Source organism: Actinoalloteichus hymeniacidonis (assembly GCF_014203365.1).
In the GTDB taxonomy this organism is placed as follows: Bacteria; Actinomycetota; Actinomycetes; order Mycobacteriales; family Pseudonocardiaceae; genus Actinoalloteichus_A; species Actinoalloteichus_A hymeniacidonis.
In genome coordinates, this window is the sequence record NZ_JACHIS010000001.1 from 3,392,511 (window position 1) to 3,623,196 (window position 230,686).

Annotated in this window: 204 protein-coding genes and 2 pseudogenes; 96 read left to right on the forward strand and 110 right to left on the reverse strand. The window is 69.3% G+C overall.

What is annotated here, in order from left to right:
• Nucleotide 1: 1 nt before the first annotated feature.
• From BKA25_RS13785 to BKA25_RS13795, 3 genes are read left to right on the forward strand one after another with little or no spacing between them, the layout of a single operon-like run.
• Complete coding sequence (locus BKA25_RS13785; RefSeq protein WP_157421062.1) at nt 2-574, forward strand: hypothetical protein; 573 nt, start codon at nt 2-4, stop codon at nt 572-574.
• Nucleotides 574-2,169, forward strand: coding sequence for a hypothetical protein (locus BKA25_RS13790; RefSeq protein WP_069849294.1), 1,596 nt, complete (start codon nt 574-576; stop codon nt 2,167-2,169). Before BKA25_RS13785 ends, BKA25_RS13790 begins: the two co-directional genes overlap by 1 nt.
• A gap of 5 nt (nt 2,170-2,174) precedes the next feature.
• A complete protein-coding gene (locus BKA25_RS13795; RefSeq protein ID WP_069849292.1) occupies nt 2,175-3,068 on the forward strand; it encodes a hypothetical protein in 894 nt (297 codons plus the stop codon).
• A 48-nt stretch (nt 3,069-3,116) separates the two neighbouring features.
• On the opposite strand, the gene BKA25_RS13800 is transcribed toward BKA25_RS13795, so the two are convergent.
• On the reverse strand, nt 3,117-4,013 hold the full coding sequence (locus tag BKA25_RS13800) for a UbiA family prenyltransferase (RefSeq protein ID WP_216637826.1): 897 nt from the start codon (nt 4,011-4,013) through the stop codon (nt 3,117-3,119).
• 150 nt (nt 4,014-4,163) lie between these two features.
• Between BKA25_RS13800 and BKA25_RS13805 the strand changes: the two genes are divergently transcribed.
• On the forward strand, nt 4,164-4,685 hold the full coding sequence (locus tag BKA25_RS13805) for an isoprenylcysteine carboxyl methyltransferase family protein (protein ID WP_069849290.1): 522 nt from the start codon (nt 4,164-4,166) through the stop codon (nt 4,683-4,685).
• Nucleotides 4,682-5,713 carry an NAD(P)/FAD-dependent oxidoreductase gene (locus tag BKA25_RS13810; RefSeq protein WP_069849288.1) on the forward strand — a complete coding sequence of 344 codons (1,032 nt, stop codon included), beginning with the start codon at nt 4,682-4,684 and terminating at the stop codon, nt 5,711-5,713. Before BKA25_RS13805 ends, BKA25_RS13810 begins: the two co-directional genes overlap by 4 nt.
• A 27-nt stretch (nt 5,714-5,740) precedes the next feature.
• Here BKA25_RS13810 and BKA25_RS13815 read toward each other — a convergent pair whose 3' ends face one another.
• Both BKA25_RS13815 and BKA25_RS13820 read right to left on the reverse strand, forming a co-directional pair.
• Nucleotides 5,741-6,874 carry a type III polyketide synthase gene (locus BKA25_RS13815; RefSeq protein ID WP_069853654.1) on the reverse strand — a complete coding sequence of 378 codons (1,134 nt, stop codon included), beginning with the start codon at nt 6,872-6,874 and terminating at the stop codon, nt 5,741-5,743.
• Between the two features lie 413 nt (nt 6,875-7,287).
• Nucleotides 7,288-8,418 (reverse strand): methyltransferase domain-containing protein, encoded by a 1,131-nt coding sequence (locus BKA25_RS13820; protein ID WP_069853653.1) that lies wholly within the window; start codon nt 8,416-8,418, stop codon nt 7,288-7,290.
• A 565-nt stretch (nt 8,419-8,983) separates the two neighbouring features.
• On the opposite strand from BKA25_RS13820, the gene BKA25_RS13825 reads away from it, so the two are divergent.
• Nucleotides 8,984-10,180: a helix-turn-helix domain-containing protein gene (locus tag BKA25_RS13825; protein ID WP_069849285.1), complete on the forward strand. Its 1,197-nt coding sequence runs from the start codon at nt 8,984-8,986 to the stop codon at nt 10,178-10,180.
• A 28-nt stretch (nt 10,181-10,208) separates the two neighbouring features.
• On the opposite strand, the gene BKA25_RS13830 is transcribed toward BKA25_RS13825, so the two are convergent.
• The 8 genes from BKA25_RS13830 to BKA25_RS13865 form a co-directional block, all read right to left on the reverse strand.
• Nucleotides 10,209-12,500 carry a glycoside hydrolase family 95 protein gene (locus BKA25_RS13830; protein ID WP_069849283.1) on the reverse strand — a complete coding sequence of 764 codons (2,292 nt, stop codon included), beginning with the start codon at nt 12,498-12,500 and terminating at the stop codon, nt 10,209-10,211.
• Between the two features lie 71 nt (nt 12,501-12,571).
• On the reverse strand, nt 12,572-13,813 hold the full coding sequence (locus BKA25_RS13835; protein ID WP_069853652.1) for an FAD-binding protein: 1,242 nt from the start codon (nt 13,811-13,813) through the stop codon (nt 12,572-12,574).
• Between the two features lie 152 nt (nt 13,814-13,965).
• The gene (locus tag BKA25_RS13840) at nt 13,966-15,156 is read right to left on the reverse strand and encodes a Cmx/CmrA family chloramphenicol efflux MFS transporter (RefSeq protein WP_069849281.1); all 1,191 of its coding nucleotides are present in this window, start codon (nt 15,154-15,156) and stop codon (nt 13,966-13,968) included.
• 454 nt (nt 15,157-15,610) lie between these two features.
• Complete coding sequence (locus tag BKA25_RS13845) at nt 15,611-17,560, reverse strand: glycoside hydrolase family 84 protein (RefSeq protein ID WP_236750806.1); 1,950 nt, start codon at nt 17,558-17,560, stop codon at nt 15,611-15,613.
• Nucleotides 17,561-17,766: 206 nt separating this feature from the next.
• Entirely contained in the window at nt 17,767-18,981 is a 1,215-nt protein-coding gene (locus BKA25_RS13850; RefSeq protein WP_216637824.1) for a hypothetical protein, read from the reverse strand.
• Between the two features lie 692 nt (nt 18,982-19,673).
• A complete protein-coding gene (locus BKA25_RS13855) occupies nt 19,674-20,603 on the reverse strand; it encodes an AEC family transporter (protein ID WP_069849279.1) in 930 nt (309 codons plus the stop codon).
• 145 nt (nt 20,604-20,748) lie between these two features.
• Nucleotides 20,749-22,128: a glutamate decarboxylase gene (gene gad, locus BKA25_RS13860; RefSeq protein WP_069849277.1), complete on the reverse strand. Its 1,380-nt coding sequence runs from the start codon at nt 22,126-22,128 to the stop codon at nt 20,749-20,751.
• A gap of 109 nt (nt 22,129-22,237) precedes the next feature.
• Nucleotides 22,238-22,609 carry a group I truncated hemoglobin gene (locus BKA25_RS13865; protein WP_069853649.1) on the reverse strand — a complete coding sequence of 124 codons (372 nt, stop codon included), beginning with the start codon at nt 22,607-22,609 and terminating at the stop codon, nt 22,238-22,240.
• Nucleotides 22,610-22,901: 292 nt separating this feature from the next.
• Here BKA25_RS13865 and BKA25_RS13870 point away from each other — a divergent pair, with 292 nt between their 5' ends.
• From BKA25_RS13870 to BKA25_RS13885, 4 genes are all read left to right on the forward strand, one after another.
• Nucleotides 22,902-23,924 carry a small ribosomal subunit Rsm22 family protein gene (locus BKA25_RS13870; RefSeq protein WP_069849275.1) on the forward strand — a complete coding sequence of 341 codons (1,023 nt, stop codon included), beginning with the start codon at nt 22,902-22,904 and terminating at the stop codon, nt 23,922-23,924.
• A gap of 174 nt (nt 23,925-24,098) precedes the next feature.
• A complete protein-coding gene (locus BKA25_RS13875; protein ID WP_069849273.1) occupies nt 24,099-25,334 on the forward strand; it encodes an MFS transporter in 1,236 nt (411 codons plus the stop codon).
• A gap of 111 nt (nt 25,335-25,445) precedes the next feature.
• Nucleotides 25,446-25,949, forward strand: a complete 504-nt coding sequence (locus BKA25_RS13880) for a DUF4232 domain-containing protein (protein ID WP_172803785.1) — start codon at nt 25,446-25,448, stop codon at nt 25,947-25,949.
• A 312-nt stretch (nt 25,950-26,261) separates the two neighbouring features.
• A complete protein-coding gene (locus tag BKA25_RS13885) occupies nt 26,262-26,966 on the forward strand; it encodes a lytic polysaccharide monooxygenase auxiliary activity family 9 protein (RefSeq protein ID WP_236750797.1) in 705 nt (234 codons plus the stop codon).
• Between the two features lie 77 nt (nt 26,967-27,043).
• Here the strand turns inward: BKA25_RS13885 and BKA25_RS13890 are convergent, their stop codons facing one another.
• From BKA25_RS13890 to BKA25_RS13905, 4 genes are all read right to left on the reverse strand, one after another.
• Nucleotides 27,044-27,628: a GNAT family N-acetyltransferase gene (locus tag BKA25_RS13890; RefSeq protein WP_236750795.1), complete on the reverse strand. Its 585-nt coding sequence runs from the start codon at nt 27,626-27,628 to the stop codon at nt 27,044-27,046.
• Nucleotides 27,625-27,957 (reverse strand): ArsR/SmtB family transcription factor, encoded by a 333-nt coding sequence (locus BKA25_RS13895; RefSeq protein WP_069849270.1) that lies wholly within the window; start codon nt 27,955-27,957, stop codon nt 27,625-27,627. The genes BKA25_RS13890 and BKA25_RS13895 overlap by 4 nt, the downstream gene beginning before the upstream one ends.
• An 88-nt stretch (nt 27,958-28,045) precedes the next feature.
• On the reverse strand, nt 28,046-29,776 hold the full coding sequence (locus BKA25_RS13900; protein ID WP_236750793.1) for a SulP family inorganic anion transporter: 1,731 nt from the start codon (nt 29,774-29,776) through the stop codon (nt 28,046-28,048).
• Between the two features lie 232 nt (nt 29,777-30,008).
• The gene (locus tag BKA25_RS13905) at nt 30,009-30,887 is read right to left on the reverse strand and encodes a dioxygenase family protein (protein ID WP_069849266.1); all 879 of its coding nucleotides are present in this window, start codon (nt 30,885-30,887) and stop codon (nt 30,009-30,011) included.
• A 172-nt stretch (nt 30,888-31,059) separates the two neighbouring features.
• Here BKA25_RS13905 and BKA25_RS13910 point away from each other — a divergent pair, with 172 nt between their 5' ends.
• Nucleotides 31,060-31,524, forward strand: a complete 465-nt coding sequence (locus BKA25_RS13910) for a MarR family winged helix-turn-helix transcriptional regulator (protein ID WP_069849264.1) — start codon at nt 31,060-31,062, stop codon at nt 31,522-31,524.
• A 51-nt stretch (nt 31,525-31,575) separates the two neighbouring features.
• On the opposite strand, the gene BKA25_RS28655 is transcribed toward BKA25_RS13910, so the two are convergent.
• Complete coding sequence (locus BKA25_RS28655; protein WP_375791854.1) at nt 31,576-31,821, reverse strand: LmrA/YxaF family transcription factor; 246 nt, start codon at nt 31,819-31,821, stop codon at nt 31,576-31,578.
• A gap of 170 nt (nt 31,822-31,991) precedes the next feature.
• Nucleotides 31,992-32,234: pseudogene (locus BKA25_RS28660) on the reverse strand (TetR/AcrR family transcriptional regulator); the annotation flags it as partial.
• Between BKA25_RS28660 and BKA25_RS13920 the strand changes: the two are divergent.
• Nucleotides 32,233-32,952, forward strand: a complete 720-nt coding sequence (locus BKA25_RS13920) for a GNAT family N-acetyltransferase (RefSeq protein WP_069849262.1) — start codon at nt 32,233-32,235, stop codon at nt 32,950-32,952. The pseudogene BKA25_RS28660 and the gene BKA25_RS13920 overlap by 2 nt on opposite strands.
• Nucleotides 32,953-32,957: 5 nt before the next feature.
• On the opposite strand, the gene BKA25_RS13925 is transcribed toward BKA25_RS13920, so the two are convergent.
• From BKA25_RS13925 to BKA25_RS13935, 3 genes are read right to left on the reverse strand one after another with little or no spacing between them, the layout of a single operon-like run.
• Nucleotides 32,958-33,746, reverse strand: coding sequence for a DeoR/GlpR family DNA-binding transcription regulator (locus BKA25_RS13925; RefSeq protein ID WP_069853646.1), 789 nt, complete (start codon nt 33,744-33,746; stop codon nt 32,958-32,960).
• Between the two features lie 40 nt (nt 33,747-33,786).
• Nucleotides 33,787-35,148 carry a GntP family permease gene (locus tag BKA25_RS13930; RefSeq protein ID WP_069849260.1) on the reverse strand — a complete coding sequence of 454 codons (1,362 nt, stop codon included), beginning with the start codon at nt 35,146-35,148 and terminating at the stop codon, nt 33,787-33,789.
• Nucleotides 35,149-35,195: 47 nt separating this feature from the next.
• Nucleotides 35,196-36,578 carry an SAF domain-containing protein gene (locus BKA25_RS13935; protein WP_069849257.1) on the reverse strand — a complete coding sequence of 461 codons (1,383 nt, stop codon included), beginning with the start codon at nt 36,576-36,578 and terminating at the stop codon, nt 35,196-35,198.
• A gap of 294 nt (nt 36,579-36,872) precedes the next feature.
• On the opposite strand from BKA25_RS13935, the gene otnK reads away from it, so the two are divergent.
• Nucleotides 36,873-38,150 carry a 3-oxo-tetronate kinase gene (otnK, locus tag BKA25_RS13940; protein WP_069849254.1) on the forward strand — a complete coding sequence of 426 codons (1,278 nt, stop codon included), beginning with the start codon at nt 36,873-36,875 and terminating at the stop codon, nt 38,148-38,150.
• Nucleotides 38,147-38,809, forward strand: coding sequence for a class II aldolase/adducin family protein (locus BKA25_RS13945; protein ID WP_069849252.1), 663 nt, complete (start codon nt 38,147-38,149; stop codon nt 38,807-38,809). The genes otnK and BKA25_RS13945 overlap by 4 nt, the downstream gene beginning before the upstream one ends.
• Before the next feature lie 76 nt (nt 38,810-38,885).
• Here BKA25_RS13945 and BKA25_RS13950 read toward each other — a convergent pair whose 3' ends face one another.
• Entirely contained in the window at nt 38,886-40,328 is a 1,443-nt protein-coding gene (locus tag BKA25_RS13950; RefSeq protein ID WP_236750791.1) for an MFS transporter, read from the reverse strand.
• A gap of 731 nt (nt 40,329-41,059) precedes the next feature.
• On the opposite strand from BKA25_RS13950, the gene BKA25_RS13955 reads away from it, so the two are divergent.
• Nucleotides 41,060-41,674: a glycoside hydrolase family 25 protein gene (locus BKA25_RS13955; RefSeq protein ID WP_069849251.1), complete on the forward strand. Its 615-nt coding sequence runs from the start codon at nt 41,060-41,062 to the stop codon at nt 41,672-41,674.
• A 16-nt stretch (nt 41,675-41,690) separates the two neighbouring features.
• Here the strand turns inward: BKA25_RS13955 and BKA25_RS13960 are convergent, their stop codons facing one another.
• Together BKA25_RS13960 and BKA25_RS13965 are read right to left on the reverse strand one after the other, a co-directional pair.
• Nucleotides 41,691-42,995: an ABC transporter substrate-binding protein gene (locus BKA25_RS13960; RefSeq protein WP_069849248.1), complete on the reverse strand. Its 1,305-nt coding sequence runs from the start codon at nt 42,993-42,995 to the stop codon at nt 41,691-41,693.
• 63 nt (nt 42,996-43,058) lie between these two features.
• Nucleotides 43,059-45,263: a hypothetical protein gene (locus BKA25_RS13965; RefSeq protein WP_084642975.1), complete on the reverse strand. Its 2,205-nt coding sequence runs from the start codon at nt 45,261-45,263 to the stop codon at nt 43,059-43,061.
• Between the two features lie 130 nt (nt 45,264-45,393).
• On the opposite strand from BKA25_RS13965, the gene BKA25_RS13970 reads away from it, so the two are divergent.
• Nucleotides 45,394-45,549: a hypothetical protein gene (locus BKA25_RS13970; protein WP_157421060.1), complete on the forward strand. Its 156-nt coding sequence runs from the start codon at nt 45,394-45,396 to the stop codon at nt 45,547-45,549.
• A 7-nt stretch (nt 45,550-45,556) separates the two neighbouring features.
• Here BKA25_RS13970 and BKA25_RS13975 read toward each other — a convergent pair whose 3' ends face one another.
• The 4 genes from BKA25_RS13975 to BKA25_RS13990 form a co-directional block, all read right to left on the reverse strand.
• Nucleotides 45,557-46,165, reverse strand: a complete 609-nt coding sequence (locus tag BKA25_RS13975; RefSeq protein ID WP_069849246.1) for an AAA family ATPase — start codon at nt 46,163-46,165, stop codon at nt 45,557-45,559.
• A gap of 212 nt (nt 46,166-46,377) precedes the next feature.
• Nucleotides 46,378-48,288: an ABC transporter ATP-binding protein gene (locus BKA25_RS13980; protein WP_069849244.1), complete on the reverse strand. Its 1,911-nt coding sequence runs from the start codon at nt 48,286-48,288 to the stop codon at nt 46,378-46,380.
• A 184-nt stretch (nt 48,289-48,472) separates the two neighbouring features.
• Nucleotides 48,473-50,026, reverse strand: a complete 1,554-nt coding sequence (locus tag BKA25_RS13985; protein ID WP_069849242.1) for an MFS transporter — start codon at nt 50,024-50,026, stop codon at nt 48,473-48,475.
• Nucleotides 50,027-50,182: 156 nt separating this feature from the next.
• A complete protein-coding gene (locus BKA25_RS13990) occupies nt 50,183-50,857 on the reverse strand; it encodes a helix-turn-helix domain-containing protein (RefSeq protein ID WP_236750789.1) in 675 nt (224 codons plus the stop codon).
• Nucleotides 50,858-50,963: 106 nt separating this feature from the next.
• On the opposite strand from BKA25_RS13990, the gene def reads away from it, so the two are divergent.
• Complete coding sequence (def, locus tag BKA25_RS13995) at nt 50,964-51,623, forward strand: peptide deformylase (RefSeq protein ID WP_069849239.1); 660 nt, start codon at nt 50,964-50,966, stop codon at nt 51,621-51,623.
• 98 nt (nt 51,624-51,721) lie between these two features.
• Nucleotides 51,722-52,381, forward strand: a complete 660-nt coding sequence (locus BKA25_RS14000) for an endonuclease V (RefSeq protein WP_069849238.1) — start codon at nt 51,722-51,724, stop codon at nt 52,379-52,381.
• Nucleotides 52,382-52,425: 44 nt separating this feature from the next.
• Here BKA25_RS14000 and BKA25_RS14005 read toward each other — a convergent pair whose 3' ends face one another.
• On the reverse strand, nt 52,426-53,625 hold the full coding sequence (locus BKA25_RS14005) for a citrate/2-methylcitrate synthase (protein WP_084642974.1): 1,200 nt from the start codon (nt 53,623-53,625) through the stop codon (nt 52,426-52,428).
• An 86-nt stretch (nt 53,626-53,711) separates the two neighbouring features.
• On the opposite strand from BKA25_RS14005, the gene BKA25_RS14010 reads away from it, so the two are divergent.
• Both BKA25_RS14010 and BKA25_RS14015 read left to right on the forward strand, forming a co-directional pair.
• The gene (locus BKA25_RS14010; protein WP_069849233.1) at nt 53,712-54,881 is read left to right on the forward strand and encodes a citrate synthase/methylcitrate synthase; all 1,170 of its coding nucleotides are present in this window, start codon (nt 53,712-53,714) and stop codon (nt 54,879-54,881) included.
• 78 nt (nt 54,882-54,959) lie between these two features.
• Entirely contained in the window at nt 54,960-55,766 is an 807-nt protein-coding gene (locus BKA25_RS14015) for an LLM class flavin-dependent oxidoreductase (protein ID WP_069853643.1), read from the forward strand.
• 11 nt (nt 55,767-55,777) lie between these two features.
• Here the strand turns inward: BKA25_RS14015 and BKA25_RS14020 are convergent, their stop codons facing one another.
• Nucleotides 55,778-56,620 carry an HAD family hydrolase gene (locus BKA25_RS14020; protein ID WP_257786107.1) on the reverse strand — a complete coding sequence of 281 codons (843 nt, stop codon included), beginning with the start codon at nt 56,618-56,620 and terminating at the stop codon, nt 55,778-55,780.
• 90 nt (nt 56,621-56,710) lie between these two features.
• On the reverse strand, nt 56,711-60,274 hold the full coding sequence (gene metH, locus BKA25_RS14025; protein WP_069849232.1) for a methionine synthase: 3,564 nt from the start codon (nt 60,272-60,274) through the stop codon (nt 56,711-56,713).
• Nucleotides 60,275-60,339: 65 nt separating this feature from the next.
• On the opposite strand from metH, the gene BKA25_RS14030 reads away from it, so the two are divergent.
• Nucleotides 60,340-61,230: a PAC2 family protein gene (locus BKA25_RS14030; RefSeq protein WP_069849230.1), complete on the forward strand. Its 891-nt coding sequence runs from the start codon at nt 60,340-60,342 to the stop codon at nt 61,228-61,230.
• An 8-nt stretch (nt 61,231-61,238) separates the two neighbouring features.
• On the opposite strand, the gene BKA25_RS14035 is transcribed toward BKA25_RS14030, so the two are convergent.
• Nucleotides 61,239-62,345, reverse strand: a complete 1,107-nt coding sequence (locus tag BKA25_RS14035) for a carboxylate-amine ligase (protein ID WP_216637822.1) — start codon at nt 62,343-62,345, stop codon at nt 61,239-61,241.
• A 596-nt stretch (nt 62,346-62,941) separates the two neighbouring features.
• On the opposite strand from BKA25_RS14035, the gene BKA25_RS14040 reads away from it, so the two are divergent.
• Nucleotides 62,942-63,670 (forward strand): SanA/YdcF family protein, encoded by a 729-nt coding sequence (locus BKA25_RS14040; RefSeq protein WP_069849227.1) that lies wholly within the window; start codon nt 62,942-62,944, stop codon nt 63,668-63,670.
• A gap of 130 nt (nt 63,671-63,800) precedes the next feature.
• On the opposite strand, the gene mshC is transcribed toward BKA25_RS14040, so the two are convergent.
• The gene (gene mshC / locus BKA25_RS14045) at nt 63,801-65,039 is read right to left on the reverse strand and encodes a cysteine--1-D-myo-inosityl 2-amino-2-deoxy-alpha-D-glucopyranoside ligase (protein ID WP_069849226.1); all 1,239 of its coding nucleotides are present in this window, start codon (nt 65,037-65,039) and stop codon (nt 63,801-63,803) included.
• Nucleotides 65,040-65,218: 179 nt separating this feature from the next.
• Here mshC and BKA25_RS14050 point away from each other — a divergent pair, with 179 nt between their 5' ends.
• Both BKA25_RS14050 and BKA25_RS14055 read left to right on the forward strand, forming a co-directional pair.
• Complete coding sequence (locus BKA25_RS14050; RefSeq protein ID WP_069849224.1) at nt 65,219-66,205, forward strand: bile acid:sodium symporter; 987 nt, start codon at nt 65,219-65,221, stop codon at nt 66,203-66,205.
• 176 nt (nt 66,206-66,381) lie between these two features.
• A complete protein-coding gene (locus BKA25_RS14055) occupies nt 66,382-67,377 on the forward strand; it encodes a DUF6461 domain-containing protein (protein ID WP_157421059.1) in 996 nt (331 codons plus the stop codon).
• 75 nt (nt 67,378-67,452) lie between these two features.
• On the opposite strand, the gene BKA25_RS14060 is transcribed toward BKA25_RS14055, so the two are convergent.
• The 3 genes from BKA25_RS14060 to BKA25_RS14070 all read right to left on the reverse strand — a co-directional run bounded on the left by BKA25_RS14060 (nt 67,453) and on the right by BKA25_RS14070 (nt 71,496).
• A complete protein-coding gene (locus BKA25_RS14060; protein WP_069849221.1) occupies nt 67,453-67,833 on the reverse strand; it encodes a hypothetical protein in 381 nt (126 codons plus the stop codon).
• A 138-nt stretch (nt 67,834-67,971) separates the two neighbouring features.
• Complete coding sequence (locus BKA25_RS14065) at nt 67,972-69,996, reverse strand: vWA domain-containing protein (RefSeq protein ID WP_157421058.1); 2,025 nt, start codon at nt 69,994-69,996, stop codon at nt 67,972-67,974.
• An 81-nt stretch (nt 69,997-70,077) separates the two neighbouring features.
• Nucleotides 70,078-71,496, reverse strand: coding sequence for a sigma 54-interacting transcriptional regulator (locus tag BKA25_RS14070; RefSeq protein WP_236750787.1), 1,419 nt, complete (start codon nt 71,494-71,496; stop codon nt 70,078-70,080).
• A gap of 209 nt (nt 71,497-71,705) precedes the next feature.
• On the opposite strand from BKA25_RS14070, the gene BKA25_RS14075 reads away from it, so the two are divergent.
• The 3 genes from BKA25_RS14075 to BKA25_RS14085 all read left to right on the forward strand — a co-directional run bounded on the left by BKA25_RS14075 (nt 71,706) and on the right by BKA25_RS14085 (nt 73,264).
• On the forward strand, nt 71,706-72,458 hold the full coding sequence (locus BKA25_RS14075; RefSeq protein WP_236750785.1) for a HipA family kinase: 753 nt from the start codon (nt 71,706-71,708) through the stop codon (nt 72,456-72,458).
• The gene (locus BKA25_RS14080) at nt 72,455-72,838 is read left to right on the forward strand and encodes a DUF3037 domain-containing protein (RefSeq protein WP_069849219.1); all 384 of its coding nucleotides are present in this window, start codon (nt 72,455-72,457) and stop codon (nt 72,836-72,838) included. The genes BKA25_RS14075 and BKA25_RS14080 overlap by 4 nt, the downstream gene beginning before the upstream one ends.
• Before the next feature lie 177 nt (nt 72,839-73,015).
• Entirely contained in the window at nt 73,016-73,264 is a 249-nt protein-coding gene (locus BKA25_RS14085; protein WP_069849217.1) for a hypothetical protein, read from the forward strand.
• A gap of 25 nt (nt 73,265-73,289) precedes the next feature.
• Here the strand turns inward: BKA25_RS14085 and BKA25_RS14090 are convergent, their stop codons facing one another.
• The 4 genes from BKA25_RS14090 to BKA25_RS14105 all read right to left on the reverse strand — a co-directional run bounded on the left by BKA25_RS14090 (nt 73,290) and on the right by BKA25_RS14105 (nt 76,185).
• Nucleotides 73,290-74,087 carry an SAM-dependent methyltransferase gene (locus BKA25_RS14090; RefSeq protein WP_236750783.1) on the reverse strand — a complete coding sequence of 266 codons (798 nt, stop codon included), beginning with the start codon at nt 74,085-74,087 and terminating at the stop codon, nt 73,290-73,292.
• A gap of 154 nt (nt 74,088-74,241) precedes the next feature.
• The gene (locus BKA25_RS14095) at nt 74,242-74,700 is read right to left on the reverse strand and encodes a cytidine/deoxycytidylate deaminase family protein (RefSeq protein WP_069849216.1); all 459 of its coding nucleotides are present in this window, start codon (nt 74,698-74,700) and stop codon (nt 74,242-74,244) included.
• 107 nt (nt 74,701-74,807) lie between these two features.
• Nucleotides 74,808-75,602 carry an Rv2133c family protein gene (locus BKA25_RS14100; protein WP_446323468.1) on the reverse strand — a complete coding sequence of 265 codons (795 nt, stop codon included), beginning with the start codon at nt 75,600-75,602 and terminating at the stop codon, nt 74,808-74,810.
• A gap of 16 nt (nt 75,603-75,618) precedes the next feature.
• Nucleotides 75,619-76,185, reverse strand: coding sequence for an Rv2134c family protein (locus BKA25_RS14105; protein ID WP_069849213.1), 567 nt, complete (start codon nt 76,183-76,185; stop codon nt 75,619-75,621).
• A 113-nt stretch (nt 76,186-76,298) separates the two neighbouring features.
• Between BKA25_RS14105 and BKA25_RS14110 the strand changes: the two genes are divergently transcribed.
• Together BKA25_RS14110 and BKA25_RS14115 are read left to right on the forward strand one after the other, a co-directional pair.
• On the forward strand, nt 76,299-78,269 hold the full coding sequence (locus tag BKA25_RS14110) for an alpha/beta hydrolase family protein (protein WP_069849211.1): 1,971 nt from the start codon (nt 76,299-76,301) through the stop codon (nt 78,267-78,269).
• Nucleotides 78,266-79,195 (forward strand): S66 peptidase family protein, encoded by a 930-nt coding sequence (locus BKA25_RS14115; protein ID WP_069849209.1) that lies wholly within the window; start codon nt 78,266-78,268, stop codon nt 79,193-79,195. The genes BKA25_RS14110 and BKA25_RS14115 overlap by 4 nt, the downstream gene beginning before the upstream one ends.
• 77 nt (nt 79,196-79,272) lie before the next feature.
• On the opposite strand, the gene BKA25_RS14120 is transcribed toward BKA25_RS14115, so the two are convergent.
• Nucleotides 79,273-79,836, reverse strand: coding sequence for a TIGR03086 family metal-binding protein (locus BKA25_RS14120; protein ID WP_069849208.1), 564 nt, complete (start codon nt 79,834-79,836; stop codon nt 79,273-79,275).
• A gap of 159 nt (nt 79,837-79,995) precedes the next feature.
• On the opposite strand from BKA25_RS14120, the gene BKA25_RS14125 reads away from it, so the two are divergent.
• A complete protein-coding gene (locus BKA25_RS14125; RefSeq protein ID WP_236750781.1) occupies nt 79,996-80,703 on the forward strand; it encodes a class I SAM-dependent methyltransferase in 708 nt (235 codons plus the stop codon).
• A gap of 87 nt (nt 80,704-80,790) precedes the next feature.
• Here the strand turns inward: BKA25_RS14125 and BKA25_RS14130 are convergent, their stop codons facing one another.
• The 3 genes from BKA25_RS14130 to BKA25_RS14140 all read right to left on the reverse strand — a co-directional run bounded on the left by BKA25_RS14130 (nt 80,791) and on the right by BKA25_RS14140 (nt 82,370).
• Nucleotides 80,791-81,153 (reverse strand): hypothetical protein, encoded by a 363-nt coding sequence (locus tag BKA25_RS14130; RefSeq protein WP_157421056.1) that lies wholly within the window; start codon nt 81,151-81,153, stop codon nt 80,791-80,793.
• A gap of 288 nt (nt 81,154-81,441) precedes the next feature.
• Entirely contained in the window at nt 81,442-81,645 is a 204-nt protein-coding gene (locus BKA25_RS14135; protein ID WP_069853636.1) for a cold-shock protein, read from the reverse strand.
• Nucleotides 81,646-81,935: 290 nt separating this feature from the next.
• Nucleotides 81,936-82,370: a very short patch repair endonuclease gene (locus BKA25_RS14140; protein ID WP_236750779.1), complete on the reverse strand. Its 435-nt coding sequence runs from the start codon at nt 82,368-82,370 to the stop codon at nt 81,936-81,938.
• Between the two features lie 231 nt (nt 82,371-82,601).
• On the opposite strand from BKA25_RS14140, the gene BKA25_RS14145 reads away from it, so the two are divergent.
• A complete protein-coding gene (locus BKA25_RS14145; protein ID WP_069849200.1) occupies nt 82,602-83,693 on the forward strand; it encodes a DNA cytosine methyltransferase in 1,092 nt (363 codons plus the stop codon).
• A 97-nt stretch (nt 83,694-83,790) separates the two neighbouring features.
• Here the strand turns inward: BKA25_RS14145 and BKA25_RS14150 are convergent, their stop codons facing one another.
• The 4 genes from BKA25_RS14150 to BKA25_RS14165 are packed head-to-tail and all read right to left on the reverse strand — an operon-like array spanning nt 83,791 to nt 89,492.
• Complete coding sequence (locus BKA25_RS14150; RefSeq protein WP_084642963.1) at nt 83,791-85,734, reverse strand: ATP-binding cassette domain-containing protein; 1,944 nt, start codon at nt 85,732-85,734, stop codon at nt 83,791-83,793.
• Nucleotides 85,731-86,633 (reverse strand): ABC transporter permease, encoded by a 903-nt coding sequence (locus tag BKA25_RS14155; RefSeq protein WP_069849199.1) that lies wholly within the window; start codon nt 86,631-86,633, stop codon nt 85,731-85,733. Before BKA25_RS14155 ends, BKA25_RS14150 begins: the two co-directional genes overlap by 4 nt.
• Nucleotides 86,630-87,649, reverse strand: a complete 1,020-nt coding sequence (locus BKA25_RS14160; RefSeq protein WP_236750953.1) for an ABC transporter permease — start codon at nt 87,647-87,649, stop codon at nt 86,630-86,632. Before BKA25_RS14160 ends, BKA25_RS14155 begins: the two co-directional genes overlap by 4 nt.
• Nucleotides 87,650-87,683: 34 nt before the next feature.
• Entirely contained in the window at nt 87,684-89,492 is a 1,809-nt protein-coding gene (locus BKA25_RS14165; protein WP_069849197.1) for an ABC transporter substrate-binding protein, read from the reverse strand.
• An 894-nt stretch (nt 89,493-90,386) separates the two neighbouring features.
• Here BKA25_RS14165 and BKA25_RS14170 point away from each other — a divergent pair.
• The 4 genes from BKA25_RS14170 to BKA25_RS14185 all read left to right on the forward strand — a co-directional run bounded on the left by BKA25_RS14170 (nt 90,387) and on the right by BKA25_RS14185 (nt 95,431).
• Entirely contained in the window at nt 90,387-91,364 is a 978-nt protein-coding gene (locus BKA25_RS14170; protein WP_069849193.1) for a hypothetical protein, read from the forward strand.
• Between the two features lie 240 nt (nt 91,365-91,604).
• Complete coding sequence (locus BKA25_RS14175) at nt 91,605-92,432, forward strand: M55 family metallopeptidase (RefSeq protein WP_069849192.1); 828 nt, start codon at nt 91,605-91,607, stop codon at nt 92,430-92,432.
• Between the two features lie 284 nt (nt 92,433-92,716).
• Nucleotides 92,717-94,306, forward strand: a complete 1,590-nt coding sequence (locus tag BKA25_RS14180) for an MDR family MFS transporter (protein WP_069849190.1) — start codon at nt 92,717-92,719, stop codon at nt 94,304-94,306.
• A 219-nt stretch (nt 94,307-94,525) separates the two neighbouring features.
• A complete protein-coding gene (locus BKA25_RS14185; protein ID WP_069849188.1) occupies nt 94,526-95,431 on the forward strand; it encodes a glycoside hydrolase family 16 protein in 906 nt (301 codons plus the stop codon).
• 202 nt (nt 95,432-95,633) lie between these two features.
• Here the strand turns inward: BKA25_RS14185 and BKA25_RS14190 are convergent, their stop codons facing one another.
• A complete protein-coding gene (locus tag BKA25_RS14190; protein WP_069849187.1) occupies nt 95,634-96,245 on the reverse strand; it encodes an SNIPE associated domain-containing protein in 612 nt (203 codons plus the stop codon).
• 920 nt (nt 96,246-97,165) lie between these two features.
• Between BKA25_RS14190 and BKA25_RS14195 the strand changes: the two genes are divergently transcribed.
• The gene (locus tag BKA25_RS14195) at nt 97,166-98,035 is read left to right on the forward strand and encodes a peptidoglycan recognition protein family protein (protein ID WP_069849185.1); all 870 of its coding nucleotides are present in this window, start codon (nt 97,166-97,168) and stop codon (nt 98,033-98,035) included.
• Nucleotides 98,036-98,062: 27 nt separating this feature from the next.
• On the opposite strand, the gene soxR is transcribed toward BKA25_RS14195, so the two are convergent.
• Nucleotides 98,063-98,611 carry a redox-sensitive transcriptional activator SoxR gene (soxR, locus tag BKA25_RS14200; RefSeq protein ID WP_157421055.1) on the reverse strand — a complete coding sequence of 183 codons (549 nt, stop codon included), beginning with the start codon at nt 98,609-98,611 and terminating at the stop codon, nt 98,063-98,065.
• A gap of 178 nt (nt 98,612-98,789) precedes the next feature.
• Here soxR and BKA25_RS14205 point away from each other — a divergent pair, with 178 nt between their 5' ends.
• The 6 genes from BKA25_RS14205 (at nt 98,790) to BKA25_RS14230 (ending at nt 105,457) form a co-directional block, all read left to right on the forward strand.
• A complete protein-coding gene (locus BKA25_RS14205) occupies nt 98,790-99,602 on the forward strand; it encodes an SAM-dependent methyltransferase (RefSeq protein WP_069849183.1) in 813 nt (270 codons plus the stop codon).
• A gap of 393 nt (nt 99,603-99,995) precedes the next feature.
• Nucleotides 99,996-100,871: an ABC transporter permease gene (locus tag BKA25_RS14210; protein ID WP_069849182.1), complete on the forward strand. Its 876-nt coding sequence runs from the start codon at nt 99,996-99,998 to the stop codon at nt 100,869-100,871.
• 40 nt (nt 100,872-100,911) lie between these two features.
• Nucleotides 100,912-101,931: an ABC transporter substrate-binding protein gene (locus BKA25_RS14215; protein ID WP_069849180.1), complete on the forward strand. Its 1,020-nt coding sequence runs from the start codon at nt 100,912-100,914 to the stop codon at nt 101,929-101,931.
• 13 nt (nt 101,932-101,944) lie between these two features.
• A complete protein-coding gene (locus tag BKA25_RS14220) occupies nt 101,945-102,769 on the forward strand; it encodes an ABC transporter ATP-binding protein (protein WP_069849178.1) in 825 nt (274 codons plus the stop codon).
• 293 nt (nt 102,770-103,062) lie between these two features.
• Nucleotides 103,063-104,223, forward strand: coding sequence for a Gfo/Idh/MocA family protein (locus BKA25_RS14225; RefSeq protein ID WP_069849176.1), 1,161 nt, complete (start codon nt 103,063-103,065; stop codon nt 104,221-104,223).
• A 37-nt stretch (nt 104,224-104,260) separates the two neighbouring features.
• Nucleotides 104,261-105,457 carry an SLC5/6 family protein gene (locus BKA25_RS14230; protein ID WP_069849174.1) on the forward strand — a complete coding sequence of 399 codons (1,197 nt, stop codon included), beginning with the start codon at nt 104,261-104,263 and terminating at the stop codon, nt 105,455-105,457.
• 66 nt (nt 105,458-105,523) lie between these two features.
• Here the strand turns inward: BKA25_RS14230 and BKA25_RS14235 are convergent, their stop codons facing one another.
• The gene (locus tag BKA25_RS14235) at nt 105,524-105,925 is read right to left on the reverse strand and encodes a hypothetical protein (protein WP_157421054.1); all 402 of its coding nucleotides are present in this window, start codon (nt 105,923-105,925) and stop codon (nt 105,524-105,526) included.
• A gap of 352 nt (nt 105,926-106,277) precedes the next feature.
• Between BKA25_RS14235 and BKA25_RS14240 the strand changes: the two genes are divergently transcribed.
• From BKA25_RS14240 to BKA25_RS14250, 3 genes are all read left to right on the forward strand, one after another.
• Nucleotides 106,278-109,679: a ThuA domain-containing protein gene (locus tag BKA25_RS14240; RefSeq protein WP_236750777.1), complete on the forward strand. Its 3,402-nt coding sequence runs from the start codon at nt 106,278-106,280 to the stop codon at nt 109,677-109,679.
• Between the two features lie 98 nt (nt 109,680-109,777).
• Nucleotides 109,778-110,650: a sugar phosphate isomerase/epimerase family protein gene (locus tag BKA25_RS14245; RefSeq protein ID WP_069853634.1), complete on the forward strand. Its 873-nt coding sequence runs from the start codon at nt 109,778-109,780 to the stop codon at nt 110,648-110,650.
• Between the two features lie 126 nt (nt 110,651-110,776).
• A complete protein-coding gene (locus BKA25_RS14250; RefSeq protein WP_069849170.1) occupies nt 110,777-111,550 on the forward strand; it encodes an META domain-containing protein in 774 nt (257 codons plus the stop codon).
• Between the two features lie 266 nt (nt 111,551-111,816).
• On the opposite strand, the gene BKA25_RS14255 is transcribed toward BKA25_RS14250, so the two are convergent.
• The 5 genes from BKA25_RS14255 to BKA25_RS14275 form a co-directional block, all read right to left on the reverse strand.
• A complete protein-coding gene (locus tag BKA25_RS14255; RefSeq protein ID WP_084642961.1) occupies nt 111,817-114,018 on the reverse strand; it encodes a CRISPR-associated helicase/endonuclease Cas3 in 2,202 nt (733 codons plus the stop codon).
• A 48-nt stretch (nt 114,019-114,066) separates the two neighbouring features.
• Nucleotides 114,067-114,984: a type I-C CRISPR-associated protein Cas7/Csd2 gene (gene cas7c, locus BKA25_RS14260; protein WP_069849168.1), complete on the reverse strand. Its 918-nt coding sequence runs from the start codon at nt 114,982-114,984 to the stop codon at nt 114,067-114,069.
• Nucleotides 114,984-116,801 carry a type I-C CRISPR-associated protein Cas8c/Csd1 gene (locus BKA25_RS14265; RefSeq protein ID WP_069849166.1) on the reverse strand — a complete coding sequence of 606 codons (1,818 nt, stop codon included), beginning with the start codon at nt 116,799-116,801 and terminating at the stop codon, nt 114,984-114,986. The genes cas7c and BKA25_RS14265 overlap by 1 nt, the downstream gene beginning before the upstream one ends.
• Nucleotides 116,801-117,490, reverse strand: a complete 690-nt coding sequence (gene cas5c / locus BKA25_RS14270; protein ID WP_069849164.1) for a type I-C CRISPR-associated protein Cas5c — start codon at nt 117,488-117,490, stop codon at nt 116,801-116,803. Before cas5c ends, BKA25_RS14265 begins: the two co-directional genes overlap by 1 nt.
• Before the next feature lie 1,086 nt (nt 117,491-118,576).
• A complete protein-coding gene (locus BKA25_RS14275; protein ID WP_069849162.1) occupies nt 118,577-119,794 on the reverse strand; it encodes a helix-turn-helix domain-containing protein in 1,218 nt (405 codons plus the stop codon).
• 649 nt (nt 119,795-120,443) lie between these two features.
• On the opposite strand from BKA25_RS14275, the gene BKA25_RS14280 reads away from it, so the two are divergent.
• From BKA25_RS14280 to BKA25_RS14290, 3 genes are all read left to right on the forward strand, one after another.
• On the forward strand, nt 120,444-120,800 hold the full coding sequence (locus BKA25_RS14280) for a hypothetical protein (protein ID WP_157421053.1): 357 nt from the start codon (nt 120,444-120,446) through the stop codon (nt 120,798-120,800).
• Nucleotides 120,801-120,995: 195 nt separating this feature from the next.
• The gene (locus BKA25_RS14285) at nt 120,996-121,493 is read left to right on the forward strand and encodes a MarR family winged helix-turn-helix transcriptional regulator (RefSeq protein ID WP_069849157.1); all 498 of its coding nucleotides are present in this window, start codon (nt 120,996-120,998) and stop codon (nt 121,491-121,493) included.
• Nucleotides 121,494-121,594: 101 nt separating this feature from the next.
• Complete coding sequence (locus BKA25_RS14290; RefSeq protein ID WP_069853632.1) at nt 121,595-122,368, forward strand: helix-turn-helix domain-containing protein; 774 nt, start codon at nt 121,595-121,597, stop codon at nt 122,366-122,368.
• 39 nt (nt 122,369-122,407) lie between these two features.
• Here BKA25_RS14290 and BKA25_RS14295 read toward each other — a convergent pair whose 3' ends face one another.
• The 16 genes from BKA25_RS14295 to BKA25_RS14370 all read right to left on the reverse strand — a co-directional run bounded on the left by BKA25_RS14295 (nt 122,408) and on the right by BKA25_RS14370 (nt 140,227).
• Nucleotides 122,408-123,847, reverse strand: a complete 1,440-nt coding sequence (locus BKA25_RS14295) for an aldehyde dehydrogenase family protein (protein WP_069849155.1) — start codon at nt 123,845-123,847, stop codon at nt 122,408-122,410.
• 8 nt (nt 123,848-123,855) lie between these two features.
• The gene (locus BKA25_RS14300) at nt 123,856-125,337 is read right to left on the reverse strand and encodes a xylulokinase (RefSeq protein ID WP_069849153.1); all 1,482 of its coding nucleotides are present in this window, start codon (nt 125,335-125,337) and stop codon (nt 123,856-123,858) included.
• Nucleotides 125,338-126,051 carry a GntR family transcriptional regulator gene (locus BKA25_RS14305; RefSeq protein WP_069849151.1) on the reverse strand — a complete coding sequence of 238 codons (714 nt, stop codon included), beginning with the start codon at nt 126,049-126,051 and terminating at the stop codon, nt 125,338-125,340.
• 121 nt (nt 126,052-126,172) lie between these two features.
• Complete coding sequence (locus tag BKA25_RS14310) at nt 126,173-127,456, reverse strand: CaiB/BaiF CoA transferase family protein (protein ID WP_236750771.1); 1,284 nt, start codon at nt 127,454-127,456, stop codon at nt 126,173-126,175.
• Between the two features lie 48 nt (nt 127,457-127,504).
• The gene (locus BKA25_RS14315) at nt 127,505-129,223 is read right to left on the reverse strand and encodes a thiamine pyrophosphate-binding protein (RefSeq protein ID WP_069849150.1); all 1,719 of its coding nucleotides are present in this window, start codon (nt 129,221-129,223) and stop codon (nt 127,505-127,507) included.
• Entirely contained in the window at nt 129,220-130,701 is a 1,482-nt protein-coding gene (locus tag BKA25_RS14320; RefSeq protein ID WP_084642959.1) for an MFS transporter, read from the reverse strand. The genes BKA25_RS14315 and BKA25_RS14320 overlap by 4 nt, the downstream gene beginning before the upstream one ends.
• 167 nt (nt 130,702-130,868) lie before the next feature.
• Complete coding sequence (locus BKA25_RS14325) at nt 130,869-131,837, reverse strand: MaoC family dehydratase (protein ID WP_069849149.1); 969 nt, start codon at nt 131,835-131,837, stop codon at nt 130,869-130,871.
• 62 nt (nt 131,838-131,899) lie between these two features.
• Nucleotides 131,900-132,931, reverse strand: a complete 1,032-nt coding sequence (locus BKA25_RS14330; RefSeq protein WP_069849147.1) for a MaoC family dehydratase — start codon at nt 132,929-132,931, stop codon at nt 131,900-131,902.
• Between the two features lie 64 nt (nt 132,932-132,995).
• Nucleotides 132,996-134,204: a CaiB/BaiF CoA transferase family protein gene (locus BKA25_RS14335; RefSeq protein WP_069849145.1), complete on the reverse strand. Its 1,209-nt coding sequence runs from the start codon at nt 134,202-134,204 to the stop codon at nt 132,996-132,998.
• Nucleotides 134,201-135,082 (reverse strand): ATP-binding cassette domain-containing protein, encoded by an 882-nt coding sequence (locus tag BKA25_RS14340; RefSeq protein WP_069849143.1) that lies wholly within the window; start codon nt 135,080-135,082, stop codon nt 134,201-134,203. Before BKA25_RS14340 ends, BKA25_RS14335 begins: the two co-directional genes overlap by 4 nt.
• A gap of 49 nt (nt 135,083-135,131) precedes the next feature.
• A complete protein-coding gene (locus BKA25_RS14345) occupies nt 135,132-136,163 on the reverse strand; it encodes an ABC transporter permease (protein ID WP_069849141.1) in 1,032 nt (343 codons plus the stop codon).
• Between the two features lie 112 nt (nt 136,164-136,275).
• Nucleotides 136,276-137,286 carry a sugar ABC transporter substrate-binding protein gene (locus BKA25_RS14350; RefSeq protein ID WP_069849139.1) on the reverse strand — a complete coding sequence of 337 codons (1,011 nt, stop codon included), beginning with the start codon at nt 137,284-137,286 and terminating at the stop codon, nt 136,276-136,278.
• A gap of 687 nt (nt 137,287-137,973) precedes the next feature.
• Entirely contained in the window at nt 137,974-138,384 is a 411-nt protein-coding gene (locus BKA25_RS14355) for a hypothetical protein (RefSeq protein WP_069849137.1), read from the reverse strand.
• Entirely contained in the window at nt 138,377-138,958 is a 582-nt protein-coding gene (locus tag BKA25_RS14360; protein WP_069849135.1) for a SigE family RNA polymerase sigma factor, read from the reverse strand. The genes BKA25_RS14355 and BKA25_RS14360 overlap by 8 nt, the downstream gene beginning before the upstream one ends.
• A 95-nt stretch (nt 138,959-139,053) precedes the next feature.
• Complete coding sequence (locus BKA25_RS14365) at nt 139,054-139,806, reverse strand: hypothetical protein (protein ID WP_157421052.1); 753 nt, start codon at nt 139,804-139,806, stop codon at nt 139,054-139,056.
• Nucleotides 139,807-140,011: 205 nt separating this feature from the next.
• Nucleotides 140,012-140,227 carry a hypothetical protein gene (locus BKA25_RS14370; RefSeq protein ID WP_069849131.1) on the reverse strand — a complete coding sequence of 72 codons (216 nt, stop codon included), beginning with the start codon at nt 140,225-140,227 and terminating at the stop codon, nt 140,012-140,014.
• A 25-nt stretch (nt 140,228-140,252) separates the two neighbouring features.
• Between BKA25_RS14370 and BKA25_RS14375 the strand changes: the two genes are divergently transcribed.
• Complete coding sequence (locus BKA25_RS14375; RefSeq protein WP_069849129.1) at nt 140,253-140,801, forward strand: CGNR zinc finger domain-containing protein; 549 nt, start codon at nt 140,253-140,255, stop codon at nt 140,799-140,801.
• 3 nt (nt 140,802-140,804) lie between these two features.
• On the opposite strand, the gene BKA25_RS14380 is transcribed toward BKA25_RS14375, so the two are convergent.
• The 3 genes from BKA25_RS14380 to BKA25_RS14390 all read right to left on the reverse strand — a co-directional run bounded on the left by BKA25_RS14380 (nt 140,805) and on the right by BKA25_RS14390 (nt 142,311).
• Nucleotides 140,805-141,278, reverse strand: coding sequence for a hypothetical protein (locus BKA25_RS14380; protein WP_069849127.1), 474 nt, complete (start codon nt 141,276-141,278; stop codon nt 140,805-140,807).
• Nucleotides 141,271-141,813 carry a SigE family RNA polymerase sigma factor gene (locus BKA25_RS14385; RefSeq protein ID WP_069849125.1) on the reverse strand — a complete coding sequence of 181 codons (543 nt, stop codon included), beginning with the start codon at nt 141,811-141,813 and terminating at the stop codon, nt 141,271-141,273. The genes BKA25_RS14380 and BKA25_RS14385 overlap by 8 nt, the downstream gene beginning before the upstream one ends.
• A gap of 87 nt (nt 141,814-141,900) precedes the next feature.
• Entirely contained in the window at nt 141,901-142,311 is a 411-nt protein-coding gene (locus BKA25_RS14390) for a hypothetical protein (protein WP_069849123.1), read from the reverse strand.
• Nucleotides 142,312-142,671: 360 nt separating this feature from the next.
• Between BKA25_RS14390 and BKA25_RS14395 the strand changes: the two genes are divergently transcribed.
• The 5 genes from BKA25_RS14395 (at nt 142,672) to BKA25_RS14415 (ending at nt 146,751) form a co-directional block, all read left to right on the forward strand.
• Nucleotides 142,672-144,033: a sensor histidine kinase gene (locus BKA25_RS14395; RefSeq protein ID WP_311734477.1), complete on the forward strand. Its 1,362-nt coding sequence runs from the start codon at nt 142,672-142,674 to the stop codon at nt 144,031-144,033.
• Nucleotides 144,030-144,470: a roadblock/LC7 domain-containing protein gene (locus BKA25_RS14400; protein ID WP_069849119.1), complete on the forward strand. Its 441-nt coding sequence runs from the start codon at nt 144,030-144,032 to the stop codon at nt 144,468-144,470. Before BKA25_RS14395 ends, BKA25_RS14400 begins: the two co-directional genes overlap by 4 nt.
• 26 nt (nt 144,471-144,496) lie before the next feature.
• On the forward strand, nt 144,497-144,853 hold the full coding sequence (locus tag BKA25_RS14405; RefSeq protein WP_069849117.1) for a DUF742 domain-containing protein: 357 nt from the start codon (nt 144,497-144,499) through the stop codon (nt 144,851-144,853).
• Nucleotides 144,828-145,424 (forward strand): GTP-binding protein, encoded by a 597-nt coding sequence (locus BKA25_RS14410; protein WP_069849115.1) that lies wholly within the window; start codon nt 144,828-144,830, stop codon nt 145,422-145,424. Before BKA25_RS14405 ends, BKA25_RS14410 begins: the two co-directional genes overlap by 26 nt.
• 85 nt (nt 145,425-145,509) lie before the next feature.
• Entirely contained in the window at nt 145,510-146,751 is a 1,242-nt protein-coding gene (locus tag BKA25_RS14415; protein WP_069849113.1) for a styrene monooxygenase/indole monooxygenase family protein, read from the forward strand.
• Between the two features lie 66 nt (nt 146,752-146,817).
• Here BKA25_RS14415 and BKA25_RS14420 read toward each other — a convergent pair whose 3' ends face one another.
• The gene (locus BKA25_RS14420) at nt 146,818-148,650 is read right to left on the reverse strand and encodes an ABC transporter ATP-binding protein (protein WP_084643652.1); all 1,833 of its coding nucleotides are present in this window, start codon (nt 148,648-148,650) and stop codon (nt 146,818-146,820) included.
• 188 nt (nt 148,651-148,838) lie between these two features.
• Between BKA25_RS14420 and BKA25_RS14425 the strand changes: the two genes are divergently transcribed.
• From BKA25_RS14425 to BKA25_RS14530, 22 genes are all read left to right on the forward strand, one after another.
• Nucleotides 148,839-149,402 carry a TetR/AcrR family transcriptional regulator gene (locus BKA25_RS14425; protein WP_236750951.1) on the forward strand — a complete coding sequence of 188 codons (564 nt, stop codon included), beginning with the start codon at nt 148,839-148,841 and terminating at the stop codon, nt 149,400-149,402.
• Nucleotides 149,403-149,668: 266 nt separating this feature from the next.
• On the forward strand, nt 149,669-150,244 hold the full coding sequence (locus BKA25_RS14430; RefSeq protein WP_069849107.1) for an NADPH-dependent FMN reductase: 576 nt from the start codon (nt 149,669-149,671) through the stop codon (nt 150,242-150,244).
• Nucleotides 150,245-150,325: 81 nt separating this feature from the next.
• Entirely contained in the window at nt 150,326-150,436 is a 111-nt protein-coding gene (locus BKA25_RS28665) for a putative leader peptide (RefSeq protein ID WP_375791885.1), read from the forward strand.
• A gap of 589 nt (nt 150,437-151,025) precedes the next feature.
• Nucleotides 151,026-151,568, forward strand: coding sequence for a flavin reductase family protein (locus BKA25_RS14435; protein WP_069849103.1), 543 nt, complete (start codon nt 151,026-151,028; stop codon nt 151,566-151,568).
• Between the two features lie 100 nt (nt 151,569-151,668).
• The gene (locus BKA25_RS14440; RefSeq protein ID WP_236750768.1) at nt 151,669-153,315 is read left to right on the forward strand and encodes an ABC transporter substrate-binding protein; all 1,647 of its coding nucleotides are present in this window, start codon (nt 151,669-151,671) and stop codon (nt 153,313-153,315) included.
• Entirely contained in the window at nt 153,312-154,259 is a 948-nt protein-coding gene (locus BKA25_RS14445) for an ABC transporter permease (protein WP_069853628.1), read from the forward strand. Before BKA25_RS14440 ends, BKA25_RS14445 begins: the two co-directional genes overlap by 4 nt.
• An 11-nt stretch (nt 154,260-154,270) precedes the next feature.
• Nucleotides 154,271-155,125, forward strand: a complete 855-nt coding sequence (locus BKA25_RS14450; RefSeq protein ID WP_084642953.1) for an ABC transporter permease — start codon at nt 154,271-154,273, stop codon at nt 155,123-155,125.
• Complete coding sequence (locus BKA25_RS14455; protein WP_069849100.1) at nt 155,122-156,846, forward strand: dipeptide ABC transporter ATP-binding protein; 1,725 nt, start codon at nt 155,122-155,124, stop codon at nt 156,844-156,846. The genes BKA25_RS14450 and BKA25_RS14455 overlap by 4 nt, the downstream gene beginning before the upstream one ends.
• Nucleotides 156,847-156,904: 58 nt before the next feature.
• Nucleotides 156,905-159,391, forward strand: coding sequence for an MsnO8 family LLM class oxidoreductase (locus BKA25_RS28405; RefSeq protein WP_069849098.1), 2,487 nt, complete (start codon nt 156,905-156,907; stop codon nt 159,389-159,391).
• The gene (locus BKA25_RS14470; RefSeq protein ID WP_069849097.1) at nt 159,388-160,746 is read left to right on the forward strand and encodes an NtaA/DmoA family FMN-dependent monooxygenase; all 1,359 of its coding nucleotides are present in this window, start codon (nt 159,388-159,390) and stop codon (nt 160,744-160,746) included. Before BKA25_RS28405 ends, BKA25_RS14470 begins: the two co-directional genes overlap by 4 nt.
• 36 nt (nt 160,747-160,782) lie before the next feature.
• Nucleotides 160,783-161,814: an LLM class flavin-dependent oxidoreductase gene (locus BKA25_RS14475; RefSeq protein WP_069849095.1), complete on the forward strand. Its 1,032-nt coding sequence runs from the start codon at nt 160,783-160,785 to the stop codon at nt 161,812-161,814.
• A 212-nt stretch (nt 161,815-162,026) separates the two neighbouring features.
• Nucleotides 162,027-162,716, forward strand: coding sequence for a hypothetical protein (locus BKA25_RS14480; protein ID WP_069849093.1), 690 nt, complete (start codon nt 162,027-162,029; stop codon nt 162,714-162,716).
• A 295-nt stretch (nt 162,717-163,011) separates the two neighbouring features.
• Nucleotides 163,012-164,046, forward strand: coding sequence for a BMP family ABC transporter substrate-binding protein (locus tag BKA25_RS14485; protein ID WP_069849092.1), 1,035 nt, complete (start codon nt 163,012-163,014; stop codon nt 164,044-164,046).
• Nucleotides 164,047-164,054: 8 nt separating this feature from the next.
• Complete coding sequence (locus BKA25_RS14490; RefSeq protein ID WP_157421050.1) at nt 164,055-165,608, forward strand: ABC transporter ATP-binding protein; 1,554 nt, start codon at nt 164,055-164,057, stop codon at nt 165,606-165,608.
• Nucleotides 165,605-166,630 carry an ABC transporter permease gene (locus tag BKA25_RS14495; protein WP_069849090.1) on the forward strand — a complete coding sequence of 342 codons (1,026 nt, stop codon included), beginning with the start codon at nt 165,605-165,607 and terminating at the stop codon, nt 166,628-166,630. The genes BKA25_RS14490 and BKA25_RS14495 overlap by 4 nt, the downstream gene beginning before the upstream one ends.
• Nucleotides 166,627-167,541 (forward strand): ABC transporter permease, encoded by a 915-nt coding sequence (locus BKA25_RS14500; protein WP_069849088.1) that lies wholly within the window; start codon nt 166,627-166,629, stop codon nt 167,539-167,541. The genes BKA25_RS14495 and BKA25_RS14500 overlap by 4 nt, the downstream gene beginning before the upstream one ends.
• Complete coding sequence (locus BKA25_RS14505) at nt 167,538-168,323, forward strand: nucleoside phosphorylase (protein WP_069849086.1); 786 nt, start codon at nt 167,538-167,540, stop codon at nt 168,321-168,323. Before BKA25_RS14500 ends, BKA25_RS14505 begins: the two co-directional genes overlap by 4 nt.
• Nucleotides 168,320-169,507: an acyl-CoA dehydrogenase family protein gene (locus BKA25_RS14510; RefSeq protein WP_172803783.1), complete on the forward strand. Its 1,188-nt coding sequence runs from the start codon at nt 168,320-168,322 to the stop codon at nt 169,505-169,507. The genes BKA25_RS14505 and BKA25_RS14510 overlap by 4 nt, the downstream gene beginning before the upstream one ends.
• A 45-nt stretch (nt 169,508-169,552) precedes the next feature.
• Nucleotides 169,553-170,695 carry a s-methyl-5-thioribose-1-phosphate isomerase gene (locus BKA25_RS14515; RefSeq protein WP_084642952.1) on the forward strand — a complete coding sequence of 381 codons (1,143 nt, stop codon included), beginning with the start codon at nt 169,553-169,555 and terminating at the stop codon, nt 170,693-170,695.
• A complete protein-coding gene (mtnC, locus tag BKA25_RS14520) occupies nt 170,692-171,432 on the forward strand; it encodes an acireductone synthase (protein ID WP_069849085.1) in 741 nt (246 codons plus the stop codon). The genes BKA25_RS14515 and mtnC overlap by 4 nt, the downstream gene beginning before the upstream one ends.
• The gene (gene mtnB / locus BKA25_RS14525; RefSeq protein WP_069849083.1) at nt 171,425-172,090 is read left to right on the forward strand and encodes a methylthioribulose 1-phosphate dehydratase; all 666 of its coding nucleotides are present in this window, start codon (nt 171,425-171,427) and stop codon (nt 172,088-172,090) included. The genes mtnC and mtnB overlap by 8 nt, the downstream gene beginning before the upstream one ends.
• On the forward strand, nt 172,090-172,668 hold the full coding sequence (locus tag BKA25_RS14530) for a 1,2-dihydroxy-3-keto-5-methylthiopentene dioxygenase (protein ID WP_069853624.1): 579 nt from the start codon (nt 172,090-172,092) through the stop codon (nt 172,666-172,668). Before mtnB ends, BKA25_RS14530 begins: the two co-directional genes overlap by 1 nt.
• Before the next feature lie 145 nt (nt 172,669-172,813).
• On the opposite strand, the gene BKA25_RS14535 is transcribed toward BKA25_RS14530, so the two are convergent.
• On the reverse strand, nt 172,814-173,014 hold the full coding sequence (locus tag BKA25_RS14535) for a DUF397 domain-containing protein (RefSeq protein ID WP_069849082.1): 201 nt from the start codon (nt 173,012-173,014) through the stop codon (nt 172,814-172,816).
• A 388-nt stretch (nt 173,015-173,402) separates the two neighbouring features.
• On the reverse strand, nt 173,403-174,482 hold the full coding sequence (locus BKA25_RS14540; RefSeq protein ID WP_069849080.1) for a methyltransferase domain-containing protein: 1,080 nt from the start codon (nt 174,480-174,482) through the stop codon (nt 173,403-173,405).
• Nucleotides 174,483-174,768: 286 nt separating this feature from the next.
• Here BKA25_RS14540 and BKA25_RS14545 point away from each other — a divergent pair.
• Nucleotides 174,769-175,131 (forward strand): annotated as a pseudogene (locus BKA25_RS14545) (DUF5753 domain-containing protein); the annotation flags it as partial.
• A 23-nt stretch (nt 175,132-175,154) separates the two neighbouring features.
• Nucleotides 175,155-175,487, forward strand: coding sequence for a DUF397 domain-containing protein (locus BKA25_RS28410; RefSeq protein WP_084643649.1), 333 nt, complete (start codon nt 175,155-175,157; stop codon nt 175,485-175,487).
• Here the strand turns inward: BKA25_RS28410 and BKA25_RS14555 are convergent.
• Entirely contained in the window at nt 175,442-175,822 is a 381-nt protein-coding gene (locus tag BKA25_RS14555; protein ID WP_069849077.1) for a winged helix-turn-helix transcriptional regulator, read from the reverse strand. The two genes, BKA25_RS28410 and BKA25_RS14555, sit on opposite strands and share 46 nt — an antisense overlap.
• A gap of 136 nt (nt 175,823-175,958) precedes the next feature.
• Here BKA25_RS14555 and BKA25_RS14560 point away from each other — a divergent pair, with 136 nt between their 5' ends.
• The 5 genes from BKA25_RS14560 (at nt 175,959) to BKA25_RS14580 (ending at nt 180,572) form a co-directional block, all read left to right on the forward strand.
• Nucleotides 175,959-176,366, forward strand: a complete 408-nt coding sequence (locus BKA25_RS14560) for a RidA family protein (RefSeq protein WP_069849075.1) — start codon at nt 175,959-175,961, stop codon at nt 176,364-176,366.
• 428 nt (nt 176,367-176,794) lie between these two features.
• Nucleotides 176,795-177,625 (forward strand): ABC transporter permease, encoded by an 831-nt coding sequence (locus BKA25_RS14565; protein WP_375791855.1) that lies wholly within the window; start codon nt 176,795-176,797, stop codon nt 177,623-177,625.
• Entirely contained in the window at nt 177,607-178,386 is a 780-nt protein-coding gene (locus tag BKA25_RS14570; protein WP_069849071.1) for an ABC transporter ATP-binding protein, read from the forward strand. Before BKA25_RS14565 ends, BKA25_RS14570 begins: the two co-directional genes overlap by 19 nt.
• Nucleotides 178,373-179,392 (forward strand): ABC transporter substrate-binding protein, encoded by a 1,020-nt coding sequence (locus tag BKA25_RS14575; RefSeq protein ID WP_069849069.1) that lies wholly within the window; start codon nt 178,373-178,375, stop codon nt 179,390-179,392. Before BKA25_RS14570 ends, BKA25_RS14575 begins: the two co-directional genes overlap by 14 nt.
• A 31-nt stretch (nt 179,393-179,423) precedes the next feature.
• A complete protein-coding gene (locus tag BKA25_RS14580; protein WP_069849067.1) occupies nt 179,424-180,572 on the forward strand; it encodes an LLM class flavin-dependent oxidoreductase in 1,149 nt (382 codons plus the stop codon).
• Between the two features lie 22 nt (nt 180,573-180,594).
• Here the strand turns inward: BKA25_RS14580 and BKA25_RS14585 are convergent, their stop codons facing one another.
• The 3 genes from BKA25_RS14585 to BKA25_RS14595 form a co-directional block, all read right to left on the reverse strand.
• Nucleotides 180,595-181,854: a glycosyltransferase gene (locus BKA25_RS14585; protein ID WP_084642951.1), complete on the reverse strand. Its 1,260-nt coding sequence runs from the start codon at nt 181,852-181,854 to the stop codon at nt 180,595-180,597.
• 183 nt (nt 181,855-182,037) lie between these two features.
• Nucleotides 182,038-183,240: an alcohol dehydrogenase catalytic domain-containing protein gene (locus BKA25_RS14590; RefSeq protein ID WP_172803782.1), complete on the reverse strand. Its 1,203-nt coding sequence runs from the start codon at nt 183,238-183,240 to the stop codon at nt 182,038-182,040.
• Between the two features lie 147 nt (nt 183,241-183,387).
• The gene (locus BKA25_RS14595) at nt 183,388-184,038 is read right to left on the reverse strand and encodes a TetR/AcrR family transcriptional regulator (RefSeq protein WP_069853621.1); all 651 of its coding nucleotides are present in this window, start codon (nt 184,036-184,038) and stop codon (nt 183,388-183,390) included.
• 235 nt (nt 184,039-184,273) lie between these two features.
• On the opposite strand from BKA25_RS14595, the gene BKA25_RS14600 reads away from it, so the two are divergent.
• From BKA25_RS14600 to BKA25_RS14610, 3 genes are read left to right on the forward strand one after another with little or no spacing between them, the layout of a single operon-like run.
• Nucleotides 184,274-185,473, forward strand: a complete 1,200-nt coding sequence (locus BKA25_RS14600) for a thiolase family protein (protein ID WP_069849063.1) — start codon at nt 184,274-184,276, stop codon at nt 185,471-185,473.
• Between the two features lie 32 nt (nt 185,474-185,505).
• On the forward strand, nt 185,506-186,264 hold the full coding sequence (gene fabG / locus BKA25_RS14605) for a 3-oxoacyl-ACP reductase FabG (protein ID WP_069849062.1): 759 nt from the start codon (nt 185,506-185,508) through the stop codon (nt 186,262-186,264).
• Nucleotides 186,261-186,770, forward strand: a complete 510-nt coding sequence (locus tag BKA25_RS14610) for a MaoC family dehydratase (protein ID WP_069849060.1) — start codon at nt 186,261-186,263, stop codon at nt 186,768-186,770. The genes fabG and BKA25_RS14610 overlap by 4 nt, the downstream gene beginning before the upstream one ends.
• Before the next feature lie 56 nt (nt 186,771-186,826).
• Here BKA25_RS14610 and BKA25_RS14615 read toward each other — a convergent pair whose 3' ends face one another.
• The 10 genes from BKA25_RS14615 to BKA25_RS14660 all read right to left on the reverse strand — a co-directional run bounded on the left by BKA25_RS14615 (nt 186,827) and on the right by BKA25_RS14660 (nt 200,469).
• On the reverse strand, nt 186,827-188,176 hold the full coding sequence (locus BKA25_RS14615; protein WP_084642949.1) for a PucR family transcriptional regulator: 1,350 nt from the start codon (nt 188,174-188,176) through the stop codon (nt 186,827-186,829).
• A 100-nt stretch (nt 188,177-188,276) separates the two neighbouring features.
• The gene (locus BKA25_RS14620) at nt 188,277-191,273 is read right to left on the reverse strand and encodes a helix-turn-helix transcriptional regulator (RefSeq protein ID WP_184285091.1); all 2,997 of its coding nucleotides are present in this window, start codon (nt 191,271-191,273) and stop codon (nt 188,277-188,279) included.
• 250 nt (nt 191,274-191,523) lie between these two features.
• Nucleotides 191,524-192,513 (reverse strand): NADPH:quinone oxidoreductase family protein, encoded by a 990-nt coding sequence (locus BKA25_RS14625; RefSeq protein ID WP_069849057.1) that lies wholly within the window; start codon nt 192,511-192,513, stop codon nt 191,524-191,526.
• Nucleotides 192,514-192,632: 119 nt separating this feature from the next.
• On the reverse strand, nt 192,633-194,180 hold the full coding sequence (locus BKA25_RS14630; protein ID WP_069849056.1) for a long-chain-fatty-acid--CoA ligase: 1,548 nt from the start codon (nt 194,178-194,180) through the stop codon (nt 192,633-192,635).
• A gap of 56 nt (nt 194,181-194,236) precedes the next feature.
• The gene (locus BKA25_RS14635) at nt 194,237-195,406 is read right to left on the reverse strand and encodes an acyl-CoA dehydrogenase family protein (protein WP_069849054.1); all 1,170 of its coding nucleotides are present in this window, start codon (nt 195,404-195,406) and stop codon (nt 194,237-194,239) included.
• Nucleotides 195,407-195,479: 73 nt separating this feature from the next.
• Complete coding sequence (locus BKA25_RS14640) at nt 195,480-196,739, reverse strand: ABC transporter substrate-binding protein (protein WP_069849052.1); 1,260 nt, start codon at nt 196,737-196,739, stop codon at nt 195,480-195,482.
• Nucleotides 196,736-197,944: a branched-chain amino acid ABC transporter permease gene (locus BKA25_RS14645; RefSeq protein WP_236750764.1), complete on the reverse strand. Its 1,209-nt coding sequence runs from the start codon at nt 197,942-197,944 to the stop codon at nt 196,736-196,738. The genes BKA25_RS14640 and BKA25_RS14645 overlap by 4 nt, the downstream gene beginning before the upstream one ends.
• Nucleotides 197,937-198,824 (reverse strand): branched-chain amino acid ABC transporter permease, encoded by an 888-nt coding sequence (locus BKA25_RS14650; protein WP_069849051.1) that lies wholly within the window; start codon nt 198,822-198,824, stop codon nt 197,937-197,939. The genes BKA25_RS14645 and BKA25_RS14650 overlap by 8 nt, the downstream gene beginning before the upstream one ends.
• Nucleotides 198,821-199,669 carry an ABC transporter ATP-binding protein gene (locus BKA25_RS14655; RefSeq protein ID WP_069849049.1) on the reverse strand — a complete coding sequence of 283 codons (849 nt, stop codon included), beginning with the start codon at nt 199,667-199,669 and terminating at the stop codon, nt 198,821-198,823. The genes BKA25_RS14650 and BKA25_RS14655 overlap by 4 nt, the downstream gene beginning before the upstream one ends.
• On the reverse strand, nt 199,666-200,469 hold the full coding sequence (locus tag BKA25_RS14660) for an ABC transporter ATP-binding protein (protein WP_216637866.1): 804 nt from the start codon (nt 200,467-200,469) through the stop codon (nt 199,666-199,668). The genes BKA25_RS14655 and BKA25_RS14660 overlap by 4 nt, the downstream gene beginning before the upstream one ends.
• A gap of 516 nt (nt 200,470-200,985) precedes the next feature.
• On the opposite strand from BKA25_RS14660, the gene BKA25_RS14665 reads away from it, so the two are divergent.
• The 5 genes from BKA25_RS14665 (at nt 200,986) to BKA25_RS14685 (ending at nt 206,385) form a co-directional block, all read left to right on the forward strand.
• Nucleotides 200,986-202,083, forward strand: coding sequence for a phosphotransferase family protein (locus tag BKA25_RS14665; RefSeq protein ID WP_084643647.1), 1,098 nt, complete (start codon nt 200,986-200,988; stop codon nt 202,081-202,083).
• 302 nt (nt 202,084-202,385) lie between these two features.
• Nucleotides 202,386-203,231 (forward strand): SDR family oxidoreductase, encoded by an 846-nt coding sequence (locus BKA25_RS14670; protein ID WP_069849046.1) that lies wholly within the window; start codon nt 202,386-202,388, stop codon nt 203,229-203,231.
• 29 nt (nt 203,232-203,260) lie between these two features.
• Entirely contained in the window at nt 203,261-204,007 is a 747-nt protein-coding gene (locus tag BKA25_RS14675; protein WP_069853618.1) for an SDR family oxidoreductase, read from the forward strand.
• Between the two features lie 55 nt (nt 204,008-204,062).
• A complete protein-coding gene (locus BKA25_RS14680; protein WP_069849044.1) occupies nt 204,063-205,259 on the forward strand; it encodes an acyl-CoA dehydrogenase family protein in 1,197 nt (398 codons plus the stop codon).
• 286 nt (nt 205,260-205,545) lie between these two features.
• Nucleotides 205,546-206,385 (forward strand): metallophosphoesterase family protein, encoded by an 840-nt coding sequence (locus BKA25_RS14685; RefSeq protein ID WP_069849042.1) that lies wholly within the window; start codon nt 205,546-205,548, stop codon nt 206,383-206,385.
• Nucleotides 206,386-206,410: 25 nt separating this feature from the next.
• Here the strand turns inward: BKA25_RS14685 and BKA25_RS14690 are convergent, their stop codons facing one another.
• A complete protein-coding gene (locus BKA25_RS14690; RefSeq protein WP_069849040.1) occupies nt 206,411-206,785 on the reverse strand; it encodes a TraR/DksA family transcriptional regulator in 375 nt (124 codons plus the stop codon).
• Between the two features lie 189 nt (nt 206,786-206,974).
• Here BKA25_RS14690 and BKA25_RS14695 point away from each other — a divergent pair, with 189 nt between their 5' ends.
• Nucleotides 206,975-207,892, forward strand: a complete 918-nt coding sequence (locus BKA25_RS14695) for an ADP-ribosylglycohydrolase family protein (RefSeq protein WP_069849038.1) — start codon at nt 206,975-206,977, stop codon at nt 207,890-207,892.
• A 51-nt stretch (nt 207,893-207,943) separates the two neighbouring features.
• Here the strand turns inward: BKA25_RS14695 and BKA25_RS14700 are convergent, their stop codons facing one another.
• The 5 genes from BKA25_RS14700 to BKA25_RS14720 form a co-directional block, all read right to left on the reverse strand.
• Nucleotides 207,944-209,170, reverse strand: coding sequence for an MFS transporter (locus BKA25_RS14700; protein WP_069853617.1), 1,227 nt, complete (start codon nt 209,168-209,170; stop codon nt 207,944-207,946).
• Nucleotides 209,171-209,529: 359 nt separating this feature from the next.
• Entirely contained in the window at nt 209,530-209,943 is a 414-nt protein-coding gene (locus BKA25_RS14705) for a nitroreductase family deazaflavin-dependent oxidoreductase (protein WP_069849036.1), read from the reverse strand.
• A gap of 193 nt (nt 209,944-210,136) precedes the next feature.
• Entirely contained in the window at nt 210,137-211,573 is a 1,437-nt protein-coding gene (locus tag BKA25_RS14710) for an aldehyde dehydrogenase (NADP(+)) (protein ID WP_375791856.1), read from the reverse strand.
• A gap of 243 nt (nt 211,574-211,816) precedes the next feature.
• Nucleotides 211,817-212,767, reverse strand: a complete 951-nt coding sequence (locus BKA25_RS14715) for a hypothetical protein (RefSeq protein WP_069849032.1) — start codon at nt 212,765-212,767, stop codon at nt 211,817-211,819.
• Between the two features lie 172 nt (nt 212,768-212,939).
• Complete coding sequence (locus BKA25_RS14720; RefSeq protein ID WP_069849030.1) at nt 212,940-214,277, reverse strand: aminotransferase-like domain-containing protein; 1,338 nt, start codon at nt 214,275-214,277, stop codon at nt 212,940-212,942.
• A 302-nt stretch (nt 214,278-214,579) separates the two neighbouring features.
• Here BKA25_RS14720 and BKA25_RS14725 point away from each other — a divergent pair, with 302 nt between their 5' ends.
• A complete protein-coding gene (locus BKA25_RS14725) occupies nt 214,580-215,383 on the forward strand; it encodes an alpha/beta fold hydrolase (RefSeq protein ID WP_069853616.1) in 804 nt (267 codons plus the stop codon).
• 104 nt (nt 215,384-215,487) lie between these two features.
• On the opposite strand, the gene BKA25_RS14730 is transcribed toward BKA25_RS14725, so the two are convergent.
• Complete coding sequence (locus BKA25_RS14730) at nt 215,488-216,375, reverse strand: ADP-ribosylglycohydrolase family protein (protein WP_069849029.1); 888 nt, start codon at nt 216,373-216,375, stop codon at nt 215,488-215,490.
• 61 nt (nt 216,376-216,436) lie between these two features.
• Nucleotides 216,437-216,775 carry a hypothetical protein gene (locus BKA25_RS14735; RefSeq protein WP_157421047.1) on the reverse strand — a complete coding sequence of 113 codons (339 nt, stop codon included), beginning with the start codon at nt 216,773-216,775 and terminating at the stop codon, nt 216,437-216,439.
• 123 nt (nt 216,776-216,898) lie between these two features.
• Between BKA25_RS14735 and BKA25_RS14740 the strand changes: the two genes are divergently transcribed.
• A complete protein-coding gene (locus BKA25_RS14740) occupies nt 216,899-217,777 on the forward strand; it encodes a helix-turn-helix domain-containing protein (RefSeq protein WP_069849025.1) in 879 nt (292 codons plus the stop codon).
• 19 nt (nt 217,778-217,796) lie between these two features.
• A complete protein-coding gene (locus BKA25_RS14745) occupies nt 217,797-218,021 on the forward strand; it encodes a DUF397 domain-containing protein (protein ID WP_069849024.1) in 225 nt (74 codons plus the stop codon).
• Nucleotides 218,022-218,054: 33 nt separating this feature from the next.
• Here the strand turns inward: BKA25_RS14745 and BKA25_RS14750 are convergent, their stop codons facing one another.
• From BKA25_RS14750 to BKA25_RS14800, 11 genes are all read right to left on the reverse strand, one after another.
• Nucleotides 218,055-218,999, reverse strand: a complete 945-nt coding sequence (locus BKA25_RS14750; protein WP_069849022.1) for a sugar kinase — start codon at nt 218,997-218,999, stop codon at nt 218,055-218,057.
• On the reverse strand, nt 218,999-219,676 hold the full coding sequence (locus tag BKA25_RS14755) for a bifunctional 4-hydroxy-2-oxoglutarate aldolase/2-dehydro-3-deoxy-phosphogluconate aldolase (RefSeq protein WP_069849020.1): 678 nt from the start codon (nt 219,674-219,676) through the stop codon (nt 218,999-219,001). The genes BKA25_RS14750 and BKA25_RS14755 overlap by 1 nt, the downstream gene beginning before the upstream one ends.
• 88 nt (nt 219,677-219,764) lie before the next feature.
• Nucleotides 219,765-220,910 carry a galactonate dehydratase gene (gene dgoD, locus BKA25_RS14760; protein WP_069849019.1) on the reverse strand — a complete coding sequence of 382 codons (1,146 nt, stop codon included), beginning with the start codon at nt 220,908-220,910 and terminating at the stop codon, nt 219,765-219,767.
• Nucleotides 220,907-221,677 (reverse strand): FadR/GntR family transcriptional regulator, encoded by a 771-nt coding sequence (locus BKA25_RS14765; protein ID WP_069849017.1) that lies wholly within the window; start codon nt 221,675-221,677, stop codon nt 220,907-220,909. The genes dgoD and BKA25_RS14765 overlap by 4 nt, the downstream gene beginning before the upstream one ends.
• A gap of 83 nt (nt 221,678-221,760) precedes the next feature.
• Nucleotides 221,761-222,522, reverse strand: a complete 762-nt coding sequence (locus BKA25_RS14770; RefSeq protein WP_069849015.1) for an SDR family NAD(P)-dependent oxidoreductase — start codon at nt 222,520-222,522, stop codon at nt 221,761-221,763.
• Nucleotides 222,519-223,979 (reverse strand): DUF4380 domain-containing protein, encoded by a 1,461-nt coding sequence (locus BKA25_RS14775; protein WP_069849013.1) that lies wholly within the window; start codon nt 223,977-223,979, stop codon nt 222,519-222,521. Before BKA25_RS14775 ends, BKA25_RS14770 begins: the two co-directional genes overlap by 4 nt.
• Entirely contained in the window at nt 223,976-225,091 is a 1,116-nt protein-coding gene (locus BKA25_RS14780; RefSeq protein WP_236750762.1) for a zinc-dependent alcohol dehydrogenase family protein, read from the reverse strand. Before BKA25_RS14780 ends, BKA25_RS14775 begins: the two co-directional genes overlap by 4 nt.
• Before the next feature lie 51 nt (nt 225,092-225,142).
• Entirely contained in the window at nt 225,143-226,183 is a 1,041-nt protein-coding gene (locus tag BKA25_RS14785) for an ABC transporter permease (RefSeq protein ID WP_069849010.1), read from the reverse strand.
• Between the two features lie 15 nt (nt 226,184-226,198).
• Nucleotides 226,199-227,701 (reverse strand): sugar ABC transporter ATP-binding protein, encoded by a 1,503-nt coding sequence (locus BKA25_RS14790; RefSeq protein WP_069853615.1) that lies wholly within the window; start codon nt 227,699-227,701, stop codon nt 226,199-226,201.
• Between the two features lie 139 nt (nt 227,702-227,840).
• The gene (locus BKA25_RS14795) at nt 227,841-228,839 is read right to left on the reverse strand and encodes a substrate-binding domain-containing protein (RefSeq protein WP_069849008.1); all 999 of its coding nucleotides are present in this window, start codon (nt 228,837-228,839) and stop codon (nt 227,841-227,843) included.
• A gap of 213 nt (nt 228,840-229,052) precedes the next feature.
• Nucleotides 229,053-229,964, reverse strand: a complete 912-nt coding sequence (locus BKA25_RS14800) for an NmrA family NAD(P)-binding protein (RefSeq protein WP_069849006.1) — start codon at nt 229,962-229,964, stop codon at nt 229,053-229,055.
• Between the two features lie 105 nt (nt 229,965-230,069).
• Here BKA25_RS14800 and BKA25_RS14805 point away from each other — a divergent pair, with 105 nt between their 5' ends.
• Nucleotides 230,070-230,636, forward strand: a complete 567-nt coding sequence (locus tag BKA25_RS14805; protein WP_069849004.1) for a TetR/AcrR family transcriptional regulator — start codon at nt 230,070-230,072, stop codon at nt 230,634-230,636.
• Nucleotides 230,637-230,686 lie beyond the last annotated feature (50 nt).

Sequence of the window (230,686 nt, forward strand, 5' to 3'; positions counted from 1 at the left end):
CATGTCCTCGAGTCGTTCGATCCATCGTGTCTTAGCCGGATTCTTCGCGGGCGCCCTGCTGGTGGCGGGCGCACCCGCCGTCGCTGCGGCCGACCCGCTGCCCGACGAGGTCGGTATCGCCGCCTGGACCGACGGGCCGTGCACCGGAAGCAGCGGTGTCACGGTGGTCGTCGACTTCACCGGGCACGCCGGTGGCGAGGTGGTCCGGCGGTGCACCGACCTCGACCCCGCCACGGCCTTCGCCGCGCTGACCGATGTCGACGTCGCACCCGAGCACGGCGTCGGAGAGGGCGAGGCGGGCCCCTACCAGTACCTGTGTCGGATCGACGGCCTGCCCAGTGCGACCGACGACAGCTGCACCGGGTTCCTGCCCGACGCGTCCTACTGGGCGTTCTGGGTGCCCGACGTGACCGGCACGGCCTGGGGCTACGCCGACGAGGGCGTGGACACCTACGACCCGCCGTCGGGTGATGTCCTCGGCTTCTCCTTCGGTGCGGGCACCGCCGCAGACCCGAACGAGATGAGCCTGACGCTGGCCGAGGCCCTCGATCCCGATTGGGTGCCCGCGCCCTGATGGTCCGATTCCGCTCCGGGCTCGCGGCAGGCGCACTCCTGCTGATCGTCGGGCTCGTTCATCCCACCGCCTCGGCGGATCCGACACCGGGTGTCGGATCCGCCGAGGCGGGCACGGCGGCCGGGTTCCTGGAACGGGAACTCGTCCGACTGGACTACGTCTTCCCGTCCACCACCCCGGGGACGCCGGACAGTGGCCTGCTGGCGGACACCCTGATCGGGCTGCACGCGGCCGACCGGCATGGCGAGGCCTTCTCCCAGGGAGTGCGCTCGCTGCGGGAGATGTACTACAACGGCCGGATCACCGTCTCCGGCGGTGTCGCGAAACGCCTGATGGTCGCCGTTCGGGCGGGCGTCGACCCCACCGATTGGGGGGTGGACTCCGAGGGCGTGCCGATCGACCTTCCCGCGCGGTTGTCCGCGACCCTCGACGTCGACGGGCGCTATCGCAATCTCAACGTCGGCGAGTACGACCCTCGTCGCGACCTGTCCAACACCTTCTCGCAGTCTCTGGCGTTGATGGCGATGCAGGAGCACGCCGACCAGGCGCGGCTGACCCTCGATCAACAACCCAGCATCGACTACCTGGTCCGCCAACAGTGCCCGAGCGGCGGATTCCGCAACGCCCCGCCCGTCGCCGACGTCGGATCGACGTGTTCGGAGACCGACGACGCACTGGTCAGTGTGGACAACACGGCGATGGCGGTCTGGGCGCTGGCGGAGGTCGGCGGCGACCAGGCGGCCTTGGACCGGGGTGTGCGGTGGTTGCGCGAGCGGCAACACTCCGGCGGCGGATTCGGCTTCGACTCCTCCTCGCCGCAGCTGATCGAGCAGACCCTCAACGCCAACAGCACCGGACTGGCCGCGCTCGCCCTCACCTCGGCGGGCGCAGCCGAGCCCGCCGGGAGGGCGGGTGGCTGGCTGAGTTCGGTACAGCTTCCCCCCGACGTCGCACCGGGGGACATGGCGGGCGCGGTGTCCTACTCGACACAGGACTATCTGGACGTCTTGGAGGACGGCCCGCTCTATTGGAGTCGCGCGGGCAACCAGGACCGGCTGCGCCGCTCGACCTCGCAGGCGCTGCTCGGGTTGTCCGCGACGCCACCGACGGACCCGCCTCCGCCACCCGCGCCGGAACCTCCCCCGACCGATCCTCCGCGAGAATCCGAACCGCCCGAGCCCGGTGAACCGGGAGTACCGGGAGTACCGGGAGCGCCGGGCCGACCGGGGGCTCCTGGGGAGCCGGGTGCGCCGGGGCAACCCGGCCTGCCGGGTCTACCGGGTCATGCCGGGTCACCCGGGTACGCCGGTACGAACGGCCTCGATGGGGAGTCCGCCGAGGAGACGGCCGAGGAGACCGAACAGGCGACCGGTGAATCCGACCGTTCCGAGCTGTCTTGGTTCGGCGGCCAGACTCCACAGCCGAGCACCGAGGACCACGCGTCCGCAGCGACGAACCCGCCGGGCCCGGCCGCAGCGCTCATCGCCTTCCTTCGGACTCCGGCGGGTTCGGCGACGGCGATCGGTGCGGCATTACTGCTCGCGGCGGCGAGTTATCTGTTGATCGGCCGGTTGGGTCGACGAGCGAAGGTGTGACGCCGATGAGGCTGGTGCAACGGGTCGGTGTCATCGCGGTCGCGACCCTCGCGGCCCTCGCGGGCACGGTGATCGGAACGGCTCCGGTTCCCGCCGAGGCCCAGGCCTGCACGGCGTCCACCGGGGTCGTGGTCGTCGTCGACTTCGGCGCCCTCGGCGGTTCGGCGGTGTCCCGCTGTGTGCCCGGCACGCCCGAGACCGGCTACGCCGCCCTGCAGGAGGCGGGGTTCCGACTGGCGGGCACCGCGCACGACGGGGCGGGGTTCATCTGTCGTATCGACGGTCGGCCCGGGCCCGAGCAGGAGGCGTGCGATGACACGCCCTCCGGCGACGCCTACTGGTCGTACTGGGTCGACGAACCGGGCGGTAACGGCTGGTCGTACAGCAGCAGGGGCGCACTGGCGTCCTATCCCGAAGTCGACCGGATCGAGGGCTGGTCCTTCGGCGCGGGCGATCCGCCCGGGTTGACCGGCGCGGCCGCCAGGTCGCATTTCACCGGCGCCGAGCCGCCCGAGGAGGGCCCCGGCGCGCCGGACGCCGACCGGCCGGGGACGCCGGACCGTCCGTCGCCGGGCGATCCAGCAGCACCGCCCGAGGAACCCCGAACACCGGATCAGGCCCAGCTTCCCGACGCGCCGAATTCCGACCAGAACGGCGATCGAGCCGACGTCGACTCGAGCGACGCACCGGAATCCGCATCGCAGGACCCGTCCGCAGGGCAGGAAGCCGAGTCCCCCGGTTCGGCGTCGCAGGACGGTGGGCAACAGGTCGCAGGCGAGGCCGCCGAGGAGACCGCCGGCGGCGTGCCCTGGGCGACGCTGATCGCCTTCGCGGCGATCTGGGTGCTGGGCATCGCCGCCGGGATCGCAGCGAGGAGGAGACGACGTCGGGCCGAGTAGGCCTGTCGCCCCCTCGACGACGTGGCCGCCGGGTCCGGCGCGCGGGTGCTAGACGATGCTCGATCCCCTGGCGAGGAACAACATGACGACCAGACCCGAGGTCAGGACGGTGGCGTGGAAGGGCCACCGACTCGTCGGAGCGGCCGGTAGAGCGGTGCCCGTGATCGCCACAAGCCCGGCCACCCCGGCGAGGAGCAGGCTGATCAGCGTGATCCGGTCGGGCGCCGCCAGCAGGACGGCGACGGCCGTGAGCAACAGCAACGGCGTCAGGACACGGCAGGCGGTACGGCCGATCCGTTGAGGGAACCCGTGCACTCCGGTCGCCACATCGCCCTCGATGTCGGGCATCGCGTTGACCAGGTGGGCGGCCACCCCCAGCAGGGCCGCCACCAGGACCGCCCACCAGGCGGGCCACGGCCTGTCGGGCAGGCCGAGGGTGATGAACGGCAGCAGCGAGCCGAAGCCCACCGCGTAGGCCAGTGGGGACATCAGGGTGCGCTTGAGCCCCAGGTTGTAGGCCCATCCCGCGACCGTGCCCACCAGGTGGATCGACCCGGCGAGCACCCCGCCTGCCAGTGACAGCGGAATGCAGACCGCCAACGCGATCGCGGCGGCCACCGCCACCGAGTTCCCGTCGATCCCGCCGGTCGCCGCGGGCTTGTCCCGACGGCCGGTGCGCAGATCTCGGCGAGCGTCGATCGCGTCGTTACTCCAGCCGATGGACAGCTGCCCGGCCAGCACCGCCGCCGCGACCAACGTCGCTCCCGCAGATCCCCGGCCGACCGCCACCGCGAGAATCGTCGCGAAGGCGGTGACCGCCACCGTCGGTCCGGGGTGGGCGCTGCCCAGCAGCGCCACGATCCGCCGTCCGGTCGACGGCGGCCGGTCGAGACCGACGGCGGGCTCGGTCGGGGGCGGTGGGCTGGTCCGACGGCGCAGTTCCACTCGGTCAGTCTTACCCGCAGCGCGCGGGATCCGACACCGCCGCCACGCGCGAGGACATACCTTCGGGCCTCGCCGACGACTATGTTCGGCAGCAGGATTCTCGCCAGCAGGCAGGCCCGAGGGAAACCCGTCGACAAGGGATGGTCGCCAATGCCGTGGTATCTCCTGCTCGTAGCGGCCGTGGGGTTGGAGCGGCTGGCCGAGCTCGTCGTGGCCCGCCGCAACCAGCAGCGAAGCCTGGCCAGGGGCGCCCGAGAGTACGGGCAGGGCCACTACCCGGTCATGGTCGTGCTGCACACCAGTCTGTTGGTGGCCTGTGTGGCCGAGGTCGTCCTAGCGGATCGACCGTTCATCCCCGCGCTGGGGGTGCCCATGCTGGTCCTCGTGCTGCTCGCACAAGCCCTGCGTTGGTGGTGCATCCGCACTCTCGGCGATGCCTGGAACACCCGGGTGTTGGTCGTGCCGGGGGCCGAGTTGGTCGCGGGTGGGCCTTATCGCTTCCTCCGGCACCCCAACTACGTCGCGGTCGTCGTGGAGATCGTTGCACTGCCACTGGTGCACTCGGCCTGGCTGACGGCGGTGGTGTTCAGCGTCGCCAACGCGGCGCTGCTCACGGTGCGCATCCGATGTGAGAACGCCGCGTTGGACCAGCCACGGCCCGCGATCGCGTGACCGGGGACGCCGATCTGTTGATCGCCGGGGGCGGCCCGGCAGGGTTGGCGACGGCCCTGTACGCACTTCGCGCAGGGTTGCAACCGATGATCGTCGAACCCCGCTCCGAGGGGACGGACAAGGCCTGCGGCGAGGGCCTGATGCCGAGCGCGGTACGGGCGCTGGACGAGCTGGGCGTGTCGGTGCCGGGACAGCCGATCAGCGGGATCCGCTATGTCCAGGATGGACTTCGCGTGGCAGCGGAATTCCGGGATGGCACGGGATTGGGCGTACGCAGGACGGTCCTGCACACCGCGTTGCACCGAGCGGCGGTGGCGGCGGGGGTGCCGATCCGCCGTGGCAGGGTGACGGAGGTCCGGTCCGAGTCCGCCGGTGTCGTCGTCCCGGAGCTAGGGCTGCGCGGGCGCTGGCTCGTCGCCGCCGACGGATTGCACTCGCCGGTGGCCCGCGGTCTCGGCCTGGTGGTCGACGATCGGCGGGCTCCCCGGTTCGGTCTGCGCAGGCACTTCGCCGTGGCGCCCGGTTCCTCCTCGGTGGAGGTGCACCACGGACCACACGGCGAGGCCTATCTGACGCCGGTGGGCCCCGAGCTGACCGGCGTCGCGTTGTTGACGACACGTCGGGCGCCGTTCGGCACGCAGCTCGCCGCGTTTCCCGCCTTGGCGCAGCGTTTCACGCCCGAGCTGGCGGTGACGGCCGTGCGTGGCGCCGGTCCGCTGCGACGGCGGGTCCGCCGCCGCGTCGCCGATCGAGTCCTGCTGGTCGGCGACGCGGCGGGCTATGTGGATGCCATCACGGGCGAGGGCATCGCCTTGGCGTTGTCGGGGGCGGCGGCGTTGGTCGACTGTCTGCGGCGGGGTCGACCGCAGGACTACGAGGCTGTGTGGCGGCGGGCCACCCGACGGCATCGGTTGTTGACGGAGTTGCTCGTCGCGGCACGGACCACTCCGCTGACGGCGAATCGGATCGTGCCCGCAGCCAGGCGGTTCCCCTCGGTGTTCGCCGCCGTGGTCAACGCCCTGGCGTGACGGCCGAGCATCCCATCGACATCGGGGTCACCAGCGGAGCAGGACGAGCTCCGAGCAGAAGCCGGGGCCCATCGCGAGCAGCACCGCGAAGGAGCCCGGAGCGGGTGCCTCGGCGATCGTGCGACGCAGCACGTCCAGGACGGAGGCGGAGGACAGGTTTCCGTTGGCGGCCAGCGATGCCACGGTGTGCCGCAGCGCGTCGGGAGCCAGGTCGAGGGAGTCCCGGACCGCCTCGATGACCTTGGGGCCGCCGGGATGACAGATCCAGTGCGCGATGTCGCCCGTGGTGAGACCGTGGTCGGAGAGGAAGGCGACCACGTCCTTGCTGAGGAATTCCCGGGCGATGGCCGGGACGTCGGTGGAGAGCACCAGCCGGAAGCCGTCGGCTCCGATGTCCCAGCCCATGACCGCTTCGCTGTCGGGATAGAGCCTGCTACGGGTGGCGATCACGGTCGGCCCTGGGTGTTCGATCTCGCAGGCGCTGCCGGTCAACACGACGGCGGCGGCCCCGTCGCCGAACAGACTGCTGCCGACGATGTTGGCCGCCGAGGCATCGCCGCGTTGCAGGGTCAGCGAGCACAGTTCCACCGAGAGCAGGATCGCCACCTGATCGGGCCAGGCCAGCAGATAGTCGTGCACCCGCGCGATCCCCGCAGCGCCCGCGACGCAACCGAGGCCGAACATCGGAATTCGCTTCACGTCCTCGCGCAGCCCCAACCGCTGCGCCAATCTGGCCTCCAAAGACGGGACGGCCAATCCCGTGACGGTCGTCGAGACCACCAGATCGACCTCCTCCGGTGCGATGCCCGCCACCGCCAATGCGCGGCGCACCGCCTGCTCGCCCAGTTCCAACGCGGAGGCGAGATAGGCCTCGTTGGCCTCGGTGAAGTCCGCCAATCGGCGCAACCGTTCGATGGGAACCGCGAAATGTCTGGTCCGAACGCCGGAGTTACCCGAGATGCGCTGCGCCGCACGCCGACGTGAGTCACCGGGAGAGAGGATCTCCTCGACGAATGCCGCCGAGATCTCCTCCTGCCGATAGACGTGCTCGGGGAAGGCCATCGCGGACGAGGCCACCCGTGCTCCACTGCCGGGCCACCGGGTCGCCTCCCGTGTCGCGGCACCGTGGTGACCGGCGGAGTTCTCCCTGCGCTGAGACATCGACATCCTCCACTCGCGTCCCCGGTTCGCGTCCCACTGCGCGGCAGGCGCGATCGCCGCTCAAGCCGGACGTCGAGTGTCTGCGGTCACGACTGAGAAAGCTCAATGCCACCGCCGGGGATGGAATTGGTTCAACGGTCGATGTTCATCATCCATGGGTTGGGGCGGGCCGGCAGCCGTGCGACGCACGTCGGCGCTGGTCGGCGCAGCGCACCATCCATTCGCGACTCGCCGGTAGGCCGGTCGTCCCATCGCAGCACGCCGAAGGGCGTAGCCAGGACCGGCGCGTCGGGCTCTGCCGCCGGCCGGCGGCCGCAGGCCATCCGACCCGCATCGCAACTGCCGGTCGGCGGCCATCGCGTCGTCGTGCATGGTTCACGCGGTGGCCGCTCGCCTGCCCCTGCTCGGTTCGTTCAGTCCAGAGTCAGGACGGGCTGGTCCGGGCAGTCCAGCCACAGGGTGTGGACGCCGTCCGGAGTGATGGTGAGCCCGTAGCGAGCGGGCTCCGGCCTGCCGTGGCCGTTCCACAATCGAGCGATGCGCATGTAGTCGTCCCACAGATCGCGGGTGCCGCCGTGCACGATGGCGGCGCGTGCCGATCCGATCGACCGGGCCCGCGCCCAGGAACCGGTCGCCGGATCGCCGAGCACGTGGGCCTCCCCGCCACCGTCGTGCCGGATCACCCGGTGCACGTCCGGGTGGACCAGCGCACGCAGGCACTCCAGCGGCCGCGCCCCGAGGAAGTCGGGGAAGCCGTCGGTGCGCACGGCACTGTCGACGCCCTCCTCGGTGGCCATCTCGATGATCTCGCGGCCGGTGGGCGTCCGGAACGAGGGATACGGCCGCAGCCGCATGAAGGCGGCGTAGTCGGTGAACGGGCCGACTGCTTTGCCCTCCGCGTCGACGGTCAGCCGGGCCAGCGCGTACCCGAGGTTGACCAGGATCACCCCGCCGGTGGAGACCTGCCGCAGCCAGGCGGTGGGCACCCTGGCGACGCCGCAGGTGGCGATCAAGCGGTCGAAGGGCGCGTACTCGGCGACGCCGTCGGCTCCGTCGCCGATGATCAGGTGCGGATGCTGGCCGAGTCCGGCCAGCGCGTCCCTGGCCCGCACCACCAATGTCGGATCGATGTCGATGCTGGTGACCGCGTGATCGCCGAGCGCATGGCAGAGCAACCCGGTGTTGTAGCCGGTGCCGGTGCCGATCTCCAGCACCTTGTGGTCGAGTCGGACGTCGAGACGTTCCAGCATCAGGGCCATCAGGCTGGGGGTGGTGGACGAGCTGGTCGCGGTGCCCCCCGCATCGCGCTGGGTCAGGAGATTGGTGTCCCGGTAGACGGCCTCCAGCGCCGGGATCCGATCGACGGTCAGATCGAACAGGGTCTGCTCGCCTGTCGGGCTGCTGACGATGAAGCGCTCGACGAAGGCCTCGCGGGGCACGGTGCGGAATGCCTCGAGCCAACGACGGCTCTGCAGGTAGCCACTCGCACGCAGGGAATCGGCCAGACGGTGACGCAGTCGGTAGCTGTCGACGGTGGTGATCATGTGCACGCTCCGAAGGATTCCTCGGCCGGTGGCGGCATCGAGAGGACACGGTGGAGTCCTACGGCTGCCTTCGGCCTACTAGCTGGCAGATGCTGTCGCGTGACGCCGTCCGGTGCGCGGGTTCAACCACGCAGCCAAGGCGGCGGTGTTCTCGCGCGCAGCGGACGAGGAGAGCCGATGCTCCCGACGACGACCCGGTCCACTCGGCGGGCCGGCCTGCGAGGGCCGGAAGTCGGTCGAGTGGCTGCCTCGGGTGCTCCGCCTGCTGTCGGGTCCGTTCCGGCGGACCTGGGTTCACCGCCGGTCATGGTGTCGAGACACCCGAGTGAGCGTGGGATGCGGCCTGGACGAGCGAATCACGATCGACGAGACGGTTCATGCCTTCCCCCTTGATTGACACGCACTGTGCTCGTGCGGACACTCTGAGTGTCCATCGTGGTGGGACTTCGAACATTCACAGTCCATGCACAACCGCCTACGCTGTGAAGTCGAGTCTTTATGGATCTGCCACGCCATGAGTCCCTCGGGCACGGGGACGACGACCTATAAGAGAAGAGACGTAGTCATGGCCGAGGACGCATCCCATGTCGGCGCCGCCATCCGTCGCGCGCGGCTGGCCGCCAATCTCACCCAGCCCCGACTCGCTCGACAGGCCGCGGTCTCCCTCAGCCTCCTCGGCAAGGTCGAATGCGGCGACCGGGTCGCGACCCACGCATTACTGGCCGCCGTCTCACGGGCGTTGAAGATCCCGGTGGAACGTCTGACCGGGCAGCCCTACGCGGACAATCACCGCGACGAACAGACCCACCGAGCCGTGGCGGCGTTACGCACGGTGTTGCGGCACTACGACCTGCCCGGCGACATCACCCCGCGCCCACTGGCCGAACTGACCTCGGACGTCGAGTCGATCGCTCGGATGCGCCGCAACGCCCAGTACAGCGCTCTGGCCGTGCGGTTGCCCGCCCTGGTCGAGGAACTCACCGCGGCGACCCAGACCACCGATGCCACCAACGCCCCGCACGTCTTCGGGTTGTTGGTCACCGTCTACCACGCGACGCACACCCTGCTCCACCGCTTGGGATACGCCGACCTCGCCGAGTCCGTGGAGCATCATCTGGCTCATGCCGCTCACCGGGCGAGCGACCCGCTGGCCGCGGGCCTGGCGCATTGGGCGCGGGTGCAGAGCTTCCAGTCGGCGGGCGACTACGCCCACGGGTTACGCCTGATGGACGCCGCCCGGGCCGAGCTCGACGACACCCTGCGCGCGCCGGACGAGGCCGCGATCACCGTGTACGGCAGCCTTCATCTGCGTTCGGTCACGCTCGCCTCGCGAGCCGGTGACGCCGACACCGCCCGGTCGCACCTGATCGCCGCCCGCGATCTCGCCAGGGAGCTGACCACCGACCACGTCCACTATGGACTGACCTTCGGTCCGGCGAACATCACGACGCACGAGGTGGCCGCGCAGGTCGAACTCGGCGACGGCGCCGCAGCGCTCACCGCCGCCAGGGCCTGGTCACCGCCGCGCACGATGCCGAGGACCCGCCGGGGCCATCACCATCTCGATCTGGCCAGGGCGCATCTGATCCAAGGCGACCGCAACGGTTGTTTCGATGCCCTGCAACAGGCGAGGCACATCGCGCCGCAACAGACCAGGCTGCACCCCATGGTCCGGGAGACCACCTCCGTGTTGATCAGCCTGTACCGCCGATCCCACCCGGAGCTGTCGCACTATGCCGACTGGCTGGGTCTGACCGCGTGATCGGCCGACGGGCCGTCGCGGCACCCGGCTATCGCGTGGTGGCCGAGGTCTCCGTGATCAGATAGCTCTCCCCCGCCCGCATCGGGATGATCACCACATCGCCGAGGTGCTCCGATGCGATCGGCTTGCCGGTCGCATCGGTGACGGCCGTCTCGGAGGCGAAGCGGCCGACGCCCACTCGCACCGGCCCGGTGCGGCCGGCGTGCAGCACGACCCTGCTCGGCACGCCCCGGGTCCATTCGATGTCCACCGTCAGGTCGCCGCGCGCACGCAGCCCGCTGACCGAACCGGTGGGCCAGGCCGAGGGCAGTGCGGGCAGCACCTCGATCACGTCTCCGTGGCTCTGGACCAGCAGCTCCGCCACCCCCGAGGTCGCACCGAGGTTGCCGTCGATCTGGAAGGGCGGGTGGGTGTCCCACAGATTCGGCAGGGTCGAGTGTCGAAGCTGGTCGATCAGCGCGGCGTGGGCGCGATCGCCGTCGCACAGCCGCGCCCACAGATTGATCCGCCACGCCTTGCTCCAGCCGGTCTCCCCGGCACCGCGTGCGCGCAGCGAGACGCTCGCGGCCGCGGCCTCGGGGCTCTCCGGCGCGAGACCGGGACCGGGATACACGGCGAACAGGTGCGAGACATGCCGGTGATCGTCGGCGGGGTCGTCCCAGTCGGCCTTCCACTCCTGGAGCTGCCCCCAGGATCCGACGCGGATCCCGGAGTCCAGTCCGTCTCGCGCATCGGCCAGTCGAGCGGGCAGGTCCGTGTCATCGGCGAGCAGCGTCGCAGCCGCCGAGGTGGCCGCGAACAGAGCTGCGACGATCTGTTGAGACATCGCCGCCCCGGCGGAGAAGCCGCCGTGCTCCGGCGAGTAGCTCGGCGAGACGACCAGCGTGCCGTCGCGCGGATCGACGTGCAGGGCGTCCAGCCAGAACTCGCTGGCCGCGCGCATGATCGGATACGCCACCGTGCGCAGCCGGTACTCGTCGCGGGTGAACAGGTACCGCTCGTGAAGCTGCAGGCTCAGCCACGCCGCGGCCTCGGGGAACCAGAACGCGGTGGCCCAATCGTGCACACCGGTGAATCCGTACGGGTTGGTCTCGTTGTGCACCACCCAGCCGCGCGCGGCGTGGATCTGCCGTGCGGTGTGACTGCCGGGCGCCTGCAGCGCCGTCACGAACCTGTCGTAGGGGTCGAGGGTCTCCGCGAGGTTGGTGGTCAACGCAGGCCAGTAGTTCATCTGCAGGTTGATGTTGAGGTGATAGTCGCAGGACCAGGCCGGTTGCGTGGACGCGTTCCACATGCCCTGCAGGTTCGCGGGCAGCGGTCCGTGGCGCGACGAGGCGATCAGCAGATAACGGCCGTAGGAGAAGAACAGCACTTCCAATGCCCGGTCCTGGGCGGAGCCGCCGCCGGTGTACTCGGCCAGCAGCACGTCGGTGGGCTTGGTCGAGTCCGACCTCCCGAGATCCAGTCGGACTCGATCGAAGAGCCCGCGATGGTCGTCGAGATGCTCGGCACGGATCGCGTCGTAGCCTGCGGCCATGGCACGGTTCACCGTCTCGGTCACCCGGATGTGCGGGTCCTCGCCTCGGTAGCGCGGGTGGTCGTCGGAGTAGTCGGTCCCTGCCGCGATCAGGAAGACGAGCCTGTCGGCTTCGGTGATCACGAACGAGGCATCCGGGCCGGTTGTGAGGCTGCCGCCTTCGACGAGCACTCGGATCTGCACCTCCCAGCGAAGCCCGTTGTCCGCCAGCGCGCCCCGAAGTGTCAGTCGGTCGCCCGCGATGGTCGCGGTGCCGCCGTGTGGCGATTCGAGGCGCAGTCGGCCGGACACCGCGCCGGGCCGGTCCGCACTCACTCGGCCCGCGATGACCTCGTGGGGATGGCTGGCCAGGTACTCGCGTCGATATCCGACGCCCGCACACCGGTAGCGCACGCCCGCCGTGGCCTCGGCCAGCGCCAGTTCACGGCGGTAGTCGGTGATGGGGGCGGGCGCGGGGAGATCCACCAGGAGTGCGCCGAGCGGTTGATAGGCGCCGAACCCGCGACGCGGTCTGCCGAGTAGGTCGACCACCTCCTCCGGTGATATCCGGTGCACGGCGTCGATCCTCGACCGCACCCGGCGAAGCGCTTCGGGTCTCGGAGTGTCCCCGTCACCGTGGTCGTAGCCCTGGATCGAACCGGGGCCACCGGTCCACAGGGTCTTGTGGTTGAGAGCGAGCCGCTCGGTGGGCACGCCGCCGAAGACCGTCGCTCCCAGCGAGCCGTTGCCGACCGGGAGGGATTCGGTCTCCCAGTCCTCGGCGGGCTCGTCGTACCACAGCATCACGGGCGATCCGCTCCTTCGGTGCAGGGGGTCGTCGTCCGAACGGCGACGATGCGAGAACGCCTGTCCGCTCAGAGATCGGCGAACCAGGTGTCGATCGTCTCGTTGCGGAACCGACCGTGTGGGTCGAACTCCCGCCGCAGGCTGCGGAACCGGTCGAACTCGGGGTAGCGACCGCGCAGTTCCTCGGGCGGCAGGACGAACAGCTTGCCCCAGTGCGGCCGGAACGACCATGGTGCGAGGGACTGTTCCAGTCGCGTCAGCACGTCCAGGACGGCAGGCGTGTCGGGGCGCCAGGTGAAGTGGAAGACCACACTGGACCGACGGTAGGTCGGGCTCAACCACTGTTCGTCGGCGGCGACCGTGCGGATCTCGCCGGTCAGCAGCACCGGGGCCAGGTCGGCTCGCAGGGCCGCCACCGCGCGCAGTGCGGCCCCCGCCTCCTGCCGGGCCACGAAGTACTCGGATTGCAGCTCGGCACCGACGCTGGGCGCGAAATCGGCACGGAAATGGGGCAGCCGTTCGTGCCATGGACCGGTCTCGCCCAGCTGCGGGGTGCAGTGCTGCACGGGTTGCCCCACGATCGGGTGGCGGGGCGCCGTCGCCTCGCGCGCACCGGTCCAACCCAGGTCGACGGGCTGATCGCCGACCCGGTGCTTGACCAGGACGTCGGCGGTGTCGTCGAAGGTGGTGAACGTGCTCACGCTGAAGGACTCGGAGTACACGCCGTCGAAGTCGTCGGCCAGTACGGCCAGCGGCACTCCTTGATAGACCCGTTGTTCGACGTCGAAGGTCGGCGTACAGCGCAGTTCCATGCTCGTCACGATGCCGAGCGCACCGAGCGAGACCACCGCGCCGTCGAAGCCGGGCTCGCCTCGACGCAGCGTTCGCAACGAGCCATCGGCCAAGACGAGGTCCAGCGCGACGACCGCGTCGGCGAGCGAGCCGTGGGCGTCGCCCGAGCCGTGGGTGGCGGTGGCGCAGGCACCGGCGACAGTGATGTGTGGCAAGGACGGCAAGGTCGGCAGCGCCAGTCCGTATTCGTGCAGATAGGCGGCCACTCGACCGAGCCGTAAGCCCGCGCCGACGCGGATCGTGTCGGACCCGATCTCGAGGATCTCGGGAAGTTCGTCCAGAGAGAGCAGGGTCCCCTCGGTGTCGGCGATCCGGCTGAAGGAGTGCCCCGCCCCGACCACCCGGACCCGCCGCGAGGCGGTGACCACCTCGCGTAACCCGTCCAGCGAATCGGGCGAGACGATCCGCTCGGCGCCGAAGGTGACGTTGCCCGCCCAGTTCGTTCGCATGGTGGTCATCAACGGGATTCTGCCGGGTGAGCGTTGCCCGGTCGACCACTGTTCTTCCGAGGCCCCGCAGGCGGTGCCGCCGTCCGGGATCACGTCGGATCGTCCGGACGGCAGCACTACGGCGTGCCTGGGTGAGCAGGGACGAGGTCCACCCGGCCGGGTCAGCGCATCGAGGGCGACATCTCGCCGTCCGGTGGTGGCACCGCGTCTCGTCGCCCGGTGGCCCACGCGGTGCCGCCGACCACGAGCGCCGAGGCCACCAGCGCCGCGCTGATCCACAACGGCGACCGGTAACCGAAACCCGCGCCGATGGCCAGGCCGCCCAGCCACGGTCCCAGCGCCGCGCCCACGTTGAAGGCGGCCGTGGCCAGTGCACCCGCCAGATTCGGCGCCTCGGTCGCCGCATAGAGCATCTGCGAGATCAGCGTGGATCCGACCGCGAAGGACAGGGTCGCCGTGATGAGCACCAGCACGGTCGCCGCCACCGGGTGTCCCGCCGTCACGGCGAATCCGACCCAGCCGACGCACAGCGCGAGTCCGCCCCATCCCAACAGCGGAATCGGCCGGGTATCGGCGATGTGCCCGGCCGAGGCGACCCCGATGAAGGAGCCGAATCCGAAGAGCGCCAGCATGGCGGGCACCCAGGCCGCGCCGAGGCCGGCGATCTCGGTGATCACCGGCGCGAGGTAGGTGAACGTGCAGAAGGTGGCACCGTTGACCAACGCCGCCAACAGCAGCGTCACCGCCAACCGAGGGCGACGCAGTGCGCGCAGCTCCCGGCGAGCACTCGGCCGCCGCGTCTCGACCGCGCCGGTGGGGACGGCATGCAGGATCCCGACGACCGCGGGTACCGAGATGATCGCCACCGCCCAGAACGCGGAACGCCAACCCCACAGCTGACCGAGCAGTGCCCCGGCGGGCACCCCCGCGATGCAGGCGATGGTGACACCACCGAGCAACGTCGCGGTCGCACGCCCCTTCGCATCGGGGGCGACCAGGTCGGTGGCGGTGATCAGCGCCACGGCCAGGAAGCCTGCGTTGGCCAGGGCACCGAGGATCCGCATCGCCAACAGCAACCAGTAGCCGGTGGTCAACGCGCCGACCACGTGGGCGAACAGGAAGCAGAGCAGGAACAGCAATAGCGCGCGGCGCCGAGACCACCGCAGACTCAGGATCGCCGCCAGCGGCGCCCCGACGATCATTCCGAGCGCGAACGCCGAGGTCAGCGCGCCCGCAGCAGGCAGCGACACCGCCAGGTCGGCGGCAATGGCGGGTCCGAGGCCCGACAGCATGAATTCCGAGGTGCCCTGCGCGAAGACCGCGAGGCCGAGCAGGTAGAGGGAGAAGGGCATGACTGACTCCGCAACCACATCGAGGAATCGACGAAGCAGCAGGTCGTGGCGTATCGACCGAGACCAGGAGAGTGCGGACCGCGACAACGCCCGACCGCCGCACGGGGAGGATCTCCGGCGTCACCACGGTGACGCGCGCCCGGCATCGCAAGGGCGATGCGGGCCGAGATCGAACACGAGACGGTGCTACGGCGATCCGGTGGCAGCGGACGGACACAGCCGACACCGCGCGGTCGAGGAACGCGCGGATCAGTGTGTGAAGTGGAGCAGCCACCGGACGACCGGTGGCTTGGTTCTCGATGCCTCTGGGCTGGACACGGGCGCAGCGTAAACGGGACCGGCCCCGACGTCCACCGAATTCTCGAGGTGGTCGTCGGGGCCGGGCGTTCGTTCGATCGGTCCCCGCCGGGAGCGGGGAGGCCGCCGGGGCGGCTATGTCCGAGTCGGTGCCAGGCTAGCCTCGGCCCGCCAACTCGGGTGCGTCGGCGATGAAGGTGTCGAGTACCCCGTCGGCGACCTTGATCGGCCCCTGCGGGCGCGTGGTGCCGGGAATCGTCTGGATCGCCGATGCCTCCTCGGCCAGTTCGGCGGACTCGGCGAACGCCCGGTCGGCGCCCTGCGGGTCCTCCGCAACCCGGTCGAGACCGTCCACGGTGAGCTGTAATGCCCGACCCCACAGGGCGAGGGCGTCCAGCCATGGTTGGGTCTGCTCGAGGAACGCCGGGTCCGCCACGCCCGCCCTGATCTGCTCGGATGCCGTGGCGAGCAGGTCGGCCCGCTCCCTCAGCTCGCGCAACGGCAACCCCGAGGGCTGCGCCCGCACCGCATCGACGGCGGCGGCCAGCGCCGGAGCCTGCGGCTGCCAGGGGGTGTCGCCGAAGGTCGGGGCCAGGTGCTGGGTGTCGAAGAAGGCCACCAACGCCTCGGCCGTACGGGCATCACCGTCCGCCAGGTACTCCGCTGCGGCCCACCAGGTGGTCTCGGCGTCGTAATCCCGACCGTTCCAGGCGAAGGACGCGCCGCCGAAGAGCGCGACCTTGCTCGGGGCGGCCTGGTTCATCGGGTTCAACACGATTCCGCTCAGCGCCGAGTCGAGCCCGGCCTCCCGTTTGCTGTATGGCGCCATCAGCAGCCGGCCGGTGGTCTGCCCGAAGTCGTTGACCGGGTAGTTGTCCCAGAGGAAGACCTTGCGACCCCAGACCCGAGCGGCGGCCTCGGCGTCGGCCACGGTGATCGAGGCGGGCACCACATCGGTCCCGGTCCACTGGATCACGATTCGCTCGTCCAGTGCCGTCCGCAACGCGGTCTTGTACGGGGAGTCCTCGACGTCGGAGTACTCGGTGGGCACGGTCTGCAGCGGCTGGGCACCCTCGACCGTGTCGAGGTAGTCGTGTTGGACCGCATTGAGCAGGTCGGCTTGGGCTCGGCCCGCCGCCTCCTGGTCGGCGGGGCCGTAGTGCTCCTCGTCGGCGGCACAGTTCCATCTGCCGTACTCGATGTCGTCGAGGGCGACGTAGAAGCTGCGGACACCCAGTTGGTAGAGCGAGTCCAGCTTGTCGATCAGGCTCGCCCGGTCGGCCGGGTCGCTGTAGCAGATGGACAGCCCGGGCGAGATCGCGTAGGTGAACTGGACGTGGTGCCATGCGGCGGCCTCGACGAGCTCGGCCAGCTTCGCGAGTTCCTCGGCGGGGTAGGGATCGCGCCACTGCTCGCGCAGGTAGACGTCGTCCTTCGGGGTGTAGATGTAGGTGTTGGCCTTGATGTCGCCGTAGAACGCGAGTTGGTCCAAGCGGTCGGCATGCGACCACGGCGCCCCGTAGAAGCCCTCGATGCTGCCGCGCAGCGCCATCAGCGGATGGTCGAGGATGGACACCGCCGCGATCGTCCGGTCCTCGACCAACTGACGGAAGGTCTGGGCGGCGTAGTAGACGCCGTTGCCGTCGTTGCCAGCGAGCGCGACCAGCCCGCCTCGACGGGAGGCCTTACTCGCCAACGAGTAGCCCTCGGCCGCCGGTTCCGGGGCGACCTCGCCGCCGGCCTCGGTCAGCGCCTCGGTGACGGCGGGGTCCTCGATGGAGCCGACCACCACGGTCAACCCGGCCCCCGCATCCGCACGGATCTCGCGGGCACCGGCCCGTTCCAGCGCGGCGCGCAGCACGTCCTCGGTCGCCTGATCGACTCCCGAGCCCAGGACCAGGGAGACCTCGGGACCGACCCGGAGGTCCCGGCCGTTGGGTTCGATCTGTTGCGGTGTCGGGGTCACCACCGGTAGTCGGCGGGCGTCGTTCGTCGCGTCGGTGGCGGGCTGGTCGGCCGGTTGTTGGGCGAATGCGGGTTGCGGCAACAACACGAGGGCCGCGAGCAGCGCGGTCAGAGCACCTGGTCTGGAAGGGCGTCGAAACACAAGGACCTCCTGAGCACGGTTGGTCCAGACCACCATGGGGATCGGCTCGGGTCAAGGGTTCCGCGCAGGCCACCCGGCTAGCCGGGTGGCGACGAAGCCCGGGATCACCGCCGTATCCCGGGCCGCCGCCCGCCGGGCGATCCGGTGGCACGCGGTGGGTTCCCGCGCTGTGCTCGAAGATCGCCCGGCCGTGCAGAACGAGAGACTCAGCAGACGTTGTAGCTGCTGTTGACCCTGGTGATGTTGCGGAAGGTGATGTTGTTCCCGCAGGGATTCTCGGTGACCGCCGAGTTGGTGACGGTCAGATTCTGGATCGTCACGTCGGAGTTGCCGGGAAACTCCGTTCGGGCGGCCAATCGGATGTCGCCGGGCCCGGAGACACTGCCGCTCTGTGCCGCGAGATTGACGTTGTAGCAGTTCTCGATCAGGATCGCGTTGTTGCCGGTACCGGAGATGTCGATCCGGTCGATGACCACGCCGCCGCTCTCGGAAACGCAGAAGATCCCTCGGCCGCCGCCTCGGGCGATCACCTCGCCGACGCGGATGTTGGTCGGGTAGGAGTTGTTCACCCGACCATTGCGATTCGCCATCCGGAACGCCGCGTAACCGGTGCCTGCGCCGGTGCCCTCACCGTCCACCCGGTCCACCGTCGCGTTGATGGTGTCGTTGAGCAGGAGCCCGGATTCGCCGGTGTTCCTGGCCGTCACGGTGCCGATCGAGAGACCGTCGACGCCGTAGGTCTCGACGCCGTGTGCACTCGCACCGGAGACGAAGACGTTGTCGATCCGGATGTTGCGGCTGCGGACGCTCGTGTCACCCCGGTTGTCGATCCGGATACCCAGGCCTGCGGACAATCGCATGTCGATCTGGCCGAGGTGGACGTTGGTCACGTTGCGCATGAAGATGCCGTAGAGCGGAGCGCCGGTGACGTTGAGGTGCTGCACCTCGATGTCGGTGGTCCCCCGGGAGTACACCGGGGCCTGGTCGCCCGCTCCCGAGCCGGTGACGTTGATGGTGCCGCAGACATCCAGGACCGTGTAGCTGGGCAGTGAGATCCGGGAACCTGCGCTGATGGTGCCGGAACCGCGCACGACGACGCGTTCCTTCGAGGTGCGGCCCGAGCTGAGACTGCCGATGGCCGCCTGCACGGCCTCTCGCATGTCGTTGCCGGTGTAGACGGTGCTGTTCCCGCGTCGGGAGGTCCAGGTACCGCCGCTCTCCACCGCTTCGGCGTGGAAGCTCCCGCTGCCGCACTCCTGGGCGATCGCGGGTCCGGACGAGGAGGTCGTGTCGGTCTGCGCGGGAGCGGCCGTGGCGGCGGGCGACCCCACCACCTGGATGGACCCGGTCAGCATCGCGGCCGCGAGAACGGCACCGCCCAGCAGTGATCCGAGTCTTCGAGAACCTGTCGAACGATTCATTCGATCTCCCTGTTCGTCGTCGTTGACGGAGAAGGCGGCGGCATCGATGCGGCCGAATTTCACCGACTCGCCTCGCCCGGAATAATCCGAAGCGGATTCGATGCCATCGACATCCCTCGGGTCGAATAAGGCGATCACGAACCCCGAATCAACCGCCGAGCGCGGTGCGCACTGATTCGATACCGACCGAGGGAATGTCGAATAGAATTCGATTGAATTCCATTTGTCGGCAGGTTAGTAGGATCTTTCCAGCCCCGTCAACAGACCTGCGGTTCGCGCATCACGGGACAATCACGCAGCCGAATGCGACCACTGAATTCCCCGGCGGGCTCGCGGCACCCGGATCGAACGAGATCACCGGCGATGGGTGGTTCCCCGGGCACCCACGGCCGCCGGACTCCGCCCTGGCGCGCCGGGACGCCGCCGAACCGCACAGCCGGAGCAGGAAACAGCAGGTGACAGCAGGTTCTTCCGATCCGATGCAGCGGCGCAACGCCACCGGATGCGCGAGGACACCGTGCTGCGACCAGTCGAGCGCCATGTTCGTCGCTCCGGCGGGCCTGCGACATCGAGGAGTCTCGGAGCGCGGCCCGCAGGCACAGCAGGGCACCATCGGCCAACGACTTCCGACGGCGCATTCCAGCCATCTTCGTGGCCGGCGCCGGTAGCGCGGTCGGACCACCGCGAGGAGATCAGGACAACAACGCGACCAACAGAATCATCACCGGCATGCTCAGGATCGTGGAGATCAGCGCCGAATCACGGGCCAGCGTGACCCCCTGATCGAATCGCACGGCATAACCGAACACATTCTGCGCGGTGGGTAGCGCGGCGCAGACCACCACGGCCAGCAAGGCGGGACCGTCCAGTCCCAGGATCAGTCCGCACAGCAGGCCGAGCAGCGGGTGTAGCACGTTCTTGATCAGCACCACCGAGGTCAGCAGGATCGCGCCCTCCTTCGAGCCACCCGGTCGCGATGAACCGTGCAGGGAGATGCCGAAGGCGAGCAGCATTCCGGGGACCGCCATGTTCGCGATCAGCTCCACCGGCGCCAGCACCGGCGCAGGCAGGTCGATGCCGAAACCGGAGACGATCAGCCCGGCGACGGTGGCCACCGCGATCGGGTTGCGCAGTGGCGCGGTCAGCGTGCGCAGTAATGCCGGGCGCGTGCCGTTGGCCCGTTCGGTGAGGATGTCCAGGATCGTGGTGAAGACCGGGGTCAGCACGGCCAGCTGGAAGAGCAGTACCGGCGCCACCTCGGCCGCGTCACCCAACGCGTACGCCGCGATCGGCAGTCCGAGGTTGCCCGCGTTGACGTATCCGCTGGCCATCGAACCGATCGCGATCTCGCCTGCGGGCCGCTTACGCAGCAGACCGATCGGAACGAAGAGCAGACAGGCCAGGCTGCTGGTGACGCCGGTGACGATCAGCGCCGAGGAGAACACCGCGGCGACGTCGGCGTGGGCCAGGGTGACGAAGAGCAGCGCGGGGGTGGCGACGAAGAACGCCGTGCGGGAGAGCGTCTGCGTGGCCGAGGGCCCGAGTACCCCCGCTCGCCCGACGACGTAGCCGACGGCGATGACGATTCCGATGACGAAGAAACCCTCGAGGACGCCATTCATTCCACAGTCACGTCTAGCCACCGTAACGCTGTGACGGGGGTCAATGCGCGGCGGGTCGCGGCGGGAAGCGGCCATCGTTGCCGGATACGGGCACGATTACGACGAATCGGACCGGCAGGCCACTAGGGGCACGCCGATGACCCGGTCAGTGGTGGAACGCGGTGTTGTGCTTCGGGTCGGCCCGGACGCCGGGTGACTGCCGAAGATCGGTCAGCACGCGCTTCAGATCTTCGACGAAGAGATCCGCCAGGTCGTGGGTGAATCCGTTCCGGCAGACGACCCGCAGCACCGACAGGTCGGTGCGGTTCGCCGGGAATGTGTAGGCAGGAACCTGCCAGCCATGCTCACGCAGCCGTTTCGAGACGTCGAAGACCGTGAAATCGGTGCCCTCGGCGATGGCGACGGCGAAGACGGGCAACTCCTCGCCGCGCGTGATGAGCCGGAACGGCCCCAACTCGCCGATATGATCGGCCAGGCGGACGGCGACGTCCCTGGCCGACTGCTGCACCAGCCGGTAGCCCTCTCGGCCGAGTCGGACGAAGGTGTAGTACTGGGCCACGACCTCGGCTCCCGGACGGGAGAAGTTCAGCGCGAAGGTCGGCATGCATCCGCCCAGGTAGTCCACCGCGAAGACCAGTTCCGAGGGCAGCAGCTCGCGATGACGCCACAGGATCCATCCGACCCCCGGATAGACCAGTCCGTACTTGTGTCCCGAGGTGTTGATCGACGCGACACGGGGCAGGGCGAAATCCCAGACCAGATCGGGATCGAGGAAGGGTGCGATCATCGCGCCCGAGGCACCGTCCACATGGATCGGGATATCCAGCCCGGTGCGGCGCTGCAGGTCGTCCAACGCCGAGGCGATCTGTGCGACGGGGTCGTAGCTGCCGTCGAAGGTCGAACCCAGGATCGTCACGACGCCGATGGTGTTCTCATCGCAGCGCGCGACGGCCTCGGCGGCATCCAGGTGGAACCGGTCACCGTCCATCGGCACGATCCTCGGTTCCACCTCCCAGTACTCGCAGAACTTCGACCAACAGATCTGGACGTTCGCCCCCATCACCAGGTTGGGCCGTCCCGGCCCCCGCCAACGGCGCTTGAACGCCATGCCCGCGAGCATGCACGCCTCGGAGGAACCGGTGGTGGAACAGCCGAGGACATCGTCGAGGTTCGGCGCGTGCCAGAGATCGGCCAGGATGTTCACACAGCGCCGCTCCAGTTCGGCGGTCTGCGGATACTCGTCCTTGTCGATCATGTTCTTGTCGACGCACTCGTTCATCAACTCGCGAGCCTGGTCCTCCATCCAGGTCGTCACGAAGGTCGCGAGGTTGAGCCGCGAGCTCCCATCGAGACGCAGCTCATCGCGCACGAGCCGGTGCGCGGTGTCGGGCGGGATGGGGTGTCGACCCAGTGCCCGTTGCGGCAGCACCATCTCGGCGCCCGCGGTCGGGTCTGCGACGCCGTAGAAGGGATTGGAGTCACCTCGACGTTCCGGGCCCGTCCGATGGCCCCCATGCAGCGGCATCAACCGAGCGTACGGCCGGTCCAGCGGGCCCGCAGGGCCCCGTCGGACCGGCCGATCGCTCCCGCGCGGACACCGTGGCCGAGCCTCGACCGGTCCGCCCCGGACGGGGCTAGGACGCCGCAGCGGTCGGCGACACGATGTCGGCGGCCAGGGGCGCGATCGTGTCGATGATCGTCGAGACGGTCTCGGCGGGTACCCCCGCGCTCACCAGGGCACCCGACAGGTGGGCCGCGACCCCGTCGAAATGAGCCTGTTCGACGCCCAACCCCCGATGCACATCCTTCATCGACCGCCCCCGGTACTCCATCGGCCCGCCCAGCGCCGAGGCGAAGAACTCCACCTGGTGCCCCTTCAACCTCGGCATCGCCACGCCGATGAAGAACGGCGCCAGCGTCTCGTCACCCAGGACTCGAACGTAGAAGTCGTCCACGACGGCCACCAAAGCCGCGTGTCCGCCGATCTGCTCATAGATCGTCGACATCATGATCCTCCGACCTGCCCGCATCACACAATGTGACCACGTAAGCACCGAGTGGTTACGGGCATGTCACCGGAGAGTCACCGATGCGGCAGCGGCAACGCACAGACCGCACCGACGGCCGTGCGACGTCGGGTTCGGGCCACATCCGGGCCCACCGATTGCGCCGGTGCACCACGCGAGAGTCCACGATTCGACGGATCGAACCGGCGTGGGGCCGGGCCGTGCCTGCCTTACGGCCTCGGATAACAACCCGGAGCCGCCGACGCCGTCCGGCTCGGCAGAATGGTCCCCCATGTCGGCTCTTCCGCAGGATCTGATGTCCGCACTCGACGGTGCGTTGACACGCTTCTCCCGCCAGGCATTGGGGCAGTCGGTGGACCGACTCATCCAGCAGTACCGCTCCGGCAGGCCGCCGTCGACGCCGATCCTGAACTCCGATCTCGATGTCGCGGCCTACGCCGGTTATCGGATGCCCGCCACCTATGCCGCAGCACGTTCGGTGTTCGACCAGGTCGCGGTGGTCGCGCCGGGCTTCCAGCCTCGGACTCAGATCGACATCGGCGGCGGCACCGGAGCCGACGTGTGGGCCGCCGTGGATGTCTGGTCATCGCTCGCCGACATCACCGTCCTGGAGCAGTCGTCCCAGGCCATCTCGCTCGGCAGACGACTCGTGGGCTCCGCAGGATCGGCGGCGCTGCGGCAGGTGTCGTGGACGCGCGGTTCGATCGACGTCGACTCGCCGCCGCCCGCCGCCGATCTGGTCACGCTGTCCTACGTCCTGGGCGAGCTGCCGGAACGCCGCCGGGCGGACATCATCCGGTGGTCGGCCCGCAGCACCGCGATGCTCGTGATCATCGAGCCGGGCACCCCGGCGGGCTACGAGCGGGTCGTCGCCGCCAGGGATCTGCTGCGCGACCTCGGTCTTCGACTGGTCGCGCCCTGCCCGCACGAGGACGACTGCCCGATCCCCCGGGGCAAGGACTGGTGTCACTTCGCGACCCGGTTGCCCAGGACCTCGGTCCATCGGCGGGTCAAGGACGGCGCGCTCGGCTTCGAGGACGAGAAGTTCTCCTACATCGTCGCCTCGCCCGACAACTGGCGGCGGGCGGCAGGCCGGGTGCTGCGGCATCCCCGCAAGCCCAAGGGTCAGGTGGCCCTGCAGATCTGCGCCGACGACGGCTCCCTCGGCGACGTGACGGTCTCCAGACGGGAGGGCAGCCGCTACCGGGCGGCCCGCGATCTGCGTTGGGGTCACGAGTGGCCGCCGGTGGGCGGTGACCTCGAACCGGTCGGCGACGGCACCGAGTTCGGCTGATTCCGCCTGTGGCGGGCCACGCATGCTGGTGCGAGGCTCGGGCGTGATAGCGCGTGAGTCGAGTCTCATGGGAAGCCGGGTACTCCTCGACTAAAGTCCAGGAAGCTGATCGGTGACAGTGCTGCGCGGATCCGGTTCCCCATGCACCGAGGCCGATAGTGGAGGTAGTCCCGCATGCCGCTGCCCCTTGCTCAGACCACCTCGCGGGGCCGCGCAGGCGGGGCGCTGTTCGCGCTGGCGCTGGGCGGCTTCGGCATCGGAGTCACCGAGTTCGCCACGATGGGATTGCTGCCGCAGATGGCCGATTCCTTCGGCATCTCCATCCCGGCGGCGGGCAATGCGATCACCTTCTATGCGCTGGGTGTGGTGGTCGGCGCGCCACTGATCGTCAGTCTGGCGGCTCGGTTGCCCCGCAAGGGCCTGCTGATCGGGCTGATGGTCGCGTTGGCCGTGGGTAACGGCCTGTCGGCGATCGCACCGAATCCGTCGCTGCTCATCGTGGCCCGGTTCATCGCCGGTCTACCGCATGGCGCGTTCTTCGGAGTGGCCGCCGTGGTCGCGGCCGCCTTGGTGCCACCGGGGCGCCGAGGACGCGCGGTGGCACGGATCATGATCGGTCTGACGGTCGCCAATCTCGTCGGTGTTCCGCTGGCCACGGCGGCGGGCCAGCAGATCGGCTGGCGCAGCGTCTACTGGGCGGTCGCCGTCATCGCGCTGGTCACCGCCGGGACACTGCATCGGCTGGTGCCCGGGATGCCCGCGGGTCAGGGCGCGAGCATCGTGGGCGAACTGCGCGCCTTCGGACGGTTGCAGGTCTGGTTCGCACTGATCACCGGCATGGTCGGCTTCGGTGGCATGTTCGCCGTCTACTCCTACATCTCGCCGACCACGACCGAGGTGACCGGCCTGCCCGCCGCCGCGGTGCCGTGGATGTTGGCGGTGTTCGGTCTCGGGCAGACGATCGGCGCGCTGGTGGGCGGCCGGTTCGTGGACCGCTCGGTCACCGGCGCCGTGGTCGGCTCACTCGTCGCGATCTCGGTGGTCCTGACGGTCTTCGGACTGACGGCGACGGTCGCCGTACCCGCGATCATCTCGGTGTTCCTGATCGGGTTCACCGCCCAGATTCTCGCCTCGGCGCTGCAGGTCCGGTTGATGGACGTCTCGCCGGACGCGCCATCGCTGGCCTCGGCCTCGAATCACTCGGCGCTCAACATCGCCAACGCGGCGGGCGCGTGGTTGGGCGGTCTGGCCATCGCCGCCGGGTGGGGCTACGCCTCCACCGCGTGGGTCGGGCTGGCCCTGAGCCTGACGGGGCTGGCAGTCGCCGCCCTGTCGATCGCCGTCGCACGGATGGGCCGCTCGCGCAGGCTCGTTCCGGCCGGCGCCGGATCGGGCCCACGCCGGGACTGAGCCTGCACGAAGCCATGTCGTTCCCGCCTGTGAAAAGCTCTGTCGGTGAATTCCTCCGCCCGGTCGCGTCACCGAGCACGGTCTCCCTGGCTGCTGATCACGACGATGGGGGTGGCACTGACCGGGTGCTCGCAACCGCAGCCGCCGGTCCCCCCACCACCGCCCCCGCCGACGAGCTCCGAGCAGGGCACGGACTGCCCATCGCCCGGCGTCCGGATCACCGCAGGCCCCAGCGACGCCGCGACCGGGGAACGGGCGATGCCGCTGGACCTGATCAACTGCGGCACCGGCCCGTTCGAGGTGGCGGGATACCCGTCGCTGCGGGTGCTCGATGAGGACGGGCAGGTCTTACCGATCACCATCACCAACGGCGCATCACCCATGGAGGACCCCGGTCCGCAGCCGATCGTGATCGAACCGGGTGAGATGGCGCGGGCGGTGACGTACTGGCGTAACACGGTGGGCGACGGCGGCCCGGTGGCCCTGACCGGCACCGCGCTGGAGGTCCGAGCCCGGCCGGGAGACGAGCCGCAGCCGGTGACCTCCGACGGCCCGATCGACCTGGGCAGCACCGGCACCCTGGATGTCACGGCCTGGGAGCCGTATTCCGGCTGACCCGTCTGCGCCGTTCGTCGTCGTGGTGGTGCGCCACCACCCTGAGGGGTGGATTTCAATTTCCACTGAAATAATTGTGCCAAAGGAATTCGAGTGGCCCCGTCGCGACTCGGGGCGAATCGTCGACACGGACGTCGAAATCCGCATCGTCGATCCACTTCGTTTCGACAGCGTTACGAGAAACCTATTCGAAGAATTCAACCGGCAATTCCATTGACAACCGTTGTTTATTTACTCCAGACGGTGCATTACCGCATCCGATGACGGCGCTACCCTGGTGCGGGACAATTCCTCCGACGATGTGGGGATGCTATGTCCACTCATACTCTGCTGCCTCGGGCGGCCGCCATGAAAGTACTGGCCGTAGCCGGTGTCGTGGTGCTGTTCCTGTCCACGTTATGGGCGGGTTCCGCTTTCGGACACGGCTCGACGATCGACCCGCCGTCCCGGAACTACGGTTGTTGGCAACGCTGGGGACACGACTTCCAGAATCCGGCGATGGCGACCGAGGATCCGATGTGTTACCAGGCATGGCAGGCCGACTCCAATGCCATGTGGAATTGGAACGGGCTCTACCGAGAGCAGGTCGGCGGCGATCACCAGGGTGCCATCCCCGACGGGACGCTCTGCAGCGCCGGGAACACCGGCGGGACCCGGTACGCGGCCCTCGACGAGCCGGGCCCGTGGGAGGCGACCGAACTCGACACCCGGTTCACCGCGACCGTCCACGATCAGGCCCTGCATGGCGCCGACTACTACCGGATCTACGTGACCCGGCAGGGGTTCGATCCGCTGACCGACGAACTCGGGTGGGGCGACCTCGAACTCGCCGGCGAGACCGGGCGGATCGCACCGGGCGAGGGCACGCCGAGCAGCGAGCCGTCGCTGGGCGGGGTGTCGGTGGACATCGAGGTCGACGCCTCCGGCCGCTCCGGTCGACACATCGTCTACATGATCTGGCAGGCCAGCCACTTCGATCAGACGTTCTACGGGTGCAGTGACGTGATCTTCCGCTAGTCGCAGCGTCCGCAGCCGAGGCGGGAACGACCGTTCCCGTTCTCTTCCCGCCTCGGCCCGCTTCCCCGGAGCCTGCGTCAGCCTGCGGTGGGCCTGCTCACGGGCCCGTTCCACTCCTGGCGTGTCACCGCATAGTCGGCCTCGCCGTGTTCCGTTCCCTCGATCGGGTCGTCGAACACCTCGTGGCGGATCCCCACCGGGGTCAGGCCCGCCCGTTCCAGCACTCGTCGGGATGCGAGGTTGACCGCCATCGTCGTGGCGAAGACCCGCTCCAGCCCGGCCGTGTCGAAACCGCGTCGCAGCAGTTCGACGGCTCCCTCGGTCGCGTAACCCTGTCCCCAGGCCCGGACATGCAACCGATAGCCGAGCTCCGCCTCGCCCACCGAAGCCGTGGGACACAGCTCGAACCAACCGATGAAATCACCACCCCGGCGGGTGAACGCCGCCCAGAAACCGAGGATCTCGTCGTGCGCCGAGGCGGCGAGCATCGCGGGCAACCGTTCGTCGCGCATCACCTCCCGAGGTGTCGGCTTCCCTCCGGTGAGAAAGCGCATGACCTCGGGTTCGGCATCGAGGGCGGTCAACAGGTCGACATCGGCCTCGGTGAGCCGACGCAGCACCAGACGAGCCGTCGAGATCGACATCGAGTCGTCGGCCGTCACGGCGTCGGTTCCCGCAGTCCTTCCAACAGCTCGACCTGCTCCGACAGCACACCGGTCAGGATCGTTCTGGCCACCGCCATCAGTTCGGCCACCTGCGGGCTGGTCAGGGAGTAGTACACCGCCGAGCCCTCGCGCCGGGTCTCGACCAGGCCCGCCCGTCGGAGCACGGCCAGCTGCTGGGACAGACCCGCAGGCTCGATACCGATCTCGGACAGCATCTCGCCGACGGCATGCTCTCGACGGCTCAGCAGTTCCAGCACCCGGATGCGCACCGGGTGCCCGAGCGTCTTGAAGAACTCGGCTTTGAGCCGGTGCAGTGGGGTGCTCACCGGTCCCGCCCACCCGATCCGAGCGACGGCGTGATCGAGCAGCGCGAACTCGGGACAAGCACTGCCCGAACCGGACGTGGCACAAGCTTCATGTCACACATTCTTTCGCATCGGGGCCCGCGTGGGGTTCCGCAGACCGCGACACCGCCCGGTGGTCCCGCCGCGCCAGGGTTCGCGCGTGGTCGACAGCATCGGCGAGTTCGAGGAAGATCCGGCCGGTGGTCCGGATCCGTTCCAGATTCGGCAGTCCGAGCAGGGGCCGGGCATGGACATCCCGGAGCTCGGAGAGCAGGACGACGACCCCCTCGCGTTCCAGCTCCTCGATCGCCTCGTCGAGCGCCTGCGCTCCCGTCGCGTCGATACCCGAGATCCGCGACATCCGAAGGATCACGATCCTGGCCCGCTCGATCGCGGCGACCTCGCGGCGGAAGCCGTCGGCGGTGGCGAAGAAGAGCGGGCCGTCGAAGCGGTGCGCGACGATGCCGTCGGGCCGTTCCGCCGCCGATGCCCGGTCCGCCCCGTGGTCCACCACGACGTGTTCCCCTCGGGCTCCGCGCGCGAGTGCCACGGTGGCGAGGAGGACCGCGATCGCGACTCCCAGGACCACCGCGCTGATCAGGTCGACCGCCACCGTGACGATCAAGGTGACCACCAGCACGACCGCGTCACGCGGGGTGGCCTTGATCAGGGTGAGCAGCTCGCGCCCCGCCACCATGCGCACGGTGGTGGCCAACAGCACGCCTGCCAGGGCCGCGAGGGGGATCAACCCCACTATCGCCGAGAGGCTGAACACCACCAGCGCGAGCACCACCGCGTGGACGAACGCCGCCAACCTGGACCGAGCGCCGGAGCGGACGTTCACAGCGGTGCGGGCGATGGCCGCAGTGGCGGGCACTCCGCCGAACAGTGGAACGACCAGGTTCGCCACTCCTTGGCCGAACAGCTCGCGGTCCGGGTCGTGCCGCTCGACGCCGTCGCTCATTCCGTCGGCGACCGTCGCCGACAACAGGCTCTCCAAGGCGGCGAGTGCCGCGACGGCCACGGCCGAGGGGAGCAGTTCGGGGATGATCGAGAGGTCGACGAAGTCGAGTGCGGGCCCGGGCAGCCCGGTGGGCAGCTCACCGATCTGGGCGGTGTCGAGATCGAAGACGACGACGGCCAGGGTGGCGATGACGACGGCAGGCAACGAGAAGGGGATCGCGGGGAACCGACGGCCGCCCACCAAGGTCACCAGCGCCACGCCCAAGGCCAGCAGTACCGGGACCGGTTGGGGGTCGGCGAGGAAACGCGCGGCCGCCTCGGCGGCGGTCGCCCAGACCCGCTCGCCGTGCAGTCCGTCGACACCGAGCATCGCGGGCACCTGCTGCAGAGCGATCACGATCGCTATCCCGGCGGTGAAACCCACGATCACCGGCGTCGGTAGCAATCGAACCACCCGCCCCGCTCTGGTCAGGGCCAGGACGATGAGAAGGACCCCGGCCAACAAGCCGACCAGCAGGACCCCCGACACGCCGAACCTGCCGACGATGGGGACCAGCACGACGGTCATCGCGCCGGTCGGGCCCGAGACCTGCAGGTTGCTCCCCCCGAAGATCGAAGCCAACGCACCCGCGACGATCGCGGTGATCAGTCCCGCCTCGGCACCGAGACCGGAGCTGATTCCGAAGGCCAGGGCGAGCGGCAACGCGACCACGGCCACCGTCACGCCCGCGATCAGATCGCGGCGCGGTGCCTGGCGCACGGCGCGCCAATCGGATCGCCCGGGCAACAGCGAACGCAGGCCCGCGCTGCGCTCGGGGACGGGGCTCTCTCGACTCACCACGGCGACTCCGGTCGACTCCGCCCGTCCGCTTCGACGGACAGTGCAGCAGGGATTTCGAATCTATGCAGTTATGAAAACATGCAATTGATGTCACGCGGCGCAGTCGGAGCTGTGACGCCGCACACTCGCCGTGCGCGACTCGTGCGCCGCCCGGGGACGCGGCCGGCGCACGACGGCTCCGGCCGGGCAACGGGCGGCGGCCCGAGGAGACCGCCCTGTGGTCGGCGGTTCAGGCGACCTGGAACGACCGCTTGGACAGGCCCATCATGTAGCCCTCGATGGTGGTGGTCACCGGTCGTTCGGGACCGGCCGCGCCGAGGGTCACGAAGAGCGGGATGTAGTGGTCCACCGTCGGATGGGCGAAGGGCATGCCGGGCGCCTCGGAGCGGTAGGACGCGAGTGCGTCCACGTCTCCCCTGGCCAACGCCTCGCTCGCCCAGGCATCGAAGTCCGACGACCAGCTGGGCACCAGATTCCTGGTGATGATCTCGCGATCGAGATACGGCAGGCCGTGGGTCATGAAGCCGGAGCCGATCACCAGCACGCCCTCCTCCCGCAGCGACCGCAGTCGCGAGCCCAGCGCCAACAACCGGTCGGGCTCATGGGTGGGGAGACTGAGCTGGAGCACCGGCACGTCGCCCAACGGGTACATCGCCTTGAGCGGCACCCACGCCCCGTGGTCCAGCCCTCGGCCGAGGTGCTGATGCACCGGCTCCGTGTCGGGCATCGCGGCGGCGACCCGGGCGGCCAGGGCCGTCGCGTCCGGGGTGGCATAGGTCATCTCGTAGTAGCGGCGGGCAAAGCCCCCGAAGTCGTAGACCAGCGGGGTGTTCGCCGCTGGATCCGACAGGCTCACCGGTGCGGCCTCCCAATGCGCACTGACGATCAGGATGCTGCGGGGCTTGGGCAGCGCTAGCGACCACGCGAGCAGTTGCCGCAGCCATTGCGGGTCGTCGAAGAGCGGCGGCGCGCCATGGCTGAGGTAGAGGGCGGGCAGCGGGCCGTCCTCCGGGGTCCACTCGCGGTGCGCCCTGGAGGCGGTCAGCGCGTCACCGATGAAGGCGTCGAACGCTCCGGCGGGGATCTCGGGGTTGATCGGCGAGAACATGATCTGTCCTTCCTGACAGGCAAGCCCGGCCCCCGGCGACCGCGATGCACGCACCGAGGAGACCGGACGGCCTGGAGCGTCGCGGCCATCCCGCAACGCTCGCTTGAAGCTTCAAGGAACACGGTACTCCTCGTTCACTTGAAGCTTCAATAAGGACTTGTACACTGGGAAGATGACCGACGGTGTTCGCTGGCTGAGTCCCCGAGAGCAACAAGCCTGGCGGGCCTACCTCCATGCCGATCGACTGCTACGGGAGGGCCTGGAACGCCAACTGCGCCGCGACGCGCACATGTCGCACGTCCACTACCAGATCCTGGTGCACCTCTCCGAGTGCCCGGATCGCAGCAGATCGATGACCTCGCTGGCTCGACTGGTCGACATCTCCCCCAGCAGGCTGTCCCACGCGATGAGCACGCTGGAATCCCGGGGCTGGGTCTCCCGGTGCCGGGATGCCGACAACGGCCGGAGCGTGGTGGCGAGGTTGACCGACGTCGGATTCGCCGCGCTCACCGAGGCGGCACCCGGCCACGTGCGCGAGGTCCGTCGTCGGGTGTTCGATCGGCTCACCAGCGAGCAGATCGACGCGATGGCTGCCATCGCAGCCGTGATGGCCGGACCGGAGCCCGGCCCGATCTGATCGAGAACCGCCGATCGTCGCCGTTCGGGGCGAGACCGGCGACGCACCCGTCTACCGGGAGGAACGGATCAGCCGGGACAGGTGCCGGCCCGCGATCCGCAGCGCCCGGTCGTCCCTGGCCACCTGGGCCGTGACCTCGGCACCCTCGATGGTGTTGATCACGGTGCAGGCCAGCTCGTCGGCATCGACCGCCTCGAATCCGTCGGCGAGTAGACGCTCGGCGACGATGCGCTGCCAGTTCTCCAGCGCCGCCGCACATGCGCGCTGGATATCGGGCGTCCGGCCGAGGGTCTCCAACGCCGTGGCGTTGACCGGGCAACCCCCAGCCAGTCCGATGCGCGCAGACCGTCGGCCAGCAGCGTGACGATGGCGAGCATCGCGTCTGCGGAGTCGGCCTCGGCCGCCAGGCCCGCGCGCAGCACCTCGGCGAACTCCTCGTCGCTGTAGCGGATCGCCTCGGCGGCCAGCTCCTGCTTGCCGCCGGGAAAGAAGTGGTAGACGGACCCGAGGGTGGCCTCGGCGGCCGCGGCGATCTGCTTGATCGGAGTGCCCTCGTAGCCCTGCCGCTGCAGCAGCCGGGCGGTCACCCGCACGATGCGGTCCCGAGTGGAGGGAGAACTCCGTGAACAAGGGTCATGGCCGGTCCGCGACGGTAGGCCCGCACGTCCACCGCGTGCCCTGTCGGACCGCCGTGCTTGTCTGTACAACATGTACGCACCGACGACTCCGCTGCCCGAACTGATCCGCCGCTGGCAGGCGGGCTGGGGAACGGCACGCGGATTGGCCGCCGCCGTGGAAGCGCGCGGCGGCCTGCACGTCGTGCACGGCGAGCCGGATCGGCACACCGAGAGCATCGCCCTGCACGCCGAGGAGGACCTCGATTCCGTCCGATCCCTGGCCGAAGCGACCGCAGCAGCGTCGGTGCCGACCTGGTGCACCGTGCCGACCCGGCATCCCGAGGTGGTCGCCACGATCCTCACCGAGGCCGGACTCGTCCTCGGCACGGGCATCGAGACCCTGATGACCGCCGAGTTGGAGTCGACCGCACCGCTGCCCGCACCGGATCCGTACCGCGCGACCTTCGCGGTCCGGCCCACCGATGGCGTGCCGGTGATCGAGGCGACCGTGCGCCACCCGTCCAGGACGATCGCCGCCCGAGGCTTGATGGCGGTGCACGGCAGCGACGCCGTGGCCCATTCCATCGAGACCAGGCCCGCGCACCGGCGGCGGGGCCTGGCCTCGGTGGTGATGAGCACGCTGATCGCCGAGGCGGTACGGCTGGGCGCCACCACCGGCTTACTCGTCGCCAGCTCCGATGGTGAACGGCTCTACTCGGCCCTGGGCTGGTCGGCGGTGGCGACGGTGCTGGTCGCGAGCACACCGCCGAAGCACCGACGCGCGGGGGCGCCGGGCGCGGCGCGGCCCTGAGGCGTTCAGTCGGGCGGGGTCAGCGCGAGTTCGATGCCGAGGTCGCGGATCCCGTCCGCCGCCGCCTCGGCGAGCCCATCATCGGTGACGATCGCGTCGAACTCCCGCAGGCGCGCGATGCGGTACATGCCGTAGGTGCCGTACTTCGGGCTGCCGGCCACCAACAGCGAGCCCGATGCCGCCGCCATCGCCGCCTGCTTGACCTCGACCTTCGCCGAGGACGGCGTGGTGACGCCACGTTGTAGATCCCAGGAACTGGTGGAGATCAACGCCAGGTCCAGTGAGAGCTGTTCGAGGGTCCTGGCCGCCAACCGCCCCACGCTGGAGCGGTTGGCGTGCTCGATCCGGCCGCCCACGTGGATCAGCTCGACCTCGGTGTTGCCGACCAGGGCGTCGACGATCGAGAAGTCGTTGGTCACCACCGTCATGCCCACGTGTTCCAGGATGTACGGCACCATCGCCAGCATCGTGGTGCCCGCATCCAGATACACCGTCGTGTCGTCGCGAAGGAAACGCGCCGCCTCCCGCGCCATCGCCAGCTTCTGCGGCCGCTCGGTGACCGACTTGTCGATGAAGCTGGGTTCCTGCCGGACCTGGCTGGCGATCCGCACCCCGCCGGGGACCGAGAACGCCCGGCCCTCGCGTTCGAGCGCCGCGATATCGCGTCGCACGGTCATGTGGGAGACGCCGAGGATCTCGGTCAACTGGTGGACGCTGAGTACCAGCTGACCTCGCAGGTGCTTCAACAGCAGCTCACGTCGCTGATCCGGGATCAGCGGAGTCTCCTCGACCATGATCGCGACCTCCCTCGCGCGCTTGACGGTACAGGGCGACTCAGACGACACCGACCGCCAACAACACGTTCAGCACGATGAAGCCGGTGATCCCGGACAGCAGCGAGGCGATGCCGATGGATCGGATGCCCTGCCCCACCGTCATGTTCGACAACGTGGTCGTCACCCAGAAGCCCGAGGAGTTCGCGTGCTTCATGATCTGGGCCCCGGTGGCGCAGGCCAGGTAGATCGACAACGGCGACAGGCCCAGCGTCTCGATCAACGGCTGCATGATCGCCGCGGCGGTCATGACGCCCAGGATATTGGAGCCGGTGATCGTGCAGACCGCCGCAGCGACCAGGAACGGCACGAAGATCGGCGAGATCCCGACCGTCTCGATGCCACCGGCGATGCTCTCGGCGACCCCGGTCTCCCGGATGATCTGTGCCAACGCACCGCCGACACCGGTCACCGCGATCGGCATCGCGGCCAGCTTCAAGCCCTGCTCGAACGCATCCGACAGGATCTCCTTGCTGTGCCAACGGCGCCCGAACAGCGGCAGGGCCGAGATACAACCCAGGAAGAGCGCCACCACCGGTTCACCGACGAAGCCGAGGATCTGCCCCGCCGTGGACTCCGCGCCCAGCACCGGCACCAGGAAGGACGCCAGGATGATGATCGAGATGGGGAACAGGACCGGGATCAACGACAGGGTCAGGCTGGTCTTGGGCTTGGTGTCCACGCTCGTCCCGGTGCCCCCGGAACCCGTCGCATCGGTGCCCAGGTCGGCGATGTACTCCGGCTTGGGGTCGACGTGCGTCTTGGTCCGCAGCAGGTAGAGCGTCGCGACGATGATGCCGGGGAAACCGACGACGAAGCCCCAGAGCAGTGCCTCTCCGATCTCGACGCCGAGCAGCGAGGTCGCCGCCAACGGGCCGGGTCCGGGGGGCATCGTGGAGGTGAAGACGTAGGCGCCGATGTAGAGGATTGGGCCGAGCTTCATCATCGAGATGCCGGTCTTGTGCGCCATCACCGAGACGATCGGGATGAGCATCAACACCACGGTATCGGCGATCAAGGGGATTCCGATGACCATCGACGCCAGGGCGATGCCCCACGGCAGCTTCTTGCCCGGAAGCAGGCGTTCGGTCTCCTCGGTGATGCGCAGGGCCGCGCCGCCGAGTTCGAGCATCTTGCCCAGCACGCAGCCGAAGATCACGAGCAGTCCGACACTGGCCAGCGTCGAACCGAAGCCTTCCGTGACCAGCTCGATCGTGCCGAGACCGCCCATGCCCAGGGCCAGGCCCAACGCGGTGACGATGATGAACAGCGTCGGGACCGGATGAACCTTAAATTTGGCGATCAGCAGCACGAGAACCACGATCGCGATGCCGAACGCGGCGAGCGTGTAGAGATCCGACATGGGTCACCTAACTTGAGAGCAAGGAATTCGGAGCAGGCGGGTAGGGGTCACGGACGGCTGACGGCGAGCCCGTCCCGCCAGGCCCCGAGCAGGTCCTCGTCGTGCCCCGTGAGGTCGTCGAGGGTGATGAGTTCGCCCGCGACGACGTCGCGCGCGAGGGTCGCGCCCGCCGCGAGGTAGAGGGGGGCGGTGTCGTCCGGCGCCTGCGCCGCGGGTAGCAGCACCGCCTGGACTCCGTCGACGTCGTGGTGGTGGCCGCCCATGGTCAGCACGGTGCCGGCTGCGAGGTCGCGGTCGGCCCGGCCGGCGAGCACGGCGTATTGCCGGGGCGCGCCGCCGCCGGAGGCACGGCCGTGCAGCACGGCGGAGAGCAGCGTGATCGGCGTCTCGACGCCCATCAGGTGATAGGGCAGGTAGATGCAGGCGTACCGGCCGTCGCGGCTGAGAACGTGGCCCTTCTGCGCCAAGGTGGCCCAGGTGACGGGGTCGTGGGTGCGTACGACGGCGAAGACGCCGCCCGCGAAGCTCGCCTCCTCCGGCAGCCGTAGCGCACTGAAGACATCGACGACTCCGGTGCCGTTCAGGATGCCGCCGTCGGCGCGCAGTGCGTACACGTCGGCCAGTTCGGCCGTGCGGACGACGGGGTAGTGCAGGCTCTCCACGTCCGGCACGCAGCCGGTGCTGTTGGCGACCACCGACATCTCGCAGTGGTCGGCGGTGGCGCTGCGTCGGAGTGCGGCGACCGCCTCCGCGCGGGCGGCCAGGGTGGCGCCGACATCGGTACCCAGGGTCAGCAGCTCGGCCATCCCCGGGGCGTCGATCGTCTCGTCGAGTTGGGTCAGCCGTCCGGTCTCGGGGTCGAACACCAGGTCGTATTCGCCGGATTTGCCGATCGCCACGATCTCCAGCCCCAGTAGCCGGGCCCAGCTGTGCAGGCCGATGAGGTTGGCAGGCTGGTCGCCGTCGGCGGTGGTGTAGACGAGTCCGTTTCGTTCGGCGAGTTGCGCGAGCGCCACGCCCGCCACCGAATCGACCTCCTTGCTGACCATGGCGACGTGCTTGCCGCCGGTCAGCGCATCGCGCGCCGCGGTGTGTCCGACGGCGGGATTGCCGGTGGCCTCGACGAGGATGTCGTAGGGCGCGGCGGTCAGCAGCGCGATGTCGGCGACCAGTGCCACCGCGCCGCGCTCGACGGCTGCTGCGGCCTCGGCAGGCGTGGTCGCGACGACGAGCTCGGACTCGGCGAATCCGAGTTCGCGGCACAGCTCGTGCAGGCCGGGAACATCGAGGTCGCAGAGCACGGCGGGCGCGAGTCCGGGCATCACCCTGGACTGTGCGAGCAGTGTGCGGGCGAAACCGCCCTTGGCCCCGGTGAGGGCGAACGTCACGGTCTTGTCGCCCGCAGCCGCGAACAGCAGCTCATGGTTCATCGGTTCTCCCGTGCTCGCTCGGTCGTCGTGACCCGAGTGCCCAGACTTGCTGCCACGACGCAACAACGCACGCAAACTAGCCCCGGATTCACATTGAAGTCAACATATGTATCATTTCTTCACAGCCGGTGGTCATTCGATGGGCTCTCGACACCGAATGAGCAGGCTGGCGGGTTCTCCGTCGGGACGAGAGATCGTCATTGCCCACGGTCACCGGTATCCGCGCCGCCGGGCGACCGCTGATCCCGCCCGCCGTACCGGCGCCCGATCCGACTCCCCGACCAAGGAGGTCGCATGCCCCTGTTGGGCGCCATTGCCGACGACTTCACCGGTGCGACCGACCTGGCCACCAATCTCGTCGCCCGAGGCATGCGCACGGTGGTGACGCTGGGCGTCCCCTCTCCCGCGGACCTGCCCGAGGCCGCCGATCTCGACGCCGTCGTCATCGCGGTGAAGATCCGCACCACCGAGGTCGAAGAGGCGGTGACCACCGCCCGAGCCGCCCTGCGCACCCTGCGCGACCTGGGGTGCGAGCGGATCTACGACAAGTACTGCTCGACCTTCGACTCCACGCCGCAGGGCAACATCGGTCCCATCATCGACGCCCTGCTGGCCGACCTCGACGCACCGGGCACCGTGGTCGTGCCCGCGTTCCCCGACACCGGGCGAACCGTCTACCAGGGTCGACTGTTCGTCGGAACCGAGCTGCTCGAGGACAGCTCGATGCGCCATCACCCGTTGACGCCGATGACCGACTCCCGCGTCCGGCGACTGCTGGAGCCGCAGACCCGCCATGCCGTCGGAGAACTGGCGCACCCCATCGTGCGACGTGGCGCCGAGGCGGTGCGCGAGGCACTGGAATCGGAGTTCGCCGCCGGTCGGCCGCTGGTGGTCCTCGACGCGGTCGACGAGGACGACCTGCGCACCATCGCCGAGGCGACCCGCGATCTCCCGTTGATCACCGGCGGCTCCGGGCTGGCATTGGGACTCCCCCAGCCGGCCTCCTCCGCGCTGGCCGCGCGTCAAGCCGAGTCGATCCCCGTGGTCGACGGACATCGTGCCGTCCTCGCGGGCAGTGCCTCCGCCGCGAGCCGGGCCCAGGTCGCGGCGGGCAGGGAACTACTGCCCTGGCGCAAACTCGATCTGGCCGCCCTGCGCGCCGACACGACCGCCGAGGTCGACTCCATCGTCGAGTGGGCCCGAGCCCGCTGGGCCGAGGACCCACAACGCCCGGTGCTGGTCTATGCGGTCGACTCCCTCGCCGACATCGAACCGCCCCGGCCCGACGGCGGCGAACCGGCCTCGGCCCTGATCGAACGCGCCCTCGGGCAGTGCGCGGCCGCCTTCTTCGAGCACGGAATGCGCCAGCTGGTCGTCGCGGGCGGCGAGACCTCGGGCACGGTGCTCACCGCGTTGGACGTCACCCGACTGCGGATCGGCGCACCGCTGTCCCCCGGCGTCTCCTGGGCCGCAGGCACCACCGGCGACGGCGACGTCGTCAATCTCGCGCTGAAGTCCGGAAACTTCGGCGATGAGGACATCTTCACTTCGAGCTGGGAGCGACTCGCGTGACCGATCTCCGTCAGACCCTCGTCGAGGCAGGCCGACGCCTCGATGCACTCGGCCTGAGCCCCGGCACCTCCGGCAATCTCAGCGTCCGCGACGGCGACCGGATCCTGATGACTCCGACCGGGGTGTCCCTCGGCGAGTTGTCCGCCGATTCGCTGTCGGTACTCGACCTAGGCCGACCAGCCCCCCGGGCACACCTCGACGGGCCGAAGGCGTCCAAGGAGTTCCCGCTGCACCAGGCGTTGTATCGCCGCGACCCCGAGGTCGACGCGGTGGTGCACCTGCACTCGACCCACGCCGCCGCCTACTCCTGTCTGCCCGCGTGGTCGGAGCACAGCGCGATGCCGCCGGTCACGCCCTACTTCGTGATGAACGTGGGGCAGTTGCCCTTGATCCCGTACGCCGCTCCCGGCGATCAGGATCAGGCGATGGGCATCGAGGAACTGGACTTCCCGTTCCGCGCCGTGTTGTTGCAGAACCACGGCCCCGTGGTCGGCGGTCCCACGATGGATCGGGCGGTGGCCCTGGCGATCGAGATCGAGGAGACGGCAAGACTGCTGCTCGCCTTGGGCTCGCGGACCCCTCGCATGCTGGACGAGTCCGAGATCCGAGAGCTGACCGAGCGCTATCGCAGTCCGTGGACCACCGCCGCCGCAGGCTGAGGACGGACTGGCCGAAGCTCGGGCCCTGCACCGGCCCCGGGCTTCGGCCCGCAGGCCGACGCGGCGGTCGCACTCGTCACCCGGTCGGTTGGCCGGGCGCGGCCGACTTCGCGCCCGCATGCACCGCCATTCCCAGCACCAACGCGATCAGCGTCAACCCACCGAGCACCGCGCCGACCCCGGGGTAGCCGGCCAGGGACAGGCCCGCACCGCCGAGGGCCGCACCGATGAAGACGCCGAGGCTCATCCCGGCGGCGTTCACGGTGAGCGCGGCCCCGCGTTGGTTCTCCGGGCATCTGCGGACGAGCAGGCTGACCACGCAGGCGGCGATCACCGCGTGGGCCACGCCCAGCGCAGCGGTGCAGATCAACGCCGCAGGCAGCGAGCGGCTCAGATAGAAGCCCGCCATCGACAGCGTCGCGACCAGCAGTCCGAGCAGCAGCACTCGCTCGGTGAGCAGTGCCCGATCGATCCGGTTGGCGAAGCGACCGGTCAGCAGGTTGCCGACGAAGAAGGTCGCACCGCTGAGAGTCCACACGAAGGCGAACGGTCCCGGCGCCAGGTCGAATCGCTCGTCGTAGAACGGCGCCAGATAGGCCAGATATCCCATGAAGGCCGCGGTACGCAGTGCGGCGATCAGCAGCAACGGCACCGCGGTCCGAACGGCGGCCAACGCCCGGAACGACGCGAAATAACCGAGGCGCGGCGCGGCCGAGGCAGCAGTGGCGTGGCGCAGCCGGTTCGATCTCAACACCAGCAACGCCGCCAGCACGACCGCGATGACCGCGACGGCCAGCAGATTGCCCTGCCAGCCCCAGATCAACCCCGGCGCCACCACCAGCGGCGCCGCGAGCATGGCGGTCAACGACTGCGTCGCCGTCACCAGGGTGGCGGCGCGCCCGGCTGCGGCCGGGGAGTCGAAGCGGTCGGCGGCCGCCGTGGCCAGTGCGGGGCTCACCACCGAGGTGGCGGCGCCGATGAGGAAACAGAATGCGACCAGCGCCGCATAGTGACCGATCGCGCCCAGCGCGGCGGCGGCTCCCAACAGCACCAGGCCGCCCGCTGCGGCGAGATCCCTGGGCATCCGGTCGATCAGCGGCGCCAACACGGCCCCGACGACCAGCGAGGCCAGCCCGCCGAGACCTCGGAGTCCGCCCATCTCCGCCACACTGGTGTCGGCGTAGGCCGCGATGGCCACCAGGAAGGTGCTGAACACCGTGAAGGGCAGCAGGCTGACGGCCGAGGCCACCAGCAGTGGCCACAGCACTCGGGCCATCCGCAGATCGCTCGGCACCCCTGCGGGTCGGGCGGACTCCTCCGGGGAGGGCTTCGGAGCCGTCGCAGCAGGTGAGTCCGCTGCCGCACCCGATGTCGAGGTCGGCCGATCGTTCAGCGCGTCGACCGCAGGTTGCTCGGCCTGCTCGATGGGCCCGTCCGCCCGCAGCGGTCGCGCCTGCACCTCGGCGGCCTCGGGCGGCGGAGTCCGCTGGGAGGTAGCGCGCGTTGCACCGATGCTCACGACCATTCTCGTTTCCATTCGCTTCCGAGCCCGAGACAGCCGCCTGGCGACGCCCCGACTATTCACGTGAGCACAACGGTGTCATAAGTGTTTATCCGCTGTCATATGCAGAACCCGCGATATCGCGGGTACCGGTGGTCGCCGGAGGCAGGCGGGCAGCGATGCCGGCCGCGTCGCAGGTCAACCCGGACTGTCTCGGGCAAGCCGGGCGCTGCTCGGCCCGCCGCGCCCATCCGGTTGTACCCACGAATTCGAGGGTTTCCATCGACGAGTGCGCCAGCCATTCCGGAATTCCGCGATATGAAGAGACATCGCCAGCAGTGCACAATGCGGTGATCCGACGCGTTGAATCCCACTCGGCGGCGCTGGCCCCGCCGAATAACCCCGCCCTGATCGTGCGACCATCCCGCACTGGCGAGCCGTCCCGATCAGGCCCGGTCGGGCATCGCGATCGACTGATGGATTCGGGTGTTCGGCGATTTCACACTGCTACGAGGGCCCACCGATCGGGGTCCCCTCGTCGGGTCATACACCGCCTAAGGCATTGACATCCGCCGCTCGTTATCAGACTGTTGCTATCAGTGACGGGTCGACTCGGTCGATTCTCCGGACCACGCATACCGGTGATGACTGAAGCGTACTGCTCGTGGTCACGCACCGGTCGTCGAGTTCTTCCGGAGAACCATTCCGTGCTCGTCACAATAACCCCACTAGGAATTCGAGGTGCTGACATGGCCGATCACGGAATCGACATCTCGCATTGGAACGCGGTCGACGATTGGCAGGCCGTGCACGGCGACGACATCGTCTTCTGTTCGCATAAGGTCACCGAGGGCGTCGATCACGTCGACGCCCAGGCCGCGCAGAAGATCCCGGCCGCGCGCGACGCCGGGATCGCGGTGGGCGGCTACCATTTCGCCCGCCCAGGCGACGTCGCCGCGCAGGTCGATCACTTCACCCGGCTGCTGACCGAGAACGACTTACTGACCGACGGATCCTTCGTACCGATGCTCGATGTCGAGGCCGCCGAACTCCGGGACGGCGCCGACGCGTTCGTCGGTGACTTCGTCAACCGGTTCCGCAAGGCCGCAGGGGTCGGCCGCATCGCCGTCTACAGCAACCTCGACTGGTATCAGCACGTGCTCAAGCCCGACGGCTGGGCCGACGACGAGGTGTTCTGCTGGGTGGCCCGATTCAACGGCGATCCCGGCAATCCCGGCTGGTCCCACTCCCGGCTGGCGCTGCATCAGCACACCGACCGGGGCAGTGTGGCGGGTATCCCCGGTGGTGTGGACCGCAATGTCACCCTCGATGGCTTCGGAGTCGGCGATCTGACCCTCGGCTGACGCCGTGCCTGGCACGCTATCCGCCCGCGAGTTCCTGTTCGGCGCGTTCTAGGAACTGGTCCACCGCGTCGTCGATGGACAGTTGTCCGAAGCCGACCACCGAGTTGAGGCGTTGCCACTCGCGTTTGAGTGCGCTGTTGCCCGGTGGTGGGGCGGACGGGGGTTCTTCGAGTTGGTCGGCCAGGGCCTCCTCGTATTCGTAGACGAGTTGGTCGGGGCCTTGGAGTTCGGCGCCGACGGCCTCGCGGACCTCGGTGTTGACGGGCATGCCTCGGGAGGTGCCCAGGATCTGTCCGGCCTCGACGTCGTTGAGCAGGAAGTCGACCAGGGCGGCCGATTCCTCCGGGTGCTCGCTGTTGGCTGCGATGCTGATCAGCATGCCGGGCTTGGCGAACTGCCCGACCCGGTCACTGCCCTCGATCCGAGGCATCGGCGCCAGATTGATGCCGTCGGGCAACACCGAGAAGAAGCTGACCGCGGTGCTGTCCCAGGTGAAGTCGGCGAAGGCCGTGCCCTGGGCCAGTGGGGAGTTCTCCACCGCGCCATCGATCTCGGAGGTGATGTTGGCCGGGGTCGATGCCTCGGTGCTGCGGAATTCGTCGAGGAGTTCGAGGTAGGCGGTCAGGTCGTCGCGGTCGAAGCCGAGTTGGTTGTCCTCGGTGTAGAGGTCCTTGTCCTGCTGACGCAACCGCACCTGGAACGTCTCCCAGGACCACCCGAAGTCCGTGGTCCCGAACGTCTCACCACCCGAGGCCTCGGTCAGCTCCTGACTGCGCTGCAACAACTCGTCCCAGGTCCAGCCCTCGGCCGGTAACTCCACCCCGGTCTCGGCCCACGCCTGCTCGTTGTACGCCCACGCATGGGTGTTCTGCGCCATCGGCAACGCGAACATGCTGCCCTCGATCTCACCCGAGGACGCCAGCAACGGGGTGATATCCGCGGTCCGCAACACGTCCTCATCGAACTCGTGCAAATCCGCCAACACCCCCCGATCCCCGTACTCCCGCAGATACGCATAATCCATCTGGATCACATCAGGAGCGTTACCCCCGGCCACCTCCGTGGCCAACCGCTCGAAATACCCCGAGAACGCCGCATACGACGTGTTCACCGTGATATTCGGATGCCGCTGCTCGAACAACGCAACAGCCTCCTCGGTGATCTCCGCACGATCATCACTACCCCACCAGGTGTACCGCAGCTCGACCCGATCCTCGGGCCCCGCGCCCGCTCCCCCGCACGCCGCGGTCACGGCGGCCGCGAGAGCCAGCGCCGCCGCAGCGGTCACCCGGCGCACCGGCGAGCGTCGTTGCACACCCATGGCGGAACTCCCGTCCTCTGCTCGCCCGGCGCGACGGCCGGCTTCCTGGCCTGCGAAATCCGGTCACAACGCCGGAGCGAGACCCTCGAACCGCACCGTCCAACCGCCGTCCGTGGGAAAGCCGGGGGCAACGTCGTCCGGGCCGTCGGTCCAGCCCGCGCACAGCATCGCGACGGCGTACAGCAGTCCGCCCGCGCCGGGGAAGTACGGCGAGGGCACCCCTGATTTACCGCTCGCGGGCAGGCCGGATTCGGTGAACCCGAACCGCTCGTGCAGCAGGTAGTCCACCGCGCGTGCGGGATCGCCCAGCCGCGCGGCGTTCATCGCCAGCAGCGGGAAGTCCCAGCTGTAGAGGTCGTCGACGGGCCAGGTTCGGTACACCTGCGCAGCGGTGGCGCGCATGGTCTCGACATCGACGCCGTCCCCGGGGAGCATCCCGTACGGCGCGATGGGATCGGGATGGTTCGTGTTGTGCTCCGTCCACATGTTCTCGACGCCTTCGTAGAGCACGTACACGCCGTCCTGCACGGGCAGCGGTGCCAGGTGGGTCAGCACCTCGTCCCAGTGCGGATCCCGTTCGAGGCCGAGGCGTTCCCGCCACTGTTGCGCGACACGTAGCCCGAACCGCCAGTAGGACAGTTCGAAGGCCGGGTTCGACGTGGTCGCCGAGTCGTTGCGCTCGTTGGCCGTCATCACCGGCGGTCCCAGCACGTAGCGGCCGTCGGGCGCGCGGTGCGCGAAGGACGCCATGAAGTCCGCGGTGGCGAAGAGGACCTCCTGCCACCGCACCAGCGTCTCCCGTTCGGGGTGCGCGCGGTAATCCAGTTCCGCCAGGAACAAGGCGTGCGGCTGCTGCCACAACAGCAGCGCGGTCGGGATATTGGGCGACTCCCGGCCCTGCGCGGTGGTCATCTTCGGCCATCGGGCCCCGGTGAATCCCTGTTCGGCGGCACGATCTCGGGCAGAGGGGAGCAGCCGCCGATAGATATCGGTGCTGCGATCCAGCAACGACCAGCGGTTCCACAACGCGTAGTGCGCGGCGTGCCACCAGTACATCTCCAGATGGAACTTCCCGTACCACCCGTTGTTGACCAGACCGGACTCCTGGGGCGGTTCGTTGCCTGCCTCGTTGACCGCGAGGTGGTACTGGCTGAGCACGATCCGGCGCTCGAGCTCCCGCCAGCGCGGATCGGCCGAGCCGGAGAGGTCGACCGCGCCACCGGATCTCCAGAATCGGGGCCACCAGTGCGCGCTGGCGCGTTCCACCGAGTCGACCGAGGGCGCCGTCGCCGCAGGGTGGTCACCGGGGGCGAACAGGAAGCTCGCGGCCACCGTGTCCGCCCGGCCGCCCACCAGGTGGTATCGGTGTGCGCGCTCGGTGTCCCGCTCGATCCGGCTCGGGCCCCGCCACGCCAGACCCACCTGGTAGGTCGTGTCATCCAGGCGGTGGGTGAGCGTCGCGCGACGACCGCCCCGGCGTGTCACTTCGCTGGCATGGTCGGCCTGCCGGTCCCAGAACCCGACATAGGGCGCGGAGAACTTGTCCTGTCCCGCCGCCGTGGCATAGGGCAGGTCGATGTACAGGGCCAGCCGCCCCTGCTGCACCAGCGGGGAGGTCACTCGCACGGCGACGGTGTCGGTCTCGGGATCGCAGGTGGTCTCGACCTCGACGGCATGACCGTCGAACACGAAGCGGCTGTGCAGCCTGCCGGTCCACAGCTCGAGGTGCTGTCGGGTCTCGGTCAAATCCGATTCCACGGCCTGGGTCCCATCGGACCTGGTCAAGGTGAGGCCGATCCGACCGAGGTTGATCCGATGCGGGTTCTCCCGAAGCCAGTGGTGCATCTCCGGCTGGTCGGCATCGCCGGTCCAGTAGTAGACCGGCCGACCGTAGGTGTCCCAGATGGTGCCCCGGTAGTCCTCGATCTGTTTGCCCGGCGGTAATGCGTCGGAGTGCCAGCCCCAGTCGGACATGGTGGCGAAGGGGGCGAAGGTCTGGAGTCCGGTGATGTCGGCCCCGAAGGCGAAGCGCCCATTGCCGACCTGGAGCGGGAGTTCGAGATCGTTCGTCGTCCGGTGGACGTCGTGTCGGGAGACCAGGGCGTGCCGGTCGATGCGATCCTCGAAAGCGGAGTCGTCGCCGCCCGCAGACGATGTCGTGTCCGCCTCTCCGTCCCGTTGTGCCTCCTCGGCGGCCAGCACCCGGGCAGCCAGTGGTGCCGCGAGCGTTCCGCCCATGCCGTGCAGAATCGACCTTCGGTTGATCATCGGTGATCTCCCTCGGTGAAACATCGCCGGTCCACAAAAGACCTGCACAGCGAGTGCGGGCCGTGATTCGGACAGTAGGAACTCGGCGACGCGACGACCACCACCCTGGCCAGATGCGGACGAGAGTGGCGTGGAACACATCTTTCGCCCGCTGCGGCGGCAGGCGGGTTCCCCTCGGCGAGCGCAGCGCGCGGCCGCCGAGGCTCAGTGGTGGTCGATCCCGAGGCCGCCGCTGGTCACGGGCGTCCCGGCGCGGCCGGTGGGCACGACGCCGGGACGCGTGTGAGCGCGATCTAGGAGGTGTGCGGAGCCGGGTCGACGGCGGCCTCGGTCCACACCCGTGCCAGGATCTCCGTCACCGTCTCCTGTGCGGTCTGCCCCGAGGTGTCCAGCCACAGGCCGATCCTCGGGGTCTCGGCACGGAAGAGCCGGTCGAGGTCGGCCGGTCCCCAGTGCTGTCCATAGGCGGTCTTGCCTCGGCCCGCCTCCCGGGTCTCGATCGAGTCGATGCTCGGCGCGAGCACGACGACGAACAACGGCCGCGCACGGATCTGGGCGAGGGTGCGGGGAAGTTCGTCCCCGATGACGATGTCCTGCACCACGGCGGTGAACCCGGCCTGCACGTACTCGTCGGCCACCGAGGCCGTCAGGCGATGCCGCAGCCGCAGTTGCGCCACGGCCTCCGGGTCGGGGTCCGCGCTCATCTCCTGGCGGCCCGTGACGACCATCTTCCGGAACAGGTCTCCTCGCACGTGGACGGCGCGCGGGAGCCGCTCGGCCAACAGCTGGGCCACGGTCGACTTACCCGCCGCCTGGATTCCGGTGATCAGGATGACGGCCGGCGTGCCCTGCTCCAGGGAGTTCGGCGTGGTGGCGCCTGCGTCGGCACGTTCGGTCGTCATAGTCGTTGCTCGCTCTCGATGCGGTGGTGCACGGGTGTGGATCGGTCGGATCGGCGGCAGGAGGAACGTGCGATGCGGTCGTCCCGCGCGGCCGAAGTGGACGATGGTAGCCATCCGCGCCCCGGCTACGCTGCTCTTTTTGTCCGCCTCGTGGTAGCCGAGGATCGCCTCGACTACCACAGGTGCCTGCCGGTTCGTCGTCGAGAGTCGCCTCAGCCGCTGACGGGTTCCTCGATTACACGCAGTGCGGGCTCAACCTCCTCGGACTCGTCGAACTGGGTCCGGTACAGCTGCTCGTAGCGTCCGTTCGCGGCGAGCAGTTCGGTGTGCGTACCGCGTTCCACCACCCGGCCGTCCTCGATGACCAGGATGAGATCGGCGGCGCGGACCGTGGAGAGCCGGTGCGCGATGACCACCGAGGTCCGGCCCGTCAACGCCTCCCCCAGTGCGGCCTGCACGGCTGCCTCGGAGGTGGAGTCCAGGTGGGCGGTCGCCTCGTCGAGGATCACCACTCTCGGCCGCGCCAACAGCAGCCGAGCGATGGTCAGTCGCTGCCGTTCGCCACCGGAGAGCCGGTAGCCGCGTTCGCCGACGATGGTGTCGAGGCCGTCGGGCAGGCCGGCGATGAGGTCGTCCAGCCGGGCACGCCGCAGTACCTCCCACAACTCCGACTCCTCGGCCTGCGGGCGGGCTAGGAGCAGGTTCGCGCGGATCGACTCGTGGAAGAGATGGCCGTCCTGGGTCACCAACCCCAGGGTCTGTTGGATCGAGTCGGCGGTGAGGTCTCGGACGTCGACGTCGCCGAGCCGGACGGCTCCCTCGTCGACGTCGTACAGCCGGGGCAGCAGCGAGGCGATGGTGGACTTGCCTGCACCGGAGGATCCGACCAGGGCCACCAGTTGTCCGGGCTCGACCCGGAACGAGACGTCGTGCAACACCTGTACCCCGCCTCGGGAGTCGAGGGTGGCCACCTCCTCCAGCGAGGCCAACGACACCTTGTCCGCCGAGGGGTAGCCGAAGCTCACCCGGTCGAACTCCACGGAGACCCCGCCGGTGGGCACGGTGCGGGCCTCGGGCTTCTCCTCGATCAACGGCTTGAGGTCGAGGATCTCGAAGACGCGCTCGAAGCTGACCAGCGCGCTCATCACCTCGACCCGGGCGCCCGCCAACGCGGTCAGCGGCGCGTAGAGCCGGGTCAGCAGCATTGCGAGGGTCACGACGGCACCCGCGTCGAGCCCGCCGCGCAGGGCGAAGTAGCCGCCGAGCCCGTAGACCAGGGCCAGGGCGAGCGCCGAGACGAGGGTGAGCGCGGTGACGAACACCGATTGCAGCATCGCGCGGCGCACTCCGATGTCGCGCACCCGCGCGGCCCGCTCGGCGAACTCCCGCGATTCGTCCGCGGGCTTGCCGAAGAGCTTGACCAGGGTCGCGCCCGGTGCGGAGAACCGTTCCGTCATCTGGGTGCTCATGGTCGAGTTGTGAGCGGCGGCCTCCCGTTGCAGCCGCGCGAGCCGGGCGCCCATCCGACGGGCGGGCACCACGAACACGGGGAGCAGGACCAGGGAGAGCAGGGTGATCTGCCAGGAGATACCGATCATCAACACCAAGGTCAGCACCAGGGTGACGAGGTTGCCCACGACTCCGGAGAGGGTGTCGCTGAAGGCGCGCTGCGCACCGATGACGTCGTTGTTCAATCGGCTGACCAGTGCGCCCGTCCGGGTGCGGGTGAAGAAGGCGATCGGCATCCGCTGGACGTGGTCGAAGACGCTGGTCCGCAGATCGAGGATCAATCCCTCGCCGATGCCTGCGGACAGCCAGCGCACCGCCAGCCGGAGTCCGGCCTCGGCGATGGCGATGCCCGCGATCAACACCGCCAGTCCGACGACCACGTCCACGGGCTCGGCGGCGATGATCGCATCGACCACCCGGCCCGCGAGCACGGGTGTCGCCACGGTGAGTACCGCGGTCACGATGCTGAGCAGTAAGAACTGCACGAGTCTGGGTCGGTGTCTAGCCGCGAACCGGCCGATCCGTCGCAGGGTCGCGGCGGAGAACGGCCTGCGGTCCCGGTTGGCGCTGGTGACGTTGTAGAGCGAGTGCCACGCGGTGGACTCGATACTCATGGGGTTTCTCTCCTGGTCGGTTCGGGACGAGTCGGTCGACCGTGTGGTGCGACCGAGACGGCTCCTCGGTGGTCGCTTCGAAAGCTGTGGTGGGTTCTCCAGAATCACCCATGCCGCCGACAGCGCCGCCGTCGCGGGGGTGCGGTGCCGGTGCCTTCGCTGCGGTGGAGCGCGGGCGTTCGGGTCAGGACACGGGCGCGGTCTGGGCGTCCGGCTCGGTGTGCTTCGGCCCGGGGCGCAGGATCATCGCCACCAGGACGGCGATACCCAGGACCATCGCGGTGCTCGCCAGCGCGGTGACCTGCATTCCGTCGACGAACGCGGTTCTCGCGGCGGCGAGCATCGGTTCCGCTTCGGCGGCGGGGAGTCGCTGCGCCGTGAGTACGGCGCCGCTGAGGCTGTCCCGCGCCGCGTCGGCCGTAGACAGCCCCGCCAGCGTGTCGCCGACGCCGATCCGATAGATCGCGCCACCGAGGCTGCCCAGCAGGGCGATTCCCAGCGCCGTGCCGAGTTCGCCGCCGGTCTCGGAGATCGCGGCGGCCGCGCCGCCCCGGTGTGCGGGGACCGCGCCCATGATCTGGTCGGTGGCCAGGGTCATCGTGGGCCCCAGACCGAGGGAGATCAGCACGAACCCGAGGACGAGCGTCCACACACCCGAGTCGGGCGAGTCGCCGACCATCGAGACGATCAGACCTCCGACGGCGGCCAGGGCCAGTCCTGCGGTCATCACCGGAGCGACTCGGGCGGTGCGGCGCATGATCAGCGGCACCAGCAGCGTGCCCGCCGTCGCTGCGGCCATCGACGGCACCATCCACAGCCCGGCCTGCAGCGGCGTGAGGCCGAGAATGAGCTGGAGGTACTGCGCGGCGAAGAACTGCAGGCCCGCCATCGCGAAGATCGCGAGGGTCTGGGCGGCCAGCGACACGCTGAACGCCGAGGAGCGGAAGAGCGTCGGGTCCAGCAGCGGGTGGGTCAGGGTGTATTGACGTCGGACGAACAGCACGCCTAGGGCGAGTCCGACCAGAAGCGTGATTCCCTGCGGCCACTGCGCGCCGTCGGCGGCCAGACTCTTCAGTCCCGCGACCATCAGCAGCACCGCCGCCAGCGACAGTACTGCGCTGAACAGGTCGAGCCTTCCTGCCGTCGGATCGCGTTGCTCCGGCAGTACGAGGGGCCCGGACACCAGGAGGACCAGCATCACCGGAACGCCGAGCAGGAAGACCGAGCCCCACCAGAACCGCTCCAGCAGCAGCCCGCCCGCCAGCGGGCCGACGGCCGCGCCGACGGTGAAGCACGCCATCCACGCGCCGATGGCGACCCGCCGCTGTTGCGAGTCCTCGAACATGGCACGAATCAATGACAGGGTCGAGGGCATCAGGGTCGCTCCCGCGATGCCGAGCAGGGCGCGGGTGGCGATGAGCATCTCGGCGCTGTCGGAGAAGGCGGCCAGTACCGAACCGGCCCCGAAGGCCACCGCGCCCCAGAGCAACAGGCGCCTACGGCCTATCCGATCGCCGATGGCGCCCATGGTCACCAGGAATCCGGCGATCAGGAATCCGTAGATGTCGACGATCCACAGCAGTTGGGTACCGCTGGGTGCCAGGTCGGCGCTCAGCGCGGGCACCGCCAGATGCAGCACTGTCATGTCCATGGCCAGTAGCAGGGTCGGCAGTGTGAGCACGACGAGTCCCAGCCACTCCCGTCTGCCTGCCCGTCGGGGTGGGTTCGACTGTGTCATCTGATCTCGGTTCCCTCCGGCTCATCGGCACGCCTGACTGGCTGCCGGAACCGACCGTAGAACCCAAACCAATATTGAGGTCAAGGGTCCGCCACGGGTTCGTCGTCATGCGGCGCTGCCGACGGCGGGGCACCCTGAAGTGGTCCCGCCGAGGGATCACGGCCTGCGACGCGCGCCGCCGTGGGCTCGGCTTGGATCGGAGGAACCGGGCTGATCGGCCTCTTCCGCGTCGACCTCGGGTGCCGATGCGGACGGCTCGACATCGGTGATCAGCGGGAACAACCGTAGGACCGCCGCCACCGGGGCCGTACCCGCAGGCCGGGCCCGGACATTCGTGTCCCGCCCCCGGAATCGAGCGAGCAGCTCCCGGACCTGCGCACCCAACGCAGTCAGTTCCTCGGGGGTCAGGTGGACCACCGCGCTGAACGCCTCGTCCCGCCGCCACCGCGCGGGTACCGCCGCCCGGTGGGCCAGCCAGTGTTGGTGGCTCTCGTCCTCGAGATCGCGCGCGAGTTCCCCGAATCCCGCGTTCGACGCGCCGGTCGAGTCGTCGCCGTGCTCGACGCCCGCACGCAGCCGCCACGGACGGACGCGACCGCCGGTATGCGGCGACTCCTCGATGAGTCCGTGTTGCGCCAGTCGTCGCAGGTGGAACGAACACAGTCCCGAGCTGCGGCCCAACGCCCGCGCGGCCTCGGTCGCGGTGAGCGTCGGCATCGTCGCCAGCAGACTCAACAGCTCGGTACGCACCGCGTGCTCGGGCAGCCCGGCGCCGGGTCCGTGGGGAGTCCGCGCCGCCATCGGGGATTCCTGACTACCGTCGCTGCTCACTTTGCAAAGTCTGCTACTTTGCAAAGCACTCGGTCAACTTTCCTCGGCACGCCGGAGCGAACTGCTGCGCTTCCGCGGCCGGTTGCGCAGAGAGGTGTCACGCCCCATGAGTTCGGACAGTCCAGGCTCCATCGATCGCCGGGTGCGGGTACAGGGCAAGCCGGTCGACGGAGTCTTCCCCCGTCGCGCGCCCGAGGCCGAACGGGGCTCGGTGCGGCGCGTGACGGTGGTCGGCGAGGAGGTCCTGCACCGGCCCTGCCGGGACGTGGTGGATTTCGGCACGCCGGAGCTCGCGGCCCTGATCGACGACATGTTCGCGACGATGTACGTCGCGGAGGGCGTGGGGTTGGCAGCCAACCAGATCGGCGTCGACCTGCGGGTCTTCGTCTACGACATCCCCGATGGCGACGGTGTTCGCCACGTCGGTCATATCATCAACCCTGTGCTGGACGAGATCCCCGCCGCGCAGCGCAGGTTGGAGGACGGGACCGAAGGCTGCCTGTCGGTACCCGGCCCCTATCTGACGGTGGCCCGACCGGATCACGCCATCGCCCGGGGTCAGGATATGCACGGCGAGCCACTGGTGCTGGAGGGCCGCGAATTCTTCGCGCGCTGCCTGCAGCACGAGACCGACCATCTCAACGGCAGCCTCTACATCGACCGACTCTCCGCACGAGACCGCAAGACCGCGTTGCGCGAGATGAACGAGCGTCGCGACGAGGTCTTCGCCGCGCGCGCCGCCCGGGCGGCGGCGCTGAAGAGCTGACGGGTTCGGCACACATTCGCCGAGGTGCGGCAGCCGCCGCAGCCAGGCCGGAATCCTGGGCGGCGGACTTGCCTCGTCGGCGACCTAGCATTGGCGACGTGCTCAAGATCCGTGATCTCCATTCGTGGCCGTCGACGGAGTCGGAGGCGGTCGCCATCCAACAGCGACTGCGACCGCTGGTCCGAGTGGAGACACCCACCGCGACACCCCGCACGGCGGCGGGGCTCGACGTGGCCTATCGCGACGGCGATGCCCTGGTCGCGGTGGTGACGGTGCTCGACATCGCGACGCTGGCCGTGCTCGACAGCGTCGTGTTGCGGTCCACCACGACCTTCCCCTATGTGCCCGGGCTCTTCGCGTTCCGCGAGGCGCCCGCGTTGCTGCGGGCGCTGGAACGGTTGACGGTGCTGCCCGACGTCCTGCTGTGCGACGGTCAAGGCCTGGCCCATCCTCGGCGCTTCGGACTGGCCTGTCACCTGGGCGTGCTCACCGAGCTGCCGAGCATCGGCGTCGGCAAGACCCCCATGGGGCCGTTCGATGCGCCCGAGGACGTGCGTGGCGCGTGGACACCGTTGGCCTTGGACAACGACGTGGTCGGCCGCGCGCTACGCACCCAGGCCGGCGTTAAACCGGTCTTCGTGTCCGTCGGCCATCGCTACGACCTCGACGCGGCCTGCGCGTTGGTGCTGCGCTTGGCTCCCCGATACCGACTTCCCGAGACCACCCGCACCGCCGACCATCTGGGCCGGATCAACTGAGGCGTGCGGGTTCCCAAGTCCGTACCCGGGTTGCCCGGGTGTCGTCAGCGACCCGGGCGCGGACCCGTGTACACCCCGACCGGACGGAATCGCATCGTCGGCTCCCGGTACTCCTCGATCGCATGGGCCAGCCAGCCAGCCACCCTGGCCACGGCGAACACCGCCTCGCCCGCATCGGGACGCATGTCGTAGGCGTGCATCATCGCGGCCAGCGCCAGGTCGATGTTCGGGAACGCCGACTCGTCCTGACTCTGCAGGCGCTCGGCCACCTCGTCGATGGCACGCAGGGGCTCCTCGGCCTCGCCCGACTCGCGCAACAGGTCCAGCAACAGATCGGCGCGCGGATCGCGTCGCTGGTAGACCCGGTGCCCGAAACCCGGCACCGTTCCGGAGGTGCGCAGTCGATCGGACAGGGCCCCGACCGGATCGGACAGGGCCTCCCCGAGGAAGCGGTAGGCGAGGCTGCTGGCAGCGCCGTGCCGAGGCCCGTCCAGCGCACCGAGCCCGGCCGAGACCACGGCGTAGGGGTTCGCCCGGGTGTTCGCCGCGACCCTGGCGGCCACGGTGGAGACCGCGAGGTCGTGATCGGCCAGCAGGATCAGTACGGCGGTGAGCAGCCGGGGCCGCACCGGCCGGGACGTCAACACCGGCCAGACCCGCAGGGCGACGGTATCGCCCTGCGGCGCATGCGGGGCATGAGCGGCGGCCAACACGCCGAGCAGCGTCTCCCCCGCACGCACCACCGACTCCGGACTCAACGCGAATCGCAACGGATCCAGGGCGCCCAGCGCGACGACTGCGACCCGTAGCCGGTCGGTGAGGCGGGCGGTCCTCGGTAGCACGGCGATGGCGCCGACGGCGGATTCCACTAGATCGGACGGGGCCGGGAACGGCGGCCGGTCACCGAGTTCACCGGTCCAGAGCAGGTGGGCCACCGACTCCACGGTGGTCGTGGTGGCCAGGTCCACCGCCCGATAGCCCCGGTAGTACAACTCGTCGTCGGTGATCAAGGTCAGTTCCGTTCGGATGCGCTCGATGGAACCCGATGATTGTCTGCCGTCGCGCCGACGCTCGGCCAGGCCCTCGACCTCGTCCTGCCGGAACACGCTGCCGCGACTGCCTCTGGTTCGAACACTGCGCAGCAGCCCTCTGCTGACGTAGGCGTAGACGGTCGCTTCCTTCACATCCAGCCGGTGAGCCACCTCGCCGGTCGTCAGGTACCGAGTGTCGCCGTCGGCAGTCATGACCGTCCTCCGGTTCATATTGACTGTATCAATATTGACAATACAACACTGTCACGTCGACAGTGACGGCACCATAAGGAGGACTCATGGAGACCACAGTGGACGGACCGATAGAGGTTCCAGCAGGCTTGCGCAACGTCATCGTCACGACGACCGAGGTCGGCGATGTACGGGGTTCCCAGGGCTTCTACCACTATCGGCAGTACTCGGCGATCGACCTGGCCCGGACGAGATCGTTCGAAGAGGTCTGGTTCCTGTTGATCGAAGGACGGCTGCCCGACTCCGCAGAGCTCGCGGATTTCGTGGCGGAGTTGACGACGCTGCGTGCCCTGCCCGAGGAGCTGACGAATCTGCTCCCCACGATCGCCGCTGCGGGGGCGAAGTTCGACCCGATGTCCGGGCTACGGACGGCGTTGTCGGTGTTGGGCACAGCCCGTGATCTGCTTCCGTTGTGGGACAGCGAGCCCACGCAACGCCGAGCTGACGCGCTGCTCATCTGTGCCGCGACCCCGACGATCCTCGCGGCTCTGCACCGGCTCCGCGCCGGGTTGGAGCCGGTCGAGCCTCGCGCGGACCTGTCCTGTGCGGCCAACTGGCTGTGGATGATCACCGGCTCCGAGTCCGCCCCGGCCCACGCCCGCGCGGTGGAGAGCTATCTCATCGCCACCATCGACCACGGTTTCAACGCCTCCACCTTCACCGCCAGAGTCGTCGCCTCCACCGGAGCCGATGTCGCGTCGGCGGTCACCGCGGCGATCGGTTCCTTCAGTGGCCCGTTGCACGGTGGGGCCCCGGACCGGGCGTTGGACTCCCTCGATGAGATCGGCGCTCCCGACCGCATCGACCCCTGGGTCCGGGCCCAGGTGGAGTCCGGCGGTCGCATCATGGGGTTCGGCCATCCCGTCTATCGCACAGCGGACCCGAGGGCCGTTCTACTTCGAACGATCGCCGAGGAGCTGGGCGGCGACCTCGTCGAGTTCGCCACCACCGTGGAGCGCAGGGTCGTCGAGATCCTCGCGGAGTTGAAACCGGGCCGCGAGCTGCACGCCAATGTGGAGTTCTACGCCGGAGTGGTGATGGAGCTCTGCGGCATCCCCCGCAGGATGTTCACCCCCACCTTCGCCACCAGCCGCGTCGTCGGTTGGACCGCCAACATCCTGGAACAGGCGGCGGGCGGACGGCTGATCCGTCCTTCGGCGCGCTATGTCGGCCCGCCCGCACCTGCACCGGTACCCGTTCGTCGACTCCCTGTTTGAACCGCGCCGCAGCCGGGCGGCGACCTTCGCCGTTCGGCCTTGTGGAACAACAATCTCGGACAACTGGTTGTCAGCGGTATGACCCTCGACATCGGCGTGATGTTGCCTGCCTCCGTTCCTGGCCCCGACCACCCCGGACTCGGCGATATCCGGGACAGCGCCCGGTTCGCCGAGGACGTCGGCCTCGATTCGATCTGGAGCACCGACCACCTCATCGCGAGCGCGCCGATCCTGGAAAGCAATGTCGTTCTCGCCACCGCCGCCGCGGTCACCGAACGCATCACGATCGGCTTCGGCGTGCTGCTGTTGGCATTGCGGCCGGTCGCCTGGACGGCGAAGCAGATCAGTACCCTGCAACATGTCTCGGGCAATCGAGTCGTGCTCGGGGTGGGGACCGGCAACCCCGCGCACGGCGATGCGGGCTGGCGCGAAACCGGGGTGTCCTTCGCGGACCGAGGACGCCTCACCGACGAGGCGCTGCGGGTACTGCCCGGCCTGGTCACCGGTGCGGCGAGCACGTTGCCGGACGGGCAGGCGGTACAGCTGGCCCCAGGTGCCCCCATGCCGCCCGTGCTGGTCGCGGCCAACAACAGACGGGCGCTACGCCGGGCAGCCGAGTTCGGCGACGGTTGGATCTCCATCGGAATGTCAGCGGCTGCGGTCCGCGCCGAACTCGCGGTGCTGCGCGATCTCGCCGCCGAGCACGGCAGGCCAGCGCCCGATGCGGCCGTCGTCGGTCCCGAGGTGAGCGCCGAACCCGCCCGGGCCGCTGCCGACCTGGCCGCCTACGCCGAAGCGGGCGTCAAGCGGGTGATCCTCGCTCCGACCGGCGCGGGCTGGCAGCGCGACTACGAATTCGCCTCGGCGGTCCGCGCCGCGCTCTGAGCCGAAAGCTCCTACTCGACCGTCCGGGTCTCGGCCTGCCGCGGCGCCAGCAGGCCGATCAAGAACGCGAGGTCGACGCCGACCAGTGAGGACCGCAGAATTCGGCGTTCCCCCGGCTCGACGGGCACCTCGCAGGGCACCGCGAGCACCGTGGCCCCGGCAGCCGCCGCCGAGGCCACGCCGACCGGCGAGTCCTCGATGGCGACGGTGTCCGCCGGGTCGACGCCCAGTGCCTCGGCGGCCTGCAGGTACGGGGCGGGGTGCGGCTTGTTGTGCGGCACCTCGTCGCCGAACACGGCCACGTCGAAGAGATCGGCGCCGATCGTCTCCAGGGCGACCTCGCCGATCGACCGGATGGTCGAGGTCACCAGTGCCATCGGGACGCCGGCAGCGCGGACGGCGTGCAGGGCTTCCTGCGCGCCGGGGCGCCAGATCAGGTCGGTGCGGAACAGCTCGGTGGTGAGTTCGGCGACCCTGGCACCCGCCGCCGCCACCGACTCCTCGGTCACGGCCAGGCCGAGGTCGGCGAGCAGGATCCCCATGCTGTTGCTCATATTCGAACCGACCATCGATGCCCTGGCCTCGGCGCTGATCGCCCCGCCCAACTCGGCGGCGGTCTGCTCCAGCGCGATCGCCCACAGCTTCTCCGAGTCGAGCAGGGTGCCGTCCATGTCCCAGAGAACGGCGGCCAGCCGAGCCGTTCCCGCCGCCGAGGCCCCGAGTGAGGACTGGTCGAGGGTCTGCTCGACGACCACGGGTTCCGCAATGGTGAGCCCGGCCGCCGCCGAGGCGGTGGCCTCCGAGGTCTCGGCGGCGGTGGACTCGTTTCGGCCGTCCGTCGTGAACGGTCGCATCACTGAGAACTCCTCGAATCGGTCGGAACTTCGGTCGATCCCGACGTCGGTTGGCTACCGGCCCCGGCCTCGGCACCGGGGCGGGCTCGATCAGGTGTTGAAGTAGGTCGCTTCCGGGTGGTGGGTGACGATGGCGTCGGTGGACTGCTCGGGATGCAGCTGGAACTCCTCCGACAGTTTCACCCCGACCCGTTCCGCTTCGAGCAGCTCGACGATCTTGGCCCGATCCTCCAGGTTCGGGCAGGCACCGTAGCCGAGCGAGAAGCGAGCGCCCCGGTAGGCCAACCGGAAGTACTCCTCGACCTCCGCCGGATCCTCGTCGGCGATCGAACCGCCGGTGGAGAAGTGCAACTCCTCGCGGACCCGCCGATGCCAGTACTCCGCGAGCGCCTCGGTGAGCTGCACGCTCAGGCCGTGCACCTCCAGGTAGTCGCGGTAGGCGTCGGCGGCGAACAACTCGGCGGCGAAGTCCGCGATCGGCTGGCCCATCGTGACCAGGGTCAGCGGCAGGACGTCGACCACGCCCTCGGTCACAGCCATGTCCCTCGGCCGGAAATAGTCGGCGAGACAGAGCCGTCGATCCTTGGCCTGCCGGGGGAAGGTGAAGCGGAATCGCTCGGCGGCGTCGGGTCGTGGCTCGGTCAACACCACCACCGAATCCCCGTCGGCGACGCAGGGGAAGTAGCCGTAGACCACCGCAGCGTGGGCGAGGATGCCCTCCGTGGACAGGCGGTCGAGCCATTCCCGCAGGCGGGGACGGCCCTCGGTCTCCACGAGTTCCTCGTAGCTGGGACCGTTGCCGCCCTTGGAGCCCCGCAGCCCCCACTGTCCGAGGAACGTGGCCCGCTCATCGAGCATCGCCGCGTACCCGGCCAGTGGAATGCCCTTGACCACCCGGCTGCCCCAGAACGGCGGGGTGGGCACGGGGACGTCGGTGGCGGTCTCCGATCGTGCGGGCTGCACGACGTCGGCGTCCTCGGCGGCGGCCTTGGCCTTGCGTTCCTCCGCGATCCGACGCGATCGTTCGTGTCGGGCCCGCCGTTCGGCGATCTTCGCCTCCTCCTCGGGATCGGCGATCACCAGGCCACCGCGCTTCCTGGTCATGATGCGGTCCATCAACCGCAGGCCCTCGAAGGCGTCCCTGGCATAGCTGACATGACCGTTGAAGACCTCGGCGAGGTCGTTCTCCACATAGGATCGGGTCAGCGCCGCGCCGCCGAGCAGCACCGGCCAACGCTCCCCGACACCCCTGGTCATCATCTCCAGGAGGTTCTCCTTCATGATCACCGTCGACTTCACCAGCAGCCCGGACATGCCGATGACATCGACCCGGTGCTGCTCGGCGGCATCGAGGATCGCGTTGATGGGCTGCTTGATCCCGAGGTTGACCACCTGGTAGCCGTTGTTGGACAGGATGATGTCCACCAGGTTCTTGCCGATGTCGTGCACATCGCCCTTGACGGTGGCGAGCACGATACGACCCTTGCCCTCGGAGTCGCTCTTCTCCATGTGCGGTTCGAGGTAGGCCACGGCGGTCTTCATCACCTCGGCGGACTGCAGCACGAACGGCAGCTGCATCTGGCCGGAGCCGAACAACTCGCCCACGGTCTTCATCCCGGCGAGCAGGGTCTCGTTGATGATCTCCAGCGCCGGACGCTCCAGCAGCGCCGCCTCCAGATCCACCTCCAGGCCCTTGCGCTCGCCGTCGACGATGCGCCGCTGGAGCCGGTCGAACAACGGCAGCGCGGCCAGTTCCTCGGCGCGGGAGGCACGGGCCGAGGACGCGGTGGCGCCCTCGAAGAGCTGCATCAACCGCTGCAACGGGTCGTAGCCCTCCCGTCTGCGGTCGTAGACCAGGTCCAGCGCGATCTCGCGGTGCTCGTCGGGGATTCGCGCCATGGGCAGGATCTTGGACGCGTGCACGATGGCGGTGTCCAGACCCGCCTCGACGCATTCGTGCAGGAAGACCGAGTTCAGCACCTGTCGCGCCGCGGCGTTGAGCCCGAAGGAGATGTTGGAGATGCCCAAGGTGGTCTGCACGGCCGGGTAGCGCCGTTTGAGTTCGCGGATGGCCTCGATCGTCTCGATGCCGTCCCGGCGGACCTCTTCCTGACCGGTGGAGATCGGGAAGGTGAGGCAGTCGACGATGACGTCCTCGGTGCGGACGCCCCAGTTCTCCCGCAGGTCCTCCAGGATCCGGGTCGCGATGCGGACCTTGCCCTCCGCCGTGCGAGCCTGACCCTCCTCGTCGATGCACATCACCACGACGGCGGCGCCGTGCTCGGCGACGAGTTCCATCGTGCGGTGGAACCGCGAGGTCGGCCCGGTACCGTCCTCGTAGTTCACCGAGTTGACGACGCAGCGCCCACCGAGACGTTCCAGCCCGGCGCGCAGCACCTCCGGTTCGGTGGAGTCGAGCATGATCGGCAGGGTGGACGCCGTCGCAAGCCTGCCTGCGAGTTCGCTCATGTCCGCAGCGCCGTCGCGACCCACGTAGTCGACGCAGAGGTCCAGCAGGTGCGCGCCCTCCCTGGTCTGGGCCCGGCCGATCTCGACGCAGTCTTCGAAGCGCCCTTCGAGCATCGCCTCCCGGAACGCCTTCGATCCGTTGGCGTTGGTGCGTTCGGCGACCATCAGGACGCTGGCGTCCTGGCGGAAGGGCACGGACTGGTAGAGCGAGGCGACGCCCGCCTCCGGCCGGGGCGTCCGGGGCGCCGGGGTCAGGCCTGCGACCGCGTCGACCACGGCGGAGATGTGGGCACCGGTCGTCCCGCAGCAACCGCCCACCAGGCCGACGCCGAACTCGGTGACGAATCCGGAGAGCGCCTCGGCCAGTTCCTCGGGCCCCAGCGGATACTCGGCGCCGTTGGGCCCCAGCTGGGGCAGCCCGGCGTTGGGCATCACCGACAGCGGGATCCTGGCGTTCTGGGAGAGCTGCCGGAGGTGTTCGCTCATCTCGGCGGGTCCGGTGGCGCAGTTCAAGCCGATGAGATCGATGCCCAGTGGTTCGAGCGCGACCAGGGCGGCGGTGATCTCGCTGCCCAGCAGCATGGTGCCGGTGGTCTCGACCGTCACCTGCGCGATCACCGGGACGATGCGACCCTCCTCGCCCATCGCCCGCTTGGCCCCCAGGATCGCGGCCTTGGTCTGCAGCAGGTCCTGGCAGGTCTCCACCAGGATGGCGTCCGCGCCCCCGGAGACCAGTCCCCGGACCTGTTCGGTGTAGGCGTCGCGCAGGGTCGCGTAGGTGGTGTGTCCGAGCGTGGGCAGCTTGGTCCCCGGCCCGACGGAGCCCAGCACGAACCGAGGACGCTCCGGCGTGGTGAATTCGTCGGCAACCTCCCTGGCCAATGCGGCACCGAGATGCGATAGTTCGCGAATTCGGTCGGCAATGTCGTAATCAGCCAGATTGGATAGATTGGCGCCGAAGGTATTGGTTTCGACGGCGTCGGCTCCTGCTTCGAGATAACCTCGATGCACGGAGCGGACGACGTCCGGGCGGGTGACATTCAGGATTTCGTTACAGCCTTCGAGACCCGCGAAATCATCGAGCGTCAACGGCCAGGATTGCAGCATCGTCCCCATCGCCCCATCGGCCACGAGGACCCGGTGGGCAAGGGCGTCCAGAAACGGCGACGTGACACGATCCGACATGCGCCCAGCCTACGGTCTTACTCGTCGTGCCAGGGTCGTAGTCTTGACGAGTGACCCCTGCGGAAATGAACGCTGACGAGGTAGCGGCAACACCGCCGACCCTGACGGATCCGGTACTCGTGGCCGCGTTCGAGGGTTGGAACGACGCTGGTGACGCAGCTAGTACCGCAATCGAGCACCTGCAACTCGCCTGGGACGCCACTCCTCTGTTCGAGATCGATCCCGACGATTATTACGACTTCACGGTGACCCGGCCCACGATCCACCTGGTGGACGGTGTCACCCGCAGAGTCGAGTGGCCGACGACCAGGATGACTGTGTGTCGCCCGCCGGGTTCATCGCGTGACGTGGTGCTGTTGCACGGTATCGAGCCCAACATGCGGTGGCGGTCGTTCTGCTCGCGTCTGGTCGAACAGATCGAGAAGCTGGGAGTGACCACCGTGATCACGCTGGGTTCGCTGTTGGCCGATACCGCCCACACCCGGCCCGTTCCGATTACCGGAAGTGCTTACGACAGCGAGGCCGCCACCCGCTTCAATCTCGAACGTTCCCGATACGAGGGCGCATCGGGAATCCTCGCCGTCTTCCACGATTACTGCGTTCAGGCCGGGGTGCCCGCGGTCTCCTTCTGGGCCGCCGTTCCGCATTACGTATCGCAGGCTCCGGCGCCCAAGACGACGCTGGCACTGCTGCGGCGGGTCGAGGACGTCCTGGATATCGAGGTCCCGGTCGGGACGCTGCCCGAGCAGACCGAGGAGTGGGAGCAGACGGTCTCGGAGATGGCCGACGAGGACGAGGACGTCGCCAACTACGTGCGTGCCCTTGAGGAACGCGGCGATGAGATCACCATGACCGAGGCCAACGGTGACGCCATCGCCGCCGAGTTCGAGCGTTATCTACGCCGCAGGCACCGTGGCGGTTGGGGATCGTCCGGTTCCGGTTCGAAGGGATCCTGAACCGCCTCTCATGGTGCGGGGCTCGGGACGCCCCTGGTCCGTCGGGCCAGCAGCTCGACCACGTCCTGGATGCTGTTCCGCCGCGCGAACGCGGCTCGTTGACGGGCCACCGGCGACTCCGCGCGGCGGGACGCCGCCAGCAGCGCCGTGACCACGGCCTCGTCGCCCATCGCGGCCAACCCGGGCCGCGCCCAGGCGATCATCCGGTCGATCAGCACCCTGCCGGGCAGGAGTTCACCGGTCATCGGGTCGATCACCATGCCGTCCGCGCCGTCTCGGGCGGCCCGCCAGAGCGCCAGGCGCAGCGTCGGCTCGGCCACGGCGGGCGGCGGTAGGCCCGCGTCGACCCGGATCAGCGCGGTCGCCGCCAGCCCCCGGATGATCAAGGCGAACAGCAGTGCCTCCTCGGCGGTCGGTAAGACGTCGCCGATCCGGATCTCGAGAGTGGGCAGGTGCGAGGACGGCCGCATCAGCCAGTAGATCATTCCCCGGTCCAGCGCCGCGCCGGAGCGGAGCACTTCGCGGACCCCGTCCTGGTAGTGGCTCACCGATTCGAAGACCGGCGGCGGCCCCGCCGAGGGCACCTGCCACCACATGGTGCTGCGCCAGCTCGCGTGCCCGGAGTCCACTCCCCGATGGAACGGCGAGTTCGCGCTCAAGGCCAGCAGGCCGGGGAGGAAGGCGCGCAGCTGATTGCTCACGGCCACGGCGTGTTCGAGATCGGGCATGCCGATGTGCACGTGGCAGCCGGAGGTCAGCAGACTCTCCAGCATCGCGCCCATCTCCTCGGCGATCCGCAGATAGCGACTGGTCTCCGTCACGGGGAACGGGCGGTCCAGTTCGTGAATGGGAGCCCCGCAGGCCACCAATCGGTGACCGTGGCGGTCGGCGGCCACGGCGAGGGCACGTCGACCGGATTCGAGCTTGCCGATGAGCTCGCCCGCGGTGCGACAGATCGGCGAGACCGACTCGACCTGGAACTCGCTGACCTCCGCGCTGAATTCAACCTCGGCGGGCGCCACCGTGCGCAGCACCTCCGGCGCCGCCGTCACACACCGGCCGAATCGATCTACCAGGAAGAATTCCTCTTCGACACCGAACGTGAGGGGCTCCACCGACGGTGGTCGCTGAATCGGGAACCCGGCTGGCACGACGCTATGAGTCGGCGAGTCGGTCGGCGTACGCCTCTGGCCGTCTGCTGTAGATGTCATCGCAGGTGAACCAACCCCTCATCAATCGGCGCTCCGGCCGCGGGATTGAGCAGGAGATCTCCATGTTCTGCCTCGGGTCAGCCGGCCGGCTACGGTCGGCGACCGTTGTCACTCTGGTGACACACGGGATGCGGCCGGACGGAGCAGTGAACGGCGGTTCCGCTCGGGTGGATGCGACCCGCTCGCCTCCGCACCGACGTCACATCGCCGGACAGCCGGTCGGTCTGGCTCGCATCGGGCGGAGAGATCCGAGGCCGGGCCCCGGTCTCGAATCGGTGCGCGCCCGCTGATTCCGGGCTACCCAACAGGCACTCGAGGTATTCGCCCATCCGGGGCTCACCGGAGCCCCGCATCCTCGCATGCGGGGCACCGGCACCACCGGAAGACGACGGAGTTCGCGGCGAATCGAAAGATCGACGAACGTCACACCGCACACCCGGCGCGCGGACCACGACGTGGGTTTAATCGATCTCGAAACCAATTCACGAAAGGGCGTGGCAATGCGAAGGCGTTGGCGATGGGTGCTGGCGGGGACGGCCACGGTGGCGCTGGTGTTGGGCGGCCCCACCGCCTGGGCGTACTCGGCTAGCTCCGGACGGATCGTCGAGCCGGATGAGGCGCCCGAGACCGACGTCGCCCTGGTGCTGGGCGCCGGGGTTCGACCGAACGGCCAGCCGTCGCGATTGCTTGCGGGCCGGTTGGACGTGGCCGCTGAGCTGTACCACCAGGGCGTGGTCCGCGTCCTGTTGCTCAGCGGCAGCGTGGGGCCCGGCGACTACGACGAGCCCGGGACGATGCGGGACTACCTGACCGAGCGTGGCGTGGCGCCCGAGGCGATCGTGGAGGACAGCTCGGGCAACAGCACCTGGGATTCCTGCCTACGGGCCAGGGACGTCTACGGCATCCACGATCTGATCATCGTGAGCCAGCGCTTCCATCTACCGCGTGCGGTGGCGCTGTGCGGTTCGGCCGGGCTCAACGTCCACGGGGTGCCGCACAACTCGGGCGAGTCGAATCCGCCGGGCACCCGGTTGGGCTATCTGCGGGAGACCGCAGCACGGCTGCCCGCGATGTGGACGGCGCTGGTGACGAGTTCCAACGCCGCCAGCGACGCCGCCCCGGACCCCTCGGTGTCCGACGCACTCGACGTCGAGGCCCCGACGACGGCCGACGAGGACTCGACGCAGCAGGCCGGCCACGGCGCGCCGAACGCCAGGCAGGGCGAATAGCCCCGCCGCCCGCTCGGACCCGCTGCCAGGACGGCTGCCCACACGGCCCGCATCGCCCGATTCGTCGGCGGACGATGCCGGTCTCGACAGGCTCCGCCGTCCTGACGGCACCCGGCGGTTCTCCCGACGATCAGAGAGCGATGCCCAACAGCGCGTCGACCGCCCGGCTGACGAGCCCGCCTGCGGTGGTGTCGTCGCCGCGCCCGTTGGCCGTCTCGGCGGCCCAGGCGTCGATGGCGGCCAGAGCCTTCGGTGTGTCGAGATCGTTGGACAGGTGATCCCGCACCCGGTCGATCACCTCGTCGGCGGGTGGCCCCGCCTGGAGCGCCACCGCCGCGCGCCACTTCGCGAGCCGGGCGGTACCGGCGGCCAGTACGTCGTCGGTCCACATCCGGTCGCTGCGGTAGTGCGCGTCGAGCAGGGCGAGCCGTAGGGCCGCGGGGTCGACGCCGTCGCCACGTAGTCGAGACACGAAGACGAGGTTCCCCCGCGATTTCGACATCTTCTCGCCGTCCAACCCGACCATGCCGGTGTGGCAGTAGTGCCGTGCGAACGGGTGCTCGCCCACGAGTGCCTCGGCATGCGCCGCACTGAACTCGTGGTGTGGGAAGATCAGGTCGGAACCGCCGCCCTGGACGTCGAATCCCATCCCGAGTCGCTTCCTGGCGATCACCGAGCACTCCACGTGCCAACCGGGCCTGCCCGCGCCGAGTTCGGATTCCCAGGACGGCTCGCCCGGCCGGGCCTGCCGCCACAGCAGGGCGTCCAGGGGGTGCCGTTTGCCGGGACGATCCGGGTCGCCGCCGCGCTCGGCGAAGAATCGCAGCATCTGCGCTTCGTCGTAGTTCGACTCGTAACCGAAGTGGCCGCTGGCGCGGTGATCGAAGTAGACGTCGGCGTACTCCGCGTCGTCGATCCGATAGGCAGCACCGGCCGCGATCAGCTCCGCGACGGCCACCGTGATCTCCGGGATCGATTCGACGGCGCCGACGAAGTGGCGCGGCGGTAGGACTCGTAGCGCCTCCATATCCTCCCGGAACAGGGCGGTCTCGCGCATCGCCAGCACCATCCAGTCCGTCTGGTCCCGGGTGGCGCGTTCGAGCAGCGGATCGTCGATGTCGGTGACGTTCTGCACGTACTCGACGTCGTGGCCGTTGTCCCGCCAGATCCGGTTGATCAGGTCGAAGGCGAGGTAGGTCGCCGCGTGACCGAGATGGGTCGCGTCATACGGGGTGATGCCGCAGACGTACATGCCCGCGGTCTTACCGGGCGCGGTGGGTCGCACCTGCGCCGAGGCGGTGTCGAAGAGCCGCAGGGGACGAGGTGTGCCAGGTAGGGCGGGCACCGGGACCGACGACCAGGTTTCCATGTCCCCGACCCTATGCGCGGTTGGCGATGCGAGGGCCGCCGGGTCGCCGACCTTCCCGCTGGGTGGTCATCGCGGCACGCTCGTGGCCTCGGAGTCCTCGGCGCGACCGCTCTCGGATGTGGTGCGCACCGCACCCGGCCCGATTCCGACCGCATCGCCGGGGTAGGAGACTCGGGGACATGGGATCGGGCGAGGTCGGGCTGGTCGAGTGGTGGGAGCGCCACCAGATAGCCCTCTATCTGGGAGCCATGGCGGTGGGAGCCGCCGTCGGGCTGCTCGCGGGGCACACGGCCACAGGGTGGGAGCGGGCGATCAACCCCGTGCTCGCCGCCCTGTTGTATGCGACCTTCCTTCAGGTGCCCGCCGCCGAACTGCTGCGTTCCCTGCGTTCCGGCCGGTTCCTCGGCGCGGTACTGGTGATCAATTTCGTGGTGGTCCCGCTGGTCGTGGCGGCGATGTTCACACTGTTGCCCGCCGACCAGGCCGTCCGACTCGGCGTGCTGCTGGTGCTGTTGGCGCCCTGCGTCGACTACGTGATCGTGTTCAGCGGGCTCGCGGGCGCCGACAGCAGGAAGCTGCTGGCGGTCACCCCGCTGCTGTTGATCGGCCAGATGCTGCTGCTGCCGGTATTGCTGGGGCTGTTCCTGGGTCCCGATCTCCTGGAGCTCGTGGAGCCGGAACCGTTCGTCGAGGCCTTCGTGCTGCTGATCGTCATCCCGTTGGTAGCGGCCTGGCTCACCCAGGCGTGGGCGGCACGGGCCCGGACCGGCCGTGTGGTCGCGAAGGGCGTCGGGATGGCGATGGTGCCGTTGACGGCGGCCACCCTGCTGACGGTGGCGGCGGCCGCCCTGCCCCAGGCGGGCGGCGACCTGCCCAGGGCGCTGACGGTCGTCCCGTTCTACGTGGTGTTCCTCGTGGTGATGCCACTCGCGGGGCTACTGGTCACCCGACTGTTCCGGCTGGGCGGCCGCGACGGTCGGGCGATCCTCTTCAGCGGGGCGACCCGTAATTCCCTGGTCGTGCTGCCGTTGGCGCTCGCCCTGCCCGAGGACGCCGCGATCGTCGCGGTGGTGATCGTCACCCAGACCCTGGTGGAGGTGATCGGCATGGTGGTCTACCTACGGTTGGTGCCCCGCGTCCTCCCGATCCGCGAGCCGCAGGGCTGAGCGGCCCCATTCGCCCGGATCGAACCGTCGAACGCGGTTGCCGAGCACACCGACCGGCCCGACCCGCGCACCGGCCCCGGAGGGTCGATGCGGCAGGCCGCACTATCCTCTCGCACGACCAGGCCAAGGCCGCTCCCTGCTCCGGGGCGGTCACCGTAATCCGGGGGATCATGCCGATGAGCGATGAGATCAGGACCGAGTCCGAGCGGGAATGGCCCGCCAGGACGGACGGCAAGCCGGGGTTCTGCTTCTCCTTCGTGCACCACACCCTGCCCGAACAGGCTTTGTGTCTGCTCGGCGGCGAGCAGGAGGACATCGTCGTGGTCACCCCGGAGCGGGCGGTCGAGTTGACCGGCTCCTTCGACCTCGGCTACCCGGAGGTCGCTCAAGCGGTACGGATCGGCGACTGGACGGTCTTGGTGGAGGTCGACGGCTTCCAGGGCACCCGTCGGGAGGTATTGCGTTCGCTGTCCGAGAACGGCGAGGTCTACTCGATCTTCCACGACGGCGGCGCGACCGGTCAGTTCAGTCACGCGGTGGACGGGGAGCTGCGTACCTGCTTCGACCAGCTGGCCCCGGAGCGCAGATGGGGTGCCGAACCCGATGCGCTGCTGGCCGCCATGGCCGAGGTCGGCCTCGGCGAATCGGACGGGACGGCGGGGGTCCCTCGGCCCGCCGCCACCGCACTCGCCCTCGTCGAGCGGCTGACCGGGGTGGTCGTCACCGAGGCACACACCACCGGGCACCTGTTGACCGTGCCCTTCCACGCCCCGCTGCCCGATGCACGCCCCGCACTGCGCCCCGCGGTGCTCGAACCGCATGCTCCCGAGGCTGCAGCTCGACTCAAGGAGCTATCCCGGCCGAGCTCCCGTGCCGAGTTGATCGATCTGGTCCGGGGCATGGCCGAGGCGGCAGGGTTGCTGGACTCGGAGGCGCTGCGGGCCGCGCTCGTTCAGACCGCCTCCGGTGCCGCCGTCGCTCTCGACCGGGGATCGCCGTTGTACGACCAGGTGATGGCCTGGCAGGTGGATCACCAACGCGCCCGCCGATCGGCGGAGCAGCCGGGGCAGGCCGACCGACTGGACACGCAGGCCCGCGCCGCGATGCAGGCACGCTACGAGGTCGGCCTCGCCGTGCGGGACGCGTTCGCCGTGTTGAACAAGGTGCGCTGAGCCTTCGAGTGCCGGGTCCGGATTCCCGGGCGCCGGCTGCTGTCTCCTCCCGGCCGTCGATCGGCGGTGCGTGCCTCAGCGGCCTCGGGTGAGATGGGCGTGGCACAACAGGGCGAGCAAGGGAAGGAAGGCGCCCGCCAACTCGGGCAGGCTCGCGCCGAACAGATACAGCCACAGGTCGTCCGGTACCGCCCACTCCGCCTGCGGTACGAAGAGGGGACGAAGCAGTTCGAACGCCCGCGGCAGTCCCTCGAACGGACCCACCTGGTACAGCACCAGCACCGCGATGATCAACGGTGCCAGCACCGATAGCGGCCGAGGCCGCGAATCGCCGCCGACCTGTTCGCGCCTGGGCGGCACGGGCACCGGGGTCGGCGACGGTTCGAGAGTCGATCGGCCGGGCTCGACGACCCGCGCCGACGTCGAACCGGTCTGGTCCAGAGTCCCGATCATCATCTCCGCCTCTCCCCCGCTGTGACAAACGGTAGGAAGCGGACGGGGATCGGGCGATCACGCCACCATCCCTGTCAGGGTGGTGCTAGCCATACCGCCATTGGCGGCACCGTGGGAGAGGCTCGAGCCGCGCGATGTCGTTCAACGGCGGGAGCGGCGGATATGCAGATAGTCCTGTACCACCGCAGCACCGAGCCCGTCGACGTCGGGGGTGTACACCCGCCCGCCGGTCCGCCGGGCCACCAGATCGACGAAGGCGGCGAGGCGCTCGTCCTGCCCGAGCCGGAACACGCTCAGCGCGGTGCCCATCCTGGCCAGGGCCTCGACCTCGGCCATCGTCGCACGCATCGTCCTCGGGGTCGGCGGGTAGTCGAACACCGCCTCCCCATCGGTCTCCAGGTGCGCGGTCGGCTCCCCGTCGGTGACCACCAGCACCACCGGCATCGCGTCGGAGTGCCGTCGCAGATGTCGACCCGCCAGCGCGAGGGCGTGGTGCAGGTTGGTGCCCTGCTCCATGGTGGCCTCCAGTTCGGTGAGCGCCGCGATGTCGGTGCGCGCGGCCCGTCGACCGAAGGTGACCAGCTGGAGGTGGTCGCCACGGAAACGGGTGGTGATCAGGTGGTGCAGGGCCAATGCGGTGCGCTTCATCGGCGCCCACCGACCGTCCTGGACCATCGACCACGACACGTCCACGCACAGCACCACGGCCGCGCGGGTCCGGTTCTCGATCTCGGCGAGCTGGATGTCGTCCACGACCAGATCGGGTCCGGGCCCGGTAGCCTTGCGCAGCACCGCGTTGCGGGCCGTGCCCGCCGCGTCCCAGGGTTCGCTGTCGCCGAACGACCACGGCTTGCCCGCACCGGTGGGCTCGCCTGCCGTCCCAGCCCGGCGGCCTTCGCGGATGCCTCGCAGTGACCTGGTCGCCTCGACGACGTCGCGCAGCAGATCTTGACCGAGGCTGCGCAGCGCGCGCGGCGTCAATCGCAGATCGCCGTCGGCAGATCGGTCCACCAAGCCGGTCCTGGTCAGTTCCCGTTCCAGATCGGCCAGCCCGTGCACCGCGATCCTGGCATCGGCACCGAGTCGACGTTCCAGAGCTGAGAGGTCGACGTCCTCCAGCCTGGCCCCCGGATAGGCCTGGCCCAGCTGCTCGGCCAGTTCGTCCAGCTCGCCGAGTTCGGTCAGTGCCTCGGCCGCCTCCGACAACGACAACGGTTCGGTACCTCGGAATCGGCCGCTGCCGCGCCAGTCCTCTCCGGGCCGTAGGTTCTGCAGCCGCGCATCCAACTCGCCGAGGCTCGCGGCCAATCGGGCATCGCCGAACGCCTGTTGGGACAGCTGGGCCAGCTCGGCCCGTTGCTGCGGCGAGAGCGAGTTGAGTGTCCTGGCCGCCGCTGCGGCCCGAGCGGCGAGCACGTCGATCAGCTCTTCGATGTCCCGGGGTTGTTCGGGGAAGAACCGGCCGTGCTCGGCCATGAAGGCGGCGAACCGATCAGGAACATCGGGGACTCCCTCGGCGTGGGCGGCCAGCAGCGCGTTGAGGTCGGCGAGCATCGCGCGAACCTGGGCCACCTGTTCCGGTCCGGCATCCCGTAGGGCTTGGCGCATTCCCTCGAACCGGGCGTCCAACAGCTGCTCGCCGAGCAGCTCGCGAATCCGTCGATAGTCCCGACCGGCCTGTTCGGAACGCCAGTCGTAGTCACCCAGCTCGCGCACGGCGCGGCCGGGGTTGGTCGACAGGGCATCCAGCCGCATCTCCCGGAACCGGGCGTCATCGGTGGGTTCGGGGAACAGGACCCGGCGCTCCTCGGCCAGCGCGCGAGCGAGCAGCTCGCGCACCTCGCTCAAAGTGCCGTCGACGCGATGCCGACGCTGCAATCGCGACCGCTGCTCCCAGATGCGTCGGGTCAACTCGTCGAGCCCGGTACGGCCGGGAAGGCCTCGTCGGAGCAGTTCGCGCAGCGCAGCCCTGGTGGAGGAGCCGTCCATCACGTCGTTGCCGATCTCGGCCAGGGCGGCCCGCAGATCCACGGGAGCGGCCAGCGGGTCCGGGCCGCCCTGGAAGCGGCCGTAGCGGTACCCGGCGACCTGCCCGAGCCGGTCGCCAGCGTCCTCGGGGTCCGACTCCCGGGGCGCCGAGGAGTCGTGGTCACCGTGGTGTGACATCTCGCCGTCGTCTCCTCTCTCGTGGCACGAACGCTGTGGGCATCCGGCGCCGCGATGGATCCGAGCCTCGTCGGCCGTGGCTCATGCCCCGTAGACGGAGTGCTCGGCATCGCTGTCCTTGCTGAGCTGCCGCGACAGGTAGAGCAGCTCCAGGGCCAGTTCGACCGCCGAGGCAACCGGACCGGCTGGTCCGGTGGGGTCGGCGCCCATCCGCTTGGCGATCTCCGCCACCTCCACCGCCTCCGGCAGGCTGCGGAGCAGTTCCTCGGCGGTGATGCGTTCCCCGGTAGTCACCGACCGGCCCGACACGGCCTCGGCGAGCGGCGCCAGGTCGATCCCGGCGAGCAGTTGGCGCGCGGTGTCGGCGGTGGCCCGCCGCAACAGGTGCCCGAGCAGCTCGTCCTCCCGGCCCTCCTCGCCCGCCTCGAACTCGATCTTGCCGCGCAGGATCGGGATGACGCCGTCGAGATCGACCGGCCGCGCCACGGCGGCGGCCTCCCCGGTGCGGGCCGCTCGCCGAAGCGCGGCCGCCGCGACCGTCTCGGCGGCCGCCACCGCGAACCGTGCCGAGACGCCGGAGCGTTGATCCACCGAGGACGAGGCCCGCAGGGAGCGCACGAACCGCGCGAGCACCTCGATCAGGTGGTCGCCGACCTCGGCGACCAGTTCGGCCTCCTGCCGGACCAGGGCGATCTCGGCCGTGATCTCCAGGGGGTAATGAGTACGGATCTCGGCGCCGAAGCGGTCCTTGAGCGGCGTGATGATCCGACCCCGGTTCGTGTAGTCCTCGGGGTTGGCGGTCGCGACCACCACGACGTCCAGCGGGAGCCGCAGCGTGTAGCCGCGGACCTGGACATCGCGCTCCTCCATGACGTTGAGCAGGGCCACCTGGATGCGTTCGGCGAGGTCGGGAAGCTCGTTGATCCCCACGATGCCGCGATGGCCTCGGGGTATCAGGCCGAAGTGGATGGTCTCCGGGTCGCCGAGACTGCGGCCCTCGGCGACCTTGACCGGGTCGACGTCGCCGATGAGGTCGCCGACCGAGGAGTCGGGGGTGGCCAGCTTCTCGGTGTAGCGCAGCGACCGGTGTACCCACTCGACCGGCAGATCCGGACCGAGTTCGGCCGCCCGCCTGCGGCTCGCCGGAGTGATCGGTTCGTAGGGATGCTCGCCGAGTTCGGCACCGGCGATCACCGGGGTCCACTCGTCCAGCAGTCCGGCCAGCGAACGCAACAGCCGGGTCTTGCCCTGGCCGCGTTCGCCCAGCAGCACCACGTCGTGGCCCGCCAGCAGCGCGCGCTCCAACTGCGGGAGGACCGTTCGGCCGAATCCGACGATGCCCGGCCACGGGTCGACTCCGGTGCGCAGCGCCGTCAGCAGGTTCTCCCGCATCTCGGACTTGACATCGCGCAATCGATGCCCGGAGGCACGCAACGCGCCCACCGTGGTGGGCAGTCCGGTGGGGATCGCGGGGGTGGCGGACAACGGAAGATCGCTCACGCCTCGACGCTACGCAGTCTTGCCCGCGCACACCACGTCGAGTCGCTCCAGCTCCCGAGACCCGACCGCGACCGGCGATCGGGGCGGACCCGACGGCGCTGCGCCGCGCAGGGCGAGCCCGCCGGTCGGGGCGGCGGCAGGCCAACTACGGTGTGCTCCACGATCCAGCACGGATCTCGATGGGAAAGGCGGCCAGGGTGCTTCCGACGGTGACCGCGACGCGGTACGTGACCCCGTTGCGCGAGGGCGGTTCGCTTCCCGGCCTGGTGGAAGCCGACGACGAGGGCACCTACGTCGTGAAGTTCTGGGCCGCCGGTCAGGGCCCCAAGGTGCTCGCGGCGGAGATCATCGCCGGCGAGTTGGCGCGCCGACTCGGATTCCGGGTGCCGGACCTGCTCATGATCGAGATGGATCCGCGCATCGCCCGTCATGAGCCCGACGAGGAGGTGCAGGCGCTGCTGGCCGCGAGCGCCGGACGCAACCTCGGCATGGACTTCCTCCCGGGCGCCTTCGGGTTCGATCCGGACGCGTTCCCGCCGGATCCGGCGGAGGCGGCGCGGGTGCTGTGGTTCGACGCGTTGATCAACAATGTCGACCGCAGCTGGCGCAACCCCAATCTGCTGCGCTGGCATCGGGAGTTGTGGCTGATCGACCACGGTGCCGCGCTGTGGTTCCACCACGATTGGTCTCGGGCCGGTACGGCCGCTCGACGCCCGTTCCGCGCCGACGACCATGTCCTGGCCCGCCATGCCGCCGATCCCGCCGAGGCTCACCGCGAGCTGGCGGACGGCGTGACCGAGTCGGTGTTGCGCGAGGTCGTCGAGCTGGTTCCCGATCAATGGCTGGTCGACGACGACTCCGGGTCCGGGGCGTCCGCCGCCGAGCGGCGAACGGCCTATGTGGACCACTTCCTCGCACGGATCGAGTCCGCACCGCACTGGGTGCCGGGAGGAGCGGCGTGAGCGAGCTGGCGGTGTTCGAGTACGCGACGCTGCGCGTCGTGCCCCGCATCGAGCGGGCCGAGTCCATCAATGTCGGTGTGCTGCTCTACTGCGGGTGGCTGGACTTCCTGCAGGCCACCGTCGCCCTGGACGCACAGCGACTGACCGCCTTGGACCCTCGCTCCGATGTCGACTCCGTTCGCGCGGCCCTGCGGTCCATCGAACGCGTCTGCTCCGGCGAGGATCGGCTGGTACCGGCCTGTCAGACCAGTCGGGGCCAACGCTTCCGTTGGTTGACCGCGCCCCGCAGCACGGTGGTGCAGACCGGACCGGTCCATGCCGGTCTCACCGACGATCCGGCGGCCGAACTGGAGCGATTGACGACGACGCTGGTTCGCTGAGTCCAGCCCTCACGGTGGTGCGGTGGGACGGCAGACGTCCGTCGATCGTGTCGCGCCGTCGGCGTCACCCGTGATTACTCGCCGCTGCCCGCCTACGATCGCGAGTGGACGTCACAAGAGGACCGCGCTGCGGCACCGATGCGCTTCGGGGCTCCTCTCGACGAATAGGAGCGCACAATGGACACTCCCGGACGACGGCATCGCGTCATCACCGCTTTCGGCTCCGCCACCTTCATGACCCTGGTCTTCGCCCTGTTGAGCAGTCTCGACGACCTGCCGCTCACCGAACTTCCGTTGGCGTATCTGGTCTTCTTCGGATTCTGGATCTTCGCGACCTGGGTGGCGCAGCCGTGGTTCGACCGGCTGCGCGGCTGGCCGGTCGGGCAGGCCCATCGGTCTGATCAGCCGCACTCGGGCGAGTCCTGATTCTCGCTGCGGGGTTCCGGTGCGCTCACTCGATTCGGCCGACCGCCGCATAGAACCCTGCGTGCTCGCCGCCGATCGAGGGCTCGCCCCGCCACTCGGTCGCGTCCACCAGGCCCGGTTCCACCAGGGTCATCCCGGCTGACATCGCCTCCAGCTGCGCCCGGGTCCGGGTCAGCACCGGGGTATTGGCCTGTTGATAGACCCTGGTGGCCGCCCGGGCCTGCACCGGGTCGTGATCGTCGGTCACGTGCGAGATCACCACGTGGCTGCCCGGTACCAGCACCGACCGATAGGCGGCGAGGATCTCCTCGGGACGCTGTTCGTCGGGGATGAAGTGCAGTACCGCGACCGCCAACACCGCCACCGGGGCCGTGAAGTCGATCAGCTCCCGGACGGTCGGCTCGGCGAGTACGGCGGCGGGATCCCGCAGGTCCGCGTGTGTCACGGTCGCCAGTGGATTGGCCGCCAGCAGGTGTCTGCTGTGTGCGACGGCGACCGGTTCGTTGTCCACATAGGCTACCCGGCAATCCGCCGCCGCGTGTTGGGCGATCTCGTGCACGTTGCCCACGGTCGGGATGCCGGATCCGAGATCGACGAACTGACGGATGCCCTGCTGCACGCAGTACCGCACCGCTCGGCCGAGGAAAGACCGGTTGGCGGAGACGGCCTGCCGCATCCAGGGCATCACCTGCAGCGCCTTGTCCGCCAGCTCCCGATCGGCGGCGAAGTTGAACGCCCCGCCCAGGTAGTAGTCGTACATACGTGCCGCGTTGGGTCGATCCAGGTCGATTCCGGTCCCGGTCCAGCTGACATCGGTCTCCACGCTGCCGCTCCCTCTCGAACGGACGGATCACCGAGAGCGCAGTCGGCGCCGCGTCGACTCGGTCTGCCGTCGGCGTCACTGCCCGCAGCGCAGCCTGCCCAGTTGATCCACTTCCGTCAAGGGTCGGCGATCACGGGGACCGACGCGCCCTCGATCACTCGCCGCCGACCAGGTGGGCGTTCGGCCTGCGGGCCTGCGGGGCGAACTCGGGAAGCTCCACGACCTCGCGGTCGGCCCCGCGCAGCAGTTCGGCTCCCTGGCAGTCGACGAACAGCGCGGGCTCCCGCCAAGCGAAGACGACCCGGGAGATCGGGGTGTCCAGGATCAGGCTCGTGCAGCTGCGCGGGCGCGACGCCCGGGTGCTGCACGGTTCGAGCGAGCTGTAGATCGTCGCTCCGACCAGTCGGGGATCGGTGGCGGACAGACCGGCGAGCGCGACCTCCTCGGCGTGGTCATGCGGGTCGGTCGCCCGGGAGTATCCGGTCGCGATGACCTCCCCCGACGCATCGGCGATGATCGCGCCGACCGAGAAGGCGTGTGTGCTGGGCGGGCATCGGTCGGCGAGCGCGATCGCGCGCAGCAGCAGTCGGTGGTCTCGCGGCTGGTCGGTCATCACACCAGTCTGCCCACTCCGGCGAGCCGGGCCGCACCACGGTGCCGCGTGCCCGGCCAGCGCGGCACCGCACCAGCTCATCGAGCCCGGTGCCGGCCGGGATCACGTCAGAAGGCGGGCCACGGGATGGCGGGCCACTCATCCGAGGGAGAGGGGAACACCCCGGCGGCCGCCAGTCGGTCGATGCGGTCGCCCAACGCGGCGACCTCCTTGCGGGTGAGGTGGTCGTGCAGCGCATCGCCCAGCCCACCGGCCAACTGTGCCCGTAGCGAACCGAGGGTCTCCAGGGCCTCGGCGCCGAGGCCCTGGCCGATCCAGCCCCACAGGACCGTCCGGAGTTTGTCCTGGGTGTTGAGGCAGATGCCGTGATCGACCGCGAAGACCTCGCCCTCGGCGGTACTCAGCACGTGGCCGCCCTTGCGGTCGGCATTGTTGACCACGGCGTCGAGCACCGCCATCGTCTTGAGTCTCGGATGGTCGGCGTGAGCCAGCACCGCCGGTTCACCCGCTCGATCATGGGCCTGCAGAACCGGTCGCCAGCCGCTGGGCACCTCGGCGGGGCCGGTCACGTCGACGAGTTCGGCATCGGTGTCGGTGTCGATCCATAACTGCACCATGCCCGGACCGAAGGGACCGGGACGCAGCACCGTCGGCGGGACCAGATCCCACCCGGCGGCGGCGCTGATCAGGTACGTCGCGACCTCGCGCCCCGCCAGGGTGCCGTCGGGGAAGTCCCACAGCGGCTGCTCGCCCCGCACCGGTTTGTACACGCAGTGCCCGGAGACACCCTCGTGCTCGATGGCGCAGTAGAGCGTGGCGTTGGAGGCCGCGACCAAACGGCCCTCGACCTCGATCCGGCCATGCCGCAGAAACTCGAGCGCCGAGGGATCATCGGGTCTCACCGACACCGGCGTTGCCTCAGCCCTCGTCGCCGCGACGGTAGCCGTTCTGACGGGGGCAGATGTGGCCTGCGGGATCCAACGGCTCTCCGCACAGCGGACAGGGCTTGCGCCCCGCGTTGACCACCCGTTCGGCCCGCGCCGCGAACGCCCTGGCCTGCAGGGGCGTGAGGAACACCCGGAGCGCGTCCGGACCCTCCTCGGTGTCGTCGAGTACGACGGACTCGTCGACCTCCTCCTCGGTCATCGCCAACAACTCGATGACCACGGCGTGGGTCTCGGCGTCCCACCCCAGCCCCATGGTTCCGACGCGGAACTCCTCCTCGACGGGCACGTCGAGGGGTTCCACGTCGATGACCGCCTCGGGCGCCGCACCGGGGACTTCGGTGTCGAAACGCAGCGCCACCTCCTCCAGGAGGGCGCCGATGCGTTCGGCGAGCACCGAGACCTGTTGTTTCTCCAGCTGAACGCTCACCTTGCGGACGTCCTCGGACGCCTGAAGGTAGAAGCTGCGGTCGCCGGGCTGCCCGACGGTTCCGGCGATGAACCGGTCGGGCTGACGGAATACATGAATGACACGAGCCATGACACCGACGACATTAGGCCACCGGGCTCCACCGGGCAGCGCACTCCCCCCAGTTGGCCGCGAAATCGTCTCGGCTTCTGGGTCCGAGCGCGATGCGCGGTTAGGCTGCGCGAGTGGTGACGATCTCTCCGTACGGGGCTTGGAACTCACCGATCGACGCTGCGGACGCGGCCAGGTCGGGTGGTGGGGTGCTGACGGCCGACCTCCACTTCGGTGAGGTGTGGTGGACCGAGAGCCGCCCGGAGGAGGGCGGCCGGGTCGCGCTGATCCGCCGGGCCGCCGACGGTCGCACCCTCGAGGTGCTCGGCGCCCCGTGGAATGTCCGCAACCGGGTGCACGAGTACGGCGGCAAGCCGTGGGCCGTCTTCGCCGGGGACGGCGGCAAGCAGGTCGCCTTCACTCATTGGGATGACCAGCGTGTCTACGTGCTCGCGCTCGACGAACCCGATGCGATCCCGAAACCGGTGAGCCCTGCGCCCGAACGCCCACACGGCTACCGCTACAGCGATCTGGTGGCGGGTCCCGACGGTCGCGAGGTGTGGTGTGTCCGGGAGACCGTCATCGGCGATTCACGGGTGGATGTCCGCCGGGATCTCGTCGCGCTGCCGGTCGCGGGGACCGCGGCCCAGGACGCCGACGCGGTCCGAGTGCTCACGGCGACCCATCACTTCCTCACCGCGCCCCGGCCGAGCCCGGACGGGCGCCACGTGGCCTGGATCGGTTGGGAACACCCGGCGATGCCCTGGGACGGCACCGAACTCTGCGTGGCAGAGATCACCGAGGACGGATTCGGACCGCACCGGGTCCTCGCGGGCGGTCCGAGCGAATCGGTGTGCCAGCTGCGCTGGACCGACGACGACGCCTTGGACGTACTCACCGATCCCACCGGCTGGTGGAACCCGCACCGGGTGCGGCTGGACGGCACGTCGACACCGCTGCTCGACGCCGAGGTGGAGATCGGCGGCCCGCTGTGGCAGCTCGGCGCCAGCTGGTTCGCGCCGCTGGGCGACGGCCGACACGTGGTGCTGCGCGGTGGTAGGCCTGCGCTGTTCGACGAGTCCGACCACAGCCTCGTCGACATCGAGACCCCGCTGACCGCTTGGCGCGCGTCGCTGGCCTGCGATGGACACACCATCGTCGGGGTGGCCGGTGGACCGCACAGCAAGCCCGCGGTCGTGGCCCTGGATGTCGAGACTCTGACCCCGCAGATCCTCACCGGCCAACCCGAGGGTCTGCCGGATGCGGCGTACCTGCCGCTCCCTGAGGCACGCGTGTTCACCGGGCCGGACGGGCAGCGCATCCCGGCGGCGGTGTACCCGCCGACCAATCCCGACTTCGCGGCGCCGGACGGCGAGCTGCCGCCCTACCTGGTCCATGTGCACGGCGGACCGACGGGCCAGCACAGCACCGTGCTGGACCCGACGATCGCCTACTTCACCAGTCGGGGAATCGGCGTGGTCGCGGTCGACTACGGCGGCTCCTCGGGCTACGGGCGGGCGTTCCGGGAACGGCTCCGCGAGTCCTGGGGCGAGGTCGACGTCGCCGACTGTGCCGCCGTCGCACAGGCCCTGGCCGACGAGGGCACGGCGGATCCCGCGCGGCTGGCGATCCGAGGTGGCAGCGCAGGCGGCTGGACCACGGCGGCATCACTGACCACGGTGTCGGTGTATCGCTGCGGAACCGCGTTGTTCCCGATCCTGGATCTGGAGGGCTGGAGCGGCAGCGGCGGCGAGACCCACGACTTCGAGTCCCGGTACCTCGACAGCCTCGTCGGACCGCTTCCGGAGACCGCTCAGCGCTACCGGGACCGCTCCCCCATCCACCACGTCGACCGGTTGGCGGGACCGATCCTGCTCCTGCAGGGACTCGAGGACGAGATCTGCCCACCGGAGCAGAGCGATCGCTTCGCCGCACAGCTCGAAGGGCGGGGCATCCCGTTCGCCTACCTCACCTTCGAGGGCGAGCAACACGGCTTCCGCCGGTTCGAGACGGTGCAGACCGCGTTGCGGGCCGAACTGTCCTTCTACGCGCAGACCCTGGGTTTCCAGGTGTCCGGCGTGCCGACGCTGCAGCTGCGCCGATGAACGGCCTACGCCGAGCGCGGCGGCTGGTTCCCGGCGACCGGGTGGCGATCATCGCTCCCGCCGGGCCGGTGGTGGCCGCGACCTTGGACGCCGGGGTGGAGATCCTGCGAGGTTGGGGATTGGAGGTGGTCCTGGGCAAACACGTCCTGGACCGCCATCCCGACTTCGCCTACCTGGCGGGCCTGGACGCCGATCGCGCGGACGACCTGCGCAACGCCTGGCTGGACCCCGACATCGCAGGGGTGCTCTGTGCCAGAGGCGGCTACGGCTGCACCAGAACCCTGCAACGTCTTCATCCGGCGGAGCTCGCCGCCGGAAGCCCGAAGGTGTTCGCCGGTTCCAGCGATGTGACGGCGCTGCATCAGGTCTTCGGCAAAGTGCTGGGACTGGCCACGCTGTTCAGCCCCATGGTCGGTAGCGCACCGTTCGTCGACCACCCCGGCGCCGTGGAGGCGCTGCGACGCACCCTCTTCGAACCCGAGACCGCACTAGTGCTCGGCGGGCCCGACGCCGGGCCACCGCTGGTCCCGGGTCGGGCCACCGGCCGACTCTGGGGTGGGAACCTCACCCTGCTGGCCGCCGATATCGGCACCGTCGACGCACACCCGCCGCCGCCCGGGGCCATCGTGCTGTTGGAGGACGTCGGCGAGGAGCTGTACCGGCTGGATCGGATGCTCACCGAGCTGGACCGGGCGGGCTGGTGGCAGCAGGTCGCCGGATTCGCGTTGGGCTCCTGGACCGACTGCGGGCCACTCGACGCCGTTCGAACGCTGCTGGCCGACCGCCTGGGCCATCTCGGGGTGCCCATCGGCTGGGAACTGGGCTTCGGGCACTGCGCGGATCAGCTCACCGTTGCACTGGGTCTCCCTGCCGAACTGGACGCGGACGCGGGCACGCTACGGCTCTTCGAGCCCGCGCTGACCTGAGGCAGGCGACGGCACGCAGGCACGTCGCACCGAGCACCGCGCCCGGCTTCACCTGGAAACAGGGCGGGGCCGGGTCCTCATGGCCGTCTGCCGAGCCAGGCCAACATCGTCTCCTGCTCGCCGGCTCCCCTGGGCGCTGGCACCGCTGGGGCGAGAAGTCCTGCCTGCCGCCAATCGTCGATGTGGGGACGGATGTCGGCGTGCACGGCAGCCACCAGTTCCGGATCGAGACTCTCGTCGGCGCCGATGCCCACGGCGAGGTCCCAGGCGTGCACCGTCATGTCGTCGATCATCTGCCAGCCGTACTCCCGCGCCGGGATGATCCCGGCCCCGGTGTGCACCATGCCGTCCATCGCTCCCGGCGCCGACCAGGCATCGTCGGCGGCGGCGATCGCACGCGACCACACCGCCACCGGCTCCGACCCGAGCTGGTCGCCGTCGAATCGATCCCCCACCTCGTCGATCGTGGCCCCCGAGAGCAACGGCGGCACCCACAGCTGTTCGACCACCAGATGCGCGACCAGATCGCGGACCGTCCACTCGCTGCAGGGCGTCGGGGCGTCCCAGCGATCGGCGGGGACGGCGCGCACGCGCCGGTCGAACTCCGCTATCGCCCTACGACGAGCGTCCTGCTGGTCCATCGAATGCCTCCAGTTCTGTGCCCCGCGCGGCAGCCGAACCCGAGCCTAAGACGCCGGCCCCGACCTCGCCCGTGGATGCGGCACCCCGAGGACCGGTACCCACCCACGCGGACACCGGGACCGGCGAGCACGCGGCTGGTCGAACCTTCGGCGAACCCGGTGACGCCGACCGAGGCCGGACTACGCGAAGATCCCTGGGTGAACGGCGATCGACTCACCTCGGCGGAATACACGGAGTTCATCCACGCGCAGACGGCCGTCGGACCGACGCCGTTCGTCCCCGAGGTGCAGTTACACCTGGCTGCGGAGGCCTTCGAGCTGTGGGAGCGAACCGAGCGGGAACTCGGCGGATCCGATACCCCGCCGCCGTTCTGGGCCTTCGCCTGGGCGGGTGGCCAGGCACTCGCGCGCTATGTGCTCGACCATCCCGCCGTCGTCGCCGGGCGTCGGGTGCTGGATGTGGCCGCCGGTTCGGGTCTGGTCGCGATCGCGGCGGCGTCCTCGGGCGCGCTCCGGGTGCAGGCGAGCGAGATCGATCGATTCGCGGTGACGGCGATCTCGCTCAACGCGGCGATCAACGCTGTGTCGGTGACCGCCGAGCTTCGCGATGTCCTCGACGGAGACGGGCTCGACGCCGAGGTGGTGCTGGCCGGAGACGTGTTCTACGAGCGGCCGATGGCGGCGCGCGTACTGCCCATGCTCTCCCGAGCGCGGGCCAGAGGCGCCCGAGTGTTGGTGGGCGATCCGGGACGGATGTATCTACCGCGTGCGCGATTCACCGCGCTTGCCGAGTACGAGGTACCCGTGGTCGCGGCACTGGAGGACACCGAGGTCAAGACGAGCACGGTCTGGGAGTTGACCACCTGAGCATTGCGCCGCCGCACACCATCGCGGCGGCGCGGCACGGGGGCTCGCGACTCGATGGGTCGAGTCGAGGCTGCGGGGGTGAGGCGATCAGCCGCCGACGGAGCCTCGGCGGGCCCGTCGATGCCCTCGGTTGGTCAGCACCGTCATCAACAGGTTGGGGTCGTCGACGCTCAAGGTGACGTGTCGGACCGCGACGCGCCTACCGAGCCGTCGAGCATGGGCCGGAGCCTCGAGAAGAATCTGCACGAGAGCCGTCCTGGCTCCGAGCAATCGAACTCCGCCGGGCCCCACATCGGCGCCCGGAACGCGGTGGTGGGGCAGCACGATGACGGAGGACACCGATCGCAGCGGGAAGGCGGTGCGGAAGAATCGGCCCGCGCGGATGACCACCTGGTGTAGACCGACATCGACCCGACAACTGCGCGGTGTCGAGCCGGTGAGCGTCAGCATGACCCTCCGGAGCCAGTTCACCCGGAGCCGGAACCGAACGGCACCTAGGTCGACCCTTCGTGTCACAGCACCTCTCCCTGCGTTGTGCACCCAAGTGGGGCAGGTCAGCGGACGACCCATCCACACGACGACATATCCGACACGGTAACGGGCAGCGAGCCCGTTGAACACCGGCACCACGGGTAGTCGCCCCTGATCGGTGAATCAGGCCCCAAGACCCGAGATGCCCCGGCGAGACGAACTCGCCGGAGCATCTCGTTCACACCTGGGTGTTCACACCTGGATTCACTACGAGAGCGGACGGACTCGCTCCGCCTGCGGACCCTTGTTGCCCTGGGTGATCTCGAACTCCACGCGCTGGTTCTCCTCAAGCGTACGGAAGCCCTGAGTGTCGATGGACGAGTAGTGGACGAACACGTCCGGTCCCCCGTCCTGAGCGATGAAGCCGAAGCCCTTCTCCGAGTTGAACCACTTGACGGTGCCCTGAGCCATGAACTGTGTCTCCTTGTAGGGACGATTCGGGGTCCGCACCTCGCGGATCCCGGGTTCTGGTTCGTCGTCCCCCGTCATGGACCGGGGCCCACGTACAGAAAACGCCCGCTATGTGGCTCCGCGGGCGTCCAAGAACATGCGAGGAACTGCAACAGCAACCGGCGCAACCGTAGCACGATCGGGCCGTGCGGGTAGCGGCCCAATGGGCGAATCTCCTCCGGCGTGTCGAACCGTCGGTTCGCGTGCCCCTCGGCGCCCTCGATGATCGCTCGATTCGGCACTCCCGCCGGTCAGGACGGCCCTCGGCGTACCTCGTCGGCGATGCGGCGGGCCGCCTGCTCGACCGGTTCGTGTTCCCAAAGACGTACCGGCCGCCAACCCGCTTCGATCAACCGCCGGTCGGTGTCCGCATCGCGTTCACGGTTCGTCCGCAACTTCTCCGCCCAGTACGCGCCGTTGGCGCTGGCGACCGTGTGGTGCAACGGGCACCCGTGCCAGAAGCAGCCGTCGACGAAGACGGCGACTCGCGCGCGGGTGAAGACCAGGTCCGCCGTTCGACGGAGATCAGGCAGCGGGCGGGCGGAGACCCGATATCGCAGGCCCATGGCATGCACGGCGCGCCGTACCGCCAGTTCCGGCCGGGTGTCGCGTCCCCGGTTGCCGCGCATGCTCTTGCGTACCGAGGGTGAGGAGGCCCAGGACTGGGAACTCCCCGTGCGCGCCACGCGCCGCAGCCTATCCGTCGTACAGCGCCGGCCGTGTCCGAGCCCGGTCGCCCCGGGCCCGAACGACCGGGCGGTTCGCCTCGGCGATCGTCCGACGACGGGACTCATGCCCGCTGCCCGGCTCGTCACCGGTAGGCGCCGAGGGACGCCGACAGGCGAGAACGGCGCGTGTGTCGACCTATCGGACTACCCGGTCGCCCGCACCCCGCTTACGATGACCTCGTGCCGACGATGATCGACCTGTTCGCCGGGTGCGGCGGGATGACCGGCGGGTTCGTCGCGGCTGGCTTCAGCACCGCCCTCGCGGTGGAGCTCAATCCCTACGCCGCAGCGACCTACGCCGCCAATTTCGGCGAGGATCACGTGCGCCAGGTCGACATCGCGACGGTATCGGCCGCCGAGGTTCCCCGCGCCGATGTCGTGGTCGGCGGGCCACCGTGTCAGGGTTTCTCCAGCCTGGGCAGTCGCAATATCGGCGATCCGCGCAACCAACTCTGGCGGGAGTACGTCCGTGTCGTCCGTGCGGCCAACCCGAAGATCTTCGTCATCGAGAACGTCGACCGCTTCCTGCGCAGCCCGGAGTTCGCCCTGCTGCGGGCCGAGGTCGACGGCGGCAGCCTCGCCGGATACGAGTTGACCTACGGCCATCTCAACGCCGCCGACTACGGCGTGGCCCAGCGGCGCCGTCGCACGATCATCATCGGCTCGCGCATCGGCCCGGTCGCCCTGCCGGAGCCGACCCACGGCAGGGGCGAGCAGGACGCGCTGCCGGTCGGGTTGCTGCCCTGGGCGGGTACCCGGACCCGTATCGCCGAGTTGCCGGAGCGTCCGGACACCACCGAGCTTCCCAGGATCACGACCACCTTCTTCGGCAGGCCGGTACCGGGCGTCTTCAGCGGCCTCGACCTGCATCTGGGTCGCAGACCGACCGAGTTGTCGCTGCGCCGCTACGACTGTGTCCCGCCGGGCGGTGGCCGGTTCGACCTGCCCACCGAGCTGCTGCCCCGCTGCTGGCGGGAGAAACCGTCCGGCACCACCGACGTGATGGGTCGGATGCGGTGGGATGCACCATCGCTGACGATTCGCACCGAGTTCTTCAAGCCGGAGAAGGGGCAATACCTGCATCCGCAGTGGGAGGCGGACGAACCGATGCGTCGGGTGAACCGGCCGATCACCCACTACGAGGCGTCACTGCTGCAGGACTTCCCCGCCGACTTCCGGTGGTGCGGGACCAAGGCCGAGATCGCCAGACAGATCGGCAACGCCGTCCCGTTGGGTCTGTCCCGGGCGCTGGGCAACCAGGTCGCGGCCGCGTTGCGGTGAACCCGTGGTGGGCGAATCCAGCTACTCGTCGGCGGCCGCTCTGCCCCATACCGTTCGGTGCCCCGCCTTCCGACGGAGCACCGCAGCCGGCATTCGTCTACTCGGTCTCGGCGGCTCGCGGGCGGTCCGGCTCGGACACCTCGCTCTGATCGCCACCTGCGGGCCCCACGACGGTCAGGTCGGCGGCCGGGTCGCGTACCTCGGATGGCGGGGCGGTGATCGGGCCCAGAGCGGTCCCGGTCAGCGCGCCCGGCCGGTCGGGGTCCGAGGAGTCCGCAGCCGTCGTATCGGGCGCGGCGACGATCTTCACGACGCGCGGCGGCTCCCCGCCGGTGGGCCCGGTCGAGTTCTGTCGTCTGGTCAGCGGGGCGGGCACGGCGGCGAGCAGTCGGCGGGTGTAGTCGTGCTGTGGATCCGACAACACCTGCTCGACGGTGCCCGTCTCGACGATCCGGCCGCGATACATCACCGCGACCCGGTCGGCGATGGCCCAGGCCAAGCCGAGATCGTGCGTGATGACCAGGGTGGACAGCCCCAGCCGCACCCGGAGATTCAGCAGCAGCGCCAGGATCTCGCCCCGTACCGAGGCGTCCAAGGAGGCGACCGGTTCATCGGCGATCAGGACGCGAGGCGACAGCGCCAGCGCGCCCGCGATCACCACCCGCTGCCGTTGGCCGCCGGAGAGTTCCCCGGGCAGCGCGTTGAAGAAGCGTTCAGCTGGTCGGAGTTCGGCCTGTTCCAGGGCCGCCGCCACCAGTTCGGCCTCGTCGCCCTCGACGCGATGGATCCGCAGGCCCTCCGCCACCGACTCGTAGACGCTGTGCCGGGGGTTGAGCGCGCCGGTCGGGTCCTGCAACACCAGCTGGACCTGACGGCGGTAGTCGCGCAACCCGCGTCCACGCACCGGAAGCGGCTGCCCCTCGAACTCGATCCGCCCGGCGGCCAACGGTTGCAGGCCCACCAACGAACGCGCCATGGTCGTCTTGCCCGAGCCGGACTGTCCGACCAGAGCCACGATCTCGTCCCGTTCCACCCGCAGGTCGACGCCGTCGACCGCGCGGGTGGTGCCGCCACGGCGGCCTCGGAAGACGACGGAGGCACCGGAGGCGACCAGCAACGGGCTGCTCGTCCGGCTGACGGACGGGGTAGGTTCCGCAGCAGGCCGCGCGCTCTCCGGGGCGTCCGAACCGGCGCCGATGCCGTCGGGTCCGTTCGATTGATCGGCCGGGGTTCGTCCGGTGGTCAACCGCGACGCGGGGTCGCCCACCTCGGGGAAGGCCGCCGCCAGCGCCCGGGTGTGCTCGTGCTCGGGATCGGCGATCACCGCCTTGGCCGGGCCCTCCTCGACGACCCGACCGTCGTGCATCACGGCCAGCCGTTCGCAGCAGGAGGCCAGCACCGACAGGTCGTGGCTAATCATCATCAGGCCGAGTCCCCGGTCGGCGACCAGGCGGGTCATCAGCTCCAGGACCTGGGCCTGCACGATGACGTCCAGCGCCGTGGTCGGCTCGTCGGCGATCACCAGTCTCGGGGAACAGGCCAGTGCCATGGCGATCATCACGCGCTGGCGTTGCCCGCCGGACAGCTCGTGTGGGTACGCCGAGGCCTTGGCGGCGGGCAGTTCCACCTGCCCCAGCAGTTCGGTGACCCGGCGATCGACGGCGGCGGAGGTCCTCGCGTCGCCCCCGTGCAGCCGGATGGGCTCGGCGATCTGCTCCCCCACGGTCCGCACCGGGTTCAGGGCGTGCATCGCGCCCTGGAACACCACCGACGCCCCGGCCCAGCGCACCGCGCGGAGCCTGCTCCAGCCCATGGTGCGCACGTCCTCGCCGTCGAGGAGCACCTCGCCGCCCAGCCGGGCGGTGCGGGGCAGCAGTCGCAGCACCGACATCGCCACGCTGCTCTTCCCACACCCCGATTCCCCGGCGACGCCGAGGGTCTGTCCGACGTCCAGCGTCAGGTTCACCCCGCGCACGGCGGGCACGACGCCCCGCGTCGACTGGTAGTCGACGGTGAGGTCCCGCAGTTCCAACAATGTCACCGGGACCCCCGCAGACGTGGATTGAGCACGGTCTCCAATGCCCTGCCGCACAGGGTGAACGCCAGGACCACCGTCACGATGCCCAGCCCCGGCGGCAGCAGGTACCACCAGGCACCGCCGGTGACGGCGCCGGTGTCCATCGCCGATTTCAACATCGCACCCCAGGAGACCAGGGTCGGATCGCCGAGACCGAGGAAGGACAGCGTGGACTCCGCGATCACCGCGCTGGCCACCGCGAGCGTGGTGTTGGCGAAGACCAGCGGCAGCACGCCGGGCAGCACATGACTGCCGATGAGGTGTCCGTGGCCCGCGCCCAACGCCTTGGCGCGCTCGATGTAGGGCCGCGCCTCGACGGCGAGGGTCTGGGCCCGGACCAGTCGCGCCGTGGTCGGCCAGGCGGTGAGCCCGATGGCGAGCACGATGGTGCCGAGTCCCCTGGCGAGCACCGTGGACAACGCGATCGCCAACACCAGGGACGGCACGACCAGGAAGAAGTCGGTGACCCGCATCAGGGCAGCCGAGGTGAGACCGCCGAAATGGGCCGCCAGGATCCCGACGAGGGTGCCGATACCGACGGACAACACCGTGGCGGCCAGACCGACCAGCAGTGAGATCCGCGCTCCCCACCAGGTGAGCAGCAGTACGGAGCGACCGTTCTCGTCGGTGCCCAGCCAGTGCTGCATGCTGGGCGGCTCCAGCCGATCGGCCGTCGCCTGCGTGACGTCCAGACCGGCCTGGTCGGTCAGCAGCGGTGCCGCCAGTGCCAGCACCGCGATCAGGACGAGCACACCGAGTCCCACCAAGCCCGCACGTTGGCTCCGGAAGGACGACCAGCCCGTGGCGAAGGCCGTCCTGCGGCGTGTCCAGGCGATCGCGCCGGGGCTCTGCGTCGCGGTCATGAGGCACGCACCCTGGGGTCGAGGAATCGATAGAGCAGATCGGCTATCAGGTTCATCGCCACGACCGCGCCCGCCAGGACGATGAAGGTGCCCTGCAGCAACGGCAGATCGGGGACGTCCAGGGCCTGATAGGTCAGCAGCCCCAGGCCCGGCCACGAGAACACGGTCTCCACCATGATCGCGCCGGAGACCACCAATCCCAGGTGCAGGAAGATCAGCGTCACCGTGGGCAGCATGGCGTTGGGCACCGCGTGTCGGCGCCGCACCAGGTCATCGCGCAGCCCCTTGGCCCGTGCGGTGGTCAGATAGTCGGCGCCCATCTCCTCCAGCAGCGAGGAGCGCATCACCATCTGATACTGCGCGAAGATCACCGCGACCATCGTGATGCAGGGCAGCACCAGGTGGTGCGCCACGTCCAGGACGTAGGGCAGCAGGCCGGGCGGCGTGTCCGGGGAGGTGATCCCGCCGGTCGGGAACATGCCGGGGATCGGCCCGACCCCGACGCCGAACACCATCAACATGATCAGGCCGAGCCAGAAGGTGGGCACCGACCACAGGGTCAGCGAGACCCCGGTGGCGGTGCGGTCGAACCGGCTGCCGTGCCGCCAGGCACTGCGGGTGCCCAACCAGATACCCAGCAGGACGGCCAGCACGGTGGACGTGCCCGCGAGCAGCACCGTCGGCCAGAAGCGTTCGGCGATCAGGTCCGACACCGGCCTGCTGTAGAAGTAGGACACTCCCAAATCGCCGCGCAGCACGCCGAACAGGTAGTCGACGAACTGTTGCCAGAGTGGCAGATCCAGCCCGAACCGCTCACGCAGCTCCGCAATCTGGTCGGCGCTGACCGCCCGCCCTCTGGTCATCGTCTGCACCGGGTCGCCGGGCAGTACCCGGAACAGGAAGAACCCGAGCAGGATCACCAGCAGCAGGCTGGTCAGCGCACCACCGAGCTTGCTCACCACGTAGCGGGCCAGGCCGCCGCCCGAACGGCCCTCCGTGTCCGGGGCATCGCCCAGGGACTCGGATGGGGCGAGCACGTCACTCACCAGGTCACTCCCGATCGTCGGCGGTCGCGCGACGGCGTCGGGAGATGAGCAGGGCCGCGCCGCCACCGAGCACTATCACGACGCCGATACCGAGCAGGATCGCCCCGCTGTCGACACCGCCGCCGCTGGAGGCGCCGTCGATGGGTCGGGCGCCGTAGTAGCCCCAGTATCCGTTCTGTTCCCGAATCACGCCGCCGGGATCCGGCTGAACCTGGAAGCCCTCGAAGCGGTCGGAGCGGTAGGCCTCGAGCGCGTTCTCGTAGAACAGGGTCATGGAGGAGGACTGCTCGTAGAACAGCTCCTGCATGTCGCCGACGATCTCCTTGCGGGCGTCCGGGTCGAACTCGGCCAGCTGCGCCTGGTAGAGCTCGTCGAACTCCTCATCGCAGAAGAAGGCGTCGGTGGTTCCGCCGGTACCGTCCGCGCCGGGTCGCTGGGCACAGGTCTGGATGCCGAGCACGTAGTCGGGGTCCGGGTTGACCGCCCAACCGCTGAAGGCGAGGTCGTACTGGCCGACGCTGGTCAGCTCGTTGAGTCGGGTCCCGGCCATGATCTGCAGGTCGATCTCGATGCCGATCTCGCTGAACCAGCTACGCAGGAACTCACCCGACTGGGTGTCGAATGCGCGGTCGCTGCGGCCATAGAGCCGGAAGGACAGTGGGTTGCCCTCCTCGTCGACGCGGATCCCGTCCTCGCCGAGCTGGTAGCCCGCCTCGTCCAACAGTTCGTTGGCCGCGTCGAGGTCGAAGTTCCAGCGTTGCTCGTCCGAGGGGCTCCAGGCGTAGTTCTCGAAGACCGGCGGGATGTATCCGGCACCGGGTTCGCCGTAACCGCCCAGGACCCGTTCGACCAACACGTCCCGGTCGATCGCCTGGTTCATCGCCTGCCGCACCCGAACGTCCTCCAGCGCGGGGTGGCCGTCACCGATCGGCTCGCCCTCCCTGGTGGCGGCGCCGGGATTGGTGGCCAGTTCGAAGAAGCGGCGACCCTGGGCCTCGTTCACCGCGATGCCCTCGGTGTCGCGCAGCGCGTCCATCTGGGCGGGGGTCAACCTGTTGACCAGGTCCACCTCGCCGGTACGCAGGGCCTGAACGGCGGCGTCGGCGTTGCGGTAGAACAGGAACTGGAGCTCGTCGATCTCCGCGGGGCCCCGGAAGTAGTCCGGGTTGGCCTCCATGCGGATGAACTGTTCGGCGCGGTACTCGGTGAGGATGAAGGGGCCGCTGCCGACGACGGGCATCGTGTCGTTGGTGAAGGACGCGATGTCCTCGACCTCCGACCAGATGTGCTCGGGGACGATGGGGACGTCCAGGGCGAGCATGGTGGCCTGCGGGGTGGCCGTGGTGACCACCAGCGTCTGCTCGTCCTCGGCCACGACGGTGTCGAAGTTGGCGACGAAATTGCCGTTGGCCGTGCGCGCCGCCTCGTCCTCCATCATGAGGTTGTAGGTGAAGGCCACGTCCTCGGCCGTCACCGGCTCGTCGTCGGACCAGGTCACGTCGTCACGCAGGGTGAAGGTCCAGGTCAGATTGTCCTCCGAGGTCTCCCAACTCTCGGCGAGTCCCCCGATCGGTTCCTGGTCCTGCGCCGAGGGCAGCGTGACGAACTCGTACATCAGCCGCATCAGCTCGGTGGACGAGGCGAAGATCGCGATGAACGGGTTGAGCGAATCGATGTTCTGCGTCACCGCCACCCGCAGGACGGTCGACGAGTCGTCCGTCGTCTCGGCCTGTGCCACCGGTCCGACGGCGGGAGCCGCCACGGCAGCGATCACTCCGACGGCGGCCGCGACGGCGCCTGATCTGACTCTCATCCGATGAGCCCCTTTCCACCCAGTGGGAGAAAACCAACCACCTGGTACCGAGGCGAGTCAATGACTTCCGATCCACTTTCGTCACGACATGCGCACCCGTGACATGATCTTCGCCGCATCGGGATCGACGGCGGCGAATCCGCTACGTAACACCGCACGGCCGAAGGCCGCCCGACCGCCGCATCTCGACACGGGCGGCAGGATCGACGCGGTACGGTCGGCGATTCCACATCGTGATCGAACGGAGTTTCGTCCGGCGCACTCCCGCCGGGCCCGCCGCCGGGCCTCGGCACCCGTCTCGGCCGGTGTGGGAGTGGGCGACACGATCCGCCGTAGCGGGCAGTCCCGCCGCGCCCGATCGGACCGGTGTCGTTTTTCGACCATCACCCATCATTGTCTGCAAACACCGTTCGATGCACGCCGCCGTCGCCCCACCGAGAAGATCACTCGGCCAGCGCGACGACGGTCGACCCGGCAGTGAGCGACGCCGCACCATCAGGGGACCACACCGTCGCGTACCGTGTGCGCTGCGCGAAATCGGACCGGTTTCGTACCGAAGTCGAGTGGCATAAGACGGGCACCGGAGTCCGGCCAACTTGGACATGGTCGGAAAATTACCGATATCAGCCCGGATATGTGGCACATAAACGCAGGTCAGCCCATTGCCCCAGGCTTCCACACCGTGCTTCGATGATCTGGAAACGACGCCCAGGACAATGCAGGCGCGAAGCAACCCAGCGTTTCCTCGCCGCCATGCAAGTAGTGGTCGAACATTTCGTGAACAACAAACGCCGGGAAAGTAACGGCGGTGCAGGAAAAATTCCACGAACGGATTAACGGATAGCCCAGTACGACGCCTTGCGTCGAGCTGCTGGGAGCCTGAGGAGGAAACAGATGAAGGCACGTGCCGGTCTTGCACTGATGACATCGTCGCTGGCGGCGGTCGGGACGTTGGCACTCGCCACGCCCGCCCACGCCTCGCTGACCACGCACTGCGTCGGCACGGCGGGAGCGGTGACCGTGCCGGGCGACCTGTATGTCCCGGCGGGCGAGGCATGCGCGTTGGAGGGCACCACGGTGACCGGCAACGTCGTGGTGGCCGAGGGTGCGGACCTGCTGATCGAGGACGGCACCTTCGACGGTTCCGTCACGGTCGAGGGCAACGGCTTCTTCGAGGCCGTCGGCACCAGCATCTCCGGTGACGTCAGCACCACCGACGCCTACGGAGTCGACCTGACCTCCTCCCAGCTGGGCGGCTCGGTCGTCCTCACCGGCGAGGCGAACGCCAAGTACCCCACCTACGGTTTCGTCTTCGATTCCACGGTGGCGGGCATCGACTCGACCGCGGCCGAGCTGCTCGTCGAGAGCTCGTCCATCGAGGGCTCGGTGACCTCCGAGGCCTCCCTCTACGCCGACCTGGTGGACTCGGTGGTGAACGGCGACCTGTCGGTCACGGGCGCCGAGCTCGGTTCGGTGTTCTGCGCGGGCGAGGTCTACGGCGACGCGGTCTTCGACGGCAACGCCGACGTCGTGCAGCTCGGCGGCACCGGTCCGGTCCTGAACTGCGAGGGAACCTCCTTCTGGGGCGGGAACGTCACGGTTTCGGGCACCACCGGCGATGTCGTCGTCGCGGAGAACATCATCCGGGGCGACCTGGCGGGCGAGGGCAACGACACCACTCCGGTCGTGTCGAACAACCGGGTTCGCGGCACGGTCAGCGGCCAGTTCGCGGCCCAGGACCCGGCCGTCGAGCGCAAGGTCATGCCGTTGCGCGTCTCGCTGGACCGCACCGCCGAGCTGGAGAACCGCTCGGAGGAGCGTCGCACCGAGGCGGAGGAAGCGGCCATCGCAGCAGGGCCCGCCAACCTCTGAGCCGACCCGTGCGTCCCGTAGGGGCGCAGTGCACGAACAGCAGGCCCGGTACCCGAGAGATCTCTCGGGTACCGGGCCGTTCGTCACGGTGACCGTGGGTGATCGGTGGCGATCTCCGCCGGCGGCCCGACCCACAGTGCGATGGCGGTCGAACGGCCCGGTCGAACGACCCACTCGTCCCGGTGAACGCACCGTACGGCGGTGATCGACCTGGGCAGGCGTCCCGCCTACTCTGCACCCATGCACATCCTGATCTCCGCCGATATGGAAGGTGCCACCGGCGTCACCTGGACCGACGATGTGCGGCCGGGCACCGAACAGTGGCAACGGTTCCGGCGCCTGTTCACCCAGGACGTCAACGCCTGCGTGGCGGGTCTGTACGCGGGCGGTGCGACCCGGGTGCTGGTCAACGAGGCGCACTCCTCGCAGCGCAATCTGCTCCTGGAGGACTTGGACGAACGCGCCCGCCTGCTTACCGGGCGGCACAAGCCACTGTCGATGATGCAGGGGATCGATTCCGGTGTGGACGGCGTCGTCTTCCTCGGCTATCACGCGGGAGCGGGGGTCGAGGGCGTGCTGTCGCACACCTATCTGGAGAACTCGATCACCGGGGTGTGGTTGGACGGGGTACCTGCCAGCGAGGGCAGGCTCAACGCCGCACTCGCCGCCGAACACGGCGTTCCCGTGCTGCTGGTCACCGGCGATGATCAGACCTGTGTGGACGCGAGCGACTACGCACCCTCGGCTGCCATGGCTCCGGTCAAGGAATGCGTCAGCCGCTACGCGGCGATCTGCCTGCCGCCCCCAGGCGCCCAGGCCCTGATCGGCGCGCAGGCCGAGCGGGGCATGGCGGCGGCGGGCCGCATCGAGGGCGCGGTCGGTGCGCACCACATCGAGGTCGAGTTCGACGCCGCGCATCTGGCGGCGGCCACCGCCGTGATCCCCACCGTGGAGCAGCTCGACGTCCGTCGAGTCGGCTTCGACGCGCCGTCGATGACCGAGGCGATGAAGTGCTTCAAAGTGGTGACGGCGATCGCGGGCGGCGCGGTGCAGGGCATCTACGGCTGATCGATGGGCGACCGGTCCGTGCCACGAGGCCGGCCCGGTCGGCCACCGGCCGCGATGGCAGCGTGCAGGCTGCCGCGTGATTTTGATCCGACTTCGAGGTGGTGTCCCTACAGTCGAGCGCCCGGGTGATCTTCGCCCGCGAACGGAGGGCTCGGCTCGATGTCTGTTCGTCCTGGACGCCCGACGGGCCGGCCGCCGCTCGCTCGGGCCGCCGCGCTCGGGGCGCCGTGCCCGCCGCCGAAGCCCGCCCCGATGGGGCGCGCCGGTAGGCAGGCGACACGCCGATGAGCAGCACCGAGGTCGCCGCCCCGTCGCAGCGGACCGTCAACGCGGTCTTCCTCGGCTTGAGCCTCGGGGTGTTCCTGGCGGCGCTGGACGGAATGATCATGATGTCGGCGTTGCGCACGGTGGCCGATGAACTGGGCGGATTGACCCAGCAGGCATGGGCGACCACGTCGTATCTGGTCACGATGACCGTGTCGACCCTGTTGTACGGGAAGCTGTCGGACATCTTCGGCCGGAAACGGCTCTATCTGATCGCGATCTGCATCTTCACCGTCGGTTCGCTGTCGTGCGCACTCGCCCAGTCGATGTACCAGCTGGCGTTGTTCCGCTGCGTCCAGGGCCTCGGGGCCGGCGGGCTGTTCCCGTTGGCACTCGCGGTGATCGCCGACATGCTGCCGCACCCGCGACGGATCGGATACCACGCCAGGCTGGGCGCGATATTCGGCGTCGCCGGTGTGGCTGGGCCGGTGCTCGGTGGACTATTCGCAGGCGCCGAGTCGCTGCTGGGTGTCGATGGCTGGCGGTGGGTCTTCCTGGTCAACGTCCCGGTCGGGCTGGCGGCGCTGGCCGTGGTGGCCGTCGCGTTCACCGTCGACTCGCCCCGGATCGCCCACCGAGTGGACTGGTGGGGCGCCACGACGCTGGTGGTGGGCATCGTGCCGTTGCTGATCCTGGCCGAACAGGGCCGGGACTGGGGATGGTCCTCACCGACGACCCTGTCGACCGCAGGAGTCTCACTGATCGGCTTGCTGCTGTTCGTCGGCGTCGAGCGGGCGATGGGCGACGAGGCGCTGTTGGCACCCCGGTTGTTCCGCCGACCGGCTTTCGCGCTGGTCAATGTGATCAATTTCCTGGGCGGCATCGGCATGTTCGCCGGAATGGCGCTGATCCCGCTGTATCTGCAGATCGTCCGAGGGCTCTCCGCTTCGGCAGCGGGGTTCCTGCTGCTCCCCCAGGCGATCGCGATGCCGGTCGGTGCACTGCTGTGCGGCCCGCTCCTGGCGCGAACCGGTCGTTTCACCGGGCTGCTGGCCGGCGGCCTCACGATCATGGCGGCCTGCTTCCTGGCCCTGGGGCTGACCGAGTCGGCCGCGCTATGGCAGACCACCGCATTGGTCACGATGCTGGGTCTGGGCACGGGCGTGTACTTCCAGGTCGTGCTCACCGCGATGCAGAACAGTGTGGACCGCACCGAGATGGGTGTGGCGAGTTCGCTGGCCGGTTTCTCCCGCCAACTCGGCGGAGTCGTGGGCACCGCGGTGACCATCTCGATGCTGTTCGGCCTCGGCGCGCAGCGCATCGCCGCCGAGTTCCACGCGCTGCTGGGCTCCGCGGAGTTCGCCGCCGCATCGAACGCGGACCGGACGGACGGCGCCGCTGCGGAGTTCCTCGCGGGAGTCCGCTCGGGCGAGGTCGATCTCGACGACACCTCGGTCCTGACCGAACTGGATCCGCTGCTCGCGCAACCGGTCGTCGACGGCCTGGGCGGTGCCTTCGCCGTGGTGTTCGTGTCGGTCGGCGTGGTGTTGTCGCTGGCAGTCCTACTGACACTGCCGATTCGGACCCGCTCGCTCCAGAGCGCGCGGTGATCGCTCCGGCGCGCGGTGGCTCCTGGCCGGGCGATACCGACGGTGACGGCCCGATCTGCCATTCGAGGTAATCTGCGGCTTCACGATCGATTCAGTGACCTCGACCCGACGTCGGTGATCAAAGAACCGCTAACGTCTCCTTTCAGAAAATCGTTCACCAAAGCTGCGTCGCGCCGGACGGCGGCGGCCTCGCGTCGCACCCCATCTGAAGGAGTCTCGATGAGTCGAGGTCGTACCGGACTGGCGCTAGGCGCCGCGACGGTTCTGTTGACGGCCTTACCCGTGCTCCCAGCCGGAGCAGACACCACCCCCGACAGCCGGGACGACGCCGTCGTCTTCTTCGACGACTTCGCCGGGTCGGAGATCGACCGTTCGCAGTGGACCGTGGAGGTCACCGGAACGAACTTCGGCACGGTCAACAACGAGCAGCAGGCGTACATCGATTCGCCCGAGGTGCTCTACCTCGATCAGAACGTCGACGGCGCGGACAACGTGTTGGCCATCCATCCCCGATACCGCCCCGGCACCGTCGCGCCCGACGGCCGGACCTATGACTTCGTCTCCGGGCGCCTCAAGACCCAGGACAAACGCGACTGGACCTACGGCAACTTCGCGATGCGACTGAAACTGCCTCAGGGCGGCCAGGCTCCCGGTCTGTGGCCCGCAGCGTGGATGCTCGGCTCCAGCATCGGCCACGGCACGCCCTGGCCCGCCAGCGGCGAGATCGACATCATGGAGAGCATCGGAGAGCCCTTCACCAGCGTGGCGCTGCATGGGCCCGGGTACTCCGGTGCCACCCCGCTGAACGCCCGCCAGCATTTCGAGGGCCTCGACCCTGCGGATTGGCATGTCTACAGCGTGGACTGGACTCCGCAGGGCTTCACTTTCTACATCGACGACCGGCAGGTGTACACGGCCAGCCGCGCCGAGGTCGAACAGTATGGCCAGTGGGTGTACGACGATCCGCAGTTCATCCTGTTGAACTTCGCGCTCGGCGGCGACTACCCGGCGGGCGTCAACGGGGTCAGCCAGCCCTACCACGGCATCCCGCAGTCGACGGTGGACATCGTCGCCGCCGACAACGCCCGGTACCTCATCGACTGGGTGAAGGTGGAACAGAACTAACAGCAGCCGAGGCCCAGTGTGGTCGAGGCGGATCGACGTCCGTGGGGAAGGACAGGTACGGGCAGCAGGCCTTTTCGGGGAGGCGTGGAGTCCGTATCAGTGCGGGAACCGTCCCCACGGCTTCCAGGGTGCGGGGTTCGTGATGTGTGGCTCACGAACCCCGCACCGCTTTCATGCCGTTCCTCTCGCGGTCGACCCCGTATCACGGGCGATCCGCGAGCCGGTCCGCGTCGGGTGCGCTCGGCGGCCGGCGGTCGTGGGCCCCGCGTTGGGAGCACGCGGCCGCAAGCTGCAGCTCGCCGCACCGCAGTGCGTGGTAGTCGGGATCGATGCGAACGGCGAAGGCCGAGCCGATCCGGTCGATCCCATCGGCGGAGCGGGCCAGGGTGGCCAAGGCCTCGGTGAGCCCGATCCGGTCGAGATCACGATGACAGGCGGCGGCCACGGTGTCGTAGGCACGTAACAACAGGCGTGCCAGGGCCTTGTCGGCCCGACGATCCAGCGACTTCGGATCCGACGACCCGGTCGGATGGGTCGGGCGGACCGGGTTCTGCGCAGGCTCGGTGGACTGCAGCGCCCGACCGGAGGCGGCAAGCTTCCGACGCCGTCGTCGCAGATCGGCCGGATCGGTCTGCGCCAGGATGCCGCTGTCGAAGCGCGGGCGGGTCAGGCCTGTATCCACCGTGCGTTCGGTGGCCGAGGAACCGAGTCCTGCGGTCGAGCGCCTGCCCGGCGCGGCGTCGTCTCGACGCGCCGCGCGCAACCGCTGCTCATATCGGCGCAACGCCTCGATCTGTTGTCGTCTGCCGAGCACTCACCGCACCCATCTCCTCCGATGGCGGCGCGTCGATTCAGCCGCACGCCGCGCAGCGTCATGCAACCCGCTTATCGACCCCGGCCCGGGCGCCGTTACATCCCGGTGACCTCGCAGAGCGAGACGTGAACACTCGTCCACACTGGTCCGAGGCAGGCCGACGACCTCTTCCCGCAACGGGTCGGGGTCGACAGCGCCGCTCGCTCTTGACAGCGGCCGCGCATCGGCCCACTGTCCGAAGTGGCAGGAGAATCCCGATAGGCGGACCAGGACGACGAAGACGGCATTGCAGCCGCAACCCGAACTCCTCCCGATTCGCATCACACCGAATACCGCCGAACAAGCGGCCGAATGGGCTAATGACAGCGACCGGTCGGCTCATTCCATAGCCAACGGCAACCCAGCACGGTTATTATTTGACCAAGGTCGACATCGATTCGTCGATTGGAAACAACGGGTGCTCTCGAAAGACAGCGCCGGTTGCCCGGATCCGCTGCCGGACCGCCGGCCCTCCTTTCGGCGGACACCGACTACTGGAGAACGGAGAACAGCTGACGTGACGACCACAGGTCGGCGGGTCTCCACCCGGTGCAGGCGTGCCGAGGCGGCGACCGCCTACCCGCCGAGACCAGAGCCACGGACAGGCGACGACCGGGCGTAGTCGGAGCAGGTGAGACGAAGGCACGCCGTGCCGGCCGGCCTACGGCGGCGAACACCGCTCGTAGGTGTCGTGACGACGGGCGACCAGGACGGTGTGTCGCATCCCGTTCCACGTCGGGACATTTTCACCCGATAGGGGTGTGTCGGGCCTTCGTATACGTGCTCGAGACGGGCGGGCCGCGGAAACGACCTCGTCTGGCTCGTCGCCCTCGCACCGAGCACCACCGGGTTCGACGACCGAACCGAGGAGGAACCCCATTATGGAGATCACCAGTCGCGCTGCGTGGGGCGCGCGTTATCCGGATGGCTTCCGGAGTGCACCACTACCCGCGCAGGAGGTCTATCTACACCACTCCGTGACCACGGGGAGCGGCGCCGGGGCGGTGCGCACGCTGGAGGACATCGGCCAGCAGCGCTTCGGCGGTGGGATCAGCTACACCTTCGTGATCGACTCGACCGGCACGATCTACCAGGGTCACAGCGTCGGCCGTCAGGGCGCGCACACCGGCGGGCGCAACGACATCTCGCGCGCGATCTGCCTCATCGGCAATTACGAGACGCAGCAGATGACCGATGCCCAGATCCGGGCCGTGGCCTGGCTGCTGCGCGAGGGTCATGCCAAGGGCTGGTGGCGCAGCAATCAACTGACCGGTGGGCATCGCGACGCACCCGGCGCCTCCACGGCCTGCCCCGGAGCCAACGCGCAATCCCGGATCGGCGAGATCAACCGCCTGGCAGCCTCAGACGACGATTTGGAGGACGACATGACTCCCGATGAGCGCAACGCCCTGTTCGAGGTGCGCGACACGCTGCGCAGGGGCGAGAGCAACTCGCACCCGCCGGGTCAGATCTGGTTGGCACTCGACGAGCTGCGCAGCCGGATGTCCCGGTTGTACCAGGACCTCACGCCGGGCAAGGCGAACCAGAAGCTGCCCGGCGACACCTACCTGCAGCTGATCGCGCTGCGCAAGCAGGTCGACGTCCTCACCACGATGGTGGCCGAGCTCGCCGAGGCGAAGGGCGGCGTCGACGCGGGGGAACTGACGGCGCAGATTCGCAAGGCGCTCGCCGAGGACGAGGCGATCGCGGCGGCCGACGCCTCGACGCCCGAGGGCAACACCACCGCCTGATCGACGGAGGTCCGTCCGCGCGGCCGGTCACTCGCGGTGGGTGCGCGGTCCGTCCGGCTGCGCGGGCGGGGCGACACAGTCCTGCAGCGGCGCCGAGTCGGGAGAACAGTCCGCCGGAACGGTGTCGCATTCGAGTCGGCGGGCGCCGGGCCCCTCGGCCGCCAGCCGGTCGTGCGGATTGGACAGCACACAGGTGTCCAGCGACAGGCAACCACAGCCGATGCAGTCGCTGAGGTCGTCGCGAAGTCGGACGAGTTGGGTGATCCGCTGATCCAGCTCGGTGCGCCAGGTGGTGGACAGCGTCTCCCAGTCGGCCCTGGTCGGGGTCCGTTCGTCGGGGAGGCCGCGCAGGGCCTCCCCGATGGCGGCCAGCGGGATGCCGACCCGCTGCGAGACGCGGATGAAGGCGACGCGCCGGAGGCTGTCCCGGCGGTATCGACGTTGGTTGCCGGACGTCCGTCTGCTGGAGAGCAGGCCCTGCCGTTCGTAGAAGTGCAGGGCGGACACGGCCACGCCGCTGCGAGCGGCGAGCTGACCGACGGTGAGCTCTTTCGCGTTCCACGCGGGCATGGTCATCGCAGGCCTCCTTGAACCTCAATGTTTATCTAGGTTAACCCCGTTCCCGACGAAGCGTTTCGACGGTCATCAATTTCACTTACCACTGAAGCGATGAGGGCAAGAGAATTCCGAGGAGGGTCGCCCTGCGAAAGACGATCGCCCGGCGCATTCTTGTCGACATGAAAGCCGAGGTCCGATGACCTACGCGGGCGCCGCTGCGGGCCGGAGTCGATTCCCCGACCGGATCGACCTGGACATCCCGAATGTGGCGCGGATGTACGACTACTACCTCGGCGGCGCGCACAACTTCGCCGCCGACCGGGAATTGGCCGAGAAGGCCATCGAGGTCCGTCCCGAGGTGATCACCAATGCCAGGGCGACCAGGGATTTCCTGCGCCGGGTGGTGAACTACGCCCTCACCAGGGGGATCCGGCAGTTCCTCGATCTCGGCACCGGCATCCCCAGCCGTGGGCACGTCCACGAGATCGCGCATCGACAGCACCCGGAGACCAAGGTCTCCTACGTCGACCACGATCCGGTCGCGGTCGCCCATGCGGTCGCCATCCTGCGTGGCGTGGACAACACCACCGTCACGCTGGCCGACCTGCGCGATGTCGACGACGTACTCGAAAGAGCCACCAAGAACCTGGACCTGACCCAGCCAGTGGCCGTACTGGCGACCTCGGTACTGCACTTCGTGCTCGACACCGAGGCCGCAGCCGAGGCGGTGGCTCGATACTCCGAGGCCATCGCCCCCGACTCGCTGTTCGCACTGTCGCACTCCACGGCCATCGAGATCCCCGATGAGGCCGAGGCGATCGCGAACCTCTACAAGGCGACCGCCACGCCGATCACCATGCGCAGCCCCGAGGTGTTGCGCAGCTGGCTGACCGAAGCGCACTTGGAACCCATCCTGCCCGGCATCGTCGACGTCACCCGATGGCGACCCGACACGCACCCGCTTCCCGAGCTCAGCTCGGTCTTCGGCGGGGTCGGGCTGCGCCGCTGACGATCCGATGGCGGACGGGGCCGACAGGACAGGACTCAAGCGGCGAAGCGCCCGAACCGCCCAGCAGGGCAGTCATCGAACGACGGCCGGACGCATCGACACCGCCTCGAATCGAGTTCGACGGCTATCGCACACCGCCCGCCACCTCGACAATCACCGTCAAGCCCCACTTCGGGGACTAATTTGTTCAGCCGTTCTCCTATTCGAAACATCTTGACCTGCTCGTCGCCAGCTGCCTACCCTACGACGGTAAGCGCTTTCCTAAGCAGTTCCCGCACTATGGCGCAGTGGCTTTACCGTCCATTCTCGACGTTTAATCAAGATCATTGAACGCGCTATCGATAATCCAGACGGTGAATCTCCAAGTCGCATGATCGAATCGAACGGAGGGTCATGACTGCGCAGAGCACCATCGACGATACGGACGCCACTCGGTCCGCGGTGAGCGGAGTCGCCGAACGCGGCAGGCCCGGTATCGGCGAGCGTCTGACGGCATTCCTCGATCAGGCTTGGCGACCGGTTGCGCTGTTAGCGGCGCTGTTCCTCGTCTGGTGGGCGGTCACGGCGGCCGAACTCGTGGAGCCCTATCTGGTTCCCTCCCCCGGCGACACGCTCTCGGCGATCACCGAGCGGCCCGAGTACTTCATCGACAACACTCTGGTGACCACCTACGAGACCGTGCTCGGTTTCGTGATCGCCAGCATCGTCGGCGTACTGGCCGCTGTGGTGATGGTCTACTCCAGCACGATCGAGAAGACGCTGTATCCGCTGTTGTTGTTCGCACAGGTCATCCCCAAGATCGCCATCGCGCCGCTGTTCGTGGTGTGGCTCGGCTTCGGCCTGGAGCCCAAGGTGGTCGTCGCGGTGCTGATGGCGTTCTTCCCGGTGGTGATCGCAATGGTCACCGGGTTGAAGTCCATCGATCCGGAGATGCTGGAGCTGTCGGCGACGATGGGTGCGAGCCCGGCCCAGACCTTCTGGAAGATCCGGTTCCCCGCGTCGCTGCCGCAGCTGTTCTCCGGCCTCAAGATCGCCGCGACGATGGCCGTCACCGGTGCGGTGGTCGGCGAGTTCGTCGGCGCCAACGAAGGCCTGGGCTTCGTGATCCTGCAGGCCAACGGAAACCTCGACACACCGGTGCTCTTCGCGGGTCTACTCGTGATGTCACTACTGGGCGTCCTGCTGTTCGTGCTGGTCGAGGTAGCCGAGTACTTCCTGCTCCCCTGGCACGCCAGTCGACGCTCGACGGCCTCGGCCACCACGTTCTAGACCCCATCCACACCTTCCGCCAGGATCAAGGAGGCTCCTCATGAAGGTCAGCAGAGTCGTGGTTGGCGCCACGGTGATGGCGCTCGCCGCAGGCTGCGGTGGCACGGGCGGTGAGACCACCACGAACGCCGACGGGGTCGAGCTCGACGTCGTCACCCTGACGCTGAACTGGTACCCCTATGGGGAGCACGCGCCGTTCTATCACGGCCTCGAACAGGGCGTCTTCGAGGAACACGGGATCGATCTGCGCATCCAGGCCGGGCAGGGCTCCCAGAAGACGGTGCAGGCCACCACCTCCGGGCAGACCGATTTCGGCTGGGCCGACACCCCCGCAGTCTTGGCGGGCGTCGCACAGGGACTCGACGTCACCAGCGTCGGAGTCTTCCTGCAGACCACTCCCTCCTCGGCGCAGTTCTTCAGCGACAAGGAGATCGAGAGCCCCGACGACCTCCGCGGCATGACCATCGCCAGCACGGCGGGCGACGCATTGAGCGCGACGTTCCCCGCGTTCCTGGAGATCAACGGGATCGAGGCGGACGAGGTCGAGCTCCAGAACACCGACCCGGCGGGCAAGATGGCCGCGGTCATCTCCGGACAGACCGATGCGCTGCTGGGCTTCGCCACCGACCAGGGGCCGACCATGCAGGAGAGCGCGGATCGCGACGTGTCCTACCTGCGCTTCGCCGATCACGGCCTGAACTTCTTCAGCAACGGACTCATCACCGCCTCGGACAACCTGACCGAGCGCGAGGACCTGGTCCGTCGGATGGTCACCGCTTCCAGTCAGGCATGGGCCCAGGCCGCCGAGGCCGATCCGGCCGAGGTCGTCGGCGCCATGAGCGACGCGGGCGAGCAGCTGCCCTCCCCCGAGGTCCTCACCGAGCAGTTCGAGGCGACCTTGGAACTGCTGCACACCGAGGCCACCGAGGGCATGCCCCCGGGCGTCAACACCGAGGAAGACTGGACCACCACCATCGAGATCTTCGCCGAGGCGGGCGTGATCGAGACGGCCGAGGAACCCGCCGCCTATTGGGACGCGTCGTTCGCACCGGAGGGATGACTCGATGACTCGTATGACGGAGAGCGACACGATCGGCGCCATCGAGCCTGATCGGCCGCACGGATCGGGCTCGGCGGTGGACCTGCTCGACGTCGCGGTGCGCTTCCGCACCAAGAAACGAGACGTGACCGCCCTGCAGGAGGTGTCACTCCAAGTGGCGCCCGAGGAGTTCGTGGCCATCGTCGGGCCGTCCGGCTGTGGGAAGTCGACGCTGCTCAAGCTGGTGTCGGGCCTCCTGCAGCCCTCCTCCGGCGACGTGCGCCTGCTCGGCGATCCGGTGTCCAAGCCCCGGCGCGATGTCGGGTACGTGTTCCAGCGGGCCGCGTTGCTGGAATGGAGGTCGGTGCGCCGCAACATCGCGCTGCAGGCCGAGATGCGCAAGATGCCGACCGCCGAGGCGGCGGCCCGGGTGGACGAGCTGATCGCCATGACCGGGTTGCGCGGGTTCGAGGACGCCTATCCGCACGAGCTCTCCGGGGGTATGCAGCAGCGGGTCTCGCTGTGTCGAGCGTTGCTGCATCGGCCGCCCGTGCTGCTGATGGACGAGCCCTTCGGCGCCCTGGACGCTCTGACCAGGGAACAGATGAACGTCGAACTGCGGCGGATCCGCCAGGAGACGCGGACCACCGTGCTGCTGGTGACGCACTCGATCGCCGAGGCGGTCTATCTGGCCGATCGCGTGGTGGTGATGACCGCCCGGCCGGGCACGGTCGCCGAGATCATCGACGTGGATCTGCCGACCGAGCGGGACTACGCCGAGACCCTGACGCATCCCGAGTTCGCCAGAGCCAGCGGCCGCATCCGCGAGCTGCTCGGGGCCGCATCCGCCGCCGAGTAGGCACGTCCGAGGCACCACAGCGCAGGACCCGGTACCCGGGGGACGAGGGCGATTCGTCCACGCGGGTGTTCCGACGCGCCCGACCGGCGGCGGCCGCGGGTCCCGGCCCAGCCCTGCCCAGCCCTGCCGAAAAGGAGTAGGGCCCGGCCTCGCCCGGGCGACCGTCGAAGGGCCGGACATCCGCCCCGGCGTCGACGAGCGCTCGATAGGGCGGCGGGCGCCGATCAAGACCAGCCCAGACCCGCCGGAAACCGGGTGCGGTCGACGAGGAGATTCACGGGAGAGGACCGAATATGTCGAGCACGGCTGATCGACGCATCGGGATCGTGATGAACGGCGTCACCGGTCGAATGGGCTATCGGCAGCATCTGGTGCGGTCGATCCTGGCCATCCGGGCCGAGGGCGGACTGCTCCGCGCCGACGGAACGCGACTGATCCCCGAGCCGATCCTGGTCGGTCGCAATGCCGCCAAGTTGGAGGCCATGGCGCGCGATCACGGCTTGGAGCGGTGGACCACCGATCTCGACGCGGCCTTGGCCGAGCCCGATGCCGAGGTGTACTTCGACGCCCAGGTCACCAGTGGCCGGGCGGCCGCCATCACCGCCGCGATCGCGGCAGGCCTGCACATCTACACGGAGAAGCCGGTCGCCTCCGACCTGACCGACGCATTGACGCTGGCCCGGACCGCCCGGGATGCCGGGGTCAAGGCAGGCGTCGTCCAGGACAAGTTGTTCCTGCCCGGCCTCCGGAAATTGCATCGATTGGTCACCGGCGGCTATTTCGGTCGGATCCTGTCCGTGCGTGGGGAATTCGGTTACTGGGTCTTCGAGGGCGATTGGCAACCTGCACAGCGCCCGTCGTGGAATTACCGAGAGGAAGACGGCGGCGGCATCATCCTGGACATGTTCTGCCATTGGCGATATGTGTTGGAGGAGATCTTCGCACCGGTCAGGTCGGTGCAATGTCTCGGCGCAACCCATATCCCGCAACGCTTCGACGAAGCAGGCGAACCGTATGCGGCCACCGCCGACGACGCCGCCTACGGGACCTTCGAACTCGACGGCGGGATCGTCGCGCAGATCAACTCGTCCTGGACGACCCGGGTGTTCCGCGACGAACTGGTCGAGTTCCAGGTCGACGGCACCGAGGGCAGCGCGGTGGCGGGCCTGCGGCGATGCCGCGTCCAACACCGCTCGACCACTCCGAAACCGGTGTGGAACCCCGATCTGCCCGCCACCGAGGACTTCCGCGCAGGCTGGCAGGAGGTGCCGGACAACGCCGAGATGGACAACGGGTTCAAGACCCAGTGGGAGCTGTTCCTCCGGCACGTCGTGGACGACGAGCCCTTCCCGTGGGATCTGCTGGCGGGTGCCAAGGGCGTGCAGCTGGCCGAGTTGGGACTGCAGTCCTGGGCGGAGGGCCGCAGGCTGGCGGTCCCCGAGCTGACGTTATGACCCGGTCGAGGGCGCCGAGGTCGCCGGAGACTCTCCGGTGACCGCCGCAGCGGGCCCGGTGCCCACCGGACGTCGTTGGCCGTCGGCCGCGGGCGCCTGGCTGGGTATCGGCGCGGCACCGGGCGCCCTGGTACTCGGCGCCCAGGTCGCCCAGCGCAACGACGGAGCGCTACCGCTGGTGGTGCTGCTCGCGGGCGGCCTCGTGATGGCGGCCCTGCTGGCCGGACAGGGCATGCTCGGCCTGCTGCCACCTGCCGGGGAGAACTCCACGCTCTCCGCCGCCTCGGCCCGCTACCTGCCGCCGGTCGCCGATCACGCCGTCGCCCTGTTGATGACGTTGGCCATGATCGGTTGGTTCGGCTTCAACGTCGGGCTCGGCGGCGCCGCTCTCGGCGCGTTGACCGGTCTGCCGGACTGGGCGGCGGCCATCGTGCTGGGCCTGCCGTTGTTAGGCGTGATCGTCGCAGGCGGTGGACGGTGGAACGGCCTGGCGATCGTGGCCACCTGTAGCGCGATCGTGTTGATCGGTCTGGTCGCACTGCGCACGGCGCCGTCGTCGGTCCCGGTCTCGTTGACCTCGGGCGGACCCAGGTCGATGGCGGTGGATCTGGCGGGTTTCCTCGGGTATGTGTCGGTGTTCGCGATGCGCGCCCCGGATTTCACCGTCGGTCTGCGTGGTCGCCGGGACCTGGCATGGTGTGTCGCCCTCCTCGTCGGTCCCGCTCTGGCGGCGGCGATCGTCGGCGCCGGGTTGAGTGCCAGCACCGGCTCCAGCGACGTGGTGGCGACACTGGCCGGTCCACAGGGGATGGCTGCGGCGAACCTGTTCCTCGCGGTCGCCGTGGTGGCACCGACTCTGGCGTGCATCCATTCCGGATCGCTGGCGCTGGGACGGTTGGCCCGGCTGCCGCGCCTGCTGCTGCCGTGGGCCGTGGCGATTCCCGGCCTGGTCCTGGCCATGCTGCGGGTGGACCGGTTGATGGCCGATTGGTTGGTGCTGCTCGCGGCGGCAGTGCCCGCGCTGGTGGTCCCGATGGTGTGGGAGGCCGCACGACGGCGACGTGGTGGCGCCCCCGAACTGATCTCGACCTGGGCCTGGCTGCCCGCTGCGGTGATCGCGGTGCTCGGCACGCTGGCCGGCTACCCCGAGGCCGCGTTGGCGGGGCTGGGTCTGGCCGTCCTCGCCGCGATGTCGGCCCAGTGGTGGCGACGGCGGAAGGCCGGTGATCGATGATCCGTTCGACGAGAAGCGACAATCGGCGCCGTTCGCACGCACCGGGCGACTAATGGGCTCGTCGTTTCAGAGCACCGCTTCCGCACTATTCTTGCTCCGCTTATCGAATCGATTCGACAAGCGGCTTATCGGACTGCCCGGAGCGATATCGATGTCGATGACGCCCACTTCGGAACCCGCATCCCAATCCCAGCGAACCGGCCATTGACGCCACGAATTCGACGTGCTTTCATCGATTGTGAAAGCATCGTAAGAGAATAAGTTATTCGGATGAATTAATGTCCGCCATTGGCGGGCGCGCGTTCGGCGGTCGACCTGAACGCGCTTTGCGGCCACTGCCTGCGGGTTATCGAGGAATCGCTGGCGTGAGGAATCGGCAACGACGCCGTTCGCACCTGGGGCAACGGCGATCGCGCTCGGATCGGCGACCAGGAGGACCGATGACGCCAGCGGGATCGGTGCGACCATTCCGAGGGGGACGACCAAGGTCGTCTCTCGACCACGGCACCGCCGCGCAGTCGCGAACACCGCCACGAACAGCGGTGATCAGCACGTTCTCCCGCGACGGTCCATCCAGGACCGACAGCACGATCAACCCTTCGCACTCTCGCGAGGGCATCGAGGGCTGTCATGGCCACCCGGCCCGCGCCACGTTCGGCGAGACCACGTGTCCCCCGAGGACAGTCGCCGTCCCGTGCCGCGCCAATCCGCCGATCTCGATCCGACACCGTCTCGATCTGGGAGCACCATGAGACATCCGACCCGTCCCCATTCCGGCCGAAGGAATCGATTTGCCGCCGCTCTAGGCGGCCTACTCGCCATGGTGCTCGCCACCACCGTCGCCGTCCCGACGGCCGGGGCCACCGAGTCCCGATTCACCGTACTGGTCTTCTCGAAATGGACGAACTTCTACCACGACTCCATTCCGGCCGGCATCGAGGCGATCGAGGAACTCGGCGCCGCGAATGATTTCGACGTCGAGGCCACCGACGACGCCTCGATATTCAACGACGAGGACCTCGACCGCTTCGACGCGATCGTCTTCAACAACACCAATTCCACCCCGGAGTCCGGCGACCTGCTCGACGCCGACCAACGCGCCGCCTTCCAGCGCTACATCCAGGACGGCGGCGGCTGGGTCGGACTGCACGCGGCCTCGGCCAGCGAACGGGACTGGGACTGGTACGAGGGCCTGGTCGGCGCGATCTTCGACCAGCATCCCGAGATCCAGCCGGGCCGAGTGAAGGTTCTGGACGGTGCACACCCCTCGACCTCGGAACTTCCGGAACTCTGGGAGCGCAACGAGGAGTGGTACAACTGGACGGCCAACCCGACCGGCAACGTGCACACCCTCGCTCAGATCAAGGTGCGCGACGGGATCGAGGGCCTCGACGAGGGCGTCGACCACCCGTTCTCCTGGTGCCAGAACTACGACGGTGGCCGGTCCTGGTTCACCGCAGGCGGCCATGCCAGCACCGACTTCTCCGACGAGCTGTTCCTCAACCATCTGCTCGGCGGCATCGAGTGGGCCGCCGGGGCGGCCCCCGGTGACTGCTCGGCCACCCAGACCGGGAATTTCCAGCAGATCCCGCTGGTCACCGAGGGCTTGGCCGACCCGTTCGAACTGGCGGTCGCCCCGGACCGTCGGGTGTTCTACATCGAGCGCACCGGCGCGCTGAAGATCGTCGACCAGGAGACGCTGGCCGTCAGCACCGCACTGGACTTCGACTACACCGCTGAGATGACCAGCCAGTCCGACGGCCTCCTGGGCCTGACCCTGGACCCGGACTTCGCGGAGAACAACTTCCTGTACCTGCTGTACTCCGACAAGGACGAGGCCAAGCTCAACGTCTCGCGGTTCACCGTGGAGGGCGACTCCGTCGACCTGGCCACCGAGGCACGGCTCCTGGAAATCCCCACCTTCCGAGGTGAGGGCCGCGCCAACTCGCACATGGCGGGCTCGCTGGCCATCCACGACAACGGCGACCTCTACATCGCCACCGGCGACAACACCGACCCCTTCGCCTCCGACGGCTTCTCCCCGATCGACGAACGGGAGGGCCGCCGCGCCTGGGACGCCCAGGCCACCGCAGGCAACACCAACGACCTGCGCGGCAAGATCCTGCGCATCACCCCGCAGGACGACGGCAGCTACACGATCCCCGAGGACAACCTGTTCGCCGAGGGCACCGAGCTGACCCGGCCGGAGATCTACGCGATGGGGATGCGCAATCCCTTCCGCATCACGGTGGACTCGAAGACCGACGCGGTCCTGGTGGGCGATTACGGACCGGACGCCCGCGCGGCGGACCCGAACCGGGGCCCGGAGGGCACCGTCGAGTTCGACCGCATCACCGAGGCGAGCAATCGAGGCTGGCCGTACTGCACCGGCGCCAACACCCCCTTCAACGACTACGACTTCGCCACGAGCACCGCGGGTGAACCCTTCGACTGCGCCAACCTCGTCAACGACTCGCCGAACAACACCGGGCTGACCGAACTCCCGCCCGCCGCGCCCGCCTGGGTGCACTACGCCTACTCCGAGTCCGAGGAGTTCCCCGAGCTGGGCACCGGCGGTGGCGGTCCGATGGGCGGCCCGGTCTACTCCTACGACCCGGACAACGAGCGGATCACCAAGTTCCCCGAGTACTTCGACGGGAAGTGGTTCACCTACGAGCTCACCCGCCAGTGGTTCAAGACGATGTCGATCCACCAGACGAGCCAGGAGTTCACCGACCCGCGCTTCGAGCCGACGAACGAGGGCGATCTGCACTCGATCAACGGCATCTTCGAGGACATGAGCTGGATTCAGCCCTTCGAGGCGGAGTTCGGGCCGGACGGCTCGCTGTACGTCATCGACTTCGGTGAGGGCAGCGGCACCGGCCGAGGCGGCAGCAACGAGGGCTCGGGCATCTACCGGGTCGATTACGTCGCCGAGGGCCGAGTCCCCACTGCCGCCATCTCCGCAGGCCCCGACTCCGGTCAGGGACCGTTGGAGGTCTCCTTCTCCAGCGAGGGTTCCGGCGCGGGTGAGGACGAGTCGGTCCGCTACGAGTGGGACTTCGACAACGACGGCACGATCGACTCCACCGAGGAGAACCCCACCCACGTCTACACCGAGAACGGCCAGTACTCGGCACGCCTGACCGTCACCAACACCGAGACCGAGCTGGCAGGCGTGGCCGTCACCACCATCACGGTCGGCAACACCCGACCCGAGGTGAGGATCGACTTCCCCCACCACGGCGGGATGTTCGACTTCGGCGACACCATCCCGTTCACCGTGGAGGTGACCGACGCCGAGGACACCGAGATCGACTGCTCCCGGGTCGTCGTGCAATCCCAGTTGGGCCACGACGATCACCTGCACCCGATGGACAACGTGACCGGCTGCCAGGGTGAGTTCATCACCGATCAGGGCGACAGCCACGGGCCGGGTCAGAACCTCTTCGCCGCCTTGAGTGCCCAGTACCAGGACGGCGGCGGCACGGACGACGTTCCCCCGCTGGTCGGCTCCGCCCACGCGACCCTGGAGCCCAAGCGCAAGGAGGCGGAGCACTTCGAGGACACCGGTGGCGACAACGATGGTGTCCAGGCCGTGAGCCGGGAGGGTTCCTCCGCGGGCAGGCGGATCGCCGAGATCGAGCACGGCGACTGGGTGGCCTACGACCCGATCAACCTCACCGAGATCGACTCGGTGACGATGGGCGTCAGCTCCGGCGGTATCGGCGGCACCGTGGAATTCCGCGCCGACGCACCGGACGGTGAACTGCTGGGCTCGGTGGAGGTCGGCAACACCGGCGGCTGGGACTCGGTCATCTCCCCGACCGTCCCGCTCACCGATCCCGGTGGACCGATCACGCTGTACGCGGTCTTCACCAATCCCGAATGGGCGGCGGACGGGCCCGACCTGATGTCGGTGGACTGGCTGCACTTCAACGGCCAGGGCGTCACCAAGCCGGAGATCTCCGCCACCGTGGAGCCGGTCGCGACTCCCAACACCGGCGCCGCGCCGCTGACCGTGGACTTCAGCGCCGAGGTGACCGCACCGGAGGGCCGGGAGATCGTCGACTACCACTGGGAGTTCGGCGACAACCAGTCCACCCACGACGAGACCGCGAGCCACGAGTACACCCGGAGCGGCCCGTTCACCGCACGGCTGACCGTGACCGACGACGCCGGAGTGCGCACCTCGGCGACGGTCGACGTCTCGGTCGACTAGAACACGCGCGGCTCGGCCGGGGCCGCCTCCCGGCCGGGCCGCGCGTTTCACCCCACGAACGACGAACAGCACCATTCATCGAGGAAGGCTGTGTGGAGATGGGCATCGTGCAACCGGAGTCCCGCCGGGGATTCCTACGTCTGGCCGTCGGCTCCGCCGTCGCGGTCGGTGCGTCCGGTCTGATCGCACCGAATGCGGTGGCGGCGGCGGCCCCGGGCGGGAATCGCCCCGTGCCGAGGGAACACATCGGCATCCAGCTCTACACGGTGCGGAGCCTGATGGAGTCCGACCCGCAGGGGACGCTGAACCGGCTCGGCGAGATCGGCTACGCGACGGTCGGGGTCAGCGGCCTCTACGGCCACAGCCCGCAGGAGTTCCGCGCGATGCTCGACGCCGCCGGACTACGCGCGGTCCTCACCCACCTGAGCCTGGACGCGATCCGAGGCGACTGGCAGCAGGCCCTCGTCGACGCCCACGTGCTGGGCGTGCAATCGGTCGTGGTGCCCTCACTGCCGAGCGACCTGCAGAACCCGGCAGGCTACCGACAGGTCGCCAAGGAGTTCAATGAGGCGGGCCGCGCGGCCCGCCGGTCCGGGCTGCGGTTCCTGTACCACAACCACGGCTTCGACTTCGCCACCGTGGACGGCCAGATCCTCTACGACATCCTGCTGCAGGAGACCAAGCGGCAGTGGGTGAACTTCGAGATCGACCTGTACTGGGCGGTGGAGGGCGGCTACGACCCGGTCGACTACTTCCGCCGGTATCCGGGCCGCTTCCCGGTGTTCCATGTGAAGGACATGGCTGAGGACGGCTCCTTCGAGGACGTCGGCCACGGCATCCTGGACTTCCCACGCATCTTCGCCGAACGACGGTCGGGCGTCCGCGAGTACATCGTCGAGCACGACGCGCCCGCCGACCCGCTGGCCAGCGCGCAGCGCAGCTACGAGTACCTGTCGACGATGCGGTTCTGAACTGCTCCTCGACCTTTGAATAACGACTCCCCCGGGCACACCGATCGATCTTCGCCGAGCCGGCAACCTGGTAGCCGGTCGGCTACGTCAGGTGATCGACGAGGTGTGTTCCCGGGGGAGGCCACAATGCGGACGAGGACATTCGGCACGGCGATCGGCGGGGCGTTACTGCTCTTCGCCTGTGTAGCGTGCGGATCGGACGCACCACCGACCGGCCCCTGGCAACTGGCCGAGGGGACGACGGCGGAAGGGGCCATCCCCCTCGATGACGCGTGGCCGGTGACCTTGCGGTTCGAGGACGGCTCGATCAAGGGGACAGCCGCGTGTAATCACTACGGCACCAGAGCATCGATCAATGGGACGAGTCTGCGGCTGGCCGAGGGTGGGCTTACCAACATGTACTGCCCCGCCGATGATTTCGAGGTAATGGCGACCGAGAGTCGGTATCTCGAAGCGCTGTGGGCCGCCAACGGCATCGAGCAGACTTCGGAGACGTTCACCCTCACCGGCCCGGACATCGAGCTGACCTTCCGTCCTCTGACCGAGCCGCCCGTTGCGGACCTAGTGGGCCGTACCTGGGTGCTGGATTCGCTGGCCGGAACGGAGGACGGTACTTCCGAGCCTGTGGGCACGCCCGCCGAACTGGAGATCACCGAGGACACACTGCGTGCCGACACCGGCTGCGGCGAATTCTCCGGCCGGTGGATCATCCGAGGCGAGCAGATTCTGGTGAACTACGCAGCGTCCGAAACCCCCGAGGAGTGCGCTGAGGACGTTGTTGACCAACATGGCCATCTCATCAACATCCTCGGCGACGGCTTCCGCCCCGACCTCGACGGCGACCGACTCAGCCTGATCTCGGCGGGCGGCCGGGCCGCCGAGTATCGGGATGCCGGCTGAGACGCGGTGTTGTTGCGGCAGGCAGCCATGGCGTTGGGAACAGCAGCACATTGTGATGCGCACCGGCCCCGAAGGACCGGTGCCACAGGCGCTGAATTCGCGGGTGCCCAAGTACGGCTGGTGGTTTCGATCCTCACCGGCCCCGAAGGGCCGGTGCCGCCCTAATTCCTTAGGGATAGTGCCACTTCATCAGCCGTAAGGTTTAAGCCATTGATCGACAAGGACAAGTCTGCCCGGTTTTGGGAGCGAACCCACGGACACCGGTTTCAGATATCAATCCCGGTCTGTTGACTGTAGCCCCCCGTCCACCCATAAAGGACATCGGTGATAATCGGAACAAGGTCGCCCCTCTCCTCAGCCCGCCGTACGCTGCTCTTACTGAGCGAGACGGTATACGGTTGCAGCGCTCGGATTGCCTCGCGCAGCCGTGTCGGTTTCGCCGCGCTCGCAGCATTGCCGACTGCAGCGCGGATCTCCGCCAGATGTTCAAGGGCTGTTTCTCCGATCGGCCCCCGATAGGAGCTGATCACGACGGGAACGCTGTCCTCATCGATCATCTGGAATCGGTGCACGCCGTCGGCGACATCGCGAAAGTTGAGGCGGGACCTGTTATGCGTGACGTGGTGCCAGTGTTCCCACTTCTGCTTGTTGCGGGGAAATCCCTGAGAATCAAGCTTAAGATAGTGGAACACCTCACCGAAGTACTCGGACAACGCATCGAGGTTGTCTGGGTTCGCTTGGGCTGGACCGAAATGCCTCCGCGCCACCTCGGCGCCCACCCGATAGTAGCCAGCCGGTAGCCGGCCACCTGCGGGATCGAAGATGATCACCAGTCCCTCGCTGCGATTGCCTTCACGGTTGCAGCGGCCTGCACTCTGCAGATGGGCCTCCGCCGTTGCCCACGCCCGGTAGACAGTCGGGAAGTCGATGTCGACGCCCGCTTCAACCAGCTGCGTGGTGACCAGGAGTAGCTTCTCGTTCCTACCGAGAGCCTTTTTCGCCGACTCGAAGGTCGCCATGACGTGGCGATCACACATGTTGCGGGAGATGTGCAGGACCCGGTGTTCCGGGGCGGCCCGCTGGCAAGCTGAGTAGAGATCGCGGGCATCGGCGCGAGTATTCACGATCAGTAGCGCCTGATCGTGGGTAGCGGCGTCCTGGGCTACCTCGTCCCAGGTCGGCCGTGGATCCGACCAGTAGCGAAAGCGCACGGTGCGAGCACGCTCCAGGCGAGTCTTCGGCACCGTGACGATGTCCTTGACTGTCAGTTTTCTCCAGATCGGAAGCCGGTCGAAGGTCGGTTGGGTGGCGGAGCAGAGCAGCACCGTGCAGCCGAAGTGTTCGACGAGTATGCGTAGGGCATCGAGGATCGGAACCAACATCGTGGCCGGCAGGGCCTGCACCTCGTCGAGGATGATCACCGATCGAGCAATGCGGTGGAGCTTGCGCATCGGGCCCGGCCTTCGGGCGAAAATCGACTGAAAGAATTGCACCGTGGTGGTGACGATGAAAGGGGCATCCCAGTTCTCGGTAGCCAGTTTCGTCCAGGAATCGTTGGGGAGATCGACCGCGGAATGGTGTTCCAATACTGATTCCGCGCCGAGCTTGCTTTTCAGTACCTCGGCGTTCTGCCGGGTGATGGTGATGAAGGGCACGACCATGATGACGCGGCGATGGCCATGCTTACGAGCGTGATTCAGGGCGAAACCGGTGGAGGTGAGCGTCTTTCCCGTCCCGGTTCCGGCCGTGAGCCGGTACATGCCTGCCGGCAGCTCGGCGGACTGCACGGCCTGCTCGTAGATGTCGTCACGAAGCAGATTGAGCTCGGATATGGGCAACGCCCGTGATGTACGAGCCTCGTCGAAGCGGGCCAGTAGGTTGACCGTGGTCAGGTCCTCGCCGGTCCGGACCTCGGTGGGGGCCATGAACGCGCTGGTGTCGAGGTAGTCGGCGTCGACGAGGGCCGAATAGACCAGGCGCAGTCCCATATCCCGCAGCGATCGGTTCTCCCGCCACTCCGCAGGAATGAGATCCCGACGGTTCAGGAGGTCCTCGGCCCGAGGAACCGCCCGCAGGAAGGCCCGTTGGGCCTCGGCGAACCGAGCGGCCTGATCCGGATTCGCGGGCAGGTCCGCAAGCTCGGCAACGGTGGTGAGCCCCTTGTGGTGTCCCAGCACAGCCAAGGCCGCCGGGCCTGCGGCATCGCGGAGCAGATGCGCTCCCACATCGGCATGTGGGATGCCGACCCGACCGTGTCGACGGCCCCGTCCACCGACGGCGAGAAACCGACGCTGCCAGTCGTTGAAGCACTTGCCCGCGTCGTGGCAGAGACCGAGTAATTCACCGAGGTCCGGCGCATTCAACGGTTCGGCGAAGAGCCTGGCGAGCAGAGCGGTTCCCTCCGCGTGATCGGTGAAGGGATGCCAGTGTTCGACGGATGCACCCGCCTTGCTGTGGGCGTACTCCATGTCTTCTCTCTTCGTGTACAGGGCCGTCGCTTTGGTACCGCGAGTCGATCAGGCCAGTTGCGCGACGGTGACGCCCGCAGGCAGACCGGAGTCGTCGAGGTCGAGCTTGTAATGCTCAGCGAAGGACCGTGCCGGTTCATCGGGGCGCGTCCGGTGGACCACGATGCGGTCGAGCAACTTATGCGCGGGCACGACTCCATAGGCATCGGGGTGGCTGAACACATAGAGACCCCGGGTGGCCATCTCGCCACGACTCGCCGAGCTGGTGTGATCCCACATCATCAGGAGCGCTCGGTAGAAGAGTTCAAGGTCGTCAGCGGTCACCCCGGCCTCCTTGCCTCGGACGGCGGAGTAGTGGATTCGAGCGGTGTAGAGGCCGTAGGGCACGGTCCATTTGTTGCCCATCTCGCCGTGTCCGGCGTCCTCCGCGCGGGTCTTGGCGACTCGGGTGATCGCGTGTTGCTCCGGTGCGATCGGGTCCACCGAGCGACCGAAGGTGACCTGCATCGGGCCGCGCATCTTGCCCAGGGACTGCGTGTTTCCGGTGCCCAGCACGCCCCCGAACAGGCGGAGGTCGTAATAGCGGTTCCGCAACCAGGCCCGTGCCTCGTCGGCCTGACCGACTTCGATGCGTTTGCGGGTCTTCTTCGCACCGGTGCCCTCGGCTTTTTCCAGTGGGATGTTGTTCGCGGTGTAGGACTCCTCCAAGCGGGGGTTGAGTGTCTCCCCCGCTTCGACGAAGATGCGGTACCGATCCGGATCAGCTGACGCGGCAGCCGCGAGCAGCGGAACGGTGTCTCGGATCTTGCGCTTGATCGCCGCATCAGTGATCAGGCCCTGGTTGGTCTGCAAATCCTGTCGGGGCTGGTTCGCGGCGTCGGGGTCCCCGTTCGGGTTGCCGTCGAGAACATCGAAGACCAGAAGCATGTCGTGTCGAACTGCGGGGTCGCTGTACGCGGTGGTCATCACTGCTCTCCGGAGTTGTCGGTGTCGTCGGAGTCGATGTTCGGGTCGGCTTCGCGGGCACGGGCACGGGCGCGGGCGCGGGCTTCGTCCGCTCGTTCGAACAGCCGGTGTCGTTGGTGGCCGAGTCCCAGTACGAGCAGGACCTGGCCCGAGGGGCTCAACGGGCGGTCGAGCGCGGTGTCGTCGGTGATCAACACCTGTACGGCGGCCAACTCCCTACGTAGCGCCATCGCCGAGACCGGTTTCGATCGATCGATTTTTGGCAGCCACGCGCTCTCCGCTAGCTGTATGCCGTCTCGCAGCACAAGTCCTGGGCGAGCCCGAGCGCTACTCAAGGTGCGAGCCGCGAACGTGCGGTTGATCTTCCCGTCCGAGGATCGGGCCTGCACGGAGTCAAACAGGGCGATCAGGCGTCCCAGCACATAGGCAGCCGGTTGGTCGGGTGCGTCGAGTGTCAGCACCGGTTGTCCCCTTCGGGTGAGTTGGAGGAGCGCGAGCCGTGGCCCGTCGATGTGGTGATCGCGCCAGATGCGGTGCAGCACTCGGTTCGCGACCTTGCCGGGGACCGGCAGACCGAGCAGAGCTGCATGCAGCAGGATGTCCTGCAGGTCCGCGAGTCGATCGTCCGATTTGGAGCCCATCTGGGCGTAGCGTTTATCGGTGTAACGTCCGCAGGACACGGCGAGCCGCCGGAGAGAGAACACCCGGCCGTTGACCCGATGGTCGGTCATCCAGGACCGGACATTGGCGAGCAGTTCCGACAGTGAGATGTCGATCCAGTCACGGACCACGAGCCGGGAGATGTAGGCGCCCAAGGTGGCCGCTCGGAAGTGGGCCGTGGCGATACTGCGGCGCCGTTCCATCCCGTCGCGAGCACTCCCAAGTACCTCGCTCACGTCATCGGGATCGTCGCTTCCCTCCTCCAGCAGGGTGCCCATGATCGCCGCTGCGACCTGTTCGGCGGCCGAATCCGATACCCACCAGGTGGTGACCGAATGTTGGCCGGGCCAAGAGATCCGGTTGTGGGACAGCACGTGCACCGCGCCGTTGACGATGTCGTCCGCACACGGGAAGCACAGGGGTGCATGGGCCAGCTGCAGCGCTCCGTCATACCCGAATGCCGCACCGTTCACGCTGGCCACACTGATGGAGCTGGTAGCACCGGGAAGCAGACCGCGCGGAATCGAGCCGGGAACCGTCATGGCCAGCGGCCTCTGTTGGCTGCAGATCAGGCAGAAACCTTCTCGCGTGTTGTCGGAGCCCTGCGCGCTGATGCCTCCCTTCCGGCGCTTGATCTCGGCGGCCCAGAACTCCGCCGCGCTCGCCGACTCGTGAACCGGGATAGTCCTGCCAGCCAGCCGAACCGTGAGCATCACGTATTGCGATCCATCGGCATCTACGGGCTGTTCGACGACGATGCCAGACTGGAGAAAACCGGCCACGATATGCGGCACCGGATCACGCTCCGGTTCCGTCTGGGCCGCCCAGTCCTCCATGAGCCGACGGAATGCCCGCTGACGGCTCGGAGTTTTGGCATTCGCGATTCGTTCCTTCGTCTTGCGGTCGACTCGTTGCCAGCCCAAGACGTACTCACCGATGTCGCTTCCGAGCCCCGCTGCCACTTCGCTGCTTCGACTCGGATCGGGGATCAAGTGTGTCGTTCCTCGTGTTCCTTGCAGACCAAGCGGTGTCAGTCCCAACACCCGACCGTCTCCGTCGAGGTCGAGTTGCCAGTGCACGGACCGCTCCACGTAGTTGCGAGGAGCGTCACCGGAGTTCAGGAGCGCGCCCTGCTCGGCGAAGTGATGCAACAACATCAGCCCGCTGCCTCCAGAGCGGATTCCGCCGAACTCGGAGTGAGTCCTTGGCGCGGAACGTCGAGCACGCCGCCTTTCAGTTCGGCACTGAACCAGTTCCAGCGCACCAGCTTCCCGGCACGGTCGTAGTCCGCAGAATGCGGCATCAAACCCATATCGAGGTCGAGGTTCTGCTGCAGCGGGGTCTCGTCGAGCACGCCGAAGTCGGCCACGAACTCGCGCGAGCCGAGGTAGGGCTGGCTGAAACAAGCTCCGCGTCGCAGCCGCCGGTTGAACTGATCGCGGTAGGCGGGCAGTGGTTTGTCAGCGCCGTCAAGCACCTGTATCCACGCATGGATCCGATAGCCGACATCTCGCAGACACAGCGACATCCGCTGAGTACGCGCTTCCGGTGTAGCGGTGTTCAGGATCTTGCCCGCCAGCGCGCTACGCACCGAGGGGACCGCCGAGGTCTCATTGCGACGGATCGCGAACTGCGCGATCGGTTTGAGCACCTCGATGCGATCCATCTCGTAACGCATGCCCGGATGCCAGTAGATCGACTCCAGCACACCGACCGCCGCCGTCGGTGTCAGGCACGGGTACGTAACCCTCTCCGCCTTGAACTCCGGCCGGGTGAACAAGGCGGCCTCACCCCATACCTGCATGGACACCCGACCACGCGAGTTCATCGCGCGATGCGCTGTCATTCGACGCCTCCTTCCACATGCCACGCCCTACGCAACAAATTAAGTGAAATATTTTCCGTTTCAGGTGCTCATCACCCCGACCTGCGCCAACCATGCGCCGCATTGTTGATCCGGAAAATATGCGCGACCCCTTCGACCCAACCAGCAAGGGACGCAGCGAACCGTAGGAACGAGGACCGACAAAAATCGGCCCTCCACAGGACAGCGATCGTCGAGATCACCTGATTGAATGAAATATTCACCAGGGTCGTCGGATTCTGATATGGAGACGCAAAGCCATGCACCACAGGCTCTACGCAACGGCAACGGCCCAACTTCACCTTGGAGTCGACTGGCCGCCCCCGAAGTACACCTCTCCTCGGCAGCTAGAGTCAACGATGCATGTCCAGTCGCTCCGACGCTTGCGTCCGGAGAGGATCGCAACATCAAGTGATGGAGGCTTGCCAGCCATCACGAAGGCGCTCATCGGCCATTCGGCCGATGAGCGCCTTTTCATTTCTCATTCGAGTTCGCCAGAGATCTCGCAACACAGCGTTGCCTCCACGCTTACTCGACCCCACTCCAGACCTGCTACGCAGCCAGGGGAAGACTTCTCCACCGCATCGGCGAGCCTCCATCATTTGTAGAAGAAAAAAGAACTACCATCACCCTCGAAGCCAGACCGCAGACAGGAAGGATGTGGATACCTTTCACGATGACGCCCCGTGGACGAACGTGAATATCCCTCCGAGGCCTACTTAGTCGCATCTTTGGCCTGGGATACGGCTCAGATAAGACATCACCGAAAGGACACCGATGAGGCAACCGAAAAAACCTAGGCCTTCTGACTGGCTACTGCAGATACTCAGCTCCTGGGGAGCAACAGCGCGAATAGTCGTGGTTATGTTCTTCCTGTTCGGTTCAGCATGGCTGACGAGCACGGACGTTGAGGTCGGGCCGCTGAAGCTCACAAACCTCGACACGAACGAGAAGCACGACCACTGGGCGGCTACATCCTGGGGATAAGAACGGCAGGGTCGAGCAGGCAGCCGAAGTTCTCAACTCCGGCTGCCTCCTGCTCCTGACATCGCTATAGATGTTTGCGGATCACCGACGGGGGTCGAGCAGCCCTATCCGATCGGCGAGGAAGCGCAGGTCTCGCCCGCCCGCATCGCGGCGTGCGCGTAGCAGTAGCTCGGTGACGATCTCGCGGACGAAAATGTCGTGCTGGGTACGCGTCGGCGCAAGTCGGTACGCCTGTTGCAGCAACTCAATCACTTCGAGGTCGTGCCCTCGCAGCGCGGCCAACGCCCGGGCATGGTCGATCAGTAGACCGGTTCGACGCGAGGCGAACGGGATGCGCTCCGGATCGAGGTCTCGGGCTACCTGTGCCGCGAGTATCGGGTCCTCGGTCTCCATAGCGATCGAGATTCGCCATTGATCGACGTTGGCCTGCGAGAACGCCAAGAAGAACGCATTACTTGCCTCCGTCCGCGCAGCCAGTTCGGTTGCCTCGGTGATAGCAGCAGCCGGGTCGGCAGTCTCGGCAACAGCACCGGCAAACGCACTGGTCAACAACGTGTTGCCGCGCAACTCCAGCAGCTCGGTGCTATCGACTGAGTTAGGCAGCATTTCCACGGCTTGCCGCGCCAGCGCCTCGGCCCTCGCGAAGGCACCAAGTCCGATCAATGCCTGAGATCGCGCGAACTCACTGGCCGCGATCCATACCGGATCATCGAGCCGCATTGCTGCTTCGTGGCCACGTTCGGCGGCGATCCACGCCAGGTCGGTCGCTCCGAGATTCTTGACCAGCATTGTCGTGACCTGACAGGCCAGCACCAGGCTACGCAACGCCTCCGCCCGAGCTGGGCCATCACTGGCAGCCACAGCATGGAGATCGACCAGCAGAGCAGGCATTGCCCGGCCAACAGTGGCGAGTTCGGCAGACTGCCGCGCGACAGCCAATCGCGTCGTCTCACTTTTCAGGGCGAGAATGGACCGTTCACATTCCTGACTCGCATCGTCCAGGCTGGACTGCAACAACGCCAACCGGATATCTGGGATCGCGCCGCTGACCTCGTCGCTGCTGCCCGCCAATAGATGCTGCTCTCCGGTGAGATCGCTCAGGCTGACCCGTAGCGCATTGGCGATCTTGGTCAAGGTGGAGCGACGTTCGACCGTCACATAACCGTTCTCGATCTTGCTCCAGTATCCCTTACTCATCCCGGCCAGGCCTGCGGCCTGTTCAACGGTCATACCCCGCCAACGCCGTAGCCGTCGCGTCGCCGTTCCGAGCGTGACACCGCTCTCGCTGCCCTGCTGCATTTCGCCAGCCTACGAGCTGTCTCAGAACAGGAGAAGAGCGAAGTTTCCTCAGGTTTCCATTTAGGAAACTTTGTCTAATCAACGACCCATACCTTCGGTGCGATCACAGGAGGTGTTCACATGATCGCAGTCCGCAGTGGAGTGCAGGTGACGAGTCCTCGGAGCACGGCGACTCGGCTGCCAGCCGATGAAACTCCGACTCACGAAGACAATGCGGCCACGAAACTGCGCAACCGACGACCGTCCAAGTCCAACGCGCAGTCAGTTCGGCGAGGCGCTGGCTCAGAGACCGAAATGGAGCCCGGCACAGCTGCTGATGCTTCCCGCCGTTGGGCTGGCCGGTTTCGGCGACTGGAGCATCGGCGGGACGAGGGGTACAGCTCGGTGTCCGTCGCGGTCTGCGGCGCCGTGTTGGTGCCGGTGGACGAATGGGTTCGGCTGTTGCGTTGCGCGCAGTGCTTTCCGAAGGCGGCGGACGCATGAACCACCTGGCCTGGTTCGTGCGGTCGGTTCGATCCGGGGACACGCATCTGGCTTCGATGCGCGGCCACGATTCCATCCGGCCGGTGTGTGCCCCGGAGATCGAGTTTCGGCCGATGAATCGTCGAGGGTTGATCGTCTGCTTCTACGACGAGCAGCGGTGCCCGCTGTGTCTGCCGTACGCGAGCGGCCGGCTACCCGGATCAAAGCGGTTGGCGGTCGTGCGATGAACCGGGATGGCGAGCGCTGGTTCCTGCAGGATGCGTTGCCGCGCGCCGGGTTGTGCCTGGACCGGCATCTGATTCGGGGCTCACGACCGGCGGAGGGAACGGACGTGATCACCGCGTGCGGTGTTTCGGTGGTGGTGAGTCCGTCGCCGGACTGCGACGTGGACGGCGATCTCGCGCTGTTCAGCGTTCGGCCGTGCTGGCTGTGTGTCGAGCAGGCGACCGGCGACTCCCGACCCTATGCACGCCCGCGGCCTGATGCCGAGGGAATGCGATCTCTTCGCAGGAACTTTGACTGATTTCCATCGCCGGCTCGAACGGCCCCGGCTACGCCGACCGAATGATGTGCCGGGCCCGCGACCGGGCCCCACGACAACGAGCGAGGAGTTACCGGGCCCATGCCCGATGAGACGACGTCCACCCCAGCCCCGGACAACGGCCGTCCGGCTCGGCCACTGCGGACAGTTCAGAGTCGACCGCCGAGGCTTCAGACGGTGCCGCGTATTCACCCGTCCATCCCCACCCGGCCGGCGCCGACCGAACAGGTTCCGGTGATCCTTCGGGCCTCGCCCGGGGCCAACGAGCCGTGGTTGGTCTGGGAGGCCCTGTTGGCAGCCGCGCAGCGATGGACGGTGCGACCGGCGGAGGCACTTCGGCACGCCCATGGGATCAGCGTCTACGACTATCGGCTGTTGCGGCTGCTTGCGCGGGCTCCGCACCCGATGCGCAAGGCCATCGTGACGACCGCGCTGGACCTGCCGCCGCGAAGCCTCGATCACAGCGTCACCCGGCTCGCCGAACGCGGCTTCCTGCTCGTCCGAGGCGCTCGCACCGATCGGCGACTCGTGCTGACACCGGCAGGCACGCAGTTCCTGATCGAGGTGGTGGCTACCCTGCGCTCGGTCACCGACACGGCGGTCGGCGCAGACACCGCGCTGCGCCCCAGCGAACGGGCGGCGTTGGTGGCGTTGCTGGCGAGACTGCGGACGTGAACGGGCGCGCGGGCTCGGCGGGCTGGTAACGGTACGGTCGACCTCGGTGCCCTAGTCGGCGGTTCATGTCGATGGGCTGGTTGCTCGGAGGATGGACAGTCGTGGCGTGGAGTACCCGTCAGCTCGCCGAACTCGCCGGGACCAGCCTGCGGGCGGTGCGTCACTATCACACCGTCGGGTTGTTGGCCGAGCCCGAACGAGACTCCAACGGCTACAAGCGGTACGCCGTGGCGCATCTGGTGCGGCTGCTTCGGATCAAACGGTTGGCCGACCTCGGGTTCTCGCTGGCGCAGATCGCGAATCTGGCCGACACCGACGAACATCCCGAGCGGGAGATGCGCGCGTTGGACGCCGAGTTGGCCAAGAACATCGAACGGATGCAGGCGGTGCGCGCCGAACTTGCGGCCACACTGGAGAACTCGCCGCCGATCGACCTGCCCACCACGCTGGGTCTGTCCGCCGAGGACGTGCGGTTCAGCGAGGCCGATCGCTCGTTCATCGTCGTGCTGTCGAGGCTGGTCGACCCCGAGACTCTGGGCCCGTGGGCGGAGATGCTCACGGCCGCCGAGGACGAACTGTCGACGCTGCGCTCTGACGCCGACGAGGACACCCGGCAGCGGTTGGCGGAGCGGCTCGCCGAGCACCTCTACGATCTGATGATCGCTTTTCCGAGCATGGCGGACCTGAGCGAGGACAGCAGGCTCAAGAAGGAGAGTTCGGTGCAGGCGATCGGCGCCGCACTCGTCGACCTCTACAACCCGGCACAGATCGATGTGATGGTGCGGATGAACATAGCCCTCGCCGCGTTGCGCGAACCCGCTACCTCGGATGCGGCGACACCGGACGACGATCGCCCCGATACCGACGGCGGCTGATCTCCGGCCCCGTGCCCGCAGCGGCGAGGCCGCCGCGACTCAGTCCAGACCGGACAGGATCAAGACCCGGTCCTGGGTCAGGTCGTCCATCGCCGCCCGGACGCCCTCGCGGCCGATACCGGAGTCCTTCACTCCGCCGTAGGACACCTGGTCGGCCCGATAGGACGGGACGTCGCCGATGACCACCCCGCCCATGTCGAGCACCTCGCTCGCCCGGAATGCGGTGCGCAGGTCGTGGGTGAACACACCGGCCTGAAGGCCGAATCGGGACTCGTTGACCGCCGCGAACGCCCCATCGATCTCGTCGAAGTCCGCCACGGTCAGCACCGGGCCGAACACCTCCTCGGCCACCAACCGCTCCCCCGGCGGCACGTCCGCCACGATGGCCGGGGTGAGGGTGGCGCCGTCCCGGGCGCCACCGGTGAGCAACCGACCGCCTGCCGCGACCGCCTCGGTGATCCAGTCCTCGACGCGGCGGGCGGCGGGCTCGTTGATCAGCGGTCCGACCTCGGTGCGTTCGTCTGCGGGGTCGCCCAGAGTCAGGGCGCGCACCGCTGCGACAAGCAGCTCCGTGAAGCGTTCTCGCAGATCACGGTGCACAAGGACTCGTTGCACCGCGATGCAGGACTGGCCTGCCTGATACGTGGCGAAGGCGGCGATCCTTCGGGCGGCGCAGGCCAGATCCGCCTCCGACGACCAATCAGGACAGACGATCACGGCCGCGTTTCCGCCGAGTTCCAGGGTGACGTGCTTGCGCGGCACGGCGTCGCGGATCCGCCAGCCCACCGGGACCGAGCCGGTGAAGGACACCACGGGCAGCCGAGGGTCGGCGACCAGCTCCGGCATCCGATCGTCAGGCACCGGCAGCACCGACCAGCTGCCCTCGGGCAAACAGGCCTCGGCCAGCAGCTCCCCCAGTAGCAAGGCGGTCAACGGGGTGGCGGGAGCGGGTTTGACGATGATCGGGGCGCCGACCGCGAGTGCGGGCGCGAGCTTGTGCACCACCAGGTTGAGCGGGAAGTTGAACGGCGCGATACCGAGTACGGGGCCGCGCGGCACGCGGCGGGTCATCGCGATCCGGCCGACGCCGCCCGGATCGGTGTCGAGCCGTTGCAACTCGCCCGACCAGCGGCGGGCCTCCTCGGCGGCCCAGTCCAGCACGCCGGCGGCACGGGTGACCTCGATCCGCGACCAGCGCAGCGGTTTGCCGCTCTCGGCGGTGATCAGCGCGGCGATCTCATCGGCGCGACGGCGCAGTCCGGCGGCGGCGGCTCGCAGCGCATCGGCCCGGCGGTAGGCGGGTAGTGCGGCCGTCTCGGCGGTCGCGGCCTGGGCTGCGGCGACGGCGCGTTCGACGTCGGCGGTGTCGGGGACGGCCGCCACGCCAACCGGCGCGCCGTCGAACGGGTGGTACACCGGGAGGGTCTCGGTTCCGGTCACGGGTCGGCCCGCCACCCAGCAGGGTCGGATCGTGTCCATGTCAGCTCCTAGCGGGTGTCGATCACGGCCTGCCGCGTGCGCTGCCAGCGCCGATACAGCTCGTCGTAGCGGTGGGACCGCTCGGGATCGGGTTCGACGCCGGTCAGTCGTGGTGCCATCGCGGCCTGGGCGGATCGCAGGTCGGGATGCAGCCCGGCGGCCACGGTGGCCAGCAAAGCCGCGCCTCTGAGACTGACGTCGGCCTCGACGCAGACCGACAGCGGCCGACCCAGGACGTCGGCTCGCAACTGGGTCAGCGAGGGGGATTTGGCCGTGCCGCCCGCGAGAAGCACGGGCACACCGTCATCGGTGCCGCCGAGTGCCTCGACGGCGGAGCGGACGACGTAGGCGGCGGCCTCCTGGGCGGCGCGCACCACGTGGGCGGGTCCGTGTCGTTCGTGCATTCCCCACAGCGCGCCGCGTTCGGCGGGCTGCCAGTCGGGGAAGCGACTACCGGTGACGAGTGGCACCAGGGCGAGTCCGTCGCAGCCCGGCGGGATGTCGTCGTAGGCGGCGCCGAGTTCGGCGGTGGCCGTTGCCGGGTCGCCGAGGCCGAGTAGCGCGGTCCAATGGGCGACGCCCGCACCGGTCATGCCGGTGGCGCCGCCCAACGACCAGTGTGCGCCGTCCAGGTAGGGGTTGAGCACGCCCGCGCGGCCTGCCGCCTCGGCGGGGTCGGTGAGGATGCGGGTGAGGACATCGGTGCTGCCTGCGACGTCGACCACGGCGCCGGTCCGACTGCCGAGCACGGCAGCGGCTCCCACCGTTCCGTCGGGTCCGCCACAGGCGACGGGCAGTCCCTCGGGCAGCCCGGTCCGGCGAGCGGCGTCGGCGTGGACGTGGCCGACGAGGTCGGTGGCGGCGTGCTGTGGCGGGAAGCAGGTCGGGTCCAGGTCTGCGGCGGCGATCAGTTCGGCCGACCAGGTTCGGCGGTGGACGTCGGAGCCGAGGGTGTAGGCCGCGCTGGTGTGGTCGGTGGCGGCGACGCCGGTGAGTCGGCCGACCAGGAAGTCCTTGGGGCTCGACACGCAGCGAATTCGCTGATGCGCCCGGGGATCGGTGCGGCGCAGTGCGCGTAGGGCGGGGACCGCGCCGCCGGTGACGACCGGGCGCCCGGCGCGATACAGGGCGACTGCGGGATCAGCCCAGCCCTGGGTCACCTCGTCGGCGCCTGCGGTGTCGGCCCAGCCACCGCCGGGGGCCACGGGTTCGCCCGTGTCGTCGAGGGCCACGGTGCCGATGTGGCCCGCCACGGCCAGCGCCCGCAGGTCCTCGCTTGCCGCGTCGCCCTCGGTGCCCTCGGCGAACAGCGTGCGCAGCACGATCTGGAGGTCCGCCCAGAGCCGCAGGGCGTCGAAGGTGACCGCGCCCTGCCCGGGCGGGCGTTCCCGGCGGGCCTGGCGCAGGACTCGGCCGTCGGCGGTGACGACGGCCGCCCGCACCGCCGAGGTGCCCACGTCCACGGCGCAGACCACGGGGCGGGCGTCCACTCAGGCCTCCAGGCGGATCGACAACGGGAACTCGGGGCGGGCCCAGCTCTGCACGAACTCGACCGGGTTCGAGGAGTCGTCGTAGGTCTCGCGACGGGAGGCGATCAGCGGCGAGCCCTCGTCGACGCCGAGGATCCGGGCCTGTTCGGCGGTGGCCGCCGACGCGGAGACCTCCTGTTCGGCCCAGCGCAGCCGCAGGCCGCAGCGTTCCTGCAGCGTGCGGTACAGCGAGTCCCCCAGCAGCGGTTCCCTGGCCACCACCGGCGCCAGGGCGTAGGGCAGCCAGGATTCCTGCAGCGCGGCGGGGACGTCGTCGACGATGCGCAGCCGTACCAGCCGGACCGCTTCCTGTCGGTCCTTGAGTCGTAGTCGCGCCGCGATGTCCGACGGCGGGACGAGGGAGCCCTGTTCCCGGATGATGCTGCGCATCCGATCGTGCTCGGCGCCGACCTCCTCGGCGAAGGGGGCGAGTCGGTTCAGGCGGCGGGCCCGACTCCTGGGGTGGGTGACGAAGGTTCCCGCACCGCGCCTGCGTACCAGGAGTCGTTCGTCCTGGAGTTGGTCGACGGCCTGTCGCACGGTCATCCGGCTGACCCCGTACTGCTCGGCGAGCAGTGGCTCGCTGGGCAGGCGTTCGTCGGGTTTGAGTCCGCCCGAGGTGATCTGGGAGGCCAGGTCCTCGTAGATCAACTGGTACCTGGGAACACGGCTCACGGGGTGCCTCGTTTCCTCGTGCCGCCCCGATACGGCGCGCTGGCCGTCGGTCGGGGCGGGTTCGACATCATGATCCCCATCGTCGTGGGTGTCGCCTCGGCGACGGGATCCGCATCCATGATCAGATCGCGCCGTCGGCGCGGAGCCGGGCCAGGCGATCCGCCGAGAGTCCGAGCAGGTCGCGGTAGACGGTCTCGTTGTCCTCGCCGACGGTCGGTGGCGCCTTGCGGATGGAGCCGGGTGAGGCGCTGAGTTTGATCGGGATGCCGGGCAGCGTCAGTGGTCCCAGGGTGGGGTGTTCGACGTCGACGATCATGTCCCTGGCCGCGAGTTGCGGCGAGGCGAGGACCTCGTCGAGGTCGGCGACCTTGCCGAAGGGCACGCCCGCCTCGGTGAGGGCGGCGGCGATCTCCGGGCAGGTTCTGGGTCGGGTCCACTGCGCGACGGCGGCCTCCAGTTCGGCCACATGCCTCATCCGGCCCGGGACGTCGGCGAAGCGGGGATCCTCGGCGAGGTCGCCCCTGTCCATCACCGCGCAGAGGCGGGGGAACAGCGGGTCGGTGCCCGCGTGGATGTAGACGAAGCCGTCGGTGGCAGGGAAGACACTGGCCGGCGCGGTGAGTAGGTCTCGGGATCCGTTGCGGCGGGGTTGTTCGCCGAGCATGGCGTAGGCGCTGGGCCGGGTGCCGAGCATCGCGAACAGGGCGTCGAGCGATCCGACGTCGACGTGTTGGCCCTCTCCGGTGCGTTCCCGGTGCAGCAGGGCCAGCAGAGCGCCCATCGCTCCGTGGAAACCCGCGACGTAGTCGGCGACGTAGGTGCCGGTGAGGGTGGGTTCGCCCTCCGGCGAGCCGGTGAGGCTCATCAGTCCGGAGGCGGCCTGGGCTACGGCGTCGAACAGTGCGCGTTGCCGATCGGGCCCGGTCTGGCCGAAGCCGGAGATCGACACCAGGGTGATGTCGGGGCGCAGTTCGCGCAGCCGGTCGTAGGACAGCCCCATCTTCTCCATGGTGCCGGGGCGGTAGTTCTCCACGACGACGTCGCTGTGTCGGACGAGGTCCTCCAGCAGTCCGAGGGCGTCGGGGTGTCGGGTGTCGAGGGTGATGCCTCGTTTGTTGCGGTTGTAGACCATCGTGTAGACGCTCTCGCCCCGGTGGAAGGGCGCGTGTTTGCGCGCGTCCTCACCGCCGGGGCGCTCCAGTTTGATCACCTCGGCGCCCATGTCTCCGAGGATCTGCGCGCACAGCGGGCCTGCGATGAAACGGGACAGGTCCAGGACCCGGATGCCCGCGAGCGCGCCGGGCTCGGTTGCGGGGTGGCCGTCGGTTCCGGGGTGCCGGGCGGCCGTGTCGGCTGCGGCATCGTCGGTGCCCGCCCTCGGCAGGTCGGTGGGTTCGTCGGTCACGTCCTGCTCCTGCTCTTTCTCGACTGCGGCGGCTGTGGTCTCGGGTGGTCAGCCGTCCTCGGGATCGTGCGGCCGGAACGCCGGGTATGTCCAGGCGTTGACGTCGGGGTCGATCGGCACGTCCAGCAGGACGGGTCGGTCGCCGGCCAGTGCCTCGCCGACGCGCTTGGCGAGCACGTCGAGGTGGGTGACTCGTTCGCCTGCCACGCCCAGTCCCCTGGCGACGAGGCCGAAGTCGGAGAGTCCGAAGTCGACGCCGATGGTGCGGCCGTCGAAGTGCACGATCTGTTCCTGTCGGATGTTGCCGTAGCCCGCGTCGTTGAACACGACGATGCAGACGCGACCGCCGATTCGGCCGACGGTCTCCAGTTCGCCGAGGCTCATGCCCAGCGAGCCGTCGCCGACCAGCACGAGGACCGGTCGTTGCGGGTCGATCGCGGCGGCGGCGACTGCGGCGGGGACGGCGAAGCCCATGTTCCCGAAACCGACGGGCTTGATGTAGCTGTTGGTCTGTCGCACGTCCCAGAGGTAGGACCACACTCCGGGGTTGCCCGCGTCGGGGATGAGCAGGGTGTCGTCCGGGGCGACCTCGCGGAGTCGGCGGACGATGTCGGCGGGTGAGAGTAGCGCGTCGGCGGGTCGCGGGGCGATCTCGGTGGCCTGCCACCATTCGGTGCGCGCCGTGCGCAGTGTCTCGACCCACGGGTTGCGTTTCTCGGCGGGTTCGGCTGCCCGGTCGGCGATCGCGGTGCGCAGGGCGTCCATCGCGGTGGTCGCGTCGGCCACGATCCCGGTGGTCTGCCTGCCGTAGTAGCGGCCGATGGTGCCGGGGTCGACGTCGATCTGCACGATGTCGGGCAGGGCGAGCCGCCAGCGCCCGGTGGACACGGCGTTGAGGCTGTTGCCGACGGCCAAGACCAGGTCGGCGTCGCCGATCACCCTGCTGCTGAGGTTGGTGCCCATTCGGCTGAGGGCGCCGAAGACCAGCGGATGGGTGGTGGGGACGGCGCCGATGCCGTTGAAGGTGGTGATGACCGGTGCGTTCAACGCCTCGGCCAGGGCGAGCACGGCCTGGCCTGCGTTGGAACGGTTGACGCCGTTGCCCACCCAGATCACCGGGCGTTCGGCGGTGAGCACGCGCTCGGCGAGGGCGGCCAGTTGTGCGGCGTCGGGTTGGGGGCGCTGGCGCACCCAGTCGCGCAGCGGGTGGACCTCGGGGATCCTCGGCACCGTCGCCAGCGGCTTCTCGATGGTGTCGCGAGCGAAGTCGAGGTGGATGGGGCCGGGGTTGCCGGTCATCGCCCGGACGTAGCCCTCCTCCATCGCCTGCACGATGGAGCTGCCGTGGGCGACGAGCCTGCTCCACTTGGTCAGGGGTTTGAAGAGTTCGACGTGGTCGGCGTTCTGCGCGTCGTCCTTGTGGATGTTCTCGCCATTGTTGTTGCAGGTGATCACGAAGGCGGGGCTGGAGTCGCGCAGTGCGCCGCCGACGCCGGTCATCAGGTTGGTGGCGCCGGGGCCGGTGGTGGCCAGGCAGACGCCGGGGGTGCCGGTGAGGCGTCCGTAGGCGTCGGCCATGACGGCGGCGGCGCCCTCGTGGCGGGCCGTGACGAACTCGATCTCCGGGGTGTCGCGGATCGCGTCGGTGATGGCCAGGGTCTGGCCGCCGGGTACGCCGAAGACGTGGCGGACGCCGAGCGAGACGAGGAGTTCGACGACGAGGCTGCCGCCGGTGGTGGTCACGGTTGCGGTGGTAAAGTCGCTCATGGTCGGTTGCCCTTCGTCGTGCTGTCGTTCGAGGTGGTCGGTCGGGCTGCCGGTCGGGTCGTCCCGGGTTCGGCCCCGGCGGCCTCGGGGTCTGCGGTGATGTCGGAACGGTGGGTCTCGGCCGCCAGGAAGGCGGCGATCACGGAGATCAGCGAGGCCAGCACCATGTAGAGCGCGACCGGCCAGGCGGCTCCGCCGCTGGCGGCCAGCAGTGCGGTGGCGATGAACGGCGCCAGTCCACCCGCGAAGACGGCGGTGATCTGGTAGCCGATGGAGATGCCGGTGTAGCGGACTCGGGTGCCGAAGAGCTCCGCGAAGAAGGCGGGCTGCACGCCGTATTGCGCGCCGACGGCCAGCGAGTAGGCCACGATGATCGCGAGGTAGATCAGCGGGGTGGATCCGGTGTCGAAGAGCCAGAAGAACGGGAACGACACCAGTACCGAGCCGATCGCGCCGCCGAGGAACACCGGTCTGCGACCGATGCGGTCGGAGAGTGCACCGAAGGCGTAGAAGGTGAACATGCCGATCACCGCGGCGACGGTGGTAGCGGTGAGCACCACGCTGCGTTCGACCGAGGCGTGGTCGGTGGCGTAGCTCAGCGCGAAGGTCAGGATGATGTAGCCGAGGACGTTCTCGCCGAAGCGCATGCCCATCGCCAGCAGCAGCGGGCGTCGGTTGTCCTGGAGGGTCTGTGCCAGGGGCGAGCGTTCCCGGGACGTGGTGGACGTCGGCTCGGCGTGGCCTGCTGCGGCGCGTTCCTCGAGTTCCCGCAATTCGGCGGCCTTCTTCGCCTCGGCCTGCCGTTGGGCGGCTTGGAAGGCGGGGGTCTCGGTGAGCTGGAATCGGATGATCATGCCGACCGCGACGAGGACGGCACTGAACAGGAACGGAATCCGCCAGCCCCAGGAGAAGAGCTGCTCGTCGGGTAGTCGAGCCACCAGCGCGAAGACTCCGGTGGACATCACGACACCCAGGGCGTTGCCGACCTGCGGGAAGCTTCCGTAGGCGCCTCTGCGACCGTCGGGAGCGTATTCGACGGCGACCAGTGCCGCGCCGCCCCATTCGCCGCCGACGCCGAAGCCCTGGATCAGGCGTAGCAGCACCAGCAGGATCGGGGCCAGGATGCCGACCTGTTCCGCAGTCGGGAGCAGGCCGATGAGGCAGGTCGACACGCCCATGATCATCAGGGTGGTGACCAGCGCGGCCTTGCGGCCGATGCGGTCGCCCATGTGCCCGAAGACGATGCCGCCGAGCGGGCGGGCGAAGAAACCGACGCCGAAGACGGCGAAGGCGGACAGTGTGCCGATCAAGGGGTCCGTTCCGGGGAAGAACAGTCGCCCGAAGACCAGGGCCGAGGCCGACCCGAAGATGAAGTAGTCGTACCACTCGATCGCCGTGCCGACGAGGCTCGCCGTGGCAGCGCGACGGACGGTGCGCCGTGAGGGCGCCGTCGGCTCCGCATTCGCGGGCATGGACATGACCGCTCCTTTGACTAGTTGTCTAGACTATAGCGTTGCAAACGCGCGGTCTCCGACCATCGCGAGGGAGTCGTCAGGGCCGCGACCCGGTCACCGCGCGGTAACGGCCGCACCGACACCGGACGGATCGGACCGACGACCGTCGTCAGCCCGCACCGGGGCGAGGATCAACCACGAGCGAGCAGGTCCGCGGGCCCCTCGGTGATCCCGGCCAATTCCGCCGACGCCCAGCCGATCGCGGTCCGGACGCCGTCGTCCTTGGTCGTCCAGACCTCCAGCTCCAGACGACCGTCCCGCTCGCCGACGACCGCACCGTGCACGGTCAGCGCCTCATCTACGAAGGCCGGATGCACGAAACGCAGATCCAGTTCGCCACTGGTGAACCAGGACGCGCCGAAGAAACCGGTCATGGCCTGGACGATCAGTCCGGTCTGCTGTTGGGCCTGCACGATGGTGCGGTCCAATCCGGAGGCCGCCGCGCGTTCGCGGCTGGTGTGCACGTTGGCGAAACCTCGGCCCGCCCAGGAGAAGACCATCATCTGGTCCTGGGAGAACGCCCGTCTCGGCCCCGCCACCGGGGTGCCCGCCTGCAGCCCCGGCGCAGCCCGGTGTGTCACCGGAAGATCCGCGCGGGCCTCGCCGTGTACCCGACGGCCCGAGGACGATCCGCCCGATCGCCCGCCGCCGACCACCTCGCCCGCGACGGTCCGCATGATCTCCCGTCCGCTGTGCTCGACGAGCAGCCTGCCGTCCCCGGCACGGGCCTCGGCGTCGAGCACGACATAGCCGTGGCCGCGTCGTTCATACTTCTCGGTGTAGGCCCCGGTCACGGTGACCTGTTCGCCGCGATGCACCGGGCTGTGGAATCGGAGTCGTTCATGGGTGTGCAAGCCCTGCGCGGTGTTGCCGTCGTATCCCTCGTAGAAGAGGAAGAGCAGGTCGTTGGCCAGAATCAGTGGGTGACCGACGGGGCCGCCGAAGGGCGAGTCGCCGAAGTACCAGGATCCGTGGTCGCCCTGCGCGAAGGCGTAGGAGAGCGTCTTGGCCTCGTCGACGACGAACTCCACCGGGCCGAATCGTTCCGGGATCTCGACCAGCTCGAAGCGGGCTTCCTTCTTGGTCGACGTGGTCTTCATCGTGGTGTCCTCTCGTCTGATCGGTGTCGGGGCCGCCCCTGCCGGGAGCCCCTGCCGGGCGCTCATGTCGGGTTCGTCGGCTCGGTCTCGGCGGTCTCCTCGACCTCGCAGGACGCCCAGCCGACCGTGCTCAGGCGCCCGTCCGCGCGCCGCACCCAGACGTGCAGTTCGGCGGCGACGATCCGACCGTCCTGTTCGGTGAGATCGGTGACCACGCCGCCGACCTCCAGCGGCTCGAAGACCTCGACGGGATTGACGAACTTGGTGCGCACCCAGCCCGAGGTGAACCAGCGCAGCCCGAAGAATCGGGTCAGCAACTCGGTGACCAGGCCGCACTGTTGCTGGCCCTGCACGATCGGGATACGCAGGCCCGCCTTCCTGGCCAGATCGAGGTCGGCGTGGACGTTGCGGACGTACTCGCCGGTCCGGGAGAACACCGAGGCCTGTTCCTGGGTGATCGTCTTGGCCAGCGGGGTCAGTGGTTGGCCGATACGCAGCCCGGTGCCCGCGCGGTCGGCGAACGGCAGGCTCGCGTCGAACTCACCGGTGACTCGACCGGGTGCGGCGGCGGAGTCCGCCTGGGTGCTGCCGCGACCGGCGATCTCTCCCGGCACGGTCCGCAGGATCTCCACTCCCCTGGCCCGCAGCAGCGATCGTCCGTCCTCGCCGGTGGCGGCGGCCTCCATCACCACGTAGCCCTGGCCGCGTCGTTGGTAGGCCTCGACATAGCGTCCCGTCAGGGTGACCTGCTCGCCGAGCCGGACGGCGTCGTCGTACCAGAGCTGTTCCTCGGTGTGCAGGCCGACGGTCCGGCTGGCCGCGTAGCGGGTGGTGAACAACTGGACGATGTCGTTGGTCAGCAGCCCGGCATGGGCGATCCGCTCGCCCAGCGGGCTCGCCGACAGGTGCCACGGGTGATAGTCGTCCTGCGTGAAGGCATATCGCTTGATCTTGTGGTCGTCGACGACCAGGGTCACCGGGCCGAGTTCCTCCGGTATCTCCAGGTTCTCGAAGATCGGCTCCTTGAGCCCGGCCTCCCAGTCGACACCCTCGGCGACCCGACGTGGATCGGTCAGGTCTCGCCACACCGACATAGGACTTCCTCTCGTTTCGCGGTCGGACAGCTCGGCGACGCCTGCGCTACGGCGTCGGTGCTGCTCAGATGACTCCGTCGGCACGCATTCGCGCCACCTCCGCCGCGTCCACGCCCAGCACTCGCCGATAGACCGCGTCGTTGTCCTCGCCCGCCAAAGGCGGCGGCTTGCGGACCTTGCCCGGCGTGTCGCTGAGCTTGATCGGGATGCCGGGCAGGGTGAGGGTGCCCAGCGCGGGATGCTCGACGTCGAGCAGCATCTCTCTGGCGGCGACCTGGTCGGATTCCACGGCCTCCGCGACGGTGACGACCTTGCTGAAGGGGACGCCGACCTCGGTGAGGTGCGCGTCGATCTGCTCGCAGGTCAACGCCTCGGTCCACGTTCGGACCAGTTCGTCGAGTTCCTCGACGTTGGCGAGCCGGGCGGTCTGATCGAGGAACCGGGGATCCTCGGCCAGGTTCGGGCGGCCCATCGCCGTGCAGAGCCGGGGGAACAGCGGATTGGTGCCCGCGTGGATGTAGACGTGCCCGTCGGCGGCCGGGTAGACGTTGGCGGGCACGGTGATCTGATCGCGGGAGCCGGAGCGCTGCCGGGTCTCACCGAGCATCGCGTAGGCGCTGGGATGGGTGCCGAGGCAGGCGAACAGCGCATCGACGCAGGAGATGTCCACGTGCTGGCCGAGGCCGGTGCGCTCCCGTGCCGACAGGGCGAGCAGGATGCCCATCACCCCGTGGAACGCGGAGATGTAGTCGGCGACGAAGGTGCCGGTCATGGTCGGCTCGTCCTCGGGCTTACCCGTGAGGCTCATCAAGCCGGAGGCGGCCTGCGCGATGGCGTCGAACAACGCGCGCTGCGTGTTCGGGCCGGTCTGACCGAAGCCGGAGATCGAGGTCAGCACCACCCGCGGGTTGATCTCCTTGAGCCGGTCGTAGCCCAGGCCCATCGCCGCCATCGTGCCCGGGCGGTAGTTCTCGACCACCACGTCGACCTCGGCGACGAACCTCTCCAGGATGGGCAGCGCACGGGGATGCCGGGTGTCCAGGGTGATGCCGTGCTTGTTCCGGTTGAAGATCATCGGATAGACGCTGTGGCCCTGGTGGAAGGGCACATGCCGTCGGCCGTCCTCCCCGCCGGGCCGCTCCACCTTGATGACCTCGGCCCCCATGTCGCCGAGGATCTGGCAGCACAGCGGTCCGGCGATGAACCGGGACAGGTCCAGCACCCGCAGGCCTGCCAACGGCCCGTCGGTGGTCGGGGTGGTCGGCCCGCTCATGAATGCCTCCCGGTGTCCGGTGTCGACGGTCCGGCGGTGGATTCGCCACCGAGCGCGATCGACGGGGTGGGTTCCAGCGCCTCGGCCTGGCCGCTGGGGTGATTGGCGGCGCCGGTGATCAGCGAGACGACCTCGTGCTCGCCGATCTCCCCGGTGGGCACGTCGGCGGCCTTGCGTCCCTTGCGCAGCACCACGATGCGATCCGCGAGCGCCATGACCATCGGAATGTCGTGGCTGACCAGCACGATCGCCGCGCCGTCGCGGCGCAGGTCGCGGATGGTCTGCACGACCCGTTCGCTCTCCTGCACACCGAGTGCCGCAGTCGGCTCGTCCAACAGCACGAGTCGGCGCCGCCAGAGCCGGCAGCGCGATAGCGCCACGGCCTGGCGTTGGCCGCCGGAGAGCGCGGAGACCGCCGCGTCCGGCGCGGGCACGTTGATCGAGAGGGTGGCCAGCACCGAGCGGACCTCGCGGGTCATCCGACGGTGGTCGATCCGCCGCAGCGGCCCCCGACCCTTGGTCGGTTCGCGTCCGAGGAAGACGTTCTCGGCGACGGTGAGGTTCTCGCAGAGCCCGAGATCCTGGTAGACGGTCTCGATTCCGGCGTCACGGGACGCGGTCGGCGAGCTCAGCTCGACCGGGCTGCCCTCGATCTCGATCCGCCCGGAACTCGGTTGCACCGCGCCCGCCAGGATCTTGACGAAGGTGCTCTTGCCCGCGCCGTTGTCGCCGACCACGGCGATCAGCTCGCCGGGATCGATCCTCAGGTCGACGTCGGCCAGGGCTTGGACCGCGCCGTATCGCCTGCCGAGCCCGACGGCGGTGAGCAGCGGTCCCGTCGTGGTCGGGTCCGAGGTGGTCGTTAAGCGGGCGGCCATCGCGCTACCTTTCGAGGCCGGTCGAACAGGGCGGTGGGGCCGGGCCAGGTCAGGTGCCATGTCGGGCTCCCCTGCGCTGCTGCACCGCGCTGAACCAGACGGCGGCGACGACGAACAGCCCCTGCGCGATCAGGTAAACGTAGGAGGACACGCCCATCAAGGTGAGGCCGTTGGCGAGGGTGGAGATGAACAGGACACCGATGAGGGTGCCGACGAGCCTGCCCCGGCCGCCGAACAGTGCGACGCCGCCGACGACGACGCCCGCGATCACGTCGAGTTCCAGCATCCGACCCACCGTGGCATTCCCGGAGTTGAGCTGCGAGGCGTAGAGCAGTCCGCCGAGCACGGCCAACGACTGGACGATCACGAAGACGCTGACGCGCAGCACTCGGACGTTGATGCCGTAGCGGCGGGCCGCCTCGTTGTTGCCGCCCATGGCGTAGAGGTGACGCCCGTAGCGCGTCTGGCGCAGCACCCACATACCGACGCCCACGACGAGCGCCATCAACCAGACCGGCGTGGGGATACCGAGCAGGCTGCCGTCCCACAGGGCGGCCATTCCCTCGGGCATCGGCGAGATGGTGACGCCGTCGCTCAGGGTGAACGCGATGCCCTGTAGTGCGGTGAGCAGGCCGAGGGTGATGATGAAGGACGGGATCTCCCAGATCACCCGCAGCGCGCCGGTGAAGAGACCGATCAGTACGCCCATCGCGAGGACGATCAGGATTGCCAGCGGCAACGGCACGTTCTGCTGCGCGGTGAGCATCGCCACCACCACGGTGGTCAGTCCGATCGTCGAGCCCACCGAGAGGTCGATCTCCCCGGTCAGGATGACGAAGGTCTGGCCGACCGCCACGATCATCAGCACCGACATCTGCTGGAGCAGTAGGGAGAGGTTGGTGCCGCTGAGGAAGTTCGGGGCCAGGACGGACAGCAGCAGGGTCAGCAGAACCAGGCCGACACCGACGCCGATCTCGGAACGCCAGGACGACCAGATCGACACGCTGCGCGCGGGGGTGCCCGCCCGGTCGGAGGCCGCCGGGCCGGGAGCGGCGGGTTGTCTCGGGGTCTCGACCGTCATTCCTGCACCGCCTTCCGGGCGAGCGGCCTGCCCGGCGTCCCGACGGCGATGGCCGGGTCCGGACCGGGTGGGGACGATGCGGGGGTCGGCGGGTTCGCGGGCACGGTGCGGCTCATCGCGTGGCCTCCAGTTCGCGGTAGAAGGTGGCCAGCGCCTGCTGGTCCTCGCGGGTGTAGACGACCGGCTCGACCTCGGTCTCCGGTGGGACGTCCTGCCCCTTGGCCAGGGCGATGCCCGCGTCGACCGCCGAGCGTCCGACGTCGTAGGCGTGTTGGTCGGCAACGGCGTGCACCGGCGAATCCGGTTCCGACATCGCGTCGGCGACCTGTCGGCTCATGTCGATGCCGAAGATCGCGACGTCGGAGTCGAGGCGCTGGGCGGCGGTCACCGCGCCCTGCAGGGCGGCGCCGTTCCACGCCCAGACGACGTCGACGTCCGGGTGGGCCTGCAGCACGGTCTCGAACGCGCGGGAGCCCTCCTCCGGGGAGCCGACCGCCTCGGCGGTGGTCAACACATCCAGCCCCGGGGCCTCACCGAGGAACGCGTCTCGTCGCGGTGGGCCGTTGGGCTCGGTGTCACCGACCAACAGCGCCGCGGTCGCCGTTCCGCCCAGGTTCTCATCCACATAGGACTGAGTGATCTCGCCGAGCGCGGCACCGAGTTGGGCCTGGTCGACGCCGACGAAGTAGCCGAAGGAGTCGTCGTGGACCCGGTTGTCGTACTGCACGATCGTCATTCCGCGGTGCCGGGCTCGTTGCAGCGCCGAGGCGGAGGCCGCCAGATCGAAGGGCGCCGCGACGAGCACGTTGTCGCCCCTGGCGTACATCGTGTCCATCAGCTGGCTCTCGGTCTGCAGCTCCCGATTGGACACGTCGATGTTGATCGGCACCTCGTGTTCGGCAGCCGAGGACCGCATCCCCGCCTCGACGAGCTGCCAGAACTCCAGGTCGCGGGCGTACATGATGGCGCCGACCTGGATGGGGTCGTCCTGGCGTGCGTTGTCGGGGACCGGCTCGGTTCCGGTGGAGCAGCTCACCGCCGTCAGACCGAGCACCAGCCAGAGCGCGAACAGCCTGCGGGGCCTCCGTCGGCTCCCGATCGCGTGCCGTCGTCGTTTCGTCATGATGTCCCTTCGTCGCCGTTGACTTCAGGTGTGCACCGCCGGCGGGACTGGAGGGACCTCGACTCCGCCACCGAGATGACTAGACATCTAGCTATTGCGGAGGAGTGTGCGCCGCACCACACGGGCTGTCAAGACTCCGGCGGCGTCGAATATTCGACGCCGGGGACGCGGAGGATCCCGGCAAGGGCGGCACGACCCACCCTGCAGTGAGCCACTCACCTTCGCCACCCCTCGGACGATCGACAGCGACACAGCAATGGTGCTCGACGGTTGGCCGATCGATGTCGACCCCCCTTCTTAAGATCACCAGAAACGACGATAAGATTACTGATCCCCAGCCCGATTAAAACAAAGGAAATGCCCGGAAGTCCGCCGTTCAATAGAGCTTCCTTGCAGGTCAGAACGTTGCAAAATCAGCCTTCATTCGCTTTCGCCCAAACACAAAACGGCATAGCCGCCCGAGAATCCCAGTCACATGAATGCGCCTGAGGGAATCTGATGGGTTCGCCGCCGCAGGCAGGATCAGCAATCGAGAGTCGACGATTCAAGATGACCGACCCCACCGACGCCGCCCTGTGACCGGACTCGATCACAGGGGGCGAGCTCAGGAGAGGCCGACAACCGCCGTTCCCTTGAGCACGCCCCTCGGCACCGTATTCCGGCACGGCCTACGGAGGACCTGGCTCGTCATGGCAACGCGGCGCCCGGTCCAGCCGGCGGCATCGGTAGGTTTGGCGGCGCTTCCGGCGGCGGTATCGGCGCTTCCGGCGGCGACAGGTCGGCCTCGGTCTCGTCCTCCGCGTCCGACGGCGGCTCGCGATCCTGGCGCTCGATGCTGCTGGGAACCGGTCGTTCCTCGGAGGGGACCGGACCAGCCGGAATCGGCGATCGGCCGTCGTCCGACCCACCCGGTAGCACTACGGCGATCAGAATGATCACCGCGGCCGTCATCCCGCCGCTGAGCAGCATCCCCACGGTCCTCCGATTGCGGCGCCGCCGATGAGCGAGATGGATGATCCGGTCCGCACGTAGGCGCGTCGCTGGAAGCTCACGCTGCGCGAACCGGCTGAGCTCCGTCCGAACGTCCTCCTCATGCATCGTCTTCCACCTCACTCGCCCACGATGTCGCCACGAGCCGTTCACCGAACTGCGTACGCAGCCGAGCGCGCAGCGTCGCCAATGCTTTGAAAGCCTGACTCTTCACCGTCCCCGGCGAGCACCCCAGGGCCGCCGCCGTGTCCTCGATGCCGAGGTCGTGCCAGTACCGCAGCACCAGCACCGCCCGCTGTCTGGCAGGCAGCGTTGCCAAGGCTTCGACCAGCACGATTCGATCCTCGCCCGTGGAGTCCGGACTCGGAGTCTCCGGTGTCGAGTCCGTCAACCACTCCAGCCGACGCCACAGCCTCCGACGCTCGGACAGGAAGGTACGTACCACGACCTGCCGCAGGTACCCCGCCAACCGGTCGCGGTCGGTCAGCCGAGGCCAGGCCAGATAAACCTTCAAGAAGGCCGATTGAGTCAGATCCTCGGCCCGATGCCAGTCGCCGCACAGCAGACGCGCGGTGATCCGGACGTTGTCGACGTGATCATCGAAGCAACGGCGGAACGTCTCGTCGTCGGCGGGGGCGCGCACGGACGCCTGTGAAGCCCGCACCTGAATGTCATCTCCCATTCCACGAGTCGCCGAAGGGGCGCTGCCCGCAAGGCGAGCAGCGCCCGATCACCAGTGCTCGAATCCGGCTGATCGGCCAACCCGACCAAGTTCGACTAGTCGACCGGCGGCTGCGGCGCCCCCGGACCCTCCGGCGGCTGCGGCATCCCCGGACCCTCCGGCGGCTGCGGCGCCCCCGGACCCTCCGGCGGCTGCGGCATCCCCGGACCCTCCGGCGGCTGCGGCGCCCCCGGACCCTCCGGCGGCTGCGGCATCCCCGGACCCTCCGGCGGCTGCGGCGCCCCCGGACCCTCCGGCGGCTGCGGCATCCCCGGACCCTCCGGCGGCTGCGGCGCCCCCGGACCCTCCGGCGGCTGCGGCATCCCCGGACCCTCCGGCGGCTGCGGCATCCCCGGACCCTCCGGCGGCTGCGGCATCCCCGGACCCTCCGGCGGCTGCGGCGCCCCCGGACCCTCCGGCGGCTGCGGCATCCCCGGACCCTCCGGCGGCTGCGGCATCCCCGGACCCTCCGGCGGCTGCGGCATCCCCGGACCCTCCGGCGGCTGCGGCGCCCCCGGACCCTCCGGCGGCTGCGGCATCCCCGGACCCTCCGGCGGCTGCGGCATCCCCGGACCCTCCGGCGGCTGCGGCATCCCCGGACCCTCCGGCGGCTGCGGCGCCCCCGGACCACCGGGCGGATTGCCCGGTCCGTCGATCGGGGACTCGGGGGGCTCCTGATCGGTCATCGCGTCGTTGGTCGACTGCGGCGCCTCCAGCACGGAGGCGACGGCGGGAGCCCCGGTCACGACGATCAGTGCCAGCCCGGTGGCTGCAATCGCACCCACCAGGCCCTTGCGATTGATTCGCACCAGCTGATCTCCTTTCATCCGGCGGCGTCGATATGCGTTGCTAACGCCTCACCGGGAAGCACGTCGCCGAAGATCAATCTTGTTGCCCCGAGATCCAGTGACCCCAATCACAGTTGACCTGCAGTCATCACCACAGACCGGAGTCGGCCGCGATCGGCAGACTGAGACGATCCGCCGCCAACGACACCGGGTGCCGATTGTCGGATCAACGCGCGGGCTCGGTGATCCCCGTGGCCGACTGCCACCAGCCGGAGACGGCGGTGGCCAGCACCGTGGACTCGCGGACGACCAGCCATCGCGCGCACCCGCACCGCAGATAGCGCAGCGTTCCGTCGGAGGTTCGATGCCGGGAGACCTCGGTGAGGTCCGAGCGGCCGCAGGACGGACACCGGTGCGTCGGGGATCGACGGTCGACACTCATGCGGCCAGCGTGGTGTCATGGGTCAGTGCATTTCAACCCTTACGGAGGGCTGGCGGCCGAGATGGCCGCCGAGCTGGTCAACCTGGGTCCGAACGCGACTCCCGCCGAACTCGACAACCTGCTCATCCGGATCGACTACCGGCCCCGACGGACTCCGAACGCCCGACAGACCCGGGCGCTGCTGGAGTGGGCGGGCCGCCTGCGCCCGGTGTTCGGCGAGACCGATCTGGACCGTCAGGTCGACCTGGTCAACGCGCTGCTCGCCGATTCCGCCGCCCGGCCCTACATCTCCCGACACGATGGGCGAAAGCCACATCTGCACTACGCGGACGAGCGTCGGCCGGTGGACGAACGAGTATTCGGCTACACCTCGGCGGGCCTGGCCACTGCGGTCTGCCAGGACGGCCGCCGTCTCGGCTCGTGTGCCAGGGCGGGCTGTCGGATCGTGTACGTCGACACCTCGCGCAACGGGCGGCGCCGCTATTGCACCACCCGTTGCGCGAACCGCGTCCACGTCGCCGACCATCGCAGCAGAACCTCGGTCCCGCCGCAGGCGACCGAGGCTGCCGACTGAGGTCTACCGGTCGCCCGATGATTCGGGAATCGGCATCCTCGAGCTGTCGAGGGAGACCTCCGGCGGCCCCTCCTGGCCACCGGCCCCGGCGCCGTGTGCCGGTAGCCGAGCCGACGGGTTCGGAACGGGATCCGATTCCCCCGGACGGTCCTCCGGCGCCGACTCCGGCGGCTCGGATTCCGTCGGGAGCTCGGGGGTCGACGCGGCGGAGGACGGCGAGGGTTCGACAACCGACTGCTCTCGATCAGCGGGCACCAGCGGACGCTCGTCCCGACCCGCGCCCGAGGGGAGCACCACCGCGACCAGGACGACCAGTGCGGCGGTCAGTCCACCGCTGACCAGCATCGCCGCCGTGGTTCGCCGCCGTCGCACTCGGTGGGCCTGGTGGATCACCCGGTCCGCGCGCAGCCCGACCGGCGGCTGTTCCTCATGGAAGAGACGATCGAACTCCGCTCGGAGCTCCTCCCCCTCATGCATCGTCTGTCACCGTCCTCCTCGATGTCGACACGACGCGCTCGGCGAAGGATCCGCCGAGCCGGCTGCGCAGACTGGCCAGGCCCTTGGAGCTCTGGCTCTTGACGGTGCCCGGCGAACAACCCAGCACCGTCGCCGTCTCCTTCACCCCGAGATCGTGCCAATACCGCAGCACGAGCACGGCCCGTTGCCGAGCGGGCAGTTTCGCCAGCGCGGCCAGCAGCACGAGTCGGTCCGTGCCCGGCCTGCCGTGATCGGCCCGTTCGGGAACCGCGTCGGTCAACCACTCCCGACGGCGCCACAGCCTGCGCCGCTCGGACAGGAACGTGCGCACCACCACCTGCCGGAGGTAGCGCGACAGCTGGTCGGTCTGGTCCACCCGCGACCAGGCGAGGTAGACCTTCAAGAACGCCGCCTGGGTCAGATCCTCGGCGCGATGCCAGTCGCCGCACAGTAATCGGGCCGTGAATCGGACCGACTCGACGTGCTCGGCGAAGCATCGACGGAATGCCTCGTCGTCGTGCTCCGTCGTGGGCATCGGTGTGTCGGAAGCCCTCACCGCCGGGTCGTCTCCTGTTCGCCAGGTCGGTCCGAGCCCATCGTCCCGGACCGATCGGAATCTCTCCTACTTCGTACCCTCGGACCAGGCCTCGGCCGGGACCGGCTCCGCAGGCACAGACGTGGGGTCCGCCGTGGGTCGGGCCTCGGCGGGTGCGGGACTCACCGACACGGTGGGGTCCGCGGGCTGCGGAGTGTGCGGCTCCGCCGACGGCGGCTGAGATTCGGCGGGCTCCGAGGCAGGCGGCTGGGGTGAGGGCACCGGCGACTCCGAGGGCACGGGCGCCGAAGTCTCCGAAGGCACCGGCGATTCGGCGGGCACCGGAGTAGGCGGCTGCTCCGAGGGAGTCTGCTCCCGCGATTGCTCCGAGACCGACTCGGGGAACATCGCGGCGACGGCCGGGGCCGCCGTCACGACGGCCACTGCGGCCGCGCCGCCTACGAGCACCCCGATCAGGGCCTTACGACTGATGCGCATCCAAGCTCCTTCGATTCGACGGATGAGCGGCGCTTCGCGTCGACCTGCGCCGTCACCTCTACCCACCCGCCGGGAACCCGGCCGGTTGCCCTCGATGTGGTGATGCCGATCACAACCTGCCGACAGGCCCGCACCCCGTCGACTCCGCGTCGGCGACGACACGGCTGGTCGGGGGACCGATCGGCATCCTCGCGGCGGCAGACTCGCCTGATCCACGGCCGATGCCCACGCACAGCGATCGTTCGGATACTCTGCGCCAATGCCTCCGATGTGTCCCCAGCCACGCCGGACGTCACCAACAGTGCCCGATTCCGCACGAACAGTGCATGCGATCACCGCAATGCGGAGGAGCGCAGACGATTGCGAGTTCGAATGGTGATCCGCGCCCGATCCCTTCTCGAGCGGTACCGACGCCACGGGGCGCGGGCGCTGCTGGACCAAGCCCGTTCTGCGGCAGTGCAGTTGCTGACGCCCGAACCGCCTCCTCCGGTGGCCCCCGCCCCGCCGTCGCCGTTCGACACCCCCGCCGACAAACCCACCTCGTCGAACAACCCCGCTCCACGTTCCCCGGGCGAGGCGGCCAAGGCGAGCGACGACGTGCTCGCGGGCATGTGCGCAGGCATCGCGGTGCGCGACCTGAATCTCGTCGACTCGCTGCTGGCGATGCTGGAGAAGATGGAGGTCGACGAGGACGATCCCGACACCCTCGCCCGCCTCTACCGGCTCGATCACCTCGCCACCAGGCTCCGACGCAATGCGGAGAATCTCCGGGTCCTAGCAGGTCAGGAAGCTGGTAATGCGACCGAGGAGACCACGTCGTTGATCGATGTGATCCGAGCAGCGATGTCCTCGATCGAGCAGTACACCCGGATCGAGATCGGCCGGGTCGCCGGGCTCGCCGTGGCGGGTTTCGCCGCCGACGACGTGAGCCGGTTGGTCGCCGAGTTGCTGGACAACGCGGCCGTGCAGTCGCCGCCGACCTCCCCCGTCACGGTCAGCGCCCACATCACCGAGCAGGGCAGCGTGCTGTTGCGGGTCGAGGACGCGGGCATCGGGTTGCCGCCGGACCGGCTGGCGGTGCTGAACGAACGGCTCACCTCGGCGCCGCGCCTCGACAGCGACTCGATCGAGCACATGGGACTGGCCGTGGTCCGTTCGCTGGCCCGCAAGCACGAGATCCAGGTCTGGTTGGGTAGACGATCCCCGCACGGCACCACCGCCTCGGTGCTGTTGCGCCCCGAGCTCGTCCGGGAGACCGCGCCTGCGGCCTGGGTCAAACCCGAGGAGACCGAGGCGAAGGCGAAGAGCCCTCGCCGGGCGACCATGCCCGCTCCTCGGACCGATCCGGAACCATCCGGCGAGCTGACGTCCAGTGGGCTGCCCCGCCGGGTGCCCGCCGCGCGCCGACCCGAGAGTGACCGGGCCCCGACTCGACCCACCAACGGCATGCGATCCGATCCGGGACCGGGGCAGCCACCCGATCGACCGGCGGAGCCGCAGAGCGCGACCACACCGAACGGTCTGCCCCGGCGGGTGCCCCGGAGCCTGCGCCCGGATAACTCCCTCGAATCCGTCGGTTCGGCCCGGGCCTCGGAAGCACAGGCCAGGGCGGGACGAGCCCAACTCGTCTCCGACCTCGGCGCGTTCGTCGACGGCGAACAGGCCGCCCGAGCGGGCCGGAACGGGGACGACCAGCAGAACCGAGATGGAGAGCTTCCTTGACGACTGACAACGACACGAAACCGCGAGATTTCACCTGGCTGGTCAACGGGTTCGTGGACCGGGTACACGGGGTGACCCACGCCCTGATCATGTCCTCGGACGGCTTCCCGTTGACCTCCTCGGACTCCGTCGGCCGGGACGACGCCGAGCAACTCGCGGCGATCTCCAGCGGGTTGCTCTCACTGGCTCGCAACGGCGCGGCGCTGTTCGGCAAGGGCGACTGCGAGCAGATCATCATCCGGCTCAACGGTGGATACCTGCTCTTCACCGGCATCGGTGAGGACGCCGGTCTCGCGGTCCTGACCTCGCAGAGCTGCGACATGAAGGTCGTCGCCTACGAGATGACCCAGTTCGTCGACAACGCCGGTCATGCGCTGACCCCGCAGGCGCGCTCCGATCTGCGTCGGGTGGTCACCGCACGGCGAATCGGCGACTGACGCCGCTAGGAGGAGGACCGACCACGGTGGCACAGACCGCGAAACGCAGCGCGAGGGTGCGCCCCTATGCGATCACCGGTGGGCGCACCAGACCACGGCACCACCTGCTGGTGGAGACCCTGATCTCGGTTCCGAATTACGATCCGGAATTCAGCGAGACGCTGATGCCCGAATCCAGGGCGCTCTATGAACGGGCGCGGATGACGATGTCGATCGCGGAACTCTCGACCCATCTCACCACGCCATTGGGCGTGGTCCGGGTTCTGATCAGTGACCTCGCCGCCCAGGAGATGGTGTTCATCCACCCGACCGGTCATGCCTATCACTACGACCGAAACATCCTGGAGAGGATCCTCGATGGACTCAAGAGACTCCCGGCCTGACTTCTCTTCGTTGACGATATCCGCGAAGATCGTGGTCGCCGGTGGTTTCGGAGTCGGCAAGACCACCTTCGTCGGTTCGGTCTCGGAAGTTCCGCCGCTGAGCACCGAGGCGTGGATGACCGAGGCGGGCGAGGGTGTGGACGCCGTCGACCCGACGGGCCATAAGACCACCACGACCGTGGCGATGGATTTCGGCCGGATCACGCTGCAATCGGATCTGGTGCTCTATCTGTTCGGCACGCCGGGGCAGGCGAGATTCTGGTTTCTCTGGGACGACCTGTCGCGCGGCGCATTAGGCGCGATCGTCCTGGTGGACACAAGGCGGATTCAGGAGTCGTTCGCCGCGATCAATTACTTCGAGAACGACTCCGATATCCCCTTCGTCGTGGCCGTCAACATGTTCGACGGCCGACTCGGACACGATCTGGACGAAGTACGGGATGCGTTGGCGCTCGCGCCGGATACCCCGTTGACCGTCTGTGACGCGCGAAGTCCTGGTTCGACAGCGCAAGCGCTGCGGGAGCTCGTCTCCTACACGATGGACCTCGCCGTCTCCTACGGGCCGTCCTGACCGGCCCCTGCTCCCTGGGGGACAGCCCGGCTCAGGCATGACTCGACCCGTTGCTTGTCGAAGCACACGCTACGAAGGGTGACACATGCGGAAGGTGTTGATAGTCGGGGCAGGCCAGGCCGGTTTACAGCTGGGTCTGAGCCTGCTGGCACACGGGTACGCGGTCACGATCATGTCCGCGCGTACTCCCGAGGAGCTGCGTGCCGGGCGGGTGATGTCCACCCAGTGCATGTTCGGCCCGGCGCTGGAGAAGGAACGCACCTACGAGCTGAACCTGTGGGAGGAGGACGCTCCGGATATCACCGGACTCGGGGTATCGGTGGCCGGTCCCGACGGGGGCCGGGCGTTGGACTGGTTGGCGCCGACGGCGGAGTTCGCACAGTCGGTGGACCAGCGGATCAAGATGGCGGGCTGGTTGGAGCTGTTCGAGGATCGTGGTGGGACCGTGGTGTTCCACGGGGTGACCACCTCGGATCTGCACGCGTTGGCCCGGCTGTACGACCTGGTGGTGATCGCCGCGGGCAAGGGCGAGCTGGTCCAGCTGTTCGACCGGGATCCGCGCTATTCGCCGTTCACCAGTCCACAACGTGCCCTGTCGGTGGCCTATGTGCACGGCCTCGGACCCCGACCGGAGCATCCCGAGACCACGGCCGTCCGATTCAACGCGGTGCCCGGGGTCGGCGAGTTGTTCGTGATCCCGGGCCTCACCCTCACCGGACCGTGCGACATCCTGTTCTTCGAGGGTGTGCCCGGTGGACCGTTGGACTGTTGGCAGGACCGACCGGGACCGCAGGAACACCTGCGCCGGATGCTGGCCAAGATCCGCGAGTACGTCCCGTGGGAGTACGGGCGTTGCGGTGCGGTGGAGTTGACCGACGACCGCGCGACGCTGGCGGGCGGGTACACCCCGGTGGTGCGCAGACCGATCGGCACGCTGCCCGGTGGTGCGCTGGTGCTGGGGATGGCCGACGTGGTGGTCGCCAACGACCCGATCACCGGCCAGGGGTCGAACAATGCGAGCCGGTGCGCGGCGTCCTATCTGGACAGCATCGTCGAGCACGGCGAACGGCCGTTCGACCAGTCGTGGATGCAGCAGACCTTCGACCGGTACTGGTCGGAGGCCCGGCATGCCACCACGTGGACGAACATGATGCTGCATCCGCCCGCGCACGTTCCGGAGGTCCTCGGCGCCGCAGCCGAACGTCCGTCTGTCGCGACCCGGTTCGTCGCGGGGTTCTCCGAGCCCGCCGGCCTGGACGAGTGGTTCTTCGATCCCGAGGCGGCGCGGGCCTACCTTGCGGCGGAGGCGTCGGCTCAACCGGTGTGATGTCGCTGCGGACGACGGGGTGGTCATCCCGTCGTCCGCAGCATGGGCCCTCGATCCGAGCATCGGCTATCCGACGACGACCTCCCTGGTGGGCGCAGGCGCCGCCTCGGATTCCGGGTCGGCAGCGGTGGAGATGCGCAGTGCCGCGACGAGTTCGCGGTACAGCTCGTCGACGGCCAACAGTTCGTGATGGGTGCCCTGGGCCCGAACTCGGCCCGCCTCCATGACGATGATCCGGCCCGCGTCCACCACGGTGGACAGCCGGTGCGCGATGGTCACCACCGCACCCCGAGCGGCGAGGTGGGCGATCACCTCGTGCACGGCGGCCTCGGTGAGTCCGTCGAGTTGAGCCGTGGCCTCGTCCAGTAGCAGGATCTCGGGCTGGGAGACCAAAGCTCTGGCCAGGGCGATGCGTTGCCGTTCGCCGCCGGAGATCGTCGTATCGGCCACCGAGGTGGCCAGCCCGTCGGGCATGGATCTGACTCGGTCGGCGAGGCGCACCGATTCCAGCGCCGCCCAGATGGCGTCCTCGTCGGCGTCGGGATAGGCGTAGACCAGGTTCTCCCGCAGGGTTCCGGGTACCAGCGGGGTGTCCTGCTCCACGTAGACGATGCGGCGGCGGATCTCGTCGGTGGCCACGGTGTCGAAGGGTCTGCCGTCCAGCCGCAGTTCGCCGCCGTCGGGTTGGAGGAACTTCAGCAGCAGCGAGAACATCGTCGTCTTACCCGCGCCGGAGGGCCCGACGATGGCGGTGTGTCCGATGCGGGGGATCTCGACGCTCACGCCCTTCAATGCCGGGTCGACGTCGGGTCGGTATCGGACGACCACCTCGTGCAGGGCGAGCACGGTCGCCGCCTGCTGCGCTTGCGGCGTGGTCGGGGTGCTGCCGGCATCGGTCGGAGCACCGTCGGTTTCCTCCATCTCCAGTGCCTGGATCTCTCGGATTCGAGCCGACGCCGCGATTCCGGACTGGAGCTCGGTGAACGTGGTGGTGAGCGACATGACCGGCTCCATGAGTTGGAACTGGTACAGCAGGAACGCCACCAGGGCCGAGACGGCCAGGGCTCCCGTGCTGACTCGCCAGGCACCGACCGCCAGGATCAGCAGGATCGCCAACTGGATACCGCTGCCTGCCGCCGTCCAGGCCACGGCCTCGATACGGACGGAGCGCACGCTCTGGCGACGCGATTCGGCTGCCTCCTCGAGGATCCGTTCGGTCTCCCGGCCTTCGGCGCGGCTGGCCTTGACCGTGCGCAGTGCGCGCATCGCCCCTTCCAGGACGCCGCCGAGCCGTCCCACGGCGGCCTGTGCCTGCTCTTGAGCCGCGGCGATCTTCGGCATCATGACGCCGATGACGGCGCCCATCGTCAGCAGCGCCACCACGGTGACCACCAGCAGAACCCAGTCCAGCACCGCCATTAGGACCAGGGCGCCGACCAGGCTGACCGTCCCGTTGACGAGTTGAACAAGGCTGGAGGCGGCGGCCTCCCGGAGTAGCACGGTGTCCGAGGTGACCCGGGTGACCAGCTCGCCGCTGGAGCGGCCCGAGAGCTCCGTCACCCTGGCGCCGAACAGTCGACGCACCATCGATCCCCTGGCGTCGAACACGATCCGCTCGGCCAGCGTGCCTAACAGGATCCATTGGACGAGCCCGACCACGGAACCGATCACCAGCATGCCGACCAGCAGCCACACCGCGGGCGCGATGGACGCCTGCGCCGCCAGCCCGTCCAGCAACCATTTGGTCGCCATCGGAGTCACCAACCCGGCGCCGGTGGTCAGCAGTCCGAGCAGGATCCCGAACAGCAGAACTCGACGATGCGGCCGAACGAACGACCACAAGACCTTGAGATTCCCCCACCGCGCAGGGGTCGGCTCGACCTCGACCGACGTGGACACGCGCACTCCTTGCCTACCTGGTTCGCCCGGGTATCCCCATGAATTTCCAAAGTATCAGAACAAAACTTCGACGCACTCAAATAAACTCCACGAGTGCATTTAGGTACACATGGAACCCGAAATGGGACTTTGATGTTCCATTTTGACTCGGTGTTCCGCTCTCCAGCACGATGAGGCGTGTGTCCAGCATGCAGTCGGGCAGCAGTGCTCGAACGAGACAAGCGATCATCGATGCGGCGGGTGAGCTCCTCGCCCAGCGGCCTGCCGCTTCGTTGGCCGAGATCGCCGAGGCGGCGCGGGTGGGCCGCAGCACGCTGCACCGCCACTTCCCCGATCGGGCCGGGCTGATCAGCACACTGATCCGCCACCTCGCGGATCGTGTCGATCGGGTGATCGCCGAGGCGGCGCTCGATCAGGGCACCGCCAAGGCGGCATTGCACAGACTGCTGCACGGGTACTTCGAGCTCGGTCCCGGGCTGATGTTCGCGCTCGCCGAGACGCGGCGCAGTCAGGATGAGCAACTGCACGGCGCGATGTCGGCCGCCGACCGATCGGTCGCGCGGCTGCTGGAGCGCGGCCGCGCCGAGGGAGAGTTCGATTGCGCCCTCACCGCCGATTGGACTCGGCGGGCCCTGTGGTTCCTGCTGGCGGCGACCTGGGACGCCGTCGGCGCGAAGTCGATGTCTCGTCACGAGGCCGTCGACACCATGGCCCGCACCCTGGAACGGGGCATCCTCGACCAGCACGATTGATCACGGACGCCGGAGGTCCGTCGCAGGCAGACGATCCACGCCCGGGATGTTTCACGGTATGGGAGACGTTGCGTCGCGCGGCCGCGATGACGAAGGTCGAGAGCAAGGCAGCGCACGGTCCGACCCGCGCATCCGACTCCCAGCCACGATCGGCGGGGAGATCGCAGGCCTACCGTCGCCCACGCTTTCGACATCCACATCGGTGGGCGCATCGATCGGGCAGCACTGCCGTTCCCCTTCCATCCCGCAGATCAGGGAGAGCGAGCATGACGACGAATCCGAGCATCGGCGTTCTGGTCGGCAACCCGAGGCAGGCATCCCGAACCCTGCATGCCGCCCTCTCGTTGGCGGAGGCAGTTCGGCGTGCCACGTCCGCCGGGACGCAGGAATCCACGGCCGAGCTGGTCGTGGTGGACGCTGCCGAGATCGCCCCGGAGGTCTTCCATCCCGGCAGCGGTCACGTCCGCAATGCGTTGGCGACTCTGGCGGAGGTGGATGTGCTGGTGGTGGCCTCGCCGACCTACAAGGCCACCTACACGGGGCTGTTGAAGGCGATCCTCGACCAGGCGCCGGGCGGGTGGCTTCGCCACCGGATCGCGATACCACTGTTGGTGGCGGCCTCGGATCGTCACGCCCTGGCGGTCGAGGTCCATCTTCGGCCACTGCTGGTCGAGCTGGGCGCGTTGATCCCCGGCCCCGGCGTGTTCCTCAATGAATCGGAGCTCGGCGCGGAGCGCGGCGTGTTGATCGATCGCTTGACCACGCTGCTCGACGAGAACGGCATCCTCGCCGGGTTGGACCGACTGGCAGCGGGCCGCAGCCCTGTCGGCGATCCGGTCTGATCGAGAAGTCCCAGAGTGTGAACGCCTGTCGAATCGGGACTTGGCGCGGATCGGGAAATCTGCAAGCATTCAAATATGCCGATGGCGCCCTTGCTCACCTCTCGCCGACACGTCGATTTTCATCGACTGTCCAGCGCGCTGTGTCCGAGTCATCGCTCTTTCCGATCGATCGGCATCTCGAATCGCTTCTGATCGATCGCTCTGATTCTTCGTCGATACTTCACTAGGGCGGGTTATCCGAATATCGGTGCACTGCCCGATCTTCCGGACGCCGGGGCAATCGTGTCGGACGATGACGAATCAGCGGTGCCCGTCCTCGTTCCCGCCTCCATGATGTCGGCCCGCATCGGCATCGGCGGGCAGCCCCGGCCACAGCCGATCACAGGCCGCCCCGTATTCGCAGCGCACAGCACCACGGAAGGCGGCCTGACATGTCGGACGAACCTCGACCCGAGCAGTCGACCGCCGAACCTCCACCGACTTCGACCACCGCATTCCACCGTCCGTCCACTGCGGAGATCCCGACTCGGAATCCGGACCGCATCGAGTCGACATCGAATTCCGGCTGCAGCTGGACCCGGTTGGCGGCGGCGGGATTCGACCGTTTCGACGTCTGACCGGACCGTATCCGCTCATTCTTCCCGATAACTCCGGGCATACCGGACCGGAGGATTTCGCCGCTTGACCGCGACCATCGGTTTGTTTTTCACGACCATCTGTTTCGACGTGAGGAGAATGCGGCCGTCATCCCGTCCTGCCGCACCGCGCCCGAAGGAGAGACATGGCCTTCCCGATTCCCAGTCCACGGGAGCTCGGCACCGCTGAGAACTCCGAATCGATCGATCCCGATGATTTCCGGACCGCCTTTCGCAGGCATCCATCCGGGGTCGTCGTCATCACCACGGATGCGGGTTCCGGTCCCGTGGGATTCACCGCGACCTCGTTGACGTCGGTCTCGTTGACTCCCCCGTTGATCTCCTTCGGGATCGCCTCACGGGCGTCGAGTTGGCCGCACGTCCGCGATAGCAAGGCAGTGGTGGTCAACTTCCTCGGCGCAAGCCAGGAATCGGTCGCTCGACGGTTCGCCACCAGCGGCATCGACCGATTCGCCGCCCCGATCCGCTGGCATCGACTCGCGGGCGGCCAACCGGCTCTCGACGACGTCTCCGGGCGGCTGCTGAGCTCGATCGAGGCCATCCTCCCGGTGGGCGATCACCACGTCGTGATCGCCAAGGTGGTCGGCGCACAGTTCCTGTCCGACGAGGAGCCCTTGGTCTACCGGGACGGCTGCTATCACCGCGTCGCTCCCGCTCGGACCGAGTGAGGATCGCCTTCGCAGGACCTAATCCGTTCTCGGCCGTACGGGGCCCGCGCCGATCCCGGCGCCGTGGCGCACCCACCGCCCGTCTCCGTCAGGAGTACCTGTGAACCACGTTCATCCCGCGCGTCCTCGGCCCGGTCGTAGACCGGCGTATCCGGTGCTCCTCGCCTCGGCGGCCGTCGTCCTGCTGACGGCCTCGGCCTGTTCCGACGCCACGGGCGGATCGACGACCTTCACCGAGCCCGGCCCCGGTGGCACGTTGAGCTACGCCCTGTCGCAGGCGCCCGACTGCCCCGACCCGCAACAGGCCGGGCAGAACATGGCGGTGTACATCGCCAGGCAGGTGGCGGACTCGCTCACCGATCAGGATCCCGAGACCGGGGAGATCACTGGGTGGCTGGCCGAGTCCTGGGAGGTCGACGACGCGGGCACCGAGTTCACCTTCCAGCTGCGGCCCGAGGTGACCTATTCGGACGGCACACCGGTCGACGCGGAATCGGTGCGCACCAATTTCGACTCCATCGCCTTCGAGCTGGGTGCCTCGGCACCGTTGGGCAGTACCTATCTCGCGGGTTATCGGGAGACGCGGGTGGAGGACCCACTGCGGGCGACGGTGGTCTTCGAGGAGCCCAACGCCCAATTCCTGCAGGCGACCTCCACGTTCTCGCTGGCGCTGGTGGCCGATGCGACGGTGCGGACACCGCTGGATCGACGGTGTCAGGGCGAGGTGATCGGTTCCGGACCGTTCGTCGTCTCCGAGTTCGTCGAGGACCAACGAGTGATGTTGACCCGCCGGGACGACTACGACTGGGCGTCGCCGGTGGTGAAGCACTCCGGCGCTGCCTACCTGGACGCCGTGGACTTCCAGATCATCCCGGAATCGAGTGTGCGTGCGGGCAGTCTGGCCTCGGGGCAGCTCGACGCGGTGAGCGATGTGCTCCCCCAGGACACCCCGCAGATACAGGCGGGCGGTGGTTCCGTCCTCAGCACGGCCAATCCCGGGGTGCCGTTCATTCTGCAACCCAATGTTTCGCGGGGTCCGCTGGCCGAGGAGGCGGTACGGGATGCCGTGCAGCTCGGCATCGACCGCGCGGAACTGGTCGAGACCCTGCTCGGCGAGCACTTCCACCCCGCGACCAGCGTGCTGGCCCACACCACGCCCGGCTATGCGGATCTGAGTGCGGAGCTGTCCCACGATCCCGACGCGGCGGCCGAGTTGCTGGACCGCGCGGGATGGACGTCGGGGCCCGAGGGCATTCGGGTGCGCGATGGCGAGGCGCTGTCGATCGACGTGGTCTTCAGCGCCGCGTTCAGCGGGAGCCAGGCGGTGCTGGAGTTGGTGCAGCAGCAGCTGCGGGCGATCGGCGTCGACCTTCGGCTTCGGCTGGTCACGCCCGCCGAGTCCGCGCAGCTTCAAGAGGACGGCGATTACGACTTCTACTTCTACAACACCACCAGGGCCGATCCCGACATCCTCCGAACCCTGTTCTCCACCGATTTCGTCAATCGCAATCTGCGGGCATCCGATGAGGAACTCGACCCGCTGTTGGCCCGGCAGGCGGCCACGCTCGACGTCGACGAGCGCGATGCGCTGGTGGCCGAGGCGCAGCTGTTGATCGTCGATCGCGGGTTCGCGATCCCGTTGTTCGAGTTGTCGCAGGCGATCGGGGTGTCGGGCGACGTGCACGATCTCGCCTTCGAGGCCTCCGCCCGGCTGCGATTCCACGATGTGTGGCTGGCCGACCGATGAGCCCGGCCTATCTGGGTCGCAGGCTGGCGCAATCGGGGCTGGTGCTGCTGGCCGCGTTCACGGTGACCTTCGTGGTGCTGTACCTGCTGCCCAGCGATCCGGTGCGGATCATGCTCGACGCGGGTGGTGAGGGCGGCTATGTCGATCCGGCCGAGATCGCCGCGCTGCGTGCCGAGCATGGCTTGGATCAGCCGCTGCTGATCCAGTACCTCGGCGCGCTCGGTCGGGTGGTGACCGGCGATCTGGGCACGTCGATCGTGTCCGGGGCTCCGGTGACGCAGTCGATCGGGGAGGCGCTGCCGCACACGCTGGCGTTGGCGGGCTCCGCGTTGCTGGTGGCGGTGCTGCTCGGCGGGGCGGTCGCGGTGGGCGGTACCGCGCTACGCCTGACCTGGTTGCGGAATCTGGTGCTGTCGCTGCCCGCGCTGGCGTTGGCGGCGCCCACGTTCTGGGTGGGCCTGCTGCTGCTGCAGTTCGTCTCGTTCCAGGTCGGGCTACTGCCCGCCTTCGGCAACGACGGCATCGCCACCCTGGTTCTGCCCACCGTCACGTTGGCCTTGCCGACCGCGGCGGCGGTGGCCCAGGTGTTGGCCGGTGGGTTGACCGATGCGTGGCGACAGCCCTACATCGAGACGGCACGCGCGAAAGGCGCTGGACAGCTACGGGTGCATCTGGCGCACGCCCTGCGCAACGCGGTGATCCCCACGATCACGATGTCGGGCGTTCTGATCGGTCAGTTGTCGGCGGGTGCGGTGGTGGTGGAGACCGTGTTCTCCCGGGTCGGCATCGGTCGGTTGGCGCAGAGCGCGGTCACCGCACAGGACATCCCGGTGGTGCAGGGCTTGGTGTTGCTCGCCGCGCTGGTGTTCGTGCTGGTCAATCTGCTGGTCGATCTGGTCGTGCCGCTGCTCGACCCCCGGATCTCCGCGCCAGCGGCGAGCTGAGAGGAACTGTGATGTCGGTTCTAGCCGCCCGAGCGGACGCCACGGAGTCCGGATGGGCACGTGTCCGGCGATGGCGTCCGGGGGTGGTGCTGTCCGTCCTGGTGCTTCTGATCACGCTGGCCTGGGCGACGGTGCCCTCGGTGTTCGCGCCCGGTGATCCACTCGCGGGTGTGCCCGCGCGGGCGTTGACGCCACCGGATGCCACGCACTGGTTCGGCACCGATCACCTCGGTCGGGATCTCTACACCCGGGTCGTGCACGGCACGGCGCTGTCGGTGGCGGCCACCGCGATCGCGGTGGCCTTGGCACTGGTGGTGGGGACCGTGATCGGCCTGCTCGCCGGTTTCCTCGGCGGTCTGGTGGACGACGTCCTGATGCGGCTGGTGGACGTGCTGTTGGCGGTGCCGCCGCTGCTGATGTCGCTCACGGTGATCACCGTGCTGGGGTCCGGGACGATCACGGTGGCCATCGCGGTCGGTGTGGCCTCGGTGGCGGGGTTCGCGCGGGTCATGCGTGCCGAGGTGTTGCGGGTGCGGCAGGCGACGTTCGTGGAGGCGGCGGTGGGCGGCGGGGTACGCCCGGTCCGGGTGCTGCTGCGGCATGTGCTGCCCAACGCGACCGGGCCGGTCGGTGCGCTGACCACGGTGGAGTTCGGCCAGGCGTTCCTGGCCGTGGCGGCGCTGGGCTTCCTCGGGTTCGGCGCCGCGCCGCCGCAGCCGGAGTGGGGCCTGTTGGTGTCGGAGGGACGCGGCTATCTGGCGACGTCCTGGTGGTACACGACGCTGCCCGGTCTGGTGATCGTCGCCGTGGTGCTGGCGGCGACTCGGCTGGGTCGGGCGCTCAAGGAGAACGGGCGGCGAATATGAGCGACGCGGTGTTGGTGGTGACCGACCTGCACGTCCAGTACCGGGTGAACGGACGGACGGTGCCTGCCGTGCGGGGGCTGGATCTGCGGATCGCGCCGGGCGAGGTGGTGGCGATGGTCGGCGAGTCCGGTTCGGGAAAGTCGACCGCCGCCCACGCGGTGTTGGGTCTGCTGCCGGGCTCGGGTCTGAGGACGCGGGGCCGGATCGAGATCGACGGCGTGGACGTCACCGAGTGGTCGGATCGACTGTTGGCCACCGTTCGCGGTTCGCGGGTCGGGTTGGTGCCGCAGGATCCGACGGTGTCGCTCAACCCGGTGGTGCGCGTCGGTGCGCAGGTCGCCGAGGTGCTGCGGTTACACGGGTTGGCCGATCGGCGGAGTGCACCGGAGCGGGCCGTGTCGATCCTGCGGGAGGTGGGGATCGACGACGCACCGCTGCGGGCCCGGCAGTATCCGCACGAGTTGAGCGGCGGACTTCGCCAGCGGGTGTTGATCGGGATCGCCCTGGCCTGCAGGCCGCCGCTGTTGATCGCTGACGAGCCGACCAGCGCGTTGGACGTCACGGTCCAGCGCAGGGTGCTGGACCACCTGGATGTGCTGACCAACAGGTTCGGCACGGCGTCACTGTTGATCACGCACGATCTCGGAGTGGCGGCGGACCGCGCGCATCGGGTGCTGGTGATGCGGCACGGCAGGGTGGTGGAGCAGGGCCCCACCGAGACGGTGTTGCGCAGCCCGTCGCACGACTACACCCGTGAGCTGCTCGCCGCCGTCCCCGGCCGACGTCGGGTCGCCCCGGATGGTCGGCGGGCGGCAGCCAAGGGCAGGGATTCCGCTGCTGCGCCGCCGATTCGGGAGGCGCCCCTGGCGGTGGTCGAGGACGTGCGCAAGGCGTTCCGGGTGCGGCTGGCCTCCGGGGCACACCGGCTGGTGGAGGCCGTCCGAGGGGTGTCGTTATCGGTAGGACGCCGGGAGACGCTGGCGCTGGTCGGCGAGTCCGGTTCGGGGAAGTCGACCACCGCGCGGCTGTTGCTCCGGCTGACCGACGTGACCTCGGGGACGATCCGTTTCGACGGGCGGGACATCACCCGGCTGCGTGGGTCGGACCTGCGGTCCCTGCGGTCCCGAGCGCAGCTGGTCTACCAGAATCCGTACTCCTCGTTGAATCCTCGACTGACGATCGAGCAGGTGGTTGCGGAGCCGCTGGTGGCCTTCCGCCGGGGTGACCGTCGTTCCCGTGCCGCCAGGGTCGCCGAGCTGCTGGATCAGGTGGCGCTACCTGCGGGTACCGGTGATCGCAGGCCGGGCGAACTCTCCGGTGGTCAGCGGCAGCGGGTCGCGATCGCCAGGGCGTTGGCGCTGCGGCCCGAGCTGTTGGTCCTGGATGAGCCGGTGTCGGCGTTGGACGTCTCCGTGCAGGCGCGCATCCTCGATCTACTCGCTGATCTCCAGCAACAGTTGGCCTTGAGCTGCGTGTTCATCTCCCACGATCTGGCGGTCGTACGTCAGGTGAGCGACCGGGTGGCCGTGATGCGCGGCGGCGAGCTGGTGGAGCTGGGGGAACGCGACGAGGTTTTCGATCGGCCGCGCCATCCCTACACCCGCGAGCTGTTGGCCTCGGTCGCCGGGGGCGGCCTCGTGGCGGCCGAGTCGCTCGGTGCCGCAGCGACGCATCCGCCGGAGTCGGACCAACGTACGGCGGCCGGGTCGCTGCCGCCCTGAGCCCCGCCTCCCGTTCTCGAACCGCCTCGACTCACCGACCTCTCTAGGAGCGGATCCCGTGTCTCCCACGACGCCTCTGCCGTTGTCCGTGCTCGATCTGAGTCCCGTGCCGCGTGGCGGCACCGCCGCCCGCGCCCTGGCCGACACGATCGAGTTGGCCGGGTTGGCCGAGAACCTCGGCTACCACCGATTCTGGCTGGCCGAGCATCATCTCAATCCCGGGGTGGCCTCGGCATCACCTGCGGTGCTCATCGCCCTGGTCGCCTCGGCGACCCGGCATATCCGGGTCGGTTCCGGCGCCGTGCAGATCTCGCATCTGACCCCGCTGTTGGTGGCCGAGCAGTTCGGGACCATCGCCCAGGTGCATCCGGATCGGATCGATCTGGGCCTCGGCCACCTCGATCTGGGTGCCCTGCAACGCAGACGCACGGCGGGTCCACCTTCCGGGGGCACCGTCGCCTCGGCCCGGGTGGTCGACGGTCTGCTGGTTCCCGCGCCGGCGCGGTTCGGCGGCAGCATCGCGACCTTCGAGCTGCTCGCGCGGCTGCTCGGGTACCGGCCGAACGAGGAGCGTCAGTCCTATCAGGACCAGGTCCGAGACCTGCTGGCCTTCCTCGACGGCGAGTACCGCGACCCGGCCGGGCGTGCCGTGCACGCCGTTCCCGCCGAGGGTGCCGACCTGCAGACCTGGGTGCTGGGTTCCAGCGGCGGGGTCAGCGCGCAGACCGCCGGAGCGGTCGGTCTGCCCTTCGCGGCGGGCTATCACGCCGCGCCCGCCGGGGTGTTGGACGCGGTGGCGGCGTATCGGGCGGCGTTCGTGCCGTCGGTGAGTTCTCCCCGGCCCTATGTGATGGTCTCGGCGGACGTGGTGGTCGCGGAGACCGACGCCGAGGCACGTCGACTCGCGACGCCGTTCGCCTCGTGGGTGCTCGACATCCGCACCGGGCGCGGGGCGCAGCCCTATCCGACGCCGGACGAGGCCGAGTGGCGACGGTGGACGGCCGAGGAACGCGCGATCGTCCAAGATCGTGTCGACACGCAGATCGTGGGTTCGCCCGCCACGGTCGTCGAGCGGTTGCGCACCCTGGCCAGGGTCACCGGGGCCGACGAACTGCTGATCACCACCATCACCAGCGAGCACTCCGACCGGGTGCGTTCCTACGAGCTGTTGGCCGAGGCCTGGCAGGCGATCGGACGTGGTGGAACCGACTCGGATGCGGCAGCGCAGTCGACCGAGGTCGACGTCTCGAACCCGGCGGTCGCAGGCAACGGCCTTCCGGTCGAGAGGGAAGCGCGGTCCGAGGCGGGCGCCGGGGCCTCTCGTCCTCGGCTGGCCGTCGAGCTGGACGGGGCGGGCAGGCATCCGGCGGCGTGGCGGCTCCCGGACGCCAAGCCGGACCGGTTGTCGACGGCCGAGTGGTACGTCGAGTCGGTGCGGCGGGCCGAGGAGGGCGGGCTCGACTTCGTCGCCATCACCGACGCGTTCACCCCGTACTCCGATAGGCCGGGGCAGGTCGCGGGCCGACTGGACGCCGTCGCGATCGCGGCCCGGGTGGCGCCTGTGACGTCGTCGATCGGGCTGGTTCCCACCGCCACCGTCACCCACACCGAGCCGTTCCACCTGTCCAAAGCGCTGGCGACGCTGGATTTCGTGAGCCTGGGCCGCGCGGGGTGGGAGGTGGCGGTATCGCAGACACAGGCCGAGGCGGATCTCTTCGGCCGCAAGGACGCCGCAGCCGCCGAGGTGCTGTGGGCGGAGGCGAGCGACGCGGCGGAGGTGGTGGTCCGGCTGTGGGACAGCTGGGACGACGACGCCGAGATCCGCGAGGTGGCCACCGGTCGGTTCATCGACCGAGATCGCCTGCACTACATCGACTTCGACGGGGAGTTCTTCTCCGTACGCGGACCGTCGATCACGCCGCGTCCCCCGCAGGGCCATCCGCTGATCGTGGTCGGGGTGCACGACCCCGAGGCGATCGGTACCGCTGCGACCCATGCCGACGTGGTGCGGGTGTCCGCGCCCGATCTGGACTCGGCGCGGGCGATCCGCTCCCGGGTTCGAGCCGAGGTCGCGGAGGCGGGGCGGGATCCCGACGAGGTGTCGGTCCTGCTGGATCTGGAGGTGTTGCTCGCCGCCGACGGCGCCGCCGCCCGAGCGGTGCTCGGCGAGCTCGACGGGTGGGCGGGTGCGGCGGTGCCCGCCCGATCGCTGCGGGTCGTCGGTGCCCCCGGCGAGGTGGCCGATCTCATCGAGCAGGGCTTCCGATCGGGTGCGTTCGACGGGGTGGTCTTCGCACCGTTGGCGCTGCCCGGCGGGTTGATCTCGATCGTCGAGGACGTGTTGCCGGTGCTGGCCGAGCGAGGCCTGGCCGAGACGGCCGTCGAGCGCGCGAATGCGGTGCGGAGCCAGGGGCTGCGGGCCCGGCTGGGCCTGCCCGCCCGGGCGGCGAGCCGGTTCGCCGCAGCCGAGGAACCGGTGTCGTCGGCACCGATCGAGAAGACGGCCGTCGGCACCGACGACCGGCAGAAGGAGCAGACCCGATGAGCACGACCCGTAAGCAGATCCATCTCGCGGCGCACTTTCCCGGGGTGAACAACACCACGGTGTGGAGTGACCCGGCCAGTGCCAGCCAGATCGACTTCGCGTCCTTCGTGCACCTCGCGCAGACCGCGGAGCGCGGGTTGTTCGATTTCTTCTTCCTGGCCGAGGGGCTGCGACTGCGCGAGCATCTCGGTCGGATCTTCGACCTCGACGTGGTGGGGCGACCGGACACCTTCACCGTGCTCGACGCGCTCGCGGCGGTGACCAGCCGACTCGGTCTGATCGGCACGATCAACGCGACCTTCAACGAGCCCTACGAACTGGCCCGCCAGTTCGCCTCGCTCGATCACCTCTCGGGCGGGCGGGCCGGGTGGAACGTGGTGACCTCCTCGGACGCCTTCACCGGGGAGAACTTCCGGCGGGGCGGCTATCTGGCGCACTCACAGCGCTACGAGCGTGCCGAGGAGTCGGTCGCGGTGGCTCGCAAGCTGTGGGACGCGTGGCGGGCAGGCACGGTGCCGGTGGATGTCGAGCGAGGCGTGTTCGTCGAGCCGGGCTCGGTGTCCACGGTGGAGCATCGGGGCGCGCAGTTCTCGATCACCGCCGCGCCCGGGCTGCCCGCAGGTCCGCAGGGGCATCCGGTCGTGTTGCAGGCCGGCGACTCGGATCAGGGGCGCGAGTTCGGCGCGACCCGGGCCGATGCGATCTTCTCCCGACACGGCACCCTGGAGGCCGGGCAGGCGTTCTACCGGGACATGAAGGCACGGGCCGTGCGGCACGGGCGTTCGGCCGACGACCTGAAGATCCTGCCCGGGGTCACCGTCGTCGTCGGGGACACCGACGCCGACGCCCAGGAGAGGGCCGAGCACATCCGCAGGCAGCAGGTGGGCCCGCAGACCGCGATCGCGACCCTGGAACGGATCTGGGGACGTGATCTGTCGGCCTACGATCCGGACGGTCCGCTGCCCGAGGACGACCCGGTGGTCGATGGGACGCCGGTCGTGCGTGGCCGTACTCGCGAGTCGACGGCGCCGGTCGAGATCGCCCGGCAGTGGCGGGCGCTGGCCGAGGAACGCGGGCTGAGCATCCGCGAGCTGGTGATCGAGACGACGGCACGGCAGTCGTTCATCGGCAGTGCCGCCGAGGTAGCCCGGCAACTCGACGAGCACGTCCAGGCCGACGCCGCCGACGGTTTCATCCTGGTCCCGCACCTCACTCCCGGTGGACTCGATGAATTCGTGGACCGGGTGGTTCCCGAGCTGCAGGACCGGGGCGTCTTCCGGACCGAGTACACCGGGAACACCCTGCGCGATCACCTGAACCTTCCGCATCCGCATCGCCGCACCCGAGAGCTCTGATCCCCCGGCGGTTTTCACAGCAGAGGAGCGCAGTCGATGAAACTGGGAGTGTTGAGCCTCGGGAGTACCGCGCCGGACCCGGTGTCGGGCCGCGTGCCGTCGACGACCGAACGTTTCGAGGAGGTGCTTCGCCTCGCGGAGCTGGCCGAGGAGTCCGGACTGGACTACTTCGGTTTCGGCGAGCATCACGCTGGGCGCACGGTGGCCAGTGCTCCGCCGGTGGTGCTCGCGGCCGTCGCGGCCAGGACGCAGCGCATCGGGTTGATCTCGACGGTCACGCTGTTGAGCACGTTGGATCCGGTGCGGGTCGCCGAGGACTACGCGACCGTGGACCAGCTCTCGCACGGCCGTGTCGAGGTCATCATCGGCAAGGGCAACTCCGCCGATCCTTATCCGCTCTTCGGCTACGACCGGGAGCACCAGTGGGAGTTGCTCGCCGAGCATCATGGCCTGCTGCGCAGGCTGTGGCGGGACGAGCCCGTCACCTTCACCGGCCGGTTCCGTGGCCCGCTGCGGGAGGTCACGACCCTGCCTCGACCGACGAGGGTTCCGCCGATCTGGCACGGGGTGGCCACGAGCCTGCACTCCCCCGAGCTGGCCGCCCGCCATGGCGAGCCGATCTTCGTGGCCAACGCCATCCAGCCGCTGGAGAACTACGCGCGGCTGGTGGATCACTACCGGCGGGTCTGGGCGGAGCAGGGCCACGATCCGGCTGCGGCGCGGGTCGGTTGTGGCGGGCAGCTCTATATCGGCCGCAGTTCGCAGGCGGCGAGGTCGGAGTTGCGGCCCTACTACGAGGCGTTGTGGTCCGATCGCGACCCGACCAGGGATCGGGGCGGTATCGGGGACGAGCCCTCGGGCACGACGTTGGAGGATCACGTCCGCGATGGCGGGCTGTTCACCGGCAGTCCCGCCGAGGTCATCGACAAGATCGGCCGCTACCACGAGCGACTCGGCCAGGACACGATGATCTTCGGGGTGGAGCTGGGCGGTCTGCCGCCCGCCAGGGTCGCCGACTCGCTGTTCCGCTTCGCCGAGGAGGTCGCGCCGGCGCTCCGCGCGCTCTGAAGGCCGTGTCCGGTGCTTCGGTTCCGCTGTCGGTCCGCCGCCGGGTATGCAGGCGCCGGCCTTCCAGCTGGCAAGTCCGCCCGGATCGTCTCAGCAGCCGGGAGAAAGGGGGCGATCGGCCGAAAGGAATGGCGGTCAAGCCGGGTGAAGGGGTCTGATCAGGCCGGATCTCGCCGGGACAGCCGGGCGAGCAGGTCGAGAGGACACCACGGATGAGTGCGACGGATCGAGATTCCGCCGACGTCGGGGAATCCGCCGCAGGGCGGAGACCCTCGCGCGGTGCGCGGCGCTGGGTACCGGCCGCGTTGGTGGTCTTAGCGGTCGCCGTCGGGGGCTACGCAGCGTGGCCGCTGCTCACCGGCTCCGATGAGACCACCACGCGGCAGGACGACGCGGACTCGCCCGCAGTCGATTCCGCCGCGACCGGCGAGGTGTCCTCGTGTGCGGCGGTGGAACCCGACCCCGCCGACGAGTTCCTCGCGGCGATCTGCGATCCCGAGTTCCACGCGGCACGTCGGGCGGCCTTGGAGGCGGCGGCGCAGGACACCGGCTTCAGCATCGGGGTGCGCGGCGACGTGCCTGCCGACGGCTACATGGTGTCCTTCGACGATGCACCGGGTCTGACGCTGGAGGGCGAACTGCTCGCGGACACCGACGCGCTGGAGTCGGAGGTCGACGAGTTCCTGCTGACCAATCGGGCGTTCTTCGCCGAGCGCACCGGTTCCTATCTGGGCGGGTGGATCAATCCGGACACCGAGGAGTTGGTCATCGGCGTGTCCGAGCGCTACACCGATCGCGCGGAATCACTGCGGGTCGGGGCCGATCGGGACCAGATCGCGGTCTACGACCTCGGTGCGGGCGAGGACATCCTGGTGTCGGAGGCGGCGCCCGCTGGGAACTGACGCTCCGGCCCCACCGGCCGGTTCGTTGCCGGGGGCTCGACCGCGCAGGCGTGCGAGCTCCCGGACGCCCAAGAGCAGCGTCGGGTTCAGCCGCGCGTGAGCGATCGACCACGCTCGGCCCACCATCACCCGATCAGGAGAAGTGTCCACATAGCGGGAAATGCCCCGCCAGGGTGGCGATCATTTCCCATATCGTGGCCATCGGGCCTAATATCCGTGCGACCGATCGGGTGAGTTCCGGCCGCATCGAGGCTGCCGTGGTTGCCCACAGTTGCTCGAGCCACGAAGGATCGTCATGCCGCGTCCCCGCCGATTCGCCGCCGTGCTCTCGCTGGCCGCCGTCGCCGCAGTCAGCTGCAACGCCGCCTCGACCGAGTCCGGAGCGGACGACGGGTCCGGGCCGTCCTTCGTCCTGGTCACTCCTAATCCCGTCGGCGTGAACGACTTCCTCAAGCTGTCCGTGGCGGGAGTCGAGGCCGCCGCGGCCGACCACGGCGGCAGCTCGAACGTCTACGAGAGCAGCGACCCCGCCTCGCTCCAACAGAACATGGCCGCCGCCGTGCGCGAGGCACCGGACGTGATCGTCGCCGTCGGTTTCAACTTCGCCGACGTGCTGGCGCAGGAGGCCGAGCGCAACCCCGACCAACAGTTCTTATTCGTCGACTCCTGCACCGAGCAGGAGTTCGCCAATGTCACCTGCGCCACGTTCCGGGAGCACGAGGCGAGCTACCTCGCGGGTGCGCAGGCGGGCCTGCTCACCGAGACCGACCACGTCGGCGCCGTCGTCGTCCTGGACTCACCGCAGTTCCACCGCTTCTCCGACCCCTTCGGCGAGGGTGCGACCCAGACCAACCCCGACGTGGAGTTCACCCAGCTGTTCATCGGTGGGCAGAACCCGTTCAACGATCCGGCCAGGGCCAAGGAACTCGCGGGCACCCTCGCGGGCGAGGGCGTCGACCATGTGATGGGCGCGGCCTCGGCGGCGGGCAACCTCGGCGTGTTCGAGGCGGCGGAGGAGGGCGGATTCTTCGCCTTCGGCGTCGACTCCAACCAGTGCCCGGCCAGTCCCGGTCAGGTCGTCGACAACGTCGTCAAGCGCACCGATGTGGTGATCACCGACGGCATCGACGCGATCCTGGGCGGCGCCAGCGGCGATAACCGGTCGTACGGGCTGGCCGAGGACGGCCTGTCGTTGAGCGGTCTGCTGGACGACGCAGGCGACTCGCAGTGCGTGATCGCCGAGCATCCCGAGGTGATCGAGGAGATCGCCGCGCTGCGCGATCAGATCGTCGCAGGAGAGATCACCGTCACCGATCCGGCGGGTTCGTGACGCCGACGATGCCTCAGCAGAGCCCGCCGCCCGATCCGGCGCGGCGATCCGACTCCGAGTCCGCCGCCGTGCTCCTGCGCGGCATCACCAAGCGGTACCCCGGCGTGCTGGCCAACGACCGGGTCGACCTGGCCGTGGCGACCGGCGAGATCCACGCGTTGATGGGTGAGAACGGCGCAGGCAAGTCGACGCTGATGTCGATCCTCTACGGAGCGGTGCGCCCCGACGCCGGGAGCATCGAGCTGCACGGCAGGCCGGTGCGGTTCGCCGGGCCCGCCTCGGCCATCGCCGAGGGCGTCGGCATGGTGCACCAACACTTCATGCTCTTCCCGAGCCTGTCGGTGACCGAGAACGTGGTCTACGGCCGGGAACCCCGGCGCCGGGGGCTGCTCGACCGGTCGGCGGCCCGGGCGCGCGTGGCGGAGTTGATCGAGCGGTTCCAGCTCGATGTCGATCCGGACGCCACCGTGCGCGACCTGCCGTTGGGCGTGCGCCAACGGGTGGAGATCCTCAAACTGCTGTACCGCGACACCCGGGTGCTGATCCTCGACGAGCCGACCGCGGTGCTCACCCCGGACGAGGTCGACCGGCTCTTCGAGGTGCTGCGGGGTCTGGCGGCGCAGGGCCGCAGCGTCGTCCTGGTGACACACAAGCTCGGCGAGGTGCTGGCGGTCAGCCACACCGTCACCGTGCTGCGTGGCGGTCGGGTCGCGGCCCGGATCCCCACCGCCGAGGCGAGCCCGGCGAGCTTGGCCGAGGCGATGACCGGCCGCACGGTCGAATTGGACGTGGTGCATCCGCCGGGCTCCCCCGGTGCGACCGTGTTGGACGTCGAGGACCTGACGTTGGCCCGACGCGGCGGTCGTCCGCTGGTGGACTCGGTGTCGTTCCACGTTCGGGCGGGCGAGATCGTCGGCATCGCGGGAGTGGCGGGCAACGGCCAGAGCGAGTTGATCGAGGCGATCGTCGGCCTGCGCCGGATCAGCGAGGGTCGGGTTCGACTGCACGACGTCGACATCACCGGGGCACGCATCGCCGCCCGGCGGCGGGCCGGGCTGGCGTATCTGCCGGAGGACCGGGGCGCCGTCGGTTCGGCGCCGGGTGCCTCCCTGGCGGAGAACCTCGCGGCGGGTTTCCATCGGACCTCGCTGCGATCGCGGCGCGGACTACTGCGACCGGCCGCCCTGCACGCCCACGCCCGCTCGATCGTGGAGCGCTTCGGAGTCCGCGCCGCCGACACCCGGACGCCGATCCGGGCGTTGTCCGGCGGCAACCAGCAGAAGGCGCTGCTGGGCCGGGAGGTCACCCGGGATGCTCCGCTGCTGGTGGTCGAACAGCCGACCCGTGGGGTGGACATCGCCTCGGTGCATGCCGTGCACGCCGAGCTGATCGCCTATCGGGACGCGGGTAACGCCGTGCTGCTGGTGTCGGCGGAGCTGAGCGAGATCCGCGGCCTGTGCGATCGAGTGCTGGTCTGTTACGCAGGGCGACTGCTCGTCGAGCTGTCCCGGGAGGCGGCCACCGACGCCCGGTTGGGCCTGGCGATGGCGGGTGAGGCATGACGACGGTGTTGCGCGGCCGCCGGAGCGCGGTCCTGCTCGCCCTGGGTGCGGCGTTGGTGGTGGCCACCGTGCTGTTGGCCGCGACCGGGGCGAACCCGCTGCAGGCCTATGAGGCCCTGGTGGTCGGTGCTTTCGGTGCCGACGGATTCCCCGGCACGCTGGCATATCTGCTCCCGGTGTTGGGCATGGCAACGGCGTTGGCCATTCCGCTGCGGGCGGGGATGGTCAATCTCGGTGGCGAGGGACAGCTGGTGCTCGGGGCGATCACGGCGGTGGTCGTCGGGCTCTACAGTCCGTTGCCCCCCGCGTTGACCGTGCTGCTCGCGCTGGCGAGCGGCGTGCTGGCCGGGGCGTCCTATGCGGCGCTGGCCGCGTGGTGTGAGACCTCGCTGGGGGTTCCGCTGCTGGTCAGCTCGTTGTTGTTGAGCTACCCGGCGATGTCGCTGGCCTCGTACCTGGTGCGGTTCCCGCTGGCCGATCCCGGTTCGAGTCTGCCGCAGAGCCGTCGGCTGCCCGAGGGGGTCGCGCTCCCGGAGATCGGTCTCGGCGAGGTGACCGTGGGGTTGTTCGCGGTGCTCGCCGCCGTCGGGGTGTTCCTGGCGATCGATGCGCGGACGCCGACGGGCTACGAGGTGCGGATGACCGGTGCGGGACCGCGATTCGCCTCCTACGCGGGGATCGACCGGCCCGCGTTGACCCTGCGTCTGTTGGCCGCCTCCGGCGGCTTGGCCGGGCTGGTGGGCGCGATCATGGTGCTGGGCTTCCCCTACCGCTTCATCGACGGGGCGCTGATCACCCCGCAGTACACCTGGATCGGATTGATGGCCGCACTGCTGGCCGGGGCGAGCCCGGTGGGCACGGCGTTGGCCGCGTTCTTCTTCGCGGCACTGACCAACGGCGGTTTCGATCTGGAGCGGGTCACCCAGACGCCTCGGGAGCTGACGGCCATGTTGCAGGCGATGATCATCGTGTTCCTCGCGGCAGCCACCGGTCTGCTCCGCAGGCGGGGAGGACAGCGATGACGATCGATCCAGCGTTGTTCGCCGCCGCCCTGCGCGCGCTGACCCCGATCCTGTTCGCGGCCTTGGCGGGGGCGCTGTGTCAGCGGGCGGGGGTCTTCAACATCTCGTTGGAGGGCACCATGCTCGTCGGCTGCTTCGCCGGGGTGGCGGGCAGCTGGTTCAGCGGCAGCGCCTGGGTCGGGGTGCTGGCCGCGGTGATCGCCGCTGCGGCCTTCTCCCTGATCCTGGCGGTCGGCCACGTGACGCTGGGCGCCGATCCGATCGTGCTCTCGGTAGCGATGAACATGCTGGCGGTGGGCCTGACGGCCTTCCTGCTGCGCACGGTGTTCGGTGCGCAGGGCAGCTTCAGCGATCCGGCGTTGCAGGGCCTGGGCCGGGTCGACATCCCACTGCTCGCCGACGTGCCGGTGCTCGGTCCGGTGTTGTCCGGGCACTCGCCGCTGCTCTATCTCTCCTGGGTCGCGGTGGTCGTGCTCGCGGTGGTGCTCTACCGGCATCCGTGGGGACTGCGGTTGCGCGGCGTCGGCGAGAATCCGGAGGCCGCCACCAACCTCGGGGTCGACGTGGCCCGCCACCGCTACACGGCGATCGTGGTGGGCGGGGCCTTGTGCGGGCTGGGCGGGGCGCAGTTGGCGTTGGGCAACGTGACGCTGTTCGCCGAGAACATGACCGCGGGCCGGGGCTGGATCGCGGTGGTCGCGGTCATGCTGGGGCTGGCCGCGCCGGTCGGGGTGTTCCTGGCCGCGCTGCTGTTCGGCCTCGCCGAGGCGTTCGGCTTCCGACTCCAAGCCGTGGGGCTGCCGCAGCAGGCGGCGGATGCCGCCCCGTACGTGGTGACCCTCGTGGCACTGTTCTTGTCCAGCCGTCGCATTCGGCGACGGGATGAGGCGAAGGGAACCCCGACGCGATGACCGAGCCACGCGACAACGCACCCGATAGCGTCTCCGACGACGTGCTGCCGGTGACGAAGGTTCCCCGGCGCGGGCTGCCCGGCCTGGCGCTGGTGGTCGGCGATCCGGCGCGCGCCGATGCGGTGGCGGCCCGGTTGACCGACGCACGCTTGATCGGGGAGAACCGGGAGTACCGGACCTTCCGGGGCACCTGGCGTGGTGTCGAGCTGGTCGTCTCCTCGCACGGCGTCGGTGGGCCGGGCGCGGTGTGCCTGTTCGCCGAACTCGCCGAGGCGGGCGTGCACACCCTCCTGCGTTACGGCACGACCGGGGCCCTGCGCCGCGACATCCAGGACGGCGACCTGGTGATCGCCGAGGCCGCGGTGCGCGATGACGGGGTCTCCCAGCAATTGGTCCATCCGGAGTTCCCGGCCTTCGCCACCCCCGAGGCGACCCTGGCGTTGGCGGCGGCGGCTCGCGAGCACGGAGCGCGGCACCGACGCGGTGTGGTGTGGACCAGGGCGGCGTTCAGCCCCGGGGTGCTGACGCTGCCGGTCGACGAGTATGTACGGGCGGGCGTGCTGGCCATCGAGATGGAGATGTCGGCGTTGTACGTGTTCGCGGCCCTGCGTGGCCTGCGAGCGGGCGGTGCGCTGGTCGTGGACGGCTACGCGGGCAACGACGACGTCGACGCCACCACCTACGCCCCGCATCGCCAGGTGGTCGTCGACGCGGTCCGACGATCGGCCGACGTGGTGTTGGACGCACTGGTGGCCCTGCAGGAGAACGGAGAACCGGCATGACCACGTCGGTGCAGCTGTCCGAGGTGCCGCGCATCGCGGCGGAGGTGGCGCAGCGGCTTCGCTCGGATGCCGTGGAGCGGGAGCGGGTCGGTGCCCAGCCGACCGTCGAGGTGGCCCTGTTACGCGAGTCCGGTCTCCTGCGGCTGCTGGTGGGTGTCGAACACGGCGGCTTGGGCGGCGATTGGCCGTTGGCACACCGGGTGATCCACACGGTGGCGGCCGCCGACGCCTCGATCGGGCATCTACTGGGCTATCACTACTTCCAGCTGTGGCGGACCCGGTTGTTCGATGTGCCGGAGCAGCAGACCCGCCTGGAACGCGCCACCGTGGAGAACAGCTGGTTCTGGGCGGGCGTGAGCAATCCGAGAGATGCGGCGCTTCTCGCCCGGCCGGTGCCGGGCGGGGTGTCGATCAGTGGACGCAAGTTCTTCGCCACCGGGGCCAGCGTCGCCGATCGGTTGATCGCCAGCGGCACCGAGGAGGAGACCGGCCGCAAGATCGCCTTCACCCTGGACGCCTCGGCACCGGGCATCCGATATCTCGGCGATTGGGACAACCTCGGTCAACGGCTGTCGGCCAGTGGTGGTGTCGAGTTCACCGAGGTCTTCGTGCCCGATGGCGACGTACTGGGCCAGCAGCCCGATCGCGAGGAATCCCGCGCGGCGCGGGATTCGCTGGCGCCACTGGGATTCCAACTGCTGCTGAGCAGGTTGCACGTCGCCATCGCCGACGGTGCGCTCAGCGAGGCGGCCCGGTACACGGCCGAGCAGTCCCGCGCCTGGCCGCTGTCCGGGGTGGAGCAGGCCACCGATGATCCGTACGTGCTCGCCGAGTACGGCAGGCTCGACGCCCGGCTGGCGGCCGCCACCCTGCTGGTGGACGCGGCGGCCCGCGCCTTCGAGGAGGCCGAGCGGCAGGGCACCGCGCTGGCCGCCGAGGCCAGGGGCGCACTCGGGGTGTCGATCTCGCGGGCGAAGGTCGTGAGCACCGAACTGGTCAACGAGACGGGCACCCGCATCTTCGAGTTGACCGGGGCCAGGGCGACGGGTGCCAGGTACGGCCTGGACCGCTACTGGCGCAACGCCCGCACGATCACCTTGCACGACCCGGTGAGCTACAAGGCACGCGAGATCGGCAGGCATCTGCTCACCGGCGAACTGCCACCGGTGACCGGATACAGCTGAGGCGGTACGCCGGGTGTGTCGTGACGATGAGTAAGGAGCGAGGACATGACGCTGTCGCAGCCGACCGATCCCCCGCTCGGAGACCGGCCTCGGGCCGAGGCCGAACCGGTGCCGCCGGGTGAGGAACCCGGCCCGGTACTGGCGCACAGTGTGCGTCTGGTGGACGACGGGGTGCTGATCCTGGATCGAAGGGTGTTCCCCTTCGAACGTCGGTGGGCGCACTGTCGGACCGCCGAGGAGGTGGCCGTCGCGATCAAGGACATGGTCACGCAGTCCTCCGGGCCGTACTTCGCCGCGCTGTGGGCGATGGTGTTGGCCGCGAGGGCGGCCCGAGGTCTCGATGCCGCCGGGGCGCACGCGACGCTGCACGGTGCGGGGCGGGCGCTGGTGGCGAGTCGACCGACGAACGATGCCTTGGGCAAGGCGGTCGCCCTGGTGTCGGCCGAGGTCGCTGCGGCGCGCCCGGACCCGCGACACCCCGCGGCGCCGGCGAACTTCCCCACCGGGGACGCGCTCGTCGAGGCGGCGGCACGCGGGGCGCGGGCGGGTGATGTCGAGTATCGGTCGCGAAGTCGGGCGCTGGGCGAGCACACCGCCGAGCTGCTTCCGGACGGCGCCACGGTGCTCACCCACTGCTGGGCGGATCTGTACCTGACCGAGACGGTGGCGGCGATCGGCCGTCGGGGCCACACGGTGCGGTTCGTCTGCACCGAGACCCGGCCCTATCTCCAGGGCGCCCGGCTCACCGCCGAGACGCTGGCCGAGATGGGAGTCGACGTCACCCTGATCACCGATGGGATGGGTGCGGCCGTGTTGAGCGCCGGCTCGGTGGACGCGCTGGTCACGGCGGCCGACCGGGTCACCATGGACGGCCATGTGGTCAACAAGGTCGGCACCCTGGGCCTGGCGGTGGCGGCGCGGGCCTTCGACGTGCCCTTCTACGCCCAGGTGCAGACCCCGGATCTCGGTGCGCCCGGTGCCGCCGACGTGCCCATCGAGTACCGCGACGGCGACGAGGTGCTGCACACGCTCGGCCGACGCACCGCCAGTCATCGGGTGCGCGGCCACTACCCCGCCTTCGACGTCACCCCGCCGCGTTTCGTGACCCGCGTGGTCACCGATCGCGGCGCCCTGGACCCCGGCCTGCTGGCCGACTATCACCGAGATGGAGAGGACACGTCGTCATGACCGGCAGCCTGAGGGCCCGTTGGGTGGTGGTGGACATCGAGGGAACGCTCACCGCCACCAGCCAGGTGCACGTGGTGCTCTACGACTACGCCCGCCCGCGACTGGGCCCGTGGATCGACGCGCATCCCGAGGACGAGCGCGTCCGGCGCGCGGTGGCCGACACCAAGGCCGAGGGCGGATTGTCCGCCGATGCGAGCACGGCCGAGGTCGTCGCGGTGCTGCACTCCTGGATGGACGCCGATCGCAAGGCCGCCCCGCTCAAGGCGCTCCAGGGCTTGATCTGGGAGCAGGGCTACGCCCGTCGCGAGCTGATCTCGCGGTATTTCCCGGATGCGTTCCCGGCGCTGCGGCGCTGGCGGGAGTCGGGGGTGGACCTCGCGGTCTTCTCCTCCGGTTCCGTCGCGGGACAGATCGCGTCCTTCTCGCACAGCACCGACGGCGATGTGACCGGGTTGTTCGAACATCACTTCGACACGGTCAACGCGGGGCCGAAGCGGGAGGCGCCGTCCTACCGGGCCATCGCGGCCGGTCTGGGCGATCCGCGTCCCGAGGAGATCGTGTTCCTCTCGGATGTGCCGGCCGAGCTGCACGCCGCCGCCGAGGCCGGTTGGCAGACCGTGGGCCTGGCCCGGCCCGGTGAGCCGTTCGCGGACGCCGATTTCGCGCCGCACCGCGCGGTCGAGTCCTTCGACGAGATCCACATCGTGCCCGTGGGCGGGGGAGACACCGATGTCTGAGCTCGCCGCCACCGCCACCCAGCTCGATCAGGCGGGTCGCGCGCTCGCGCAGGAGGCCGCCCGCTACACCCGGATGGGCTGGATGCGCGGCACCTCGGGAAACCTGTCGGTGACGTTGAACCGCGATCCGCTTCGGTTGGCCGTCACGGCAAGCGGCTTGGACAAGGACGAGCTGACCTCGCGAGACATCGTGGTGGTCGACGAGACCGGCGCGGCCGTGCCGGGCGGGTCGTTGTCGGGACGAAAGCCCTCGGCGGAGGCAGGCCTGCATGCCAGGATCGCCTCGGTCACCGGGGCGGGCGCGGTGGTGCATGTGCACGTACTCGCCCCCGTGGTGGCGGCCGAGCGCTGGCCCGCCGGGGTCGAGCTGCGTGATCTGGAGATGCTCAAGGGCTTCGGTCGGGCGGCGCACGACGACCTCGTGACGATCCCGGTGGTGCCCAACAGCCAGGACATGGTGGTACTCGGCGATGCCTTCGAGGCGGGCTTCGATCCGGCGACACCGGCGTTGATCGTGGCTCGGCACGGCCTGTATGTGTGGGGAGAGGACCTGCATTCGGCGCGCAACCGCGCGGAGTGTCTGGAGTGGCTGCTTCGGTTCAGCCTGGAGACCAGGGCGGATGCCGGAGGACAACCGGCGAGCGGAAGGTGGACGTGATGACGTTGTTGACGGTCTGGCCGCAGGACTATCCGGCCTCGGTGCTGCTGCGCACGACGGACCCGCAGGAGGTCCGCACGACCCTCGCGGAGCTGGGTGTCCGATTCGAACAGTGGCCGGTGGTGGCGGATCTGCCTGCCGAGCCGACCTCCGAGGAGGTGATCGCGGCCTACCGCCAGCGGATCGACACCGTGATCGAGCAGCAGGGTTACGTGCTGGTGGACGCCCTGCACATGACGCCGAGCGACGATCCGGAATGGCGGGAGAAGGCGGCCGCCGCCCGTAGTCGCTTTCTCTCCGAACACACCCACGACGACGACGAGGACCGGTTCTTCGCCCGAGGTTCCGGGGTGTTCTACCTGCACACGGCGGGCAGGGTGCACGCGGTGCTCTGCGAGGCCGGTGACCTGCTGAGTGTCCCGGCGAACACGACACACTGGTTCGACATGGGCACGAGGCCCGACTATGTGTCGGTGCGGTTCTTCCACGACGAGGACGGTTGGGTCGGCGATTTCATCGAGGACTCCATCGCCCACCGCTTCCCGACCTTCGACGAGCTGGTCGCGGGCCGGGGCTGACTTCTCGGTCTGTTCGCGCGGACTCGCGACGTCGCCGCCTCCTGGCGCAGCACATCGGGAAGGGTGAGGCGAACCCCGGCCGCCACGACGGCGACCGGGGTTCGACGGTCGGTCTAGCGCAGCGGCGGCTTGCCGAAGATGTGGATCAACGCAGTCGGCCTTCGCGAATCGCGCTCACGAACACGCCGAAGGCTTCCGACGACACGGCGAGCGTGCCGCCCGCGCGGTGCTTGGTGTCTCGAATACCGACGAGCTTCCTCGTCGAGAGTCCGACCTCCACGCAGTTGTTGCCTGCGGCATCGCTGGCGGCGGCCTTACGCCACCGGGTGAATTCGATCTGTGCCATGACTACTCCTTCTCGGATTGATCGCGGTACCGACTGCGACCCGGGTCGGAGGTACGTCCGGTTGGACGTCGATCCGGGAAGCCCGCTTCCCCAGTAGACTGCGTCACCGTCGGACTCACCAACGCAGACACGCGGTCTTTCTCGATGACGTCACTTCCGACGATCGAACTCGGCAGACGTCCTCGGTCTCGGTGACGAATGCGCCGGAGAACTCGGCAGTACCGGCGCCAACGCGAGTTTCAGCGTGTCGACGGCAGATCGGTGCGGGCGAGGGATCTCGACGCAATACCGCTGGCGATGGGCGAAATTGCGAAATCCTTTCAAAAGCGCTGTGTGAAGACACAGTTCATCCGGAGTGCCGCGCTGGTGTGGCAGGCGGAATGTGGTCTCAGGAAGGTTCGATGAGGCGGTGTGTTCCGTCGGCGGCTACGTGGACGCGGTGGTGTTCCGGGGCGGGCCGTCCCTGTCGATCCCACCGTTGAAGGAAAGTGCTGATGTCCGACCAGAGTTGCCGGTCGCCGGTCACCTCCACCCGGCCGTCTGGGCGCTCGGCGGCCTGACAGCCGGCTCCGGTGGTGCTGTTCGTCAGTAGGTGGACGATCCGCCCCTCTGGGTCCCGCCGCGATGCCCGTCGTAGTCCGGGCAGTGAGATGGAGAGCAGCGCGCGACCGTTCGGCACATCCAGAGCGAGAGGCATCGTGTCCGTGAGCGGGGCGGTGGCGTCCTGGGGCTGGGGCTCACTCAGTTGAGAAGGCACCGCCGTCTCAGCTACCGAGGATCGTCGGGGCATGAATCCGGCCTGGTCGGCCAGGATCGGCCCGTGGGCGGTGCCGTCGGCGTTCACGGTGAGCCGGACCAGGGTGAAGCCGAGATTCACCAGGATCAGACCACCCGGCCGAACCTGCCGCAACCACGCCGCCGGGATGTGGTCGAGACCGCAGGTCGTGATCAGTCGGTCGAACGGCTCCTGTCCGGGGACGCCCGCCGCGCCGTCACCGGCAACGAGGAGTGGCTTCAAACCCAGGGTGGCGAGTCGGGTGCGAGCGGCGGTGACGAGATCGGGATCGATATCGATGGAGACCACGCTCTCCGCTCCGAGTCGGTGGCTCACCAACGCCGCGTTGTAGCCGGTGCCGGTGCCGATCTCCAGCACTCGGTGGCCATCCTGGACATCCAACGCGGCCAGCATGAGCGCCATCAGTCCCGGTGCGGTGCTGCTGGAGACCGGGGTGCCGTCGGCATCGAGTTCGGTGACCAAGGTCGTGTCGCTGTAGACGTGTGCGAGCCTGCCGGGATCGTCGATCTTGATCGGCATGAGTGCGGCGGAGCCGGGAGACGCCACCGAGAAGTCGTCGACGAAGACCTCCCGAGGGATGGCGCGAAAGGCCGCCGACCAGGCCGGGTCGGCGAGGTGCCCGGCACTTACCAGGTCGGAGACGAATTTCTCGCGGATGTCGACGGTTGTCACGGGAGATTCCTTCGAGTGAGTGCGTCGGCGACTGCCGCAGTGAGCGGCAGCTCGGTGTGCTGTTCGAGCCACGCCCACTGGCCGTTGGGATTGTTCTCCAAGAACGTCCACCGGCCGTCTGGCGAAGTGTGCGGCGCGTGCACCCGTGGCCTGTTCATACTGCGGCTGCTCCAGACTCCGGACTACATCAAGGCTGTAGCGCTCGCTCCCGACCAGCCAGCACAGAGGAAGACCTCCAACGCTCGGTCGACCTTCGTCAGGCGCGACAGGAACGCTTGACAGGCAACCGAAGCGCTACCGGGTCGTGCTCAACGAAGCCGTCATACGTAGGCAAGTAGGTGGGCCAGCGGTGATGAAGGCCCAGTCCGCCCATTTGTTGGAGATGGCCGAGCTGTCCTACGCGACCATGCAGATCCTGCCCTTTTCCGCAGGGGCCCATCCGGCGATGATCTCATCGTTCAAGATGCTCCGTTTCCCCGAAGAACTGAAGATGAACGCCGTCTACGTGGAGAACGAGCGCGGCGCGGTCTTCCAGGAACGACGCGGCGACCTCCAACGTTTCATGGAGATCTTCGAGCAGCTGACCGAGCTCGCCCTCTCGCCTATCGAGACGAAAGAGCTGGTCGTTAGCCTGACGAAGAACCTGTGAGCATCAGCGAAAGGAGGGGCGGGATGGAAGATCTCTCCCACGCCGTATGGCGGACGAGCAGTCACAGCGGCGGCAACAACGGCGACTGCGTAGAGATCGGCAGAGCGCCGGCGGTGGTCGGCATCCGCGACACCAAGAACCGCGACGGCGACCCTCGTCGTCGGACCCGTGGCTTTCGGGGCCTTCGTCGCCGCGATCAAGGACGGTCGGCTGCGCTGACGCGGCCCGACAGTGACCGTGCCCTGTCCCGCTCTCGTACGGGACAGGGTTTCGGCATTGTGCGTTTCCTACGAGTAGCGGCCTTGCGACCTCACTCGTCGAAGCGGCGGCGGGCGTCGTCGATATGCCGGATGTAGAGGTGCGTCCACTCGCACATCGCGTCGACCGTGGCTCGGAGGGCTCGGCCGGATTCGCTGAGCGTGTACTCGACCTTCGGCGGCACCACGGGATACACCCGACGCTCCACGAGGCCGTTGCGCTCCAACATGCGCAAATTCTGCGTGAGCATCTTGTGGCTGATGCCGTCGATCTCATCGCGCAGCTCGCTGAACCGCAGGGTTCGGTCCGCCACCGTCTCGATGATCAGCAATGCCCATTTGTTCGCCACGTCGGAGAAGATCTCCCGCGCCAGCGAGTCGGCCCGCCGAAGATCTGAATCCTCGGGCAGGCCGGTGAACTGCTTGGTAACCATCGGGTTCCCCAGTCACTGGAAAGTGCGTTCTTCCATGTCAGCGCACACTCTCCTACGGTTTCCGAGTAACCACAAGTGACTACGGGCGTTCGGCCGAGAGACCGCCGCCCGGTACTGAGCAGAGAGACTGGAGCCAATGACCATCACCCTGGTGAACCCGAGCGGACTAATCGAGTCGGACATCTACCACCAGATGTCGATCGCCAGCGGCTCGAAGCTGGTCTTCATCGCGGGCCAGGTCTCCTGGGACGCCGAGGGCACCGCCATCGCCGAAGGCGATCTCGCGGGCCAGGTGGAGCAGTGCTACGCCAACGTCGCCCGCGCACTGGACGAGGCGGGCGCCACCTTCGACGACGTGGCGAAGTTGACCATGTACGTCGTGAACCTGCACCGCGACATGATGCCCGTGCTGTTGGAGGGGATCCGCCGGGCCGGTGTCCGGCTCGGCCGCACCCCGGTGCCGCCGATCTCCGTGCTCGGCGTGATGGGCTTGGACGTGCCGGAGCATCTGGTCGAACTCGAGGCCACCGCAGTGCTCGACTGACCGGGCGGGCCGGCTGCGGGTCGGGGATCCGCAGCCGGTCGCCCCGCTTTCCGCCCAACCTCACATCCGATCACCCGAATACCGCGGCATTCGGCCCAACACACCATCGCCCACACCCATCCAGGCCGTTTCGCGGCATTCTCGCGTCCACATCCCGGAACGTCGATCGCCGATCATTGACACCGCTTCGATCACTCTGAAGACTTCGTGTCATGTCCGGCGTCGATATTCTCGTCTCGCGCCTGCACGTCGATCTACGGCAGCAGGCCAGCGCACTCTGTCCCGGCCACTGATACTCCCTCGCTATTCGCCCGACAACGGGTTTCGCGAACCCCGCCGCCGATTCTTGGCACGGTGGAAGTACGGCATCCCGTCCGGTATTCGGTCGAATCCCCTCGTTAGCATGCGAACAATCGCGGGAGTCTCCCTTGGCGATCTCCACTCCGACCACCCCGTCACAGGCCGACGCCCGGCCCGTCGGCCTGCCACCACCGACGAGCCGACGCCGCCGAGGCCCCGACCTGCGCCGTTGGATCAGTCCGCTCGCGCTACTTGCGCTCTGGCAGCTGACCAGCGCCGCAGGCCTGCTGTCCCCAGACCTGCTGAGTTCACCGTGGACCATCGCGCAAGCCGGGTGGGAGGTGACGCGCAGCGGCGAACTCGGCGAGGCGTTCGCCGTCTCCATCGGCCGCGTCACCATCGGTTTCGCGATCGGCGCCGGAATCGGCCTCCTGCTGGGGATCACAGCCGGATTATCCCGCTGGGGCGATCTGCTGATCGACCCGCCGGTACAGATGTTGCGCACGCTGCCTTTTCTCGGCTTGATCCCCTTGTTCATTCTGTGGTTCGGCATCGGCGAAGCACCGAAGATCGCCTTGGTCGCGCTCGGCGTGGCATTCCCGTTGTATCTGAACGTGTATTCCGGCATTCGCAATGTGGACGACCAATTGACCGAGGCGGCTCGCGTTCTCGGGTTCAACAGGTTCGAACGGCTCTGGCACGTGGTGCTGCCCGCAGCAGTACCGCAGACCCTCGTCGGACTGCGGCAATCGTTGGGCATCGCCTGGCTGTCGTTGATCGTCGGCGAACAGGTCAACGCCGATGCAGGCCTCGGGTACCTGATCAACAACGCACGGGAGTTCTTGCGCACCGACGTGATCGTGGTCGGTCTGGTCGTCTACGCCGCGCTCGGGCTGGCCACCGATGCGCTGGTCCGGTTGTTGGAACGGAGGGCGCTGCGATGGCGGGCGACGAACTGACCGGGAATACCGTGCGGGTCCGGAGTCTGAGCAGGTCATTCGGATCCCGAACGGTGTTGGCCGACCTTGATCTCGACATCGCCAGGGGCGAGTTCGTCGCGTTGCTCGGTCGCAGTGGCTCCGGCAAGTCCACATTGCTGCGCATCCTCGCCGGCCTGGACCGGGAGATCACCGGGACCGCGACCGTGGCAGGCACCGTGTCGGTGGCATTCCAGCAGCCTCGGCTACTCCCCTGGCGTCGCGTGTGGCGCAATGTGGTGATCGGACTGCGAGTGCCCGCCACGTCGAACGGCTCCTCCCCCGAGACGGCCAATCCACCTGCCGACCCGTCTCGGCCCCGCAACCATGCGCTCGCCTTGCGCGCGTTGGGCGAGGTGGGGCTGTCCGACCTCGCCGAGGCGTGGCCACGAACGCTCTCCGGCGGCGAGGCACAGCGGCTGTCCTTGGCGAGGGCCTTGGTCCGGGAACCCGACCTGTTGCTGCTGGACGAACCGTTCGGTGCGCTGGACGCCCTGACGCGGCTCACCATGCACCGCCTGGTGGAGAACCTCTGGCAGCACCACCATCCGTCGATCCTGCTGGTCACCCACGACGTGGACGAGGCGCTGTCACTGGCCGACCGAGTCCTGGTGCTCGATGCGGGCCGCATCGGCGCCGAGTACCGCCCCGCGCGAGAACGGCCGCGCCGGATCGCCGACCACCTCGAACTCCGCGCCGAGGTGTTGACCGACCTGGGAGTGACCGACAGTGCGTACTCGTGAAGTCGTGGCGGCCCTGTCCGTGCTGTCGATCCTGCTCGCGGGCTGTGCATCGACTCGGAATGCCGACGCCGGGGTGCCCCCGCCGGTGTCGGACACCGAGCTGGCCGAGGTCACCCTGACCGTCGGCGATCAACGCGGCGGTTCGCAGGCGATGCTCACGGCCGCCGGCCTCCTCGACGACGTGCCCTATTCGCTGGAGTGGTCGACGTTCACCTCCGGACCGCCGTTGTTGGAAGCGGTCTCGGCGGGCGCGGTGGACATCGGCGGCGTCGGGAACACCCCGCCGATCTTCGCCGCCGCAGCCGACGCGAACATCGCGATCGTCAGCGCGGCACAGGGCGACGTGCAGGGCGATGCGCTGTTGGTGCCCGCCGACTCACCCCTGACCGACCTCGCCGATCTGCGCGGCAGGACCATCGCCGTGGCCAGGGGCAGTTCGGCTCATGGCCAGGTGCTCTACAACCTGCGCAGAACGGGACTGACACCCGACGACGTGACCCTGTCGTTCATCCAGCCCGCCGACGCCTATGCCGCGTTCGGCCAGGGCAGGCTGGATGCGTGGGCGGTGTGGGATCCCTACACCGCCCAGGCGGAGCTGGAGGCCGAGGCGCGGGTGCTCGCCGACGGCGAGGGCACCGCCAACGGATACACGTTCCAGGTCGCCGGCCACGAGGCACTGGCAGACCCGGCGCTCAATACCGCGATCCGCGACTACGTGACTCGCCTGGCCGAAGCCCAGCTCTGGGCTCGGGATCACCCCGCCGAATGGGCGGTGGCGTGGTCGGCGGAGACCGGGCTGCCCGAAGACGTCACCCGGCGGGTGACCGAACGGGGCACCGACCTGCCGGTCCGACTGGACGCGGCGGTGGTCCAGTCCGAACAGGACCTCGCCGACGCCTTCACCGAGGCCGGTGTACTGCCTGGGTCGCTGGTATTCGGCGATTTCGTCGATGATCGGTTCGAGACGGACCTCGAACCGATCGTGACGACCGCCGAGAACCGATGACCGCTTCGAGAACCCGAAGGAGTCTGCGCTGATGAGCATCACGCTGCACTGGTTCCTGCCCACCTCCGGCGACGGGCGGACGATCGTCGAGCGGTTCCACGCCAATCGGTCGCTCGGCCCCTCCGCGCAGCGGACACCCGACATCGACTATCTCGCGCAGGTCGCCCGCGCCGCCGAGGCGCAGGGTTTCGACGGGGTGCTCACCCCGACCGGCACCTGGTGCGAGGACGCGTGGCTGACCACTGCCGCGTTGCTGCGGGAGACCTCGCGGCTGAGGTATCTGGTGGCCTTCCGTCCCGGCGTGATCTCGCCGACGCTGGCCGCGCAGATGGCGGCGACCTACCAGCGCATCTCGAAGGGCAGGCTGCTGCTGAACATCGTGACCGGCGGCGACGATCTGGAACAGCGTCGGTTCGGCGACTTCTTCGATCACGATCAGCGCTATGCGCGCACCGACGAGTTCCTCTCGATCGTGCGCGGCATCTGGTCGGGGACGCCGGTGGACTTCGACGGCGAGCACCTGCGGGTGGCGGGGGCGACGGTGCTGGCCGCGCCCGATCCACTGCCTCCGTTGTACTTCGGGGGCTCGTCGGACGCCGCTCTCCCGGTGGCGGCCCGACACGCCGACGTCTACCTGACCTGGGGCGAACCACCTGCGCAGGTGGCGGAGAAGATCGGCCGGGTCCGGGAGCTGGCGCGGGCGGCAGGCCGGGAGATCCGATTCGGCATCCGACTGCACACCATCTCGCGGGACACCTCGGTCGAGGCGTGGGCCGAGGCACAACGACTGATCGACGCGCTCGACCCCGCAAAGGTGGCACGCGCACAACGCCAGCTGGCGGCGAGCGAATCGATCGGCCAGCAGCGGATGGTCGCCCTTCACGGTGGCAGGCTGCCCTCCGATGCACACGCGCTGGAGATCCATCCGCACCTGTGGGCGGGTATCGGCTTGGTGCGCGGCGGGGCGGGCACCGCGCTGGTCGGCAGCCACGCCGAGGTGGCCGATCTGATCGAGGAGTACCACGCGGTGGGCGTCGAGGAGTTCGTCCTCTCCGGTTATCCCCATCTGGAAGAGGCCTACTGGTTCGGCGAAGGTGTGCGCCCCGAGCTGCGCCGCCGAGGCCTGCTCGCCGAGGCGGGCGGGGCCGCCCCGGTGCGAGAGGCCGCGACGGTCGGCTGATCACGTCGAGCAGGCACCGACTTCAGCGTTTCACGGTCGCGTCCTCCGCTCCGGTGGACGGGGCCTGTCCACCGAGCTCGGCGAGTGCGGCGAGGACGTCCTCGGGGCCCGGCATCGACTCGATCTCGGCGCGCACCTGCCTGCAGCGTCGACGGATCTCGGCGGAGGCCAGGACGCGGTCGAGGCTGTCGGTCAGCGTCTCGACGTTCTGCTCTGGTTCGGTCAGCACGATCCCGCAACCACTGCGCTGGACGGCGTCGGCGTTCAACGGCTGGTCGGCCATTCTCGGCAGCACCAGTTGCGGGGTGCCGTGCGCGAAGGCGGTGAAGGCGGTGCCCGAGCCGCCGTGGTGGACCATCGCCGAGCAGTGCGGTAGCACGGAGTCCAGCGGAATCCAGCCGGTGGCGATGACGTTGGCGGGCAGTCGGTCCTGGTCCGGTTGCGCAGGCGCGTCGACGGCGAGCACCACCTCGGTGTCCCGCTCCGCCGCGGCGCTGATCGTCGCCTGCACCAATTCGTCCACCTCGGACCCGGGTAGCACCGAGCCCATCGTCAGACAGATCCTGGGCCGGGCTCCGGCGGTGCAGACCGCGTTGCTGAGCAGCGCGCCACCGTTGTAGGGCACGTAACGCAGGGGCAGCCCCCGGTCCGACCTGGCCGGACGCAGCGTCTCGGGACAGAGGTCGATGACGGCTGCCGGCGGGTCGAGCCGGCCTGCGACGCCGTGGCGTTCGGCCACCTCGTCGAGCACGCCGAGCAGACTGGTGGCGGGTGGATGCGGCAGCCCGATGCCGTGCAGGACCGAGGGGATACCGACGGCGGTCGCGGGAATCTCGCCTGCGGCGAGGAACGAGGTGAACACCAGGACGTCGGCTCGCCAATCGCGAGCGATCCGCACCGTCGCATCGATCATCCGACCGCTCACGGCGAACAACGTGGTCAGGAAGTCGACGTCCGCGACAGGCCGCCGCTTTCGGACCGTCGACCAGGAACCACCGAATGCGGCGGTCATTCCCCGCCATTGATCGGCGGGATCTCCGTCGGCCGGTCGGTTCCCCGCCCGCCTGGCCAGGGCGCGCGGGGCCAACTGGTGATAGTTGGCGGTGGCGCTGTCGTCCGGCGAGACATCGACGGTGGGCAGGCCGGAGCGGATCGCCATTCCCAGGCTCGGTCCGGTGGTCGCCACCAGAACCTCGTGGCCTGCGGACCGCGCGGCCCACATGGTCGGCACTGCTGGCAGCAGGTGACCGACACCGGGCGCGGCCACCAGGAGTATCCGCATCGATTTTCCCCCGCCTGTTTCCGATAACCGAACGGGCCCTGAGATCGGGGATCACCCGGCCCGGGCCCTGCGTCGGGCGAGCATCCCGCGATCTTCGTGCCCGGGACAAGCCACGATCGACGGATCGGGGACGGGGTCGAGCGGATCTTGAGTGGGCTGCGAGGCGGGGTTCGACCAGCCGGTTCAGGTAGGAAAGGACACGACCGAGCGGGCGCCCTCGCCTCGGGTCAACCGGTCGAGGGCCGAGGGCGCCTCGGCCAGGGCGAGACGGTGGGTGATCAGCGGACGGATGTCGAGGGTCCCGGCCAGGACCTCCTCGGCGAGTGCGGGCACATCCCGGTCCGGGTCGGCGGCGCCGTACACCGAGGACCGCAGTACCCGGCCGGAGTGGAAGACGTCCAGGGCGCCGAGTCCGACCACGTCGTCCCGGCCGCCCATCCCGACCACGATCACGCCGCCGCCGCGCCGCACCGAACGCCAGGCGGTCTCGATGGTCTTGGCTCTCCCGACGCACTCGAAGGCGTGGTCGGCGCCTCGGCCGTCGGTGCGCTCGCGGATCGCCCGGACCAGGCTTTCGTCCGAGAGCAGGAAGTCCGTCGCACCCGCCGCCGAAGCGAGGGATCCTTTCGCCGCCGCGACGTCGACGGCGATGATCTGGGCCGCACCCGCCTCCCGCGCGGCCAGCACGGCGGACAGCCCGACGCCGCCGAGTCCGATCACCACAACGGATTCCCCGGCGGCGACCCGCGCGGTGTTGCGCACCGCACCGACTCCGGTCAGCACCGCGCAGCCCAACAGCGCGGCCTGTTCGAAGGGCACGGCGGCGGGCACCGGGATGACCGCATGCTGCGACACCACCACCTCCTCGGCGAGCGCACCGAGGCCGAGGGTGACGTGCAACGGGGTGCCGTCGGCGGTGGTGCCACGCGCGGCCGACGGCCGACCGGAGGTCTCGCAGAACCACGGTCGACCCGCCGTGCAGTGCCAGCAGGCCCGGCAGGCGGGTGACCAGTTGAGCACGACGCGCTCACCACCTGAGAGCCGGTCCACCCCGGCGCCGAGCTCGGTGACGATGCCCGCCGCCTCGTGTCCGAGCACCAGCGGGAAGGCCGGGGCGAGAGTGCCGTCGATCATCGACAGATCGGAGTGACACACACCGGCGGCACGGATCGCGACCCGCACCTGTCCCGGCCCGGGAGCAGGAATAACGACCCGTTCCACGGTGGGCGGTCTGCCCGCGCCTCGGGCCACCAGCGCCGAGATCGTGGTTGCCGCACTCGTGGCCGGATCGCCTGCGGCGCGGCCCGTCTCGCGGTGCGGGTCGGCGGTGTGCGTGCCACCCGGTGCACCGTCGACGTTCGGCGTGCTGCGGTCTGCGGTGGCCATGGCACCCCTGCTCGTCGAGCGGTCTCACGACATGGACTAGCACTGCTAGTTTTCACTGTAGTGCGACTCGATCCGCATCGGAAGGGGTGTGCGCCGGGCTGTCCACAGTGCACCAGGGCCACCGAGGTCGGCACGGTAGAAACGCATTCAACGCCGGTGGGAGGCCCCGGGGTCGACGGTCTGCGCGTAGACCTGGACCAGTCCCGCGATCAACGCGTCGACACCCAGCGAGAACGCGCCCTCGTCCACGCTGCGCCGGTGCTCGCCGAGCCGATGCGCCTGCGAGAGATGCGGATACCGGTCGGCATAGAGCGCCGGGTCGGTGTCGAAACCCGAGGCGAAGGAACCGAGGGCGGAACCGGCGACCAGATAGCGCATGGTGGCGCCGATATGGGTGGCCCGCGCGGGCGGCCACCCGGCCGCGACCAGCCCGCCGTAGACGGCATCGGCCATCGCCAGCGCCGCGGGCCGACGGCCGGGGCCCTGCGCCAGGAACGGTACGACGTTGGCATGGGCCACCAGGGCGTCCCGGTAGGAGTGTGCCCAACGCCGCAGCGCGGTGGGCCAGTCGTGGTCGGCGAAGAACGAGACGTCGACCCGCGCGATGATCGCATCGGCGACGGCGTCGAGGATCTCGTTCTTGGTGGCGAAGTGGTTGTAGAGCGACGGCCCGCGCACCCCCAGTTCGACGGCGAGTCGTCGAGTCGAGAACGACGCGAGGCCTTCGGCGTCGATCAGCGCGGTGGCCGCCTCGACGATGCGGTCTCTACTCAGCCGAGGCTGACGCGGCCGAGCCATGATCGGTCCTCCTCGCGGTGCGATGGCGCTCACCCGACCCGACGACGAGGGCGGATCGGCGCTGGACGCCCATAAACTTTCAGCGCTAGTTTAGAACCGGCCGCCCACTTTCGACGACCGGGAGGCGAAGTCCGCGAGACACCGGCCTGCGGCGGCCGTCCGCCATCGGCCGCGATGCCGACCTCCGAGCCGCTCTCCCCGCGAAGCAGTCCGACCACTCCCGAGGAGCCCGCCGATGCGCCCCGTCCATTTCCTGGCCGCCCGTCGCACCCCGATCGGAAGGCTGCGCGGGGCGTTGTCGACGGTGCGTCCCGACGACCTCGCGGCCCAGGTCATCGGCGGATTACTCGGCGATGTCCCCGCACTGGACCCGCAGCGGATCGACGACGTCTACTGGGGAGCCGCCAACCAGGCTGGCGAGGACAACCGCAATGTGGCCCGGATGGCGGGGCTGCTCGCCGGGCTGCCGTTCTCGGTGCCGGGCGCCACGGTGAACCGGCTCTGCGCCTCGGGTCTGGAGGCCGTGATCACCGGGTCCAGGGCCATCGCCTCGGGCGAGGCCGACATCGTGGTGGCGGGTGGCTCCGAATCGATGAGCCGGGCGCCGTTCGTGCTGCCCCGTCCGGAGGACGGCCTACCGTCCAGAATGGAGTTGGCCGACACCCGACTGGGCTGGCGGCTGGTCAACGAACGGATGGCCGACCGCCACGGCGTGCTGGCGATGGGCGAGACCGCCGAGGAGGTCGCCGAGCGGCACTCGATCTCTCGACAACGTCAGGACGCCTTCGCGCTGCGCAGTCACCGGCAGGCGGCACAGGCGCGGCAGGCGGGCCGATTCGACGCCGAGATACTGCCGGTGCGCACGCCGGACGGGGAACTCGTCGAGGCCGACGAGGGCATCCGAGGCGACACCTCGTTGGAACGGCTCGGCGCGCTGCGGCCCGTGTTCCGCGCGGGCGGCAGCGTCACGGCTGGCAATTCCTCCCCGCTCAACGACGGCGCTGCGGCGGTCCTACTGGCGAGCGAGTCGGCGTTGGCCGATCTCGGGGTCGCCCCGCTGGGTCGCTACGCCGGGGGTGGCAGCGCGGGCGTGCACCCGGATGTGATGGGACTCGGTCCGATCCCCGCAGTACGGAAGCTGACCACCCGACTGGGCAGGCGGATCGAGGATCTGGACGCCGTCGAGGTCAACGAGGCCTTCGCCGCGCAGGCGCTCGCCGTGATCGACGAGTTGGGCGTGGCACCGGACTTGGTCAATCCGGACGGTGGCGCGATCGCCCTGGGCCACCCTCTCGGCTGTTCCGGCGCCCGAATCCTGACCACTCTGCTGCACCGCATGAATCGGATCGGTGCCGCCCGAGGCCTTGCGACGCTGTGTGTCGGGGTCGGGCAGGGCACCGCCGTGCTGGTGGACCGTGATCGGTCCGAACACTGAGTACGTCGACTCGAATCGAGGAAGGGATCACCGTGAGTAGATTCGCGGAACGGATCGCCATCGTCACCGGTGCCGCCCAGGGCATCGGTGCCGCGACAGCCCGCACCCTGGCCGCGGGCGGTGCGACGGTGGCCGTGGTCGACCTGACCGAGCAACGCGCCCAGTCCGTCGTCGAGGAGATCACCGAGAGCGGCGGGACGGCGGTGGCCATCGGTTGCGATGTCACCGACGAGAGCGCCGTGCAGGCGATGGCGGCACAGGTAGTGGATCGGTTCGGCCGGGTCGACATCCTGGTCAACAACGCGGGGATCACCAGGGACAACCTGTTGTTCAAGATGCCCGCCTCGGAGTGGGACGCGGTGATCAACACCAATCTGACCAGTATGTTCCTCTGCTGTCACGCGGTGCAGGCCTCGATGGTCGCCGCCAAGTACGGCCGCATCGTCAACCTGAGCAGCCGCTCCGCACTCGGCGCCAGGGGTCAGGTGAACTATGCGGCGGCCAAGGCCGGGGTGCAGGGCTTGACCGCGACGCTGGCCATCGAGCTCGGACCGTTCGGGGTGACGGTGAACGCCGTCGCACCCGGCTACATCGCCACCGCGATGACGGCCGCCACCGCACAACGCGTCGGGCTCGAAGCCGAGGACCACCAGCAGCAGGCCGCAGCGCAGACGCCGCTGCGGCGGGTCGGCCAGCCGAGCGAGGTGGCCGAGGTGATCGCCTTCCTCGCCTCCGACGCGGCCTCCTACGTCAGCGGTCAGACGCTGTATGTCAACGGCGGGGCGCGATGAGCGTCCCGGAGGATCCGTCGGCCGCCTCGGAGGAGGCGCCCCCGGTCCGGGTGTTCGCGTCGCTGGCCGAGCTGGCCGGGGCGGTGGGCGAGGTGCTCGGTCCCGGGCAGTGGCAACCCATCGAGCAGGACCGGGTCGACGCCTTCGCCGAGGCCACGGGCGATCGACAGTGGATTCACACCGACCCGCAGCGTGCCGCCGCCGGTCCGTTCGGCGGAACCGTCGCCCACGGCTACCTGATGTTGTCCCTGCTCCCGATGCTCAACCGCAGCCTGTACCGGGTGGCGAGCCTGCGAACCGGGATCAACTACGGGCTCAACAAGGTGCGGTTCCCGGCGCCGCTGCGCACCGGGAGCGCGGTGCGCGTCACGAGTCGCATCGACGAGGCCACTCCGTTGGACGCCGGTTCCCTGCAACTCGTGGCGACGGTGACCGTGGAGGTCCGCGACGGCGAACGGCCGTGCTGCGTCGCACAGACGGTCTCCCGGCTCTACGAGGACACCTGAGCCCATTTGTCGCGCGCTGGCGGTGACCGCCGCCGGCGCGCGAGGGGTGGGTGCGCTCAGCCCAGGACGCGATGCGCCTCCATGGCCAGGGACAGCTCGACCAGGTCGCGCGGCCGGTTCAGGGATCGGCCGGTGAGGTGCTCGTAGCGGCGGAGCCGATTGAGCACGGTGTTGCGGTGGCAGAAGAGCCGGGTGCCCGCCCGCAGCGCCGATCCGTCGCTGTCCAGCCACACGGCAAGCGTCGACAAGAGGGACGCTCGGTCCGGTTCGTCCAAGGCGAGCACCGCCCCGAGGCTGCGCTCGATGAGCGCGGCACCCAGTTCCGGGCAGGACAGGGCCATTGCGGCCGGCAGATGATCGTGGAGTAGGGCCGTCTCACCGTCGCGGGTGCAGGTGGCCAACGCGGTCTCGGCGAGCGCGCCTGCCGAGCCCAACGCGGCCAGGCCGCCGACCGCCGGGCTGATGCCGGCCCGAGTCCCCGCCGGGACGCGCAGTACCGAGGCCAGCTCCTCGACGTCGAGTTCCCCGAGGAGCACGATGCCCCGATCCGACTCGGCGCCGATGTGCCAGACGACGCGGGCGCCCGCGACCTTGGCGGGCAGCCCGGAGCCTCGGCAGGCGCCTCGGTCGCCGCCAGCGATGGCGATCACCGCGTAGCGCGCGAATTCGGGCAGCTCCAGGGCGGCGGCGACGGCGGGGACGTCGGCGATGCGGGCGGCGCCGTCGAGCACGGCGCCGACCAGGGCCCGCATCCGCTCGTGGCGTCGTCGGGTAAGCCTGCTCTGGACCTGACGGTATGCCTCGGCGATCAGTCCGGAATGCTCGTCGACGAAGTTCCACACGTCGGCGGCGACGTGCACCAACAGGTGAGCCTGCTCGGGTTCGCGTCGGGTCGCGGTCTCCACCAGACCCTGCCAGACGATCCGACCGCCCAGCCGGAAGGCGTGCAGCAGGGCGTCCAACGGCATGCCCTGTTCGGCACGTTGGGCCCCGATCCGCCAGGAGCAGAGCCGCGCCGACTCCCTCGTCTCCTTGGGACGGAGGAACGCTCGAACGTTGTTCTCCAGCGACTCGTGGACCTCCTGCCACAGCTCGTCGGGGTCGACGACGGCCGCACGGTAGGCCGATTCCTGCTCGCGCAACGAGCCGACCAGTCGGTCGGTCAGCTCATCCAGCTCACCGAGGAGCACGGCGGCGGTGCGGTGCAACAACGCCACGGCCGCACCGTCGGCCGTGGAGCGGATCGGTGGTTCGGCGGCGGGCAGTCCCGGGAGCGATCGGGCGTCCAGGCGGGCGGTGCGGGCGCGGTGGTGGGCGGCCCTGGGGTCGTGGCGACGCAGCCTGCCCCCGAACGCCGACGGCCCGATCGGTCGGTTCGGCTCGATGCCCGGACTGCCGGACGCCATCGGTCTCACCATGGCCCTCCCTCGATTCGCCACCTCGTGAACGTGTCCGGCCGCTCGATCGATTCGAGACGCGGGTCCTCGGCCCGATCGGCGACCTTGGTCATGCCCTGGTCTCGTTGGGTCGCACGGTGCTGTTCGGGAGCACGGCGTTCTGGAACACGGTGTTGCTCGGAAGCACGGTGTTGCTCGGAAGCACGGTCGGCTCCGAGGCGCTCGGGTGGCTCGACGTCCCGATGCCGTCGTCCGCGACCAGCACATGCGCCAGTTCGGTCCTGGACCGCACTCCGAGCACGACGAAGACGTTGCGCAGATGGTGATCGACGGTGCGTGGGCTCAGGCACAGCGTCGAGGCGACCTCCCGATTGGTCGCGCCCGCCGCGACCTGCCGCGCGATCCGCAGTTGCTGCGGGGTGAGTCGGGCGATGCGACCCGGGGACAGCGCCGCCGGTTCGGCGCCCGCCGCCCGCAGTTCCTCCCGGGCCCGGTCCGCCCAGATCCGGGCCCCACACGCCTCGAAGCGACGCAGTGCGCCGCCCAGCTGTACTCGGGCCGCCCTGGGTCGGCGCCTACGTCGGAGGATCTCGCCGTGGAGGCGTTGGGTGCGGGCCCCCTCGAAGTCCGCGCCCGCCGCCTCATGCAGTCGTAGGGCCTCGCCGAACAGGCGGTCCGCCGAGGCGGGGTCCGCAGCCAACAGGGCGCGACATCGGAGGGCCTGTGCCAGGGCGCCTGCGTCCTCGGTGGTCCGCGCGCGCTGCTCGAACCGACGCAGCGCCACGTCGATCCGGCGGGAGTCCCTGGCGAGGACGACGGCTTCCGCCAGGCAGGGCACCGCGAAGATCCGGACCGCGAAGTGACTGTGTTCCGATCGACCCTCCACCAGTGGGAACAGCCGGTCCGCCGCGTCCTGCGGGCGGGACAGCGACAGATCGAGCCGGGCCAGGCTCCAGTCGGCGACGCTGACCGCCATCGCCAGGCCTCGGACCCGGCCGGTCGCGATGACGGCCTCCGCATGTGCCCGACAGCCTGCGGCATCGCCGGTGACCGCGGCCGACATCGCCAGCACCGCACGCAGTTGGAGGGCGCAGTTGCCCTGGCCTGCGGCGCGGGCGGCGGCCAGGCCCGCCGTGGCGTGTTCGGCGGCCCTGGCGTGGGCACCCAGCCGCAGCTCCGCATAGGCGAGGTGTTCCAGGGCCTGCGGGATGATCGCCAGGCGACCGCGTGCTCTGGCTCGGACGACGGCCCTGGTGGCGGTCACCCTGGCCACCGAGAGCGCACCGACCAGTAGTGCCGCCGAGGCCAGATGTGCCAGCAGCTCGGGAGAATCCTCCCGTTCGGCCCGACGGCGCAGCACCTGTGCGGCATCGGTTCCGGCGCGTCCATCGCCGTGGAGCACCGGGGTCAGGGCCGCATCACCGTCGGTCCAGCCCGGCACGCCCCGGTCTCCGTCGGGATCCGGCTCGACCCTCCGGGATCCCCGCAGGTTCGCGACGGCGTCGACCTCGGAGAGGAAGCCCTGTTCGTCGCCGGTGATCAGCGCGGCCTCGGCGGCCCGAACCAGTGCCTCGGCCGCCAGGCCGGGATCGGTGGCGGCGAGGTGATCGGCGGCCAGCAGCAGGGCCTCCCGGGCGTCGTCGACGATGCCGTCCCGCAGTTCCACGATGCCGCCGAGGAATTCGAGTCTGCCCCGCAGGATCGGCTGCGGCGGGAGGTCCCGCAGCCGGGTGAGCAGCGGTCTGACCCGATCCGTGCGGCCCGCCGACCAGGCGTGTTCGGCGGCACGGACCAGCCGATCCGCCCGACGGGCGGTGTCCTCGGTCAGCTCGGCCGCGGCGGCCAGGGCCGAGGAGCAGGCCAGCAGGGTGGTCGAGTCGAGTGTCTCCCCCGCGGTGGCCCGACCGACGGCGGTCTCGATGGTCTCGGCCAGTCCGTCGTCCGATCCGACGACCGATGCGGCGCGGTGCCGCAGACCGCTCACCGTGTCGCCCTGCTCGATCAGCACCTCGGCCAGCCGTCGGTGCGCGGCCCGTCTCCGCCACGACGGCTCGCCTCGGTAGGACGCGGTGCGCAGCAGGGGATCGGTGAAGTGCAGCCGGTCGCCGTCGCCGAAGACCAGACCCTCGGATTCGGCGATCTCCAGGGAGCCCGAGGCCAGGCCTGCCCGCTCGGCCGCCCGCAACACGGTGCCCAGCCCCGCCGCAGGCTCCACCTCCAGCGCGGTGGAGGCGAGTAGGAGAAGTTCCCGGGCGTCGGTGGGAAGACCGGCCAGGTGCGTGCGGTGGGCTCGGCGAAGGGACTGCGCCGCGAGCAGCCGTTCGGGCAGCGGATCGAGTCCGGCCAGTTGCGTGCCGGACAGGCCGTCGACGAGTTCGATCAGCTGTCGTGGAACGCCGTGGCCCGCGCGCAGCAGCACGTCCCGCACCTCCGGCGACAGCGGGCCGGGTGCGCGATCGGTCAGCAGTGCGGTGGCGGCGGGCTCGTCGAGCGGGGCGAGCCTGCGGGTCCGGATCTCCGGTGGCCATGCCCTGCCGTCCTCGCGCGCGGCCAGTAACACGGCCGCCCGGTGTGCCGGGGTGAGCCTGCGGATCGCGAAGCACAGCGCGTCCCGGGATGCGCGGTCGAGTCGATCGGCATCGTCGATGCAGCACAGCAATGCCCGCCCGGCCGCGAGGACGCTCAGTGTGTGCAGCAGCGCGCGGCCGAGCGAATCCGGTTCGGGTTCCAGTGGCGCGTCGCCGATACGCACCTCGGGGACCCGTCGCTCGGTCCCGGTGAGACCGACGGCGGCCAGCAGGGCGTCGATCCGGAAATCGGCGATGCAGCGCAGCTGTTCGGCGACCGGCCGCAGCAGCGCGTGTAGTCCACTGTGGATCCGTGTCGACTCGGCAACCGTCGCTCGCAGGTGCAACACCGTCCCGCCGTTGATCGGGCGGGCGCCGTGATCGACCAGGGTCGTCCGGCCCAGACCGGATGCGCCCAGCAACAACAGCGCGCCGCCTCGTCCGACCCGTGCACCTCGGCGTAGCGCGTCGATCTCCGCTCGTTCGGCGGTCCGGCCGTGTACTCGGCTACCGACCGCCCTGTCAGGTAGTCCGATCACCTCCCTCAAGTTACGCACGGGTTACACGTCGGGGAAGGACCGAATGCGGCAGGCGGCGCGGCCCGGCCACCGGACAGCACCGAGCGGCGGACCGTTGCGGAGGGCGAATCCGCTGATCACCAGGTCGACGACGCCACCGGGCCAGGTCAGGGCCGGTCGGGCGTCCTGTGCGGGCGCACATCGTGACCGCTTCCGCGCTGGGCACCACGACAGCTCCCCCGCACCCGACCGAACCGTGCGACCCGGCGGCTCATCGGGACGGATCGATCACCAGTCTGCCGACGGTGTGCCCGTCAGCCAGGCGTTGCAGCGCATCGGCGGTGTCCGCGAGCCCGACCAGTTCGGTCACCCGTGGGCGCACCACGCCTTGCGCCGCGAGCCTGCTCAGCTCCCGGTGCGCCGCCGCGACGGCCGTCGGATCGCGGTGGACATACAGCCCCCAGTGCAGACCGAGGATCGAATAGTTCTTCACCAGCGCGTGGTTGAGACCGGGTTGCGGGATCACCCCGCCTGCGAAGCCGACCACGACGATGCGTCCCTCGAAGGCGATGCACTTGGTCGAGCGGGTGTAGGCGTCACCGCCCACCGGGTCGAACACCACGTCGGCGCCGCGACCACCGGTCACCTCGCGCACCACCTCGACGAAGTCCTCCTCGTCGCGGACGACGACGATGTCGGCACCGGCCTGCCGGGCCACGGCCACCTTGGCCGCGCTACCCACCACGCCGATCACGGTGGCGCCTGCCGCCGAGCCCAACTGCACCGCCGCGCTGCCGACACCGCCTGCGGCGGCGTGCACCAACAGCACCTCCCCCGGTGCGATCGCCGCCCGCCGATGCAGTCCGAACCAACCGGTCTGGTAGCCGATGTACAGCGCGGACGCCTCGGCGTCACCGAGCTGTTCGGGGGCGGGTTGCGCCGCCTCCGCCGCCATCAGCGTGTACTCGGCGAACGCGCCGTGCGGCAGCACCGACAGTCCGATCACTCGGCTGCCGATTGCGGGCGCGGACACCCCGGTGCCCAGTTCGACGACCTCACCGCACAGTTCGACTCCAGGGGTGAACGGCAGTGGCGGCCGGACCTGATACCGGCCCCGGCACAGTAGGACGTCGGCGAAGTTGACGGCGGCGGCGCGCACCCGGACTCGGATCTGGCCGGGGCCGGGTGTCGGTGGGTCGGTCTCCTCCGGGACGAGCACCGTCCCCGGTTCGCCGGTTTCGTGGACCTGCCAGACACGCACGAGTCCTCCTCGATGAGGGGGCGGGGCGAACCTGGATGTCCGCCCCGCCTGGGATTTCCGGATTGAGCGCCGCCGCGCCGCCACCTGCGACCGGCGGGCACCCGGATCGGCCTGCTTCCTCACGCACCGTCGGAGTCGGCGTACCGGCGGCGCAGCTCACGTTTGAGCACCTTGCCGCTGGGGCCGAGCGGCAAGGCGTCCACCAGCTCCACCAGTCTGGGGTACTTGTGTCTGCCGATCCGTTCGGAGGCCCATCCGATGATCTCCGCCGCGCTCGGGGGGTCGGCGGGATCTGCGGGCACCACCACGGCGCACACCTCCTCACCGTGCAGCGGGTGCGGCAAACCGATCACCGCCACCTGGGCGATGCCGGGATGCCGCATCAGTTCGCCCTCCACCTCGCTGGGATAGACGTTGAAGCCACCCCGGATCACGACGTCCTTGGTGCGGTCGACGACGGTGATGAAACCGTCGACGTCCTTGGTGCCCAGGTCGCCGCTGCGGAACCAACCGTCCACGATGGCCTCGGCTGTGGCCTCGGGCAGGTTGTGGTAGCCGAGGAAGACGTTGTGGCCCCGGATGACGATCTCGCCGAGTTCCCCGGTGGCGCACAGCTCGATGCGATCCGGCAAATCCTGGCGGGCGATCTCCACCTCCACGCCCCAGACCGGGTGCCCGACCGTGCCGGGTCGGGTGCCCATGCTCGGTTGGTTGGTGGTCGCGGTGGGCGAGGTCTCCGACAGCCCGTAGCCCTCGTAGACGGTGGTCTGGAAGAGCTCCTCGAACCGCTCCAGCACGGCCATCGGCAGCGAGGCGCCGCCGGAGACGCACAGCCGTAGGGGCGGCAGTGACCGTTGCGGGTCGGCCGCGACGCTTCCGACCAATGCCACGTACATCGTCGGCACGCCGTGGAAGACGGTGACCCCGTGCCGCACCATCAGCTCCAGTGCGGCGGCGGGTTCGAATCGCCGCATCAGCACCAGGGTGGCACCGAGCCGGAAGGCGGTGTTCATCGCGACGGTCTGCCCGAAGGCGTGGAACAGCGGGAGGCAGCCCATCACGACGTCGGTGCTGCGGGTGTCGTTGGCGTCGTAGCCGTTCACTGTCGCATTCATGATCAGGTTGAGTTGGCTGAGCACCGCGCCCTTGGGGGTGCCCGTGGTCCCACTGGTGTAGAGGATCACGGCCGGATCCTGGGCAAGTCGGGTGACGTACCCGGTCAACGGCGCCACCTGTGCGGCGACGTCCTCGAGTCTGGTCGGCGCCGACCCCTCGGCGGCGCCCACTGTCAAAACCGGCAACCCCGAGCCCTCGGTGCCGCGCACCGCGCCCTCGGCCAGCAGGTGATCGCTGATCAGCAGCCGCGCGCCGCTGTCCTGCAGGACGTGGGCGATCTCCTTGGCCGCGAGCAGCAGGTGCACCGGAACGACCACGGCCCCGACGCTGAGGATGGCGAAGTAGGCGCGGGCGAAATCGGCCGAGTTGGTGGCCATCAACGCCACCCGATCGCCCGGCCGCACCCCCGATTCGCGCAGGCCCGCCGCCAGCGCGAGGGTCTGGGTCCAGAGTTCGGCGTAGGTGTGCCTGCCGGTGTCGTCGATCACGGCCACTCGTTCGGGATGGGCACGGGCTGCCTCGGCCAGGATGCAGGCCAGCGATAAGGACATGGACCCTCCAGTCGGCGTCGAAAGCGAACGGGGTGCGAACGGGGTGCGTGCCGTGATCAGCCGAGCTGGTCGCCGACCCGGGTGTGGCCGCGCAGCAGGTCGCGGGCGATGATCAACCGCAGCATCTCGTCGGTGCCCTCGAAGATGCGGAACAGTCGGACCTGCCGGTACCAGCGTTCGATGGGCAGCTCGCGGGTGTACCCGATGCCGCCGTGGATCTGCATCACCCGATCGACGACGCGGTTGACCATGCCCGCGCCGTACAACTTCGCCATCGCCGAGGTGTGGCGCGGATCGCGACCTTGATCGACGGTCCAGGCCGCACGCAGCACCAGCGCCCGCGCCGCTTCCAACTCGACCTCGGAGTCGGCGATCATCCATTGGATGGCCTGATTCGACCCGATCGTCCGGCCGAAGGTCTCCCGGGTGTTGGCGTACTCCACCGCCATGCCCAGCGCGCGTTCGGCGATGCCGATCCCCTGTGAGGGGATGGCGTAACGGCCCTTGCCGATCCACTGCATGCCCAGGGTGAAGCCCTGACCGATCTCGCCGAGGATGTTGCGCCCCGGTACGCGGACGTCGTCGAAGACCAACGCGGCGGGTCCGCCCTCGCCCATGGTGTCGATGAACTCCGAACGCCACCCCATCTCCCGGTCGACGAGGAAGGCGGTGGACCCGCCTCGGGCGCCCAGTTCGGGGTCGGTCACGGCCACGACGATGGCGAAGTCCGCCTCGTTGCCGCCCGTGATGAAGACCTTCTCGCCACGCAGGACCCAGTCGTCGCCGTCGCGGCGGGCGGTCATCCTGATGTTCGCTGCATCCGAGCCCGCGGCAGGCTCGGTGATGGCGAAGCAGGACAGCCGATCGCCCGCGATGGTCGGCAGCAGATACTCCGCCTGCTGCGCCTCGGTGCCGTGGAAGAGGATGTTGTCGGCGTCGCCGCCGAAGCGGAACGGAACAAAGGTACGTCCCGCCTCGGTCCAGATCAGCGACTGTGTCACGGCGGGCAGGTCCATACCGCCGAGGCTCTCCGGGGTGGACAGTCCCCAGAAGCCGAACTCCTTCGCCTTGAGTTGCAGAGCGCGCAGCTCGGAGCGCTCCAGGCCCGGCAGGCCTCGGCGTTCCCGCCGCAGCACCTCGGGTTCCATGGGCATGACCTCCCTGGCGATGAAGGCCCGGGCGGTGTCGCGGATCGCCTGTTGTTCGTCGGTGAATGCGAGGTCCATCGGCTACTCCGGTCGTCGCGGTGATCGGTCGCCGCTTTGTCGGGCACGGCGGTGGACTCGGCCGGTGGTGTGCTCAGCCGGTCGGTGGGAAGACGTAGTCGTCGACGGTGGACGCCCGGCCTGCCGGTTCGACCTGGACGAGTCCGCCCGCAGCTCCGACCTCGGGGCGCAGCACGTAGGAATCGAAGGACGGCGGTCGGTCGGGGTCGGAGAAGTCCATCGCCATGCCCAGGTCGCCTTCGACGAGTCCCTGGGTTCGGTGGGCGGCGATGATGCCTGCCCGGCTCAGATCGCCCTGTTCGCAGGCGATCCGCAGGGCATCGGCGAGGAACTGGAGCACGCCGTATCCGGAGAGCACCCCGCCGTCGATGTCGGCGTCCGGATAGGCGGCCCGGTAGGACTCGACCAGCGCCTGCACGCCCGGGATCTCACTCGATGCCGCCGGGGCGCCGGAGACCATGAAGAACATCTCGGTCAGGGCTGGCGCCACCGCCGTCTCCAGAAGTTGGGAGGCGTAGGCCGGGGTGTTGCCGACCACCGGGACCTCCCAGCCGCCCGCAGCGGCCACGCCCACGAAGGACGCCGTCTGCGCGGGGCCCGCGCTGAGGAGCACGGCGGTCACGTCGGCGGCCCGTAACGCGGCGACCTGCGCGGTCATGTCCTGATCGGTCGGGCTGACCCGCTGCTCGACGATGGTCACGCCCGCCGACTCGGCGGCGAACTCGGCACCGCGCAGCGCGTTCTCGCCGTACTCGTTCTCGAAGTAGACGTGCCCGATCGCATCGCCCTCGGCGAGGTGGGCGCCCCGAACGAGGAAGTCGATCGCGTTGATCATGTCGACGTCGTAGGTGTTGCCGGGAATCTGGATCTCGGGTCTGCCCAGCAGGGTGGAATCCCAGCTCTGCGGGAAGGTCAGCATCTCGTCGGCGGCCAGATCGTCGAGCAGGGCCGCCAGGATCGGGGAGCCGAGCAGTTGCGGCATCGCCGCGACGGTGGGGCCGATCTCGGTGTAGGCGCCCAACGCCTGCTGTACGTCGTAGCCGTGGTCGCGGACCACCATCTCCAGCGAACGACCACAGATGCCGCCCGCCTCGTTGATCTCGTCCACGGCCAACTGCTGGGCGTTGACGATGCTGCTGCTCAGGGCCGCATACGGACCGGTCAGATCGGTGAGCGCCCCCAGTTGGATGGTGGTGTCGGTGATACCGGGTCCGGTGATCAGCCCCGAGCTGCCGCCGGGGCGGTCGTCGGCTGCGGTGCTGCATCCCGCGACGAACAACAGGGCGAGGCCCGAGAGAAGGGCGATCGTTCTTCGGGGTCCGGGAGAGCTCATGTCGTCGGCTCCTTCGCGGTGGCGGTGTGGTGGCCCTTCTCGCCCGCAGCGTCGGGGCCGACGTCGTCATCGGTCGCCTCGGCGGGCCTGGACCGGGTCTCCTGCGGTGGTGGTCGCCGGTGTGCGGGTCGCAGCCTGCGCAACAGGCCGATCAGGCCCTGCCTCGTGAACAGCAGGACGAGCACGATCGCCAACCCGTAGAGATAGCGGGACAGCTCGGCCGGGGTCACACCCGGTTCGGTGGATCCCGGCGCCACCACCAGGGGAAGGCTGTCGGCGTACTGGGTGAGCAACTGCGGCAGCGACGTGACGAACGCGGCGCCGAGGATGGCGCCGCCCACCGAGCCCAGCCCGCCGATGACGATCATCGCCAGGTAGTCCAGTGCCAGGGCGAAGCCGAAGTAGTCCGGTACGACCCGGCGGAACACCAGGGCGATCAGCACCCCGGCCGCGCCCGCGTACATCGAGGACACCACAAAGGCGCCGGAGCGGTATCGCGCGACGGAGACGCCCATCACCGAGGCGGCGATCTCGCTGTCCCGCAGTGCTCCCAACGCTCGGCCCGGCCGACCGCGCAGCAGGTTGCGTGCGGTGATCCAGGCGATCGCGACCAGGACCACCCCGAGATACCAGAGGCGTTCGAGGGCGCCGAAGGGGTGGCCCAACACCAGCAGGCCGGCGGGGTCGTCGTCGGTGAACCCGAAACCCGGGATGGTCAGCGGTGGCACCGACCGGCCGTTGAATCCGCCGGTGACCGACTCCAGTTCGAGCAGGACGTGGTGGCCGATGAAGACCAGCGCGAGCGTGGCCACCCCCAGATACATCCCGCGCAGCCGACCCGAGATCGGGCTGAACAGGCCGCCCGCCACTCCGGCGAGCGCCACGGCGAGGATCGCCGCGACGGGACCCGGCAAGCCGAGCCCGGCCGTGGACTCGCCCGACTCCCCCGCCGCCCACACATAGCCGTAGGCGCCCACGGCGAGAAAGAAGGAATGCCCGAGGGAGAGCTGCCCCGCCGAACCGGTCAACAGGGTGAGGCCGATGGCGCCGATCGCCGCCGCCATGGCGAACAGTCCGGTCTGCAACCACAGCGGGGGCAGGACGAAGGGCAGTCCGAGCAGCAGCGCCACACCGCCCGCCGCCGCGAGCGCCCCGGCGTGGGGAATCCGACGGGCGCGAACCGGGACCTCGGGGGGTTCAGACACGGATGGTCTCCCTCGTGCCGAGAAGACCTTGGGGACGCACCAACAGCACCAGCACCAGCACCACATAGGGCGCGATGTCGCCGAGACCCTCGCCGATCGGGCCGAGACTGCTCTGGTAGCCGGCAGCCGCAGCCTCGGTGACCCCGATCAACACGCTTCCGATCAGGGCGCCCGCCACAGAGTCCATCCCACCGAGCACTGCGGCGGGGAAAGCGCGCAACGCCAGTTCACCGGTGGCCCGGTCCAGACCGGGGGTCGGGAAGGCGGTGAGGAAGACGGCCGCCACACAGGCCAGCGCGCCCGCGACGCACCAGGCGAGCAGTCGCATCCGTCCCAGCCGCACCCCCATCAGGGCTGCGGCCTCACGATCGGCGGCGGCGGCCCGCATCGCCAGTCCCCACGACGACCAGCGGAAGGCGGCGACGAGCAGGGACACCAGTGCCACCGCGACCACCACCGAGACCACTCTGGACTGGGCCACGGTGATCCCGCCGCCGGAGAGCACCCCGGCTCCCCACGGATCCCCGAGGTCCAGCACGTCCGGGCCGATCCGCCGGGCGAGTTCGGTGAGGAGCAGGATGTCGACGCCGATGGTGACGATCGCCAACACGTGTGTCTCGGCAGGCCGCCGCCGCATGCAGAGCAGCTCGATCAGTCCGGCTAATGCTGCGGACGCGACGATGGCGCAGGCGAGCGCGGCCAGGAATCCCAGCGGGGTGTGCAGAACGGCGGTCAAGTAGCCGCCGAACAGCAACAGCGAGCCGTGCGCGAAATTCATCACGCCGGAGGCCCGGAAGATCACCACGAAGCCGACCGCGATCAACGCGTACACCGAGCCGAGGGACAGCCCGTTGAGCAACACCTCCGGCAGGCTCGTCATCGGCCCACCTCCTCGGCGGCCGACGGCGACGCCCCGGCGATCCCGGTCCCGAGATAGGCCCGGATCACCTCGGGGTCGCGCTGCACCTCGCGCGGCGTTCCCGTCGCGATCCCGCGACCGAAGTCGAGCACGGTGACCTCGTCGGCGATGCGCATGATCAGTCCCATGTCGTGCTCGACGAGAAGGATCGACAGGCCGAGTGCGGCCCGCACCCGTCCGATCGTGGCGGCCATCCGGGCCCGTTCGGCGGCGTTCATCCCGGCCACCGGTTCGTCGAGCAGCAGCAGAGTCGGCTCCATGCACAGCGCCCTGGCCAGCTCGACCCGTTTCCGGTCTCCGTAGGACAGCAGGTCGACGGGGATGTCGAACAGCCTGCCGAGGCCGACGAACTCGGCGATCTCACGCGCTCTGGCCAGGTGGATCCGCTGTTCTCGGCGAGTGCCGGGGAGACCGAGCGCGGTGGCCACGAAACCGCCGCGGGTCAGGACGTGCCTGCCGAGCAGCACGTTCTGCGCCACCGTCCCCCTGGTGAGCACGATGTTCTGGAAGGTGCGTGCGACACCGAGTTCCGCGATGCGATGCGGTGCGCACCCGGTGAGTTCACGGCCTGCCAGGGTCACCGACCCGGAGTCGGCTCGGCACACTCCGGACAGGACGTTGAACAAGGTGGACTTCCCGGCGCCGTTCGGTCCGATCAGGGCATGCACACTGTCGGGCCGCACCGTCAGGTCGACACCATCGAGAGCCAGCACACCGGCGAATCGCACTGTCACATCGCGCACGACGAGGGTCGGCGGCGCGCCGGGGTCCGTGGCCTGCGCGCGTCGAGGGCCGGATGGGCTCATGGCACCCACCGCCGCAGGTCGGGTCGTTCGTCGGCGGCCGGAGCGGCATCGGGTACGTCGTCGGCGGCGGCACCGAGATAGAGCCTGCGGACCTCGTCGCTGCCGGACAGCCACGCCGAGGTTCCGGCCAACCGCACTCGTCCGACGTCGAGCACGTAGGCGTGACTCGCCAGCCGCAGCGCCATGGCGGCGTTCTGCTCGATCAGCAGGACACCGACTCCCTGCCGGTTGATCGCGGTGATCACCTCGCCGATGACCGCGACCATCGCGGGAGCCAGTCCCAAGGAGGGCTCGTCCAGCAGCAGCAGTCTCGGTTGGGCCATCAGGGCTCTGCCGATCGCGAGCATCTGCTGTTCGCCACCGGAGAGCAGCCCTGCCCGCCGGGTACTGCGCCGGGCCAGCGCCGGAAAGAGGTCGAACACCCGGTCCGCGCTGGCTCCGACCACGGCGGGGCGCCGGGAGGACCGCCGCAGACCGAGCGTGCCCGCCCGCAGGTTCTCCGCGACGGTGAGTCCACCGAAGACCCGTCGGCCCTCCGGAACCTGCACCACCCCGGCCCGCACCGAGGCCGCCGGATCCCGGCCGGTCAGCGCCCGACCGGCCACGGTGATCCCGCCGCCGGTCAGGCGGCCGTCATGCAGCGGCAGCGTTCCCGAGACCGCCCGCAGCAAGGTGGACTTGCCTGCCCCGTTGGGTCCGAGCACGGCCACGATCCCGGCGGGCGGGACTTCGACGGTCACCGAGTGCAGGACGTGGCCGGAACTTCCGTAGTGCACATCGACGTCGCGCAGCCGCAACAACGGCTCGACGGCGGCTGCCTCATCGGTGGGTTCGGTCACCGTGCTCCCTCCTCGCGGATGTCACCGGCCGATCGGGCCGACCGAAGGTCCGTCCCCGCCGACGCGGGGGTTGTCGAACGCCCGGGCGCGCATCCGGGCGTCACCTCCGTCGACCTGCCGGATCCCCGGGCGGCTCTGCTGGTGCATCGAAGGGCATCCGGGTCGAAGTGTGACCACGACAACACGCGGTGGCGGTCGGCTCCAGATCCCGCGCCGAGTTCGAGGCACCCGCCCAGCAAGAGGGCGGGCGCCGTGTGACGACGCACAGCCTGCCGACGACGGGCGGCGCGGGCGGGCGACACTCGCTCGTCGACAGACCGGTACGCCCGCGTCCGTTCGGGTGGTCATCGCCACCCGAATCGGGTGGCGCGACGCCCACGCATCGGCCTCTATCCAGGGCTTTCCCGAATCCGAGTGCGGTGGTGGTCGGTGCGATGGGCCTGGGTCATCGGGGACGGAGGCAACATCATCGACAGGATGAACAGCGAGCGAGACTTCGACGACCGCGCCCGAAGCGCCACCGACCGGCAGCCCGATACCGGGGTTCGCGCCGAGGATCCGCCGGGACTGGACTCGGAGCTGCTGGCCGATCACCTGCGGCAGGAGCTCCCCGGGGGCATCACCGGCGAGTTGTCCGGCAGGCTGCTCACCGGTGGCCGGTCCAACCTGACCTACGAGGTCCGGGACGAGGCGGGCAGGCGGTGGGCGGTGCGCCGACCGCCGCTGGGACACGTCCTGCCGACCGCGCACGACATGGCCCGCGAGTTCCGGGTGATCAACGCCCTGCGAACCACCCCGGTGCCGGTGCCGGAGGCGATGCTGCTGTGCCGCGATGTCTCGGTGCTCGGCGCGCCGTTCTTCGTGATGGAGTTCGTCGACGGGCACAGCGCCTTGGATGTCGAGGGGCTCCGCGAACTCGGATCGCGGCGGACCGGCCGCATCGGCTCGGCCCTGGTGACCCAGCTGGTGACATTGCATTCGGTCGATCCCGAACAGGTGGGACTCGGCGATTTCGGCAGGCCCGAGGGTTTCCTGGCCCGGCAGCTTCGGCGCTGGCGCACGCAGCTCGACGGTTCGCGCAGCAGGCCCACCGATCTCCTCGACGCACTACACACACGGTTGGGCGATGCGCTGCCGGTCTCCCCCGCGCCGACGATCGTGCACGGCGACTACCGGGTGGACAACACGATCTTCGGCGACGACGACCGGATGCGCGCGATCCTGGACTGGGAGATGGCCACCCTGGGCGATCCGCTGGCCGATCTGGGCATGTTGTTGGTCTACGGCAGGCGCGCTCCGCTGGCGGGCCATGCACCGGTCAATGCCGAGACGACGCCCGGATATCCGACCGAGGACGCGCTGATCGAGGCGTATGCGACCACCTCGGGCCGCGATGTCGACGGACTCGCCTGGTATGTGGGCTTCGGGTTCTTCAAGCTGGCGGTAATCATGGAGGGCATCCACTATCGGCACCGACTCGGTCAGACGGCTGGCGTGGGATTCGGTGGGATCGGTGAGTTGGTCGAACCGTTGGCCCGGTCCGGCCACGACGCGCTGCGGGCGGGCCTCCGGTAGGCCGACGCACAACCGGACGTCGATCTCGGTGGGCGCGGGCACCGGTCTTCGCGAACGGCGCCACAGCCCGCTGGACGACAGCGAGTCACCAACACCCTCGACGACCAGCCGTTAGGGGGCTGTTCCAGGCCACGCGGCCCGATCTCATCGGGCGGCAGGCGCGATCGGACTCGATCGACATGCCCCGCAGTCTGCCTATCATCCGAAGTGGAGATCGGCAGCCCACTCGCCCGCGAGCTCCCGTGGCCGGGCAGTTCTCGATTCGACGCCCCACAACGGGCAGAAAGCGAGAATCATCGACGATGTCGCCGCCCTACACCCTGCAGGACCGCATCGCGGTGGTCACCGGTGGTGCCTCCGGCATCGGCGCCGCGCTGGCCCGCACGTTCGCCTCGGCCGGTGCGCGGGCCGTGGTCGTCGTCGATCGAGACGGCGCGGCGGCCGAAGAACTGGCCGGGTCGCTGCCCGCAGCGGTGGGCCGGGCGGTGGCGGCCGACGTGACCGACGCACCGGTCGTCGGCGACCTCGTCGCGCGGTTGGAGGCCGAGATCGGGCCGATCGACGTGTGGTGCTCCAATGCGGGAATCGCGCGTGGTCGGGGTCTCGGAATGGCCTCGGACTGGGCCGATTCGTGGGCGGTGCACGTCATGGCCCATGTGTATGCCGCCGACCACGTCCTGCCCCGGATGATCGCCAGGAACAGCGGACGGTTCATGCTCACCGCATCGGCGGCGGGCCTGCTGACCAACATCGACTCGGCGCCCTACAGCGTCACCAAACACGGCACGGTGGCCCTGGCCGAATGGCTGTCGATCAATTGTCCGGCGGACGGGGTGGCGGTGTCCTGCCTGGCACCGCAGGGCGTGCGGACCCCGATGCTCGCCGATGCCGGACCCGATTCGGCCACGCTGGCCGCCGGGGCCGTGCTCGAGCCGTCCGAGGTCGCCGCCGAGGTCGTTCGAGCGCTGGTCACCGGCGCCTTCGAGATCCTTCCGCATCCGGTGGTCGCCGAGTACGAGCGCCGCCGAGTCACCGACCGGCAGCGGTGGCTGGGGTCGATGCGCCGACTTCGCGAGCGGTTGGCCTGCGTCGCTGCGACCCCGCAACACACCCGCTGGGAAACCGACGATCTCCAGGAGCGGCAGTGAACGCGACGACGACCGGCGAGGGCTCCAGCGTGGCCCGCCGCTTCGAGGGACAGACGGCGTTGGTCACCGGTGCCAGCCGGGGCATCGGGCTGGAGATCGCCCGGCGGCTGGTCGTCGAGGGCGCGCGGGTGTGCCTCACCGGCCGGAACCCGGCGACGCTGGCGGAAGCGGTGGACGCCCTGGGCGGGCGGACGCACGCGATCGGTGTCGCAGGCCGCAGCGACGACGCCGAGCATCGGTCGAGTGCGGTCGCCGCCGCCATCGACGCCTTCGGCAGCCTCGAAGTGCTGGTTAACAACGCGGGAACCAACCCGTTGCACGGCCCGCTGCTGACCGCCGATGCGGCGGCGGTGCGCAAGACCTTCGAGGTCAACGTGTTCGCCGTGCTCGGCTGGGTGCAGGAGGCGCACCGGGCCTGGCTCGGCGCGCACGGTGGGCGCGTCGTGTGCGTGTCCTCGGTGTCGGGGCTGCGCCCCGCCGAGGGCATCGGGGTGTACGGCGCGAGCAAGGCGGCGCTGATCCGTCTCACCGAGCAGCTCGCCGTCGAGTTGGCCCCGAACATCCGGGTGAACGCGGTGGCCCCTGCAGTCGTGAAGACCCGGTTCGCCGCCGCGCTGTACGAGGGGCGGGAAGACGCCGTGGCACGAACCTATCCGCTGCAACGGCTGGGGGTGCCCGCCGATGTCGCCGGTGCGGTGGCGTTCCTGGCCGCGCCGGAGTCCGACTGGATCACCGGACAGACACTGGTGATCGACGGCGGCGTCACCCTGACCTGACCTGCGGCGCTCACGTGCCGGTGTCCTGGTCGTCGACAAAGAAATCGGAGCAGCCGTGGACTTCGCCCCCGATCCCCGAACCGAGGAACTCCGCCGGTCGCTGCTGGACTTCATGGCCGAGTTCGTCTACCCGGCCGAGGAGACCTTGGAGGCGGAACCGGTGGTCTCCTGGTCTCGGCCGCCGGTCCTGCAGACGCTGCAGGCCGAGGCTCGCAGGCGCGGTCTGTGGAACCTCTTCCTGCCCGGGGAACACGGGGCGGGGCTGACCAATCTGCAATACGCGCCGCTGGCCGAGATCACCGGCCGCAGCCCGCGGTTGGCGCCCGAGGCGCTGAACTGCGCCGCGCCCGACACCGGCAACATGGAGATCCTCGCGGTCGCGGGCGATGACGAGCAACGCCTACGCTGGCTGGCTCCGCTGTTGGCGGGCGAGATCCGTTCGGCCTTCGCGATGACCGAACCCGACGTGGCCTCCTCCGACGCCACCAACATCGCGACCAGCATCGTCCGTCGAGGGACGAACTGGGTGATCAACGGGCGGAAGTGGTTCGTCTCCGGCGCCAAGGATCCCGCGTGTCGCATTCTGATCGTGATGGGCCGTACGGCCGAAGACGGTCCGATCCGGGAACGGCAGAGCATGATCCTGGTCCCCGTCGACACCCCGGGTGTGCAGATCGGTCGGGGCATGAGCCAGTTCGGCTACGCCGACGACGATCACGGCGGGCACGCAGAGATCACCTTCACCGACGTCGAGGTCCCGGCGCGGAACCTGCTGGGTGCACCGGGATCGGGCTTCGCCATCGCCCAGGCCCGGCTCGGCCCCGGACGGATCCATCACTGCATGCGGCTGCTCGGAATGGCCGAACGCGCCCTGGACCTGGTCCGGGAACGCGCGGCGAGTCGCGTCGCCTTCGGCAGGCCGCTCGCCGAGCAGGGCGTGGTGCAGGAGTGGGCCGCCGAGTCTCGGGTCCGTATCGAACAGGCCCGGCTGCTGGTGCTCAAGGCGGCGTGGTTGATGGACACCGAGGGCAATCGGGCCGCGCACACCGAGATCCAGGCCATCAAGATCGCCGTGCCCCGCGCGGTCGAATGGATCCTCGACAAGGCCGTGCAACTGCACGGTGCCGCCGGGGTGAGCCAGGACCTTCCGCTGGCCCGCTTCTGGGCGATCGCCCGGTCGCTGCGACTGGCCGACGGTCCGGACGAGGTCCACCTGCGTTCCCTGGGCCGCAGAGAGCTCAAGCCACGATAAGACCTCTCGCGTAGGGGTGGGTCGTCTCGACGTGGAGCGGCGGGGTGCCGAGCACGGCAGCGTGTTCTGGCCTCGCGGGCGGGCGGAGTCGGCGGCTGTCGAATGGGCCACGAAGCGCCCCCGCTTGATCGGTCGGTGATTATGCTCGCGGGCGCGTGATCCACGACGGACCGATCGGCTACTCCTAGCGAGGGAGCAAACGGATGACCCGACAGATCCGAGTGCCGGGCGCCGAACGCGCCCGGCCCCGGTTGACAGAACGGCCCCTGCTCGACCCCGTCGCCGGATGACCGCCCCCACGGAGGGTCGTCTGGTGGCGACCAGCGATCTGCACATCGGACACCAGGACAATCGACGCATCGTCGAGGACATCCGGCCGGAGCATCCGGACGACTGGCTGATCGTGGCTGGCGATGTCGCCGACCGCGTCGAGGACATCGACTGGACCCTGCGGCTGCTGAAGGATCACTTCACCGAGGTGATCTGGGTGCCCGGCAACCACGAGCTCTGGACACCGGGCAACGATCCGGTGGAGCTGCGCGGTGTGCGGCGCTACGAGCATCTGGTGCAGGTGTGTCGGGGGCTGGGTGTGCACACCCCGGAGGATCCGTATCCGGTGTGGCGGGGCGCGGGCGGACCGGTGACCGTGGCGCCACTCTTCCTGCTGTACGACTACACGTTCCGGCCGGAGGGCACCCTGACCAGGGAGACCGCGCTGGCGAAGGCGTACGAGGCAGGCGTGGTCTGCACGGACGAGTACCTGCTGCATCCCGACCCGTATCCGACGCTCGACGCCTGGGGGCGGGCCAGGGTCGAGGAGACCGAGAGACGACTCGAGGCCTTGCCCGCCGACACGTCGACCGTGCTGATCAATCACTGGCCGATGACCAGGGATCCCACGCGCATCCTGCGGTATCCCGAGTTCGCGCTGTGGTGTGGCACCGAGTCGACCGCCGACTGGCATGTTCGGTTCAACGCGGCGGCGGTCGTCTACGGGCACCTGCATATCCCGCGCACGACCTTCCAGAACGGGGTGCGCTTCGAGGAGGTCTCGCTCGGCTATCCCCGGGAATGGAAGCCCAGGGGTCTGCCGCGGGGCGTGTTGCGCACCATCCTGCCCGGTTAGGCCCGGCCGGACCGCCGCGCCGCCGTCACCGTCGAATGCGGTCGGCGCAGCCGACGCAGGTGGTGGCGGCGGGACGGGCGGTGAGACGCTCGCCGGGGATCAGCCGACCGCAGCGCAGACAGTGGCCGTAGGTTCCCGAGGCGAGTCGTTCGGTGGCGCGGTCCAGATCGTCGAGTTCACGCCGGGTCTCGGCCAGCAGGGAGAGCACCTGGGCCCGCTCGTAGGCCAGCGTCGCGCCCTCGGGGTCGTGCTCGTCGTCGCCACTGGACAGCGCCGAGGACTCGGCGATCGAGTCGCGTTGGGCCAGCAGGGAGTCGACCAGTCCGAGCAGCGTCGCCCGCTCGGCAGCCAGCAGGGGTGCGAACTCCTGCTGCGCGCGGTGCGGGTCGCCTGCGGTCATCCCAGCATCAACGCCGGTCGGCCTCGCGCGCATTCCGCGACCCCGGTCACCTGCGGTGATCCCCGGAGAGCCGCGTCACCGAACCGGCCACCCCGCTCGGAAGGTTCTTTCACACACAGTGACCAAGGTGGTTGCGGTGCGCGATAAATTCGGTGGCGCAGCCGTCGGTCGGCTTGTCACGATCTTGCCATGACTCTGCACACCTCGGATCGACGCGCGCTCGCACTCGACGCACTGACCGGGCTATCGGTCGGCGACGCCGCAGGGAATCAGGGCTTTCCTCCCGCCTGGCGGGTCCGATCCCCGGAGCGGCCCGCGGGGGCGTGGTCGTGGACCGACGACACCCAGATGGCCTGCTCACTGGTCGAGGTGCTGTTCCGATACGGACAGGTCGACCAGTCGGCCTTGGCGCAGGCCTTCGCCGAGCACGCTCAGGAGGTGCGGGACTACGGGTCGGGCGCGTTGAGCTTCATGGCTCGGGTCCGTGCGGGCGAGGACTGGCAGCGGGTCAGCGCCGATCTGTTCGACGGCCTCGGTTCCTGGGGCAACGGCGGCGCGATGCGGGTGGCGCCGTTGGGCGCCTGGTTCGCCGATGATCTGGACCGGGCGGCCGCCGAGTCGGCCCGGTCCGCCGAGGTCACCCACGCACATCCCGAGGGCGTCGCGGGGGCGGTGGCGGTCGGGGTGGCCGCAGCGCACGCCGCCGCATTGCGGGGAACCACCGTCGTGGGGCCTGCGGTCGAGTTGTTCGACGTGGCCTTACGGCTGGTCGGCGCGCGCGGCGCCACCGCTTTGGGTCTCCGCCTGGAACGGGCGACGACCATGGTGGAGTCCTCGGTGGCGGAAGCGGCGCAGGAACTGGGCAACGGCGCGCGGATCAGTGCCGTCGACACGGTTCCGTTCGCACTGTGGGTCGCCGTGACGCATTTCCACGACTTCGCAGCGGCGATCGAGGCGTGTCAATCCGTAGGCGGCGATATGGACACCACCGCCGCCATGGTCGGCGGCATCCTGGCAGCGCACCACGGTCCAAGCATCATTCCGAGGGCCTGGCGGGAGATCCGCGAGCCGCTGCCCGCCTGGTTGGCGGTGCCCGATTCGGTGTGATCGGGAGTGCGGCGTCGCCTGCGGTGGAGATCCGGCTCGTGATGTCGCCGGTCAGGTGGCGCGCTGCGGTGGGGTGGGCGGCTCGGGGTCGGCGCGGTCCGGTTCGACGATCCAACGACCCAGGCCCGCCGAGGCCAGGAGACCCACCACACCCATCGAGGCCACCGACGCCGCCAGGGACACCACGGAACCCACCCCGATCAACAGCGGTCCGAGACTGGCCCCGGTGTCGACGCACAGCCGCCAGGCACTCAGGAAGGCGGGGCGTGCGTTCGGCGGGGCCATGTCCGCGCCGAGGGTCATCATGATGCCGCTGCCCAGGCCGTTGCCGATGCCCATCAGGGCTGCCACCGCGAGCAGCCCGACAGCACCATCGGTCAACGGCAGCAGGAGGTACGACAGGCCGAGCACCAGCATGGAGGGCACGGCGACGAACCGGCGGCCATACAGGTCCATCACCCGACCCGCCGGGTAGAACAACAGCATGTCCAGCGCCCCGGACAGGCCGAAGATCAGGCTGATCACCGCGGGATCCAGCCCGAGATGATTGCCCCACAGGGGCACCACGGCCTGCCGGGACGCCCGGATGGCTCCGACGAACAGCGCCGAGGTGCCGAGGGTGGCGAACAGCCGTCGGTGATCTCGGAACATGCGCAGCGGGCGGACCCGGCCGCCGTTGCGGGCCCGGGAGTGACGGTCCACATCGGGCAGCACGAGGATGATCGTGCCCGCGACGGCGACGGCGACGACCTGGACCCAGTAGCCACCCCGGCTACCGAGGAGCAGCGCACCGGCTCCGACCAAGGGACCGGCGAACGCGCCGATGCGCACCACGCCGCCCAGGGTGGACATCGCCCTGGCTCGGAGCCGCAACGGCACGACCTCGGTCAGGTAGGTCTGTCGGGCCAGGTTCCAGACCGAGTTCGCCGAGCCTGCCAGTAGGACGGCCAGACCGAGCAGCCACAGGTTCGGGGCCAGGGCACAACCGATGGCGGCCAGTACCGCCAGACCGGTGGCCGCCAGCAGCGCGCTGCGTTCGCCGATGACCCCGACCAACCGGCCCGCAGGAAGGTTGCCGAGGATCTGGCCGAACCCCAGCAGTGTCACGACCAGGCCCGAGACGAAGAGCGAGGCGCCGAGCTCGCGAGCGGTGAGGGCGATCAGCGGTGCCGCCGCGCCCTGACCGAATCCGTACAGGGTCGCGGGCAGGAACACGGCCGGGATCAGCGAGCGCAGGGTCACCGGTTGCCCCAGCGTCGATTCCGAGGCCCCGCTCATCGCCTGCATCCACTCCCAGCTCGTCGCCGACGCCCACGTCGACCGACGGCACAGGCGGTTATCGGGCGGGGTCGACGATCATGATCGTCACCCACTCGGGGAGTGTCGTCCGGCCGGTCGAACCCGGTCAATGCCCGTGGTCACGAATCACCGGTGAGCAGAAACACCCGGCTCGAGAAGTGTCATGCCCCGGGCGGCTGGGCGTTGGGCGTTGGGCGGAACGTCGGCGTGGATCGACACCAGACCCACGCCGGGTTGCGAGTGGCCGCGCGCGGATCGAAACGGCAAGGCAACACGCTGCCCTCGCCCGACCGCGCCGCCCAGGCGCGGTCGGCGGTTCCGTCGCCGGAGACCGACGATCAGGCTTCGGCCGGTTCCAGGACCACGACCGGGATCACCCGGCTGGTGCCCTTCTGGTAGTCGTCAAAGCCGGGCATCAGCGCGGCATGCGCCGCGTAGAGCCGATCGCGTTCGGAACCCTCGGACTCGATCCGAGCGGTCCCCTCGAAGGTGCGTTCCCCCACCTCGACCGTGACCTTCGGGTCGGCGGCGATGTTGCCCAACCACACCGGGTCCGTGTCGGCACCGCCGTTGGAGGCCGCGATGACGAGATTCGACCCGTCGGTGGAGTACACCAGCGGGAACGTGCGGGGCTTGCCGGTGCGGCGGCCGGTCACCGTCACCAACAGCATCTGCGCGCCTTCGAACGGGCCGCCGACCTTGCCGCCGTTGGCCCGGAACTCCTCGATGATGCGATCGTTGAACTCGGACATGCCGTCTCTCCTCGATGTGGGCGAAGGCACAACGTTATCCGGTCAAGCGGCACGCGCGGTGTGCGCGATCCAGCCGTGAATGCGACAAAACCCCAGCCACTCCGGACATTCCGGACTTTCCGGGACGCGGCGTCCGCAACCCGGTCTTCGTCGTGGCCGCAACCACAGGCCACGACGAAGACCACCGTCGGACTCAGGATCGCTTGCCGTCGACCACCTGTCGGACGCCGGGCGCCGGTGCGTCGGACACGGCGACGGGCAGCAGCGAGGCGGGGAGGTTCTGGTAGGCGACCGGCCGCAGGAAACGCTCGATCGCCGCCGTACCGACGGAGGTGCTGGTCGGCGCGGTGGTCGCCGGGTACGGACCGCCGTGGTGCTGCGCATCGCTGACGGTGACCCCGGTCGGCCACTGGTTCCAGATCACCCGACCGGCGAAGTCCGACAGCGGTTCGACCAATGCGGCGGCCACCTCGTCGCCGTCCTCGCTGCCCTGGATCGTCGCGGTCAGCTGTCCGTGGCCCAACGCGGCCACCGCGAGCAGTTCCTCGGTCGAGGCGTAGGAGACCAGCAATGCGGCGGGTCCGAAGCACTCCATGCCCAGCAGCTCGGGGTCGGCCAGCACCCGCGCGGCGGTGGTGCGCAGCAGCACGGGCGTCACGGCGGTGTCGGCCGCGACCTGGATGGAGGTCGGTTCCACGCCGTCGCAGTCGGCCAGGCCGCCCGTGGCGGTGAGGAAGCCCGTCTGGATCCGCTCGTTGAGCATGGGCCCCGCCGTCAGCTCGGGCAGCAGGTCGAGGAATCCGTCGATGTCGGGCAGCAGTACGACACCCGGCTTGGTGCAGAACTGGCCTGCGCCGAGGGTGACCGAGCCCGCGAAGCCCGTGGCGATCTCGGCGCCCCGATCCGCCCAGCCCTGCGGCGTGATGAACACCGGGTTCGTGCTGCCCAGCTCGCCGTAGAACGGAATCGGCACCGGCCGGGAGGCGGCGATGTCGAACAGCGCCCGGCCGCCCGCGACGGATCCGGTGAAGCCGACGGCGGACACCCTCGGGTCGCGTACGGCCTCGACACCGTCCTCGAAGCCCTCGATCAGCGCGAAGCTGCCCGCAGGGGCGCCCGCCGATTCCAGGGCGGCCACGACGACCGCCGAGGTCTGCCGGGACAGCCTGGGATGTCCGGGGTGCGCCTTGAGGACCACCGGGCAGCCTGCGGCCAACGCCGAGACCGTGTCGCCACCCGCGACGCTGAAGGCGAACGGGAAGTTACTGGCTGCGAACACGACCACGACGCCGAGCGGCCGGAGCGCGCGCCGGATGTCGGGTCTGGCCCCCATCGGCCAGTCGGGATCGGCGTGATCGATGCGTGCCTCCAGCAACCCGCCGTCCCGTAGTCGTTCGGCGAACAGCCGCGCCTGGAAGGTCGTGCGGGCCAACTCGCCGGTCAGGCGTCCGACGGGCAGGTTCGTCTCCGCCTGCGCCGTCTCGATCAGTTCGGGACCTGCGGCATCCAGAGCCCGGGCCACGGCGTCCAGCCAGTCGGCGCGCTGCAGGGGACTGGAGCCCGCCAGGCTGCGGGCGGCCTGGCGGGCCGAGGTCAGGACGGCGTCGAGGGTGGGGGCGGGAGTCGTCACAATGCTGCTCCGATCAGCGTCAACCGGGGCGAGCGTCGTCTCAGGCGAGACGGCCGTCGACCTCGGTGTTGGTCACGGTCGAGAAGAACGGTCGGGTCGAGCCCGAGCGGCGCCTCGATCTGGTCTCACGTGCTCTCGCTCCCGGCACGGTCTCACACGGCGGATCCACCGGGAGCGACCGGCCGTCAAGATCCACAACTCGGGATCGGCGGGCTCCGCACACCGCAGCACGCGGAGCCGGCGTCAGCGCTTGCGTTGCGACGACGCGGCCCGTTGCGGACTGTCCTTCGGGTGCAGCGCCCGGCGGACGATGTCGGTGACATCGGTGTCGGTGAACGACTCGGGCAGTGTCACGGCGAGTGTGCCGAACAGTGTGCGCACCTCGTCGACCGTGGGTTCGTCGCTCAACCGTAGTTCCTTGGCAAGGGCGACGTCGACCCGCTTGGCCTGCTCGAAGCTGGCCGCGAGTTCCCGATCGTAGGCGCGGTAGTGCGGTCGGCTCCGTTCGAAGAGCACGGCCGGTGCGGCCGACTCGTCCTGAGTCAGGATGATCCAGTTCGACGACAGATCCCACCGCAGGGTGGTCATCACCCGGGACAGCGCGATCTCGACGCGCAGCAGCGTGAACCGTTCCCGATACCAACAGGCGGCCAGGATGGTGGCGAGGGCCTCCCGCTGCACGCGGGCGGTGGTCCATTTCTCGCCGTGGCGGTCCGAACCCGGGTTCAGCGAGGACCGGTACTGCGCGTACTCGGTGCACAGTGCTTCGTCGGTGGGGTCGATGATCTCGATCTGGATCCTGGTCGGACGCTGAGCTGCGCGGGCGTTGTCCACGCACTCCTTCAGCGTGACCGTCCGCAGGTGGGTGCCGATACCGCCCTTGAACAACCAGCGGTCGGTGTCCTGGTACGCCTCGGCGTGTAATCGGTCGAGGTCGGCACCGTGCACTACTTGGACGGCACTGGCATCGTCGCGTACCCGCGCCGTGCTGCTGCGGTCGCGCAGCAACGCGATGGCCAGCAGGGCCAACACGATCAGGATCGCCACATCGGTCACGGCACCGGAGCGCTCCCCCGCACCGAGCAGGTCGATCCCGAGGACCGACGGGACGATCAACACCGCCGTCGTCCCGGCGATCACCGAGGCGAGGATGCCGTCGACATTGTTGCGGAGCCAGCTGGCGAAGGAGGGCATCGTTCTCCGGTTCCTGATACGAGCGGCGACAACGCCGGGATTCGGTGGGGCCGGGCGAAAACGCACCGAGGATACCGAGATCACCGATTTCCGAAAGGGTTCCGCGCAAGCCCGTCGACCGAGCGGCGTCGGCCCCTGGCCCCGGCACGCCAGGTGCTCCGCACGGCGGGACTCACTCGACCGCGAGATCTTCGGCGGTCCCCCGGGCGACCTCGGCCAGGATGTCCAACGCCCTGGCCAGGTTCTTCGGGGTAGGCGAGCCCAGCGCCAATCGCACGGCTCCGGGGGCCCGACCCGATCCGACGACGAAGGCGGCGGCGGGGGTGACGGCGATACCGTGTCGCGCGGCCGAGGCGACGAAGGTCTCGGCTCGCCAGTGTTCCGGGAGCCGCCACCAGCAGTGATAGGAGCCCGGGTCGGCCTGCACGTCGAAACCCGCCAGTCGCGTGGCGACGATCTCCTGTCGGAGCCGGGCATCCTGCTGTTTGGCCGTGCCAAGCGATCGGGCCATGCCGTCCTCGATCAGCCGGGTGGTGGCCGTCAGCGCGAAGCTGCCCGGCATCCAGGCGCCGGATCGAATAGCCGCAGCGATCTTCGGGCTCAGGGCGGGCGGTGTGACGACGAAGCCGAGGGTCAGGCCGGGGGCGACGCGCTTCGACATGCTGTCCACCAACACGGTGTGCTCGGGTGCGAGGGCCGCCAGCGGCGCGGGGTCCTCGCGGAGGAAACCGTTGACCATGTCCTCGATCACCGGGATTCCCAGTTCGCCGGTGACCTGGGCCAGCTCGCGGCGCCGTGCCTCGGGCATGGTGATGCCCAGCGGGTTGTGCAGCGTGGGCTGGACGTACACCGCGCGTAGAGGTGCGGACCGGTGCACCTCGGCGAGGGCGGCGGGAATCAATCCGTGTTCGTCCATCGCGATCGGGACCGGGGTGATGCCCAGCCGCGCGGCCACCGCCTTCATCACCGGATAGGTGAACTCCTCGACGGCAAGCCGCTGTCCGATGCCCAGCAGCCCGGCGGCGACGGCGGCCAACGCCTGCCGCCCACCGCCGGTGAACAGGATGGACTCCGGGGCAGGCTGCCATCCCGACCGCGACAGCAGCGTGGCGGCGGCTGACCGGGCCGCAGGGGTACCCGCGACCACCGTCGGACGCAGCCCCTCGATCATCGTCGCCGGGCTCAGCAGGTCGACGAGGCTGGTCGCGACCAGTTCGGCCTGCCCGGGCAGCATCGGGAAGTTGAATTCGAGGTCGATGCGCCCGCTCGCGGGTTCCGCCAAGGTCGTCTCGGCACGCAGAGTGCCGGTCCGGACGAACGTCCCGCGCCCGACCTCGCCGACGGCCAGGCCCCGGCGGATCAACTCCCCGTAGACCCGGGAGGCCGTCGAGGCGGCCACCCGGTGTGCACGGGCGAACCGCCGCTGCGGCGGTAGCCGATCGCCGGGGCGGAGCCTGCCCGCTGCGATGTCGGCCGCCAACGCGTCGGCGAGGGCACGGTAGTCGTCCATGAAGCCGGAATCCCCTTTGCACCGAGAGCATTGTTTTTATTGCACCGAGATCCTGCTCTGGTTATGGTCGGATCGTCAAGAAGAACGGCGAATTTCGCACCGAGGTTCCGGGCTCGGACGACGGTTCCCCGCCCGTTCCCACCACCCCACCTCGGGCGATGCCTCGGCGGCGCGTCCCGACCGACCGGTTGCCCCGCCCGATCCCCCTACGGCGACACCGATCATCCGACGGCTGCCGCGCGGGCATGCCCCGGAGTCGGTCGGTGCGCGCCCACGTCGAGAGCACCGAGAGGAAGTCGGCCATGCACACCGTGTCGCACGACGGCACCACCATCGCCTATCGGGACATCGGTTCGGGCACGCCGGTCCTGCTGGTGCACGGCCACCCCTTCGACGGTTCGATGTGGCGACCCCAGATCGAGCAATTGGCCGAGGCCGGCCACCGGGTGATCGTTCCCGATCTCCGGGGTTACGGACGCAGCAGTGTGGCACCGGGCAGTACCACGATGGAGGACTTCGCCGCCGATCTCGCCGAATTGCTCGACCGGCTGGACATCGACCGGGTGCTCCTCGGCGGATTGTCGATGGGCGGCCAGATCGTGATGGAGTTCCATCGGCGGTTTCCGAGTCGGGTCGCCGGTCTGTTGTTGGCGGCGACCTCGGCACGGGCCGATGATCCGAGGGCCCGCCGCGCCCGGGTCGAGACCGCCGAGCGGATCCGGCACGAGGGGATGGCGGCCTACGCCGAGGAACTGCTCCCGAGGATGCTGGCGCCGCACAACATCGTCGGTCTCCCCGAGGTGGCCGACCATGTGCTGCGGATGATGCGCTCGGCCCCCGCCGAGGGCGCGGCGGCGGCCTTACGCGGCCGGGCGGAGCGGCGAGACTACCGGGACTCCCTGGCTCGGGTCTCGGTGCCGACGCTGATCGTGGTCGGCGATCACGACGACTTCACGCCCGTCGCCGAGGCCGAATCCCTTGCGGCGCACATCCCGGCCTCGGTGCTGCGGATCATCGAAGGCGCCGGGCATCTGCCGAACCTGGAGCGGCCCGCCGAGTTCGGTCGCGCACTGGCGGAACTGTCGACCGCGATCGACGTCGGATAGGACCGGGCCGCCGCCGCTCGGAGAGCACCTGTCGAGAGAATTGCTCCGATATGACTCGGAGCAATTCCGCCGACGTCCGATCCGGCCCGGCCGCACCACGATGCTCAGGCGGTGCCGAGCATCCAGTCCGGCAACGGTTCGTGCAGCGCGGCCCAGGTCCGCGGCGGTTCGGCCGCGCCAGCCCCGACGATCCCGCCCACGATCGCGCAGGTGGTGTCGATATCGCCGCCCGCGCTCGCCGTCGCCCAGAACGCGTCCGCGAAGTCGTCGAAGCGGGTGAGCGCGGCCCACAGCGTGAAGGGAACGGTGTCCTGGGCGCTGGTACGCGAACCGTTGCCCAGTTGCCGGGCCACGACCGAGGCCGAGGTGACCGGCAGCAGTTCGCGCGCGAGTTCGATGCCGTCGTGCACCTGGCCCGCAGGCGTCAAGGCCAGCACCGCGTCCAACAGATCGGCAGGACGTTCGGCGTTTCCGAAGCCCGCCAACATGGATGCCGTCACCGCGACCGCGACGGCGCCCGCGATCCCGTCGGGGTGGGCATGGGTGACCTCCGCGGAAAGCGCGGCCTCCTGCGCGGCCCGGACCGGGTCGCCCGCGAACCAGGCACCCAAGGGTGCGACCCGCATGGCCGCGCCGTTGCCGAACGAGCCGTGACCGTCGAAGGTCTCGGTCACCAGGTCACGCCAGTCGCCACCCTCCCTGATCAGACGCAACAGCCGGTTGGTGGAGGGGCCGTAACCACGATCGAAGTCGTGGTGGTTGGCGAAGCTCGCGGCGAGCGCGTCCTGGTCGATGCGGCCGTGTTCGGCGAGCACGGCGACGATGGAGCACGCCATCTCGGTGTCGTCGGTCCACTGCCAGGGCGCGGGCGGCAGGCGGCGGTTGTCGAATCGGTTTCGGTTGGCGGGTACGAAGAATTGGGAGCCGAGCGCGTCGCCGATGGCGAGGCCACGCAGCGAGCGCTGCGCTCGAATGAGGGAATCGGTGGTCATCGCCGGCGATCATCACATGATCAGGCGGAGTCACGGGGCCATTTTCGCCGTCCGAGCGCGGTCACGATCCGAGCGGTACGGCATCTCCGGCCCAGAAGACATGGGTGATCGCCCCCTCCCTGCGGAATCCCACCAATGCCCGGTCCAGGCTTCCCATGCTCATCCGGACGCCGCCACCGGCCGAGACGATCTCGACGTGGTCGGGGAAGGCCATTCCCCACGCCCGCAGGTGCGCGCCGGGAACGTGGTCGTACTCGTGGACCAGCGCGAACACCCGAGGCGCAGCGCCATCGACCAGCGCCTGGGTCCGTTGCTCGAAGTCGGGGAGGGCATCGGCCGCCGCCGAGCTGTCCGTCGCCGCCGGGCCGAGATGTGCACCATGATCCACTCCGTCTACCATCGCCATCTCCACTATCTGTGATCGACCTGATACAGTGAGTCACACGTTGGCATACGGATATCCGCTGAACAAAGTGGAACTTCCAGATTGACCCGATGTGATGTACGGGAGAGAAGAAACGCCATGCAGCAGAACGACGGCGCGGTGGGCGGAATGGTTCGGCGCTGGCAGCTGGCCGAGACGCTCCGCAATCTGCGGGAGCAATCCGGGCTGACACACGACCAGGTACTCGCCGAGCTGAGCGGTCAGGGCCGCTGGTCTCGGCCGAAGCTCTCGCGAATCGAGAATCGCGAACAGGGCGTGAAAGCCCGCGAGGTCGAACAGCTGCTCAATGTCTACCGGGTGACCGAGAGTTCGCTGCGGGAGTGGCTGCTCGAACTGGCCAACACGCCGAGGGAACGCGGCTGGACGGTGGATGTCCGCAAGAGCCTTCCCGAGGACTTCCATCGATTCCTAGCGCTCGAATCGGCGCTGGTGGCGAGCCGTCAGTTCGAGACGCTACTGATTCCTGGGCTCTTGCAGACTCCGGAGTACGCACGAGCGTTGATCAGTGGCATCGGACCGCAGCTACCCGAAGACGAGGTAGAGCGCCGGGTCGCCGCCCGGATCACCCGGCAGCAAATTCTCGCTCGAACGAATGCACCCACCCTGCACGCCATCGTGGACGCCGGGGCGCTAGAGCGACCCGTCAGTGAACCCCGGGTCATGCGCGGCCAGATGCGCCGCCTCGTCGAGGCTGCAGAACTTCCCCATGTCACCGTTCAGGTGCTGCCGAAATCGGCAGGTGGCGGTCCCGCAGTGGAAGGCCCGTTCTCCATCCTCACTCTGCAGGATCCGATTCCGGATATCGGCTATTCGGAGGGTCCAGGGCGGGCCGTCTACATCGAGGATCGCGATCAGGTCCGTGACTACACCTTGCGCTTCGGTGTTCTCACCGAGCAGGCTTTGAGCCAACATGAATCGACGGCACTGATCGACGATCTCGGCCGAGAACTTGAGTAAACGCCGATGGAGGATTGACATGAGAACCGAAAATCCGGACTCCCTCAAGTGGCGTAAGAGCAGCTTCTCCGGGGGCGGCGGTACCGGCGGCGGTAACTGCGTCGAGGCGGCTGCGCTGCCGGACGGACGCATCGCCATCCGCAACAGCAAGAACCCCGACGACGGCACCGCCTACTTCACCCGCACCGAGATCCACGCCTGGCTCCAAGGCATCAAGGCAGGCGAATTCGACGACCTCGCCTGACCTTTCAGCCGCCCACCACCACCGATCCTCGGCTCAGCGCAGCGTCGTCCCCGGTTCCAGCCCCAGCAACGGCAGCTCCTCACGGGTGGGCAGCCCCTCCCAGTCGCCCGGCGAGGCGACGGCGAAGGCGCCGAGCACCGAGCCTCGGCGCAATCGTTCGCTCACCGGCTCGCCGTCGAGCAGGGCGGAGAGGTATCCGGCGGAGAAGGCGTCACCGGCTCCGACGGTGTCGACCACCGGTACCCGGACCGCCTCGACCTGCTCGACACCGGCCCGGTGGTGCACCCGCGCGCCGTCGGCGCCGAGTTTGACCACCACCTCGCCGACGCCTGCGGTCAGCAGCCGGTCGGCCCTGGCCAGGTCGTCGTAGCCCTCCGGTTCCACGATCGCCAGCTCGTCGGGCGAGGCGATCACCACGTCGGCGCGGCGGGCCAGCGGGCCGAGCGTCTCGGCCGCCGCCTCCGCCGACCACAGCAGCGAACGGTGATTGACGTCCAGGGACACGATCCAGCCCTGCGCCTTGGCGTGATCCACGGCCGCCAAGACCGCCGACTTCGGGCCGGGGCCCAATGCGGGCGTGATGCCGGTGACATGCAGCAACCTCGCCCCGCCGGACAGCACCCCGGACAGGTCCTCGGGTTGCAGCCGCGAACCCGCCGAGTCCGTGCGGTAGTACCGCACCCGGATGAGATCGGAGATGCGCTTCTCGAACAGGATCAGCCCGGTCGGCTGCTCGGGGTCGATGACCACGCCGCCCACCTCGACGCCCTCGGCGCGCAGCGTCCTGGTGACCAGTTCTCCCGGCTGGTCGGCGCCGACCCGGCCGACCCAGGCGGTGCGATGTCCCAGCCGGGACAAGCCGATCGCCACATTCGACTCGGCGCCCGCCACCGACAGACTCAGTTGGCCGCCCAACCGCATCGGACCGTGGCCCCGCATCGCGGCCATGCTCTCGCCGAGGGTGATCACCTCGATCATCAGGCCGTCCCCTCTCCCGAGGCCGGCGCGGAGCCGGCGGCACCCGGGGCCGGGAACTCCGCCGCGACCTGCCGGAACAAGCGGGCGCGCTCGCGAAGCTCGACGAGATCCGCGCCATCGGCGGCCCCCGCCAGCAGAGGCGAACCCACGCCGACGGCCAGCGCGCCCAACTCCAGATAACGGCGGGCCGCCTCGACATCGACCCCGCCGACCGGCACGAACGGCACCGTCGGGAAGGGATCGCGCAGCGCCTTGAGGTAGGCCGGGCCGCCCCCGTGCGAGGCGGGGAACAGCTTGACCGCGGCCGCTCCGGCGCTGTGTGCCGCGTAGACCTCGGTGGGCGTGAGGGCGCCGACCAGGGTGGGCAGCCCGAGTTCCAACGCGGTGTGCGTGCCGGGACCGATCGCCGGGGTCACCGCGAAGGTCGCTCCCGCAGACTGGACATCGCGGGCGTCCTGGGCGGAGAGGATCGTGCCCGCGCCCAACGCGGCCGCGCCGGTTCGGGCGTCGGCCAGTCTGCCGATCACGCGCAGTGCATCGGCCCCGGTGAGCGAGACCTCGACGAGGTGGATGCCCTCCTCCCAGAGGGTCAGCACCGCACGATAAGCGGCTTCGGCGTCCCGGCCACGGACGATGGCGACCACACGTTCCTCGGCCAGCCGTTGCGACAGGTTCATCGTGCGCCCTCCAGAAGTCGATGACGAGGCCCGTTCCCGGTGGCATACCCGGCGACGGACGCCTCGGATCCGGCGAAGTCCAGTGCGGTCACCATTCGGCCAGCGAACCGTCGTCGTGCCGCCAGATCGGCGAGTGCCAGTCGTGACCCACCTCGTCGGCGCGGCGGACGGCGGCCTCGTCGACGGTGATCCCGAGCCCGGGCCCGGTGGGCCGCAGCAGATGCCCGTCGACGAACCGGAACATCTCGCGGTCCACGACGTAGTCCAGCAGGTCGGCCGCGGTGTTGTAGTGGATGCCCAGGCTCTGTTCCTGGATCAGGAAGTTCGGGGTGCTGAACGCGATCTGCAGGCTGGCGGCCAACGAGATCGGACCCAGCGGGCAGTGCGGGGCGAGCTGGACGTCGAAGGTCTCGGCGAGCGAGCCGATTCGACGCACCTCGGAGATGCCGCCCGCATGCGAGAGGTCCGGCTGGGCCACGGCGATGCCCGCCTGCAGTGCCGGCAGGAACTCGCCGCGCGAGAACAGCCGCTCCCCGGTGGCGATCGGGATCGGGCTCGCCCGCACCACGTCGCCGATCAGATGGGTGTACTCGGGAAGTACCGGCTCCTCGATGAACATCGGGTGCGCGTCGGCCAGCAAGGGGATGATGCGGCGGGCGTTGGCGGCGGTGAACCGGCCGTGGAAGTCCAGGGCCACGTCGCGAGTCGGACCCAGGGCCTCGCGGGCCGCCTGCAGCCGTTCGAGGACACCGTCGATCTCGGCGACGTTGGCCAGCCTGCCCATCCGGCCGCTGGCGTTCATCTTCACCGCCGTGAGCCCCGCCTCGACCTGCGCGGTGACCGCCTCGGCCACCTCGGCGGGATCGTCGCCGCCGACCCAGCCGTAGACCCGCACCCGGTCGCGCACCGGCCCGCCCAGCAGTTGGTGGACCGGCGCGCCGAGAGCCTTGCCCGCGATGTCCCACAGCGCCTGGTCCAGGCCTGCGACCGCGCTGGAGAGGATGGGGCCGCCTCGGTAGAACGAGCTCTTGGTCATCCGCTGCCAGTGGTCCTCCACCCGCAGCGGGTCCTCGCCGATCAACAGTTCGGCCAGCTCGTGGACGGCCGCACGCACGGTGTGGGCGCGGCCCTCGACGACGGGCTCGCCCCAGCCGACCAGGCCGTCGTCGGTCTCGATCCGGCAGAACAGCCAGCGCGGCGCGACGAGGAACGTCTCGACCCGGGTGATCCTCACGACGACTCCCTCTCGTTCGGCGGAACGACACCCGCCGGGGCGGCCTCGGCCCCGGTGCTGCTGGTGTCGCCGGTGGTGACGCGGCGCAGGTCGGAGTCCGACTTGGCCAGCAGAGCCAGCATCGCCTCGTTGGCGGCGGCGGGATCCTGTGCCCGGATCGCGTCGAGGACCGCCCGGTGACTGGGCACCGGGTCGTCCTCGGCCGACTGGTGGTGGACCAGCCGGTCGCGTTCGGACAGACCGGGTTCGATGAAGATCTCCATCCGCACCAACATCTCGTTGTGGGTGGCGACCAACAGGGCGCGGTGCCAGGCGAGGTCGGCCTCGGCGGCGTCGGCGGGGTCGCCGCCGACGGCCCGGCCCATCGCCGTCAGCGCGGCGTCCAGCGCGATCAGGTCGCTCTCGGTGCGGCGGGCGGCCGCTAACCGGGCGGCGGCCGGTTCGATGACGGCACGCACCTCGGCGAGGTCCCGGAGGAAACCGTCGGCGGCGCCTGCGGCGAACTGCCAGCGGATCACGTCGACGTCGAGCAGATTCCAGGTGTCCCTGGGCCGCACGAAGGTGCCGCGCCGCTGGCGGGCGTCGACCAGTCCCTTCGCGGTGAGCACCTTCAGTGCCTCGCGCAGGGCGGTGATGCTGAGGTCGAGTTCGGTGCTCAGTCGGGGTAGGTCCAGGGTCTCGCCCTCCGCGACCGCACCGGAGACGATCCGCGCGCCGAGCAGCTCGACCGTGTTGCCGTGCACGCCACGCCCGATATAGGCGGCCATCGTCTCGTTCCTCCGTTCCTCTTCGCCGGATCGACTTCTCTCACCCGGTTGGGCGGTACCACGTTCTCACGCCTGCGGGCCGGTCAGGACGATTCCTTGTAGGCGCTCCAGCCGCCGTCGATCACCAGAGCGGTCCCGGTCACGTAGGAGGCGTCCGGCGACGCGAGGAACGCGATTCCGGCCGCCACCTCCTCCGGTGTCCCGAAGCGCCGGGCGACCGTCTGTCGAACGCTCTGCTCCCGGTCGGCTTGGTCGACCTCGTCCCAGGCTGCCGTCAGGATCGGGCCCGGCAGCACCCAGTTGACCCGGACCTCGGGCCCGTACTCGACGGCGAGCTGCCTGCCGAGAGCGGTGAGCCCGCCCTTGGTCGCCGCGTAGGCGGGCCTGCCGGGCAGCCCGATGAGGGCGTGCACCGAGGAGGTCAGCACCACCGCTCCCCCGGTGGTCCGCAGGTCGGGCAGGCAGGCCCGGACCCCGAGGAACGCACCGGTGAGGTTGACCGCGAGCTGCTGATCCCAGGACGCCCTGGTCATCTCGTGGGCGGGTTTGACGTCCACGACATAGGCATTGGAGACCAGTACGCCGATGGGGCCGAACTCGGCGCGGACCGCGTCGACCGCGGTGGACCAGGAGGCCTCGTCGGCGACGTCGCAGACCTGCGCGATCGCCCGGCCGTACTCGCGACGCAGTTCTTCGGCCGTGTCCTGCACCCGGGGATCGCGGTCGAGCAGCGCGACGGAGGCGCCCTCGGCGAGGAGTCGGCGTGCCGTGGCCGCGCCGATTCCGCCTGCGGCGCCGGTCACCACTGCGGTGCGGCCGGTGAAGCGTGTCGGTTCGCCGCTCATCGATCCCGTCCCGTCTCCTCGGTCACGCCTGCGGTCGGCTCCGCGGGTTCGGCCTCGGTCGTACCGATCTTGGACTGCGCGCCTGCCGAGGTCGACACCGGCCAGGTGAGCGTGCCGATCGGCTCGCCCGACACGGTCAGGTCCACGGTGACGGCGTCGTGGGGCACCGCCCGGCCGACCGGCAGGGCGCACGGTCGGCCGGGGGTGAGTTCGGCGAGATCGGCGCTGTCGACGACCTCTCCCGCAGCGTCCAGGAAGCGGGCGTGCAGCCGCGAGCCCGTGCCGGGCACGAAGACGCCGCGTAGTTCCCGGCCGCCCTCGGCGGTGACGATCCCGGTGGCGGGTTCCGTCCAGTACCCGGCGGCGGTGACCGCCGCGACCGGGCTCGCGGTGACGCCGAAGCCGAACACCACGGGCAGGGTGGTCCGCTCGCCCGGCTGGAGGGTGGTCAGCGGGCCCAGCGCCTCGCATTCGACGACCCGGTCTCGGGGCAGCAGGTTGCCCAGTTCGGCGATCGGACTGGTCAGCGGGTGTTCCAGCCAGACCTCGACGCGCGAACCCGCATCCGGGTACTCGGCCGTGACGTCCACGGGGAAGGTCTGGGTGAGGGTGCCGTGGGCGCCGACGTCGGCGAGCCAGCCCGCCGCGTCGGGAAAGCCGACCTTGCCGACGACGTCCTGCGCGGCGACCCGCACGACCGAACCGCCCTCGTCGATCACCGAGGGCGCGGGGCCCGCCGTGATCAGTTCGACCGAACGGGGCAGTCCCGATTCCAGCAGCCCGACGTAGACGCCTGCGGTCGGCCCCGCCTCGGCGGGCGGCTCACCCGCGAGTTGAGTGACGTTCCACAGTCCCCACCGCACCGGCTTGCGCTCGATGTTGGTGAAGGCGATCTCCAGGGTGTAGCGGCTCTCGCCTGCGACCAGCCGCACGGTGCGCACGGTCCGCAGTCCGGTGCGCGGGTCGTCGCCGCTGGTCATGACGATCTCGACGGCCTCGCCGTCGACCCTGGTCCTGGCCTGGTACGAGCCCGAGTCCAGCACCGGGTCCGGCGGGCCTGCCCACTGGTCCGGGCCGTCCCAGCCCTGCGGGGCGGGCCAGGTCTTGTCGCCGCCGAAGTTGAGCCACTCCGACATCGGCCCGCTCGTCGGGCGCGGGCGGCGGCCATCGACCGGGTGCAGCCGGTCATCGAGCAGCCGGGGATTGCGATACAGGTACTCGCGTCCGTGGAAGACCACCGAGAGCACCCGGCCGCCCAGGGCGGGCACGATGCCGATGCGCAGCGTGCCGTTGTCCAGGTGGAACACGTCGTACGGCCCGGAGGTGTCCCGCTCGATCCGCACCTCGCCCGACGGAGTGACCCGGGCGGCGGCGCGGGTGTCCGCGCCGGTGGAGTCAGAGGGGGTCCGCTGCTCGGCCGCCGCGCCGTCCTGGGGCGACGACGAGGACGGGGTCACGAGGCGTCCAGGTCGGTGTCCGCGACGAGCACGACCTTGCCGGTGCCCGCGCCCGCCGCCATCCGGTACGCGGCGTCGGCCTCGGCCAAGGGCAGCCGGTCGCTGACGATCTTCTCCGGTCGGGAGCCCCAGCGGACCAGATTGTCGGCGAGCTGGGCCATCGCGGGCACCGAGGTGACCCAGGAGGCGAACAGGGTGAGCTGCTTGTGCAACAGGGTGTCGGACACCTCGGTCTCCAGGGTGCCGCCCTCACCCACCAGCGAGACCCGGCCCCATTCGGCGGCGTTCTCGATCGCGGTGCTGCGGCCTGCCCGGCTGCCGGAGCAGTCGATCGTGGTACTGGCACCCCGGCCGCCCGTGAGGTCGGCGATCACCTCGCCCGGTGCCTCGACGCCCACCGTCGCGTCGAACAGGTCGAGGCCCTCGGCCCAGGATCGACGCTGTTCGGAGGGCTCGACGCCGATGATGCGCCGAGCGCCCATCCCCCGGCCGATCATGGCCGCCGCCAGGCCCACCGGGCCGAGGCCGACCACGAGCAGATCGTCCTCGCCGCTGACGGCCAGGCGCCGCAGGCCCTCGTAGGCGGTGCCGAAGCCGCAGGCGATCAACGCGCCGTCCACGTAGGACAGTTCGTCGGGCAGCCTGATGCAGGTGGTCTCCTCGACGAGGATGTAGTCGGCGTTGCCGCCGTCTCGCTGCCAGCCGTAGGAGGCCCGGCTCGCCCCGGTGCAGCTGATCTGGTAGCCGCGTCTGCAGTTGTCGCAGTTCATGCAGCCCGCGATGTGGTAGACGATCACGCGGTCGCCGACACCGAACTGTCGGACTCCCGGGCCTGCGGCGACGACGCGACCGCTGGGCTCGTGGCCGGTGACCACGCCCTGGTAGGCGGGGCCGTCGACACCGCGATGGCTCTTGTGCTCTCGGTAGATGTAGCCGATGTCGCTGCCGCAGATGCCCGACGCGCCGACGCGGAGCAGGAGCTGTCCGGGGCCGGGCTCGGGGACCGGGATCTCCCGGACCACGGCGGTCGAGTCGCCGGGGAGGTAGACACCCCGCATCGTGGCCGGGATGGCGGTGCTGCCCATGGACGTGGTCTCCGTTCGTCTTGTCACGCTGGTTGGCTACTCGGGGGATCGGGCGCCGCCGTCGGCGGGAGGGCGGCGCTAGACCTGCCGCACGGCCCGATCGCGCTTGCTGATCGCCACGTTCACCAGGACCGCGCCGACGATGATCACGCCGCGCACGACGTTCTGGAAGAACGAGTCGACGCCCAGCAGCACCAGCCCGTTGGCGATCACGGTGATGAAGGCGACGCCCAGCAGCGTGCCCACCAGCGAACCGCGTCCCCCGGAGAGCAGGGTGCCGCCGATGACCACGGCCGCGATGACGTCGAACTCCAGACCGGAGGCGGCGCCACCGTTACCGGAGCCCAGCCGGGCCGCTAGCAGCACGCCGGTAATGGCCGCGAGCAGGCCGGTGGTGGCGAACAGGATCACCTTGATCCGACCGGTGTCGATGCCTGCCAACCGCGCCGCCGCGACGTTGCCGCCCGTGGCGTAGACCGAGCGGCCGTAGGCGGTGTAGCGGGCCACGTAGGCGAAGATCGCGAACAACACCAGCATCACCACGGCCGAGGTGGGGATACCCAGGATGCTGCCGCCGAGCATGCGGAAGGTCGCGTTGTCCGGCAGTGCCACCGGGAGCGCATCGGTCATGTAGAGGCCGAGGCCGCCCAACACGCTCCACAGGCCCAAGGTCGCGATGAAGGAGGGCACGGTGAATCGGGCTACCAGCCACCCTGCCAGCGCGCCCCAGGCGATGCCCATGGCCAACGTCGCCAGGATCCCGCCCCAGGTGCCCAGTCCCCAGGCGCCGACGCCCTTGGCGACCAGCACCGAGGAGAACGCGACCGCCGGGCCGATGCTGATGTCGATCTCCCCGGCGATGATGACCAGGGTGACGCCCCAGGCAGCGATGCCGATCGTGGCCGCCTCGCGCAGCAGACCGAGCTGGTTGTCCACCGACAGGAAGCCGGATGCGGTGCTGCCCAGCACGATGTAGAGCAGGGCGATGGCGGCGAGCAGTCCGATCTCGTTGAGTCGTCTGGTCCGCTGGGAGCGGGCGGGGCCCGCACCGGTCGGCGAGGTGGTCGGGGACGTCGCGGTTCCCGAGACCTGACCGGTCTGGTGCGAAGAGTTGCTCATCGGATTCCTCACAGTTCAGACGGCCATCGTGGCGGCCAGGATGTTGTCGACGGTGATCTCGGCCCCGTGGAGTTCGGAGCGGATGCCGCCGCCGTGCAGGGTCAGGACGCGGTCGCAGACCAAGGGGAGCTCTTCGAGTTCGCCGGAGACGAACAGCACTCCCGCGCCCGCTGCGGCCAGTTCTCGGACCAGTCGATAGATCTGGGCCTTGGCCTCGACGTCGACGCCCCGCGTCGGTTCGTCCAGCAGCAGGATCCGGCTGTCCGCGTGCAGCCAGCGGCCGATCACGGCCTTCTGCTGGTTGCCGCCGGAGAGGTCGGCGATGGGTGTCTGCGGCCGGGCGGTCTTGATCCCGAGTCGGCGCACGAGTTCGGTCGCCGCACGGTGGACGAGGCCGGTGGAGATCGACGGGCCGGTGGAGACGCGACCGAAGTCCGACATCACCATGTTCTCGTCGACGCCGAGCATCGGGACGATGCCCTCGGCCTTGCGGTTCTCCGGAGTGAGTCCGACGCCGAGTCGTTTCATCCGCGCGTTCGTCGGGTTCTCGATGCGCTCGCCCTCGACCTCGATGTGCCCGGCGGCGATCGGGTCGAAGCCCGCCAGGGCGCGCAGCAGCTCGGTGCGTCCGGAGCCCAGCAGACCGCCGAGGCCCAACACCTCGCCGGGGTGCAGGTCGAAGGTGACTCCGGTGATCTTCGGCGCCACGACCAGGTCGCGCACCGCGAGCAGCGGGGTGCCGGAGCGGTCGATGTCGATCGGGGTGACCTGGGTGGCCGCCTCGGTCACCCCGCCGAGCATGAGCTCGACGATCTCCTGGGTGGTGGCGCCCTTGGCCGGGATGGTCTTGATGGTGCGTCCGTCGCGCATCACGGTGATGCCGTCGGCGACCTGGCGGATCTCGTCCAGCCGGTGGCTCACGTAGATCACCGCCACGCCCGAGGCCGCGATGCGCCCGACGACGTCGAGGACCATCGCCACCTCCGCTGCGGCCAGCGCCGACGTCGGCTCGTCGAGGATCAGTACCTTCGGGTTCTGCCGGACGGCCCTGGCGATCTCGACGAGCTGCTGCTCGGCCAGCGACAGGGTGGCGACCGGCCGTTCGGCGTCGATGTGCAGGCCCAACTGGCCCAGCACCTCGTTCGACTCGCGGCCCATCAGCTCGTAGTCGATGCGCGGCCCGGTGCGCGGCCACGCCCCGAGGAACATGTTCTCCGCGACGCTCAGCCACGGGACCAGGCTCAATTCCTGGTAGACGGTGGACACGCCGAGTTCGACGGCGCGGCGCACGCCGCCGTCGCCCAGCGGGCTACCTCCGATGTGGACCTCGCCGGAGTCCGGGCGGTCCACGCCCGCGATCATCCGGATGAGGGTCGATTTGCCCGCGCCGTTGCGGCCGAGCAGAGCACGCACCTCGCCGGGGGCGATGTCGAAGTCGGCTCCATCCAGCGCGACCACGCCGGGATAGGCCTTGGTCGCATTGCGCACCCTGGCGGCGAAGACCTCGTCGTCGGTCACCACGTCACTCCGTTCTGTGCCAGGGAGATCGTCGTCTCGGACGCGCTCCGCTGGGTGTTCCACGCGGCAGGCTGGGCTTGGCCGGACCGGTCGGTCCGGCGCGTCGGCTCGATCGGGCGCTGTGGCCCGGCGCCGCCGATCACGGCAGACCGTCCGGGTGCGCCTCGAGCCAGGCCTGGCCGTCCTCGGGGGTCGTGTAGATCTCGACCGGAGCGGGCAGGATGAACTCCTCCAGCTCTTCACCGGCGAGGACCCGCTGCGCGGTCTCTGCGGCCATCCGGCCGACCTCGACGCCGGAGATGTCGACGTTGCCCTTGAGTACCCGGTGGTCCACCAGGGCGTTGGCGGCCTCGGTCGACATGTCGCCGCCGAACACCACGGTCTGGCCGACCTTGCCCCTGGCCTGCACGGCGCGGATCGAACCGAGCGTCGCGCCGCCCGCTTGGCCGAAGAAGGCGTCGAGGTCGGGGTGGGCGGTGAGGATCCGCTCGGCGACGTCCACCGCCTCGTCGACCTCGGCGCCCTGCTGGTTGGCCACGATCTCGGCGTCGGGAAGCTTGGCGAACAGGGCCTCCTCGAACCCGAGCCTGCGTTGCACACAGACCTCGACCTGTTCGCAGTTGACGATGCCGATCTGCGGCGCCTCGATGCCCTCGGCGATGAAGTAGTCGGCGGCGGCGTCGCCCAGCAACCCGCCGAACTCCAGTGGGTCGCCCAGGATGAACGCGTCGACGTACTCCTGCGCGGCCTCGTCGGCGATGCAGGTGTTGTAACAGATCACCGGCACCTCGCTGCGGTGCGCGAGGCGGATGGCCGGGATGGATGCCGTCTCGGAGACGGGCGAGAGCACCAGGGCGTCGACGTCCGCCGAGCTGACGGTGTCGATGAAGGAGCTCTCCTTGGAGGCGTCACCCTGCGCGTTGAGTTCGAGCAGCTGAACGTTGCGGCCCATGCGCTCGGCCTCGTCCTGCATGCCCTTGCGAACGCCTGCGTAGTAGCCCTGGGCGTCCATGTAGACGACGCCGAAGCGTCCGCCCTCGCCGATCTGTGCCCCGCAGCTCGCCGACGCGAGCACCGCGACGAGCAGCGCCGCGATGGCGGCCACTGTTCGGCGACGACCTTGCACGATCCTCGTCATCGGCTCCCCTTCGAACCAATCTGCCTGCCCCCTCGGGGCGAGTGACAGGAAGTATCGACAGCGCTCACCGGCCAAGTCAAGAAGTAATACTAATTAATTATTACCCTCACCGAGGGCGTTCGCGCGCTCACCGGAAAGCGCCCCGGGTCGAGACCGACCCGGGGCGAGGACAGATCCACCCTGCGTGACAGGCGGGCGCAGGGATGCCGTGGCTCAGCCCAGGTGCTCCCGGGCCCAGTCCTCGAAACCGGTGAGCGGGATGCCGAGATCCCTGGCGAACTCCGGCCGACCGGGCATACCCGCGACGTTCATCCATTCGTGGGTGGCACCCATCTGGGGCATCCCGGCAGCGAGTGCCGCCTCCTCGGTCAGGTTCGGCGCGGTCAGCGGGGTGCCCAGGACCCGGGAGAGGACCTCGGCGATCTGCGTCATCGACAGGTACTCACTCGCCAGCTCCAGCTCGACGCCGTCGAACCGGGCCGGGTCGGCGATGGCCGAGGCAGCCGCCGCGCCGATGTCGGGCACCGCCACCAGCGATAACCGCGTGGTGGGCTTCAGCACGCTGACCAGGCCGCCCGCCAGGCCGCGCGGGAACAGGAACGCCATCGACGGCAGGAAGTTCTCCATGAAGAAGCCCGGCTTGAGCAGGGTCCAATGCGCGAAGCCCGCGGTTCGCAGGTGATCCTGGATCGCGGTCTTGGCGCCGAGGGAACGCCCCACCGCCCAACCCTCGGACCAGCGGGGATGCTCCAGATGCTGACCCGCCCCCGTCACGGAGGTGTGCACGAACTGCGGCACCCCGGCGGCGCGGGCGCCCTCGATGAGGTTGACGCCCTGGGCCACCTCGCCGTCGAAGTCGAAGTCGCCATCGGAGGTGAACCCGGGCATCTGCACGGAGAACACGGCGCGGGCGCCCGCCGCCGCCCGAATCACGGAGTCTCGGTCGTGCAGATCACCGGTGACCAGTTCGACCCCGAGCGCCGCGATGGCCTTGGCCCGATCCGTGTCCGGGTCGCGCACCAGAGCGCGGACCGCGATGTCGGCAGCGAGTAGGGCGCGGGCGGTGGCGCCGCCCTGCTTCCCGGTGGCGCCGGTGACCAGTACCGGGGCGGAATCCATCGACATGATACTCCTCGAACTTGTCGGATACCAGAAATGGCGGGGGCCGCCGTTTCCCGTCCGCTACGATACGGCGGGGCCCGCCATTTAGACAAAGTCGGAGGTCAGCCGATGACCGAGCACCAACGCGCCGACGCGAGGCGCAACTACTCGCGGATCCTCACCGTGGCCGAGGAAGAGGTCGCCGCCCATGGCGCGAACGCCTCGCTGGAACAGATAGCGCGCACCGCCGGGGTCGGGTCGGCGACGGTGCGCCGTCACTTCCCCACCCGCCGCGCGCTGTTGGAGGCGGTGGCCCAGACCCGGATCGAGGCCCTGCGGGTGCTCGCCATCGAGCTGGCCGACGGGCAGGACAGCAGGGACGCGCTGCTGGTCTGGCTGCGCGAGGTCGTCGCCTACTGCGTCACCGCGCGGGGGCTGGCGGCCGTGCTGGCCTACGACGGCGACGAATCCGAGTCGATCTACGAGAACAGCTGCGCATCGACCCTGGAACAGGCGGCCGGCCCGCTACTGGCACGCGCCAGCCGGGACGGTGCGGTCGCGGCGGGCGTCACGGTCGCCGACCTGATCACGCTGGCGGTGGGCATCGCGTTGGCCACGGAACATCATCCCGACGCGGCCGCCCAGGCCGATCGGCTGTTCGAGTTGACCGTGGCAGGGTTGAGCCCGCAGGAGTGACGCCGCCCCGGCCTGGTCGGATCCGTTCCAGCACGTGGCGCCGACCGGAG

Bases quoted from the DNA above. Each gene is read 5' to 3' on its own strand.
- BKA25_RS13785 (WP_157421062.1), top strand. From the start codon at position 2: ATGTCCTCGAGTCGTTCGATCCATCGTGTCTTAGCCGGATTCTTCGCG.
- BKA25_RS13790 (WP_069849294.1), top strand. From the start codon at position 574: ATGGTCCGATTCCGCTCCGGGCTCGCGGCAGGCGCACTCCTGCTGATC.
- BKA25_RS13795 (WP_069849292.1), top strand. From the start codon at position 2,175: ATGAGGCTGGTGCAACGGGTCGGTGTCATCGCGGTCGCGACCCTCGCG.
- BKA25_RS13805 (WP_069849290.1), top strand. From the start codon at position 4,164: ATGCCGTGGTATCTCCTGCTCGTAGCGGCCGTGGGGTTGGAGCGGCTG.
- BKA25_RS13815 (WP_069853654.1), bottom strand. From the start codon at position 6,874: ATGTCTCAGCGCAGGGAGAACTCCGCCGGTCACCACGGTGCCGCGACA.
- BKA25_RS13820 (WP_069853653.1), bottom strand. From the start codon at position 8,418: ATGATCACCACCGTCGACAGCTACCGACTGCGTCACCGTCTGGCCGAT.
- BKA25_RS13825 (WP_069849285.1), top strand. From the start codon at position 8,984: ATGGCCGAGGACGCATCCCATGTCGGCGCCGCCATCCGTCGCGCGCGG.
- BKA25_RS13830 (WP_069849283.1), bottom strand. From the start codon at position 12,500: ATGCTGTGGTACGACGAGCCCGCCGAGGACTGGGAGACCGAATCCCTC.
- BKA25_RS13835 (WP_069853652.1), bottom strand. From the start codon at position 13,813: ATGACCACCATGCGAACGAACTGGGCGGGCAACGTCACCTTCGGCGCC.
- BKA25_RS13840 (WP_069849281.1), bottom strand. From the start codon at position 15,156: ATGCCCTTCTCCCTCTACCTGCTCGGCCTCGCGGTCTTCGCGCAGGGC.
- BKA25_RS13850 (WP_216637824.1), bottom strand. From the start codon at position 18,981: ATGAATCGTTCGACAGGTTCTCGAAGACTCGGATCACTGCTGGGCGGT.
- BKA25_RS13855 (WP_069849279.1), bottom strand. From the start codon at position 20,603: ATGAATGGCGTCCTCGAGGGTTTCTTCGTCATCGGAATCGTCATCGCC.
- gad (WP_069849277.1), bottom strand. From the start codon at position 22,128: ATGCCGCTGCATGGGGGCCATCGGACGGGCCCGGAACGTCGAGGTGAC.
- BKA25_RS13865 (WP_069853649.1), bottom strand. From the start codon at position 22,609: ATGTCGACGATCTATGAGCAGATCGGCGGACACGCGGCTTTGGTGGCC.
- BKA25_RS13870 (WP_069849275.1), top strand. From the start codon at position 22,902: ATGTCGGCTCTTCCGCAGGATCTGATGTCCGCACTCGACGGTGCGTTG.
- BKA25_RS13875 (WP_069849273.1), top strand. From the start codon at position 24,099: ATGCCGCTGCCCCTTGCTCAGACCACCTCGCGGGGCCGCGCAGGCGGG.
- BKA25_RS13885 (WP_236750797.1), top strand. From the start codon at position 26,262: ATGTCCACTCATACTCTGCTGCCTCGGGCGGCCGCCATGAAAGTACTG.
- BKA25_RS13905 (WP_069849266.1), bottom strand. From the start codon at position 30,887: ATGTTCTCGCCGATCAACCCCGAGATCCCCGCCGGAGCGTTCGACGCC.
- BKA25_RS13910 (WP_069849264.1), top strand. From the start codon at position 31,060: ATGACCGACGGTGTTCGCTGGCTGAGTCCCCGAGAGCAACAAGCCTGG.
- BKA25_RS13920 (WP_069849262.1), top strand. From the start codon at position 32,233: ATGTACGCACCGACGACTCCGCTGCCCGAACTGATCCGCCGCTGGCAG.
- BKA25_RS13925 (WP_069853646.1), bottom strand. From the start codon at position 33,746: ATGGTCGAGGAGACTCCGCTGATCCCGGATCAGCGACGTGAGCTGCTG.
- BKA25_RS13930 (WP_069849260.1), bottom strand. From the start codon at position 35,148: ATGTCGGATCTCTACACGCTCGCCGCGTTCGGCATCGCGATCGTGGTT.
- BKA25_RS13935 (WP_069849257.1), bottom strand. From the start codon at position 36,578: ATGAACCATGAGCTGCTGTTCGCGGCTGCGGGCGACAAGACCGTGACG.
- otnK (WP_069849254.1), top strand. From the start codon at position 36,873: ATGCCCCTGTTGGGCGCCATTGCCGACGACTTCACCGGTGCGACCGAC.
- BKA25_RS13955 (WP_069849251.1), top strand. From the start codon at position 41,060: ATGGCCGATCACGGAATCGACATCTCGCATTGGAACGCGGTCGACGAT.
- BKA25_RS13960 (WP_069849248.1), bottom strand. From the start codon at position 42,995: ATGGGTGTGCAACGACGCTCGCCGGTGCGCCGGGTGACCGCTGCGGCG.
- BKA25_RS13965 (WP_084642975.1), bottom strand. From the start codon at position 45,263: ATGATCAACCGAAGGTCGATTCTGCACGGCATGGGCGGAACGCTCGCG.
- BKA25_RS13975 (WP_069849246.1), bottom strand. From the start codon at position 46,165: ATGACGACCGAACGTGCCGACGCAGGCGCCACCACGCCGAACTCCCTG.
- BKA25_RS13980 (WP_069849244.1), bottom strand. From the start codon at position 48,288: ATGAGTATCGAGTCCACCGCGTGGCACTCGCTCTACAACGTCACCAGC.
- BKA25_RS13985 (WP_069849242.1), bottom strand. From the start codon at position 50,026: ATGACACAGTCGAACCCACCCCGACGGGCAGGCAGACGGGAGTGGCTG.
- def (WP_069849239.1), top strand. From the start codon at position 50,964: ATGAGTTCGGACAGTCCAGGCTCCATCGATCGCCGGGTGCGGGTACAG.
- BKA25_RS14005 (WP_084642974.1), bottom strand. From the start codon at position 53,625: ATGACTGCCGACGGCGACACTCGGTACCTGACGACCGGCGAGGTGGCT.
- BKA25_RS14010 (WP_069849233.1), top strand. From the start codon at position 53,712: ATGGAGACCACAGTGGACGGACCGATAGAGGTTCCAGCAGGCTTGCGC.
- BKA25_RS14015 (WP_069853643.1), top strand. From the start codon at position 54,960: ATGACCCTCGACATCGGCGTGATGTTGCCTGCCTCCGTTCCTGGCCCC.
- BKA25_RS14020 (WP_257786107.1), bottom strand. From the start codon at position 56,620: ATGCGACCGTTCACGACGGACGGCCGAAACGAGTCCACCGCCGCCGAG.
- metH (WP_069849232.1), bottom strand. From the start codon at position 60,274: ATGTCGGATCGTGTCACGTCGCCGTTTCTGGACGCCCTTGCCCACCGG.
- BKA25_RS14030 (WP_069849230.1), top strand. From the start codon at position 60,340: ATGAACGCTGACGAGGTAGCGGCAACACCGCCGACCCTGACGGATCCG.
- BKA25_RS14040 (WP_069849227.1), top strand. From the start codon at position 62,942: ATGCGAAGGCGTTGGCGATGGGTGCTGGCGGGGACGGCCACGGTGGCG.
- mshC (WP_069849226.1), bottom strand. From the start codon at position 65,039: ATGGAAACCTGGTCGTCGGTCCCGGTGCCCGCCCTACCTGGCACACCT.
- BKA25_RS14050 (WP_069849224.1), top strand. From the start codon at position 65,219: ATGGGATCGGGCGAGGTCGGGCTGGTCGAGTGGTGGGAGCGCCACCAG.
- BKA25_RS14055 (WP_157421059.1), top strand. From the start codon at position 66,382: ATGAGCGATGAGATCAGGACCGAGTCCGAGCGGGAATGGCCCGCCAGG.
- BKA25_RS14060 (WP_069849221.1), bottom strand. From the start codon at position 67,833: ATGATGATCGGGACTCTGGACCAGACCGGTTCGACGTCGGCGCGGGTC.
- BKA25_RS14065 (WP_157421058.1), bottom strand. From the start codon at position 69,996: ATGTCACACCACGGTGACCACGACTCCTCGGCGCCCCGGGAGTCGGAC.
- BKA25_RS14085 (WP_069849217.1), top strand. From the start codon at position 73,016: ATGGACACTCCCGGACGACGGCATCGCGTCATCACCGCTTTCGGCTCC.
- BKA25_RS14095 (WP_069849216.1), bottom strand. From the start codon at position 74,700: ATGACCGACCAGCCGCGAGACCACCGACTGCTGCTGCGCGCGATCGCG.
- BKA25_RS14105 (WP_069849213.1), bottom strand. From the start codon at position 76,185: ATGGCTCGTGTCATTCATGTATTCCGTCAGCCCGACCGGTTCATCGCC.
- BKA25_RS14115 (WP_069849209.1), top strand. From the start codon at position 78,266: ATGAACGGCCTACGCCGAGCGCGGCGGCTGGTTCCCGGCGACCGGGTG.
- BKA25_RS14120 (WP_069849208.1), bottom strand. From the start codon at position 79,836: ATGGACCAGCAGGACGCTCGTCGTAGGGCGATAGCGGAGTTCGACCGG.
- BKA25_RS14130 (WP_157421056.1), bottom strand. From the start codon at position 81,153: ATGCTGACGCTCACCGGCTCGACACCGCGCAGTTGTCGGGTCGATGTC.
- BKA25_RS14135 (WP_069853636.1), bottom strand. From the start codon at position 81,645: ATGGCTCAGGGCACCGTCAAGTGGTTCAACTCGGAGAAGGGCTTCGGC.
- BKA25_RS14145 (WP_069849200.1), top strand. From the start codon at position 82,602: ATGATCGACCTGTTCGCCGGGTGCGGCGGGATGACCGGCGGGTTCGTC.
- BKA25_RS14155 (WP_069849199.1), bottom strand. From the start codon at position 86,633: ATGACCGCGACGCAGAGCCCCGGCGCGATCGCCTGGACACGCCGCAGG.
- BKA25_RS14165 (WP_069849197.1), bottom strand. From the start codon at position 89,492: ATGAGAGTCAGATCAGGCGCCGTCGCGGCCGCCGTCGGAGTGATCGCT.
- BKA25_RS14170 (WP_069849193.1), top strand. From the start codon at position 90,387: ATGAAGGCACGTGCCGGTCTTGCACTGATGACATCGTCGCTGGCGGCG.
- BKA25_RS14175 (WP_069849192.1), top strand. From the start codon at position 91,605: ATGCACATCCTGATCTCCGCCGATATGGAAGGTGCCACCGGCGTCACC.
- BKA25_RS14180 (WP_069849190.1), top strand. From the start codon at position 92,717: ATGAGCAGCACCGAGGTCGCCGCCCCGTCGCAGCGGACCGTCAACGCG.
- BKA25_RS14185 (WP_069849188.1), top strand. From the start codon at position 94,526: ATGAGTCGAGGTCGTACCGGACTGGCGCTAGGCGCCGCGACGGTTCTG.
- BKA25_RS14195 (WP_069849185.1), top strand. From the start codon at position 97,166: ATGGAGATCACCAGTCGCGCTGCGTGGGGCGCGCGTTATCCGGATGGC.
- soxR (WP_157421055.1), bottom strand. From the start codon at position 98,611: ATGACCATGCCCGCGTGGAACGCGAAAGAGCTCACCGTCGGTCAGCTC.
- BKA25_RS14205 (WP_069849183.1), top strand. From the start codon at position 98,790: ATGACCTACGCGGGCGCCGCTGCGGGCCGGAGTCGATTCCCCGACCGG.
- BKA25_RS14210 (WP_069849182.1), top strand. From the start codon at position 99,996: ATGACTGCGCAGAGCACCATCGACGATACGGACGCCACTCGGTCCGCG.
- BKA25_RS14215 (WP_069849180.1), top strand. From the start codon at position 100,912: ATGAAGGTCAGCAGAGTCGTGGTTGGCGCCACGGTGATGGCGCTCGCC.
- BKA25_RS14220 (WP_069849178.1), top strand. From the start codon at position 101,945: ATGACGGAGAGCGACACGATCGGCGCCATCGAGCCTGATCGGCCGCAC.
- BKA25_RS14225 (WP_069849176.1), top strand. From the start codon at position 103,063: ATGTCGAGCACGGCTGATCGACGCATCGGGATCGTGATGAACGGCGTC.
- BKA25_RS14235 (WP_157421054.1), bottom strand. From the start codon at position 105,925: ATGGTCGCACCGATCCCGCTGGCGTCATCGGTCCTCCTGGTCGCCGAT.
- BKA25_RS14240 (WP_236750777.1), top strand. From the start codon at position 106,278: ATGGTGCTCGCCACCACCGTCGCCGTCCCGACGGCCGGGGCCACCGAG.
- BKA25_RS14245 (WP_069853634.1), top strand. From the start codon at position 109,778: ATGGGCATCGTGCAACCGGAGTCCCGCCGGGGATTCCTACGTCTGGCC.
- BKA25_RS14250 (WP_069849170.1), top strand. From the start codon at position 110,777: ATGCGGACGAGGACATTCGGCACGGCGATCGGCGGGGCGTTACTGCTC.
- BKA25_RS14255 (WP_084642961.1), bottom strand. From the start codon at position 114,018: ATGGAGTACGCCCACAGCAAGGCGGGTGCATCCGTCGAACACTGGCAT.
- cas7c (WP_069849168.1), bottom strand. From the start codon at position 114,984: ATGACCACCGCGTACAGCGACCCCGCAGTTCGACACGACATGCTTCTG.
- BKA25_RS14265 (WP_069849166.1), bottom strand. From the start codon at position 116,801: ATGTTGTTGCATCACTTCGCCGAGCAGGGCGCGCTCCTGAACTCCGGT.
- cas5c (WP_069849164.1), bottom strand. From the start codon at position 117,490: ATGACAGCGCATCGCGCGATGAACTCGCGTGGTCGGGTGTCCATGCAG.
- BKA25_RS14275 (WP_069849162.1), bottom strand. From the start codon at position 119,794: ATGCAGCAGGGCAGCGAGAGCGGTGTCACGCTCGGAACGGCGACGCGA.
- BKA25_RS14295 (WP_069849155.1), bottom strand. From the start codon at position 123,847: ATGGACACGATCCGACCCTGCTGGGTGGCGGGCCGACCCGTGACCGGA.
- BKA25_RS14315 (WP_069849150.1), bottom strand. From the start codon at position 129,223: ATGAGCGACTTTACCACCGCAACCGTGACCACCACCGGCGGCAGCCTC.
- BKA25_RS14320 (WP_084642959.1), bottom strand. From the start codon at position 130,701: ATGTCCATGCCCGCGAATGCGGAGCCGACGGCGCCCTCACGGCGCACC.
- BKA25_RS14325 (WP_069849149.1), bottom strand. From the start codon at position 131,837: ATGAAGACCACGTCGACCAAGAAGGAAGCCCGCTTCGAGCTGGTCGAG.
- BKA25_RS14330 (WP_069849147.1), bottom strand. From the start codon at position 132,931: ATGTCGGTGTGGCGAGACCTGACCGATCCACGTCGGGTCGCCGAGGGT.
- BKA25_RS14335 (WP_069849145.1), bottom strand. From the start codon at position 134,204: ATGAGCGGGCCGACCACCCCGACCACCGACGGGCCGTTGGCAGGCCTG.
- BKA25_RS14340 (WP_069849143.1), bottom strand. From the start codon at position 135,082: ATGGCCGCCCGCTTAACGACCACCTCGGACCCGACCACGACGGGACCG.
- BKA25_RS14345 (WP_069849141.1), bottom strand. From the start codon at position 136,163: ATGACGGTCGAGACCCCGAGACAACCCGCCGCTCCCGGCCCGGCGGCC.
- BKA25_RS14350 (WP_069849139.1), bottom strand. From the start codon at position 137,286: ATGACGAAACGACGACGGCACGCGATCGGGAGCCGACGGAGGCCCCGC.
- BKA25_RS14355 (WP_069849137.1), bottom strand. From the start codon at position 138,384: ATGCATGAGGAGGACGTTCGGACGGAGCTCAGCCGGTTCGCGCAGCGT.
- BKA25_RS14360 (WP_069849135.1), bottom strand. From the start codon at position 138,958: ATGGGAGATGACATTCAGGTGCGGGCTTCACAGGCGTCCGTGCGCGCC.
- BKA25_RS14370 (WP_069849131.1), bottom strand. From the start codon at position 140,227: ATGAGTGTCGACCGTCGATCCCCGACGCACCGGTGTCCGTCCTGCGGC.
- BKA25_RS14380 (WP_069849127.1), bottom strand. From the start codon at position 141,278: ATGCATGAGGGGGAGGAGCTCCGAGCGGAGTTCGATCGTCTCTTCCAT.
- BKA25_RS14385 (WP_069849125.1), bottom strand. From the start codon at position 141,813: ATGCCCACGACGGAGCACGACGACGAGGCATTCCGTCGATGCTTCGCC.
- BKA25_RS14390 (WP_069849123.1), bottom strand. From the start codon at position 142,311: ATGCGCATCAGTCGTAAGGCCCTGATCGGGGTGCTCGTAGGCGGCGCG.
- BKA25_RS14410 (WP_069849115.1), top strand. From the start codon at position 144,828: ATGGACTCAAGAGACTCCCGGCCTGACTTCTCTTCGTTGACGATATCC.
- BKA25_RS14415 (WP_069849113.1), top strand. From the start codon at position 145,510: ATGCGGAAGGTGTTGATAGTCGGGGCAGGCCAGGCCGGTTTACAGCTG.
- BKA25_RS14425 (WP_236750951.1), top strand. From the start codon at position 148,839: ATGCAGTCGGGCAGCAGTGCTCGAACGAGACAAGCGATCATCGATGCG.
- BKA25_RS14430 (WP_069849107.1), top strand. From the start codon at position 149,669: ATGACGACGAATCCGAGCATCGGCGTTCTGGTCGGCAACCCGAGGCAG.
- BKA25_RS28665 (WP_375791885.1), top strand. From the start codon at position 150,326: ATGGCGCCCTTGCTCACCTCTCGCCGACACGTCGATTTTCATCGACTG.
- BKA25_RS14435 (WP_069849103.1), top strand. From the start codon at position 151,026: ATGGCCTTCCCGATTCCCAGTCCACGGGAGCTCGGCACCGCTGAGAAC.
- BKA25_RS14445 (WP_069853628.1), top strand. From the start codon at position 153,312: ATGAGCCCGGCCTATCTGGGTCGCAGGCTGGCGCAATCGGGGCTGGTG.
- BKA25_RS14450 (WP_084642953.1), top strand. From the start codon at position 154,271: ATGTCGGTTCTAGCCGCCCGAGCGGACGCCACGGAGTCCGGATGGGCA.
- BKA25_RS14455 (WP_069849100.1), top strand. From the start codon at position 155,122: ATGAGCGACGCGGTGTTGGTGGTGACCGACCTGCACGTCCAGTACCGG.
- BKA25_RS14470 (WP_069849097.1), top strand. From the start codon at position 159,388: ATGAGCACGACCCGTAAGCAGATCCATCTCGCGGCGCACTTTCCCGGG.
- BKA25_RS14475 (WP_069849095.1), top strand. From the start codon at position 160,783: ATGAAACTGGGAGTGTTGAGCCTCGGGAGTACCGCGCCGGACCCGGTG.
- BKA25_RS14480 (WP_069849093.1), top strand. From the start codon at position 162,027: ATGAGTGCGACGGATCGAGATTCCGCCGACGTCGGGGAATCCGCCGCA.
- BKA25_RS14485 (WP_069849092.1), top strand. From the start codon at position 163,012: ATGCCGCGTCCCCGCCGATTCGCCGCCGTGCTCTCGCTGGCCGCCGTC.
- BKA25_RS14490 (WP_157421050.1), top strand. From the start codon at position 164,055: ATGCCTCAGCAGAGCCCGCCGCCCGATCCGGCGCGGCGATCCGACTCC.
- BKA25_RS14495 (WP_069849090.1), top strand. From the start codon at position 165,605: ATGACGACGGTGTTGCGCGGCCGCCGGAGCGCGGTCCTGCTCGCCCTG.
- BKA25_RS14500 (WP_069849088.1), top strand. From the start codon at position 166,627: ATGACGATCGATCCAGCGTTGTTCGCCGCCGCCCTGCGCGCGCTGACC.
- BKA25_RS14505 (WP_069849086.1), top strand. From the start codon at position 167,538: ATGACCGAGCCACGCGACAACGCACCCGATAGCGTCTCCGACGACGTG.
- BKA25_RS14510 (WP_172803783.1), top strand. From the start codon at position 168,320: ATGACCACGTCGGTGCAGCTGTCCGAGGTGCCGCGCATCGCGGCGGAG.
- BKA25_RS14515 (WP_084642952.1), top strand. From the start codon at position 169,553: ATGACGCTGTCGCAGCCGACCGATCCCCCGCTCGGAGACCGGCCTCGG.
- mtnC (WP_069849085.1), top strand. From the start codon at position 170,692: ATGACCGGCAGCCTGAGGGCCCGTTGGGTGGTGGTGGACATCGAGGGA.
- mtnB (WP_069849083.1), top strand. From the start codon at position 171,425: ATGTCTGAGCTCGCCGCCACCGCCACCCAGCTCGATCAGGCGGGTCGC.
- BKA25_RS14530 (WP_069853624.1), top strand. From the start codon at position 172,090: ATGACGTTGTTGACGGTCTGGCCGCAGGACTATCCGGCCTCGGTGCTG.
- BKA25_RS14535 (WP_069849082.1), bottom strand. From the start codon at position 173,014: ATGGCACAGATCGAATTCACCCGGTGGCGTAAGGCCGCCGCCAGCGAT.
- BKA25_RS28410 (WP_084643649.1), top strand. From the start codon at position 175,155: ATGGAAGATCTCTCCCACGCCGTATGGCGGACGAGCAGTCACAGCGGC.
- BKA25_RS14555 (WP_069849077.1), bottom strand. From the start codon at position 175,822: ATGGTTACCAAGCAGTTCACCGGCCTGCCCGAGGATTCAGATCTTCGG.
- BKA25_RS14560 (WP_069849075.1), top strand. From the start codon at position 175,959: ATGACCATCACCCTGGTGAACCCGAGCGGACTAATCGAGTCGGACATC.
- BKA25_RS14570 (WP_069849071.1), top strand. From the start codon at position 177,607: ATGGCGGGCGACGAACTGACCGGGAATACCGTGCGGGTCCGGAGTCTG.
- BKA25_RS14580 (WP_069849067.1), top strand. From the start codon at position 179,424: ATGAGCATCACGCTGCACTGGTTCCTGCCCACCTCCGGCGACGGGCGG.
- BKA25_RS14585 (WP_084642951.1), bottom strand. From the start codon at position 181,854: ATGCGGATACTCCTGGTGGCCGCGCCCGGTGTCGGTCACCTGCTGCCA.
- BKA25_RS14590 (WP_172803782.1), bottom strand. From the start codon at position 183,240: ATGGCCACCGCAGACCGCAGCACGCCGAACGTCGACGGTGCACCGGGT.
- BKA25_RS14595 (WP_069853621.1), bottom strand. From the start codon at position 184,038: ATGGCTCGGCCGCGTCAGCCTCGGCTGAGTAGAGACCGCATCGTCGAG.
- BKA25_RS14600 (WP_069849063.1), top strand. From the start codon at position 184,274: ATGCGCCCCGTCCATTTCCTGGCCGCCCGTCGCACCCCGATCGGAAGG.
- BKA25_RS14610 (WP_069849060.1), top strand. From the start codon at position 186,261: ATGAGCGTCCCGGAGGATCCGTCGGCCGCCTCGGAGGAGGCGCCCCCG.
- BKA25_RS14615 (WP_084642949.1), bottom strand. From the start codon at position 188,176: ATGGCGTCCGGCAGTCCGGGCATCGAGCCGAACCGACCGATCGGGCCG.
- BKA25_RS14630 (WP_069849056.1), bottom strand. From the start codon at position 194,180: ATGTCCTTATCGCTGGCCTGCATCCTGGCCGAGGCAGCCCGTGCCCAT.
- BKA25_RS14635 (WP_069849054.1), bottom strand. From the start codon at position 195,406: ATGGACCTCGCATTCACCGACGAACAACAGGCGATCCGCGACACCGCC.
- BKA25_RS14640 (WP_069849052.1), bottom strand. From the start codon at position 196,739: ATGAGCTCTCCCGGACCCCGAAGAACGATCGCCCTTCTCTCGGGCCTC.
- BKA25_RS14650 (WP_069849051.1), bottom strand. From the start codon at position 198,824: ATGACGAGCCTGCCGGAGGTGTTGCTCAACGGGCTGTCCCTCGGCTCG.
- BKA25_RS14655 (WP_069849049.1), bottom strand. From the start codon at position 199,669: ATGAGCCCATCCGGCCCTCGACGCGCGCAGGCCACGGACCCCGGCGCG.
- BKA25_RS14665 (WP_084643647.1), top strand. From the start codon at position 200,986: ATGAACAGCGAGCGAGACTTCGACGACCGCGCCCGAAGCGCCACCGAC.
- BKA25_RS14670 (WP_069849046.1), top strand. From the start codon at position 202,386: ATGTCGCCGCCCTACACCCTGCAGGACCGCATCGCGGTGGTCACCGGT.
- BKA25_RS14685 (WP_069849042.1), top strand. From the start codon at position 205,546: ATGACCGCCCCCACGGAGGGTCGTCTGGTGGCGACCAGCGATCTGCAC.
- BKA25_RS14690 (WP_069849040.1), bottom strand. From the start codon at position 206,785: ATGACCGCAGGCGACCCGCACCGCGCGCAGCAGGAGTTCGCACCCCTG.
- BKA25_RS14695 (WP_069849038.1), top strand. From the start codon at position 206,975: ATGACTCTGCACACCTCGGATCGACGCGCGCTCGCACTCGACGCACTG.
- BKA25_RS14700 (WP_069853617.1), bottom strand. From the start codon at position 209,170: ATGAGCGGGGCCTCGGAATCGACGCTGGGGCAACCGGTGACCCTGCGC.
- BKA25_RS14705 (WP_069849036.1), bottom strand. From the start codon at position 209,943: ATGTCCGAGTTCAACGATCGCATCATCGAGGAGTTCCGGGCCAACGGC.
- BKA25_RS14715 (WP_069849032.1), bottom strand. From the start codon at position 212,767: ATGCCCTCCTTCGCCAGCTGGCTCCGCAACAATGTCGACGGCATCCTC.
- BKA25_RS14720 (WP_069849030.1), bottom strand. From the start codon at position 214,277: ATGGACGACTACCGTGCCCTCGCCGACGCGTTGGCGGCCGACATCGCA.
- BKA25_RS14725 (WP_069853616.1), top strand. From the start codon at position 214,580: ATGCACACCGTGTCGCACGACGGCACCACCATCGCCTATCGGGACATC.
- BKA25_RS14730 (WP_069849029.1), bottom strand. From the start codon at position 216,375: ATGACCACCGATTCCCTCATTCGAGCGCAGCGCTCGCTGCGTGGCCTC.
- BKA25_RS14735 (WP_157421047.1), bottom strand. From the start codon at position 216,775: ATGGTAGACGGAGTGGATCATGGTGCACATCTCGGCCCGGCGGCGACG.
- BKA25_RS14740 (WP_069849025.1), top strand. From the start codon at position 216,899: ATGCAGCAGAACGACGGCGCGGTGGGCGGAATGGTTCGGCGCTGGCAG.
- BKA25_RS14745 (WP_069849024.1), top strand. From the start codon at position 217,797: ATGAGAACCGAAAATCCGGACTCCCTCAAGTGGCGTAAGAGCAGCTTC.
- BKA25_RS14750 (WP_069849022.1), bottom strand. From the start codon at position 218,999: ATGATCGAGGTGATCACCCTCGGCGAGAGCATGGCCGCGATGCGGGGC.
- BKA25_RS14755 (WP_069849020.1), bottom strand. From the start codon at position 219,676: ATGAACCTGTCGCAACGGCTGGCCGAGGAACGTGTGGTCGCCATCGTC.
- BKA25_RS14765 (WP_069849017.1), bottom strand. From the start codon at position 221,677: ATGGCCGCCTATATCGGGCGTGGCGTGCACGGCAACACGGTCGAGCTG.
- BKA25_RS14770 (WP_069849015.1), bottom strand. From the start codon at position 222,522: ATGAGCGGCGAACCGACACGCTTCACCGGCCGCACCGCAGTGGTGACC.
- BKA25_RS14785 (WP_069849010.1), bottom strand. From the start codon at position 226,183: ATGAGCAACTCTTCGCACCAGACCGGTCAGGTCTCGGGAACCGCGACG.
- BKA25_RS14795 (WP_069849008.1), bottom strand. From the start codon at position 228,839: ATGACGAGGATCGTGCAAGGTCGTCGCCGAACAGTGGCCGCCATCGCG.
- BKA25_RS14800 (WP_069849006.1), bottom strand. From the start codon at position 229,964: ATGTCGATGGATTCCGCCCCGGTACTGGTCACCGGCGCCACCGGGAAG.
- BKA25_RS14805 (WP_069849004.1), top strand. From the start codon at position 230,070: ATGACCGAGCACCAACGCGCCGACGCGAGGCGCAACTACTCGCGGATC.